This is a genomic window from Sphingomonas sp. 22R3R2A-7 (genome assembly GCF_036856055.1).
Taxonomy (GTDB): Bacteria; Pseudomonadota; Alphaproteobacteria; order Sphingomonadales; family Sphingomonadaceae; genus Sphingomonas.
Genome location: NZ_JASPFR010000001.1, coordinates 2,500,001 through 2,728,291 on the forward strand (window position 1 = coordinate 2,500,001; position 228,291 = coordinate 2,728,291).

The following is a 228,291-nucleotide window of genomic DNA, read 5'->3' on the forward strand; positions in this document are numbered from 1 at the left end:
AGAGAAGTGTCCTGAAGGAACTCGGCAAATTGCCTCCGTACCTTCGGAAGAAGGAGGCCCTCACTATGCGCAAGCACTTTGAGGGGGCACAGGCCAGGGGGTAGCGACTGTTTAGCAAAAACACAGGGCTCTGCTAAGTCGGCTTCAAGACGACGTATAGGGCCTGACGCCTGCCCGGTGCCTGAAGGTTAAGTGGAGGGGTGCAAGCTCTGAAATGAAGCCCAGGTAAACGGCGGCCGTAACTATAACGGTCCTAAGGTAGCGAAATTCCTTGTCGGGTAAGTTCCGACCTGCACGAATGGCGTAACGACTTCCCCACTGTCTCCAGGACATGCTCAGCGAAATTGAATTCTCCGTGAAGATGCGGAGTACCCGCGGTTAGACGGAAAGACCCCGTGCACCTTTACTGCAGCTTCAGAGTGGCATTAGGAAGAAACTGTGTAGCATAGGTGGGAGGCTTTGAAGCATCGGCGCCAGCTGATGTGGAGCCATAGGTGAAATACCACCCTGTTTGTTTCTGATGTCTAACCTCGTTCCGTAAGCCGGAACAGGGACCCTCTGTGGCGGGTAGTTTGACTGGGGCGGTCGCCTCCTAAAGAGTAACGGAGGCGCGCAATGGTGGGCTCAGGACGGTCGGAAACCGTCTGTTAGAGTGCAATGGCATAAGCCCGCCTGACTGCGAGACTGACAAGTCGAGCAGAGACGAAAGTCGGTCATAGTGATCCGGTGGTCCCTCGTGGAAGGGCCATCGCTCAACGGATAAAAGGTACGCCGGGGATAACAGGCTGATAACCCCCAAGAGCTCATATCGACGGGGTTGTTTGGCACCTCGATGTCGGCTCATCACATCCTGGGGCTGGAGCAGGTCCCAAGGGTTTGGCTGTTCGCCAATTAAAGTGGTACGTGAGCTGGGTTCAGAACGTCGCGAGACAGTTTGGTCCCTATCTGCCGTGGGCGTCGAAATTTGAGAGGAGTTGACCCTAGTACGAGAGGACCGGGTTGAACATACCTCTGGTGTACCAGTCGTTCTGCCAAGAGCGCAGCTGGGTAGCTATGTATGGACGGGATAACCGCTGAAAGCATCTAAGCGGGAAGCCTCCCTCGAGATAAGATTTCATAGAGCCGTCGGAGACCACGACGTTGATAGATCGGATGTAGAAGTGCGGTAACGCATGGAGCTAACCGATACTAATTGCTCTATTCGCGCTTGAGAGTCTCACACCATCAATGACAACACTGGGTTCGCCCGGCACGTCAGACGATAGTGCGGATGATTAAGACGACGCCAGATTGCCAATCCCCTCGCCGTCGAGGGATTGGTCGAACACACTACTCCCAAGCACGGTATCGATTTTAAAATCCAGATATTCACGCGCACGCATGTCGCACCGGCTCCATTGCCTGGTGGCTATAGCGTCGGTGTCCCACCCGATCCCATTCCGAACTCGGCCGTGAAACCCGACTGCGCCAATGGTACTATCGCTCAAGCGATGGAAGAGTAGGTCGTCGCCAGGCATTGAAGCCCGTGCGACATGCAAGCACACAATATCAAAACCCATTCACAACGTCTTCTACACACCCAACGTCCGCACTGCGGACCGTCGCGGGGTGGAGCAGCCCGGTAGCTCGTCAGGCTCATAACCTGAAGGTCACAGGTTCAAATCCTGTCCCCGCAACCAAATTCCACAACTCGACATCACGCCGCCCTTACGGGCGGCGTTGTCGTTTGTAGCGCACGCCAGCACATCCGCGACCATTGCACGACGTCGCCGTCTGGATCAGCATTACCGTCTGGATAGATCGTCAAGCGCTCGATGAGCATCGACAGGGTTTCCGCAGCTTTGCCGCGGACCGTCTCCGCGACGCTGTCTCGCGCAAGCAACTGAGCTTCTCCTCCAACAGCGGCAGCGCCAGATGTGGTAGAATGATGGGTGTCGAGATTGCCCTGATATCCGTTCTAGGGCGGCCGTCTCAGCTTGGCGTTTCGCGGCAAGGTTGCCGATCTTGCAGCCTGCGAGGGCCAAGCGATCGAGGCAGTTGCATTCGCAGCATGTCGTGCCCGTCCGCCGCGCCACATCACGCCTGACCTGATCGGCGAGCAGCCGGACATTGTCGCTGGTCAAGGACTGAGGCTGTCGGGTCGTGAGGGGCGCCGTGTCGGCCAAGCCGCTCCGGTGCGAGATCGTGTATAAACACGTGGCGCGCCCCCTCACGCCTGTTCAGCAGGCATCGAGTTCTTGAGGTCGAGAACGTCTATCGCCGGTGAACGGCGGGCAGCGCGTTGGTTGAAGAGCGACCCCGGGGTGCGGGCGCGCGAAGGTGGACGATGATCGACATCATCGTCCACCCTATGATGGACAGCGTTAGAAGCGGAACCGTACGCCGAGCGAGTAGGTGCGCTCGAGATAGAAGATCTGCCGCGCGAACTGATCGCCCGCGTCGTTGAAGTCGCGGTACCGACGGATCGGATTCCCGAGCAGGTTGACGATGTCGAAGGCCAGCGTGACGTTGGGGATCGGCGTCACCGTCGTGGAGAAATCAAGCTGGCCGCGGCCCTTCTCGATCACGCCGCCCGTGCGCTGTGCGCCGTTGGCGTCGAGGTCGAGCGGCTCTTGGCTGTAATATTGCACGAAGTCCGAGCGGAAATTATACGCGAGGCGTGCCGAGAAGAATGGCCGCTCGTAGAGTCCGATGAGGTTGTAGGTCCATTTCGACACGCCGTTGAACCGCTGTTGCTGGCCCGCGACATTGGGTGACGTTGCCAGCGTCGAGGCCAGGTCGCCGCGGGAATCGACATAGGTGCCGTTTGCCTGAAGCCCGAACCCCTTTGCCCAATCGGGCAGCCCGTCGATATCGAGGAAGCTCGCAAAGCCCACCTCGACGCCCTGGAACCGCGTGGCGCCCGTATTCTCGGGCTGCGTATAGCGGACGCGGCCATAGACGGGGTCGGTGGTGAACACCGTCGTGTTCGAGATGAAGCCCTGCGCGTCACGCCGGAAGATCGCGCCTGTGAGCGACCCGGTGCGCGAGAAATACCATTCGAGGCTGGCATCGTAGTTGTTCGAGGTCAGCGGCGACAGGTTCGGATTCCCCGCGGTGATGGTGCGGACGTTGCTGTTGGGATCGTTCGGGTTCGGCGGGTTATTCGGGTCGATCGTCGGCGGAGACCCGACCGTCAGCGCGGGGTTGAGATCGAAGAAGTTGGGCCGCGTCCGCGTCTGCGTGTACGCAAGCCGCAGCTGCAGTTCGTCCGTCGCGGCGACGCGCGCGCTGACGTTAGGAAGATAGTCGGTATATTCGTTCTTCGCGGTGATCGGCGTGATCAGGAAATTGCCGGGCGTCTGTTCGTCGCGCAGGAAGCCGCTGATCGTGTTCTTGGTCCGGACCGCGCGTACACCGACGACGCCGTCGACGACGACCGTGCCGATGTCGAAGCCGTATTTGACCTGCGCATAGGCAGCCAGGGCCTTCTCGTTCGCACGGAAATTCTCTGACGGATTGAACTCGGGGCGACCTGCCGGGGCACCGTAGAAGGTCCGCAGCGCCGCGAGATTGCCGCGAATACTGTTCGACGGGATCGCGGCGAACGTGTGGATCGGGAAGGTGTTGTTATAGCCGAACCCGGCCAGCGTGCTCTCCGTCGAAACCGGCAAGGCGGTGATCGGCTGCTGTGCGGGCAGCGTGAAGATATACGGGGCGCCGCGATCGCGATTGGCATCGCGGTCGTTGTAGCGGACGCCGAACTGGAAGCGCTTGAGCAGACCGCCGTCGAAGTCATACTGGACGTCGACACGCGACTGGATATCCTTGCCGCCGACCTTCAGATATTCCTGAAAGAAGCCGCGGCTGATGTAATTCGCCGGGTCGGTCAGGTTGAAATTGGCGAAATCGAAGGTCGGGCCGCCGTCGGTGCCCGGCGATTCGAAGACGACGTTGCGCACCGGAGAACTGCGGAACGTATAGTCGATATTGACGAGGTCGAAGGTATAGGTGCTGTCGGTATAGGCGACATCGCCCGAGATCTGGAGATTGTCGCGTTTCCAGATCGCGCCGCCGCCGGCCTGATAGGTGTTGGTCTCGCCGTTCGCGGACCCGTAATATCCGTCAGGCGCATTGGCGCCGGTGACCGTGGCGCTCTGCGCGATGTTCGAGGCGCCCGCGCGCGTCGCGAGGTTGGTGAGCGTGAACTCGGGGCCACCGAAGATAGGCACGAACATGAACCGGTTCAGATCGCGCCCGCGATACCCCTGGAAGAGACCGTCGGCATAGATTTCGAGTTCGGGTGTCGGTTTCCACTGGAAGGCCGCATTCGCCGACGGGCGCCAGCGTCGCCCATAGCCGAGGAACAGCGACTGCGCGTCGGGATAGCGCACGCCACCGGTCGTGCCGGGTGCATTCGCCGCATTCGTCGTGCCGACGACAAGCGACTGTTCACGCAGCGAGTCGAGGAAGTTTATCCCGACATAGGAGGCATTCACGAGCAACCCCATCTCGCCGATCCCGGTATCCCAGCGATCGCTGACGAGCAGGTTGCCGTTCCACGAGAGCTTTCCCGATTGCTGCCAGTTCACGCCGTTGAGCGAGCCCGAGAGTTCGAACCCGTTGAAGTCGAACGGACGCCGGCCGCGAACGTTGACCTGCCCGCCGATGCCGCCTTCGATCAGGTTCGCGGTGCCCGACTTGTACACCTCGAGCGCGGCGACCGTGCCCGCGGGAAAGTCCTGGATCTGGACGAATCGCCCTTCGGCGGTGAAGATCTCGCGTCCATTATAGGTCGTGCTGAGATCGGGCAGGCCGCGGACCGTGACGCCTGCCGACTCGCCGCCGCCGCGCGAGACCTGGACGCCCGACACGCGCGCCAGCGCCGACGAGGCGAACGTATCGGGCAGCTTGCCGATATCTTCGGCGACGACCGCATCGACGATGCCGTCGGAGTTGCGCTTGATCGCCTGCGCCGATTGGAGGCTGCGACGAAGGCCTGTCACGATGATCTCGCCGCTGTCCTCGGCCGGGCTTTCCTGGATCGATGGCTGGGGTGCTGCGGGGTTCGCGCTACGGTCCGACGCGGTGGTCGGCTTGGGAAGATCCTGCCCTTTGCCCGCCGCGGGCGTCTTCGAGGACTGCGCCGGTGTCGCCTCGGTGGTCTGGGCAAAGGCCGGCGTGACGGTGGCAAGCGCCAAGACGCCTGCGGATGCGCAAAGCAGTGCTTTCGCGGTCATAAATCTCTCCCTGACGTCGCAGCTTCCCCGTGCGACTTGCGAATCGCGATAGTATGATCCGATTGCGCTCGCAACAGTTTTTGTCGGACAAGAGGCTCGAGGTCTTGATCGTCTGTCAGTGCCGTATCCGCGGGAGGAGCGGCCGTGCTGAAATCGCTTAGAGCAGCCGACTGTCTGCACGTTTACCGTTGCAGATCGCGCGGTTCGGACGAGATACGACATTTCCGGAGATGATCAGGCATGCGCGGCGTGCTCAGGCTGGGCGTTGATCTGGCAGGCAGCAACGGCCACAAACGAGGTTATCACTCCGACAACGCGCATTGAGACGGCCACGCCTTTCCCCGCACGAATCCGTAGCGGCGGACGCGCGCGATCCGTTCGTTCTGAACGGCCGACCATTATTAATGTGCGCGGTGTTCGGGCGGGAGCCGGCCGCGGCTCCGCGGCCTATCATGCAGGCGAGACGGGCATGGTCGCCAGGGTCTGTCGCGTGCAAATGCGCCCCGCATCGCGCGTTGAACGGCGATGCAGGGCGCTGGTCGGATCAGTGATTATCGCGGGGCAGCCCCATGGTCTGGGCGATGCGCTGATATTTCTCCGCGCCTTCGAGAATGGCGCCGGTTTCCATCTGGCCGACGGTGGCGCGCTGGATTTCCTGCCACGGCGTCTGCGACCGCGGGAAGGCGTAGCCACCGGCGGCGGTCAGCGTTCGCCGGCGTTCGGCAAGCTCCTCGTCACCGATCAATACGTTGGCCGTCCCCTTGCCGAGATCGATCCGGACGCGGTCGCCGGTTCGGATCAGCGCGAGGCCACCCATCGCCGCGGCCTCCGGGCTCGCGTTGAGGATCGAGGGCGAACCCGACGTCCCCGACTGGCGACCGTCGCCAATGCACGGGAGCGCATGCACCCCTTCGCGGATCAGATAGGCAGGCGGGCGCATGTTGACGACTTCGGCAGCGCCCGGATAGCCGATCGGCCCCGCGCCACGCATGAACAGCAGCGTGTCGGTCGTGATCCCGAGCGAGGGATCGTCGATCCGGTGGTGATAATCCTCGGGGCCGTCGAACACGACCGCGGGCCCCTCGAACGCCTCGGGATCGTCCGGATTGCTGAGATAGCGGTCGCGGAATTCGGGGCTGATCACGCTGGTCTTCATGATCGCGCTGTCGAACAGGTTGCCGCGGAGCACGATGAAGCCGGCATCCTCGAGCAGCGGGGTCGCGAACGGGCGGATGACGCGCTCGTCCTCGATCGTCGCATCGCGGCAATTGTCGCCCATCGTGCGGCCGTTCGCGGTGATCGCGTCCTCGTGGATCAGCCCCTGTTTCATCAGTTCGGCCACGACCGCGGGGACGCCGCCCGCGTGATAATAATCCTCGCCGAGATATTCGCCGGCCGGCTGGAGATTGACCATCAGCGGCACCTTGTGACCATGCGTCTGCCAGTCGTCGATCGGCAGGTCGACGCCGATATGCCGCGCGATCGCGGCGAGGTGGATCGGCGCGTTGGTCGATCCGCCGATCGCCGAATTGACGACGATCGCGTTGTGGAACGCCTCCTTGGTCAGGATGTCCGACGGCTTCAGATCCTCGGCGACCATGTCGACGATACGCTTGCCGGTCTTGTACGCGACCTCCTGGCGGTCGCGGTAGGGCGCGGGGATCGCGGCCGAGCCGGGCAGCTGCATGCCGAGCGCCTCGGCAAGGCTGTTCATCGTCGTCGCGGTACCCATCGTGTTGCAATAGCCGGTCGACGGTGCCGACGAGGCGACGAGCTTGATGAAGCCCTCATCGTCGATCGCGCCGGTCGCGAGCAGCTCGCGCGCCTTCCACACGATCGTGCCCGAGCCGGTCCGCTCGCCCTTGTGCCAGCCGTTGAGCATCGGCCCGACCGACAGCGCGATCGCCGGGATGTTGACGGTCGCCGCCGCCATCAGGCAGGCGGGCGTGGTCTTGTCGCAGCCGATCGTCAGCACGACGCCGTCGAGCGGATAGCCGTAGAGTACCTCGACCAGCGCCAGATAGGCGAGGTTGCGGTCGAGCCCGGCGGTCGGTCGCTTGCCGGTTTCCTGGATCGGGTGGACCGGGAATTCGAGCGCGATGCCGCCCGCCTCGCGGATGCCCTCGCGCAGCCGTTCGGCGAGCACGAGATGGTGGCGGTTGCAGGGCGAGAGGTCGCTGCCGGTCTGTGCGATCCCGATGATCGGCTTGCCCGAGCGCAACTCCTCGAGGCTCAGGCCGAAGTTCAGATAGCGCTCGAGATAGAGCGCGGTCATGTCGATGTTTTCGGGATTGTCGAACCAGGCGCGGCTGCGCAGCTTGGGGGAAGGGCTCACTGGATGCTCCATTGGATTAGCGCGAGACCGAAACGCGGTAGATCATGCGGTGGTGATAGGGTTTGCCCGGATCGACCCGGGCCGAGCCGAACGCCGGCTGGTTGGGGGTATCGGGGAATTTCTGTGGTTCGAGCGCGAGCCCGTCGCCCATCCGGTAGATGTGACCCGACTTGCCGACAAGCGAGCCGTCGATGAAATTGCCGGAGTAGAACTGGACGCCGGGTTCGGTCGTCAGGACCTCGAGGACGCGGCCCGATGCCGGATCCTCGACGCGTGCGGCAAGGCCTGGCTCGGTCGTCACGCCCTTGTCGAGCACGAAATTATGATCCCAGCCATGACCGACGACGATCTGCGGATCGCGGCCATCGCGGATCCCGTCCGAGAGCAGGCGGCCGCGCGTGAAATCGAAGACCGTACCCGCGACGGGCTTGCGTTCGCCGGTCGGGATCAGCGTGGCGTTGACGGGGGTATAGCGACGCGCGGGGATCGTCAGGCGCTGTGCGTAGATCCCGGTGGTGGAGCCTTCGCCGGCGAGATCGAACAGCGCGTGGTTGGTCATGTTGACGATCGTCGGCGCGTCGGTGGTCGCGTCGAAATCGATCGTTAGCGAACCCTTGTCGTCGAGCGAATAGGTGACCTTGACGCCGAGCGTGCCCGGATAGCCCTGATCGCCCGCTGCGCTGGTGAGCGTCATCACGACCTGCGCCTGCGCGCCGCTCTTGACCGACGCGATCGTCCAGACCCGCTTGTCGAACCCGATCGTTCCGCCGTGCAGGCTGTTGGTCTTGTCGTTGAGCGGGACCTGATACGTCTTGCCGTCGATCGCGAAACGTCCCCCCGCGATCCGGTTGGCGTAGCGACCGATCGTCTGACCCCAGTAATTGGGAGCGGTGACGTAGCTCGCCGCGTCGTCATAGCCGAGCGTGATGTCGGCGACGCGTCCCGCGCGATCGGGCGCATTGAGCGACTGGAGCGTCGCACCCAGCGTCATGATCCGGGCGCTTACGCCGTTTGTACCCGTCAGCGTGACCGCCTCGATCGCGGTGCCATCGGGAAGCGTGCCAAACGCCGCGCGCTTGGCCTCGGCCGCGTCTGCGGTCTGCGCCGACAGCGCGCCGAGCAGTGCCGCGGCAACGATACCGGAGTGACGGAGCACATGGCTCGACCGTCTCGCATCACTGTTACCGCTACCTGCCGTATCGCTGCCGATGATGACACTGTCCCTGATTCCGATTGTGCGCATCCCAGTTCCCGTCCTTAATAGCCCGACGCCGTTGACGCGCCTTGGATCGCTATATAGTCGGACAAGACAATTTGGGGCAAGCCTTGCCGGAAAAGACTGCTGAACAGTCGCCGGCCCGGCATTGAGGATGAGATGATTATGGCGATGCCGATACAGACGTACGAAGCGGTCGGGTCCGGACCCGCCTCTGCGGTACCCGGGGGCAGTCCCGGCTATCGCTCGGCATTGACTCTCCTGGCCAGCCTGTTCTTCATGTGGGGCTTCATCACGGTCATCAACAACACGTTGCTGCCGCATCTGCGCAGCGTGTTCGACCTCAGCTATACGCAGACGACGCTGATCGAAAGCGTGTGGTTCATCGCCTATTTCTTCGCGTCGATCCCGTCGGCCAAGCTGATCGAGCGCGTTGGGTACCAGCGCGCGATGGTGTTCGGGCTCGGGCTGATGGCGGTCGGCGCGTTGATGATGGTGCCCGCCGCGCGTCTGCCGTCCTACGGCGTCACGCTCGTCGCGCTGTTCGTGATCGCCAGCGGGATCACGCTGCTTCAGGTCGCGGCGAACCCGTATGTCGCGGTAGTCGGCCCGCCCGAGACCGCGTCGTCGCGACTGAACCTGGTCCAGGCGTTCAATTCGGCGGGTGCGACGCTCGCGCCGTTGTTCGGCGGGTACCTCATCCTCGGCCGGTCGACGTCCGGCACCGCCGCCGCCGGTTCGACTGCGGTTCTGACGCCGGCCGAGCGGCTCGCCGATGCGCAGTCGGTGGTGTTGCCGTATCTGATCGTCGCAGCCGTGCTGATCGTGCTCGCGGTCGTCATCGCGCGGTACCCGCTTCCCGCGATGGGCGCATCGACGCAGCGCTCGGCGAAGGCGGAACGCAAGGGGCTCTCGCTCTGGTCGCACCGCAACCTCGTGCTCGGCATCCCGGCGATCTTCATCTACCTGATCGCCGAAATCGGTGTCGCCAACCTGTTCATTAACTTCGTCAGCCAGCCGCAGATCGGCAATCTCACGCACGAACAGGCGTCGCATTACCTGTTCATCCTGTGGGGCGGCATGATGATCGGTCGCCTCGTCGGAAGCTATGTCATGCGGACGATCCCGGCCGAGCGCGTCCTCGCTGTTGCCAGCATCGGCGCGTTCGTCGTGATGCTGATCGCGACGTTCACGACGGGGCATGTCGCGATGTGGGCACTGATTTCGGTGGGGCTGTTCCACTCGATCATGTTCCCGACGATCTTCACGCTCGGGATCAAGGGGCTCGGCCCGCTGACGGAAGAGGGGTCGGGGTTGCTGATCATGGCGATCGCCGGTGGCGCGCTGGTGATCGTGCAGGGCTGGCTTGCCGACCGCTACGGGCTGCAGGCGTCGTTCCTGCTGACCGCGGCGTGCGAACTCTACATCCTGTTCTATGCGGTATGGGGATCGAGGGTCACCGATCCGTTGCCCGACCAGCAGATCGTCTGACGACGGTCGAAACGTCGATGATGATGTCGATGGAGCGTCAGGGCTCCATCGACAATTGCGTATCCTCCAGCGCCAGATCGACGAGCGTACGCATCGCGTCGCTGGCGCCGACGGCATCGCCCGCCGCGATCGCATCATAGACCCGCGCGTGATCGGGGATCGGGTTGCGCGGCAACGCGCGTCCGCGCTGTTTGAACTGCGTGGTCCAGCTGACCGCCGCACCGATGCTTGCGCTCAGCACGATCAGCGCATCGCTGCGTGTCGCATGCAGGATCGCATCGTGGAAATTGCGATCCGCTGCGCGTCCGGCCTCGGTCGCCAGCGTGTGTCGCCGCATCGCGGCCAAGGCCTCCTTCATCGTCTTGAGGTCCGACCGGTCGCATCGCTGCGCCGCGAAGGCGGCGGCGGCGGGTTCGACGATGCCGCGCAATTCGAACAGGCTGCGGACGAACGCGACATCGGGCTCCCCCGCAAACGCCCAGGCGAGCACGTCGGGGTCGAGCAGGTTCCACCGGCTGCGCGGCAGGACGCGCGTGCCGATCTTGGGCCGGCTTTCCACCAGCCCCTTCGCGGTCAGGACCTGCACCGCCTCGCGGTACGCGCTCCGCGAAACGTCGAGTGTCTTCGAAAACTCGACCTCGCCCGACAGCGTATCGCCCGGCGCATATTCCCCCGACAATATCGCGGTGCCGAGCTTGTGCGCGACGGCCCCGTGCAGCCGCCGCCCGGTGCCGCGTGGCGGGCGAAGCGACGTGGCATCGACGCCGTCCTCATATTCTACATCGTCGATTTTCGTCATGCATCCTGCTCCATGACACCCGATTACCAGCCCGGCTCGAGATCAAGGAACGACAAAGATTGCAAAAGCTTTGGCGCGCTTATATGTCCGAGTATAAGGGAGGGCCGCTGATGTCCGAAACGCATGAAAACGCCACTATCGTCGAAGCCGGCCACGCCGAGCGCTTCCATTCGATCGACGCCGCGACCGGTACCGCGACGGGCGACGCCTTCGCGGTCCACGGCGCTGCCGATGTCGCGGCGGCGTGCAGCGCCGCGGAAGCGGCGTTCGACGCGTACCGCGCGACCGGCAACGACGCGCGTGCCGATTTCCTTGAGCGGATCGGCGCGGAGATCGCGGCGCTGGGCGACGACCTGATCGTCACGGCGATGCGCGAAAGCGGCCTGCCGCGCGCGCGGCTGGAAGGCGAGCGCGGTCGCACCATCGGGCAGCTGAAGCTGTTCGCGGGCGTCGTCCGCCGCGGTGGCTGGATGGGGCTGCGGATCGATCCCGCGCTCCCCGATCGCGCGCCGCTGCCGCGCCCCGATCTGCGGTTGCGGATGATCCCGCTGGGCCCCGTCGCGGTGTTCGGTGCGAGCAACTTTCCGCTCGCGTTCTCGACCGCGGGGGCGACACCGCGTCGGCGCTCGCCGCCGGATGCCCGGTGGTGGTGAAGGGCCATCCCGCGCATCCCGCGACCGGCGCGATGGTCGCGGGCGCGATCGAGGCCGCGGTCGTCGCCTGTGGATTGCCGAAGGGCGTGTTCTCGCACCTCGTCGGCCCCGGCAATGATCTCGGCAGTGCGCTGGTCGCGGATCCCCGTATCGCCGCGGTCGGCTTCACCGGATCGCGCGCGGGGGGCTGGCGCTCGTCAAGCTGGCGCAGGCCCGCGAGATCCCGATCCCGGTCTATGCCGAGATGTCCAGCATCAACCCGGTCGTGCTCCTCCCCGAGGCGCTGAAGGCGCGGGGCGCGGCGCTCGGCACGGCATTCGTCGGGTCGCTGACGATGGGCGCGGGGCAGTTCTGCACCAACCCCGGTCTCGTCCTCGCGGTCGAGGGCGAGGGGCTCGACGCCTTCGTGTCCGCTGCGGCGACCGCGCTGCCCGAGGCACCCGCTGCGACCATGCTCACCGGCGGGATCCATGCCGCGTACGAGCAGGGCGTCGCCGCGCTCGCGCGCCATGATGCGGTGAACGAGATTGCACGCGGCCAGGTCGGTGAAGGCGTCGCCCAGGGACAGGCGGCGTTTTTCGAGACGACCGCGGCACGCTTCCTTGCCGACAAGGCGCTTGGCCATGAAGTGTTCGGTGCGTCGTCGCTGCTCGTGCGGTGCGCGAACGAGGACGAGCTCCACGCCGTCCTGCGCGCCGCGGAGGGGCAGCTGACCGCGACGATCCAGATGGATGCGGGCGATGCCGAGATGGCGTCGCGGCTGATCCCGCTGCTCGAACGCAAGGCCGGGCGGATCCTCGCAAATGGCTGGCCGACCGGTGTCGAGGTTGCGCATGCGATGGTGCATGGCGGGCCGTTCCCGGCGACGTCCGACGGCCGCACGACCTCGGTCGGCAGCCTGGCGATCGACCGGTTCCTGCGGCCGGTGTCGTACCAGAACCTGATGCCCGAGCTTCTGCCGGCGGTGTTGCGCGACGGCACCGACGCACCGCGGCTGATCGACGGCGTTCCCGCCAACTGACGAGACTATCTGGGGGCGAACCGGAACCAGCGGCGCCCCGCTTAGGAGAGACATATGACTTTGCGCCTGTTGCAGCATATTGGCGTCGACGGCACGCGATCGGTGATCGCCGCCACCGATGAGGGGGCGGCGTTCGTCACCGGGGTCGACAGCGTCCGCGATCTGGCCGGGCGGGCGATTGCCGACGGCAGCGACCTCGCCACCGCCGTCGCGGCGTGCGGAACGGGTGCCAGCGTCGATATCGCCGCAGAACTCGCTGCCGGCCGCCTGACCTCGCCGATCGATCATGTCGACCCGGCGCATCTCGTCATGACCGGCACCGGCCTCACGCATCTCGGCTCTGCCGAGGGGCGCGACAAGATGCACCGCGCCGCGGCGGATGCCGAGACGCAGACCGATTCGATGCGGATGTTCCTCGAGGGCGTCGAGGGCGGCAAGCCGGGCGAGGGCGAGCGCGGGCAGCAGCCCGAATGGTTCTACAAGGGTGACGGCTCGGGCCTCGTCGCACCCGGCGGATCGCTGACGATGCCCGCCTTTGCGCAGGACGGCGGCGAGGAGCCCGAGCTTGCGGGCATCTACCTGATCGGCCCGGACGGCACGCCGTTCCGGCTCGGCCTGTGTCTCGCCAACGAGTTCAGCGACCACGTCACCGAGCGGCACAATTATTTGTGGCTCGCGCATTCGAAGCTGCGTCAGGCGTCGCTTGGCCCCGAATTGCTGGTAGGCACGCCGCCGGAGCATATCGAGGGTGCGAGCCGGATCCACCGCGACGGCGCGCTGCTGTGGGAAAAGCCGTTCCTGTCGGGCGAGGCGAACATGTCGCACAGCATCGCCAACCTCGAGGCGCATCATTTCAAATATGACCTGTTCCGGCGTCCGGGCGATATCCATGTCCATTTCTTCGGCACCGCGACGCTGTCGTTCGCCGACGGCGTGACGACGCGCGAAGGCGACGTCTTCGAGATCGAGGCCGCGCCCTTCACGCTGCCGCTGCGCAACACGCTGACCAGGGCCGCGTCGCAGCCCGTCGTCGTCAAGGCGCTGTGAGGATGGATCCGATCCGCATCGCCGTCGTCGGCATGGGCAAGATCGCGCGCGACCAGCATCTGCCGTCGATCGCGCGCAACGCCGATTTCACGCTCGTCGCCAGCGTCAGCCCGCGCGATCCGGGCGTCGAAGACATCGCCAACTTCAAGTCGCTCGAGACGCTGCTGGCGGATGGTCCGTCGATCGACGCGATCGCGCTCTGCACGCCGCCGCAGGTCCGCTACGAGCTCGCGGCGATGGCGCTCGACAAGGGCGTGCACGTCTTTCTCGAAAAACCGCCCGGGGCGACGCTCGCCGAGGTCGATGCGCTGGAGGCGCACGCTGCCGGAGCGGGAGCGACGGTGTTCGCGGGCTGGCATTCGCGGTTTGCCGCGGGCGTCGCGCCCGCCAAGGCGTGGCTGGCCGACCGCAGGATCGAGCGCGTGTCGATCGTCTGGCGCGAGGACGTCCGCGTCTGGCATCCGGGGCAGGCCTGGATCTGGGAGCCGGGCGGGCTCGGCGTGTTCGATCCCGGCATCAACGCGCTGTCGATCGCGACCGAAATCCTGCCGCAGCCGTTCTTCCTGACGTCGGCCACGCTGTCGACGCCGGCGAACCGCGCCGCACCGATCGCGGCCGATCTGATGTTCCGCAGCAATGCCGGCACGCCGATCAGCATGGATCTTGATTGGCGCCAGACGGGCCCGCAAAGCTGGGACATCGTCGTCGAGACCGATGCAGGGACGCTCAGCCTCGCCAAGGGCGGCGCCGTCCTGACGCTGCCGACCGGTACGGTTCATAACGACGACGAGGAATATCCCGGCCTCTACGCCCGCTTCGCGTCGCTGATCCGCGATCGCCGCAGCGAGGTCGACACGACCCCGTTCACACTCGTCGCCGACGCGTTCCTGCGCGGCACACGCCAATCGGTGGAGGCTTTCGATGATTGAGGTAAAGATGACGCGCACGTTGAAACGCCTGGCCGCCGCGATGTTGCTGTCGACCGCGGGGGTCGGCGCAGCGCAGACCGAGGCGCCGACGACGCCCGCCGCAACGGTGACCGTCCATGGCGACACGCCCGGCGCGACCTATGACCGGCGCATTTTCACGCAGTTCGCCGAGCATCTGGGCACCGGCATCTATGGCGGGCTGTGGGTCGGCGAGAAGTCGAAGATCCCCAATGTCCGCGGCTTCCGTACCGACGTCGTCTCCGCATTGCGCGGGATCGGCGTGCCCGTCGTGCGCTGGCCGGGCGGCTGCTTCGCGGACGAATATCACTGGCGCGAAGGCATTGGCCCCAAGGCCAAGCGCCCGGTCAAGATCAACACGCACTGGGGCGGCGTCACCGAGCCCAACACGGTCGGCACGCACGAGTTCATGGACCTTGCCGGACAGCTCGGCGCGGAGCCCTATATCGCGGGCAATGTCGGCAACGGCACGCCGCAGGAGATGGCGGAGTGGGTCGAATACATGACCTCGCCCTCGGGGACGCTCGCCGACGAGCGTGCGAAGAACGGCCACAAGGCGCCGTGGGCTGTGCCCTATTTCGGCGTCGGCAACGAGCTGTGGGGCTGTGGCGGCAACATGCGGCCCGAATATGCCGCGGACCTGACGCGGCGCTACGCAACCTTCATCAAGGCGCCCAAGGACACGCGCGTGATGAAGATCGCGAGCGGCGCGAACGTCGATGACTATCACTGGACCGAGACGATGGCGCGCGAGCTGGTCGGCAAGGTCGATGCGCTGTCGCTGCATTACTACACCGTCCCCGGCGGCTGGCCGCCGCGCGCGTCGGCGACCGTGTTCGACGAACGCGGCTGGGCCGAGACGCTGTCCGAGACGCTTAGGATGGACGAGCTGATCACCAAGCATGCGGCGATCATGGACAAGGTCGATCCGAAGAAGACGATGTGGCTCGCGGTCGATGAATGGGGCACGTGGTATGCCGGTGATCCGGGGACGAACCCGGGCTTCCTGCGCCAGCAGAACACGCTGCGCGATGCGATGGTCACCGCGATCAACCTCAACATCTTCGCCAAGCATGCGGACCGCGTGAAGATGACCGCGATCGCGCAGATGGTGAACGTGCTGCAGGCGATGATCCTGACCGACGGCGCCAAGATGGTGCTGACGCCGACCTATCACGTGTTCGCGATGTACAAGCCGTACATGGACGGCACCGTCCTGCCGATCGACATCAAGTCGCGCTGGTACAACAAGGACCAGTGGACGATGCCATCGGTCAGCGCGTCGGCGGTGCGTGGCAAGGACGGCGTGGTGCGGATCGCGCTCGCCAATCTCGATCCGAACAGGCCGACCAGCGTCTCCGCCGCACTGCCTGGCGTGACGGCGCAGGGCGTCACCGGACAGGTGCTGACCGCGTCGACGATGACCGCGCTGAACACCTTCGACACGCCCAACGCCGTTGCCCCGGCCGCGTTCAACGGCGCGCGCCTGAACGGCGGGACGCTGGCGGTGACGTTGCCGCCAATGTCGGTGGTGATGCTCGAACTGAAATGACCGTGACGCCCGCCGGAGCAACCGGCGGGCGCACAGACCGGGAGAGAGGACGATGGCCGCACCACGATGGGCGACCGGAATGATCGCGTTGGTGCTGACGCTGACGGGCAGCGTGGGCGCGCAGACGACCGATGCGCCGTCGCGCGGTGCGCTCAACGCAAGCCTGACAGGGGACACCGCACCGGTCCACGATCCGGTGATGATCCGCGCAGGGTCTACCTATTATGTCTACGGCACGGGGCTCGACGGCCAGATGCTGAGCGCGCGCACGTCGCCCGACCTGGTCCACTGGACCGCGGGAACGCCGCCGCTCGCACGGCTGCCCGACTGGGCGACGCGGGCGGTGCCGGGCACGAAGGGGATGTGGGCCCCCGATATCTCGCGCGCGGCGGACGGGCGGTACCGGCTCTATTATTCGGTCTCCACCTTCGGTTCGAACCGTTCGGCAATCGGGCTGGCGACGAGCCCGACGCTCGACCCCAGGGCGCCGGGCTATGGCTGGCGCGACGAGGGGCTGGTGGTGATGTCGACCGCCAAGGACGATTTCAACGCGATCGATCCCAACCACGTCGTCGATGCCGAGGGACGCGAATGGTTGTCGCTCGGCAGCTTCTGGACCGGGATCAAGCTGTTTGCGCTGAACCCCAGGACCGGCAAGCTGCTCGATCCGGCAGCCAAACCCCATGCGATCGCCCGACGCCCCGCGCCCGCGGGTGGCCCCGCGCCGGTCGAGGCGCCGTTCATCATCGGCCATGGCGGGTATTACTGGCTGCTCGCGAGCTACGACTATTGCTGCAAGGGCACGAACAGCACCTATTACACCGTCGTCGGTCGCTCGAAGGCGATCACCGGCCCGTATCTCGGCAAGGACGGCAGCGCGATGATGAACGGCGGCGGGACGATCTTCCTGCGGGCCGATCTCCAGGAGCAGCAACGCTTCCGCGGCCCCGGGCATCCCGGCGTGATGCATGACACCGACGGCAAGGATTACGTCGTCTATCACGCGTACGACCGGACGAAGAATGGCGCGCCGACGTTGCGGATCGCCCCCATCACCTGGGGCGCCGATGGCTGGCCCGTGGCGGAGTATTGATGATGATCGACCTGACACGCCGCCTGTTTCTCGCCGGTGCCGGTGCCGGCGCGGCTTCGGTGAGCGGCGCGATCGCGCGACTGCCCGGTGCGGGACCCGCCGCGATTCCCGTTCCCGTCAATCCGGTCGTCCGCCAGCGCGCGGACGCACAGGTGTTCCGGCACACCGACGGCTATTATTACATGACGGGATCGGTCCCGGAATATGACCGGCTCGTTCTGCGACGGTCGCGAACGCTGGCCGGGCTGACCACCGCACGCGAGCAGGTCCTGTGGCGGCATCTTGCGAGCGGCCCCTTGTCAGGGTTCATCTGGGCACCCGAACTGCACCGGATCGACGGCCGCTGGATCGTGTATTTCGCGGCCGGACCGAGCGGCGGCGGCGAGGACGTGTTCCGGATCCGCAGTTATGCACTCGTCGCCGACGGGCCCGATCCGATGACGGCGCGCTGGTCGCTGCTGGGGCAGCTCAAGACACCGTGGGACAGCTTCACGCTCGATTCGACCTCGTTCGTGCACCGCGGCACGCGCTATCTGTGCTGGGCCCAGAAGGAGCCCGGGATCGACACGAACAGCAACCTGTATCTCGCCCCGCTCGCCACGCCGATCACGCTCGCCAGTCCGCCGGTACGGATCGCGGTGCCGACGCTCGACTGGGAGATCCAGGGCTACAAGGTCGCCGAGGCGCCCGCGCTGCTGGCGCGTAACGGCAGGCTGTTCATCACCTATTCGGCAAGCGCGACCGACGCGCGATACTGTCTCGGCCTGCTGACCGCGGATGCGAATGCGGACATCATGAACGCGCGGTCCTGGACGAAGTCGCCCGAGCCCGTCTTCGTGTCGTCATCGACGACGGGGTGTACGGGCCCGGCCACAACAGCTTCACCGTCGACGAGCAGGGCCGCGACGTGCTGGTGTATCACGGGCGCGATTATGCGGCGATCAAGGGCGACCCGCTGTTCGATCCGAACCGGCATACGCGGATGCAGCGTCTCTATTACAAACCCGACGGCACCCCCGATTTCGGCATTCCCGTCGGCAATGGGCCGGTACCCGACCGATTCTCGCCCGTCAGCGACAAGCGCGCGTTCCTGCGCCACGACGGCGCACGCGTATCGATCGGGCGCGGGGATATCCCCTCCAGCCAGTTCCGGCAGGTGCCGGGGCTTGCAGGATCCGGGAGCATCTCGCTCGTGCCGATCGATGCGCCCGATCACTATCTCGTCGCGCAGGCGGATGGACGGATCGGGGTTGCGGCAAGGACCGAGGGCAGCGCCTTTGCGGCCAGTGCAAGCTTCGTCCTGCGGCCTGGGCTGGCGGGAGCAGCGGGCGTCACGCTCGCCGCGTTCGGCAAAGCAGGCATGGTCGTACGCCGGACTGGCGACACGTTGTCCCTCGGCGCGGTGACACGCGCATCCGACCTCGCGTCGGCAACTTTTCTGATACGCTAGAGAACTCGGCGCGCGATTACCCCTGGCATACACCGGGTGATCGCGCGGCCTTGCGGTTGGCGCGATAGCTGGTCGACCGGGTTGTCTCGGGAGGGTCCATAAGCGACCGTTTACACTGTAAACGTCGCTTATCGGAAACTGGTGCCCGGAAGAGGACTCGAACCTCCACGACCTTGCGATCGCCAGCACCTGAAGCTGGTGCGTCTACCAATTCCGCCATCCGGGCACGGGGTAGGAGGGCGCCTCTAGTGGAGGGTCGCAATGCTTGTCAACAACCCTCTTGCTGGGGCAAAGGGCGCGAAGGCAAAAGATATTGGACAGACGTGCGATGAACGACAAGCTGGTAACGCTGATCGGGGGCGGAGGGTTCGTCGGTCGCTATGTGGCGCAGGCGCTGCTCGCGGCTGGTGCGCGCGTCCGCATCGCGCAACGCGACCCGCGGCAGGCTTTCTTTCTCAAGCCGCTGGGAGGGCTCGGCCAGACGCAGTTCGTCGGCGCCGACGTCACCAAGCCCGAGACGATCGCGCACGCGATTCACGGCTCCGACGCGGTGGTGAACCTTGTCGGTGTCCTGTCCGGTGATTTCCAGCGGGTCCAGGCGCTCGGCGCGCAGACCGTCGCGAGGGCCGCGGCTAAGGCCGGGGTCGAGGCACTCGTCCATGTCTCCGCGATCGGTGCGGATCCAGCGTCGGCATCGGCGTACGGCAAGTCCAAGGGGCAGGGCGAGGCGGCGGTGCTCGATGCGTTTCCGCGTGCGACCATCTTGCGGCCGTCGATCGTCTTCGGCCAGGAAGACCAGTTCGTGAACCGCTTTGCCGGCATGATCGCCAAGGCGCCGGTCGTGCCCGTGTTGCGCGCCCCCGCGAAGTTCCAGCCGGTGTTCGTGGGCAATGTCGCGGACGCCGTCGTCGCCGCGGTGACGTCGCCTGCGCGCTTTGCCGGCCAAACGCTCGAGCTCGGCGGGCCGGACGTCGTTACGATGGGCGAGCTGATCCGCTGGATCGCCAAGACGATCGGTCGCAATCCGTCGATCGTCGAGCTGCCCGACTTCGCCGGCGCTTTGATCGCCAAGGCCGGCTTCCTGCCGGGTGCGCCGATCACCAAGGACCAGTGGACGATGCTGCAGAGCGACAATGTCGTCACCGGGATCGATGGCCTCGCGGCGATGGGGATCGAGCCGACGCCGATGTCGAGCGTTGCCCCGGGCTGGCTCGTGCGCTTCCGCAAGGCCGGCCGTTTCGGACGCAGGGCCGCGACGCGCGCCGAGATCCATGCCACGAGCGATTTCGATACCGGCGCGGCCTGATCGCCGTCGTTCGTCCTGATACACCGCGCTGCGGGAGCCCTGCTTGACCGAACTTCTTACCGTCATCCTCCTCGGCATCGTCGAGGGGATCACCGAATTCCTGCCCGTGTCCTCGACCGGGCATCTCATCCTCGCGACCCGCCTGCTGGGCTATGATGCCGGCCGGTGGGAGGTGTTCAACGTCGTGATCCAGCTCGGCGCGATCCTCGCGATCGTCGTGCTGTACTGGCGAACCTTCTGGGCGGTCGCGATGGGGCTGGTGAAGGGCGAGCCGAAATCCTGGCTGTTCCTGCGCAACCTCGTCGTCGCGTTCATCCCCGCCGCAGTGATCGGCCTCGCGCTCCATCACTATATCGAGGCGCTGCTCGGCAACGCCGAGGTCGTGGCGATCGCGCTCGTCATCGGCGGCTTCGCCATCCTGGCGGTCGAGCGGTTCGCGCCGCGCAGCGACATCAGCGGCGTCGCGGATATCCCGTTGCGGACGGTCGTCGGGATCGGCTTTCTCCAGTGCCTCGCGATGATCCCGGGCGTCAGCCGGTCGGGCGCGACGATTCTCGGCGCGCTCGCGCTCGGGGTCGAGCGGCGCACCGCGGCCGAGTTCAGCTTTTTCCTCGCGATCCCGACGATGCTGGGTGCCAGTGCGCTCGAACTGCTCAAGAACCGCGAGGCGCTGACGAGTGGCGCGGGCGTCGGGCTGTTCGCGATCGCCATCGGTGCGATCGTGTCGTTCGTCGTCGCGCTGCTCGTTGTGAAGTGGTTCGTCGGGATCGTCACCAAGCATGGGTTCGTGCCCTTCGCCTGGTATCGCATCGTGGCGGGGTCCGCCGCGCTGATCTGGCTCCTGACCAAATAGGTCCGATCTGGATATTAAAAGATCAATTCTCTTCGTGGCAAAACCACACACCTGGAATTAGATCGAAAAGCGCGACAGCACTACTGTCTAATATGCTGATTCACCGGTGACAAACTCCGGCTGGCGCAATATTGCGGCAGCCGGAGGCGCGCATGGCGAACGATTCAATGTTGAAATTTGTCGGACGGGAGCAATCCTATCCGGTCAAGCGTACGGCGGTTGAGCGCGCGGACGATTTCAAGGAAATCGCGCAGCGTTATGCGGTCGAGCCCGCCGAGGACCAGGCCGGGCGGTGCTCGCAGTGCGGCGTGCCCTATTGTTCGGTGCATTGTCCGCTCCACAACCATATTCCCGACTGGCTGCGGCTGACGGCCGAAGGGCGCTTGCGAGAGGCGTATGAACTCAGCAACGCGACCTCGACGATGCCGGAGATCTGCGGGCGCATCTGTCCGCAGGACCGGCTGTGCGAGGGCAATTGCGTGATCGAGTTTACCGGGCACGGCGCGGTGACGATCGGCGCGGTCGAGAAATTCATCACCGATACCGCGTGGGAAGAGGGCTGGGTCGAACCGCTCGTGCCGGGATCCGCGCGGGGCCAGTCGGTCGGTGTGATCGGCGCAGGTCCGGCAGGGCTTACCGCGGCGGAATATCTGCGCGGGCATGGGTACGACGTTCACGTCTACGACCGCTATGACCGCGCCGGCGGGCTGCTCACCTACGGGATTCCGGGGTTCAAGCTCGAAAAGCCGATCGTGATGCGACGTATCGACCGGCTGAAGGCGGCGGGCATCGTGTTCCACGCCGGTTTTGCCGTCGGGGACGATGCAAGCCTCGACGAACTGCGGTCCCGGCACGATGCGATCCTGATCGCGACGGGCGTCTACAAGGCACGCGCGATGGACTTGCCCGGTGGCGGGTCGCGCGGCGTGGTGGCGGCGCTCGATTTCCTCGTCGCGTCGAACCGCAAGGGCTTCGGCGATGCGGTGCCCGCGTTCGACGACGGCAGCCTGAATGCCGAGGGCAAGAACGTCGTGGTGATCGGCGGCGGCGATACGGCGATGGACTGCGTCCGAACCGCGATCCGTCAGGGCGCGACGTCGGTGAAGTGCCTGTATCGCCGCGACCGCGCGAACATGCCCGGATCGCAGCGCGAAGTCGCGAATGCCGAGGAGGAGGGCGTGGAGTTCGTCTGGCTATCGGGTCCGCAGAGCTTCGACGGGGGCGATGCGGTGTCCGGCGTGACGGTCCGCAAGATGCGGCTCGGCGCGCCCGACGCCAGCGGTCGACGCACGCCTGAACCCGATCCGGCGGGCGATTATGCCGTCGATGCCGATCTGGTGATCAAGGCGCTCGGCTTCGACGCGGAGGACCTGCCGACGCTGTTCGCAACGCCCGAACTGGGTGTCAGCCGCTGGGGCACCGTGCTGGTCGACGGCAAGACGCTGATGACGAGCCTCGACGGCGTGTTCGCGGCGGGCGACATCGTCCGCGGTGCAAGTCTGGTCGTGTGGGCGATCCGCGACGGCCGCGACGTTGCCGCAACGATGCACAAATATCTGAAAGCAAAGGCCGCGAGCGCCAGGGTCGCGGCCTGATTGACCGGCGGGCCGTGGCGCTGGCGGCCGTCAGCCTGCCATCGCCGATGTGGCACAGCGCCACGCTCGAGCAGAAGAAGAAGTGACGATGACCGATTTCACCACCGATCAACGCGCCCGTCTCGCCGAAGAGGGCATGTACCGTCCCGACTATGAGGGCGATGCCTGCGGCGTCGGGCTCGTCGCCGCCACCGATGGCCGCGCGTCGCGGCGCGTCGTGCAGTCGGCGGTCGATGCGCTGAAGGCGGTGTGGCACCGCGGCGCGGTCGATGCCGACGGCAAGACCGGCGATGGCGCGGGGTTGCATATCGACCTGCCGCTGCGCTTCTTCGACGATGCGGTCGCGGCGTCGGGGCACAAGGTGCGCCCGAACCGGCTCGCGGTCGGCATGATCTTCCTGCCGCGGACCGATCTGGGCGCGCAGGAGGATTGCCGGACGATCGTCGAGAGCGCGATCATCGAGGCGGGCTATACCATCTATGGTTGGCGCCAGGTGCCCGTCGACGTGTCGGTGATCGGCCAGAAGGCGCAGGCGACGCGTCCCGAGATCGAGCAGATCATGATCGCCGGGCCGCTGCCCGACGAGCAGGACGCCGCCGAGTTCGAAAAGACGCTGTACCTGGTCCGCCGGCGGATCGAGAAGCGCGTGATCGCGGCGCAGATCCAGGGCTTCTACATCTGTTCGCTGTCGTGCCGGTCGATCATCTACAAGGGGCTGTTCCTCGCCGAATCGCTGTCGGTCTTCTATCCCGATCTGTGCGACCAGCGCTTCGAAAGCCGCGTCGCGATCTTCCACCAGCGCTATTCGACCAACACCTTTCCGCAATGGTGGCTGGCGCAGCCGTTCCGCTGCCTCGCGCATAACGGCGAGATCAACACGATCCGCGGCAACAAGAACTGGATGCTGTCCCACGAAATCCGGATGGCGAGCCTCGCGTTCGGCGACAATTCGGAGGACATCAAGCCGGTGATCCCGGCGGGCGCGTCCGATACCGCCGCGCTCGACGCGGTGTTCGAGGCGATCTGTCGCTCGGGGCGCGATGCGCCGACCGCCAAGCTGATGCTCGTGCCCGAGGCCGCGGCCCCCGACATGCCGCCTGAGCACCGCGCGATGTACCAGTATCTCGCCTCCGTGATGGAGCCATGGGACGGCCCCGCCGCGCTGGCGATGACCGATGGCCGCTGGGCAGTCGCGGGGATGGACCGCAACGCGCTGCGTCCGCTGCGCTATACGCTGACCTCCGATGGCCTGCTGATCGTCGGGTCGGAGAGCGGGATGGTCGTCGTTCCCGAATCGACGATCGTCGCCAAGGGCCGCCTGGGTCCGGGCGAGATGATCGCGGTCGACCTCGACGAGGGCGTGCTGTTGCAGGATCGCGCGGTCAAGGATCGTATCTCGGGCGAGGCGGATTACGCCGCGATGATCGGCGAGTTCCACACGCTCGCTGACCTCCCCTCGGTCGAGGACGCGATCGTGCGCTACGACCGCGCCGAGCTCGCACGCCGTCAGATCGCCGCGGGGCAGACGATGGAGGACATGGAGCTGATCCTGTCGCCGATGGTCGAATCCGCCAAGGAAGCGATCGGATCGATGGGCGACGACACGCCGCTCGCGGTGATCTCTGACAAGCCGCGCCTCATCAGCCAGTTCTTCCGCCAGAATTTCAGTCAGGTGACCAACCCGCCGATCGATCCGTTGCGCGAGCGGCACGTGATGTCGCTCAAGACTCGATTCGGCAATCTCGCCAATATCCTCGACGTGCGCGACCAGCGCGAGCGCGTGCTCGTGCTCGATCTCGCCGGTGCTGACGGGCGAGCATTGGTCGCGGCTTAAGGCGCATTTCGGCAGCGCGGTCGCCGAGATCGACTGCACGTTCGAAGTCGGCGGCGGCCCCGAGAAGCTGCGCGCAGCGATCCAGCGGATCCGCAACGAGGCCGAACAGGCGGTGCGGCAGGGCAAGAGCGAGATCTTCCTCACCGACGAGGCGATCAGCGAAGACCGCGTCGGCATCGCCGGCGTGCTCGCGGTCGCCGCCGTCCACACGCATCTCGTCCGTCGTGGCCTGCGCTCCTATGCGTCGATCAACGTGCGGACCGCCGAATGCCTCGACACGCATTATTATGCGGTGCTGATCGGCGTCGGTGCGACGACCGTGAACGCGTATCTCGCCGAGGCCGCGATCGTCGATCGCCAGTCGCGCGGGCTGTTCGGCGACCTTGACCTCGCCGAATGCCTGCGTCGCCACCGCGTCGCGGTCGAGGAGGGGCTGCTCAAGATCATGTCGAAGATGGGCATCGCGGTGATCTCGTCCTACCGCGGCGGCTACAACTTCGAAGCGGTCGGCTTGTCGCGCAGCCTGGTGAACGACCTGTTCCCCGGCATGCCCGCCAAGATCAGCGGCGAGGGCTACAAGTCGCTCCACGTCAACGCGACCGACCGCCATGAAGCCGCGTTCGATCTCGGGCGTCGCGACGCTGCCGATCGGCGGCTTCTATCGCCAGCGCCACACCGGCGAGACGCACGCCTATTCGGCGCAGCTGATGCATCTGCTCCAGACCGCGGTCGCGACCGACAGCTACACCAGCTACCTGCAATTCTCGCGCGGCGTGTCCGACCTGCCGCCGGTGTATTTGCGCGATCTGCTCCAGTTCAACTTCCCCGCGGAAGGCGTTCCGGTCGACCAGGTCGAGGCGATCACCGAGATCCGCAAGCGCTTCGTGACGCCGGGCATGTCGCTCGGCGCGCTCTCCCCCGAGGCGCACGAGACGCTCGCGATCGCGATGAACCGGATCGGCGCGAAGGCGGTGTCGGGCGAGGGCGGCGAGGACAAGGCGCGCTTCGCACCCTACGCCAACGGCGACAACGCCAACTCGACGATCAAGCAGATCGCAAGCGGGCGGTTCGGCGTGACCGCGGAATATCTCAACGCGTGCGAGGAGATCGAGGTCAAGGTCGCACAGGGCGCCAAGCCCGGCGAAGGCGGCCAGCTGCCCGGCTTCAAGGTGACCGAGTTCATCGCCAAGCTGCGCCATGCGACGCCCGGCGTGACGCTGATCTCGCCGCCGCCGCATCACGACATTTACTCGATCGAGGATCTGGCGCAGCTCATCTATGACTTGAAGCAGATCAATCCGCGTGCGCGCGTTTGTGTGAAGCTCGTCTCGTCGGCGGGGATCGGCACGGTCGCGGCGGGCGTCGCGAAGGCGCATGCCGACGTGATCCTGATCGCGGGGCATGTCGGCGGCACCGGCGCTTCCCCACAGACCTCGATCAAGTACGCGGGCACGCCGTGGGAGATGGGGCTGTCCGAGGTTAACCAGGTGCTGACGCTCAACGGCCTTCGCGGTCGCGTGCGGCTGCGGACCGATGGGGGCTTGAAGACCGGTCGCGACATCGTGATCGCGGCGATTCTCGGGGCCGAGGAATATGGCATCGGGACGCTGAGCCTCGTCGCGATGGGCTGCATCATGGTCCGCCAGTGCCATTCGAACACGTGTCCGGTCGGCATCTGCACGCAGAACGACGCGCTGCGGCAGAAGTTCGTCGGCACGCCCGAGAAGGTCATCAACCTGATGACCTTCATCGCCGAGGAAGTCCGCGACATCCTCGCGCGGCTCGGCGTGAAGAGCCTCGACGACGTGATCGGCCGCACCGAACTGTTGCGGCAGGTCAGCCGCGGCGCGGAGCATCTCGACGATCTCGATCTCAATCCGATCCTGGCGAAGGTCGATGCCGACGACTCGCAGCGCCGGTTCAGCCTGTCTACGTTCCGCAACGAAGTGCCCGACAGCCTCGATGCGCAGATCATCAAGGATGCCGCCGCGGTGTTCTCGCGCGGCGAGAAGATGCAGCTGACCTATTCGGTGCGCAACACGCACCGCGCGGTCGGGACTCGGTTGTCGAGCGAGATCACGCGGAAGTTCGGGATGTCGACGCTCGCCGACGACCACGTCACGATCCGTCTGCGGGGAGTGCCGGCCAGTCGCTCGGCGCGTTCCTGTGCAAGGGGATCACGCTCGAGGTGTTCGGCGATCTCGAACGACTATGTCGGCAAGGGGCTGTCGGGCGGCACGATCATCGTCCGGCCCGCGGTGAGTTCGCCGCTGGCGAGCCAGGACAACACGATCATCGGCAACACCGTGCTGTACGGCGCGACCAGCGGCCGGCTGTTCGCGGCGGGGCAGGCGGGCGAGCGGTTCGCGGTGCGCAACTCGGGCGCGAACGTCGTCGTCGAGGGCTGCGGCGCGAACGGATGCGAATACATGACCGGCGGCATCGCGGTGGTGCTGGGCAAGGTCGGCGCGAACTTCGGCGCGGGGATGACCGGCGGGATGGCGTTCATCTACGACCCCGAGGGCGTGTTCGAAAAGCGCGCGAACCCCGAGAACATCACCTGGGACCGCGTGAAGGCGCTGCACTGGGCGGACATACTGCTCGACCTCGTGCGCGACCATGCCGATACCACCGACAGCAAATGGTCGAAGGGCCTGCTCGAGGACTGGGATCGCGTGGCGCCGCATTTCTGGCAGGTGGTACCGAAGGAAATGCTGACGCGGCTGAGCCATCCGCTCGACGACAGCGCGGAGCTGGTGGCGGCCGAGTAAGCTCGTCTCCAGTGCACCACCCCGGCGAAGGCCGGGGGAGTGGGAGGGTTCACGCGAAGACGCGGAGACGCGGCGTTAGAACCTCCTCTGCTTCCCTTTTCCCGTGATCGGTTATGAAAAAGCTTCGCGCGCTGCGAACGGACCACCTCCGCGCCTCCGCGCCTCCGCGTGAACCAAAATCTTCTTACTCGCCGCCCAACCCGCGCTAGTGACACACCCGCCCCATGCCGCCTAAACGGAGGGTATGTGGCAGCTTTATCAATTCCCCTTGTGTCCCTTCTCGCGAAAGGTGCGTCTGCTGCTGGGTGAGAAGGGCGTCGGCTACGAGCTGGTCCGCGAATCGCCATGGGAACGGCGCGACGAGTTCATGGACATGAACCCCGCCGGCCAGACCCCGGTGATGGTCGACGCGTCGCGCGGCGTCGCGCCGCTGATCGATCTCGATGGCGATCTGCGAATTCTTCGAGGAAACCGTCGAGAAGTCGGCGATGATCAACGGCACCGCGACCAACCGTGCGGAGATCCGCCGGCTGGTGACGTGGTTCGACACGCATTTCTACCGCGACGTGACGGGGCCGTTGCTCCACGAACGCATGGTCAAGCGCCTCGCGCACCGGGCGGCACCCGACGCGAAGGGGCTGCGCGAAGCGATGAAGGCGGCGGTCGGCCATCTCGATTATACCGATTACCTGCTCGACCATCGCAACTGGCTGGGCGGCGCGACGATGAGTCTCGTCGATCTGGCGGCGGCGGCGCAGATCTCGGTGACCGACTATCTTGGCGGGATCGACTGGAAGGGCCATGAGCAGACCGCACGCTGGTATCGCGGATTGAAGAGCCGCCCGAGCTTCCGTCCCTTGCTCAGCGAGCGGATGGAGCTCATCGCGCCGCCCGCACATTATGACAATGTCGACTTCTGAGATGCCGGTCCCCGCGATCACGTTCGACGACTTTGCCAAGGTCGATATCCGCGTCGGCACCATCGTGTCGGCCGAGCCGTTTCCGCAGGCGCGCAAGCCCGCGTTCAAGCTGACGATCGATTTCGGCGACGAGATCGGTACGAAGCGGTCGTCCGCGCAGATCACCGAGCATTATACGCCGGAGACACTCGTCGGGCGTCAGGTCGCAGCGGTCGTCAACTTTCCGCCACGGCAGATCGGCCCGATGATGTCGGAGGTGCTGACGCTGGGATTTCCCGATACGGAGGGCAAGGTCGTACTCGTCCAGCCGTCCGGGACGGTCCCGAACGGCGGCCGGCTGTTCTGACGCCGCCCGGACGTCGGGACCTATTCCTCCAGACTTTTCGATGCCTGCTCGAACACGTCTTTCGACAGGCCTGGCGTTTTCAGGATCCGCTCGAGCTCGGCCCGCATCAGCGCGGCGCGCGCCGTGTCGAACCGGCGCCACCGACCGAGCGGGGGCAGCAGCTTCGCCGCGGTCTGCGGATTGAGCCGGTCGAGCGCGATCAGCTGCTCTGCGAGGAAACGATAGCCGCTGCCGTTCGCTGCATGGAACGCACGTTGATTGGCAGCGAACGCGCCGACCAGCGAGCGGGCGCGATTGGGATTGGCGAGACTGAAATCGGGATGACCGGCAAGGCTCTCGACGATGGCGCCGGCATCGTCGCGTGACGACAGCGCCTGCGTCTGGAACCATTTGTCGAGCACGAGGGGATTCGTGCGGTAGCGCGCGTAGAAGAGGTCGAGCGCGCGCCGCCGATGGTCGGACGCGACGTTGACCAGCGTCGCCAGCGCACCCTGTCGGTCGGTCATGTTGTCGGCGGTCTCGAACTGCGCAAAGGCGAGATCGGCCGCGTCCGTCGCGCCGCTTGCGGCGATATAGCCGAGCGACACCGTCCGCAGCCGACGCTGCCCCTTCGCGACGGGGGTGTAGACGAACGAGCCGGATGCAGCCGATGCGTACGCCGCGCGCCACTGTGGCTCCAACGACCGGCCGAGGTCGCGGCGAAGCGCATCGCGCGCGCGGAAGATCGCCTCGGGGTCGACCACCGCCATCTGGTCGCCGATATACGCTTCGGACGGGAGCATGACCGCCTCCGCGACGAAGGCGGGATCGAGCGCGGGATCCGCGAGCGTCTTGGCGACCGCCGCGATCACGCCGGCATGATCGACCTGGCCGGGCGTCGTCGCATTGGCGACGAGCGTGTCGAGCATGAGCTGCTGCATCGCCTCGTAGCGCGCGAACGGGTCGTCGTCATGCGCGCTGAGGAAGGCGAGGTCCGCCGGGGATCGATCGCTATCGACGATCGCAGGCGCCGAGAAGCCGCGGTTGATCGACAGGATCGGACGCTCGCGGACATTCTCGAAGATCACCTGATCGCTGGCCGTCTCGAGCATGACGAGGCGTTCGTCCGCCAGCGGCGCGCCGGTGTCCGCGCCGAACAGTCTGACCAGGAGCGGCAGGACCATCGGCTGCTTGTCAGGCTGTCCCGGCGTCGCTGGGATATGCTGCGTCAAGGTCAGCGTCGCACGGGCAGCGGCGGCATCATGCGCGAGCCGCGCGGTCACGCGCGGCGTACCCGCCTGCGAATACCACAGGCGGAACTGCGCGAGATCGACACCGCTCGCCGCTTCCATGCTCGCGACGAAATCCTCGCACGTCGCGGCCGTCCCGTCGAACCGGTCGAAGAACAGGTCGGTGCCGGCGCGGAAGTCCCGCGGACCGAGGATCGATGCGATCATCCGGATCAGCTCGGCGCCCTTGTTGTAGATCGTCGCAGTGTAGAAGTTCGAAATCTCCTGATAGGTTTCGGGGCGCACCGGATGCGCGAGCGGTCCGGCATCCTCGGGGAACTGCGCCGCACGCAGGCCCCGGACGTCCTCGATCCGCTTGACCGCACGGCTCCCCTGATCGGCGGAGAACCCCTGGTCGCGGTAGACCGTGAAGCCTTCCTTCAGCGACAGCTGGAACCAGTCGCGGCAGGTGATGCGGTTGCCCGACCAGTTGTGGAAATATTCATGCGCGACGACCGCGGCGATCGCGTCATAGTCGTAATCTGTCGCGGTATCCGGGTCGGCCAGGATGTAGCGCGAGTTGAAGATGTTGAGACCCTTGTTCTCCATCGCGCCGAAATTGAAGTCGTCGACCGCGACGATGTTGAACACATCGAGGTCATATTCGCGGCCATAGGTCGTTTCGTCCCACGCCATCGCGAGCTCGAGCGCCTTCAACGCATGATCGGTCTTGGGCAGATCGGCCTTGCGCACCCAGATGCCGAGCGCGACGTCGCGCCCCGACATGGTCGTGAAGCGCCCCGAATTCACCGTCAGATCGCCTGCGACGAGCGCGAACAGATAGGAAGGCTTGGGGAAGGGGTCGTTCCATTCCGCCCAATGCCGGCCGTCGTCGAGATCGCCGTGCGCAACCGGGTCGCCATTCGCCAGCAGCACGGGAAACCGCGTCTTGTCGGCGGTCATGCGCACCGAATAGCGGCTGAGGACGTCGGGACGATCCGGGAAATAGGTAATCCGGCGAAAGCCCTCCGCCTCGCACTGCGTGCACAGGATGCCGCCCGAGGCATAAAGCCCCATCAGCTGCGTATTGCGATCGGGGGCGATCTCGACCTGCGTCTCGACGACATGCGCGTCGCCCGACAACGGGATCACGAGCTGTTCGCCCTCGAATCGCCAGTCATTGACCGCGACGCCGTCGACCGTGATCGACAGCGGCCGCTGCCCGGCGCCATCGAGCCGGAGCGGATCGCGATGATCGCCGTTGCGCGTGACGGACAGCGTCGCGGTCACGCGCGTCGCGACCGGATCGAGGGCGAAATCGAGCCTGGTCGTCGGTACCAGCCACGCCGGTGCCTGATAATCCGCCCGACGGATGGAGACCGGGGCCGCGATGTCGGGCTGGGCGAGACTGTGTTGGATATCGAGCATAGCAGATGAATATAGGCACAGTCGCGGGCTCCGCCAGCCAAAGCTTGCGGGCCGAGCTTGCACGGCGCCATCGGCGTGCTACCCGGCTGCAACACGTTCGTCTTGCGAGGATTTCGGCATGTATCGGTTCATCGGCGCGCTTTCGTTGCTCGCAGCTTCCACGGCCATGTCGACTGCGACGCTGGCGCAGACGCCCACCCCGAAACCGGCAGCGACGACGACGACCATCCCGGCCAAGCCCGACCCGGCAATTCTCAACGCAAGGCTCGCTGCGCCGCTGCCCGCGGATCAGGCCGCGATGAAGGCGCATGTCCTGTTCCTGGCCTCCGACGCGATGAAGGGGCGTGAGGCGGGCAGCCCCGAATTCGACATCGCCGCACAGTATGTCGCCGCGCAATTCTATGCCGCGGGGCTGCGTCCGGGGGGCGACGATGCGGGCTATCTGCAGCGCGTACCCTTGGTCAGCTACAAGGCAGCGGGGAAGGGCAGCTTCGCCTGGGCGCCGCGGTCGGGGGCGGCCGTGCCGCTCGTCTTTGCGGAGGATTACGTCCCTGCCGCCAACGGCGCGAAAGCGGACACCGCGGTGAGCGCGCCGATCGTCTTCGTCGGCTACGGGATCGATGCACCGCAGTACAAGCAGACCGATTATGCCGGCGTCGACGTTCGCGGCAAGATCGTCGCCTATTTCGGCGGTGCTCCCGCGCGGTTCAGCGGCGAGGAGCGCGCGTTTTTCGGGTCGGGCGGGACCAAGGCGCGGATCGCGGAGAGCAAGGGCGCGATCGGCGTGATCACGCTCGAAAATCCGCGCACGGCCAAGGCGCGGCCATTCGCGCGGTCTGCGCAATATTACGACATGGCGCGGATGACCTGGGCGAATCCCGACGGCACCGGCAAGGTCGACGCACCGGGTGCGCCGTCGCTCGGCACGCTGAGCGTGATCGGCGCGGCCAAGCTCTTCGGTCCGTCATGGAAGACGATCGCCAAGCAGGCGAAGTCGGATAACGCGAAGTTCCGATCCGCGCCGTTGACCGGCACGCTGACCGTCGCGACCAAGACGAGCTTCGCGCCTGCTGCCAGCAGCAACGTCGTCGGCATCATCCCGGGGACGGATCCGGTGCTCGGCAAGGAAGTCGTCGTCCTGTCCGCGCATCTCGATCACATCGGCATCACGCGCCCCGCGAATGGCGCAAAGGAGGGCGATGCGCTCAACAATGGCGCGCTGGACAATGCGATCGGGATCGCCAGCCTGATCGAGGAGGCCAAGCGCTTCACGAGCAGCGGCCAGGCATCGAAGCGCACCGTGATGTTCCTGGCCGTCACGGGCGAGGAAAAGGGGCTGGTCGGCAGCGACTATTTCACCAACCACCCGACCGTGCCGCTCACCGACATCGTCGCGGACGTGAATCTCGACATGCCGATCCTCACCTACAAGTTCGAGGATATGGTCGTGTTCGGTGCCGAGCGCTCGACGCTGGGGCCGATCGTCCAGAAGGCGGTCGCGGCGATCGGTGTCGGGCTGTCGCCCGACCCGATGCCCGAGGAAGGGATCTTCGTCCGCTCCGATCATTTCCGGTTCGTCCAGAAGGGCATTCCGGCGGTGTTCCTGTGGCCTGGGCAGAAGGGGCCGGGCAAGGCCGCGGTCTCCTATTTCATGGCGAACAATTACCACAAGCCGTCGGACGATCTGTCGCAGCCGATCCTGTGGGACCAGGGCGTCCGGTTCGTCGATGCGAACTATCGGATCGCGCGTGAGATCGCCGACGGCGCCCAGCGTCCGGTGTGGAACGCGGGCGATTATTTCGGGACACTCTACAAGGGGCGGATGAGCCCGGGCGCCGTCGCGAAATGAGCCGCCTGCTCGTCTTCGGGCTGGGATATACCGCATCGCTGGTCGCCGAGCGTCTGACCGCCGATGGCTGGCATGTCGTCGGCACGACGCGGGACGGGCGCGACGGCACGATCCGCTTCGACGATAGCGACGCGGTCGCAGCCGAGATTGCCGCGGCGACGCATATCCTCTCGTCGGTCCCGCCCGAGCACGAAGTCGACCTAGTGCTCGTGCGGTACGGCCCGTTGCTGCTGCGGTCCCGGGCGTGGCTCGGTTACCTCTCGTCGACCGGCGTGTACGGCGATGCCGGCGGCGCGTGGGTGGACGAGACCGCCCCGATCGGCGGCGGCCGGCGCAGCGCACGCGCGGCGGCGGACGCGGACTGGCTCGCGATCGGCGCGCGGACGTTCCGATTGCCCGGCATCTATGGCCCCGGCCGATCGCCGCTCGACCGCGTGCGCGAGGGCAAGGCACACCGGATCGACTGTCCGGGCCAGGTGTTCAGCCGCGCGCATGTCGACGACATCGTCTCGGGGGTGATCGCCGGGATGGATGCGCCGGCGGGTGCATACAACATCGCCGACGATCTGCCCGCATCGCAGAACGACGTCGCCGCGTTCGCCGCGATGCTGCTCGGGCTGCCCGCCCCGCAGTTCGTCACGCTCGATGACCTGTCCGCGATGGGACGCGGGTTCTACCGCGAGAACCGCCGGGTCGCGAACGGCAAGGCGAAGCGCGTGCTCGGCTGGGCGCCGGTCTGGCCCGATTACCGTGCGGGCCTGCGCGCCCTCAACGCGGTCACGAGCCCGATCCCCGCGAGCACGGCGCCGGCAACGGCGAGCGTCGACCAGCGATAATGCTCGAAGATCGTCGATAGCAGCATCGCGATCACCGGCACGATGACGCCCGAATAGGCCGCCTTTGCCGGGCCGATCGCGCGGATGACGTTGAAATAGAGCGGGAAGGCGAGCGCCGAGGCGAACAGCCCGAGATACAGGATGCCGGCGATATACCCCGCGCGCATCTCGAATACCGGCGGGCCGGTCGTCGTCCAGGCAAACGCCGCGTCGAGCGCGGCACCGATCAGCATCGCCACCGCGAGCATCGATCCCATCGGATAGCGCTTCGCCGTCTGCGTCCCCTGCATCACGTTCGCGGTCGACGCGGACAGGATGGCGCACAGCGTGAAGCCGATCCCGATAAGCGCGGAGGTCGATCCGTGCGGATCGACGCGTGCCTCGTTGATGAAGAGCAGCGCAACGCCCGCCATCGCGATCGCCGAACCGGTGACGAGCTGACGTCCCAGCCGCTGGCCGAGGAAGATCCGCCCGAATATCGCGTTCGGCACCAGCAACAGCGCGAACACCACCGCGACCAGCCCCGACGTCACATAATGCTCGGCCCGGTAGACGAAGTTGAAGTTGCAGACGAACTGCGCGGTGCCGAGGATCGCCGCAAAGGCGAAGCCGCGCGCGTCGAGCCGGAGGCTTTCGCGGCGGACGGTGGCGTAGATCGCCATCGCGATCCCCGCGACGAGAAAGCGGTAGCAGACCGACCAGCTCGGCGGCACCACCGCGAGCTGATCGCGGATCACGAGCCAGGTCGAACCCCAGATCAGCGTGACGATGCCGAACGGGATGAGGATCGCCGCGCGGGTCGACTGCGGCGGGTCGGACGGCCCGCTGATGCCGGAGCCGGTCATGTCGGAGGCCGTCATAACGCCCGGATCGCGTCGGCGAGCAGCCCCACGGCATCCGCGGGGCTGTCCCAGGCGGTGACGAGACGGATCTCGCCCGCCGCCCAGTCGTAGAAGTCGAAGCCTTTCGCGCGCAGGGCGGCGGCCTCGTCCGGGGTCACGCGCAGGAACACCTCGTTCGCCTCGACCGGGTGGACCAGCCGGTCGCCCGCGGCCGCCGCGAGGCGTGCAGCGGCGTCGTTGGCGGCCTTGCCATTGGCGAGCCACAGATCGTCGTCGAGCATCGCCAGGATCTGCGCGGCAAGGTAGCGCCCCTTGGACAGCAGCAGCCCTGCGCGCTTGCGGCGGTAGTGCGTGACGGCCGCGAGGTCGGGGTTGAAGAAGACCAGCGCCTCCGCACTCATCGCGCCGTTCTTGACGAAGCCGAAGCTCAGCGCGTCGACGCCCGCGCGCCACGTCATGTCGGCGGGCGAGCACCCGGCATGGACCATCGCGTTGGCAAACCGCGCCCCGTCCATGTGGAAGCCGAGCCCGCGCTCCTTTGCCAGCGCGCCGATCGCGGCGACTTCGTGCGGCTGGTAGACGCGGCCATACTCGGTCGCGTTGGTGAGCGAGATGGCATGCGGCTGGACGCGGTGGACATCGTCGGGGATCGCATCGAGGACGATGCGGATCGTCTCGGGCGTCAGCTTCGCACCGATGCCGTCGGCGAGGAACAGCTTGGCACCATGCGTGTAGAATTCGGGCGCGCCGCCCTCATCGTTCTGGATGTGCGCGTCGCGGTGGCAGACGATGCCGCCATGCGGGGGGCAGAGTGCGGCCAGCGCGAGGCAGTTGGCCGCGGTGCCGGTCGGGACCCAGAGGACCGCGACCTCGGTTTCGAACAGCGCGGACAGGCGCCCGTCGAGCTGCTGGCTCCACGCGTCGCCCGCATAGGCGGTGTCGAGCGTGTCGGCAGCGCCGATCGCGGCCATGACGAGCGGATGGACCTGGGCGGCATTGTCGGAGAAAAATCGCATGGTGAGGACATGCTGCGATGCGGTGTTGGCGTCAACGGGGGCGTCAACGGGAGCGTCGACCGAGCCGTCCCCTTCTGCTTCGTCATCCTGGGCTCGACCCAGGATCCAGAGCCGCGGGCGGGGTCATTCGGGGCACTGGATCCTGACTTTCGTCAGGATGACGGCGGCGGCGGGAGGGGATCACTGCCCGCCGTCATACCCCGGCTCGTCCTCGGGCGGGCGGCGATCGTCGCGTGGTGGCGGCGGTCCCTCGTCCCGGTCGCGGCGCGACGGGCCGACCGAGATGGTCCCGTCCTCGCCCATCTTCAGGTTGAAGCCGAGCCCCTCGATCTCGCCGCCGAGCGGGAGCACCGCATTGTCGGGGTCGTCGGCCGGCAACGCATCGGGATCGACCTCCTCGACCGGTGGCAGCGGGGCGGCGACGGGCGCGATCCCCAGCGCCGACTGCATGAAATCGCGCCAGATCCGTGCCGGGATCCCGCCGCCCGACAGGCCGGGATTCGAGCTGTTGTCGTCATTGCCGACCCAGACTCCGACGACGAGGTCACGCGCAAAGCCGACGAACAGCGCGTCCTTGTTATCCGAGGTCGTGCCGGTCTTGCCAAACGCATCGACGGTCAGGTTCGCGCTGCGCCCCGTTCCTTCGCGGATCGAGGCGGCAAGGAGGTCGAGCATCTCGTCATGGATCGTCGCCGGAATTGCGGTCGAGCCACCGGTAAGCGACTGATACCATCCCTTTTCGCGGACATCCGCCAGCCCACGCGGCTGCACCGGATAGGTCTCGCGCGCGATCGCGGCATAGGCGGCCGTCAGCTCGAGCAGCGACACCGTCGACGTGCCAAGACCGATCGTCGCCTCGTTCGGGATCGGCGTCGAGATGCCGAGGTCGCGCGCGGCCTTGATCACCGCCTTTACGCCGACCTGCTGCGTCAGCCGTGCGGCGGCGACGTTGGACGAGCGCGCGAACGCCTGGCGGAGGGTGATCGTCCCCTGATAGCGGCCGTCGCTGTTCTTCGGCGTCCAGTCGCCGATCGTCACCGGCCGGTCCTCGATCGTCGAATCGGGAGTCAGGCCCGACCGCATCGCGGCGAGATAGACGAACAGCTTGAACGTCGACCCGGGCTGGCGCCGCGCCTGCGTCGCGCGATTGAACGGGCTCTTGCGGTAATTCTTGCCGCCGACCATCGCGACGACGCGGCCATCGGGGCGCATCGCCACGAGCGCGACCTGCGCCTGCCTGAGGCCGGCGCGTGCGACGCTACGCTCGGCGGCGCGCTGCAACCGGGGATCGAGCGTCGTCTTGACGGTCGTCTCGGTCTTGACCTCGCCCGCCTGGTCGCGCGCCTCGGGCAGGATCCAGTCGGCGAAATAGGTGCCGCTGGGGAGCTGCGCCGGCGGACTCGACAGAACGCGCTGCGGCCCGACGGCGTCGCCTTCGGATTTGGTCAGGAACCCCGCGGCGACCATGGCGCCGACCACGACCGCCTCACGCTTGCGCGCACCTTCGAGATTGGACGTGGGAGCAAGCCGCGACGGCGCCTTGACGAGCCCGGCAAGCATCGCGGCCTGCCCGATGTTGAGCGTGTCGGGCGTGCGACCGAAATAATGCTTCGACGCTGCGGCGATCCCATAGGTGTTGTCGCCGAAATAGACGTTGGACAGATAGCGCGACAGGATTTCATCCTTCGACAGCCAGGCCTCCAGCCAGACCGCGATCATCGCCTCGCGGATCTTGCGCGTTGCGGTCCGATCCGAATCGAGGAACGCATTCTTCGCAAGCTGTTGCGTGATCGTGCTGCCGCCCTGACGAACACCGCCCGATCCCATGTTCGCCCAGGCCGCGCGTGCGATGCCGCGGGGATCGATGCCCCAGTGCGAATAGAATCGCCGGTCCTCGATCGCGAGGAATGCCTGGATGACGTGCGGGGGAGCGTCGCGGCGTCGACCGGCTTGCCGATGATCGCGCCGCGCCGCGCGATCGGCGTGCCGTCGCTCGCCGTCAGCGTGATCGAGGGCGGCGTCGGGGGCTGGAGCGACTTTGACAGCGGCGCGGTGAAGGCGAGCCAGATGATCGCGATCACCAGCAGGATGATGCCGATCCCCGTCCCGCGGATGATCCAGCGGCCGATGCCGCCCCGCCGCCGTGGTCGCGCGACGGTGTAGCCCGTGTCGGCATCGGTATCGCCAAACGCCGCGGATCCTTCGCCGGCGCGTTCACGCTCGTAGCGCTCGCGCAGGCGTTCGCGCTCGGTGATCAGGCGTTCGCGTTCATAGGCATAGGGTTCGCGCTCGCCGCCTCCGCCGTGGCCGGAACGGTCTGTATCGAAGGGATCGGGGCGCATCGGGTCGTTCCAGCGGTCGGGCATCTGGTGTGTTATCGTTCTATTACAGTTCGGACAAGCCTGTGCGCATGCCTATCGTGTATGCAGGCTGAGCGACAGCGTCGCGGTATCGCCACGCGGGCACCGCGTCGATGGGCTGTTGTCATCGTGCCGCGAAACGGGGAAGAGCAGGCGAAACGATCGAACCGGGTGATAACGTGACCTCTTCCGAATCTCTCCCTCTCGTCGTCGGCATTGGCGGCACGATCGGCGGCGTGTCGTCGACCGAGCGCGCGTTGCGCATCGCGCTCGATGCGGTCGAGAAACAGGGCTATCGCACGCAGATGTTCGGCGGCGCGGACATGGCGCGGCTGCCGCTGTACGATCCAAAGGCAACGACGCGCACCGCCGACGAGCAGGCGTTCGTCGCCGCAGTCCGAGCCGCGTCGGCGGTGATCATCGCAAGCCCCGGCTATCATGGCAGCATTTCCGGCGTCGTGAAGAACGCGCTCGACCTGCTCGAGGAGACCGCGCGTGACCCGGAGCGGTCCTATCTGGCCGACATGCCCGTCGGGCTCATCGCGACCGCCTATGGCTGGCAGGCGACCGGGAGCACGATCGCGGCGCTGCGCTCGATCGTCCATGCACTGCGCGGCTGGCCGACGCCGTTCGCGGCCGCGATCAACACACAGGTCACCAAGTTCGACGACGAGGGCGGTGCCAGCGATCCCGCGGTGATCGAGCAGCTTCGTCTGGTCGGCCGTCAGGTCGCACGGTTCGCGCCGCTGTCCGAACCGGCCAACTGACCCCGCGCACGCCGAGACCGTCATCCCGGCACTCGGCGGGATGACGGTCTCGGCGGCGGTCTCGCTGCTATTTCAGCCCGCCACCCAGCGCGCGGTACAGCTCCACCGCGTTGGTATCGCGCACGAGCCGGGTCGCGAGAAGGCTCTGCTGCGCGGTGTACAGCGATCGCTGCGAATCGAGCGTGTTGAGAAACGGATCGATCCCGGCCCGGAAACGCAGTTGCGACAGGTTGAACGCACCCGCGGCATTGTCGCGCAGCGACGTCTGTGCAGACAGCTGCGCGTTGATGGTACCGCGTCGCGCGAGCGCGTCGGCGACTTCGCGGAAGCTGGTCTGGACCGTCCGCTCATAGGTTGCGAGCATCGCGTCACGCGACGCCTTGGCATATTGCAGGTTGCCCTTGTTGCGCCCGAAATCGAAGATCGGCTGCGTGATCGTCGGTGCGACCGACCAGCTCTCGCTGCCGTTGCCGAACAGGTTCGACAGGCCAAGGCTGAGCGTCCCGAGGCTCGCGGTCAGCGAGATGTTCGGGAAGAATGCCGCACGCGCGGCACCGATATTGGCGTTGGCCGCGACCAGCTGATGCTCCGCCGCAGCGACGTCGGGACGACGCAGCAACACCTGGGATGACAGGTTCGCGGGCAACGTCTCGAGCGTCGGCGTCGTCTCCGGCATCCGGGCGGGCAGCAGCTCCTGGGTCACGGTGGTACCCGCGAGCAGGTTCAGCGCGTTCTGGTCCTGCGCGATCAGCGTCGTCGCTTCGGCGATGTCCGAGCGAGCCTGATCATAGGTCGTCCGCGCCTGGCGCACCTCGAGTTCGGACGCGATGCCGACGCGGAACCGATCCTGGGTCAGCTTGAGCGTCTGGCCGAATGCACGCTCGGTATCCTGCGCAATCCTCAGACGGTCCTGGTCGGCGGCCATCGTCAGCCACGCGGTCGCGGTCTCGGCGACCAGCGTGACCTGTGCGGCGTTGCGGTTTTCCTCCGCGGCGAAATAGGCCTGTTGCTGGGCTTCGGTCAGGTTGCGGATGCGCCCGAACAGGTCGGCTTCCCAGGCAGAGATGCCGAGATTGGCCGAATAGATGTCGAAGCGACCACCGCCGGCAACTGCGCCCGCGCCCGCGCCACCGCCTGCACCGCCGCCTGCACCGCCACCCGCGCCACCGTCGGCACCGCCGCCGACCCCACCGCCGACTCCGCCGCCGATCGCGCCGAACGGTGACTTCTGGTACGTCGCGCTCCCCGTCGCGCCAAGCGTCGGGAAGAGATCGGCACGCTGGACGCGGTATTGCGCGCGGGCCTGCGCGACGTTGGCGACCGCGATACGCACGTCGCGGTTGTTGTCGAGCGCGAGCTGGATCACGCGACGCAGCCGGTCGTCGGTGAAGAAGGCCGACCAGGCGGTGTCGGCCGGAACGATCGCGCCGACGGGATCGCGCGTCGCGTAGGCGGGGCCGACAGGACCGGTCGGTGCGACCGGCAGGTCCGGGCGGACGTATTTCGGCGCGAGGTTGCACCCCGCCAGCGTGAGGCCGGCGGCAAAGGTCAGCGCGAGGCGCCGGGACATGAAGGACGATGGCATGGCGGTCAGGCCTCCTGCGGCCGCTGATCGTGCGGCGTGTCGCCGTCACGATGGTCGTTGGTAGCGTTCTTTGCCGGCTTGTCCTGTTTGAACAGGCGCTTCACCAGCAGGAAGAACAACGGCACGAAGAAGATGGCGAGGACGGTCGCGGACAGCATGCCGCCGACCACCGCCCAGCCGATCGCGTTCTGACCGCCGGCACCGGCACCACTCGACAGCGCGAGCGGCAGCACGCCGAAGATGAACGCGAACGACGTCATGAGGATCGGGCGCAGACGCAGCTTGGCCGCCTCGACCGCGGCATCGGCCGCGTTCATCCCGTCCGCCATCTTCTCTTCGGCGAATTCGACGATCAGGATCGCGTTCTTCGCCGCCACGCCGATCGTCGTGATCAGACCGACCTGGAGATAGATGTCGTTGTTCAGCCCTGCGATCATCGCTGCGAGCACCGCACCGAGGACGCCGAGCGGGACGACGAGAAGCACGGCGATCGGGATCGACCAGCTCTCGTAGAGCGCCGCAAGGCACAGGAACACGATCAGCAGCGACAGCGCATAGACATAGCCGGCCTGGCCACCCGACAATTGCTCCTCGTAGCTGAGCCCGGTCCATTCATAGCCGATGCCGGGCGGCAGTTTGGCAGCCATCTCCTCCATCGCCTTGATCGCGGTGCCGCTGCTGACGCCGGGTGCGGGCGACCCCATGATCTCGAACGAGGCGACGCCGTTATAGCGTTCGAGACGCGCCGGGCCGTAGGTCCAGTTGGTCGTCGCGAACGACGACAGCGGGGTCATCGCGTTGCTGGCGCCACGGACATAGAAGTTGCCGAGGTCCGCGGGCGAGGTGCGGAACGGCGCGTCGGCCTGGACGAACACCTTCTTCACGCGGCCACGGTCGATGAAGTCGTTGATGTACGACCCGCCGAACGCGGTGCTGACGGTGGTGTTGATGTCCGCCTGGCTGAGGCCGAGCGCGCCCGCCTGCGCCTGGTCGACGTTCAGCTTGAGCTGCGGTGCGTCTTCCAGCCCGTTCGGGCGAACCTGCATCAGCCGCTTGTCCTGGCTCGCCATGCCGAGCAGCATGTTGCGGGCCTCGAGCAGCTTGTCGTGGCCGACGCCGGCATTGTCCTTCAGCATGAAGTCGAAGCCGTTGGCGTTGCCCAGTTCCTGCACGGCGGGCGGCACGAAGCCGATCACCATGCCCGCACGGATCCCCGCGAGCGCCTGGTTGGCGCGCTGCGCGACGGCGGCGACGGTATTCGCGTCGCCTTCGCGATCCTCCCAGGGCTTGAGCTGGATGAAGGCGAGACCGACATTCTGGCCCTGGCCGACAAAGCCGAAGCCGCTGATCGTGAAGATGCCCGCGATATTGGCCTTCTCATCGACCAGGAAGTGATCGCGCAGCTTGTCCATCGTCCGCGCGGTCTCTTCCATCGTCGTGCCCGTGGGCATCGACACCTGCGCGAACATCAGCCCCTGATCCTCCTCGGGAAGGAAGCCCGAGGGCAGCCGCAGGAAGACGAACAGCATCCCGGCGACGATGACCGCATAGATGATCATCGTCCGCACCCAGCCCTTTTCGACGCGACGCAGGCCGTTGCCATATTTGGCGACGCCAGTGTCGAAGGTCCGGTTGAACCAGCCAAAAAAGCCCTTCTTGTCGCCGTGATCATGCTTGGTCGGCTTGAGGATGGTGGCGCAGAGTGCGGGCGTCAGGATCAACGCGACCAGCACCGAGAGCACCATCGACGAGACGATGGTGATCGAGAACTGGCGGAAGATCACGCCGGTCGAGCCGCTGAAGAACGCCATCGGCAGGAACACCGCGGACAGCACGAGGCCGATGCCGATCAGCGCGCCGCTGATCTCGTCCATCGACTTCTTGGCGGCTTCCTTGGGGGAGAGCCCCTCTTCCTGGATCAGGCGTTCGACATTCTCGACGACGACGATCGCGTCATCGACGAGCAGGCCGATCGCCAGCACCATGCCGAACAGCGTCAGCGTGTTGATCGTGAAGCCCGCGACCTGAAGCACGGCGAGCGAGCCGAGCAGCACGACCGGCACCGCGATCGTCGGGATCAGGGTCGCGCGGAAGTTCTGGAGGAAGAGGAACATCACAAGGAAGACGAGGACGATCGCCTCGATCAGCGTGTGGACCACCTGTTCGACCGACAGCCGCACGAACGTCGAATTGTCGACCGGATAGGCGATCTTGACGTCGGCCGGGAATTGCTTGGCGATCTTCTCGACCTCGGCCTTCACCAGCGTGACGGTGTCGAGCGCGTTGGCGCCCGGCGCCAGCTTCACGCCGAAGCCTGCCGCCTGCTTGCCGTTGTAGCGTGCCTGGAAGCTGTAGTTTTCCGAGCCCATTTCGACCCGCGCGACGTCGGCGAGGCGCACGGTGGCGCCGCCGGTGGCCGAGCGGATGATGATCTGGCGGAACTGGTCCGGGGTCTGCAGTCGCGACTGTGCGGTGACGGTCGCGTTGAGCGCCTGGCCCTTGACCGCGGGAAGGCTGCCGACCTGACCCGCCGAAACCTGCGCGTTCTGCGCGGTCAGTGCCGAGGTGATGTCGGTGACGGTGACGCCAAGGTTCGACATCTTGAACGGATCGACCCAGATCCGCATCGAATATTGCGCGCCGAACACCTGCGTGTCGCCGACGCCCTTGATCCGGCTGAGCGGATCCTGGAGTTTCGAGGCGATCAGATCGCCGAGATCGACCTGGTCATGGCTGCCATCCTGCGAATAGGCGGCGATGACGAGCAGGAAATTGGCGGTCGCCTTGGTCACGCGAAGCCCGGCCTGCTGCACTTCCTGCGGCAGGAGCGGGGTCGCCTGTTGCAGCTTGTTCTGCACCTGGACCTGCGCGATGTCCGCGTCGGTGCCCTGTTCGAAGGTTAGCGTGATCGCGAGATTGCCCGCGCCGTCGCTGGTCGAGGCGAAGTAGCGAAGGTTGTCGATCCCCTTCATCTGCTGCTCGATGATCTGCGTCGTCGTGTTCTCGAGTGTCTGCGCGTCGGCGCCCGGATAGGACGTCGCGACCGTCACCTTGGGGGCGGCGATCTCGGGGAACTGCGCGATCGGCAGCGACCGGATCGCGAGGACGCCGGCCATCATCAGGATGATCGCGATGACCCATGCGAAGATGGGTCTATCGATGAAATAGCGTGACATAAGCGGTTACTTCCCGGCCTGCGCGGCCGAATTGCCGTTCGTGTTGCCGCCTGCGGCCGCGTCCGAACCGGCGCCGCCCTTCGACGCGCCGCCCGCGGGGACGGTGACCTGCTGCGGCTTGCCGACCTTGACGGTGGTGCCCGGGCGCAGGTTCAGCAGCCCCTCGACGATCAGCTTGTCGCCGGGTTTCAGGCCGCTGGTGACGATCCACTTGTCGCCGATCACGCGGTCTGTCGTGACGGTCCGCTGCTCGACCTTGTTGTGCGCATTGACGACCATCGCGGTTGCGTTGCCGCGTGGATCGCGGGTGATGCCTTCCTGTGGCGCCATGATCGCCTGGGTGCGCACACCCTCGACCAGCTTGGCACGCACGTACATGCCCGGAAGCAGGATTCCGTTGGGATTGGGGAAGCTCGCGCGCAGCGTCACCGCGCCCGTGGCCGGATCGACCGTGACTTCGGCGAACTGGAGGCGCCCCTCGATCGGATAGGTCTGCCCGTTGGGAAGAAGCAGCTGGACGCGCGCGCTGCCATCGCCGCGGGTGACCCCGCCCGACGCCATCGCCGCCTTCAGGTCGAGCAACTGCGCCGCCGACTGTGTGACGTCGACATAGACGGTGTCGGTACGCTGGATCGTCGCGAGCGGATCGGTCTGGCCGGTCTGGACGAGGGCGCCGACGGTCACCAGCGAGCGGCCGATCCGACCCGAAATCGGCGCCTTGATCCGCGTGAAGTTCAGGTTGACGCGCGCGGCCTCGACCGAAGCGCGCTGCGCTGCAACATTGGCGCGAGCCTGTTGTGCGGAGGCGGTGGCGTTGTCCGCCTCCTGCTTGCTGACGGCGTTCAGCGTGACGAGCTCGCCGTATCGGCGGGCCTGCTGGCTGGTTGCGTTGATCTGCGACTGCGCGGCGCCGAGCTGGCCCTGCGCGGTGCCAAGCTGTGCGCGATAAGGCGCGTCCTCGATCTGGTAGAGCGTCTGACCGGCACGCACGAGCGCGCCTTCGGTGAACAACCGGCTGCGGATCACGCCGCTGACCTGCGGACGGACTTCCGACGTTTCGACGGCGGCAATACGGCCGGGAAGCTCGGTCGTGAGCGTCACCGAGTCCTGCGCGACCGTGACGACGCCCACGGTCGGCGTCGGCGGTGGCGGGGGCGCCGGCTCGCTGCATGCCATCACGAGGGCAAGCGCCCCGAGAGCTACCGAACCCTTGATGTCCAATCGACGCATATTCCGCTTTCCCATTCGCTCGCTCCCACCAACGGGTGCAACCGCACGCCGGAATGAACGTTCATTCCGCTTGCGTGGCCGCTATGATTGTGCGAACGCCGGGTCAAGCAAAAAAACCTTTTGGAGTGGCGTATTGGGTGCAGTGCAACATGAGAGCGCAGGGCAGAAACGGATCGTCGACGCAGCGCGGCACCTTTATGCCACCAAGGGCTTTCACCGGACATCGATGGCAGAACTCGCGGCGGCAGCGGATGTCAGCGTTGGCCTGATCTATCGCCTGTTCACCGACAAGAATGCGCTCATCAAGGCGCTCGTTCTCGAGGACTCCGAGGCCAAGGAGGCGGAGTTGCGTGCCTTGACCGACGACGTGACGTCGGGGCGGGTGACGATCGAGGCGGGGTTCGAACATCTTGCCCGACACGCGCTTGCCAAGGGGGACGAGGCGCTGTCGTTCGACATCATGGCGGAGGCGCACCGCAACAGCGACGTCGCTGATACGATCGCGACGCTGTGTCTCGGGTTCCGCTCGGTCGTTCGCGAGCTGGCGTGCGTCGCCAATCCGTTGCTGACGTCCGAGGCGCTGGACGGCGCGGAGGAGCTCGTGCTGGCGTTCATGTTCGGGCTTGGTCATCGCACGCTGTCGCGGCCGCGTCTGTCGGAAGTCGAGACCGCGAGGATCACCAGCCAGATGATCATCGCCGCCTTGAAGGCCCTGTAGGCGCACGCATCACCCCGTCTCGCCGCGCGATCGGCAGTGGGATCCACCGCGTTTCCAGACCGGTGGGTCCGAGCCACAGTCGGCGATGTTGCACTGCGGCGCGCGACGTTCGATAATGCCGGGATGAGCAAAACCAGCCGACGCGACATCATCCTGGCGCTTGGCGCCTTGGGCATCCCGCCCGGCGCAGCGCGAGCGCAGACCCGCACGCCGCGTCAGGCACAGCCGGGACGCGGCAAGGTCGAGCCCTTCTCCTGGGACTCGCTCAAGGCGCGCGCCGCGGCGCTCGCGAGCCAGCCCTATCGTGCGCCCGCGAAAGCCGCGGCGGCGGAGGCGATCGATTACGATGCGGTCGGATCGATCACCTACAAGCCTGACAGGACGTTGGCGGGGGGTATCCGGTTGTTCCCGCTCGGCCGTTACGCGCCGACGCCCGTTGCGATCCACATCGTCGAGGGCGGGCAGGCGCGCGCCGTCGATTTTACCCCCGACCTGTTCCAGGCGACCGCCGGCCACCATGCGGCGCTGGGGCTCGCCGGGTTCCGCGCGGTTTCACCGGACGGCAAGAGCGACTGGATGGCGTATATCGGCGCGTCCTATTTCCGCACCGCCGGTTCGCAGGATCAATATGGCCTGTCCGCACGCGGCATCGCGATCGACACCGGGATCGACGGCAAGGAGGAATTCCCCGCCTTCACCGCGTTCTGGATCGAGCCGAGCGGCGCGCAGGCCTATACGATCTATGCGCTGCTCGATGGGCCGAGCGTGACGGGCGCCTACCGGTTCCTCTGTCGTCACACGGCCGGGTCCGGCGCCGATGGCGGCGTGGTGCAGGACGTGTCGTCGACGATCACGCTGCGCAAGGATGTGGCGCGGCTCGGCATCGCGCCTGCGACGAGCATGTTCTGGTACGGCGAGGGCAACCGTGCAGCCGCGATCGACTGGCGACCCGAGATCCACGACTCGGACGGGCTCGCCATGGCGAGCGGGTCGGGGAGCGGATCTGGCGACCGCTCGACAATCCCGCCACCCCGACGCTCGACAGTTTCCAGGACAGCAATCCGCGTGGTTTCGGGCTGATCCAGCGCGACCGCGCGTTCGATCATTACCAGGACGACGGCGCATTCTACGACCGGCGCCCCAATTTGTGGGTCGAGCCCAAGGGCGACTGGGGCAAGGGCGCGGTGACGCTGTACGCGTTTCCGACCGCAAGCGAGACGGTCGACAACGTCGCGGCGTTCTGGGTGCCCGACGCGCCTGCCAAGGCGGGTCAGACGCTGACGTTCGACTATCGCCTGACCTGGGCGTCGCGCGACGCCTCCGTCGCGACGGCCGCGCATGTGGTGGATACGTGGCGCGGTGCCGCGGGTCGGCCCGGCTCGGCCCCCACCGCGGGCGCGCGCAAGCTGGTCGTCGATTTCGTCGGTACGACGCTGGCCGGGCTCGACCGGTCGAGCGGCGTGACCGCGCAGGTCGACGTCGGGCGTGGTCGCGTGCTGGCCAATGCCGCCTATCCCGTCGTCGGCCAGCCCAATCGCTGGCGCGTCACCGTCGATATCGAGCCCGAGCGGGGTGCGACCGCCGATGTCCGGCTGTATCTGAAGCGCGGCACCCTGTCGCTGAGCGAAACGCTGCTGACACAGATCGGGGCCTGAGATGCCCGACCCCGCCCCCGACGCCGCCCCTGACCCTGGCGCCCCTGACCCTGGCGCCCCTGACCCTGCCGCCCCGCCTGTCTCGTCGCGCGATGCGGCACGCCAATTGCCGCCCGATCTGCCGATCGCGATGCCCATCCAGGATTTTCGCGCGATGGGGGCGGGCGGGGGACCGCTAGCGGCAACGGACGACGCGATGGGTGGCGCCGCGACCGCGCGCAGCGTCGTGACATCGCCCGAGGGAATGCTGTCGCGGCGTCTGCTGCTGTTCCTGCTGACCAGCCTGATCGCGACCACCGCATCGGCTGCGGTGCAGGATCTCGCTGCTCGGCGACGGGATCGACCTGTGGGACGTCGCGTTGCTCGCATTGTTCTTCCCGCTGTTCGGCTGGATCGCGTTCGGGTTCCTGACCTCGCTGATCGGGTTCATTTTGCTGATGACGGGCATGCATCCCGGGTTCGTGCCCGCACCACGCAACCGCGGCAACCTGATCGGGAAGACCGCCGTGCTCGTGCCGATCTACAACGAGGATGTCGACGCGGTGTTCGGCCGGATCGCGCGGATGATGCACGACGTCGACGCAGCGGGTGAGGCGGGCAGTTTCGCGTTTTTCGTCCTGAGCGACTCGGGCGAGGATGCCGAGCCGCGCGAACGCGCGGCCTGGGCGATGCTGGCGGCGCGCTCGCAGGTGCCGCTGCACTACCGGCGACGGACTGCCAATGTCGCGCGCAAGCCCGGCAACGTCGCCGATTGGGTCAGCCGGTTCGGCGGCGCCTATGACCATATGATGATGCTCGACGCGGACAGCCTGATGAGCGCCGAGGCGATGATCGGCATGGCGCAGGTCATGGAAAGCCGACCGTCGGTCGGGTTGTTGCAGACCGTCCCGACGATCTACGGCGGCACGACGCTGTTCCAGCGCTGGATGCAGTTCAACAGCCGGCTCTACGGGCCGATCTCGACCGCCGGGCTGGTGTGGTGGTCGGGCGCCGAGGCGAGCTTCTGGGGGCATAACGCGATGATCCGCACGCGCGCCTTCGCCGAGAGTTGCGGTCTGCCCGTGCTGCCGGGCGCTGCGCCCTTCGGCGGGGCGATCATGAGCCACGACATGGTCGAGGCGGCGCTGCTGCGCCGGCGTGGCTGGGCGGTGCACCTGATCATGATCGACGACAGCTATGAGGAGTTTCCGCCGACGCTGATCGACATGGCGGTGCGCGACCGGCGCTGGGCGCAGGGCAATATCCAGCATCTTCAGCTGCTGAATTCGGATGGCTTTCACTGGGTCAATCGGCTGCAGCTGCTGATCGGCGCCTCGGCCTATATGACGTCGCCCGCATGGCTGGTGCTGATCCTGACGACGATCGCGCAGGCGTTCGCGGGGGAAAGCAAGCTGGTCGAGGCGACGACGTCCGCGCGCGTGCTGGCGATGACGGTGGTGCTGCTGTTCGGGCCCAAGCTGCTCGGGATCATCTGGGCGGTGTCGGACACGGCGCGGCGCGAAGCCTTCGGCGGCGCGCGCGCGATCATCTCCTCGACGCTGGCCGAGATCCCGCTGTCGATGCTGTCCGCGCCGATCATCATGCTCACGCAGACGATGGACCTGATCAGCATCTTCCGCGGGCAGCCGTCGGGGTGGAACCCGCAGAACCGCGACCGCGACGGGCTGACGATCCGCGCCGTCCTGCCGCGCTACCGGTGGCATCTGGTCGCGGGCGTGGCGCTGCTCGCGCTGTCACCCGCCGTGCCGGTGACCGCGCTGTGGCTGGCGCCGGTGACGCTGGGGCTGTTGCTGTCGCCGTGGCTGGCGAGCTGGACCGCGAGCAATGCAGCCGGCGAGGCGGCGATGCGCCATGGCCTGTTCCAGGTACCGCGCACCGGGATCGACCAGTTGCCGGCGACCGAGGCTTCGGCGCTGCGGGCGATCGCGCACTAGCTCGCCTCGGCGCCCCGCTGGGGGGGATCTTCAGTCGAAATCGGGCGGGTGGGGTGTCCGGCCGATCGGCGGGACGGAATAAGATGGTGCTGCCGGTGAGGATTGAACTCACGACCTCAGCCTTACCAAGGATGCGCTCTACCACTGAGCTACGGCAGCACTCGCCGACATCGCTGCCGGCGGAGTGGGGCTAAGAGACGAGGGCGGCGCGATTGTCAAGGCACGGTGCGGCAATATAGGGCGTAATTATGGATATGCGGGATCAGAAGGCCGCCGAAAAGGCGGAGCGAATGGCGGCGGCGCTGCGCGAGAACCTGCGGCGGCGCAAGGCGCAGGCGCGCGCCGCCGCGGCCGAACCCACGCCGAAGGCCGCGACCGAAGACTAGGGCGTCAGCCGATCGGCGCGCATTTTTCGCGCAGCCAGGCCAGATCGTCCCCCGTCATCTCGGGCGACAGCGTCTCGAACACCTGCGCGTGATAGGCGTTGAGCCACGCGAGCTCGGGCTGCGTGAGCAGCGACGGCTCGATCAGCGTGCGCTCGATCGGGCAGAAGGTCAGCGTCTCGAAGCCGAGCATGTCGCGGTCCGCGCCGGGAATGCTGCGCGGTTCGATCAGCAGCAGATTCTCGATCCGGATGCCGTATTCGCCCGCCTTGTAATAACCGGGCTCGTTCGACAGCATCATCCCCGCACGCAGCGGCTCCATTGCCGCGCCGCCGGGATAGTTGGGCGAGGCGATCCGCTGTGGCCCCTCGTGCACCGCCAGATAGGCGCCGATGCCGTGACCGGTGCCGTGCGCGAAATCGAGCCCCGCCTCCCAGAGCGGCCGCCGCGCGAACGCGTCGATCTGGCCGCCGAGCGTGCCGTCGGGGAAGACCGCGGTCGCGATCGCGATATGGCCCTTGAGCACGCGCGTGAAGCGGTCGCGGATCTCCTTGCCCTGTTCGGGTGACAGTGCGCCGATCGGCATGACGCGCGTCACGTCGGTCGTGCCATCGGCATATTGGCCGCCCGAATCGACCAGATAGAGCTGGCCGGGCTCGAGGGGGACGTTCGACTCTTCGGTGCAGTGGTAGTGCGGGCTGGCGCCGTGCGCGCCGGTGGCCGAGATCGTGTCGAACGACGTGTCCTTCAGCAGCCCGGTCGCCTCGCGGAAGGCGAGCAGCTTCGCGGTGGCGGACAATTCGGTCTGGCTGCCGTCGGCGCAGTCGGTCTCGACCCAGCGCAGGAAGCGCGCGAGCGCGGCGCCGTCGCGGACCGAGGCGGCGCGGTGGCCGGCGATCTCGACCGGGTTCTTGAGCGCCTTGGCGAGCACGACGGGATCGCGCAGCGCGAGGACCTTGGCCCCGCCCGCGGTCAGTGCGTCGGAAATCGCGGCGACCGCGCGTTCGGGGTCGGCGGCGACGCGCTTGCCCGCATAGTCATGCAGCGCGGGCTGGAACGCGCCGCGGTCATGGACGCGGACCGCGTTGCCGAGATGCTGGCGGACGGTGTCGTCGAGCTTTTCGGGCGCGACGAACAGGTCGGTGGTGCCGTCGGCGCCGACGATCGCATAGCTGAGCGCGACGGGGGTGTGGCTGACGTCGTCGCCGCGGATGTTGAGCGTCCAGGCGATCGAATCGAGCGCGGAGAGAACGACCGCGTCGGCGCGCTGTTCGGCGAGCCAGTCGGCGATCCGCGCGCGCTTTTCGGCGGACGAGGCGCCGGCGAACTGGTCGGGCTGAATAGTGATCCTGGCGGGTGAGGGCGCGGGGCGGTCGGTCCAGATCGTGTCGATCGGGTTGGCATCGACCGCGACGAGCTCAGCCCCGCGATCGGCGAGCACCGCGCTGGCTTCGGCGACCCAGGCGCTGGTGTGCAGCCACGCGTCATAGCCGATCCGCGCGCCCTCGGCGACGTGGGTGCCGAGCCAGGCGGCGACGCTCGTCTGCGGCACGGCGGCATAGTCCCAGTGATCGCCGTCGACCTGTTCGCGGACCTGGAGCGTGTAGCGGCCATCGGTGAAGATCGCGGCGCGGTCGGCGAGCACCGCGGCGCTGCCCGCCGAGCCCTGGAAGCCGGTCAGCCAGCCGAGCCGCTGCGCATAGGCCCCGACATATTCGCTCATATGCTCGTCGGTCAGCGGCACGACGAAGCCGTCGAGGCCGGCGGCGGCGAGATGGGCGCGGAGCGCGGTGAGTCGGTCTGCGAGCGGGGTTGCGGGTCGGGCGGGCGTCGGAGGGGTCATGGGGTCTCTCGTCGGGGCATAGGTTTAGGACGTTGACGCGCTGGACGCATCGCGGTCCGGGTGTTCACGGGGTCGTCGGCTAGATCTGCGCACGCATGCACGGGGATCGGGACGGGGCCGTGACAGGGCATGGCGCGCGTTGTGACAGAAACGCGGCGTGTAGGACAGCGGGCTTTGCTCGCGAGGGGCGGGGGTGTCGCGTCGTTATCCCGTCCTCCGTCTGCCGCCGCGTCCGCACACCCTCGCCGTCATCCTGACGAAGGTCAGGATCCAGAGCCACGAGCGCTCAGGTTAGCAACCCTGGATCCTGACTTTCGTCAGGATGACGGGATAAGGGGGCGGGGATGACGGGGGAGGGGGCGTGGGCCGCGGTGCCTGCGTCTGGGTGCAGGCGGGGAGGGCCTCTTGCGTTGGCTTCCGGTCGTGGGGGCGGTAACAGGGGGGATGACCATGAATTCCCCTGCCATCTCCTCGCCCGAGCCCGCATCCGTTCCGCCGCGTGCCGAGCAGCGGCCGCACAGCTTCACCGCGCATGGCGTGACGATCGAGGACCCCTATGCGTGGCTGAAGGATCCGAACTATCCCGAGGTCGATGACGCGGACGTGCTGGCGTATCTCGCCGCCGAGAACGCCTATTTCGAAGCGCAGATGGCGCCGCACAAGGCGCTGACCGACACGTTGTACGAAGAGATGAAGGCGCGGATCAAGGAGGACGAATCCTCGGTCCCGCAAAAGGATGGCGACTGGCTCTACTGGACCGCCTACGAGACCGGCGGCCAGTACAAGAAATGGTGGCGCAAGCCCGTTGCGGGCGGTGACGACGAGCTGCTGCTCGACGAGCCCGCGCTGGCCGAGGGGCATGAATATTTCCGGCTCGGCGCGTTCTCGGTCAGCAATGACGGGCGCTATCTCGCCTATGCGATCGACGACAATGGAAGCGAGCGGTTCGAGGTCCGGGTCAAGGACCTCGACACCGGCGAGCATCTGCCCGACGTGATTCCGGGCATGCTCAGCGAGATCGTGTGGACCGCGGACGATGCGGGCTTCCTCTATGGCCTCGCGAACGAGCAGTGGCGGACCGACAATGCGCGGTTCCACCGGCTGGGGACGCCGATCACAGACGACGTCGTGCTGTTCCACGAGGAGGACGAGGGTTTCCGCGTCGGCGTCGGCGAGACGAGTTCGCGCAAGTGGATCGTGATCGCGACGAGCGACCATGTGACGAGCGAGATCTATCTGCTCCCCGCGCACGAGCCGCTGGCGGTGCCGATCCTCGTCTCGGCGCGCAAGGTCGGGCGCGAATATGACGTCGACGAGCATGACGGCACGCTGTTCATCCACACCAACGACGTCGATCCGAACTTCCGCCTGTGCACCGCGCTGGTCGAGGAGCCGGGCGCGTGGACCGAGCTGATCCCGGCCAGCCCGACCTTCTACATGACCGGGGTGGAGTGCTATCAGGACTTCTTCGTGGTCGACGGGCGCGAGGACGGGCTCGATCAGATCGCGATCCACCGGTACGAGACGCCGACCGAGGGGAAGCGGATCGAGTTTCCCGAGGCGAGCTATGTCGCCGGGCTCGGCGATAATCCCGAATATGACATGACCGTGCTGCGGCTCGGCTATGAGTCGATGGTCACGCCGGGGACGGTGTACGACTATGACGTCGATACCGGTGAGCGGACGATGCTCAAGGTGCAGGAGATCCCGAGCGGTTACGACGCGGCGAAATACGCGACCGAGCGACTGAAGATACGCGCGCGGGACGGGACGGAGATTCCGGTGTCGATCGTCTATCCGGCGGGGTTCGTGCGCGACGGGTCGGCGCCTGTGTTCCTCTATGCGTATGGCGCGTACGGCTATGCGATCCCGCCGGGCTTCTCGACCGGGCGGATGAGCCTGCTCGACCGCGGCTTTGCCTATGCGATCGCGCATATCCGCGGCGGCGATGACCTCGGACAGCAATGGTATCTCGACGGCAAGCTGGAGAAGCGCGAGAACACGTTCAACGATTTCGTCGACGTTGCAAAGGCGCTGGTCGACGCGAAGTGGACCTCGGCGGGGCGGATCGCGATCGCGGGGCGGTCTGCGGGTGGCGAGTTGATGGGCGCGGTGGTCAATTCCGACCCCGCGCTCTGGGGCCCGGTGATCGCCGACGTGCCGTTCGTCGACGTGCTCAACACGATGCTCGACGCCGAATTGCCGCTGACGCCGGGGGAATGGCCCGAATGGGGCAATCCGATCGAGGATCCAGCGGCGTTCGCGCTGATCCGCTCCTATTCGCCGTACGACAACGTCAAGGCGCAGGCCTATCCGCCGATGTTCATCAGCGGCGGACTCAACGACCCGCGCGTGACCTATTGGGAGCCGGCGAAATGGGCGGCCAAGCTGCGGTTGATGAAGACCGACGACAATGTCCTGCTGCTCAAGACGAACATGGGCGCGGGTCATGGCGGCAAGTCGGGCCGGTTCGAGTCGCTGCGCGAGGCGGCGGAGGAGCATGCGTTCGTGCTGTGGCAGCTGGGCGTGGCTGGGTGAGTCTTGGCTCGCGTGGCACCGGCTGAGAAGCTTTGGTTCACGCGAAGGCGCGAAGGCGCGAAGGCGCGAAGAAGATTGGTTCGCGCGGAGGCGCGGAGACGCGGAGTAGAGTAAGAATGTCGTGCTTTTCTACTCTGCGTCCTCCGCGCCTCCGCGCGAAGACTCTTAAACTTTGCGCCTTCGCGCCTTCGCGTGAACAAAGGTCGCTTGCCGCGTGACGATCGAGGCGTTGGTCGCCCGCTATGGTGTCGTTGCGATCTTTCTCGGCGCGGGGGTCGAGGGGGAGGCGGCGGTCGTGACGGGCGGGGTGCTGGCGCATCAGGGGCTGGTGTCGCTGGCGGGCGCAATGGCGGCGGCGGTGATCGGGTCGTTCGTTGCGGATCAGCTGTTCTTTGCCGGCGGGCGGTATTTTCGCGAGTCGCGCCCGATTGCGGCGATCCGGCGGCGGTCGGCCTATGCACGCGCGATCGACCTGCTCGAACGCTATCCGCGACGGTTCATCTTCGCCTATCGCTTCGTCTACGGGATCCGCACCGTCAGCCCGATCGCGATCGGGACGAGCCGGATTTCACAGGGCTTGTTCCTGGCGGTGAACCTCGCCGCAGCGATCGTGTGGGGCTGTGCGTTCAGCGCGATCGGCTATGCCTTTGGCAACGTCATCGAGGAGATGCTGGGGCGGATCGGCACCGGGCGGCTGATCCTGCTCGGCGCAGCGGCGCTGCTGGCGGTCGGCGGCGGCTGGTTCGCATGGCGGAAATGGCGGGAGCGCAGCGCATGACCTTCACGATGACGATCACCGCGGCCGAGGCGGATATCGACGAGCTGGGCCACGTCAACAATGCCGTCTGGGTCCAGTGGATCCAGCGGATCGCGACCGCGCATTGGGAGGCGGTCGCGCCCGCCGAGCACAAGGCCGCCTATGTCTGGGTCGTGACGCGGCACGAAATCGACTATCGCGGCAGCGTGGTCGCGGGCGAGACGGTGACCGGCGAGACCTGGGTCGAGGGCGGACCGAAGGGTGCGCGGTTCGACCGGCATGTGCGGTTCGTCGGCGATGACGGGCGCGTGAAGCTCGACGCGGTGACGACCTGGGCGCTGCTCGACCGCGCGAGCGGGCGGTTGCTGCGCGTGCGGCCGGAGATTGCCGCGCCGTTCTTTGACGGGGCGGGCTGAGGGTTTGGGGTGAGGGTCTTGGCCTTACTTGCCCTCACCCTTCCCGCGGCAAGCGCCGCGGGCCCCTTCCCTCTCCCCCGAGGGGAGAGGGGGATTAGCCTGAGTTTCTCAGCCCCGTCGCGATCGCGTTGATCGACAGCAGGATCGCCTCGCCGATGCGCGCATCCTCCTCGCCCGCGCGGCGGCGCTTGATCAGCTCGATCTGGAGCAGGTTGAGCGGCTCGATATAGGGCAGGCGCAAGCGGATCGACGCCTCGAGCGCGGGGTGCTTTTCGAGCAGGCGCGACTGGCCGGTCGCGTCGAGCAGCCCGTCATGCGTCTGCTGCCAGCCGTCGCGGATCCGGCCGAAGACGGTGTCGCGCAGCGCCCGGTCCTCGACCAGCCCGGCATAGCGTTCGGCGATCGCCATGTCGGACTTCGCCAGCACCATCTCCAGATTGGCGAGCGCTGAGGCGAACAGCGGCCAGCCCTGCGCCATGTCGCGCAGCAGCCCCTTGTCCTCGAACCCGGCGAGCGCCTGGCCGACGCCGTACCAGCCGGGGAGCATGACGCGCGCCTGCGCCCAGCTGAACACCCAGGGGATCGCGCGGAGATCCTCGATCCGGTCGGACTTGGTGCGGCTGGCGGGACGGCTGCCGATCTTGAGCCCGGCGATCTCGGCGATCGGCGTCATCTGGCGGAAGACCGTGCGGAAGCCCCGATCGTCGCCGTTGCTGCCGTAGACGAGGTCGCGATAGCTGTGGAACGCGGTGTCGCTGAGGCGGTCCATCGCGTCGCAGAAACGCGTGGTGTCGGCGGTCGAGAGGCGTTCGGGCTCGAGGCTGGCGAGCAGGGTGGCCGAGGCGATCGCCTCGAGATTGGTCATCGCCGCGTCGCGCGTGCCGTATTTGGCGGCGATCACCTCGCCCTGTTCGGTGATGCGGATACGGCCCTGCACGGTGCCGATGGGCTGCGCACGGATCGCCGCGAACGCCGAGCCGCCGCCGCGCCCGACCGCGCCACCGCGGCCGTGGAACAGCTGCATGCCGACGCCCGCTTGCTCGAACACGGGCCTGAGCGCGGTCGAGGCCTTGGACAATTGCCAGGTGGAAGTGAGGTAGCCGCCATCCTTGTTGCTGTCCGAATAGCCGATCATCACCTCCTGATGACCGCGCGCGGTCGAGATGGTGGCGATCTCGGGGAGCGCGAACCACGCGGTCATCACCGCGGGCGCGGCCTCCAGATCGCCGATCGTCTCGAACAGCGGGACCGCCATGATCGCCGCGCTGGGCGTGTCGCCAGGACGGTAGAGGCCGACCTCCTTGAGCAGCAGATTGACCTCGAGCAGGTCGCTGACCGACTGCGCCATCGAGACGATGTAGTTGGCGATGCAGGCGGGGCCATAGGCGGCATGCGCGTCGGCGGCGGCCTGGAGGATCGCGAGCTCGCCCGCGGTTTCCTCGCTGTAATCGGCAAAGCGGGTGGTGAGCGGGCGCGCATTGGCGAGTTCGCGGCGGAGCAGCGCGACGCGCGCCTGCTCGTCGAGCGCGCAATAGTCCGGCTCGACACCCGACACCTTGAGCAGTTCGGCGACGACGCGTTCGTGGACGGCGCTGTTCTGGCGCAGGTCGAGCGTGGCGAGGTGGAAGCCGAACGTCTCGACCGCGCGGATCAGCCGGCCGAGCGCGCCGCCGGTTTTCAGCGCGGTGCCGAGCCCGTGCGCGAGCGTGACGAGATCGGCGCGCAGGTCCGTGGGGCTGGCATAGGCGGCGCCCGTCAGGCGGCCGGGACGCGGCGCGGGCTTGCCGGTCAGCGCCTGGTGGGTCGCGGCGAGACGCGCGTAGATGCCCGACAGCGCGCGGCGATAGGGTTCGTCGGCCCGGCTGGTCGCGTCGTCGCCGCTCGCTGCGGCGAGCGCTTCGATCGCGGGGTCGGCGGTGGCATGTTCGGTCGAGATCGACAGTTCGGCCCCCAGCGCGTGGACCGCCTCGCAATAATAGCCGAGCACCGCCTCGCTGGCCTTGGCAAGCGCGGTCCGTAGCGAGTCGGCGGTGACATAGGGATTGCCGTCGCGGTCGCCGCCGATCCAGCTGCCGGGCTTGAGGAAGCTCGGCGTGCGTTCGCCGAGCGCGCGGTCCCAGCGCTGGTAGAGTGCGGGGAGCGCGGGGAGGAAGACGTCGCGCAGATAGCTGAGCGCGGTATCGACCTCGTCCGCGACGTAGAGCCGGTCGCGGCGCAGCACGCGCGTCTGCCACAGCAAGGCGATCTGGCGGAGGATCGCGTCCTCGACCTGATCGCCGTCGGGGGTCGTATCGCGCCCGGTATCGCGCAGCAGCATGAGCTCGGCGATCCGGTTGCGGTGGTCGATCATGCTCTTGCGCCGCACCTCGGTCGGGTGCGCGGTGAGCACGGGGACGATCAGCGCGTGATCGAGCAGCGCGCGGACCTGCGTGCGGTCGATCCCCTCGGACTCGAGCCGGGTGATCGCGGCGGCAAGGTCGGCGCCCTCCTCGGCGGCGATCCCCTGGCGATCCTCGGCGAGATTGGCGAGCATCGAGAACAGCATGAAGCCGCGCACGAAGTCGAGCGTCTCGTCGAGGCTGAGTTTCTCGAGGCTGAGGTCGACCGCGCTGTGATCGCCGTCGCGGCCCGCCGAGGCATCGCGGTGGCGCTCGACCGAGGCGCGACGGATCGTCTCGGTCGCCTCGAATAGCCGGTCGCCGCCGTAGAGCCGGATGACGTCGCCGAGCAGCGTGCCGAGGAAGCGGATGTCGGGATTGTTCGCGATTGCGGGAAGACTTGCCATCCGCCCTTGCTGCGCTGCGACAGGGATCAGGTCAACCGTCGACGCTTCGGCACGCGATGAATTCAGGGTGCGTCGAGGCGTGTTTGCGACATAAAATTACGGCTGCTGGCGTTTGCGCGATTCGGCGCGTTCCTCCGAGGTGACGGTGCCGTCGCGGTTCAGGTCCATCCGGTCGAACCATTGCAGCGTCCCCTCGCTCCATTCGATCGCGGTGATCACGCCGTCCTTGTTACGGTCGAACGCCTTGATCCGCGCATTGGGAGAGGGCAGCTCGTCCTTGGTGATGCGATCGTCGGCGTTGCGGTCGAGCGTGCGGAACCGCCGCTCCATGCTGGCGCCGAAGTCGAGCCGCGAGGTGACCGAAGGGGGCACGAACCCGGCCGCGCCGGCATCCGCCTGGGCGCGCTGCGCGTCCTTGTCGCCGCATCCCGCGACGACCAGACCCGCCGCCATCACACCCAAGATCACCCGCATCGATCAGTCTCCCAAGACCCACTTCGCGCAGCCGATCGCCCGGTCACGCTTCGAGTTCAATGTCCCAGTAAAGCCAATCGTGCCAGGTTTCGTGCAAATAATTTGGCGGAAAGCTGCGACCATGCTCGTGCAGATGCCAGTTAGTCGGGCGAATCGGCTCGAGATGGAGCGGCATCGCCGCCTGTCGTGGCGTGCGCCCGCCCTTTTTGAGGTTGCACGGTGCGCAGGCGGTGACGACATTCTCCCATGTGGTGCGCCCGCCTTGCGCGCGCGGGATGACATGGTCGAAGGTGAGATCGCGCAGCTTGCCGCAATATTGGCAGGTGAACTTGTCGCGCAGGAACAGGTTGAAGCGGGTGAAGGCGGGAAATTGCGACGGTTTGACGAACTGCTTGAGCGCGATCACCGAAGGCAGCTTCAGCGCGAAATTGGCGCTGCGCACCTCGCGTTCGTAATTGGCGACGATATCGACGCGATCGAGGAAGACGGCCTTCACCGCGGTCTGCCAGGGCCAGACGCTCAGCGGATAATAGGAAAGCGGCGTATAATCGGCATTGAGCACGAGCGCCGGACACCCATCCGGGTGGCGTATCAGGTCGGGGTGAAACACGGCTCCTCCCACAGAATTCCCGAAACCGCTATCGCGCACCGGGATGACGGCATCATGACAGCACGGCGCGGGACATGGGGTCAAGTCCGGTGAACGGCGCGACATTCGTCACGACGCGGTTCGCGCCCAGTCCGACGGGGCGGCTGCACCTGGGCCACGCGATGTCGGCGATCCGCGCGCACGACTTTGCGCGGACGCGCGGCGGGCGGTTCCTGCTGCGGATCGAGGATATCGACGTGGGCCGCAGCCGACCCGAGCATGTCGCGGGAATCGTGGAGGATCTGCGCTGGCTCGGGCTCGACTGGGATGACCTGTCGTTCCAGTCCGCGCGGCTGGCGTCGTATCAGGCGGCGCTCGAGACGCTGAAGATGCGCGGGCTGCTCTATTCGTGCTTCTGCACGCGCGCGGAGATCGCGGCGAGCCTGTCCGCGCCGCATGCGGGGGACGCCGCGGTCTATCCGGGGACGTGCCGGCGGCTGACGCCCGCCGAGGCGGCGGCGCGGATGCACGAACTGCATTGCTGGCGGATCGACATGGCGGCGGCGCTCGCAGTCACGGGGCCGCTTTGGTGGGAGGATGCGCGGGCGGGGACGGTATACGCCGACCCGGGCGCGCAGGGCGACGTGGTGCTTGCGCGCAAGGACGCGCCCGCGAGCTATCACCTCGCGGTGACGCTCGACGATGCGGCGCAGGGCGTCACCGACGTGGTGCGCGGCGACGACCTGTTCGCGGCGACCGATGTCCACCGGCTGTTGCAGGCGCTGCTGGGTCTGCCGACGCCGCGCTATCACCACCACCCGCTGATGCTGGGGGCCGACGGGGAGCGGCTGGCCAAGCGCACCGGCGCGCCGTCGCTCGCGGCGATGCGCGAGCGGGGGAAGGACGGGCTTGAGGTCGCGGCGGGGGTGCGGGCGATGCTGGCGAAGGATGCTTCTCAACTGCCGTCATCCTGACGAAAGTCAGGATCCAGCGTTACCGAGGGGCGGCGTGTTTGGCCCTGGATCCTGACTTTCGTCAGGATGACGGGTGGGGGTTGTGGAGCGCTGGCCATGCCCCTCGTCATCCCGACGGAGGTCAGGATGCAGGGTTGGGACGTGCGGCGTGTTTGGCTCTGGGCCCTGACTTTCGTCAGGGTGACGGTTTTGGGTGGGGGTGCGTTCAGCTCGGGGCGTTCGACCAAGCGATCAGTACAGGCCGGGGACTTCGCGTTGCGGGGTCGTGGGGCGGTCGGGGAGGAGCAACGTGCGCGTCGGCAGATCCGTCGTCGGGGCGGGGGCGCTGCCGCGCGCCGACGCGGTGATCGCGGTGGCGGTGACCGGCAGGCAGCTGCGGCCCGCGAGGAAGTCGATCGCCTGCCGCGTCGAGGCTTCGCGCGGGTCGCCGAGCGGATAGCGGATATCGTCCTCGGCACGGCAGCTCGCCTCGACCGTGCCCGCAAGCCCGTCATAATAGGCGCCCTGACGCGCGGCGTTCTGCGTCGCCAGCGCGACCACGCGGAGACGGTCGTCGCAGGCGGCGCGGTCGAGCCCGATCTGGCCGACGGGCTTGCCATAGGTGTTGGTGCCGATCAGCCCGGCACTGCCATGCAGATACGGGATCATCGCGTTGATGACGAGCTCGCTCGCGGATGCCGTGCCGCCCGTGCCGATGAACGCGATGCGCGTCGGCGCGATCGATTCGGGCTGCGGCGCGAAGAAGCGCGTGGTGTTGTTCGCGGACTTTTCGGTGCGGTAGGTCGTGTAGCTCGAGACTTCGGACGTCGCGCGGTTGCGGCCGAGCAGGTCGGTCATCAGCTCTGCGATCGAGATCAGCCCGCCGCCATTGTAGCGCAGGTCGATGACGATATCGGTGACGTTCTGCGCGCGGAAGCTGGCAAAGGCGGCGCGCAGCGCGGGGTCCGCGGTCGAGATGAACGTCCTGAGATTGAGATAGCCGTAGTTGCGACCGCCATCGGCGATGACCTTCGCACCATAGCGCGTCGAGACGGGCAGCAGCGCGAAATCGGTCTTGGCGAGCGTGACGGTGCGCGTGCCCTGCGCATCGCTGATCTGCAGCACGCGGCTGGTGCCGACGCTGTTGGGACCCAGTGCGGCCGAGACGCCCGCGCCACCTTCCGCAGCGAAGATCGCGCTGACGGTCCGCAGCGTGGCGGCGCTGGTGCCGATCGCGACGATCTCCGCGCCGCGATCGATCTGCGCCGCCAGCGCGGCACCGCCTTCGAACGATTCGATGATGAAGGCGCGGCGTGCGGTGCCGTCGATGCCGAGACGGAATCCGAAACCCGCATTCTCACCCGCCTGATAATAGGCGTCCTCGTCCCTGATCGACGTCAGATAGGTGAAATAGCGGTCGCGGCGCTGGCTGCGGGCGGTGGCGGTGAGCGCGTCGATATAGCCGTCGACGGTCGTATAGGGTGTCGGATCGAGACTGGCGGGGAGCGTTTCGGGGAACAGATACCATTCGCGCAGCTGCGCCGCGGCCCAGTCCTGTCGTTCGCGCAGGCTGCACCCCGTACTGGCCGTCGGCGTCGGGGTCGATCCCGCAGTCGCGCCCGTACCCGCCCCGGTGCCCGCCGGCGCGCTGGCGAGCATCGAATCCCCGCCGCACGACGCGAGCAGTGCCAACAATGCCAGGCTGGCGCCGATCCGCCGATTACGCATGTAGAGTTTCCCCTGTTCCTCACAACTTAGCGAGCGCCGGCCATGCTGTCTGCGGGTAAATTGCATCCGCTGTGGTGGTCAAATCGCGGGGTCGTCGGGGCTATTCGCGGGCGGCGGCGGCCGGCCATTGCGGGACGCTCCCGGCGCGCCTAGATTGTCGTCATGAACACCTTCCTCGTCCTCCTCCTGATCGCGGCAATGATCGCGACCGTCGTGGCTCTGGTGCGGGGGTGGTGACGTTCCTGCAGGACCAGTCCGCACAGGTGAAGGACGGCGGCCCGAGCGCTGCTTCGCTGAAATCGAACCGGATGATGCAGCAGCGGATCTTCTTCCAGGCGATCGCGATCCTGATCGTCGTGCTGATCCTGTTCGCTGCCGGCCGGACCTGATTTCGGACGCGACGACGATGGTGAAGCTGAACAGGATCTACACGCGGACCGGCGACGAGGGGAGCACCGGGCTGGTCGACGGGTCGCGCGTGTCGAAGGCGTGCCCGCGGATGCAGGCGATCGGCGATGTCGACGAGGCGAACAGCGCGATCGGCGTCGCCGCGGTGGCGCTGGGCGAGCATCCGATCGCGGCGGCGCTCGAGCGGATCCAGAACGACCTGTTCGATCTCGGCGCGGACATCGCCACACCGGGCGAGGATTTCGCGCCGTCCGAAATGACGCTGCGGATCATCGGCACGCAGGTCGAGCGGCTGGAAAGCGAGATCGACGCGATGACCGCGCAGATGGCGCCGCTGACCAGCTTCATCCTGCCGGGCGGATCGCCGGGGGCCGCGGCGCTGCATCTGGCGCGCGCGATCACGCGGCGTGCCGAGCGCGCAGTGGTCGCGGTCGACGACCCGATCAATCCAATGGCATTAGCGTATGTTAATCGCCTGTCGGATTTCCTGTTCGTCGCCGCGCGTGCAGTGAACCAAAACGGCGCGAGCGACGTTCTGTGGAAACCGGGGGCAACGCGCGGATAGCGCTCCGTATCGCTGCATCCTTTTACAGGGCCGTGCCGTGTGCACCGCTCGCGCGAGGACAGTCGATGCCGAACCCCGTCCCCTCCCTCAATCCCGCAGATGCGCGCGAGACCGACGCGCTCGGCAAGCGATTCTCGGCGGTTCGCGACCTGTCGCTCGCGCTCGCCGCGCCGCTGTCGGATGCGGATGCGACGGTGCAGTCGATGCCCGACGCGTCGCCGACCAAATGGCATCTCGCGCATACGAGCTGGTTCTTCGAGACGTTCGTGTTGCGCGATCATGTCGCGGGGTATCGGTTGCACGACGAACGCTTCCCGTTCCTGTTCAACAGCTATTACGAGGCGGAAGGGCGGCGGCATGCGCGCGACCGGCGCGGGATGATCACGCGGCCGACGCTCGACGAGGTCCGGGCGTACCGTGCGCATGTCGATGCGGCTCTGGTCGCGGCGCTGCCCGATCTGCCCGAGGCGGCGCGCGAGCTGGTGGCGCTCGGGTGCCATCACGAGGAGCAGCACCAGGAATTGCTGGTGACCGACATCCTCCATCTGTTTTCGGAAAATCCGCTCGAGCCCGCGGTCTGGAGCGCGCCGCGCAAGGTACCGGTCGAGATGCCGGGCGCGATCGGCTGGATCGAACGCGACGCCGGGATCGCGCGGATGGGGCATGACGGTGAAGGTTTCGCGTTCGATTGCGAGACGCCGCGGCACGACACGCTGCTGACGCGCCATGCGATCGCTGACCGGACGGTGACGAATGGCGAATGGGCGGCGTTCATCGCCGATGGCGGCTATAGCGAGCCGCGCCACTGGCTTGCCGATGGCTGGGCCTGGGTGAAGGCGGAGGGCATCGTCGCGCCGATGTACTGGGAAGAACGCGACGGCGGCTGGACGCGGTTCGGGCTCGACGGGCGGCGCGCGATCGATCCCGCCGCGCCGGCCACGCATGTCAGCTTCTACGAGGCGGACGCCTATGCCAGCTGGGCGGGCGTGCGGCTGCCGACCGAGGCCGAATGGGAGGCCGTTGCGGCGGACTATGCCGGCGACGGCGGCAACCAGATGGATGCGGCGGGCCCGGTCGAGCCGCGGCCGGCACGCGCCGGCGACCCCGCCTTTTTCGGCGACGTCTGGGAATGGACGGGGAGCGCCTATCGTCCCTATCCGGGCTTTCGCGCGGTCGAGGGTGCGGTCGGCGAGTATAATGGCAAGTTCATGAGCGGGCAGTTCGTGCTGCGCGGCGGGAGCTGCGCGACGCCGCGCGGCCATGCACGCGCGAGCTACCGCAATTTCTTCTACCCGCACCAGCGCTGGCAGTTCACCGGCGTCCGGCTCGCCAAGGATATCTGATGTTGAAGCGTGAAATCGAAGACGGCGAGCAGAGCCTGGCCGATCCCGCCTTCCGGGCGGACGTGCTCGACGGGTTTGCGCGGCGGCCGCGCGCGATTCCCGCGCGCTGGTTTTACGACCGGCGTGGGTCCGAGCTGTTCGAGGCCATCACCGATCTGCCCGAATATTATCCGACGCGGACCGAGCGATCGATCCTCGAGACCGCGTGCCCCGAGGTCGCCGAGATTGCGGGCGCAGGACGTGCAGTGGTCGAATTCGGGTCGGGGTCGTCGACCAAGACGCCGATCCTGCTGAAGGCGGTGGCGCCGTCGGTCTATGTGCCGATCGACATCTCAGGCGATTTCCTACGCGAATCGTCGCGCGTTCTTGCCGACCAGTTTCCCGAGCTGCTTGTCCTGCCGTTCGAGGCGGATTTCATGCGGCCGCTGGCGCTGCCCAAGACGATCGCGGACACGCCCAAGCTCGGTTTCTTTCCGGGGTCGACGATCGGCAACATGATCCCGCTGATGGCGGTCGACCTGTTGAAGGCGATGCGTGCGTCGCTCGGGATCGGCGCGATGCTGCTGATCGGGATGGACCGGATCAAGGATCCGGCGGTGCTGGTCCCGGCCTATGACGATGCGCAGGGCGTGACCGCGGCGTTCAACATGAACCTGCTCGAGCGGATCAACCGCGAGCTCGACGCCGACGTGCCGGTCGAGGCGTTCCGGCACAAGGCGGTGTGGAACGACGACCGCGCGCGGATCGAGATGCATCTCGAGGCGCAGCGCGACGCGGCGTTCACGATCGAGGGGCGGCCGTTCGATATCGCGGCGGGCGAGACGATCCACACCGAGAACAGCCACAAATACGGGTCGCGCGATGCGCGGATCCTGTTGCGGTCGGGCGGGTGGACGCCGATCCGCGAATGGACCGATCCGGCGGGGCTGTTCTCGCTGTACCTGGCGGAAGCGCAGGCGGAGCGGCCGGCGCCTTAAGTGCGGGAGGACACATGTTGTCCGTCACCCCAGCGAACGCTGGGGTATCGTCCCGCAGGGGCGACGGGGCTTGAGCCGCGGGAGACCCCAGCTTTCGCTGGGGTGACGTACTTCAATGAAGGGGGCGCCGCGCGACGCCCCCGGCCCCTGAACAATCAGCGGCCTGCGGCGTCGTCCGCGTTCATCGGCTCGTCGCCCTGCTTCTTGGCCGCTTCGTAGCGCTCGATCGCCTCGATCGTGATGCGCTTGGCTTCCTCGGCATCGCCCCACTTGCCGACCCGGACCCACTTCGTCTTCTCGAGGTCCTTATAGTGGGTGAAGAAATGCTCGATCTGCTCGAACACGATTTCGGGCATGTCGGCACGCTCGCCGATATTGGCGTAATACGGGAACACCGCGTCGACGGGGACGCAGACGAGCTTCTCGTCGCCACCGGCCTCGTCCTCGAGGTTGAGCACCGCGATCGGGCGCGCGCGGACGACGCAGCCCGGGATGAACGGCGAGCGTGCGATCACGAGCGCGTCGAGCGGATCGCCATCGGGGCTGAGCGTGTGCGGTACGAAGCCGTAGTTCGCGGGATAGCGCATCGGCGTGTGCAGGATGCGGTCGACAAACAGCGCACCCGACGCCTTGTCGAACTCGTACTTCACGGGCTCGCCGCCGGTCGGGACCTCGATGATGACGTTGAGGTCTTCGGGCGGGTTCTTGCCGGTCGGGATGAGATCGATGCGCATGGCGGTCCTTTCAGAAATGACGGTGCCGGCGCTCCACCTCGGGGAGAGCGGCCGGCACCGGAAGATAAAGTGGCTGTCAGCGCGGCATCAGCAGCCTGTCGAGCCCACCGTCACCTGTACCCACCTTCTCGAGCCGCGGATAGCGCGGGCCGTCATGGTAATCGAGCGAGATGTCGCGAAATCGGTCATTGTTCTTCACAGTAAGCCGGATCGGCAGCTTCGTCCCCTGTGCCGCCAGGATCGCCGCCTTGATGCGATCGGACGAATAGGACTCGCCGTTGACCGCCTCGATTTCGGTGCCGATGTCGATCCCCGCCTTGAACGCGACGCTGTCCCAGATCGTCGCGGTGACGACGCCTTCCTTGTTGACGACCATCCCGAGCGAATAGCTGACATCGGTGCCGCGGCTCTTTTCCGCCTGTTTGAGATACGGGCTCTGCACGGGGCCGTAGACGAGCTTGTAGCCGTTCATCGCAAAGCCGTTGATCGGCGCGGGCTTGCCCGTCTCGGTCAGCCGCGTGTCGAGGAAGCCCGCCCAGTCATAGGGGAGGATGCCGTTGAGCGTCTTGGCGACCTCGTCGAACGTATAGGTAACCTCGCCATAATCGCCGTTGCGGATGCCGAAGAAGGCCTTGGCGAAGTCGTCGATCGACTTCTTGCCGCCCGACTTCTGGCGGAGCATCGCGTCGACCTCCATCCAGACCATCAGCCCTTCGTTGTAATAATCCTCAGACCGCTGCCAGCTCGTCCAGCCCTTGGGACGGCGTGCGGAGATGACCGGGTCGTTGGTCGTGTCGACCAGCGGCCGCCACTGGCGACCCGGCGCGGTGTCGTAGATGCCGAGGATCGAGGCATAGCCGTCGAGCGTGTCCTGCTTGCTGACGAGCCCCGAGCGCGCCTGGAGCACATAGCCCCAGAACTGCGTCTGGCCTTCATAGACCCAGAGTAGCGAGTTGCGCATCGGCGTGCGGAAATCGGGCGTCCACAGGTCGGCGCCGCGGCGGAACTTGCCGTCCCAGCTGTGCGAGAATTCGTGCGGCAACAGGTTGCGCGCCGACGCGCCCGTTTCCCATTCGGTGAAATAGCCGGGGCGGACGCCGTTTTCCGAGCTGCGATGATGTTCGAGCCCGATCCCGCCGAGCTGGTCGGTGATCGAGAGCAGGAATTCATAATGATCGTAATGCTCCGCGCCGAACGTGCGCGCGGCCTGCTCGACGAGCCGCTTGTGCGCGTCGATCTGTTCGGGCTTGGCGGCAAGCTGGTCGGGGCTGTCGGCGAAGACGTTGAGGTCGACCTTGGGGCTCAGCGGCCAGACCTTGCCGTACTTGCCCGCGAGGATCGGCGAATCGACGAGGATCTCGTAATTGGTCCGGTCATAGGCATAGGTCGAGCCGGTGACCTTGGCGGGCAGCGCGCCCGCCGCGGTCCAGCCCGCGGGATAGGTGACGGTCATCTTCACCGGGATCTGACGCGTAAAATATCCCGCCGGATACAGGCTGACCGAGTTTGGCTGCAGGCTGATCATCGTCGGGGTCATGACGATGCGGCCCTGGTCCGCCTTGGTTGCCGAGATGAACTGGAAGGTCGCGTCGAGCTGCTTCGTGCCCGCGGGAACGTCGATGTGGAATGCGAAGACGTCGACCGGGTCGCGCGTCCAGGGCAGGATCCGGCCGTTCGCGCGGATCACCAGCCCGGCAAGCTTCTCGATCTCGCCGCGCGGCGAATGCGCGCCGGGGAGCCATTTCGGGAACAGCAGCGCCATCTTGCCCGACGTCGCGACGGGGATCGTCTCCTTCACGCGGAAGATCCCGCGCTCGGTATCGGTCGCATCGACATCGACGAGCAGCGTGCCGGGATAAGGCGTGTCCCGCGCGGCGGGGATGGTGTCGACGAACGGGACCGGCTGCGGTGCGGTGTTGCCGGCGGGGACTTGCGCGACCGCGGGAAGTGCAGACGCGAGCAGGGATGCGACGAGAAGCTTGCGGATCAAGGAAAGGCCTTCCGGCTGAGAGACGATGGCACAGCGTAATCGCGCGAAAGGCCAGTCGTCCAGTCCTTTACCGAGGGCGATAAGGTCGGTTTTCCTACGCTTCCCCGTCATCCTGACGAACGTCAGGATCCAGGGTTAGGGGCGGTGGCATGTCGGGCTCTGGGTCCTGACTTTCGTCAGGATGACAGAACAGGGAAGGGGCAGCGTCAGCTGCTGCCGAGAACGTTGATCGTGAACGCCAGCACACCGATGTTGAAGACGAACGCCGCCATGCACTGGCCCAGCGCGACTTTTCGCACGCGGCGCGACGTGATCTCGACGTCGGACGTCTGGAACGTCATCCCCAGCGTGAACGCGAAATAGGCGAAGTCCCAGTAATCGGGCTCGGCGCACGACGGGAAGTCCAGCCCGCCCGCATCCTTGCCATCTTCGCCGTCGCTGTAGAACAGATGCGCGTAATGCAGCGTGTAGACCATGTTCGAGAACAGCCACGCGAGCACGAGCGTCGCGACCGAGATCAGGATCGCGACGAGATCGGTCTTGCCCTGCAACTCCTTTGCCACCGCGACGAGCACGACGATCAGGATCGTCCCGCTGAACGCGAGCAGCACCGCGCGGTTGGCGTCGTTCTCGTCCGCATAGCGGCGCATGCGCTCGGCGGTCGCGTTGCCGAACAGCGTCGCGACGGTGGCGAGGAACAGGATCGCAGCGATATCGAACGCCGCCATCGTCCCGCGCCCCAGCCCCAGGCCGACTCCGAACGGGGGGATCAGCGCGACGAGGCCGATCGCGAAGACGATCGCGAACAGGACGAAGCGCGGCGGCGCAACGCGCTGGCCAAGCCCCCAATATCGGACGGGATTGCTCATGGCACGGCGCTAGCGCTTCGCAGGCACGTCGCCTAGATACGCGCCATCATGGCTAGAATAGAAACCCCGCGCCGCGTCCGTGGCACCCAGGACATTTTCGGTGACGAGCAGCGCCGCTTCGCGCACGTGCTCGCGACGTTCGAACGCGTGCGGGCGCTGTACTGCTTCCAGCGGATCGACATCCCGGTGTTCGAATCCACCGCGGTGTTCGCGCGTTCGCTCGGCGAGACGACCGATGTCGTGTCGAAGGAAATGTACAGTTTCGAGGATCGCGGCGGCGATTCGCTGACGCTGCGCCCCGAATTCACCGCGGGGATCGCGCGCGCGTATCTGACCGAGGGCTGGCAGCAGTTCGCGCCGCTCAAGATCACGACGAGCGGCCCGGTGTTCCGCTACGAACGCCCGCAAAAGGGGCGGTTCCGGCAGTTCCACCAGATCGACGCCGAGGTGATCGGCGCGGCGGAGCCCGCGGCGGACGTCGAGCTGCTGGTGCTCGCGGATCAGCTGTTGCGCGAGCTCGGCATTGCCGAGGGGGTGACGTTGCAGCTCAACACGCTGGGCGACGCGGCAACGCGCGAGGCGTGGCGCGCGGCGCTGGTCGCGCATTTCGAGGCGCATCGCGGCGAGCTGTCCGAAGACAGCCTGACGCGGCTCGAGAAGAACCCGATGCGGATCCTCGATTCGAAGGATCCGAAGGACCGCCCGATCGCGGACAGTGCGCCGGATATCGACGCGTATCTGACGCCCGAGGCGCGTGCGTTCTTCGACGCGGTGACTGCGGGGCTCGATGCCGCGGGCGTCGCGTGGGAGCGCAATGCCCGGCTGGTGCGCGGGCTCGATTACTACCGCCATACGGCGTTCGAGTTCGTGACCGACCGGTTGGGCGCGCAGGGCACCGTGCTGGCCGGTGGCCGCTATGACGGGCTGATCGGCTCGCTGGGCGGGCCCGAGACGGCGGGTGTCGGCTGGGCCGCGGGGGTCGAGCGGCTGGCGATGTTGCTGGACGAGCCGGCGGCCGCGGCGATCGATGCGGTCGTGGTGCCGATGGGTGCGGACGCCGAGGCGCGTGCGACGGGTATCGTCGCGGACCTGCGGCGTGCGGGCGTTGCGGTCGAGATGGCGTACAAGGGCAAGATGAAGGCGCGGATGGCGAAGGCGGATGCGCTCGGCGCGCGCTTTGCGATCATCCTCGGCGATGACGAACTCGCCAAGGGCGTCGCGGCGGTGAAGACGCTCGGCGCGGGCACGCAGGTCGAGGTGGCGTTTGCCGATCTGGCGGAGGCGCTGCGTTGAGCCTCCCCGTCATCCCGGCGCAGGCCGGGATCCAGAGCCATGACGGCTGCGCCCGGTTACCCTGGATCCCAGCCTGCGCTGGGATGACGGTGGCGGGAGTGCGCGCATGACCCAGATCTCCCCAGACCGCATCCGCGCGATCGAGGCGCGGCGCGACGAATTGCAGGCGTTGATGTCGACCGGCGACCTCCCGTCGGACCGCTTCGTCGCGGTGTCCAAGGAATATGCCGAGCTCGAACCCGTCGCGCAGGCCGCGACCGAGGTGCGCCGGTTGCGGCAGGAGGCCGAAAGCCTCGCCTTCATGGCCGAGGATGCCGACGACGAGCTGCGCGCGATGGCGTCCGAGGAGCTGCACGAGAACCGCACGCTGCTCGAGACCGCGGACCGCAAGCTCGCCCTCGCGCTGCTGCCGCGCGATCTCGGCCGACGAACGCTCGGCGATGCTCGAGGTGCGCGCCGGCACGGGTGGCGACGAGGCGGCGCTGTTCGCGGGCGATCTGTTCCGGATGTACCAGCGTTATGCCGAATCGCAGGGTTGGCGGGTCGAGATGATCTCGGGCTCGTCGTCGGACGCGGGCGGCTTCAAGGAAGTCGTCGCCAGCGTCACGGGGCAGGGCGTGTTCGCGAAACTCAAATACGAGAGCGGCGTCCACCGCGTCCAGCGCGTGCCCGCGACCGAGGCGGGCGGGCGGATCCACACCTCGGCGGCGACCGTCGCGGTGCTGCCCGAGGCGGAGGAGGTCGACGTCAAGATCGACGACAAGGATCTGCGCATCGACGTCTATCGTTCGTCGGGCCCGGGCGGCCAGTCGGTCAACACGACCGACTCTGCCGTGCGGATCGTCCATATCCCGACTGGTTTGACGGTGATCCAGCAGGACGAGAAGTCGCAGCACAAGAACAAGGCCAAGGCGTTGCGTGTGCTGCGGACGCGGCTCTACGAGGCGGAGCGCGACCGGCTGCATGCCGAGCGTGCGGGCGCGCGCAAGTCGATGGTCGGGTCGGGCGATCGCTCGGAGCGGATCCGGACGTACAACTTCCCGCAAGGCCGCGTCACCGATCACCGGATCAACCTGACGCTGCACCGCTTGCCGGAGATCGTCGCGGGCGAGATGGACGAGCTGATCGGCGCGCTGGTGTCGCAGGACGAGGCGGACCGGCTGGCGCAGCTGGATGGCTGAGATCGACTCCGCCCCCTCGCACGGGCGCGGGGGCGGCGGGGAAGTCCGTGCGGCGCTCGCCGCCACCGCCGCGCGTCTTGGCTTCTCGGCGACGCCGCGGCTCGATGCCGAGTTGCTGATGGCGCATGCGCTGGGCGTCGAGCGTAACGCGATCCTGCTCGATCCGGACCGCTACGCCGTGCCCGACGCGTTCGCCGCGCTCGTCGAGCGGCGCATGGTGCACGAGCCGGTCGCGTACATCACGGGCACGCGCGGCTTCTGGTCGATCGATCTGTCGGTCGGCCCCGGCGCGCTGGTGCCGCGTGCCGACAGCGAGATGCTGCTGATCGCCGCGCAGGGGCATTTCGGTGCAAGCGCGCCCGGCACGATCCTCGACCTCGGCACGGGCCCGGGCACGCTGCTGCTCGCGGCGCTCGACGAATGGCGCTCGGCGCAGGGGGTCGGGGTGGATTTCTCGCGCGCGGCGCTCGGCTATGCGCGCGCGAACGCCGCGACGCTGGCGATGGCGGACCGCGCGCGGTTCGTCTGCGGACGCTGGGCGGGCGCGCTCGACGCGCGGTTCGACCTGATCCTCGCCAACCCGCCCTATATCGCGACCGATGCGGTGCTGCCGCCCGAGGTGCACGCGCACGAGCCGCATGCGGCGCTGTTCGCGGGGGCCGACGGGCTCGACGACTATCGCATCCTCGCGCAGCAGATTCCCGCGCTGCTCGCCCCCGGCGGTGCCGCGGCGATCGAGATCGGATCGACGCAGGCGGTCGCCGTCGCCGCGTTGCTCGAGGCGCAGGGGCTCCGCACGGCGCTGCATCACGACTATGGCGGCAACCCGCGCGTGCTGCTCGCAACTTGAATTAAGTGGCGCGGATCCGCATATTTCACTTGTAGGAAGGCCTTCCGGGCCGCTATCACATGGGCAGGGGCACGCAATCTCGACGAGATGGTCGTTTTTGAGCGTTGGCCCGCATCCTTCGCCTTAAAGTCGCTGCAGTCCGGCGGCTCTGGCAAGTCCGACGCATCGTCATCGATGCGCGGCGGGGGTTTGCACCGCATTTCGGAGCACGACCAGATTTTGGTTCGACGACTGAGGACACAAGCTTGATCAACAACCGGCAAGCCGGCCGCCGTCGCGGTCGTGGCAACAATAATAATGGCGGCAGTGGTGGTGGCGGTCAGCGCCAGGGCGGCGGCGGTGGTGGTGGCCAGGGCGGCCGCGATACGGGCAACCGCATCGACAGCCGCGCGCGCGGCAACGCGAGCCAATTGTACGAGAAGTACAAGAACCTGGCGCGCGACGCGCAGATGCAGGGCGACCGCGTCAACATCGAATATTATCTGCAGTTTGCCGATCATTATTTCCGCGTGTTGAGCGAGACGCGCGCGCGTTTCGAGGAAAGCCAGCCGCAGGCGCAGCAGCAGCCGCGTCGTCAGCAGCCGTTCGATCTCGATGGCGACGACGATTATGGCGACGAGGGCGAACCGATCCGCTCGGGCGAACAGCAGGGCGGCGAGCAGGCGCGCGAGCAGTCACGGGGCGATACGCAGCCGCGCGACCAGAATGGCGGCCAGCAGAACGGCCAGTACCAGAACGCACCCCGCCAGCAGCGGGATGCGCAGCCCCGCGAAGACCGCCCGCGCTACGAAAATACCCGCAACGAGGGTCAGCGCAATGACGGCCAGCGCAGCGAAGGCCAGCGCGAGGATCGCGTCCGTGGTGACGGCGCGCGGAACCAGCCGCGCTTCCAGTCGCGTGACGACCAGGGTGGCGACGAGCAGCCGCGCGAGACGCGGGGCGAGTATCGCGATGCGCCGCAGCGTGAGTCGCGTCGTGCGCCACGCAGTGCACAGGCGCGCAACGCCGAAGCCGAGGGCGACATCGCACGGCCGGTGACGCCGACGGACGCACCGCAAGCCGAGGCGACGCCGTTCGAGACCAGCCGCGGCGAGGCCCCCCAGGGCGGAACCGCGCCCGATATCGCCCAGCCGACCGAGGTCGCAGCATCCGAGGAGCAGCCGCGGCGTCGTGGTCGCCCGCGGCGTGACCGCAGCCTCGACGAGGCCCCCGTGTCGGCGGCGAACCCCGCCGACACGATGGCACCGGCCGCGTTCGACGCGGACCGTCTGCCCCCGTCGCTCGGCATCTCGACGTTGAAGGCGCCGACGCTGTCGCTCACCCCGTCGCCCGATGTTGCGCCGGCGACGGACGCGGCACCGGCGAGCGAGGCTGCGTCCGAGGAAAAGCCGCGTCGCCGGCGCGTCCGCGTCGCGCCCGACGAGGTCCAGGCGAACTGATCGCGCACGCCGGCGACGTCCGGCGCGCCTGAACCGAAAAGGCCGGTATCGCACGCGCGATGCCGGCCTTTTTCATGCCCCGCGATCACCTGTCCGCGATCACCGGACCGGCGATCAGTCGAGGCGGGTCACGTCCTCGTCATGGCCGGTTCCCGAACTGAGGAAGGCCAGCCCCATCAACAGCCCCGCCATCATCACCGACCCGCCGACGCCGCCGAGTATCGCGAGCATCGTCACGAGGTGAAGCGGGCCCTGGATCTGCGCCATCGCGGTGATCACCGCGGCCGCGCACGCCGCCGCCGCCAGCGTCATCCACGCCATGATCGTCCGGAACCGCGCCCAGGCGAACGCGGCATAGCCCGGGTCGCCAAGTCCGCTCGGCTGTGGGGACGGGCGAGCGTCGGGCGCTGCGGCGGAGGGGGCATGCAGGGGACCGGTCATCGCTTCCCATTGCCGCGCAAACATGGTTTTCTCAAGCCACGCGCCCGCAGAGGCGATGACGGCCAGCAGGACTGGCGCAGCGAAAGGAGAGGCGAAATGACGATCGCGACGATTCTTCAGGGGCGGCAGCCAGGCGGGGTGGTGACGCTGCACCCCGATGCGACGGTGGCGGACGCGGTCGCGCTGCTCGCGGAACGGCGGATCGGCGCGGTGCCGGTGCTCGATAACGACCAAGTGGTCGGGATCTTTTCCGAACGCGACGTGATCCACTGTCTTCAGGCGCATGGCGCATCGGCGCTCGCGCAGAGCGTTCGCGACGTGATGACCGCCGCGGTCAAGTCGATCGCACCGGGCGAGTCGGTGATCGGCGCGCTGTCGCTGATGACGCAGCGGCGGATCCGCCATCTGCCGGTGATCGAGGGCGGCCGGCTGGTCGGGTTCGTCTCGATCGGCGACCTCGTCAAATACCGCATCGACCGGATCGAGGCCGACGCCGCGGCGATGCGCGCCTATATCCAGTCGGCCTAGGCGTTCGTCGAAGCCGCGGTCAGCGCGTCGTCCGACGGGGTTCGATCGGCGTGATCGCAGCGGATCGCGCCATGGCAGGACGCGCGAAGATTTCATGCACTGATATGCATCAATAACCTTGGCGCTAATCCTGATTTATTCTCTCAACCATATTTCAAACATTTAAAACCAAAACGGCTTCAAGAGCGATCTTTAGGAAGCCGATTTTGAGATACAGTCTGGGGCGGGTCACGTCCTTGCCGCGCGATGTTCGCGGTAATACGTTGATCCTCTTTGCGTTTGCGCTCCTGCCGCTGATGGGGATGATCGGCGGCGCGCTCGACATGAGCCGTGCCTATCTGGCGAAATCGCGTCTTCAGAATGCGTGCGATGCGGCGGTGCTCGGCGGGCGCCGCGCGATGGCCGCATCGACGTTCGACACGTCGGCACGCGATTCGGCGAACCGGTTCTTCAGGCTGAACTTCGCCGAGGGGCAGTACGGGACGACCAAGCCGACGATGGACTATGATGTCGGGAACGACATGATCGTCCACGGCAAGGCGGGGGTCGTCGTCGAGACCGCGATCATGAAGATATTCGGATATAACCGGATCCCGATCGAGGCGACCTGCGAGGCGCAGCTCCAGCTGCCCAACAGCGATATCATGTTCGTCCTCGACACAACGCTGTCGATGGCGGAGACCAATTCGGGCGATACCAAGTCCAAGATCCAGGCGCTGCGTCAGTCGGTCACCGATTTCTATACCACGCTCGACAATGCGCAGTCGCCCGCGTCGCAGGTCCGCTACGGGTTCGTGCCCTATTCCTCGACGGTGAATGTCGGGCTCCTTCTCAAGCGCGAATGGATGGTCGACAGCTGGGACTATCAGTCGCGCGAGCAGGACGGCTTCGAGGACAGGGCGGGGGGCACGCAGGGCGCGACCGTCACGACCAACAGCAACTATTCGCCGTGGAGCGGGACCAGGACGGTGACGACGCAGCCGGGATCGTCCGAGGAATGCGTCGCCCCGCCGAATGAAAGCTATTCGGATTCGACGAGCTATACCGCGTGGAACCCCTCCGCGTCGGCGCTCCCGCGGTCGCGGACCGCGACGCGGACGATCAACGGCTCCACCTACAGCGCGTCGCGCAACAGCAACGGCGTGTGCACGATCACGAAGACGACGTTCGAGGCCTATCGTCAGACCTATGACCAGACGGTCGAAGCGAACCCGGACGCGGGCGAGGAAACGAATGGCCGACGCGTCTATTACTGGAACTACAAGAAGATCAATTATCCGCTCGCCAGCCTGAAGGGCGCGTCCGGGACGGGGCTGGTCGGCGGCGGAAGCCTGTCGACGATGCTCGGCAACAACTTCACCGCGCGGACGATCAATTGGGGCAATGGCAGCCAGGGTGCGTGCATCGAGGAGCGTAAGACGCTGCGCCCGTACGAGACGGGAACCGCTTACGACCTCGATGTCGATCTCGTGCCGATCCCCGGGAACGCGGACACGCAGTGGCGCCCTTTCCTGCCCGACCTGGTCTGGGCGCGGTCGGTGTCGAACTATGGCGGCGCGACGATCAGCGGCTGGCAGCCCAACACCGTGTCGCACGTCTCGAACAACTATATCGCGCTGGGGTCATACAAGACCGATTTCGCAGCCTGCCCATCGGCCGCCCGAAAGCTGGCCGCGATCCGGACGTCGTCGGACAAGGCGGCGCTGACGACCTATCTCAACGCGCTGGTCCCGCGGGGGCGGACCTATCACGACATCGGGATGCTGTGGGGCCTGCGGCTGATGTCCGCCGAGGGCCTGTTCGCGAAGGAAAACGCCGCGGCGGCGAACGGCAGCAACATCTCGCGCCACCTGATCTTCATGACCGATGGCGATACCGAGACCAACATCGCCGATTACGATGCCTATGGGCTGTCCGCGCTGGACCGGCGCCGCACCGCTGCGGGAAGCCTGCCGACGAAGTCCGAACAGGACGGCATCGTCGAGGACCGGCTGGCGCGGCTGTGCACGATCGCGAAGGAAAAGAAGAACATCACCGTCTGGGTGATCGCGTTCGGTACGACGCTGACATCGCTGCTGTCCGACTGCGCCTCGCCCAATCGCGCGTATCAGGCGAACAACGCGGTCGAGCTCAACACGACCTTTGCCGACATCGCCGCGCGCATCTCGCAATTGCGGGTGACGCACTGATGCGCCGCCCCGGCTGGCGCGACACGCGGGGTGCCGCGATGATCGAATTCGCGATCGTTTCGCCCGTTCTGATGCTGCTGATCATCGGCGGGCTGGCGTTCGGGCACAGGCTGTACGTCAAGTCGGTGCTCGAGGGAGAGATGCAGAAGGCCGCACGCGACACGAGCCTCGAGGATGCCGGCAGCGACGTGCGACGCGCTCTGATCCAGGACCGCGTGCGGATGCAGGTCCTTCGCGTGATCAACAGCGCCCGCGTCGAATTCGAGCTGACCTCGTTCCACGATTATCGCAACGCGCAGAACCGGGTCGAGGAATATGTCGACAGCAATCACGACGGCCGCTGCAACAAGGGCGAAACCTATGTCGACGCCAACAATAACGGCGCGTGGGACCTCGAGGGCGGCACCGAGGGCGTCGGCGGGTCGAAGGACGTCGTCCTGCTGACCGCGACGGTGAGCTATGCCAGCTTCCTGCCGATGGTGCAGGGCAACGGGATCCTGAAGGTCGTGTCGAGCACATTGCTCCGAAACCAGCCGGCGAGCGACCAGGCGCCAGCCCCGCTGCGGACCTGTTCATGACCATCGTCGGTGCGATGCGATCGGCGCGGCTGGTCCGCGACACGCGCGGGCTGGCGCTGGTCGAGTTCGCGCTCGTCCTGCCGGTGATGATCACGCTCGTCTTCTACGGCATCGAACTCGCCAACTATACGCTGACGCGGCAGCGGATCAGCCAGCTTGCGCTGCAGGTCGCGGACAATGGATCGCGGATCGGTATCCAGGAGATTCTGCGCAACCGTCCGATCACCGAGACGCAGATCAACGACCTGTTCACGGGGGCCGCGTTGCAGGGCGGGACCGTCGACATGAGGGGCAAGGGGCGGATCATCCTGTCCGGCCTGACGGTCAACAGCGGCGGCGGCCAGTGGATCCAGTGGCAGCGCTGCTATGGCGCGATGGCGTTCGCCTCGCATTACGGCAGGCAGGGCGAGGGCGCGCAGGGATCGGGGTTCAAGGGCATGGGGCCCGAGGCGAACAGGGTGACCGCGACGAGCACCGGCGCGGTCGTCTTCGCCGAGGTCGCGGTCACGTATTCGCCGATCATCTCGACGATGTGGGCGCCGTCGCCGACGATTTCCGAGATCGCGTCGTTCGCGGTCAGGGACGACCGCGACACCTCGGGCACCGGCATCCAGAACGACGAGAAGGTGCCCGTGTCGATCTGCCCCTGAGCCCGGAGCCCGGAACGATCGGCGCCGCGTGCGTCAGAACTCGCGCACCACGCGCACGCCGAGACGGGGGCGGAACGGGCCCTGATGGCCACGCTCCGCGCCGAGCCCCGCCTGAACCGACAGCCGGCCCGCAAAGGCGCGATGCCATTGCGGCATCAACAGCCAGTGGCGGCTGTCGCCGGTCTGGCGGTTGATCTCGAACCCGATCACCGTGGCGGGATCGAGATCCCAGAAGGTGGTGTGATTGACGAGCAGCCCGGTCCCCTCGGACTTGCGAAGCGTGACGTCGCCGACGCCGACCATCGTCATCGTGCTTAGCCGATCGCCGAAGCGGTTGCCGAGCAGATAGAGCAGGCTGCTCGACCAGCCGCCGTCGCGGCGATTGTGCAGCCCGAGATACTGCACGCCGTGGATGCTGCGACCGCCGCGAAACGTTCCGAACGTCCCCTGAAGCCCGATCTTGTAATCGGTCAGGCGGCCGTTGGTGAACGGCAGCTCGACCTCGACCGCGAACCCGTCGGCGACCGCATATTCGACTTCGGGCGCCCATTCGACGTCGCGCGATGCGCCGCTCAGATTGACCTGCGCCAGCGTATTGGCCTCGAGCTCCCCGCGACGCGCGCCGAGCGGGCGGATCATGTCGAACACCATCGGCTCGGGAATGTTCGGGACGGGAGCGGGCGCGGTGGCGTGCTGCGCGTGTGCGGGGGTGAGGGTGGCGAGACCGAGCGCAAGGCCGGTGGCAAGGCGAAGCGGCGCAGCGCGGTAAAGCGCACGGGGGATCATGATGACGGCATTCCGATCGACGGGCAAAGGACAGCGCCGTCATCGCCGCACCGACTTACGCCGACCTTACGCGCGCCTCGCGGATCTCGTGGAGCGCGAACGCGAGCATGCCGATCGCCAGCGGAACGAGGTAATAGATAAGCCGATAGGCGAGCAGCGCCGCGAACAGCGTCGCGCGGTCGACCTCGGGCAGGCTGACGAGCATCACCGCCTCGAACACGCCGACGCCGCCCGGCGCGTGCGTGATCAGCCCCGTGACGATCGCCACCAGATAGCCGAGCAGCAACGCGGGAAAGAGGCCCGCCGCCGAATCGGGGAGCAGGACCAGCAGCGCGGTGGCGGCGAGCAGGATGTCGATCCCCGCGAGCAGGATCTGGAGCGCGGCCTGGCGGACGCTCGGCAACGGGATCGTGCGGCCGAACGCGACGAGCGTCCGCCCGCGATACCAGTGCAGCGCGAGCACCGCGGCGCCAAGGATCGCGAGCCCCGCCGCACCGATCGCCGCGTGCGCGGGATAGGTCAGCGTCATCCCCGCGATCGCGACGTCGCCGGGCTGCAGGATCAGGCCGAACCCGAGCAGCGTGAGGATACCCGACCAGAAGGTGATCCCGGTCAGCACCATGATGTGCGCGACCTCGCCGATGCCGAGCCCCGCGGGACGATAGATGCGCAGCCGCGCGGTGCCGCCGGTCAGCAGCGCGAAGCCCAGATTGTGGCTGAAGACATAGCTCGTGAACGAGGCGAGCGCGGCGCGGCGATAGCGGACCTGACGCCCGATGATCCGGAGCGCGATCACGTCATACCCGGTCAGCACGACATAGCTGAGCGCCGTCACCGCGGCGGCGGCGAACAGCCGGTGCCAGCCGATCCGCGCCAGCGCGCGCTGGATATCGTCCCAGTCGATCCCCTCGAGCAGCCGGACCAGCGCGGCCCCGGCGATCCCGACGACGACGATCATCACGATCGCGATGGCGACCGTGTGCGTCGACCGCGCCTGCAGGATCGGCGCCTTCAGGACGCTACGCACGCAGGCGACCGCGACGTCGTGTCTGGTTGGTCCGTAGTTGGTGCGTCATAGGATCGGTTAGCGCCTGATCCGCCGGGTTCGTTCCGTCACGCCGCCATCCGCCATGTCGTGCCCGGTCACGGATCCGGGCGAAAGCGAGCCGGGGACAGACGTTCCGGGGGCAAGCAGCGCGCGATAGGCGTCGACGACCATCGCCGACGCGCTGTCCCAGTCATAGTCGCTGCTGGCGGCGCGTGCGTTGCGCGCCATCGTTCGCCGCAGATCGCGAAAGCCCGCAAGCCGTCGGACCGCGGCAACGGCTTCGTCGAGATCGCCCGCCGGATAGAACAGCCCGGTGCCTCCCCGCAGCAGGTTGCGGCCGCTCGGGATGTCGACGCAGACGCTGGGGAGGCCCGACGCCATCGCCTCGAGCGTGACATTGCCAAAGGCCTCGGTGACGCTGGGATTGACGAAGACGTCCGCGCTGGCGACCGCGCGCGCCAGCGCCTCGCCGGTGAGGCTGCCGGTAAAGCGCGCGATCGGCAGGCGACGCTCGAGCCACGCGCGCTCGGGGCCGTCGCCGACGACGAGTGGCCTGATCGCTATCCCCGACGCGCGGACGCGGTCGACGATGTCGGCGAACAGCGCGGGGCCCTTTTCACGGACGAGCCTGCCGAAGAACAGCAGCACGACGTCGTCCTCGGCAAAGCCGTGCGATCGCCGCCAGTCCTCGTCGCGGCGCGCAGGCGAGAACAGCGCGCGGTCGACGCCGCGTCCCCACAGATGCGTGCGGTCACCCAGCGCGGTCGCGGCGAATTCCTCCGCGATCGGGCGCGTGGGGACCAGGATCGCGTCGCTGCCGCGATAGAAGCGGTCGAGATGGCGCTCCATCAGCGGCCGGATCAGACCCGCGCCATAGAATTGCGCATAGGTCTCGAACCGCGTGTGCAGGCTCGCGGCGATCGGGATGCCGAGCGACCGCGCGAGCCGCTGCGCCGCGACGCCGGTCCAGTCGGGCGCGGAGACGTGGACGATCTCGGGGCGGAACGCGGTGATCTCGCGGCGCAACGCCGCGGACAGCCCGAGCCCGAGGCGATAGTCGCCGCGCCCGGGAATGCGGACGGATGGCACCGAGACGAGCGTCCCCTCGGGCTCGAACGCCGCGCGGGGCGCGGTCGGCGAATAGACGCGGACGTCGGTGCCGCACGATTCGAGAAACCCGACGAGCCGGTTGAGCGCCTGATTGGCGCCATCGCGGAGATAGTTGTAGTTGCCCGAGAACAACGCGACCCGCCGTGGTGCGGCGCCGGTCGATCGGACCACGTGCCCGGCGATGCGCGGCACGGCGGCACGGGCGGGGGCACGGATCGGGTCGCGCGACGATATGGAGGCGGTTTGCCGTACGGGATTGGAACTGAGATCGAGCATGAGGCAACTCTGATTGCGGGGCGCGAGCGCGCCGCCGGTGGTGAGCATGACGGCGCGGGCGGGCAGGGGGCGGCCGCACCCGACGGTCGTCGGGTTCCCGGTCGGGCGGCGCGCGAAGGCCTGGGTCGTGGTCGCAACCCGGACCAGACGGGGCGCCGTGACGGGGGCATCGGCCAGCCCCCGATCGGGAACCGATTGCGAGGAACCGCCGGCCTAGTGCGGCGCGCTTACGCCAACCTTACGCCGCCGCCGGTTGCTGGCGTGCGCTGCGCAGGCAGGACGGCGCGATGAGGGTGCTGATCGTCGAGGATCACGGCGACCTCGTCACGATGCTGGTCCGCCTGCTCGACGAGGCGGGCTATGCGTCGGATTGTACCGCGACCGCCGCGGACGCGCTGCTGGTGCTGTCCTATACGCGCTATGCGGTGGTGATCCTCGATCTCGGGCTGCCCGATGCCGATGGCCTGTCGGTCGTCAGGACGATGCGCGCGCGCGACGACCGCACGCCGGTGATCGCGCTGACCGCGCGCGCGAGCGTCGCGCACCGCGTCACGGGGCTCGAGGCGGGCGCGGACGACTATCTCGCCAAGCCGTTCGCGCCCGAGGAACTGCTCGCGCGGATCCAGGCGCTGCTGCGGCGCAGCGGGACGATCGTCGACCGGACGATCGAATGCAGCAACCTGTCGTTCGACCCGGCGAGCAGCGAGGTGACGATCGACGGCACGCCGACGATCCTGTCCGCGCGCGAACTCGACGTGCTCGGCGCGCTGATCCGCCGCGCGGGCCGCGTCGTGAGCAAGCAGCATCTCGAACATCTGCTGTTCGGGATGGATGGCGATCTGGGGTCGAACGCGGTCGAGGTCTATGTCCACCGCCTGCGCCGCCGTCTTGGCGATGCGCGCGCGGTGGTCGATATCATCACCGTCCGCGGCGTCGGCTACATGATGGTGGACCGCAGCGCATGACCGCCAAGCCGCGGTCGCTGACCGCGCAGATCCTTCGTTGGCATGCGATCGCGGTGCTGATCACCGCGATCGCGGTCGCGGGCGGCGTCTATGCGTTCCTCGATGCGACCGCGACGACGATCCAGCGCCAGACGCTCCATGTCCATGCGCAGGCGGTGCGACAGGGGCTGTCGCGCGACGCGCAGGGGCGGCTGCGGTTCGCGCGCGACACGACCAGCTCGGCGGTGTTCGCGCCCGGCGGCGGCTTTGCCTATCTGATCCTCGACCGTCGCGGCCGGATGATCCTCGCGTCGCAGACCGCGTCGGTCCTGCCGACCGCGGCGATCCCGATCGGCCCCGAGGAGCGGTTCTTCCGTCGCCAGTCGCGTCGTGCCTTCTATGTCGGGACGAGCATGCCGGCGGTGATCGGCACGCGCGCGGGCGACCCGGTCTGGATCGTGATCCTGCAGAATCTCGCGCATCCCGACTATATCGTCGACGACCTGCTCGCGCAGTTCCTGCTGTACGGGATGGCGATCGTGACGCCGCTGCTGCTCGCGCTGCTCGCGATCGACGTCGTGATCATCCGGCGTGCCGTCCGCCCGGTGCGGCAGGCGTCCGCCTCGCTCAGGACGGGCGATGCGCTGCCGCTCGATCTGCGGCTCGCCGACGACCGGCTTCCCGCCGAGGTCCGCCCGCTCGCGCGCGCGGTCAACGCGATGCTCGAGCGGCTCGCGTCGAGCTACCGGATGCAGCGCGACTTCACCGCCGATGCCGCGCACGAGCTGCGCACGCCGATCGCGGTCGCGCGGTTGCGGGTCGAGGGCGTCGCGGACCCGGCGCTGCGGACCGCGTTGCGCGCGGACCTCGACAGCCTCGGGCGGATCGTCGAGCAACTGCTCGAGATCACCGAACTCGAAACGGTGGCGCTGGACATGGCGGCGCCCGTCGACCTCGTGCAGGTCGCGACCGATGGCGTCGCGTCGATCGCACCGCTGGCTTTTCGCGCGGGCAAGACCATCGCCCTGTCGGCGGCCGCGGACAGCGTGCTCGTCGCGGGGCATGCGGCGTGGATCGGCAAGGCACTCGGCAGCCTGCTCGAGAATGCCGTCAAGCACAGCGGCGACGGGACCAGGATCGACGTGCGCGTGTCGCGCGACGGGACGCTGGCGGTGTGCGACGACGGTCCGGGGATCGGCGCGCAGGACCAGTCGCTGATCTTCCACCGGTTCTGGAAGCGCGATCGATCGGCGGGGACCAATACGGGGCTTGGCCTGGCGATCGTCGCGCAGGTCGCCGAGGCGCATGGCACCGACGTCTCGCTGCGGTCGCAACCCGGCAGCACGGTCTTCGCGATCGCCTTCACGCCGCTCGGGACGACGGCGCCCTGACAGCGTCCGGCGGGCGCGGATAACCTGCGTCACCCCGCGTCCATCCGGCCCGTTTCGGGTTTGATCTTCGTTAACCTCTTCATGCGACTGGAAAATAAATCCAAAAAGCGACGATCGTGGTCTTCCTTTTCAATCTGCACTTCCACCATTCCCTCTCCCTCGTCGCGGTGGCGATCGGCATCTGCCTGACCGCGGGATGGTCGGTCGCGATGCTGGTGACCGAGCTCGGCGAGGCGCCCGCATCGCGCGCGGGTGGCAACCGGACGATCCCGTCGGCACGCGCGCCGCTCGACTGGCGGCATGCCGCGCTGGCGCTCGCCGCGGGGCTCGGCGTCTGGGCGACGCACTTCATCGCGATCCTTGCCTATCGTCCCGACCTGTTGCTGCGGTACGATCCGCTCGTCACGACGCTGTCCGCGCTGGTCGGGATCGTGCTGGTCGGTGTGCCGATGGTCGTCGTCTCGCGCGTGCGGTCGCGCATCGCGCGGAGCATCGCGGCCGCGGCGGCGGGCGCAGGGATCTGGGGCATGCATGCGGTCGGGCTGACGGGAATGATCGACTGCGCGCATTTCTTTTCCTGGCCGACCAACGTCGCGGGGGCCGTCGCGGGCACCGTCGTGCTGGCGTCGTGGCAGGCGCGCCGCCGCTGGGCGAAGCCACGGCTGGCCGCGTGCCTGCTGTTCGCCGGGGCAGTTTGCGTCACGCATTTCGTGTCGTTGTCGGGCGATATCGTGATCGGCAGCATCAACGACGTTCGCGCCGGGCTGATGTCGGCAGGACTCGTCGCCGCCTGCATGACGTTCGGCGTCTCGGCAGCGTGTCTCGCCAGCCTGCTCACGTTCGCGCGGTTCCGCTCGACCCGCGAGCAAGAGGCGCTCGCGTTGAAGGCGGTGATGGAGAGCATGACCGACGGGCTGGTCTTCATCGACGGCGATGCGCGGTTGCGCCATTTCAACCGGCGGTTCCTCGACCTGTTCGATCTTCCGGCAGGGGTGATCGCGCTCGGTGCCTCGATCGACACGTTCCTCGACGTCATCGCGCGGCATCGCAAATGGTCGCCCGAACTGCGCGCGGCGGTCGGCGACGAGATGCAGCAGTGGGTCGCGGGGGACGCCGATTTCGACCGCGAATGCGTCATGGAGGACGGCCGCATCTACCAGATGCAATCACGCGCGGTCCCGCCGCAGGGGATCGTCCTGACGTTCACCGACATCAGTGCGGAACGCCGCGCGCTGAGCAACCTGACGCATCTCGCCTATCATGACCCGCTCACCGGTCTCGGCAATCGCCGCTCGCTGCGCGAGGAGAAGGAGGCGCGGATCGGCGTCGGCGCGCCCTTCTCGCTGCTGCTGATCGATCTCGACGACTTCAAGCGGATCAATGACGCGTTCGGGCATTCGGTCGGCGACACGCTGCTGATCCACGTCGCGGCCGAGCTGACGACGCTGCTCCCCACGGGCAGCTTCATCGCGCGGATGGGCGGCGACGAGATCGCGATCCTCACGCACGCAACGGGTGCGGCGGCGACGACGCTCGCCGATTCGATCGTCGCGCGCGTGACGCGGCCCGTCGTCCTCGACGGCTGCCGGCTGATGCCGAGCTGCAGCGTGGGCATCTCGATATTCGACGGCGATTCGACGCCCGGCGAACTGATGAAGCGCGCCGACATGGCGTTGTACGAGGCCAAGCGGCTTGGTCGCAAACGGTCGCAGGCCTATCTTCCTGGGCTGGCCGAACGTCTCGTCGAACGCCAGCGGATCATCGATGATCTTCACGAGGCGGTGCAGAATGGCGGGTTCGAGCTCGCGTTCCAGCCGTTCGTCGATCTCGCCTCGGGCAGGACGACGGGCTATGAGGCGCTGATCCGCTGGAACCACCCCGCGCGCGGGTGGATCTCGCCCGACATCTTCATTCCGATCGCCGAGGATTGCGGGCTGATCGAGGAGATCGGCCGCTGGGTCGTGATGGAATCCTGCCGCCAGCTTGCGGGATGGTCGTCGCACCTGCACGTCGCGATCAACATCTCGGCCAGACAGCTGAAATCCGATGCGGTGCTGCACAGCCTCGCTCAGGCGATGCTGGTCCACGGCGTCGCGGCGGACCGCATCGAGGTGGAGATCACCGAAACCGCGCTGATCGCGGACGCGGCGCTGACCGCGTCGATGATCGACCGGATCCGCCGGATGGGAATCCGCGTCGCGCTCGACGATTTCGGAACGGGCCATTCGTCGCTCGCGCATCTTCGCGATTTCCGTTTCGACCGGATCAAGATCGACCGGAGCTTCGTGACCAGCGCGGCAACCGATCCGCGCTCGATGGCGGTGCTGCGCGCGACGGTTGGTATCGGCAAGGAACTCGGTGTGCTGACGCATGCCGAGGGGGTCGAGACGCAGGACCAGCTCGACCTGCTGCGCGGGGTCGGGTGCGAAGCCGCGCAGGGCTATCTCGTCGGACGTCCGGTTATCCCGTTCAGCGACGCGGTCGTCGCCGTTCCGTATGCGGTTCCTTACGTGCTTCCCTGCCCGACAACGTCCGTCGCGCCGCCGTCCGAAGATCCGGCCGACGCGATCGCGGCCTGAGCCGGACGCGGGGCGGCGTCAGAGCATCGGCGGTCCGAACACTGACCAGCCGGTGCGGTGGCTGATCATCTCGAGCGCGCGGACGCCGAGGATGCTGTTGCCATGCTGGTCGAGATTGGGCGACCAGACCGCGATCGCCGCGGTTCCGGGGACGATCGCGAGGATCCCGCCGCCGACGCCGCTCTTGGCGGGCACGCCGACGCGCAGCGCGAAGTCGCCCGAGCCGTCATAATGGCCGCAGGTCATCATCAGCGCGAGCACCTTGCGCATGCGTAACGCGACCGCGTCGCGCGCCGCGTCATCGGGCGACCGCCGGGTGGCGGCGAGGTACAGCCCCGCGCGTGCCAGCCCGCGACAGTCGAGCGTGATCGCGCAATTGCGGACATAGGCCTCCATCACCGCATCGGGGTCGGACAGCAGATTGCCGTGGTGACGCATGAAGCTCATCATCGCGCGGTTGAGGTCGCCGCCTTCCTGTTCCGACGCCATCACCGCCGCGTCATGCGACAGGCGTTCGGGCGCGGCGCGATCACGCACCAGTGCGGTCACCGCATCGCGGCCGCTGTCGTTCGCGCCGTTCTCGACCAGGATGTCGACGACGACCAGCGCGCCCGCATTGACGAACGGGTTGCGCGGGAGGCCCTTGGTCCGCTCGAGATCGATGATCGAATTGAACGGATCGCCCGACGGCTCGCGCCCGACCCGCTCGAACACCGCGTCGCCGATCGCCTTCAGCGCGAGATCGAGCGCGAAGAGCTTGGAGATGCTCTGGATCGGAAACCCCGTAGTCGCCGCGCCCGCGGTCAGCACCGACCCATCTGGCAGCGCGATGGCGATGCCGATCGGTCCGGGCGCCGCATCCTCGTCCTTGCGCTCCGCCGATGCCTCGATCTCGACGGCCTTCGTCTCGATCTCGGCGACGACGTCGTCGATGATCCGTTGGATAGCGTTCGGCATGCCGGTCCTTTCGAGATACCCCCGGGGGTTCCTCGGGACAGTCGGGGGTCAACGCCCGAAGGCGCCGGCATGATCCGCGGGCGCCGCGCGCGCGTGCGCCGCCGGTATCATCGCGCGCTTGCGGCCTGTCCCGCGGTCAGCAGGTCGGCGACCATCGCTGCCGGGCCCGCCGCGGGCAACGCCTCGATCGCGCGCCCGAGGCGATCGGGATCGACCGTCCCGACCGGCGCGGTCAGCATCGCGAAGACGGGGCCGGTCGGCAGCGTGGCGAAGGCGCGCGCATAGCGGCGGTTGAGACGCTGCAACGCGGGCTCGCGGCCGAGCATCGCGAGCGCGATCGCCTGGCGAAGGACGATGACCTGCGCCGCCTCGGTCAGCGGCCCGGCGGGCAGCATCGCTTCGCCGCTCTGGACGAGCCGCGGCCAGTCGCGCGCATGCCATTGCAGTTCGGCCCCGACCGCGCGTGAATCGCGGCTGTCGGCGAGCACCGCGAGCGCCTCGGCATGCTTGCCGAGCAGCTCGAGCGCGATCGCCTCGACCCGGCGACGATCGTCGAGGATCGTCTCGGGATAGGGCACCATGCCGGTCTCGCGCAGCACGCGGACCGCGGCGTCGGGCATGCCCGCGAGGATCCGCAACGTGGCGATCCGGACCGCGAGCGGTCCCTGCTCGACGTCGTGCTCGACGCCGCGCAACCGGTGTTCGAGCAGCTCGGCGGCGCGCGCGTACAGACCGGCCTGCTGCAGCCGGTCCGCGAGCATCCAGGCCATCCGGTCGCCCGGTGCGCCGGTCGGCACGAGATCGCGATATTCCCACAACAGACCCGCGGCGGTCGCCAGCGGGACGCGCGAGTCCGCAGCGAGCAGCCCGACGAGATGCGCCTGGACCATCGCCGACAGCGGCGCGGCATCGGCGCCGGTCTCGCAATAGCGCAGCAACGCCGCGCCCGTCGCGAGGATCGCGGGTTCGTCGTGACGGCGCAGCGCGAGCGTCAGCGTCGTGGTCAGCGCGCGACGTTCGGTCGGTCCGCCGCGCCAGCGAAACTGGAGCCCGGCCAGCTGGCGCAGCGCGGCGCCCGGCGCGAGCGAGCGGTCCGCCAGCCCGGTGTCGATCACGCCGAGCGTACCCGCGGCGCGCTGTCCGGGATCCGCGGCGTGGCTGGCGAGCGCGAACCAGCGGCGGGCTGCGGCGGGGTGTCCCGCCGCGAGTTCGGCCTCGCCGCGGAGCAGCGCCGCCTCGGGATCGGCGGCGGCAACGGGCTGAAGCCAGGCGATGACCGGGGCGGGCCTGCCCGCATCGATCGCGGCACGCGCGGCGGCGAACAGGAACGGGCGTCGCGCCGACGCCGTGCGCGCGTTGAGCGCGGGCAGGGCGCAGTGCAGCAGCGTCAGCGGCGGTGGTGCGGGCGCGGTGCCGGCCCGCGCGCTGGCGAGGCTGCGCAGCCGCCAGAGGCAGGTCTCGGTGTCGGTGTCGAGCGCGCGATCGTCGAACGCGGCGATCGCGGCGTCGCGCCGGCCGAGCAGCGTGAGCGCGATCCCGCGCGCGCGCCGCCATGCCGCCACGCGCGCGAGCGCCGGGTCGTCGGCCGCCATGACATCGAGCACGCCCAGCGCGTCGCCGCCGCGGTCGCGCGCGATCAGCGCCTGTGCATAGCGCCACCGCGTCGCCTGGCGGGTTGCCGGCGTCGCGCCCGCCAGCGCACGCCATGCCGCGGCTTCGCTCAGCGTCGGCCAGGCCGCGGGACCATGACCGAGCGGCTGGCGTGACAGCACCGCCGCGAACGGAGACGGCGCATGTCGCGGCGGTGGGGGCGGCGACGAAGCGGGCGGCGACGAAGCAGGCGGGGGCGGATGGTCGGCGCGAGCGGGTGCTGGCGCGTGTTCCGCTGCAAGGGCGGGTGCCGCGATCCCCAGCACTATTGTCGCCGCGAGCAGGGCGCGTAATCGCATCACGCGATCGCCAGCGTGACCGCGATCGCACCCGCCGCCGCTGCACCGAGAAAGAGCAGCGTGGAGATGATCGTCGCGCCGCGCGTCGTCGGCGTGCCGTCCCGTTCGGTGGGCTGTGCCGCCGCGGGTGGCGCGATCGGGCGGGCGGGGGGCTGTCGTTGCGACGGCGCGCGGCAGCGTCGCCGGCGTTGGCGACGATTTTGACCCGCGCCGGCTTCTGATCGTGGCTCATCGCGCTCCCTGTCCCTTTGCTTCGCCTATTATAGAGGGATGAAGCCGCGCGCCGTCGGGCGGCGGACGGTATTCCATCGCCGCCGGACAGGCGCGGCGATGAAGCTGGAGACTGACCCAATGCACGCGTTCGGCCTGCGTCCCTCGCCGCGATCCTTCGCCCGCTGGCTCGGTGCGCTGGCCATCGCCTTATCCTGGAGCGCGGCGGCGTCGGGATCGAAACCCGGCGGGCATTCCGGGGGCGGCGAGGGCGGCGCGGCGGCACCGCATTTCGTCGCGATGGCGCCGCTCGACGTACCGATCGTCGAAGGCGATCGCGCGGATGGCCGGCTGAAGATCACGCTGGTGCTGGAGGCGGCGGATGCGGCGGGTGCCAGCGCGCTCGAGACGCGGCTGCCCGAATGTCGCGAGGCCGCGCTGGCGGCGAGCATCGAGTTCGCGCGGTTGCGCGCGTCGCCGTCCTCGCCGGTCGATGCGCAGCGACTGGCGAACGATCTGTCGATCGCGCTGCGGCCGGTCGATCGCGCGATCGCCGCGGTGCTGCTGGTCGAGGTATCCGCGCGCCGCGCCTGACCGGATCAGCTGGCTGCGGCCCGGTTCTGCTCCATCGCGGCCTGCTCGATCGGCGCCTGCTCCATGCGGGCCTGCTCGATACGCACCTTTTCGAGACGGGACGGGCGACGGTTGCGCGGGGCAGGCCGCGACGGTGGCGTCGATCCTGCCGCCGCGCCCGACAACGGCCGCGCCGTGCGTCGACACGTGAAGTCGTGCATCGTCACGCCGTCGATCCGTGGTGGCTGGAGCAGCAGCGCGATGCAGTCGGCGATCTCGGGATCCTGTTCGCTGCCGATCGTATCGACGACGTCGTCGATCGTCATCCCGGGTGCCGCCATCGCCGCCGCCGCCGCCGCGCGCCACAGGACGCTCGGGTCGGACACGGAAAGCGACAGCGAGACGCGGTAGTCCATGGTGGCATCCTCTCCTGGCAGGCGGCCCTTGTTCCGCGCCGTCCTGCTGCAACCAGCCGGTGCGACCTTCTCCGGGGCGCTCCGAGCGTGTCGTCGGGTATCACCCGCCGACGCACTGACCAATACGCCAATCCACCGACGCTTGAAGTAAGGGAAAATCCCTAGGCGGACCGCGCCGCCTCGAAACGCGAAAAACCGGAGCAGCCCTTGCAGGCTGCCCCGGTTCCCCACGTCCCGGCCGGTGCGTCTTGGGGGACCCGGCCGGTCCGTGTGCGCCCCGGTTTACCGGAACAGCGACGTGATCGTCTGCGGCGCCTGATTGGCGATCGACAGAGCCTGCACGCCAAGCTGCTGCTTGACCTGCAGAGCCTGCAGCTTCGCCGATTCCTTTGCCAGATCCGCGTCGACAAGCTTGCCAACGCCGCTTTCGATGGCGTCCGACAGCTTGCTGGTGAACGTCATCTGAGCGTCGATCTTGCGCGATCCCGAGCCGAGATCGCTCAACTTGGTGTTGAGCGAGCTGCCGAGCGTATCCAGGGTATCGACCATCGCCTTGGCCTTTGCCGCCGTGTCGATTTCCGAATCCTGGCCGAGCACACCGGTGCCAGCACCCGCGGACGCGGTTTCCGTCGCCGGCAGGTCGATTTCCTGGTTGGCGATGGAGAGCGTATCGGGATCGTAGGTGTCGGTGCCGGTTGCCTTGTTGGTCAGCGACTGCAACGCACTCACGGTGCCGCCGCCGGTCTTGAGCAGGTTCGTACCGTTGAACTCGGACGAGTCGACGATCGTGCTGATCTGGTCGCGAAGGGCGGTGAAGTCCTTGTTGTACGCAGCGCGGCTCTCGTCGCTGATGCCATCGTCCGACGCCTGCTTGGCAAGCGTCTTCATCTGGTTGACGACGTCCGAGATCTGCTCTGCGCCTGCGACCGCAACGTCGGCCACGCTCTTCGCCCGGCTGAGCGACGAGCTGACCGCCTTCAGGCCACCCAGATCGCCGCGAAGGCCCTGGGCGATCGTGAAGGCCGCCGAATCGTCCTTGGTCGATGCGACGTTCAGGCCGCTGTTGATGCGGCTCTGCACGACGGACAGACCCTTGCTGGTCTCGTTGAGGGCCTGGAGGGCCGCCATCGCGCCAACATTGGTATTAACGGACATTCCCATGATATTCTTCCTTCTGGAATAGTCGGTCGCTTCTGCGTCCTTGAGCCGTACGTCGGCTCGCCGACGGGGCGGTCAGGTCCGACCCGCCCCTTATTCTGGGAAGGAATCCGGACACTTGGTCGCGGTGCGCGGATTATTTGCAGCGCGCATCAGAACGGGAACAACGCGTCATAGATCTGCTGGCCCCAGCGCGCCTGCTGCGCCTGTGTGAGCTGTCCGCGGCCGCCATAGCTGATCCGCGCCTCGGCGATCTGCGTGTGGCGGATGCTGTTGTCGCGGCCGATGTCCTGCGGTCGCACCATCCCCGTCACGATCAGCTCGCGCAGCTCGTAATTGACGCGGATTTCCTGTCGGCCGCGGATCATCAGGTTGCCGTTGGGCAGCACGTCGGTGACGATCGCGGACATCGTCATGCTGATCGTCTCGGACCGGCTGATATTGCCCGACCCGTTGAACTGCGACTTGGAACTCCCCGCGATCAGCGGATCGGGCTTGGCGATGCCGAGTCCGAGCGCAGCGGACAGCCCCGCATTCTCCGAGCCGCCGCGCGTCCGCGCGGTCGTGTTGCCGACCTCGGCGCGGTCGGCGACGTTGATCCGGACGGTCAGGATGTCGCCCTTGTGCGACGCGCGCTGGTCGCCGAGGAACGCGCCCGCCCCCGCCCGGAACAGCGAGGCATCGGGGGGCAGCGCCGCCATCGCGGGCGGAGGCTCGCGGCGGCGGGGCTGGCCCAGCGAGTCTTCGGTCAGTGGCGTGTCGACCGCGGTCATCTCGCTGAGCCTGGGCGCCTTGCCGATCGTTTTCAGCTGGCCGAGCGTGCCGCATCCCGACACCGCGGTCGCGCCCGCGAGGATCAGCAGCAGCGTGGACGTCTCTGGTCATCGCATTCCCCTTCGTCATTGGCCGGCGATCCGGACGCTGCCGGCACCGTCGACGACAGCATCGACGCTGTGGTTGGTCGACAGCGCGACGACGCGGACGACATCGCCCATCCCCCCTGCGGCGAGCGCGCGGCCTGCGGTGCTGATCGCGAAGCCGCGACCGCGCAGCGACAGCGTGATCGCCTCGCCGCGGTGGACGAGCCGCGGCGTGACGAGATCGCCCGCGCGCACCACGCTCCCCGCGGGCAGCGCGCGCACCGCCTCGCGTCCGCTCGCCTCGTCGGGCCCCAGCGCACCGTGCGCGGTCGCCGCGGCGCGGAGCTGCCGATCGAAATCCGCCGCGGCGAGGATATCGCCGCGCGCGACCGGGTGGAGCAGGATCGCGACCGGTATCTCGGTCGGGTCCGCGGCCAGCGCCGGCGCCCCCGCGCCGCACGCCACCGCAAGCGCCAGTAAGCGGGCGACGGCAACGCGCACGCGGCTCATCGCAGCTGGCTCGACGTGGCGAGCATCTCGTCCGCGGTCTTCACCACGCGACTGTTCATCTCGTACGCGCGCTGCGCGGTGATCAGCGCGGTGATCTCGGAGACCGGGTTCACGTTCGACGCCTCGACGAAGCCCTGCAGCGTGTCGCCGAACCCGGGTTGGCCGGGGGCCCCGATCGTCGCCTGGCCCGAAGACGCGGTCTCGAGGAAGATGTTGCCCCCCTGCGCCTCGAGCCCCGCCTCGTTGACGAACGTCGCGAGCTGCAGCTGTCCGACGGTCTGCAGCGCTGGGGTGTTCGCCAGCTTGACCTGGACCTCGCCGGTCTTCGAGATCGCGACGTCGACCGCCTCGGGCGGGATGACCATCGCGGGCTCGACGCGGAGACCGTCGGCGGTGACCAGCTCGCCCTGGTCCGACAGCTGGAACGAGCCGTCGCGCGTATAGCCGATCTGCCCCGATGGCAGCGTGACCTGGAAATAGCCGCGGCCCTGGATCGCGATGTCGTAGCGGTTGCCCGTCTGGTTCGGCGCGCCCTGTTCGGTGATGCGGTAGACGCCGCCGGTCTTCACGCCCGCGCCGATCTGGATCCCGGTCGGGACCTTGGTCTGCGAATCGCCCCCCGCCGCCGAGCCGGGCCGCGTCTCCTGCTGGTAGAGCAGGTCCTGAAACGCCGCGCGCTGGCGCTTGAACCCCGTGGTGTTCATGTTGGCGATGTTGTTCGAGATGACGTCGACGTTGGTCTGCTGGGCCAGCATCCCGGTGCTGGCGATCGAAAGCGTGCGCATGTCGCGGCCTTTCTGGTGGGGGTCTGGAAGGGGAGGGTCAGCCGAGCTTGCCGAGCCGGTCGATCGCGCGGCGGCGCATGTCCTCGATGTCCTGCGACATTTTCATGCTCGTCTGGTACGCGCGCAGGATATCGACCATCGCGGTGGTCTCGACGATCGGCTCGACGTTCGATCCCTCGATCCCGCCCGTTCTGAGCGTGGTTTCCGCGGCGCCGAGCTCGCGCCCGCCGGTCGCCGCCATCAGCCCGTCGCCGCGCGGGCTGACGCCGCGTTCGTCGTCGAACACCGTCACCGCGATCCGCCCGAGGACGCCGTCCTTGGCGGTCACCGTGCCGTCGGTGCCGATCGACAGCGTGGACAGCTGTTCGGGCGGCACCGTGATCGGCGTCCCGCCTTCGCCAAGGATCGGCAGCCCGCCGGCGGTGGTCAGTTCGCCGTCCTGGCTGATCCTGACGAACCCTGCGCGCGTATAGGCGGTGCCGCCGCCGGGCGCCGCGACCGCCAGATAGCCCGGGCCATCGATCATCAGGTCGAGCGCGCTGCCGGTCGCCTGGAAGCTGCCCGAGGCGGTGTCGTGCATCGCGCCGTAATCGAGCACGTACGAGGTCGTGCGCGCGTTCGACGGCGCCGATGGTGCGCTCGCCGCCGGGCTGTCGTCGCGCGCGACATATTCGCGGAACACCGGTCGTTCACGCCGGAATCCCGCGGTGTTCATGTTCGCGATGTTGTTCGCCGCGACGTCCAGCCGCCGCTTGAGCGCCTGTTCGTGGCTGAGCAGAACATAGGAGGAGATATCCATTCCGGCCGTTCCCGAAAAAACCGATTTCATCGGCCGCTAGGCAAAATCTGCCTGCTGCCCGTCCTATAATAGGCGGGAATGCGAGAGCCCGGTTCGCCCGGGCCCGAGAATCACCGGGGACAAGGAGACGCCGTGTGGCGGACGACACCAGTATCGAGCCGGCCGAGGGCGACGCGATCGTCGTCACCACCGCCAAGCGCCGGATCACGCGCAAGACCGCGATCATCGGCGCCGCGGCCGCGGTCCTGCTGCTCGGCGGCGGCGGCGGCGCGTACATGATGTTCGCAGGCGATGCACCGGCCGAGGCCGAGGCGCCGGCCGGCGCGCACGGTGGCGGCGGCGAGGCGGAAGCCGAGGGCGGGCACGAGGGCGGCCACGAGCCGTTCGACGTGCCGCCGATCATGGTCAACCTGCGCTCGGTCGATGGCGCCGCGCATTTCCTCAAGGTGCATGTGATGCTCGTCCCCGGCCCGAAGGCGACCGAGGAAAGCCTCAAGGCCAGGCTGCCGCTGGTGCTCGACGCGTATCAGCCGTTCCTGCGCGAGCTCCGGCCCGAGGATCTCGCCGGATCGGCCGCGGTGTTCCGTATCAAGGAGGAGCTGTTGCTGCGCGCGCGCGAGGCGCTGGGCGAAGGCCAGGTCGACGGCGTCCTCGTCCAGGACCTGATCCAGCAATGAGCGACGGTTTTGCCGATCTCGACGATTTCGCGCTGCCCGATCCGCCCGTCGCGGGACCGATGGGCGGCGCGTTCGATCAGGCGGGGATCGATGCGCTGTTCGGCGACGTCGGCCCGGCGCGCGCGCGCAGCGGGCTGAAGGCGGTCATCGAATCCGACGTCATTACCTATGAACGGCTGCCGATGCTCGAGGTGGCGTATGACCGGATGGTCCGCCAGTTCGCGACGTCGATGCGCAACCTGACCTCCGACGCGATCGACGTCAGTCTGGAGGAGGTCACCTCGATCCGCTTCGGCGATTTCATCGGGCGCGTCGCGCTGCCCGCGATGATCGGCGTGTTCCGCGTCGAGGAATGGCGCAATTACGGGCTGATCACGGTCGATCTCGAGCCTGATCTACGCGGTGGTCGACGCGCTGCTCGGCGGCAGGCGCAGCGGTGCGCGGCCGGTGATCGACGGGCGCGGCTTTACCGGAATCGAGACCGGGCTGGTCGCGCGGATGATCAATCTGGCGCTCGACGACCTCGGGGCGGCGATGCACCCGATCACGCCGGCGACGATGACGCTGGAGCGGATCGAGACCAGCCCGCGCTTCGCCTCGATCGCCGGCCCCACCAACATCTGCACGGTGGCGACGTTGCGCGTCGACATGGACGGGCGCGGCGGCTGCTTCAACGTGCTGCTGCCCTATGCGACGATCGAGCCCGTCCGCTATCTGCTCGCGCAGCGGTTCATGGGCGAGACGCTCGGGCCGGAGAATATCTGGGGCGCGCACATGGCGTCCGAGATCCGCAACACCCAGGTCGCACTCGACGTCGTGCTCGGCGAGACGTCGATGACGCTCGGCGACGTCCGCGCGCTGAAACCCGGGCAGACGATCAGGCTCGGCCGCCGGCCCGACGAACCGCTCGAGGTGCATGTCGGCGGCGTCCCGCTCGCGCGCGCGACGATCGGCCAGCGCCGCAGCAACATCGCCGTCCGGCTTGCCACCGACGTAGCCAGAGGACCTTTGACATGAGCTTCGCCACCGCCACCAACATCGTCACCATCATCCTGTGCGCTGCCGTCCTCGTGCAGAGCATGCGGATGATGCGGTCGCTGCGCGCGGTGCGCGGCGGCGCGATCGCCGAGATGGTCGCCGCGCTCGACACCGCGACCGGCGAGGCGCGATCGGTGCTGTGCGAGCTGAAGACCGCGCTCGGCGGATGCGTCGACGTCGCCCGCCCGCTCGGCGAAGCGCGCGAGATCGCCGACGAGCTCGCGGTCATGATCGGTATCGCCAACGCCTCGGCGGACCGGATCGCCGAGGTCGCCGGGGCCGCCTCGGCGGGCAGCGACACCGCCGCGCTGGACCGCGCCGCGTGATCGGTCGTCCCTCGCTGCTGGTGATGACGGCGGTCGCCGCGGGGTTGGCGACGGTTGCCAACGCGGTCGGGCTCGCGGGTGCCGACGAGGCCGGCGCGCCGGCAAAGATCACGTCGCGGCTGGGCGTCGCGATCGCCGACGACACCTCTGCACGCGACCAGGCGGCGACGCGGCGCGGCCGGACGCTCGACCTGCGCGAACAGGCGGTGCGCGCCGCGGAGATGCGTTTGAAGGCGAGCGCGGGCGCGTCGAACCCGGCGGCCGCGCCGCCCCCGGCAACGGCGACGGCGGGAACGCCCACGCCCGACCAGTTCGACGATCTCGCCCGGATCTATCAGGCGATGAAGCCCGCGGCGGCGGCGCTGGTGATGGAACAGCTCGATCTCGACGTGCAGATGCGCGTGGCGCAGCGCATGCGCGAGCGGTCGACGGCGATGATCATGGCGGCGATGACGCCCAAGGGGCCGCGGCGCTGACGATGGCGATGGCACGTCGCCAGGCCTATGCCCGCCCGCCGGCCGGCAGGCCGCAGGGGCAGCCGGGGGCGGGGACGGCGTCCTCGGGAGCGGGGCCGGGATCGGGGAGCGCGCGACCGCGCTGACGCGGGCGTCGCGAACCGGGTCCGGTCAGCCGGTTGCGGCGGCCCGGTCGGCCTGCGCGCGCTGCCACGCGACGATATCGGCGAACGAGAAGATCGTGTGGAAGGCATAGCCCGCACGATCCGCCATCGCCCAGCGCAGCGTCGCCTGGCGCGGCGGCAGCCCCGCGATCGTGATCCGGACGACCGAATCCGTCGCACCCTGCACATCGCCGATCAGGCAACACCCCGATTGCGAGAGGTTGTGGAGGCGCGCGCTCATCGTCCGCCCGTCGTGCCAGAGCGTCGCGGCAGCATCGGCAGCGATCCTCGGTGCGCGCGGCGTCAGACCGGTGCCATCGTCGCTGGGACGCAGGAAGCTCTCGACGGCGATGCTCGCGTCGAAATGAATTCCGATACGCGTCCCGTCGTTCCAGGCGACCTTGCCTTCGACCACCGCGAGATTGCGCAGCTCGATGCGGACGCGGTCGCCGCGAATCAGTCGCGCGTCGCACTCGACGTTCATGCCGTTGGCCGAGATGTTGCGCGCGCGGCATAAATGGTCGCCGGTCGCCGCGCTCAGCCGCCCGATCAGCAGGATCCGCGTCAGCCGGTCCTCGCGCGGCGCAAAGGTTCGCGCCGGTTGGGCTTCGGCCGGTATTGCTTCAGGATATGTAGGCGGATCAATAATGTAGGTTGGTATGGCCACGGGATCGGCATCGTTCCGCGGCTCCGGCGCCGGCGGATAGTGAGCCTGTTCGATCATCCCCGGGTCCCCTTCATGCCGGCTCGGCCTTGGTGATTGCGACTTTTCGCACTGCACCACGACCGAACGCGTCAACCGCCGCAGCGCCCACGACGCGCTGCAATTCCGCGATATCGGGTAGCATGCCATCGGGGCCCGCCGCCAGTGGAACACGGTAGGAGCGCATGTTTATGGCATGTCGGAGCAGCGGGAGCCGTTCGGTCACGCCCGGCGCCTCGTCGATCGCGACCTCGAGCCCGGCATCGAACCGGACATAGCCGGTAAGCCGGCGATCGCGCAGCACGAGCGGCGCCAGCATCTGATCGACGGTGACGAAGCTCGTCTCGACCACGACCGGCGCAGCGGGTTTCGCCGTCGCGGAGGGGGTGACGAACCGGCTGGTCGCGACCGCCGCGCCGCCGCCCACGCCCACGCCGGCGACGAGCAATAGCAGCGCACGCACGATCGGTTTCATAGGCCGGTCCTCAAAACCTGAAGCTCGCATCGGTCGGCAGCGACGACGCCGTCGCCTTGGCGACGATCGTGATCCGCCGGTTTTCCGGGCGATCGGGCTGAGCGGGATAGACGGGCTTGGTGTCGGCCATCGCGACCAGCTCGGCAAAGCGTCCGGCGGGAAGTCCGGCCGCGATCATCGCCGTGCGCGCCGCGATCGCGCGGTCGCCCGACAGCCGCCAGTTGCCGTCGCCGCCGCGCGCATCGGTATGACCCTCGATCGCGATCGGCGCACCGGATTTGGCGAGCCGGGTCGCGACGCGGGCGAGCAGGTCGCGGGCAAATCCGTTGAGCTCCGCGGTTCCCGGACGGAACATCGAATGCGCGGCGGTATCCATCAGGCTGATCCGCAGCCCGTCGCGGTCGCGCTCGACCTGCGTCGCGACCCGCCCGCGATCCTCCGGCGGCAGGCTGTCGATCGCGATCCGCATCTCCTGCGCGAGCACGCGGAGCGAGGCATCGGGGATCGTCGCGGTCCCGCCGCGGGCGACCACCGCGACCGTGTCGGGGGTGTCGCCGCCGCGGGCCGGGCGCGTGCCGACGCTGGCGCCGGTCCCCGCGCCGTCGGCACCCGCCGATCCGGCACCGCCGCCGCCGCTGCTCGGCGTGAAATATTCGGCAAGCCCCTTCAGCCGCGACTTGTCGGGATTGCTGATCAGCCACAACAGCATGAAGAACGCCATCATCGCGGTCACGAAATCGGCATAGGCGACCTTCCACGCGCCGCCATGATGCGCCGCCCCGCCGCGCTTGATCTTGCGGACGATGATGATCGGACGCGTGTCCGCATTGTGCGCCGCCACCGGATCAGCCCGCCTTGCCGAGCGCCGCGCGCAGCCGCGCCTGAACCGCGCCGAGCTTCACCGTCGTCACCGCATCGTGCGAGCCGACGCCCGCCGCCATCCGGTCGAGCAGCGCCGCGCTCTCGTCGGTATACTGGACGAGCAGGTCGAACGCCTGGAGCTGTTCGACATAGTTGGTCGCGAAATGGTCGTCGCAGATCAGCAGCTCGGCAAGCTGTTCGATCAGCTTGCGGACGTGGCGCAGCTCCTCGGCCAGCGCCGACTGGAGAAGTGCCGCAAGAGTGTCGGAATCGGCCATGTTCGGTTCGCAATCGTGGCTTGAAGAAAACGGGGTCAGAACAGTTCGACGTCGCCGTCGACAAGCGGCATCGGCGCCAGGATCGGTACCGGATCGGCGACGAAGCTCGATCGGGTCTTGCCCTCGTAGGGAAGGAATTCGAGCTTGCGCGCGCGACTCCCGCCAACGTCGACATGGCCGATCGCGATATTCTCGGTCTCGATGAAGCGGCGCGCGAACGCGGCGTTGCTCGACCCGATCTTGCCGAGCCCGGCGATGATGTTCGCGCCCCCGTAGATGTGCGCCCGCAGCGCGTTGCGCGACGCGCCCGCCTTCATCATCGCGTTGATCAGCAATTCCATCGCATGGATCCCGTAGCGCGACAGCTCGCCGGGACGGACGTGCTGATCCGCACCCGGTTCGCCGAGCAGGAAGTGATTCATCCCGCCGACATGCGCCGCTGCGTCGTGCAGGCACACCGCGATGCACGAGCCGAGCAGCGTCGCGATGACCGCGCCGGGCCGCGCGACCGCGACATGTTCGCCCTGGACCAGCGTGATGCGGTGCCGGGGCGCGAGCGATCCCGGCGGGCGCGGCGGCGCTTCGGAGAGGTTCCCGGGCATCAGGACAGCGGACCGAACACGCGTTCGATCTTGTCCTTGAGCGACGCCGGTGCGAACGGCTTGACCAGGTAGTTGTTGACGCCGAGCGCGGCCGCCTTCTGGACGACCTCGCGGTCCGACGATCCGGTCAGCATGATGAAGACGGTCTTGCCGATCACCGGATCGCCGCGCACCGCCTCGAGCAGCTGCAGTCCGTCCATGTCGGGCATGTTGTAGTCGGAGATGATCAGGTGGACGCGCTCGGTGCGCACCGCGGCGAGCGCCTCGGCGGCATCGCCCTTGTCGCGCACGTCGCGGAAACCGAGATCCTGCAGCGACCGGCGGATCATCGCCCGCATGCTCGCCTGATCATCGACCACCATCACTTTTATCTGGGATGCAGCAGGCATCGTTCGTGGTCCCGTTTCTACTTGCCGCACGCCGCGAGGATCGCCTCGGGCAATGCGGTCAGACTGAGTTCGCGTTCCACCGCACCGCGGGCGACCGCCGCGCGTGGCATGCCATAGACGACGCAGCTGTCCTGCGACTGGCCGAAGGTCCGGGCGCCCGCATCGCGCATCGCCCGCAGTCCCTCCGCGCCATCCGCGCCCATGCCCGTCAGGATCACGCCGATCGCCCCCGGCGCGAGACGCGCGACCGAGTGGAACAGCGTGTCGACCGCGGGGCGGTGCCCGCCGACGGGATCGCCCTTGACCAGCCTGATCGTCCGCGCCGTCGTGCCCGCAAGCTCCATGTGCATCTCGCTTCCAGGAGCAATATAGACGGTGCCGGGCACGATCGGGCGGCCGTGCGTCGCCTCGGTGACGGTCATCCGGCATTCGCGGTCGAGCCGTTCGGCAAAGCTGGCGGTGAAGGTGCCCGGCATGTGCTGGACGACGAGGATCGGCGGGCACGCGGCGGGCAACGCGCCGAGCAGCGAGAACAGCGCCTCGACGCCACCGGTCGATGCACCGATCGCGATCAACGCATCGGCGCGCGGCGTGGCGCTGACGGGCATCCGTGCGGGCCGCGCGGCGGTCCGCGCGCGCACCGACGACCGCCCCGCCGCCTTGACCGTGTCGCGCAGCAGCTGCGCGTTGCGCGCGAGGTCGGCGGGGTCCCCGGTCGGCTTGGCGATACAGTCGACCGCGCCGAGCCGGAGCGCCTCGATCGTCGTCGCGGCCCCGCGCGCGGTCAGCGTCGAGCACATCACCACCGGCATCGGCCGCAGTCGCATGATCCGCTCGAGAAACGAGAGCCCGTCCATCCCCGGCATCTCGACGTCGAGCGTCAGGACGTCGGGTTCGAGATCCTTGATCATCGCGCGCGCGCTGTTGGGTTCGGGCGCCATGCCGACGACCTCGATATCGGGATCGGCCGACAGGATCCGCGACAGCACGACGCGGATCGCGGCGCTGTCGTCGACGATCAGCGTTCGGACGCGCGCGGTCATGCCGTGCCTCCCTGCTTGACGTAGATCGTCTGCCCGCAGCTTTCCATCGTCCGCGTCGCGGGGCCGACCAGCCGCTCGGAATGGCCGATGTAGAGATGGCCGCCGGGCAACAGCATCTCGGCAAGCCGGTGCTCGAGCTCGGCCTTTGCCTGCTCGTCGAAATAGATCATCACGTTGCGACAGAAGATCGCATCGTAGCGCTGCCGCATCGGCCATGCCTCGAACAGGTTGAGCACCCGCGCGGTCACCATCTCGCGGGCTTCGGCGGCGATCTCGAACTCGCTGCCGGCGGGCCGCACCCAGGCCTTGCGATAGGCGGCGGGGATCGGCGCGACGACGCTTTCGGGATAGACGCCGCGCCGGACGCTCTCGACGACGTGCGGCGCGAGATCGGTCGCGAGCAGCTTCACGTCCGCACCGCGCAGCCAGGCCGCACTCGCGCGGTCAAGGCCGAGCAGGCACATCGCGATCGAATAGACTTCTTCGCCGCTCGAGCAGCCCGCGGACCAGATCCGGACCGGGCGAGTCCGCGCCGCGGCCTTGATCGCGGGCATCGCGACGCTGCGGAAATGCTCGAAATGGTGGTTCTCGCGGAAGAAATGCGTGTGGTTGGTCGTCAGCGCGACGACCATCGCGGCGCGCTCGGCGGGATCGCGTGCGACCAGGTGGACATAGTCGCGGAAGCTGTCGAGGCCGTGCATCCGCAGCCGCCGCGACAGCCGGCCATGCACCAGCGTCTTCTTGGCGATCACCAGATGGATCCGGGCATCGCTCTGCATGATCGCGGCGATCGCGGCGAATTCGGTATCGCCCAGCGGCGGCCCGCCGGGGAGCGCCTGATCCGCCGATCCCGCGCCGCCCGGTCCCACGCCGCCCGCGGCCGCGTCGATGGCCGCGGTCGCGGTCATGCGGCGATGTCCAGCTGGCGCGTCAGGCTGAGCGCGTCGAGATCGAGCAGCAGCACCATCAGGCTGTCGCTGCCATTGGTGCCGTCGGCGGTGCGCGTCTGCGTCTTGACCAGTCCGGCGATGACGCTGGGTTCGCCGATCTCGACATCGGGGGCAGGGCGGATGTCGCTGTCCTTGATCAGCACGATGTCGGCGACCTCGTCGACCAGGAACCCGGCCTGCTTGCCGGCGATGTTGACGACCAGGATGCACGAGCGCGCGTGGATCACGCTCGGCGACCAGCCAAGCCGCTCGGCGAGGCCGACGACGGGGACGACGGTACCGCGCAGGTTGGTGACGCCCTTGATAAAGGACGGCACGCCGGGAAGCGGGGTCGGCTCGTCCCATTCGCGGATCTCGATCAGCGACGCCATGTCGATGCCGAAGGTCTGCTCGCCGAGCGAGAAGGTGACGATCTTGCGTTCGCCGGGGGTGTCGATCGTGCTCATGCGGCCAGTCCTTTCGTGACATAGCGGTTGGGGGTCTGCGTGGCCGGGCCGACCAGCGCTTCGATATCAAGGATCAGCGCGATCGAGCCGTCGCCGAGGATGGTGGCGCCGCCCAGCCCGCGGATCGGGTGGAGATTGCGGTCGAGGCTCTTGATCACAACCTCGCGGCGATCGTCGATCGTGTCGACCAGCAGCCCGACATGGCCCGCGGTCTCCGTCTCGACGATGATGACGAGCGACTCCTCCGGCCGGCGGCTATCGTTGTCGCCGAGCCCGAAGGTCCGCGTCAGGCGCCGCACGGGGACATAGTTGCCGCGCAGCTCGATGACTTCGCCGGTCGTCGTGGTCGGCTTGACCTGGCCGCGTTCGGGCTGGACCGTCTCGACCACGTTGGCGAGCGGCAGGACGAAGCGCTGCCCCGCGAGCCGGACGATCATCCCCTCGAGGATCGCCAGCGTCAGCGGCAGGATCATCGTGAAGGTCGTGCCCTTGCCGGGCGTCGAGCTGATCTCGACGCGGCCGCCGAGCGCTTCGACGTTCGATCGCACCACGTCCATCCCGACGCCGCGGCCCGAGATGTTCGAGATCGTGTCCGCGGTCGAGAAACCGGGCGCGCAGATCAGCTGGTCGATCTCCTCGTCGGTCATCACCGCATCGGCGGCGACGACGCCCTTCTCGACCGCCTTGGCAAAGACGCGCGCGCGGTCGATCCCGCCGCCATCGTCGGCGACGCGCACCAGGATGCGCGCGCCGCGCTGTTCGGCGGACAGGCGGATCGTCCCCTCTGCGGGTTTGCCCGCGGCGAGGCGCACCGCGGCGCTCTCGATCCCGTGGTCGACCGCGTTGCGGATCATGTGCGTCAGCGGATCGCCGATCTTCTCGATCACGCCCTTGTCGATCTCGGTCGTCTCGCCCGTCGTCTCGAGCCTGATGTCCTTGCCCGTCTCGGCGGACAGGTCGCGGAGCATCCGGGGCACGCGGCTGAACGCCTGGCGGATCGGCTGCGCGCGCAGCGACATCACCGTGTCCTGGATCTCGCGCGTCAGCCGGCTGAGCTGCGGCAGCTCGACGCGTTCCTGATCCTTGGGGCTCAGCCGGTCCGCGAGGATCGAGCCCCGGATGACGAGTTCGCCGACGAGGTTGAGCAGCATGTCGAGCTTGACGAGCTCGACGCGGATGCTCTGCTGCGGGGGTTCGGCGACGCGCGCGGGCTCCGGCCTGTCCTCGACCGCCCGCACGGGTGCCGGCTTTTCGGGCGGCGGTGGCGGCGCGGCGATGACTGGCGCTGCGTTGACCGGGGGCGGCGACGTCGGCCGCGGGTGGCGCCGGCGGGGCGACGGTCCCGGTCGGTGCCGGACGTGCTGCATATTCGGGCGTGACCTCGACGATCGACCCCGGTGCGACGAAGTCGAACGAGTCGAGGATCGCCTCCTCGGCGACATGGCCGGGGATACGGATCGTCCAGCCGAAATAGCTGTGCTCGGGATCGAGATCGCGCAGCGGCGGGAGCGCGTCGAGATCGACCGCCTCGACCACGCCCTCGAGCAGTTCGAGCTCGCGGACGATCAGCAACGGCTCGCTGCCATTGGCGAGCGCGGCATCGGACGGCACGAAGCGGACGTTCCAGGCGATCGGTCCGCTTGCGGCGGGCTCGGCAAGCGCGTCGTCGAACGGGTCGTGCGCGATGGGTTCGAACCCGAACGGGTCGAGCGGTTCGAGCGCGACCGTCACCGGTTCGAAACCGAACGGATCGACGTCCCCCCCGCCGTCGGTACGGCGCTCATTGGCGTGATCGTCGGGGCGATCGTCGGGGCGATCGTCGGTGCGGGCGTCGGGGCGGGCGCGGCAGCGTGATCGGGGGCGCCACCCTGCGCGAGGATCGCGTCGAGCGCCTCGAGCACCACGGCGTCGTGCGGCAGCCCGGCAAGCCCTTGCGCGAACGCGACATGATCCGACAGCACGTCGAACGCCTGCAGCATCACGCGCGTCACCCCCGGCGACGGTGCGATCCGGCCCGCGCGCACCTCGTCGAGCACGTTTTCGAAACAGTGCGAGAAGGCGGTCAGCGCGGCATGGCCGAACGCGCCCGCGCCCCCTTGATCGAATGGACCGCGCGGAACACCGACGCGATCGTCGGCGCCGACACGTCGCCGGCATCCATCGCCGACAGGCCGGCTTCGGCGGCGGCGAGGCCCTCGGCGCATTCCTCGAAGAAGATCGCCTGGATATCGTCGAGTTCGTCGCTCATGGGCACACCCGGCGGATCGCGGTGCCGAGCTTGGCGGCGTCGAACGGCTTGGTGATCCACCCGGTCGCACCCGCCTGGCGCGCCCGCGCCTTCTTGTCCTCGGAGAATTCGGTCGACAGCACGAGGATCGGCACGCCGCGGAATTCGGGTTTCGCGCGCACCGCCTCGATCAGTTCGAAGCCGTCCATCTCGGGCATGTTGATATCGGTGATCAGCAGGTCGGGCCGGACCTCGTCCATCCGCGCGAGCCCGTGACGCCCGTCATTGGCCGCCTCGATGCTGTAGCCCTGCGCGGTCAACGACACCTTCAGCAGCATTCGCATGCTGGCCGAATCGTCGACGGTAAGGATCGTCTTGCTCACAGTGTTGCGTCCTTCTCGATAAGGCCGATCGCGCCGGCCAGCCGACAGCGGGTGACGCGGTCGACAAAGGCGGGGCTGGGATCAACGATGGCATAGGGCTGGTGCCGCGCGACCGCCTCGCGGCGCGCGGCGACCAGGATCTGCAGCGCGGCCTGGCCGATGCTGTCGACCGCGTCGGCGCGCACCTCGATCCCGCCGTCGAGGTCCGCCGCGAGCACGAGCCGGACGCGCAGATCCTCCGCGGCGACGGTGCCGCAATGCGCGGGCAGATGTACCGCGCGATCGACGAGCGAGTCGAGCGGGGGCGGCGGCGGCGGGGACGACAGCGGCGGCAAATGCGCCGGATCGGTAATGGCCACGGGCTCAGGCGGGGATGGGGTCATTTTTGGCCTCTTCGAGAGCGGTCTCGAGTTGCTGGAAGGTCGGCGCCTTGGCCGACGGGGTCATGCGACGGCCGATCTCGACCGCGACCTGCGTCGGCAGGCCCTGGGCATGGGCGACGATCGCGCTTTTCACGATCAGGAACGGCTTGCAGTCGGCATCGACCGTCTCGAGCAGCTTGGCGGCGAGCGGACCGACCAGACAATATGCGAGCAGCACGCCGAGGAACGTCCCGACCAGCGCGCCGCCGATCATCGCGCCGAGGATCTCGGTCGGCTGGTCGATCGATCCCATCGTCTTGATCACGCCCAGCACCGCGGCGACGATCCCGATCGCGGGAAGCCCGTCGGCCATCTGCTGGAGCGCGTGCTGCGGCGCGAGCTCCTCATGGTGGTGCTTCTCGATGTCGTTATCCATCGCCTCGGCGATCTGATGCGGATCCTCGAAGCTGACCGTCATCATCCGCAGGTAATCGCAGATGAATTCGACGAGGTGATGATCGGCCAGGACGCGGGGAAAGCGCGAGAAGATCGCGCTGTCGTGCGGCGCATCGAGATGCGGCTCGATCGCGGTCGGACCGCCCTTGCGGAAGGTCGACAGCAGCGTGAAGAGCAACGTCAGCAGGTCGCGATAATCGGTGTTCTTCCACCGGTCGCCCTTGAACGCGCGCAGCAGGCCCTTGCCGGCCAGCTTCACCGTCGGCATCGAGTTCGACACGAGGAACGCGCCGATCGCCGCGCCCGCGATCGCCATCATCTCGTGCGGGAGCGCGTGGAGGATGATGTCCATCTTGCCGCCCGACCAGATGAAACTGCCGAACACGCATGCGAGGATGACAAGGAGGCCGACGCCGTTAAGCATGATATGCGATCGATTCTTCCCAAGGGGCGACGTGATCTACCTTATAGAAGCGCGGCACGGCGGCCGGTCCGGCGCGCCCGGCTTTAATCCGCCGCCCCGCGATCCGCCGGGACGGCCGCGTCGGGGCGCACGTGCGCGCGACGATATGCCGGCATCGATGACCGCGGCTGGCGGTCGCGTCCTAGAATAAGGGCTTAAGTCCTCGCGGAGTCGTCATGTCGCTCAACGCCTATCACCGTACGCGCACGATCACCGAAACGCCGCGCGGAGCGGAACATCGCCTGATGCAGCAGGTCACCGGCGACCTGATGCGCGCGCGCGACGCGCGCCTGTCGGGGATATCGCTGATGCCCGCGCTGTCGCGCAATCGCGAGGTGTGGAGCGCGCTGTCGAACGCCTGTGCGGCGCGCGGCAACGCGCTGCCCGACCCGCTGCGCGCGTCGATCGTGTCGCTCGGGCTGTGGGTGGATCGCTATTCGAGCGACGTCGCGGCGGGGCGCGACGGGGTTGACGCGCTGATCGACGTGAACCGCGCGATCATCGAAGGGTTGCAGGGCAACAACGCGCCCGCCTGACGCCCCCGCCTGATGCACCTGACAAGCCTGCGCCCCGACCGGCGCGCAGGCGGTCGATCCTAGTCAGAGGCTGTTGTTGATCGCGATCGGCGTCGGCTGTTCGGCATGCGACAGCGCGCCCGTCGCGCGGTAGACCATGCTGCGCCCGCCCGACAGCCGCTTGGCCTCGTCGGTGATCGCGCCCATCAGGTCGTCGCACAATGCGATCCGCCGTTCGAGTAGCGCGGCGTTGGTCGCGAGCTTCTGCATCGTCCGTTCGAGCATCGCCGCGGTGGCGGCGCAGGCGTCGGCGTCAGGAACGGCGGCGCCGGCAGACCGGGCCGCGACGAGCCGCACCTGCGCGGCTTCGATCACGCCGACGACCCGCATCTTGGCCGCGACCAGTTCGCGCGGGACCAGGTCGAAGCCGGGCATGCCCAGGCGGGCATTCTCCTCGTCGAGGATCAGGTCGAGCGACACGAGCGCTGAATCGAGGTCGTGGGTCACGGTGCGGATCCTTCCTGAAGCGCGATGATCTGTTCGAGGACCGCGGGCGCGATGCCGATGCCGCCGGTTGCGGCGATCGCGGTGCCGAGCTTTTCCGCCAGCACGCCGCGGAACATCTCCTCGCCATGCCCGCCCGAGAATGGGCCGTCGCTCTCGACCGTCGCCATCATCATCTGCGTCATCTGGCCGAGGAACACCGCCTCGAAACTCTGCGCGGTCTTCGCCGCCTTGGGGTCCGCGACCGCGGTCGCGACGGGATGGGGTGCGACAGCCGGGATCACTGGACTGAAATCTCCGCCTGAAGCGCGCCTGCGGACTTGACCGTCTGCAGGATCGTGATGAGATCGCGCGGCGAGACGCCGAGCGTGTTGAGCCCGGCGACGAGCGACTGGAGCGACGCGCCCTGGACGATCGCGAGCGACGCGCCGCCGCCGTCGTCGACGCCGATCCGCGTGCGCGGCAGGACCGCGGTCTGTCCCTGCGACAGCGGCGCGGGTTGCGACGCGACCGGGGTCTCGCTCACCGTGATAGTCAGCCCGCCTTGCGCGATCGCGACCGGACTGATCCGCACATCGGCGCTCATCACCACCGTCCCCGACGCCTCGTTGATCACGATCCGCGCGGGCTGGTCGACGTCGACGGGCAGGTTCTCGATCTCGCCGAGCAGGTCGACGACGTCGCCGGCGAACCCGCCCGCCGCGGCAATCTCGACGGTGCCCGGATCGAGGATGTGCGCCGTCCCGGCAAAGCGGCCGTTGATGACCGCGGCGATATGACGCGCAGTCGTGAAATCGGGGTTCTTGAGCGCGAGCTTGAGGCTGGTCGCGGACCGCAGCGCATAGGGCACCTCGCGCTCGACGATCGCACCGCCCGCGATCTGCGCCGATGTCGACACGCCGCGGCTGACGCTCGCCCCCGCGCCTTGCGCCTTGAAGCCCGAGACCGCGACGGGACCCTGCGCGACCGCATAGATCGCGCCATCGAGCGCCCGCAGCGACGAGACCAGCAACGTCCCGCCCTGAAGGCTGGTGGCGTCGCCGATCGCCGACACCTGGACGTCGATCGTCGACCCCGCGCGCGCGAACGGCGGCATCGTCGCGGTCACCGACACCGCGGCGACGTTGGCGGGCTTCATCTTGGCATCGCGGACGTTGACGCCCATCCGCTCGAGCATCGCCTGGAGCGTCTCCTCGGTGAACGGCGCGTTGTTCGTGCGGTCGCCGGTGCCCGGCAGGCCGACGACGAGGCCGTAGCCGACCAGCTGGTTGGTGCGGACGTTCTGGATATCGACGATGTCCTTGACCCGCGACGCCGCCGCCGCCGGCGTGGCCACCACGGTTAGCGCCGCCCCCGCCGCTACCGCCAGCGCCGCCGCCAGCGCGGATCCGGCCGACGCGGACATGCAGCGGGGCAGCAGCAGGGTACGGAGCATGCAGGCGGACCTCGCGAAGGTTTGAACTCTTCCTGCCTTATAGGATAGGCTCGCCGGATACGGGTCGGGCGGGACATGAAATGAGGATCGACACGCTGCCAGCCTTGCTACGCGCCGCGTTGCAGGCGAATCTCGCGCTCCCCGTCGCCGGGGCGGGCACGGATGCGCGCCGTTTCGACGTGGGAGCGACGGGCGACGGCGCGGCGGAGGCGGGCGCACGACCCGTCGCGTCGATCGCGCAGCCCGCGACCTCGGTACAGATGCTGGTCGCGCTCGCGGCGATCGATCCCGCGGTCGAGCGGCGGCGCAAGCAGGCGGTCGAGGCGGAGCGCGGGCTGACCTTGCTCGACCGGCTCGACCGCGAGGTCGCGGCCGGTGCGCCGCCCGCCGAGGCGCTCGAGGCGCTTGCCGACTGGACGCGCGGTTTCACGCTGCCCGACGATCCGCAGCTGGCCGAGATCGCCCGCGCGGTCGACCTGCGCGTTCGCGTCGAGCTCGCGCGGCACGACCTGATCGCCTGACCGCTAGGATCGCGCCTTGGCGATCCGCATGACATAGCCGATGATCTCCGCCACCGCGGCGTAATGTTCGGCGGGGATCGGGTGCTCGATCTCGACCGCGGCATAGAGCGCGCGCGCGAGCGGGCGGTTCTCGACGATCGGCACGCCGGCCTTGGTCGCGATCTCGCGGATGCGCAGCGCGACTGCATCGACGCCCTTGGCGACGACGACCGGTGCGCCCATCCGGCCGTGGTCATAGCTCAGCGCGATCGCATAATGCGTGGGGTTGGTGATGATCACGCTTGCGGTCGGCACCGCGCTCATCATCCGGCGCCGCGCGCGCTGCACCGCGATCTGGCGGATCTTCGCCTTGATCTTGGGATCGCCCTCGCTGTCCTTATACTCGTCCTTGAGCTCCTGCAGCGACATCTTGAGCTTGTTGAACCAGCTGCGGCGCTGATAGATCAGGTCGAACAGCGCCAGCGCGATGACGGGGATCGCGACGCTCTTGACGAGGATCACGACCAGCCCGCCGGCGACGGTGCCGAGCTCGGCCGGATCGATCCCGACCAGCGTGTCAAGCGCGGCGGCGTGCGGCCGCAGCACCGCGACGGCGATCGCCACGATCACCGTTAGCTTTGCGAGGGTCTTGGCGAACTCGATCAGCGCGCGCGTGCCGAATATCCGTTTGGCGCCCGATACCGGGGAGATCTTGGCGAATTTGGGGGCGACGCGCGACCAGGACAGGCTCGGGCGTCCCTGAGCCAGACCGCCGAGCAGCGCGAACGCGACCAGCACCGCGAACAGGGGGGCGAACACCACCGCGAGCTGCGCGAGCAGCCCGGTCGCCAGGCCTTGCGCGCCGTGCGGATCGATGCGGAAATCGTCCGCGCGGCCCCAGAGCCGGACGAGCATCGTCGCGAGCCGCGCAAAGCTGTGCACGCCGATCCCGCCGAGCACGAGCAGCAGCGCGGCGAAGATCGCCGCATGGCGCATCTCGGGCGCGCTTGGCGTATCGCCTTTCCTGCGCACGTCGGCGAGCCGTTTTTCGGTCGGGTCATGCGTCTTCTGGTCCTTGTCGGCCATCGCTCACCCCCAGCCCGTGTGAATCCACTGCGCCATCGCGCCGGCGAACCCCGTCAGCATCGCGCCGATGAGCGTCGTGAACACCGCGAGCCCGAACAGCAGGTTGATCGGTTGCGCGACGAAGAAGACCTGGATCGCGGGCGCGAGACGCGCGGCGAGCCCCAGCGCGACGTTGAAGACGATCCCGTAGACGATCATCGGCGCGGCGAGGGCCACCGCGAGCGTCAGCGACCGGCCCGCGGTCGCCACCGCCAGCGCGGCGAAATCGCCGACGCGTGGCATCCCGCCGATCGGGAAGGTCACATAGGATCGCACCAGCGCACCGATCCACAGATGATGCACGAGCAACGCCATGCACACGACGCTGGCGGCGACGCCGACCAGCTTCGACAGGACGCTGGCCTGCCCGCCCTGCGCGGCGTCGGCGACGATCGCCGAGGTCAGGCCGATCTGCAGGCTGACGATCGAACCCGCGGTGGCCATCGCCATGAACATGATCCGGACGAGCGCGCCGAGCCCCAGCCCGGTGGCGAGCTCGACGACGACGAGGCCGAGGATGCTGGCGGGACCGCTGCCGGGGAGGGCCTGCGTGGCGCGTGCCACGGGCAGCGCCGCGGGCGACAGGAGGCCCCAGAGCCCCAAAGTCATCCCGAACGCGATCATCAGCCGGATCCGTCCGGGGATCGCGTCTTCGGAAAACACCGGCAACAGCATCAGCACCGCCCCGATGCGCGCGAACAGCAGCAGGAACGCGGTCGCCTCGACGGGAAGCGCGTCCACCGTGCGATCAGCCCGCGACGATGCGATCGGCGACGACCGCGGTGAAATCCGCGAGCGCATGGCCGATCATCGGCAGCGTCACCAGCAGGGCGATTCCCGCCGCGACGAGCTTGGGGACGAACGTCAGCGTCTGTTCCTGGATCTGCGTCAGCGCCTGGAACAGGCTGACCGCGACGCCGACGATCATCGACACGAGCAGCAGCGGACCGCAAATCGTCAGCAGCAGCATCATGCCCGCACGGGCGATGTCGATCGCGGTCGCGGGGGTCATGTCAGATCTGCAGCCGCATGATGTCGGTATAGGCGCTGACCATCCGGTCGCGGACCGCGACGACGGTGTCGAGCGCGGTTTCGGCCGCCCCCATCGCGGTCACGACATCGATCAGGTCGCCCTTGCCCGCGACCTGCCTGGCGCTCGCCGTCTCGGCGGTACGCAGCGCACCCGCGGCGTCGCTGACGAGCTGTTCGACCATGCCGCCGAACCCGTCGCCGGGCTGCGTCTTGCCCGTGGCGCCCGTCTTGCCGAGCCCGCCTGGCGCCGTGTCCGCGCCGACACCCAGCGCGCGACCATAAGCGGTCATCGCGTCCAATGCTCCGATAGACATCGCGTTTCCTTATTTCAGCAGGTCGATGGTGCGCATCGTCAGCCCCTTGGCGGCCTCGATCGCGTTGAGATTGGCCTCGTACGAGCGTTGTGCCGCTTTCATGTCGGCGGCCTCGACGAGCGTGTTCACATTGGGGGTCAGTACATAGCCCGTCGCGTCGGCGGCCGGGTTGCCCGGCTGGTAGCTGCGCGTGAAGGCGGTCTTGTCGGTGTCGATCGTCTGAACCTTGACCCCCGTCGCGCCGGTGACGCGGTCGACCGCGGTGCGAAAGCTCGCGACCTTGCGGCGATAGGGATCGCCGCCCGCGGTCGACGCGACCGAATCCGCATTGGCGAGATTCTCCGCGATCACCCGCATCCGCATCGCCTGCGCCTTCAGCCCCGATGCGGACACCCGCAACGACGTATCGAGATCCATGCTCATCATTCCCTGGGGCAAGGCCGGCTCGGGCGCGGCGTCTGCGTTCGGTGTCATCATAGGCAGAACTTGCCGCCCCCGGTCGCCACCCGGCATTTTCTTCCGGGTCGGGCAAACAGGACCCCCGGTCGGCACCGCACCCGGCAATATTTTCCTATCATGGGGGCAGGAGGAGCCACCCCATGTCCGTGCTCGAAGATATCCAGATCGAGATCTCGATCGTGCTGGGATCCGCCAATGTGCCGATCCGCCAGATTTTGAACATGAGCCGCGGTGCGATGATCCCGCTCGATTGCGGGCATGACGAGCCGACACAGGTCTTCGTCAACGGCAAGGCGGTCGCCAAGGGCAAGATCTACGTCAACGAGGACATGATGTCGCTCGAGGTGACCGAAGTCCTGCGGAGCGGGCGCGCGTGATGGACATCGTCGCGATGCTGCGCACGCTGGGCGGGCTGGGGGTCGTTCTCGGGTTGCTCGCGGGCGCGTTGTGGGCGGTGCGTCGGTACGATGTCGCGCTGCCCGGCCGGATCGGGCGCGCCGCGTCCGACCGCCGCCTCGCGCTGGTCGAACGCATCCAGATCGACGCCAAGCGCTCGCTCGTTCTCGTGCGGCGCGACGGGTGCGAGCATCTGTTCGTGCTGCTGCCCGATCGCGTCGCGGTGCTCGAGACCGGAATCGTCCGCGAGGCCGCAACGCCGTTCGGGGCGATGCTCGAAACGGTGACGGCGGATGCGTAAGGTGCGGCTGGCCGCGCTCGGCCTTGTCCTCCTCTGCACGCCGAGCGCGGCACTGGCGCAGACCGCACTGCCGTCTCTCGGCGACGGACCGGTGTCCGCGCGCGCGATCCAGCTGGTGCTGATGCTCACCGTGCTCAGCCTCGCGCCGGGCATATTGATGACGGTGACGTCGTTCACGCGGATCGTCGTCGCGCTGTCGCTGTTGCGCAGCGGGCTCGGTGCGCAGGGCGTGCCGCCCAACCCCGTGATCATCAGCCTCGCGCTGTTCCTGTCGATGTTCGTGATGGCGCCGACGTTCGAGACCGCGTGGGAACAGGGCGTAAAGCCCTACACCGCGGGCAGGATCGCCGAACCGCAGGCGTTCGCGCGGACCGCCGAGCCGTTCCGCGTCTTCATGCTCGGGCAGGTCCGCGACGACGATCTCGCGCTGTTCCGCCGGCTGGGCAAGACCGCCCCGGGCCCGCGTGCGCAGACCGCGCTCTCGACGCTGGTCCCCGCATTCATGATCTCCGAACTGCGCCGCGCGTTCGAGATCGGCTTCCTGCTTCTGCTGCCGTTTCTCGTCATCGATCTGGCTGTCGCGGCGGTGTTGATGGCGATGGGGATGATGATGCTGCCGCCGCCGACGATATCGCTGCCGATGAAGATCATCTTCTTCGTGCTGGTCGATGGCTGGGCGCTGGTCTGCGGCTCGCTGGTGCGCAGTTTCGCGGGGTAGCGGCGCGCGAGCGCCCCGCCGTCCCGCCCGCCGTCACCCCGCCCGCTTTTACCCTGCGGCGTGGAGCTTGGTGAGCAGCCCGATCGGGATCTGCGCACCGTTGACGCCGAGCGTCAGATTGCCGTTCGCAGCCACGACCTCGCTGATCGTGCCGCTCGTCGTGACCGACACGGGGACGCTCGCGCCGCTCGCATCTACCCCCGCAATCGACAGCGAATAGGGGCCGTCGGGCGCGGTCGATCCGCCTGCCGACGCGCCGTTCCACGACAGCGTCCCGCTGGTCGCGGGGTCGAGCGCCATCGTCGCGACGGTCTTGCCCGATCCATCGGTGATCGTCGCGGTGAGCGACGAGACGGGGCGTGCGGCACTGTACGTCCAGTTCGCACCCGTCTCCGCGGTCAGCCCGGCGACGGTGGTATCGAACTGTCCGACCTGGCCGATGAACCCCGATGCCTGCGCCATGTTCTGCGTCGTCAGCTGCGCGAGGATCTCGTTGAGCTTGCTGGTCTGCTGGATCGTCTGCTCGACCTGCGAGAATTGCGCGAGCTGCGCTGTGTATTCGGTCGAATCCATCGGCTTGAGCGGATCCTGGTTCTGCATCTGCGTCGTCAGCAGTTTCAGGAACATGCTGTAATCGGCAGAGGCGCCGCCCAGCGTCGGCCGGGTGGCGGCTGCGCCGAGCGCGGATGTCGGTGAAAGGCTCATGATCGGGGTCCTCAGGCGGTGAGATCGACGCGGCCGCTGGTCCGCAGCGCGCGATAGATCGGGGTTTCGGCAAAGACGGGATATTCGCCGTCCGCGTGGCGCTGGCGCGACGACGGCGGCGGCGACGGCGCGTGGCGCGGATCACCGCCATGGTGACGCTGGCCCGGATCGTTGCCGCCGGACGTCCGCGTGTCGAACCGCAGGCTCTGGCCATCGGCGCGGACTCCCGCATCGGCCAGCGCGCGGCCGAGATCGCCCGCGTCGCGTCGCAGCATCTCGAGCGCCGCCGACGTGTCCGCGCTGACGACCGCGCGCAAAGTTCCCGCGTCGTCGAACGCCAGCCGCACCTCGATCCGCCCCATGTCCTTCGGATCGAGCCGGACGGTGATCGTCTCGGGCTGACCCGCCACCGCATGCCGCGCGATCGCGACGCCCATCTCGGTGCCGATCCGGCCGGGCTGTGCGGCGACACGCGTCGCGACCTCGCGCGTCGCGCCGGGGGGATTCCTGCAGATGCGCGCCGACGGCGGCGCCGAATCCGGGCGTATCCTGCCGCGCCAGGGTGTCGGATGACGGCGTGACGACGCCGGCGTCGCCCGCCGGTCGATCGACGATCGCCACCGGCGCGCGACCAGGGGCGTTTGGCGGACGCGTTTCGGCGGGAGCATCTTCGGTACGAGCTGCTCCGGTGCCACTCGCCGCGGTCTGCGGCGGTGGCGACGGCGTCGACGGCGGCAAGGGGAGGTCTTGCTGGGTCACACTATCCGTCGCGGGTCGCTCCGCTGCGACCGGGCGCCGGGGTGACGTGGCGCCGGCGCGACCCGGTCGGGACGGCGCATCCGCGCGCATCCCCTGCACGGGCTTGGGATCCCCCGCCGTTGCAGCGACGACGTCGGGCGTCGTCGGTGGGGTGGGCGGCTGCGCGGGGGCCGCGGCAGTCGGGGGCGATGCGGCGGGCGCGGTCTCGGCGTGACGGCTTTCCGTCTGCGGCGACACGCGTTTGGCGGCGAGCGGCACGCGCGGCGGCGGATCGCGCTCCGCCATCTTCGGCGGCGCCTCCGGGGACGCATCGCTTTCAGCCTTGGGCGCGTCGGCGCCATCGGGCGCGCCGCCCGGCGTACCGGGCTCGGGCGCCGCTATCGAGGGGGCAGCGTCCGCCACGCTGATCGTGGCGTCGTTCAGGCCAGGCGCGGTGGAGGCGGGCTCCCCGAGCGGCGGGGGAGGCGCCGCGGCCAAGTGGACGACGGCGAGCAGCGGGGTTGGGAGATCGGCATAGCCTGAACCAGAAGGGCGTAGCGGCTCAGGACTGAGCAAGCCATTCTGGTTGCTCGCAAGCCCGTCGCCCCGAACGAGCTCGAGCGCCCCGGCGAACGCCGCGGGCGAGGGCGCCGCCGCCACGCCGAGCGGCAGCGGCGCGCCCGGCAGTTGCGACAGGGGATATGAGGCGATCACCGGCATCGAGGTCCTTCCGACCCATTACGGGCCATCACCGCATTATAGGGCGAACGCGGGTCACCCGATCGTGCCGAGCGACCGAATTCGCGCGCGCGCATGGATTTCGGTCTGCGACAGCACGACGGTCGCGGGCCGGACGCGCTCGATGATCGAGCGGACGAACGGCCGGATCGCGGGCGTCGTGAGCAGGCACGGGATCTCGCCATCCCCCGCGAGCCGGTCGAGCGTTTCGCGGATCGCGGTCAGGAACGCCTGCAGGCTGGACGGCGCCATCACGAGCTGCCGGTCGTCGCCCTGCCCGACGATGCTCTCCGCGAACGCCGCATCCCACGCGCCCGACAGCGTCACGATCGGGATCGCCCCGTCGCGCGACTGCTGCGCCGAGATTTGCCGCGCGAGCCGGCTGCGGACATGCTCGGTCATCTGCGTCAGGTTCGACGTCAGCGGCGCCGCCTCCGCGATCCCCTCGAGGATCGTCGGCACGTCGCGGATCGAGATCCCCTCCGACAGCAGGTTCTGGAGGATACGCTGGACGCCCGATATCGAGATCCGGCTCGGGACGATGTCCGCGACGAGGCTCTTCGACTCGGCGTGCACCTCGTTCAGCAGCTTCTGCGTCTCGGTATAGCTGAGCAGGTCGGCAATATTGTCCTTCACCAGTTCGGTGAGATGCGTCGTGATGATCGTGCCGCAATCGACCACGGTCAGTCCGCGCAGGCCCGCCTCGTCGCGCAATTCGCGGTCGATCCACAGCGCGGGCAGATCGAACACCGGCTCGCGCGTCGCCTCGCCCGGCAGCGACAGCGCACCGCCGCCGGGGTTGATGACGAGCAGGCGGTCGAGCCGGATGTCGCCGCGCGCGGCCTCCGTCTCCTTGATATAGACCGCATATTCATTGGGTTTGAGCGCCATGTTGTCGATGATCCGCACCGCCGGCAGCACGAAGCCATAGTCCGCGGCCATCTGCCGACGCAGCGCGCGGACCTGGTCGTCGAGCCGTGGCTCGCGCTGCGCGTCGTTGATGATCGGCAGCAGCCCGTACCCGATCTCGATCCGGACCGCGTCGATCGCGAGCGTCCGCGAAATCGGCTCCTCGACCGTCGCGGCCTCGGCCTCCGCGATGGCCTCGGCCTGCTGGCGCAGCCGCTGCACCGCCTCGGCCTTGCGCGACAGCGACCATGCCGCCCAGCCGCTGAGCCCCGCGAAGATCGCGAACGGCACGAACGGCAGGCCCGGCAGCAGCGCGAGCGATCCCATCAGGAACGCGACCATCCCGAATGCCTTGGGGAAGCGGCCGAGCTGATCGCCGAGCGCCGCGCCGGTCTTGCCCGCGACGCCGCCCTTCGACACGAGCAGCCCGGCCGCGATCGACACGATCAGCGCGGGGATCTGGCTGACCAGACCATCGCCGACGGTCAGCAGCGTGTAGCTGTGGAACGCCTCGCCGAACGGAACGCCGTGCACGCCGACGCCGATCACGAGCCCGACCAGCACGTTGATCGCGGTGATGAGCAGCGCGGCGACCGCATCGCCCTTCACGAACTTCGACGCACCATCCATCGCGCCGTAGAAGCCGCTCTCGGCCTCGACCTCGCCGCGGCGCTCGCGCGCCTGGGTTTCGTCGATCGTGCCCGCGTTCAGATCGGCGTCGATCGCCATCTGCTTGCCGGGCATCGAATCGAGGCTGAACCGCGCCGCGACCTCGGCGATCCGGCCCGCGCCCTTGGTGATGACGACGAAATTGATGACGATGAGGATCGCGAAGATCGTCAGGCCGATGATGGTGTCGCCGCCGATCAGCAGGTCGCCGAACGCCGCGATGACGCCGCCCGCCGCGTCGGGACCCTCGTGGCCGTGCGCGAGGATCAGCCGCGTCGAGGCGAGGTTGAGCCCGAGCCGCAGCATCGTCGCGATCAGCAGGATCGTCGGAAACGCCGACAGCTGGAGCGGTTTCTCGATGAACAGCGCGGTCATGAGGATCATCACCGACAGCGTGATCGACAGCGCGAGCCCCATGTCGAGCATCCAGCCGGGCATCGGCAGGATCAGCATGCCGATGATCGCGATGACCCCGACCGCGAGCGCCATGTCGCGGTTCGCGCCGATCCGTTGCATCAGGGTGGCGATCGACGTCATGCGGCGGTCCTCGGGGGCGTTGGGTCACAGCGGCGGGGCGACGGCGATGCCCGCCTCGATGAAGCTCTTCAGCTTGTTGCGCATCGTCCGCACCGAGATGCCGAGGATCCCCGATGCCGAGGTGCGGTTGCCGTGGCACCGCTCGAGCGTGCGCAGGATCAGCGCGCGCTCGACCTCCTCGACGGTACGCCCGACGAGATTCGCGACCTCGACATTGGCGACCGTCGTCAGGCGTTCGCCGTTGGCAAGGACCAGATCGGCGGGCGCGATCGGCGCACCGTGCGACAGGACCAGCGCGCGCCGGACGACGTCGGCGAGCTCGTCGACATTGCCGGGCCAGCTGTACCGGTCGAGCATGGCGAGCGCGTCGGGATCGAGGCTGCCGGCGGGGTTGAACTGGCGCGCGAGATGTGCGGCGAGCAGCGCCGCGTCGCCGGGCCGTTCGCGCAGCGGCGGCATCTCCACCACCGCGTTTGCCAACTGCGCGTAGAGACCCCGGTCGAACGTCCCCGCGGCGACGCGGTCGGGCAGGTCGTGCGCGCCCGTCGCGACGGTCGCGACGTCGGTCGTCGCGCGCAACCGCGCGGCGAGCCGCGACTGCAACGGGAGCGCGAGCCGGTCGACATTGCGGAGCAGCAGCGTACCGCCGCGCGCCTGTTCGATGCGGCCGATCCGCCGCGTCTCGACACCGTCGATCGCGCCGGCCGCATAGCCGAACAGTTCCGCATCGAGCAGTTCGGCAGTCGCATCGGCAGAGCCGACGCTCAGCAGCGGCCGGTACGGCGAACACGCCGCGCACGACGCGCGTGCGACATGCGCCTTGCCGCTGCCATGCTCGCCGAGCACGAGCAGCGCGGTGGGCGTGCCGGCGACCGCGGCGATCGCGGCGGCGGCGCGCAGGAACCCGGGCGCCTTGCCGACGACGCTGCCATCGGGGGCGGCGGCGGCGATCGTCAGCGCGGCGGCGATCAGATCGCGTTGCGGGGGCATCGGCAGATAGTCGCACGCGCCCGCGCGGATCGCCGCGACCGCACGCTCGGCAGGCGCATCGATCCCGCACGCCAGCACCGGCACCGCGAACCGCTCGCGCCGCAACCGCGCGAGAAAGGTCGCGACATCGGTATCGACGTCGATCATCACCAGCGTGCAATAGCTCGTGCGCAGTGCGGCCAGACCGCGGTCGGGGGTGTCCGCCATCGCCACGTCGGCGCCTGCCTCGCGTGCCATCGCCGCGGCGATCCGCATCTCGGTGCCGGGCGCGCCGATCATCAGCAGGCCGACGCCGTTGGCGACCGCGCCGGGCTGTGGTGGGAGGCCGGGAACGGGCGATGGCCGGGCCGCGTCCGCGCGCTCGTGATACATCGTCATCGTCACCGCGATCAACGATCCTGCCGGACGATTTCGGTCAGCGTGATGCCGAGCATGTCGTCGATCAGCACGACTTCGCCACGCGCGATCAGGCGATCGTTGACGAAGATGTCGACGGGTTCGCCGACCTTGCGGTCGAGCTCGATCACCATCCCGACCTTGAGCCCAAGCAGCTCGCCGATCGGGATCCGCGACCGGCCGAGCACCGCCTGGACCTTGACCGGGACGTCATAGACCGCGTGCAGATCGGGCTCGTCGCTGCTCCCCGACCCAGGCTGCGTCCCCGGAAGCGGCCCCGCTGCGGCGGGATTCACCACCGAACGGCCCGGCGCGATATCCTCGAGCTCGTCGAGAAACGCGACGGGATCGGCCTCCCGGTCGGGCATCGCCGCGGCGCCGGTATCGGGCCCCTGCAAATCCATGTCGAAGTCGGTCGTGGCGGTCATGCGCGGCTCCATCATGCGTTCATCCACTGGCGGATCACCGAGGCGGATTCGGGGGTCGAGGTGGCGACGGTCTCGCCGACGCGTTGCAGGATCGACAGCTTCACGCGGCCATCGACCTGATCGAGCGCGACCTCCTGGTCGATCGCGGGCTGTTGGTCGGTCGCGGCGCCGCCGGCTGCGACCGGTTCGCCATCGGGGCCGGTCAGCGCGGCAGGCTGCGTACCCTGCGATCGCAGCAGGATATCCGCCTTGGCATCGGCGGGATCACTGGTGCCGGGCCTGGCCTTGAGCATCCGCAGCGCGATCAGTCCGACGCCGGCGATCAGCAGCAGCTTGGCGAAGTCGGCGACGCGGTCGAGCGGCAGCATGTCGAGCCAGCCTCCCTCCTTGTCGGCAAGCGCGTCTTCGCCCGCGAACGCCATGCTCTCGATCACCACGCTGTCGCCGCGCGCGGTATCCGCGCCGACCGCATTCTCGACCAGCCGCGTCAGCCGCTGGATCTGCGGCGCGGGCAGGCCCTTCGCGCCGCCGTCGATCATCACCGCGACGCTCAGTCGCTTGATCCGTCCGGGCGCGCGCAGCACGACGCTGTGCGTCTTGCTGTTGTCGTAGGTCGTGTCCTCCGACGTCTCGTCATGCGCCTCCTGGCGACCGCCGCCCGTTCCCGCCGCCGGCGGCGCGCCTTGCGCCTCGGGGAGCTGCTGGCCGACGCTGGACAGCTGCGCGGCGGGGTTCGTCTCGGCGTTCTGGTCCTTGCCGTTGACCGTCACCTGATGCGCGATGACCTGTTTGTCGGGATCGAAAACGTCCGATTCCTCGCGCGTCTGGTCGCGCTCGATGTCGGCAGACACTTCGGCGCGCACCTTGCCGTCGCCGACGATCGGCTTGAGCAACGCCTCGATCTCGTCGCGCAGCTTGGCCTCGACCTGTGCCTGGCGTTCGTCCGCCGCGCCCGATCCCATCACCCCCGCCTCGCCGGCCCGCGCGAGCAGCGCGCCGGTCTGATCGACCACCGATATCGCCTCCGGGGTTAGTTCGGGAACCGACGAAGCAACCAGATAGCGGATCGACTGGACCGCCTCGGCGGACAGGCGGCCGCGCGTCTTGACCGTGACCGCGGCGCTCGCCTTGTTTGTCTCGGTCGCGAACATCGCGCGCTCGGGCATGACGATGTGGACGCGCGCGCGCGTGACGTTCTGGAGCGTTTCGATCGAGCGCGCGAGTTCGCCTTCGATCGCGCGCGTCTCGTTCATCCTGGCGCGGCTCGCGGACACGCCGAACGGCTCCTCCGCGTCGAGCACGTCATAGCCGATCTTCCCGCCGAGCTTTTCGCCCGCCATGCTCATCCGGAGCTCGGCGAGCCGGTCTTCGGGCGCCAGCACCGCGGAGCCATCTGCGGACAGTTCGAACGGTACGGCCTGCGCCTTCAGCTTGTCGGCCATCGCCTGCGCCGCGGCGGGGTCGAGATCGGTGTAGAGGAACGCCATCCGGCTTTCGCCGCCACGCAGCGCGACGAACGCGAGCGCGGCGAGCATGGCGAGGGCGACGCCGCCCATCATCATCAATCGCTGGCGCCCCAATTGTGCCAGTCCGGCGCGTAGCTGATCCAACAGATCCCCCAATCGAACGCCTGTGGTCCGTGCTGTCATTATAGGCGGCGGGCGGGGCGGCCGTTTTTGCCGGGCGGAAAACTTTGCCTACTGATTAGGGGGCGACCAGTGGGGGCGATCAGCCGGGCAGCGCGAGCGCGAGCGCGGCGCGGACCGCCTCGCTGCGTTGCGCGGCGTCGAGCAGGACGCCGCCGCGGTCCCAGTGGATGTGACTGTCGCCGACCGGCAGCGTCGCGTCGCCCGTCACGCCGATCGCAAGCCGGCGGCGGTCGCCCGCCTGGCGGACCGCGACGAGCCGTTCGACCTCGTCGACCAGGTCGGGATGCACGCGGACCTCGATCTCCTGCCCGCGCGCGACCTGCCGCAACACGCGGCCGATCGCGTCGTCGATCGCAAGCGTCGCCGGGGTTCGCGCGGCCAGCAGCTCGGCCGCGACTTCGACCAGCACGACCGCCTCGCGCGTGGTCGCCTCCGCGATCGCCTCGAGCCGTGAATCGACATCCTCGATCGTCGCATGCAGCGCATCGATCGCGGCGAGCATCGCGGCTTGCCGATCGGCACGGGCGGCGGCGAGCCCGGCCGCGAACCCCGCGTCGCGCGCCGCGTCGAGCGCCGCGTCGCGCGCGACATCGGCGAGCGCGGCTTCGGCCTCGAGCACGGCGATGTGCGCCCGCAGCGCGGCCGGATCATCGGAATCGCGCGCGGTCTCGACGGCGGGGAAGATCCGGTCGAACGCGAACGGGCGGATGTGGAAGGCGGCGTCCATCGGTCCCTCAGACGATCATCGTGTCGTCGCTCTTGGGATCGACGAGCATGATCTCGCCGCGATCCGCCAGCGACTTGGCAAGCCGCACCAAAGCCGCCTGCGCCGCATCGCAATCGCGCGCGCGCACCGGGCCCATCGCCGCCATGTCCTCGCGCATCAGCTTGGCGGAGCGTTCGGTCATCGTCCCCAGGAACAGCGTGCGGATCGCTTCCGGCGCGCCCTTCAGCGCCAGCGCCATCTCGCGCTTGTCCGCCTGGCGGACGATCGTCCCGATCGCGGCGGGCAACAGGCTGCCGAGATCCTCGAACGTGAACATCAGCGCGCGGATCCGCTCGGCGGAATCGGGCGCCGTCTCGTCGAGCGCGGACAGCATCGCCTCCTCGGTCGAGCGATCCATCGCGTTGAAGACCTCGGCCATCGCCTCGTGCGGGTCGCGGCGCTGGGCACGCGACAGGTTGTTCATGAACTCGTTGCGCAGCGTCTGCTCGACCTGGAGCAGCACCTCCTTCTGCACCGTCTCCATCCGCAGCATCCGCTGGACGACGTCGATCGCGACGTCCTTGGGCAGTTCGCCGAGCACGCGCGCGGCATGGTCCGATTTCAGCTTGGAGAGGATAACCGCGACGGTCTGCGGATATTCGTTGCGCAGATAGGCGGCGAGCACGGCTTCGCTGACGTTCGACAGCTTGTCCCACATCGTCCGCCCCGCGGGCCCGCGAATATCCTCCATGATCTCGCGTACGCGGTCGTTGGACAGGATCCCCGTCAGCAGCCGCTCGGTCGTCTCGAACGACCCGTGCAACCGGTTCATGCTGCCGACCTCGCCCGAAAACGCGACCAGCAGGTGTTCGGCGACGGAAGCGGGCACGCGGCCGAGCTGCGCCATCGCCGAGGAGAGGTCCTTGATCTCCTCGACCGACAGATGCTCCCACATCGGCGCGCCGTGTTCCTTGCCCAGCACCAGCATCAGCGCGGCGGCGCGCTCGGGACCGGTATAGCGCTTCATCTCGATCGGCTCGGACGGCGGGACCATCATGTTCATCGAAAAAACTGCTCCTGCATCGGCGTTTACGCGCAGTTCCGACCGGATCCGGCACCGCGGCGATCATCCCCGTCCTATTATAGGAGGGGAGACGGCGTGACCGGGATGGAACGACAATAATGGCGGATCTGGCGAACGGGCTGATCGGTCTCGGCATGCTGACCGGGACCAACGCGGTGGCGGATTTTGCGGCGAGCGTCGCGACCGTCGAGACGCGTGCGCAACGCAAGGCCCGCGCGCAGTTCGTGACGCCGGCGACGACGCCGCCGTGGAAGGCCGCCGCGAAGACCCCGCCGGTGCAGAGCCAGGTCGCCGCGATCAAGGCGATGACGACGATCATCGATCGCAACGGCACGGGGACGAGCGGTCCGCTGCCCGATGACGTCCAGACCAGTTTCACCACGTACAAGGCGCTCGACCGATTGCGGCTGCTTGCCGAGACCGCGGCGAAGACGACCACGGGGAGCACCGAACGGACCGCGCTCCAGACCGCGTTCGCCAAGGGACTTGGCGACCTGCAGGCGTATCTCGGTTCGGCGCCCTCCAGGCTGGTCGACCTCTCGTTCGGCGCGACCGCACGGCAGGCGCAGTCGATCGCGGTCGCACCGCCATCGTCGCTCACCGCGACGACGATCACGGGCAAGGGCGTGGTCGACACGCGGACGTCGGTCATTCCCGGCGTCACGGGCGCGGAGACGTTGCGCATCGACCTGTCGACCGCAACCGCTGCCGACAGCCTGCTCGTTTATCTCGGTGGCGAGACGACGCTCGACGGGATCGCCGACCGGATCAACACCGCGATCGCCGCGGTCCCGCGCCGGGATGCGGCGGGCGCGGTGATCGTCGCCGCCGACGGTGCCCCCGTGCCGCGCTGGGAGGTCAGGATCGTGCCCGCCAAGACGGGGGATCGCTGGGGCCTGTCGATCGAGCGCGGCGGGTTCGAGACGGTGGCGATCGACCAGCCCGGCGCCGGCGACGCGCTGATGATCGCGCGGGGTATTGGCGATGCAGGTGTGTCCGGTGCGGGCGTGTCTAGTGCAGGCGCGGGCCCCGGAGCCAGCGGCGCTGCGGGGGCAGGTGGCAGCCTCGCCTTCGGACGGATCGACGACCCGTCGGGGGCCATGACGCGGCGGAGTTTCGCAACGCTCGGCGCAGTCGATCGTCCCGCGACCGAGCGGCTGAAGATCGCCGCCGATACCGACAAGACCGGCAAGACCAAGGCGACCAGCCTGTCCGCCGCGATCGATGCCGCCGCGATGGTCACCGACGCACAGGGCTTCGGCTATGTCGTCGGCACGGTGGCGGGCGATATCGGCGCCAATCGGATCCGCGGCGCCACCGATCTGGCGCTGACCAAGCTCGACAGCGAGGGCGCGATCCTGTGGACACGCACGCTGGGCGCGGCCGGCGATGCGCGCGGCGCGGCGGTGGCGCTGGCGCCGGACGGCAGCATCGTCGTCGCCGGCACCGTGACCGGCGGGTTCGACGGCGCGACGAGCGACGGCGACCTGCTCGTCGCGCGGTTCGATGCGCAGGGTGACGAGCAGTTTTCCAGCCTGATCCGCGCGCCGGGCCTGCAACGGGCATCGGCGGTCGCGGTCGCGGCGGACGGCGCGATCTTCGTCGGCGGGCGGACCGATGCCGCGGGCTCGGCCGCGACGATCGTGCATCTCGATTCCAGCGGTCGAACCCTCGGTCAGCGACAGTTCGACGGCGTGGACAGCAACAGTGCGGGCAGTGGGGACCGCGGCAGCGACGGCGTGCGAAGTCTCGCCGTCGCTGCCGACGGCACGCTGCTCGCGCTGACCAGCGAAGCCGGGCATGCGGTCGTCCGCAGGCTCGGCGCGGAGGGCGTCACGACCGATCTCGGCCGGCTCGATCTGGGCCGTGGCGATGCGCGTGCGCTCGCGGTCGCCGATGACGGCGCCATCGCGGTGGTCGGCGCGACCGATACCGCGCTTGGCGGCACGCAGGTCAACGCGCGGGGCACGGGCCGCGACGGCTTCGTCGCGCGCGTCGATGCCGCGCTTTCCGGCGCCGGCGTGACCTATCTCGCGACCGGTGGCGAGGATCAGGCGGACAGCGTGGCGTGGCTGGGCGGGGACATCCATGTCGGCGGCCGGACCGCGGGCGCGATGGGTGGCGCGAGGACCGGGACGGTCGACGCGTTCGTCGCGCGCGTGGACGGCGCGACCGGGGCGATCGACACCGTCGCGCAATTCGGGACCGCGGGGATAACCGCAAAGGCGGTGCAGGTCGCGGTCGCGAAGGGCGGCGACAGCATCCTCGGCGCGCTGGGGCTGCACCGCGGCACGGTCACGCCGACCGATTCGGCGGCGCTCGAGGCGCAGACCAGCCTGCGCGCGGGCGACATGTTCGCGATCCGCGTCAACGGCGGCGCGCCGGCCAGGATCGTGATCGCCGAGGGTGACACGATCACGACGCTCGCCGACCGCGTCCGCCATCTTGTCGGCAGCCGCGTCGGGAGCGTCACGACGCCGTCGAGCAGCGCTGGCCGATCGCTGCGGATCGACATGAAGCCGGGCAACATGATCGAACTCGTCGCCGGGCCCGGCGGCCGGGATGCGTTGCCCGGACTGGGGCTCGAGGCGCGCCGGATCGCAGCGCCGTCCGCGACCGATCCCGGCGCCCCGCGCGTCACGCCCGGCGGCCGGTTCGGGCTCGACCTCAGCCGCACGCTGCGGATCGCGGACAAGCGCGACGCGGCGGCGGCGCTGGCGCGCATCACGCAGGCGATCTCGTTCACGCAGTCCGCCTATCGATCGCTTTATTGGGACGATACCAAGGCGTTGCTCGCCGATACGCCCGCCCGGTCGGGGCAGAAGGGCGGATCGACCGCGATCGCGCGCGCGCAGACCGCCAATTACCAGGCCGCGCTGACCCGGCTGTCGGGCACGTCCGCCACCAGCAGTTTTGGATTCTGAGCATGCCGACCACCCCGGGCCCGTCGCTCCTCGCAGGGATCACGCGCGAGATGAAGCATCTCGCCGACCGGCAGCGCGTCATCGCGCAGAATATCGCGAACAGCGAAACCGCGGGGTACAAGGCGCGCGAGGTGACCACGCCCGATTTCGCCGACCTGCTCGCGCAGCACGGCAGCGCCGGCGGCCGGGCGCGGATCGCGCGGCCACAGGTCGCGATCACCAGCGGCATGGCAGCGCTCGGCACACGTCCGATGCGGCATGGCGGCAATGTGGTGATCGACACCGACATCAGCGAGACCAAACCCGACGGCAATAGCGTGACGCTCGAGGATCAGCTGCTCAAGATGGGCAAGGTCCAGGCGGATTTCGCGACGATGACCAATTTGTACCGCAAGCAGCAGGCGTTGCTGAAGACGGCGCTGTCACGCGGCGGCTGAGCCTTCGTCTGCGCGGTCAGGCGAAATAGGCTGCGACGACCGCGGCGACATCGCCCGGCGGCAGGGGGTCGAGTGCCACCTCATGCGCGGGATTGAGGCTGTATCCCTGCAGCAGGCCGCTGCGATCGACCGCGACCGAGAGCAGGCGGTACGATTCGATCCCTGCCTCGTCGGTCTCGCTGAGAAGCGCCAGCCCGCCGGGTTGCGGATGGCGATCGGGGTCGACGATGACCGTCGCCTGTCCGGGCAGCCCCCCGCCGAGCGTCGCCGCGCCGGTGCGGACCGCGAAGGCGCGCGGCCCGGCAAGCGCGGGCGCCTCGACCGATCCGCACCGCGTCTTCGCGATCCTGCCCTTGCCGAGGGGCGCGCCATAGGCGGGAATCTGCCGCGGTGCTGCCGGTGCGTCCGGGCGATCGGGCAGCGCCGCGAGCGCAACGGGGTGCACGTCCGCGAGTTCGGCCTCGAGCGCGGCGATCCGCTGCCGCGTACGCGCACGCCGCTGCGGCGCGCCGGGGATCGCCGCGAGAAACGGATCGAGCGCACCCTGCTCGTGCAGCGCGACGACATGCGCACGCAGCGCGGCTGCATCCGGCGTGTCGAACAGCGCGCACAGCGCGGTCACGGTCTGGGGATTCCAGCGCGAAAGACCCTTCAGCGCATTCTCGAGCCGCGACAGGATGACGGGGGGATGCCGTAGCGCGCATCGAGCGTCGCCGCGGTCAGCGTCGGATCGGCGCTGCGCCGCGCACGGATCGCGGCGGCCAGCAACAGCGCGAACCGTGCCTCATGCTCGTCGTCGGAGGCGGCCCCCTCGGCGAACGGCGCAAACCACGCGTCCATGTCGAACGTCGGCGCATCGATATCAATCAGCAGCCCGCGCGGGGCGATGCCGAGCGCGCCGGCGATCCGGGCGAGCTCGTCCGCACGCGGATAGACCTCGCCGCGCTCGATCTTCGAAAGCCGGATATACGATATCTGGGGGATCAGCGCTGCGAACTGGAGCAGCGCCAGCCTGGCGTGGCGGTGCCGCATCTCGCGCAGGCGGTTAGGAAAAACGATCTGGCGATAGCGATCGACCGCGATGTCTACGCGCCGATCGGGGGCCGGCATCGACGACGCTTGCGGTCGCGCCGCGCTGTGTTTGACCTCGACTTCGCCCACCCCGACCCTTTCCATATGATAGGGCTGATCCTTTAGACGTCCCGGCGGCGCAATCAATCCGGCCGTTCGGGATACGCGCGGCGGCGCTCAGTGGTCGGGCGCGCACTGTTCGGGCGCCCAATGGTCGGGCGCCTAATGGTGGCTTGCGCCCCGCGCGTCCGCCGAGAGCAGCGCCCAGGGGCCGGTGGGTGCGAGCGGGAGGATCTGTGCCGCCCGCGCGGTCCGGTGCGATCGTCGCGCGTTCGACCCGTCCCCGTGCAGCGACTCGCCGCGTGACGAGTCGCAGGGCGTCGAGCCGCCGGCCAGATCGAGGAGCCAGCTGCCGTCGTCGTCATGATGCGCCGGCGCGGTACCGCTCAGGCCGACGCCGACCCCGTCGGTGACGACGCAGAGATCGAGGCCCCGGTATTTCCCCTCGAGCTGGAACGGCCGGGTCGCGGTGAGCTGGTCGAACAGCGTGTCCGCGGCGATGCAGAGCGCGGTCATCGCGGGCGCGTAGGTCGGCGTATCCCAGAGCGACTGAGTCCGATCGGTCCGCAACCGTAGCATGTGATCCCAGAGCAGGACCGGCGCGCGCTCGCCCCAGCCATCGCTCGGCAAGGCGATCACGAGCAGCGCGCTGTCGCTGAGCTGGAGCAGCCCGCCCGCGATCGTTGCCAGGTCGCGCGCCGCGGCGAGACGGTCGGTGCCGAACCGCGTCGATATCTCGCGATCCGGCAGGGGAGGCTTTCGAACCGGTGACACCAGGGTACCTTTTTGGAGGGCTACCCTATTCTAGAAGGTTCCGCGTCGCGGCGTGCGGCGTGGCGTCATTTAAACCGCCGCCGCCGGTCGCGGCTTGCCGCGTCGTCAGGCGGCAGCGCCGGTGTGGGCCGCAACCGTGCGGGTCGCGCCCCGCGCACGCTGCCACCGCGAGGTCAGCGCGTCCGATGCGCCAAAGCCGGGCATCGTCAGCGCCAGCTCGGCGATCGTGCCCGCCGCGCGCTTGGCGAGCTGGCGCGCGCGTTCGCGACCCACCGCGTCGTCGTCGCCCGGCTGATAGCCGTCATGGTCATGGCCATCGGTTCCGCCAAGCCGCCGCTCGATCGCGTCGCGGTGTTCGACGATCTTCTGTTCGAGTGCGGCGAGTTCGGCGGGGTCGACCGGGTACAGTGTGGCGCGCAACCGCGGCTGGCCCGGCAGAGCCGCACGCTTTGGCTCGGCGGCGCGCGCGCGGCGCTGCAGCTGCTCGAGACCAACGGTGCGCAAATGGTCGAGATAGCGGTCGATCAGCACCGTGCGCGTCTTGCCGGCGAGATAGGCGGACGCCGCCGACTCGGTGCGCTCGAGCGCGCCGTCGTCGATCAGCATCGCCTCAAGCCCTGCCTCGTCGCCGTCCTCGTTGCGGGCGAGCCCGCTCAGCGACACGGTGACGGCCGCGACCTTGCGCGCCGACGGACGCTGATCGGTCATCAGGCGAAAGCGCAGCCCCTGAAGCTCGCCGCGCAGCTGCCAGTTCACGAAGGTGGTGAACTGTGCCTTGGCGGGATCATAGGCCTGGATCGCGCGGTGCACACCGATCGCGCAGCATTGTTCGGCATCGTCCCAGTGCGCGGTCAGGCCGTATTGGCGAATGAAATGGCGAATTCGCGGCGCGATCAGCTTGAGGATCTGCGCAAAGGCACGGTCGGCGTAAACACGCTGCCGGTTGGTCTGGACGGCATCGGCGGCTGGTGTGTTGGCAAGAACGGTAGCGACGGCGTCTTCCAGAGCGGCGGTAATCTTCGACATGAACGTCCCCCAAAGAAAACCGGCGGCGTTGCTGCCCCTCCGGCCTCGTCTTTCTGGGCTCCGCGCTTTAATATCCTGTAACGTATCCTATACGCACTATTACCTATCCGATAGACGGACGGGACACGGTCGAGAAATCTTCGGGACGCACACGGCGGTCGAGATAGACCAGCATCCAGTCGCGATGCGCCTCGGTGGCGTTGCCCGCCTGCGCAATCTTGCGGCTGCTCGCGGCGCTGCCGATCTGCGCGTCGAGCAACGTCTTGGCATGCGCGCCGGCGAGGCCGCCGTCGCGCACGAAGCGGATCGCGTCGCCGAGCCCGAGATGATGGCCGAGATAGGCGAGCCGCGCGACGCCGCGGGTATCGTCCGCGGTCACCCCCGCGCGCTTCAGTCCGTCGAGATTGCGTCGTGCATAGTCGGCGACCCCGTTGATCGCGGCGGTCGGATCGTAGCGCAGCGCGAGCAGCGCGCCGCGCGCATGCGCCTGGACGCGACCGCCCGCGAGCCAGCCCTGCGCCTCGGCCTGTCGGTTGAGCCAGGTCCCGGGCGTTTCGGCGAGCCCCTGCCACGTCCGGGTGAGGAACTGGCCAAGCCCTGCCGCGCTCGACCGCGGATTGCGCGAATAGGTTTGCCAGCTGCCATCCGACGCCTTGGCAGCTTCGGCGTCGACGATCGCGGCGAGCGCGGCGGCGGGCAGCCCAGTGCGCGCTGCCGCGGCATCGACGCAGTCGCGATAGCGCGCATTCGCCCCGAAGCTGCACGGTGCGGCATCGACGATGGCGTCGCGCGTGTCGCCCTGCGCGGCGGTCATGCGCAACGACACCGCGCCGATGGGCGACGCGTGCGACGGCGCGCCAGGCAATTGGGCGGGCGGCGGGGCAGGGGAAGGCGCGGCGATCCCGTTCCGGGTGGCCTCGAGCGACAACAGGTTCATCAACGCGGTGAGCTGGCTGTCACGGTCGCGAAAGTCCGCGACACTCCCGCCACGCGCCGACGTGTCGGACGATTCGGGCCCGAGCGCGGCCTTCCAAAGGCGATCCGACAGCTCGGCCTGCGCTGCGCCGTAGATCAGCGCGGCGCGCCGCTCCGGTGACAGCGCGGCCAGTGCGGCGGCGGGCGTCATGGCGCGGCGGTGGCGGCCAGACCGGCGCTGGCGCGTCGTCGCGCGGCATGCCGGGCGCCGATACGGTCGTCGAGCGCGCTCTGCTCGGCGGCATCGCGCGCGCGGTCCGCCGCCTCGCGAAACTCCGCGGCCGCGCCTTCGAGCGCGACCTGCGCGCCGTAATCCGCGACGGCCTTGCGACGCAGCGCCTCGAGCTGGACATGTGCGGCCGCCCGCGCGCCGACGAGCTGCTGATGCTGGTCGCGCGCGTGGACGAAGAAATGCTCGGTGGTCAGCCGGTGATCGCGCGATGCGAGCTCCGCCTCGCGCGTCAGCGACGTCTCAATCGCGATCCGCGCGTGCTCGATCCGCTCGAGCTCGGCGACGATCAGGCCGATCGCGGTGCGCACCGCGTCGAGCTTGCGTTCGGCGATCCGCAATGCGGCGTCATAGGGGGTCATGCTGGGCGCTCCGATAACGTGTGAGCCGATAGCGTGCTGGCAGGATCAGGGGCGGCGTTTCCGTTCGCGCCTGCGTCTGCGGGTGCCGCGAGCAGCGCTTCGAGCGCGGCAAAGGATTCGCGCGCGCCGCCACGCGCCTGCTTGCCCTGCGTCAGCAGCGTCTCGATCGCGGGCGCGATGCGGATCGCGGTGTCGACATCCGCGCTGCTGCCCGCGGCATAGGCGCCGAGGCGGACCATCTCCTCCATGTCGCCATAGGTCGACAGGATCCGGCGTGCGGCGATCCGCAGCGCCTCGTCGGCGGGCGCGTGGCAGTGCGGCAGCGTGCGCGAGACCGATTTGAGGATGTCGATCGCCGGATAGCGGCCCCGCTCGGCGATCCGGCGCGTGATGACGACATGGCCGTCGAGGATGCCGCGGACCGCGTCGGCGACGGGCTCGTTGTGGTCGTCGCCATCGACCAGCACGGTGAACACCCCCGTGATCGATCCCTGGCCACGGTCGCCGGGCCCCGCACGCTCGAGCAGCCGGGGAAGCTCGGCAAACACCGATGGCGTATAGCCCTTGGTCGCAGGCGGCTCGCCGCTCGCCAGCCCGATCTCGCGCTGCGCCATCGCAAAGCGCGTCACCGAATCCATCAGGCAGAGCACTTTGAGCCCCTGGTCGCGGAAATGTTCGGCGATCGCCAGCGTCGTCCACGCCGCCTGGCGGCGCATCAGCGCGGGCTCGTCCGACGTCGCGACGACGACGACGCTGCGCGCGAGCCCTGCCGCGCCGAGGTCGTCCTCGACGAATTCCTGCACCTCGCGGCCGCGCTCGCCGATCAGCCCGATCACCGCCACGTCGCAATCGGTCCAGCGCGCGAGCATCGACAGCAGCACCGACTTGCCCACGCCCGACCCGGCGAACAGCCCGAGCCGCTGACCGTCGCAAAGCGGCACGAACAGGTCGAGCGCGCGCACGCCCGTCTCGAGCTTGTCCCCGACGCGCGCGCGGCTCGCCGCGGCGGGCGGTGCGGCGCGGACCGCGCGCGGCGTCATGCCTTGCGGCAGCGCGCCGAGCCCGTCGACGGGACGGCCGAGCCCATCGACCATCCGTCCCAGCCAGCTGCGATCGGGGTACAGCGCGACCTGTCCCGCGGCGAGGAACGCGCGGGTCCCGGTCGCGAGCCCCTGCGGATCGCTGAACGGGAGGCAATGCGCGATGCCGGAATCGAGCGCGGTCACCTCGGCGTCGAGCATGCCCGTCGGCAGCGCCATGCTCAGCCGCGCGCCGATGCTTGCCGCACCCCCCAGTCCCGCGACCTCGATCAGCGTCCCGCGGACCGAGGTGACGACGCCGTAATGCCGTTCGAGCGGCACGTCGCGCAGCGCGGCGCGCGCGATCGCGAGCGGATGCACCGACGGATGCCCCCGTGGATGCCCCCGTGGATGCCCCTGTGGGTGCAGCGCGTCATGCCGCGACATTCTGCAACCGTCCCAGCGCCTCCGCCTCGTACGCGATCAGCGAACGGCAGGCGGCCAGCGCGCGGTAATATTCGCCGGTCGCGATCAGATGCGCGAATTGCGTGCAGGCGAGCTTGGCGGGTTCGGTCTCGAACGCGTCGAGCAGCTCGGACAGGCGCGCGACGACGTCGTCGTGATGCGCGACCCGGTGGCGGTCGTCGATATACGCCATCATGCACGCCAGATAGAGCCGTCGCGCGGGGCTGTTCGCCTCGCCGGGGGTCATGATCTCGCGGCCGCGCAGGATCGCTGCGGGGTTCTCGATGATCAGGTCGCACCGGCGGCCCGCACGCAGCACCGCCCCGTTCACCACCATCTGTTCGCCGTCACGCAACGTGATCCGCAACGTCATCGCATTCGCTCCCGTGTTCGATAGGATGCGTTATAGGATGCGCTGTGTCCCCGCGGTCGTGACCGGCAGTTTTTGCCGCCCCGGATCGGCGCGAGAAATCGGTGCGTCGCCAGACCGATAGGCCGCGCACCCTCCTATAACGATGCAAATGGAGTGCCGGTGCGCTCCGATCGTCCGGGAGATAACCCACCGTGAGTCTGTATTCCGCCCTGTTTGCCGGCGTGTCCGGTCTGTCCGCCGAGTCGAGCGCGATGGCGTCGGTCGCCGACAACATCACCAACATCAACACGGTCGGATACAAGGCGGTCGACAGCCAGTTCAGCACGCTCGTCGGCGACGGTCGCGCGGGGAGCGTCTATGCCGCGGGGGGCGTCGCGGCCCAGCCCAAGACGCTGATCTCCAAACAGGGTCTGCTCCAGGCATCGTCGAGCTCGACCGATCTCGGGATCGACGGACCGGGCTTCTTCGTCACGCGCACCGGCGCCGGCCCCGCCAGCGGCGTCGCATTGACGCGCGCGGGCTCGTTCTCGCCCGACAAGGACGGGTTTCTCAAGAACACCGCGGGTCTGTACCTGCAGGGCTGGCGGCTCGACGCGGCGGGCGCCTATGTGAATACCGGCAATGTCGGTTCGCTCGAGCCGATCCGCGTCAGCGACCTGACCGGATCCGCCGCCGCGACCAGCCGGCTTCAGATCCGCGCCAATTTCCAGTCCACGACCGCGGCACAGCCCGGCTATGCGTCGGGCGACATCGCCGCGGGAACCGCGACCGCCGACTTCAACCGCTCGTTCGACGTCTATGATCAGCAGGGCAACGCGCACCGGCTGACGCTCGGCGTGGTCAAGACCGGGTCGAACACCTGGGCCGGCGAGATCTATGCGGTTCCGGCAAGCGACGTCGGCGCGGCCAACGGGCTGCTCCGCGGGGGCACGATCAGCTTCAATCCCGATGGCAGCCTCGACATGGCGGGCAGCGACGCGGCGTTCTTCACGCCGTTGCAGCCGGCATGGACCAATGGCGCGGGCGCGCAGCCGATCGCGCTCGATTTCGGGTCGGACGGCGGCCTTGCCGGCTTCACGCAATTCTCGAGCGCGTCGTCGGTCATCACCTCGTCGGTCGATGGCGGGACGCTCGGCAATGTCTCGTCGATCAGCGTGTCGCGCACCGGGCGGGTCAGCGCGCTGTTCGAGGACGGCACCAGCCGCGCGATCTTCCAGCTCCCGATCGCGACCGTCCCCAACCCCGACGGCCTCAGCCGCGCGACGGGCAATGCGTACTCGATTTCGGACGAATCGGGCGCGTTCGCGATCAACCCGCCGGGGTCGCTCGGCGCGGGATCGATCGACTCGTTCAAGCTCGAGGCCTCGACCTCGGACCTGGCGCTCGAGTTCACCAACATGATCCGCTTCCAGCGTGCTTACAGCGCATCGTCGAAGATCATCACGACGGTCGACGACATGCTCCAGGAAGTCAGCAACCTGAAGCGATGACCGCGCGCGGGGATAAGGGGAGGGCGTCATGTCGCTGAGCGAGATCCTGTCGTCGGCGCTGTCCGGGCTGGGCGCGTCGCAGGCGGGCATCCGCACCGTCTCGAACAACATCGCGAACGTGAACACGCCGGGGTACGCGCGCGAGACCGTCGCGTTGCAGACCGGGATCACGTCCGGCCGGGTCAGCGGCGTGGTCGTCGGGGAGCCCGGCCGCGTCGCGGACAAGTTCCTCGAGGCGACGGTCTACACGCGCGGCGGGGACGCCGGGCGCGCGGCGGTCGAGGCGGGCTATCTCGACCGGCTGCAGGCGCTGCTCGGCGCGACCGGATCGGAGACGGCGCTGCCCGCGCGGCTCGACGCGATCACCACGTCGGCGATCGCGATGACGGGCGCGAGCGGGGCGCGGCGATCGCCGGACCCTTTGTCGGCGCGGTCGAGGACGCGATCGGATCGATGCGGCAGCTCGGCAGCGACGTCGACCAGCTGCGCGGCGATATCGAGGGCGAGGTCGGCGACACGGTCGGCCGGATCAACCTGCTGCTGCAATCGATCGACACGCTCAACGCCTCGGTCTCGCGGCTGCAGGGGCTCGGACGGAGCTCGGCGGGGCCGGCCGACCAGCGTACGAGCGCGCTCGAGGAACTGAGCGGGCTGATCGGCATCACCGCGCGCGAACAGGCAAACGGGCGCGTCACGATCGAAACGGCAACCGGGTTGCCGCTGCTCGACCAGCGGCTGCGGCAATTATCCTATCCGACGAGCGGCACGGGAATCGCGCAGCCGCACTATCCGGGAATCGAGCTGCGGTTCGCGGATCATGACGGGACGATCGGCGCGACGACCGGGACGACGCTCGACACGCCCGCGACGGGCGGCAAGCTCGGCGGGCTGCTCGATCTGCGCGACCGGCAGCTGCCCGCGTTCAGCGGCAGGATCGACACGCTGTTCGCCGGGCTGGCGCAGACCGTCAACGCTGCCGCGAACAGCGGCACCGCGGTGCCCGCGCCCGCGTCGCTTGCAGGCCGCGCGACCGCGCTGTCGGGCAGCGATCGTGCGGGCTTCACCGGCGCCGCGCTGGTCGCGGTCACGCGCGCAGACGGGACGTTGCTCGCGAGCACAACGCTCGATTTCGACGCGCTCGGCGCCGGCGCGACGCTCGACGACGCGGTCGCCGCAATCAATGCCGGGCTGGGCGGCGCGGCGACCGCGCGCTTTGCCCGCGGCGTCCTGACGATCGACGCGACCGTGCCGGGTACCGGAATCGCGGTGGCGCAGGATCCTGCAAGACCCAGCGCGCGCGGCGGCGTGGGGCTGTCGCAGTATTTCGGGCTCAACGACCTCATCCGCAGCGACGCGGCTACGCTGACGCCATCGGGATTTACCAGTGCGGATCCGCATGGCTTCGCCGCGGGCGAGTCGGTCGATCTCGCGTTGCGCGATTCGGCCGGGCGGATCGTGGTGCGGTACAGCCTGACCGACGCGGCGGGGCCGACCTATGGCGATCTCGTCACCGATCTCAACGCAGGCCCGCTTGGCCATTATGGTCGGTTCACGCTCGACGATGTCGGCCGGCTGCGGTTCGCCGCCAGCACGACCGCGGCGGGCGCGACGCTGTCGGTGGCGTCGGACGATACCGACCGCGCCGGGACCGGACGGTCCTTCTCGTCGATCGTCGGCCTCGGCAGTGTGGGCGCGGGGGCAAGCACGGGATCGGGCACGGGCGCAGCGCTGGCCGGGGCAGGCGTGCGCCGGGATATCATGGCCAACCCCGCGCGGCTGCCGCTCGCCCGGCTCGAGCCCACCGCGATCGGGCAGAAGGCGCTGGGACCGAGCGATCGCCGCGGCGCGACCGCGATGGTCGATGCGCTCGCAGCCGCGGTCGATCTCGGCGATGCGGGCGCGATGACGATCACGCGCTTTTCGGCGGTCGTGCTGGGCGATGCCGGATCGGCCGCCGCGCGCGCCGCCGACCGCGCCGACCAGATGACCGCGCGGCGCGACGACGCGATCAACCGGCGCGATACCGTGTCGGGGGTCAATATCGACGAGGAGCTCGGCCAGATGGTCGTGCTGCAGAACAGCTATGCCGCCGCGGCGCGCGTGATGACGACCGCGAGCGCGATGTACGACACCCTGCTCGAGATGATCCGCTAGACCAAGGACGACGACCGATGACGCGCATAGCCACGATCCCGCTGCAGCGGACCTTGTCGGGGGCGGTCCAGCAGGCGCAGCGGCGTCTCGCCGATACGCAGCTGCAGCTGAATAGCGGCAAGAAGGCGAAGGACCTCGCGGCGCTTGGCGGCGCGGCGGTCCGGACGCTGTCGGCGCGCACCGCGCTCGCCACCCAGGCGGCGCAGAGTGCCGCGACCAGTCGCCTCGGCACCACGCTGTCGCTGTACGAGGTCAACATCACCGCGATCGATACGGTGGCGAGCGATCTCAAGACGCAGCTGATGGCCGCGGTAGGCACCGGCTCGACCGCGACGCTGCCCGGGTCGATCGACAGCGCTTTCTCGCAGATCCGCAGCGCGCTGAACGCGACCGACGGGTTCGAGCCGCTGTTCGGCGGGGCGCAGGGTGACGAGGTCCCGTTCAAGCCCGCGACGCTCGCCGATACGGTCGGCGTCACCCCGGAATCGGCGTTCGGCAATGACGATGTCCGCGCGGCCGCGCCGGTCGGCGGCGGTGCCACGCTCACCTACGGGATCACCGCGCGCGATCTTGGCAGCGGTCTGCTCGCCGCGTTCCAGACGCTCGCCGCGGCGGGCCCGATCGGTGACACGCCGACCGCGGCGCAGCGCGACGCGCTGAACAGCGCGATCGGGCAGATCGACGCCGCGCTGCCGCAGGTGCGCGGGCTGAATGCCTCGAACGGATTGCGACAGACGCAGATGGCGACGCTCGCATCGCGCGCCGACGACCGCGCCGCGCTGCTCCAGAAGCTCGTGTCCGACAACGAGGATGCCGATTACGGCGAGATCTCGATGGCGCTGACGCAGCAGAAGACGATGCTCGAGGCGAGCTATGCAGTGTTCGGCCAGGTCTCCAGCCTCAGCCTCGTCAACTATCTGCGCTGACCGGGGCGGACCCGGCGCCCGATCCGGGATCGCGCCCGCAATGCTCGCCAGCGACGTGCGGGGTGGCGCCAAGGTTGCACGCATGTCCGGCGCGATTTACGGCGACGTTTTCCCGTTCGGTCCGGAGACTGTATCTTGAGCACGCCTACCTATGACGTCGTCGCGATCGGCAATGCCATCGTCGACATTCTCAGCACCGCCGACGACGCGTTCATCGCCGAGATCGGTGTCGCCAAGGGGTCGATGCAGCTGATGTTCTCGTCGGAAGAAGCCGACGCGCTCTACGCCAAGATGGGCCCCGGGCTCGAGGTTTCGGGCGGGTCGGCCGCCAACACCGTCGCCGGCGTCGCCGCGCTCGGCGGCAAGTGCGGCTTCATCGGCCAGGTCGCCGACGACCAGCTCGGCCAGGTCTTCGCGCATGACGTGCGCAGCATCGGCATCGAGTTCGCGACCCCGGTCCGCGCGGGCGACCCGACCACGGGCCGCTGCCTGATCTTCGTGACGCCCGACGGCCAGCGGACGATGAACACCTTCCTCGGCGCGGGCCAGTATCTGCCCGCCGCGGCGATCGACACCGCGATGATCGCCGACAGCGCGATCCTGTATCTCGAGGGCTATCTCTGGGATCCCGAAGAGCCGCGCGCCGCAATGCGCGCCGCGATCGATTGCGCACGCGGCGCCGGCCGCAAGGTCGCCTTCACGCTCAGCGACGTGTTCTGCATCTCGCGCCACGGCGGCGATTTCCGCACATTGCTCAGCGACGGGCTGATCGACATCCTGTTCGCCAACGAGAGCGAACTGGCGGCACTCGCCGAGGCCGAGGATTTCGACGCGGCAGTCGCGAAGATCTCGGCGCAGGTCCCGACCCTGGTCGTCACGCGCGGCGAACACGGCGCCTGTGCGATCCAGAACGGCACGCGCGCCGAAGTGAAGGCCGAGCCGATCGCCAAGGTCGTCGACACGACCGGCGCGGGCGACCTGTTCGCGGCGGGCTTCCTCCACGGCCAGGCGCAGGGCCACGACCTCCACGCCTCGCTCAAGCTCGGTGCGGTCTGCGCAGCCGAGATCATCAGCCATGTCGGCGCCCGCCCGATGGTCGACATGAAGGCGCTCGCCGCCAAGCATATCGGCTAACGAACCGAACCGTCATTCCCGCGCAGGCGGGAACCCATACTGGCCGGCCGCGCGACAGACTCGCAACCGCTGGAGGATATGGATCCCCGCCTTCGCGGGGATGACGCCTTTGGAACCAGGCACAAAAAAGGGCCGCGGGAGTTTCCTCCCGCGGCCCTTTTTGCGTCCCGTCTCAGTGGCTGCCCGGGGGCGCCATGTCGATCGGCTCGCCGCCATCGGCCATGCCGCGACCGAGATAGCTCTTGCGGTAGCCATAGCAGAAATAGATCACGAGCCCCACCGCGCCCCAGATCGGCAGCACCGCCATCGCCTCATAGGGAAGCGAGAAGTACAGCCCGATGCAGCCGACGATCGTCAGCGGCGCGACGATCCAGGCTGCCGGCGTGCGGAACGGACGATGCCGGTTCGGCTCGCGCTTGCGCAGGATCAGCAGCGCGATGGCGACCATCATGAACGCGTAGAGCGTCCCCGCATTGGCGATGTCCGCGAGCTGCCCGACCGGCAGGAACGCGGCCGCGAACGCGACGAACACGCCGGTGATCGCGGTGACGATGTGCGGCGTCTTCCACTTGGGATGCACGCGGCTGAGCACTTCAGGCAGCAGGCCGTCGCGGCTCATCACGAAAAAGATGCGCGTCTGGCCGAACATCAGGATCAGGATGACCGACGGCAGCGCGAGACCGGCGGCATAGCCCATCCAGTTGCCGACATTGGCATAGCCGACCTGACGCAGGACATGCGCCAGCGCTTCGTTCGAGCAGACCAGCGCCTGCGCATTGGCGGGGATCAGGCAGGCGCGCGCGAGTTCGGCCGACCCGGTGGTGAACGGCACGCCGTCCGCGCCGAACAGCGGCTGCCCGCCGATCGTGCCGATCGCACCCGCTGCGACCAGCATGTAGAACACGGTGCAGATGCCGAGCGAGGCGATCAGCCCGATCGGCACGTTGCGCTGCGGATCCTTGGTTTCCTCGGCTGCGGTCGAGACCGCGTCGAAGCCGACATAGGCGAAGAAGATCGTCGCCGCCGCGCCGACCACGCCCAGCCCGTTGCTGCCGAGAATGCCGGTGGGGAGGAACGGCTCGAAATTGGCGCCCTGCGTCTTGGGGAGCGTCAGCGCGACGAAGGCGGTCAGCGCGACGACCTTGATCGTCACCAGCACCGCGTTGACGCGCGCGCTCTCGGTCGTGCCGATCATCAGCAGCCAGGTGATCAGCAGCGAGATGACGACCGCGGGCAGGTTGATCAACCCGCCGGGCATGTACGGCCCGTGCGACAGCCAGGTCGGCAGCGTTATCCCGAACGTCTCGTGCAAGATCGAGCCCGCGAAATAGCCGGACCAGCCGACCGACACGGCGCTCGCGGCCACCGCATATTCGAGGATCAGCGCCCAGCCGACCGTCCAGGCGAGCAGCTCGCCCATGACCGAATAGGTATAGGTATAGGCGGAGCCCGCAACCGGGGCCATCGCCGCGATCTCGGCATAGCAGAGCGCGGCGACGACGCAGACCGCGCCGGCGACGACGAAGCTCAGGATCATGCCCGGCCCGGCCTTCTGCGCGGCGGCGGAGGTCAGCACGAAGATACCCGTGCCGATCACGCAACCGATGCCGAGCATGGTTAGCTGGAACGCGCCAAGCGATCGGTGGAGCGACTTCTTCTCCGCCGTCGCCAGGATGGCGTCCAGTGACTTAACGCGACCAAAAATCAATTCGGTTCCCCCCGGGGATTGCGAGGGCCGGTCCACTGGCCCCCTTGCTCAAGCCGGGAAGCCTAATGGCAATTTTATTACGTGCAATGCTTTAGTGGCGGAAAGCCGCGCTATCCGGCCAGCATCGCGCCGAGTGGACGCCCGCCGAAGATATGAACGTGCAGATGCGGTACTTCCTGATGCCCGTGCTGGCCGATATTGGCGAGCAGGCGATAGCCCGGCTCGACCAGCCCCGCAGCGCGCGCGACCGTCCCGACCGCGCGGATGAACCCGGCGATCTCCGCATCGCCCGCACGCGCGGAGAAGTCGTCCCACGAGACATAGGCACCCCTGGGGATCACCAGCAGATGCGTCGGCGCCTGCGGGTTGATGTCGTGGAACGCGATCGCGAACTCGTCGTCATAGACGCGGTTCGACGGGATCTCGCCGCGCAGGATCTTCGCGAAGATGTTCTGGTCGTCATAGGGCTGGGTGGCGTCGATCGGCATGGGGCTTGCTCCTTGGCACACTGGCCCCGCCTATACCGTTCGTCCCGAGTAGCCGTCGAGCCTGTCGAGACGGCGTATTGAGGGACGGCGTCCGGGGCATGTCCGTCGATACGGGCTCTCGGCTTCGCTCGATCCCTACTCGGGACGAACGGAGCAGATCACCCCGTCCGCGCGGCCTTCTCGACCAGCCCGCCGACCCCCTCGCGCCGCTCAAGCTCGGCCCGCACGTCGTCGAGGTTCAGCCCGGCGTCCGCCAGCAGCACCGCGAGATGGAACATCAGGTCGGCGGCTTCGGGCACGATGCTCGCCTCGTCGCCCGAACACGCCGCGATCACCGTCTCGACCGCTTCCTCGCCGAGCTTCTGCGCGATCTTCGGGCGGCCACGCGCGAACAGGCTGGCGGTATAGGAGGTGTCGGCGGGCGAATCGCGGCGTGCGCGGATGGTCGCCTCCAGGCGGTCGAAAACGGGGTCTGCCATGCCGCGCGTGCTGACGCAGGCGCGCGGGCGGGTCAATCCTTTGCGCGCGGCGGCCGCTTCAGGAACCGCTTGCGCAGCGCGCGGCGGACCAGCCAGACGCCGATCGCGGCGACCGCGAACAGCGCGATGTCCGACGTCTCGGGGCCGGTGCGCGGATGCACCACGCCGCTATGCCCCGACTGCACCGCGACCAGCGGCAGCGTCGCCATACCGGTCAGGCCGACCGCAAGGGGGTCCGCACTGGGATCCCCGCAGCCGCCAACGCGGCGTGCGCGTCGCCGATCGACGCCTGGCCGAAGTGGAAGATCGATGCGGCGAGGACGGCGCTGGCATGGCCGTCGCGGATGCCGGCGACCAGATCGTCGAGCCCGCCGACCCCGCCGCTTGCGACCACCGGCACCGCGACGCGGTCGGCGATCGCGCGGATCAGGTCGAGGTCATAGCCGCTGCGCGTGCCGTCGCGGTCCATCGAGGTGACGAGCAGCTCGCCCGCGCCGAGCTCGGCGAGCCTCACCGCGTGCGCGATCGCGTCGATCCCGGTCGCGCGCCGGCCGCCATGCGTGAACACCTCCCAGCCTTCGCCCGAGCGGCGCGCATCGACGCTTGCGACGCAGCACTGGCTGCCGAAGCGTTCGGCGATGTCGGCGACGAGTTCGGGTCGCTCGACCGCGGCGGAGTTGACCGCGACCTTGTCCGCACCCGCCAGCAACAGCGCGCGCGCATCGTCCGCGGTCCGCACGCCGCCGCCGACGGTCAGGGGCATGAAGCACACCGCCGCCGTCCGCCGCACGACGTCGAGGATCGTGCCCCGGCCCTCATGGCTGGCGCCGATGTCGAGGAAGCACAATTCGTCCGCCCCGGCGGCATCATAGGCGCGCGCCTGCTCGACCGGATCGCCCGCGTCGCGCAGCTCGACGAAGTTCACGCCCTTCACGACGCGGCCGTCGGCGACGTCGAGACACGGGATCACGCGTGCGCGGACGGTCATGCGGCGTCTCGAAGAATTTGTTCACGCGGAGACGCGGAGACGCGGAGACGCGGCGAAGCTGCTGAGAAAGCTATTTCGCGCAGAGGCGCAGAGGACGCAGAGAAGCGGGTGCCTGCAGCAGCATGTAGGATTCCATCGCCTGCGAGGATGGAGGGACCGCTGACGCGGTCGGCTCTGCGTCCTCTGCGCCTCTGCGCGAAACCACTATCTCCGCGTCTCCGCGTCTCCGCGTGACCCCTCATGCCGCCTTCGCCACGCTCAACGCCGCCGCGAGATCGAGCCGCCCGTCGTACAAGGCGCGCCCCGTAATCACGCCCTCGACGCCATCACGGACATGCAAGGCGAGAACGTGAATCTCGGCGATCCCCTTCACCCCGCCGCTAGCGATCACCGGAATGTCGACCGACCGCGCCAGGTCGACGGTCGCCTCGACGTTGCAGCCCTTGAGCATCCCGTCGCGCCCCACATCGGTGAACAGCAGCGACGCCACCCCCGCATCCTCGAACCGCCGCGCGAGATCGACCGCGCTGGTGGTCGAGACATCGGCCCAGCCCTTCGTCGCGACCATGCCGTCCTTGGCATCGACCGCGACGACGATCCCGCCAGGGAAATCCTTCGCGACACCGCGCACGAAGTCGGGATCCTCGAGCGCCGCGGTGCCGATCACGACCCGCGACACGCCCAGATCGAACCAGCCCTCGACATTGGCGCGCGTACGAATCCCGCCGCCGAGCTGCACATGCCCCGGAAACTGCGAAACGATCGCGCGCACCGCGTCGCCATTGACCGAGGCGCCCGCAAACGCGCCGTCGAGATCGACGACGTGCAGATGCTCGGCGCCTGCGTTCGCGAACAGCATCGCCTGCGCCGCGGGATCGTCGCCATAGACGGTCGCGCGGTCCATATCGCCCTCGGCGAGGCGGACGACTTGCCCTGCCTTGAGGTCGATCGCGGGGAAAACGATAAGGCTCACGGCCGCCACTCCAGAAAACGTTCAAGCAAGGCCAGGCCGTAGCGCTGGCTCTTCTCAGGATGAAATTGCACGCCGATCATCGTGTCGCGGCCGATCGCCGCGGTGACGGGACCGGCGTGATCGGTGGTCGCAAGAATATCGGCGCCTTCGAAGGCGAAGCTGTGCAGGAAATATGCCTCGCCCGGCGCGATCAGCGGATGCGCGGTCGCCGGCACGACGTCGTTCCAGCCCATATGCGGCACCTTCGCGTCCATCGTCCCCGGCTCGAGCCGCCGCACGCGCCCCGGCACCCAGCCGAGCCCGGCATGCGTCCCCATCTCTTCGCCTGCCTCGGCCATCAACTGCATGCCGACGCAGATGCCGAGGAACGGCGCGCCCTCGTCGCGCACGCGCCGGTTCAGCGCCTCGACCATCCCCGGCACCGCGCGCAATGCCGCCGCGCACGCGCCATAAGCGCCGACGCCGGGCAGCACGATCCGATCGGCCTTAGCGACGACATCGGCGTCGGCCGTGACGATCAGGTCGCTACAGCCCGCGGTGCGCAGCGCGTTCTCGACCGAATGCAGGTTCCCCGCGCCGTAATCGATCAGCGCGAGCGTCACAGCATCCCCTTGGTCGACGGAATCGCGTCGGCCTTGCGCGGGTCGATCTCGATCGCGGTGCGCAGCGCGCGCGCGACGCCCTTGAACGCGGCCTCGGCGATGTGATGATTGTTGGTGCCGTACAGCGTCTCGACGTGCAGCGTGATCCCGGCGGCCTGCGCGAAGCTGTGGAAGAAATGCTCGAACATCTCGGTGTCCATCGTGCCGAGCCGCGTCTGCGAAAACAGGTCCTTCCACACCAGCCACGGCCGTCCCGAAATATCGAGCGCCACCCGCGTGAGAGTCTCGTCCATCGGCGAGAGCGCATCGCCGTACCGCGTGATGCCGCGCTTGTCGCCGAGCGCCTGCGCGAACGCCTGGCCGATCGCGATGCCGGTATCCTCGACGGTGTGGTGCTCGTCGATGTGCAGGTCACCCTTGGTGCGGACGGTGAGATCGATCAGCGAATGGCGCGAGAGCTGTTCGAGCATGTGATCGAAGAAACCGACGCCGGTCTCGACGTCGTAAACGCCGGTCCCGTCGAGGTTTATGGTGACGTCGATCGCCGTCTCGGCGGTGGAGCGGGAAATCGTGGCGGTGCGCATTCCGACTCCCATAACGGACCGTACGGCGCATGCAATCTTGACCGGCATCCGAATACCGCTACCCAGAGGGAATGAGCGATGGACTGCCCGATAGCCTGATTCCGTACGACGAGATCGTGCAAGAAGCCCTGCGTGCCGTCGTTGGCCGCGTGCTCGGCTCCGTGTCGGAGGCCGGCGGGCTTCCCGGCGAGCATCATTTCTACATCACCTTCAAGACGCAGGCACCGGGAGTCGACATCCCCAAGCGGCTGATCGAACGCTTCCCGGACGAGATGACGATCGTGATGCAGAACCGCTATTGGGACCTCGTGGTCGACGATACGCGCTTCTCGATCGGCCTCAGCTTCAACCAGGTTCCGTCGAAGCTGGTGATCCCCTATTCGGCGATCACCGCGTTCCAGGATCCTGCCGTGAGCTTCGAACTGCGCTTCCAGGCGCAGGAGGGCGCGGACGAGGCGCTCGGCGAGCATGACGAACCCGAGAATGACGGCCCCACCGCGGTGCCGATCGAAGACGGCTCGAACGTCGTCGCGGTGGATTTCAAGCGGAAGAAGTGATTGTTTCTCCCTCTCCCCCCGGGGGAGAGGGAAGGGGCCCGCCGCGCTTGCGGTGGGAAGGGTGAGGGGGCGTTGTGACACGCGTCCCAAGCCTCACGCCCCTCTCCCTTCCGTCGCCTGCGGCTCCTCCCTCCCTCTCCCCGAAGGGGCGAGGGATCCAGCGCAAGCCCCGGAAGGTTGATCCTGTATGACCACCACCCGCACAGAAACCGACTCGATCGGCCCGATCGAAGTCCCCGCCGACGCCTATTGGGGCGCGCAGACCGAGCGATCGGTCGAGAACTTCCCCTTCGGCACGCGCGAACGCATGCCGATCGAGATCGTCCACGCACTCGCGCTCGTCAAACAGGCGGCCGCTCGCGTGAACCGGTCCCACGGCCTCGATCCTAAAATCGCCGACGCCATCGAGTCGGCCGCGCAGGAAGTCATCGACGGCACGCTCGACGACCAGTTCCCGCTCGTCATCTGGCAGACCGGCAGCGGCACGCAGTCGAACATGAACGTCAACGAGGTGATCGCCGGCCGCGCGAACGAGATGCTGACCGGTACGCGCGGCGGCAAGTCGCCCGTCCACCCCAACGACCACGTCAACATGAGCCAGTCGTCGAACGACAGCTTCCCGACCGCGCTCCACATCGCCGCCTCGCTCGCCGCGACGCGCAAGCTCTTCCCCGCGCTCGACCGGCTGAAGACCGCGCTGCAGGCCAAGGCGGATGCGTGGACCGACATCGTCAAGATCGGCCGTACGCATCTGCAGGACGCGACCCCGCTGACGCTCGGGCAGGAATTCGGCGCCTATGCGAACCAGGTCTATCGCTGCGGCCGCCGGATCGAGCCGGGCGTCACCAACGGCACCAACCGGCTCGCGCAGGGCGGCACCGCGGTCGGCACCGGGCTCAATGCGCCCAGGGGGTTCGCGGAGGATTTCTGCAAGGCGGTCTCCGACCTGACCGGCCATCCGTTCATCCCCGCGGAGAACAGCTTCGAGGCGCTCGCGTCGAACGACCCGCTCGTCCACCTGTCGGGCACGCTCAACACGCTCGCGGTCGCGCTCACCAAGATCGCCAACGACATCCGCCTGCTGGGCAGTGGCCCGCGCTGCGGCTTCGGCGAGATCGACCTGCCCGCGAACGAGCCCGGCAGCTCGATCATGCCTGGCAAGGTCAACCCTACGCAGTGCGAGATGCTGACGATGGTCGCCGGCCAGGTGATGGGCAACCATGTCGCGGTCACCGTCGGCGGGATGCAGGGCCATCTTGAGCTGAACGTGTTCAAGCCGCTGATCGGCGCGAACGTGCTCCGCTCGATCGACCTGCTCGCAACCGCGATGGAGGGTTTCGCGGACCGCTGCGTCGACGGCATGGAGCCCAATCGCGACCGCATCGCCGACCTGCTGGACCGCTCGCTGATGCTGGTGACGGCGTTGGCGCCGGAGATTGGTTACGACGCGGCGGCAAAGATCGCCAAGCACGCGCACGCCGAGGGGCTGACGCTCAAGGAAGCCGGCCTTGCGCTCGGGCTGGTCGATGCGGAAACGTTCGACCGGGTCGTCCGGCCCGAGTCGATGCTTGGCCGCTAACATCCCACCCCGTCATCCTGACGAAAGTCAGGACCCAGAGCCAAAAGCGTTGCGCGTCGTAACTCTGGATCCTGGATCAAGTCCAGGATGACGGGTGGTATGTACAACCTCCCCACCGTCATCCTGACGAAAGTCAGGATCCAGTATTACTCAGCGAGACGATCGTGGCTCTGGGTCCTGACGTTCGTCAGGATGACGAGTGGTGACGAGACCGGGAACCCAAACGCCCTTCGCGCGCTAACCCGCCACACGCGAAGGAGAAATTACGTGGGCGCAACGACCATAGGCGCGCTGATCGGCGCAGGCATCGACTCGCTCAGCGGCGACGACGGCAATGCGGACGGCGCGATCATCGGTGCGATCACCGCCAACGTACTCAAGATCGTCGTGCCGCTGGCCGTGACCTACGCGATCGGCTGGGCGGTGCTGCGCGGTGCAGCGGAACTCAAGGGCCAGGTTTTCGGAGAGGTTAAGTCATGATCGGACGTATCATCAGTGCATTGGTTGGTCGCGAAATGGGCCGTCGCGACGGTTCGGGCGGCGCATCGGGCGCGGTCAAGGGCGTGGTCGCAATGGGGCTGATGCGCCGCATGGGTCCGCTCGGCATGATCCTCGGCGGCGGCTATGCGGCCAAGAAGGCCTATGACCGCAACCGGGCGCGCAAGTCGGGCTACTGATCCGCCGTCCGAATGACACACACGGACCGCGCATGGGTTGACGCCCATGCGCAGTCCGCGGCAAGGGCGCGCATGCCCCACACACTTCCGTCCGACCCGCATGGTTTCCGTCGCCGCGGAGTCCTGTTCGTCCTGTCCTCGCCGTCGGGCGCCGGCAAGTCGACGATCGCGCGCCGATTGCTCGCGGACGAGCACGAGCTTGAGATGTCGGTCTCGGTGACGACCCGCGGGATGCGGCCGGGCGAAGTCGACGGCAAGGACTATCATTTCACCGATCTCGAGGGCTTTCGCGACATGGTCGCGAAGGACGAGTTTCTCGAATGGGCGCATGTCTTCAACCATCGCTACGGCACCCCGCGCGCGCAGGTCGAGGAGATGCTGGCAGCCGGCAAGGACGTGCTGTTCGACATCGACTGGCAGGGCGCACAACAGCTGTTCCAGATCGCCGGCGGCGACGTTGTCCGCGTCTTTATCTTCCCGCCGTCGATGGAAGAACTCCATCGCCGCCTTACCAGCCGCGGTACCGACTCGACCGAAGTCATCGACGCGCGCATGTCGCGCGCGGCGAACGAGGTCAGCCACTGGGACGGCTATGATTACGTGCTCGTCAACGACGACGTCGACAGCTGCATCCGCGGCGTGAAGACGATCCTCGCCGCCGAACGCCTCAAGCGCTCGCGCCAGACCGGCCTGATCGGCTTCATCCGCCGCCTGACCCGCTGACCCCGTCATCCTGACGAAAGTCAGGATCCAGAGCAAAGAGCTTCGACGTCCGCGGCTCTGGATCCTGGATCGAGTCCAGGCTGACGAGACGTCAGAGCATCCCCAGGAACGCCACGCCGCGCGCGAACTCCTGGCGCTTGAGTTCACGCAATTCGGCCGCCTGCCAGTCCTCGCCCCACATCTCGATCGACCAGTCCTCGTCGAGACCCGCCGCCGCCCACGCCGCGTCCGCATCGAGTCGGCCCTCGATCAGCGCCAGCCCGATCACCAGCGAGCCCGTCAGCGTCACCACCGGCGACAGCCCCGCGAGCCGGAAATCGTCATACGCCGCGACCGCCTCGTGCAGCCGTGCGATCGTGGCATCGGACTGCGCGACGTGCATCACCCCCGCGGTCACCGCGAACGTCACGTCGTACCGGCCGCGCGCCCAGTCGAGCAGCGGGTCCCACGCCGCCGCCTGCCGCTCGACGAGTAACGCCGGACCCTCGGCGCGGTAGCAGAGCAGGTCGCTCTCGCCATAGGCCGCCAGCCGCGCGGCAAATTGCGTCGGGTCGTTCGCGATCGGATCGGTCGCCGCATTGGCGAGCCCCGTCAGCGGCATCGTCCGCGGATCGATCGTCTCACCGACGCTGCGCCATTCATCGGCGACCGCCTCGGCCAGCGCCGCGGTCGGCAACGCGAGCGGGCGCCGCCCGGGCGTCCGCACCGGCTTGCCGTCGAGCGTCACCACGCGATCCGCATCGATCGCAACGTCTTTCCAGAACCGCTTCATTGGGGTGGACTCCGCCAGCGATGCGCCAGGCTGCGCGGCACGGTCGCGATCATCGCCATCGCCGACAGCACGATCGCCGTCCCGAGGATCTTCGGCCCCATGTCATGCGCGCGCGCGATCAGGATGAGGCCGAGCAATGCGCCTGCGACCCCCGCCAGCCGCACGACGACCAGCACGAACCACCGGCGCTGCGCCAGCTTTTCGGCGTCGGTCATGGTCGTGCCACCATATGCAGCAGCTCAGGCACTGCGGTCGCGACGACGTCCGCCCCCGCATCCGACAATTCGTGGACCGCGTGATAGCCCCAGGCGACGCCGACCGCGCGCACCCGCGCCGCGCGCGCCATCGCCATGTCGAAGCTCGTATCGCCGATCATCGCGGTCGTCGCGGCGGTCGCGCGCGCTTCGGCGATCGCCGCGAACAGCATCGCCGGATCGGGTTTCGACGGATGGCGATCGGCGGTCTGCAACGTCACGAACCGCTCGGTGATCCCATGCGCGGCAAGGATATGCGCGAGGCCCCGGTCCGACTTGCCCGTCGCGACGCCGAGCACCCAGCCGTCGTCGGCGAGTGTCGTCAGCACGTCGGCGATCCCCTCGAACAGCGGCTCGTCGGCGAGTTCGCCGCTCGCGCGCATCGCATGGAACGCGGCCTTGTAGTCGGCGGCAAGCGACCGGTGCAGCGTCTCGTCGGCCTGTGGAAGCAGCACCTGCATCGCCTCGACGAGGCTGAGCCCGACGATCCGGCGGATTTCGCCACGCGGCGGCGGGACGAGCCCGGCCTTCTCGAACGCGCGCTCGCACGCGACGCAGATGTTCGCCTGGCTGTCGACGAGCGTGCCGTCGCAATCGAACACGGCAAGGCGGATCATGGGATTTTCCAACGCATTCCTGCCTCGTAGATCAGCCGGGCGGACGAGGGAACGCCAAACCGGAACGCGCCTCGTCCTCGACGGTTCGTGTCGCAGACTTCAGGAGATCCACGATGGCGCACGCACCGACCGACACCCCGAACATCTGGGCCGCCGCTGCGGCAGGGCTGGTCGCAGGGCTTGCCGCGTCGTTCGTGATGGATCGTTTCCAGGCGGGCGTCGCCGCGCTGTCGTCGTCGGACAGCGACGCGGAACCTGCGACCGAGAAGGCAGCGGACAAGGTCTCGCAGGCGGTGGTGGGTCACGATGTCCCCGACGGTCGCAAGCCGCTCGCCGGGCAGGCAGTGCATTACGCGCTCGGGGCGGGGCTGGGGGTCGTCTACGCGGTCGCGGCGGAATACCGGCCGGCGGTGACGGCGGGGTACGGCACTGCGTTCGCGCTGGCGAACACCGCGCTGCTCGACGAGGCGGCGGTGCCGGCGGTGGGTCTGGGTGAGGCCCCCTGGAAGACCGCACCGTCGACGCATCTGTACAGCGTCGCGTCGCATATGGTGTTCGGCACGGTGACCGAAGGCGTGCGGCGGCTGTTGCGTGGCTGGATGGGGTAAGCCAACCTGCGCCTCATCTTGTTCCCCCGCGAAGGCGGGGCCCAGGAATCAAGCAGCGCTACGACGGTGGCTCCGGGACCCCCGCCTTCGCGGGGGAACATTCAGGCGGGCACCCTCAGCCGTCACCGCCACCCCGGCGAAGGCCGGGGCCCAATTGGGGGACGTTGCTGACGGAAGGCAGCGCTGCGTTACCGCACGATCTCCAATTGGGCCCCGGCCTCCGCCGGGGTGGTGTTAGGTTAGCGTGCCGATCTCTCCGCTAGATCAGCGCGAACCCGGCCCCGTACGCGGGCCACCCGGCTTCCCCCCGGACGACCCCGCCCGCCAGGCTTGGCGCCTTCGACCCGCGGCCCGCTCCGCGGCGCGCCGAACTTCGAGCCCGCACCCGTCCGCGTGCCACCCGTCTTCGGCCCCGCGGGCTTCCCACCTGGTGCCTTGACGTCCTCCACGACACCGCGGCCGCGCCGCTCGCCACGCCGCTCCTTGCGCACCGACTTGGCATGCGCCCGCGCGCGCGACTTGATCTCCTCGCGCGACGGTGGCGTCTTCTCGTCGAGCACGAGCGCGTCGCCGAGCTTCTCGTCGAAGCCCAGCTGCTTCAGGCTTTCCTCGAAATGCGTCGGCAGCCCGGCGGTCACGTCGATCGATCCGCCATCGGGGTGATCGACCCTGATGCGCCGCGCATGCAGATGCATCTTGCGCGAGATCCCGCCGGTCAGGAACGCCGCCGCGCCGCCATATTTCCCGTCGCCGACGATCGGATGCCCGATCGCCGCCATGTGCACGCGCAGCTGGTGCGTGCGCCCCGTGAACGGCTGCAGCTCGACCCACGCCGCACGGTTGCCCGCGCGCTCGATCACGCGGTAGCGCGTCCGCGCGGGCGCGCCCTCGGCCTCGTCGACATGCATCTTCTCGCCGCCGGTGCCCGGCTGCTTGCCGATCGGCAGCTCGATCATGCCGTCCTCGATCGAGGGCACGTCGACGACCAGCGCCCAGTACACTTTCCGCGCGGTGCGGCCCGAAAACGCCTTGGCGAAGAACGCCGCCGCGCGGCTCGTGCGCGCCACGAGCAGCGCACCCGACGTATCCTTGTCGAGCCGGTGGACGAGCTTGGGCCGGCCCTCATTGTCATATTGGAGCCCGTCGAGCAGCCCGTCGACATGCTGCGTCGTCTTGGTGCCGCCCTGAGTCGCGAGCCCCGGCGGCTTGTTGAGCACGAACGCCTGGAAATCCTTGTGGATGACCATGCTCTGCGCGAGTTCGGTCTCTTCGTCCGACAGGATGACGCGCTCGCGGACGCGCCGGGGTTTGTCCACATCGGCCGCGGCCTTGTCGGCCTCGGGCGGGGGCACGCGGAGCATCTGCCCCGCCGCGATCCGGTCGCCGGGAGTCGCGCGCGCGCCATCGACGCGCAGCTGCCCGGTGCGCGCCCACATCGCCACCGTCGTGAAGCTCGTCTCGGGCAGATGCCGCTTGAACCACCGGTCGAGCCGGATGCCGTCATCATCGAACCCGACATTGTATTCGCGAAAGTTCGTATCGCTATCGTTTTTGCCCGCGGTCATGCGACGGCCCTTACTGCGGAGAGACCCGCGAACAACGCGGCGATCGAACCGATCACCGACACCAGGATATAGCCGAGCGCGAGGCCCGGCGCGCCACGCTCGGCCATCGTGACGACGTCGAGCGAGAAGGAGGAAAAGGTCGTGAACCCGCCGAGCACGCCGACGCCCACCAGCAGCCGCCAGCCCTCGGGCGCCGCATTGCGCGCGAGCACGCCGACTAGCACGCCCATCAGCAGCCCGCCGACGAGGTTCACCGCCAGCGTGCCGAACGGATAGCCCGTACCGAGCAGCGCGGTCATCGCGCGACCCGTCAGATAGCGCGCGCCGGATCCGACCGCACCACCGACCATGACGTAAAGAAGGGAGACATGCCCGCGCCCTAGCGCGGATCGCACAAAACGGAAAGCAGCGTTGGCGGGGCGCGCGCGGCACGGCTTGGCGACGTGTCGGCGTGGCTACCCGGTCTATCCTGCGCGCGCTCCGGCTTTGGCCCGTCAGCGTCCCGCGTTCGACACCAGGTCGACGTCGCTCCCGCCGTCCGCGCGCGGGGTCACGTACACCACATACGCATCCTCGCCGCGAACGCCGCCCAGCACGTGCTGGCGACCATCGGTGCTATGCCCCGCGGAATAGCCCGCGGTGCTAGCCTTGGTGTAGTAATAATCGAGCAGCCGCTGGGTCGCCGCGCCGCTCGAAAAGCTGACGACACGCAGGCGGCAGCCCTGCTGGTCCGCACCCGCCGCTTCGGACAGCCGCGCATCGGGATAGAGCGGAAGATCGGCCGGCAGCCGGTTCGCCCAGCCCGCGCCATAGCCGATGGCGCGCGCGCAGGCCGCGGCGTTCGGCGTCCGTTGCCGTTCGGCGAGCGCGCCGAGCGTCAGCGCGCCATCCGCGGCCTTGCAGTCGGGACAGTCGGTCGAGGGCGCGGGCGCACGCTTCAGCGTCCGCGGATCGACCGGATCGCCGCGGCGGATGGTCATGTCGGGCGGGATCGCGCCCGATGCGGGGCGGGTCGGCGGGCGAATCACGTCGTCGTTCGACGACTGCGTCAGCGCGGGGTCGACCATGATCTGCTCGGCAAGCGCGGCGCGGAGTGCCGGGTCGTCCGCATTGCCGTTGGTCAGCTCGGCATCGAGGCTGGCAAGGTCCTGCGGATCGACCGCGGGCTTGTTGCACGCGACCAGCGCAAGCGGGAGGATCGTCGCGACGACGGGGAGGGAGCGTATCATCACGCGGACCTTATGCACCGGCGGGCGTGAAGAAAGCGTTTTTGGTCGGGAGAGCGGGAGAGAGGGGTTCGCCGCGCTTGTCTTGTCGCGGGCGGCGCGACTCGCCATGTTCGGGGCATGCTCAACATCGTCTCGATCCTCATCGGCCTCGTCACCCTCGCACTGGGCCTCGTCGCGTTCATCCCGCTGCTCGGATGGATGAACTGGCTCGTCATTCCGATCGGTATCGTCGGCGCGTCGGTCGGTGCGCTCTCGTCGGGCAATGCCGGGCGCAACCTGAACATCGTGCTGATCATCATCTTCGCGCTGCGGCTGATGCTCGGCGGCGGCATCATCTGATCCCATGAAAAAGGGCCCGGTGTCGCCACCGGGCCCCATCACGTCGTGTATCGCGCGGATCAGCGGCAGCGCACGTTGCCGCGATCGATCGACTGGCCGAGCACGGCGCCACCGCCCGCACCGATCAGCGTACCGAGCAGCTGCGACCCGCCGCCCGCGATCACGTTGCCGAGCGCGCCACCGGCGAGACCGCCGATGATCAGCCCGGTCGTGCCGTCGTTGCGGCGGCAGTAATAACGGCCGTTGCCGCCGCGATAGATGCGGTCGTTACGTCCGAGCCGACGCTCCTGATAATAACGGCCATCACGGTAATAGCGGTCGGCGAAATAGCCGCGCTGGCCGCGCTCGAAGCGGTTATGGTCATAGCCGCGATAGCTTTGCCAGTTGCGGCCGTCGTTGCGGCGATCCTGGCGGATGTCGCGAATGTCACCGCGGCGATCCTGGCGCGCGTCGCGCACCTCGTCGCGATACTCACGACGTGCATCGCGCACGTCGCCGCGCAGAATCGGCGCCGCGAACGTCGCGGCGATAGTCGCGACGCGCATCGCGGACCTCGTCGTTATACTCCTGGTTGGCGCCGCGAACCGTGGACTGCGCGGTGGCGGGAAGCGCGCCGAATGCCGTCGCCGCGAGTGCTGCCGAAAGAAGCGCGATACGCATCAAATGTCTCCTGACTGTCTTGCGCGATGAACGGCCGGCTGCCGTCCGGAGTTGCGTGAACCGCAAACTACGATTCGTTCAGCCGGCCGTCAGGGACACGTCGTCCGATCAGGCGAGCGTGTGCTCGAGCGTGATCTCGGCGTTCAGGACCTTCGACACCGGGCAGTTTGCCTTGGCATCCGCGGCGATCGCCTCGAATTCCTCGGGCGAGATACCCTCGACCTTGGCGTTCAGCGTCAGCGCCGACTTGGTGATCTTGAACCCGTCGCCGTCCTTGTCGAGCGTCACCTTCGCGCTGGTCTCGAGCGTGCCCGCCTCATAGCCCTTGCCCGCGAGCGCGAAGCTCAGCGCCATCGTGAAGCAGCTCGCATGCGCGGCGGCGATCAGCTCCTCCGGGTTGGTACCGGGCTCGTTCTCGAACCGCGTGTTGAAGCCATAGGGGCTGTCCGAGAGCACGCCCGACTGTGTCGAGACATGGCCCTTGCCGCTCTTGCCGAGGCCGTCATATTTGGCCGAACCGCTGCGTGTGGTCATCGTTCTTCCTTCCAGGACATGAAAAAGGGGCGCCGCGGTTTCCCGCGACACCCCTCCTCAACGCGCAACTCGCCAAATGGCGGCGCGTGATTTTATTTAGCGGCAACGACGGTTGTTGTTGCTGCTGCCCTTGTCGATCGCGCGACCGGCGAGCGCACCCGCGGCGGCACCGCCCAGCGTGCCGAGCGTACGGTCGCCGCGCGTATCGATCGTCCGGCCGAGCAGGGCGCCACCGACGCCGCCGATGATCGTACCCGTGGTACCGTTGTTCTTCTTGCAATAGACGCGGCCATCGCGCCCGCGCCACTCACGCTTGCCGCGCTGTGCATCCGCCGCCGAAATCGGCACTGCCATCGTCGGCAGGACAAGGGCGGTCGCGCTCAGTGCCATGATCAACTTACGCATCGTTTTTACTCCCATTTGAATGATCTGTTTGCGTAACGGTCGGACTTTACCGGCGGTTGCATGAACCCAAAACAACGTCGCGTTCATCCAGCGCAGTACAGGCCGCCCGACAACTTATCCCCGCTATCCACAGACAGTTTTCCACAGCGCACGCCGGGGCGGACCAAAAAACGCGCAGGTCTCATCGGCGTCCAGTCGCGATCCCGGCTTGTGCGCGACGCGGGAGCGGGTACGCCGCTGGCCATGCTGCCCGTCGCCATCCTCCCGCCCGAAATCCTCCCCGCCGCCGCGCGCTGGCTCGATCTGGCCGGGCTCGCCGTGTTCGCCGCGTCGGGCGCCCTCGCCGCGGCCAAGCGCGGGCAGACCTTCGTCACGCTGATCTTCTTCGGTCTGATCACCGGAGTCGGCGGCGGGACCGTCCGCGATCTGCTGATCGACGCGCCCGTGTTCTGGATCCACGACGCGCGGGCAGCGAGCATGTGCCTGTTCGTCGCGACGCTGATCTGGACGACACCCGCGCGGTGGTGGCGCGACGAGGCGCTGGGCTGGTTCGACGCGGTCGGGCTCGCCGCCTATGCGGTCTTTGGCGCCGCCAAGGCGCTGGGCTACGGCGTTCCACCGGTGCCCGCGGCGCTGATGGGGGTGATGTCCGCCTGTGTCGGCGGGATCATCCGCGACGTGCTGGCGGGCGAGCCGTCGATCCTGATGCGCCCCGAACTCTACGTCACCGCCGCCGCGCTGGCGTCGGCGACCTATGTCATCCTCGTCCTGCTGGGGCTCCCCGTCGGCTGGTCCGCGGTGATCGCGGCGAGCGCAGGGTTCACCTTGCGCGCGCTCGCGATCCGCTATCACCTCGCGCTACCCGCCTATGCGGAGCGCGCCGACCCGTAAGCGACGCGTCAGAACCCGATCCGCGCGAGCAGCAGGTCGAGCAGCCGCGCGTCGCTTACATCGCCCGCGCTCGGGCCGATCCCGCCGCATTCGAGACAGGTCGCCTGGATCGACCCCGCGCTCGCCAGCCGCTTCATGTCGCCCAGCGCGCGCGCGACCATCTGGCGACGCTCGATCGCGATCCGGCCAAACGCGTCGCTGCCGGTGGTCGTGTCGTCATCGCCGGCATCGAAGTCGCTGGCGAGCCGCGCGAGGAAGCCGGGCGGCTTTTCAAGATATTCGGCATGCACCTTGGCCGGGTCGAGCTTGGCGCGCTTCGCCGCTTCGTCGATCGCGTCCTTCAGCGTGCCGAACCGGTCGACCAGACCGATCTGGCGCGCAGTGCCGCCATCCCAGACGCGGCCCTGCGCGATCGCATCGACGCGTGCCGGGCTGAGATGGCGCGATGCCGCGACGCGCGCGATGAACTGGCGATAGCCATTCTCGATCCCCGCCTGGATCAGCGTGTCGAACATCGGCGTGGTGCCGCCGACGATATCGGGCTGCCCCGACAGCGGCGTCGTCTTCACGCCGTCGGTGGTGATGCCGATCTTGGCGAGCGCATTCTCGAACGTCGGGATGATTCCGAAGATGCCGATCGACCCGGTGATCGTGCCCGGCTCGGCGAAGATCGCGTCCGCGGGGGTCGACACCCAATAGCCCCCCGATGCCGCCATTCCGCCCATCGAGACGACGACCGGCAGGCCCTTCTTCTTCGCTTCGAGGATCGCGAGCCGGATCTGCTCCGACGCCAGCACCGACCCGCCCGGCGAGATCGACGCGCACGACCAGCGCCTTGAGGTTCTTCTTGGCCAGCCCGTCGAGCATCGCCTTCTCGATCGTCTTGCCCGCGGCGGTGCCCGCGCCGCCCTCGCCGTCGACGATGTTGCCCGCGACGGTCAGCACGCCGATCGCATCGCCCCCCGTCGGCAGCGGGTTCGCGCGGACCCAGGCGTCGTACGTGATCTTCGCATAGGTGCCGACCGGCTTGCCGGTCTCGACGCCGGCGATCTCGGCCACGCGTTTGCCGAACGCGGTCCGGTCGCCGAGCTTGTCGACGATCCCCGCGCGCAGGTTGGCGGTCGCGATATCGCCGTTGGTTGCCAGCACCGCGGCGTCAGGACGCGCGACGAATTGCGCGATCTGCGCCTTGGGCCGCGACTTGGCGACCGCCTCGCGCCACTGGTCGAACAGCGTGCCGTACAGCGCCTGGCTCGCGGCACGCGCGTCGTCGCTCTGGCTGGTGCGCGTATAGGGCTCGACGAACGATTTGTAGCGCCCGACGCGGTAGACGTGCGTGTTGACGCCGAGCTTGTCGATCAGCCCCTTGTAGAAGATCTGGTTGCCGCCCGGCCCCATGAAGAGCGTCCCGCCGAGCGGGTTGACCCAGATCTCGCTGGCATTCGCCGCCAGCCGGTATCCGCCATCGGTATAGGCGGTGGCATAGGCGAGCACGGGCTTCTTGGCGGCGCGGACGCGCGCGAGCGCATCGCCGATCTCGCCCAGCGCGGCGGGATAGGCGCCGGTGAACCCGTCGAGGTCGAGCACGACCGCTTTGACCCGGCTGTCGGTCCGCGCGGTATCGATCGCGCGCACGACGTCGCGCAGGCGGAACTGCTTGGGCGTGTTCTGTCCCGACAGCGACGCGAACGCGGCGGGCTCCGCGGGCTGCTCGACGATCGAGCCATCGAGGTCGAGCACCAGCGCGCCGTCCTTGATCGCCTTGGTCCCCGGCCGCGCGTTGAGCGCCGCGAAGACCAGACCGAAGAACAGCAGCATCGCGATCAGGACGAGGGCGTCCTTGATCCCGACCAACAGCTTCCATGCGCCGCGTACCAGCTTCACCTGCGTCTCCTCGTACCGGCCATGCCGGTTGATCCGATGCCGGCGATGCCGGTTTTGCCACGACGATAGCCGTGTGTGTCATGCGGGAGCAATACGCTTATCCGATTCCGGGCCCAGCCGATCGCGGGTCCTCGCGCGCGATCCACCGCAGCCATCCGGAAGCGCCACCGTCATTCCGACACCCCCCACCGTCATCCTGACGAACGTCAGGACCCAGAGCCAAGCAGGGCAGCGCTGTGTAACCCTGGATCCTGACTTTCGTCAGGATGACGGGGAGGGGCGGGACGGAAGCGCTCCTCAGCGCGCGCCGCACACCGCTCGCACCGGCCGACATGACCCTCACGGCCCGCCGCCACCCCGCCCCCGTCTCCTCACCGCAACATCCCTGACCCACCCCCGTCATCCTGACGAAAGTCAGGATCCAGAGCCCAGCAGGCCGACCCCGGCCCCCGGGCCCGACCAGGCACCACGGGTCGTCCACCCGGCGTCGCGCACAGGGCATATCGCGGGTGCCTCCCTGCACAAATCCCGCTAGGGGCGAGCGGGTGATCGAACCCGTTCCCATCGCCACCGGCCCGGCGCCCGCCGATGCCCGCGCCGAGTTTCGCGCGCTGCTGCGGCTTGCCAGCCCGCTGGTCGGGGCGAACCTGATCCAGATGGCGGTGTCCGCGGTCGACGTGATCTTCGTCGCGCGGCTCGGCACGGTCGATCTTGCCGCTGCGACGCTCGGCGTGTTCGTCTTCAACCTGCTGATGTTCGCGCTGATCGGACTGACCAGCGCGGCGGCGCCGCTGATCGCCGCCGAACTCGGCCGCCGCGCGCATGCGGTGCGTGAGGTCCGGCGCAGCGTGCGGATGGCGCTGTGGCTCGGGATCCTCGGCTCGCTCCCCGTCATCCTGATCCTCACGCAGGGCGAAACGCTGATGCGGCTCGCGGGCCAGGACCCGGAGGTCGCGCGCCGCGCCGGCCGGTTCATGACGATCATCGCCTTTGCGCTGCTGCCCGGCGTGCTTGCGGGCGTCATGCGCACCGCGGCGGCGGCGCTCGGCCGGCCGGGCTGGGCGTTTCTCGTCACCGGGCTGTCGCTGCTCGTCGGGATCGCGGGCAACTGGCTGCTGGTGTTCGGCAATCTCGGCTTCCCCGCGCTCGGGCTGGAGGGGTCGGCGCTCGCCAGCGTCGCCAGCCTCGGCGTGATGATGATCGCGTACGGCGTGATCCTGACGACCGACCGGCGGCTGCGGCGCTTCCACCTGTTCGGTCGCTGGTGGCGGACCGAATGGTCGCGCTTCCACGAGATCGTCCGGCTCGGCACGCCGATCATGCTGACCTGGATCTTCGAAGGCGCGCTGTTCGGCGGCGCGGCGCTGCTGATGGGGCTGATCGGCGTCGCGGAGGTCGCGGCGCATGCGATCGCGCTCAACATCGCCGCGGTCGCGTTCCAGGTCCCGTTCGGCGTCGCGCAGGCGGCGACGATCCGCGTCGGCATGGCGTACGGCGCACAGGACCGCGTCTGGATCGGCCGCGCGGGCAATGTCGCGCTGGTCGTCGGGATCGGCTTCATGGCGGCCAGCGCGCTGCTGATCTGGGCGGTGCCGCGGCTGATGATCGGCGTCTATGTCGATCCCGACCTGCCGCAGAACGCGGTCGTCGTCGCGCTCGCGCTGCGGTTCCTCGGCGTTGCCGCGGTATTCCAGCTCGTCGACGGCGCGCAGGCGGTCGCGGCGGGCGTGCTCCGCGGGCTGCAGGACACCCGGACGCCGATGCTGATCGCGCTGTTCGGCTATTGGGTGATCGGCTTCGGCACCGCGATCCTGCTCGGCTTCCGCACGCCGCTTGCGGGCGAGGGGGTGTGGTGGGGGCTGTTCGCGGGTCTTGCGGTGGTATCGGTGCTGCTGCTGTGGCGCTGGTCGCGACGCGAGCGGCTCGGGCTCCTCTCGGCCTGACCCACGGATTGTACCGATTGACGCGATTTTCGATTGGACGCCCGTTGACGATGCCGGGGACGCGGCACATATGACGGCTGTTGGCACTCGATATCGTCGAGTGCCAGAAATCTGTCACAAACCTAAAGGACATGGATCCCATGAACTTTCGTCCGTTGCACGACCGCGTGCTGGTGAAGCGCCTCGAAGCCGAAGAGAAGACGGCTGGCGGCATCATCATCCCCGACACCGCCAAGGAAAAGCCGCAGGAAGGCGAAGTCGTCGCCATCGGCACCGGCACCCGCGCCGAGAACGGCACGATCACGCCGCTCGACGTCAAGGCCGGCGACAAGATCCTGTTCGGCAAGTGGTCGGGCACCGAGGTCAAGGTGAACGGTGAGGACCTCCTCATCATGAAGGAATCGGACATCCTCGGGATCGTCGGCTAACCACCTTCCCGTCGCCCCGGCGCAAGCTGGGGTCTCCCAATTACTGCAAGACCCCAGCGTCCGCTGGGGTGACGCAAAAATTCTGAAAGGGCAGCTGACATGGCTTCCAAGGACGTAAAATTCGGTCGTGACGCGCGTGAGCGCATCCTCCGCGGCGTCGACATTCTCGCCGACGCGGTCAAGGTGACCCTGGGGCCCAAGGGCCGCAACGTCGTCATCGACAAGAGCTTCGGCGCACCGCGCATCACCAAGGACGGCGTCACCGTCGCCAAGGAAATCGAGCTCAAGGACAAGTTCGAGAACATGGGCGCGCAGATGCTGCGCGAAGTGGCCTCGAAGACCAACGACATCGCCGGTGACGGCACGACCACCGCGACGGTTCTGGCGCAGGCCATCGTCCGCGAGGGCATGAAGTCGGTCGCAGCGGGCATGAACCCGATGGATCTGAAGCGCGGCATCGATCTCGCCGTCGTCAAGGTCGTCGAGGACGTCAAGGCGCGTTCGAAGCCGGTTTCGGGTTCGAAGGAAGTGGCGCAGGTCGGCATCATCTCGGCCAATGGCGACCGTGAAGTCGGCGAGAAGATTGCCGAAGCCATGGAGAAGGTCGGCAAGGAAGGCGTGATCACCGTCGAGGAAGCCAAGGGTCTCGAATTCGAGCTCGACGTCGTCGAAGGCATGCAGTTCGACCGCGGCTATCTCTCGCCCTACTTCATCACCAACCCCGAGAAGATGACCGTCGAGCTTCAGGATCCCTACATCCTGATCCACGAGAAGAAGCTGTCGAACCTGCAGGCGATGCTCCCGATCCTGGAAGCCGTCGTTCAGTCGGGTCGTCCGCTCCTGATCATCGCCGAGGACATCGAGGGTGAGGCGCTCGCCACGCTCGTCGTCAACAAGCTGCGCGGCGGCCTGAAGGTCGCAGCGGTCAAGGCACCGGGCTTCGGCGATCGTCGCAAGGCGATGCTCGAGGACATCGCGATCCTGACCAAGGGCGAGATGATCTCGGAAGACCTCGGCATCAAGCTCGAGACCGTCACGCTCGGCATGCTCGGCACCGCCAAGCGCGTCACGATCGACAAGGACAACACCGTCATCGTCGACGGTGCCGGTGATCATGACTCGATCAAGGGCCGCACCGAAGCGATCCGTCAGCAGATCGAGAACACGACCAGCGACTATGACAAGGAGAAGCTCCAGGAGCGTCTCGCCAAGCTCGCCGGTGGCGTTGCGGTGATCAAGGTCGGCGGTTCGTCGGAAGTCGAAGTTAAGGAGCGCAAGGATCGCGTCGACGACGCGCTGCACGCAACCCGCGCAGCCGTCGAAGAGGGCATCGTCCCCGGTGGTGGTACGGCGCTGCTGTACGCGACCAAGGTCCTCGACGGCCTGACCGGTGCGAACGAAGACCAGACGCGTGGTATCGACATCGTCCGCAAGTCGCTGACGGCTCTGGTTCGCCAGATCGCGCAGAATGCGGGTCATGACGGTGCGGTGGTTTCGGGCAAGCTGCTCGACGGCAACGACTCGAACATCGGCTTCAACGCCGCGACCGACACCTACGAGAACCTGGTGGAAGCCGGCGTGATCGATCCGACCAAGGTCGTCCGCACCGCGCTGCAGAACGCGGCATCGGTCGCAGGCCTGCTGATCACGACCGAAGCGGCCGTGAGCGAAATGGCCGAAGACAAGCCCGCCATGCCCATGGGCGGCGGCGGCGGCATGGGCGGCATGGGCGGCATGGACTTCTGATCTTGGACCGGGGCAGGGCAACCTGCCCCGGACACAGGATCAGAATGGCCGGCGGGCTGGCGGCGAAAGCCACCAGTCCCGTCCGACGAAAGCAGCGGCTTCGCCGCTGCTCGGTTCCAAGCCAAACACCACCCAACGCAAAAGGGCCGGGGAGCGATCCCCGGCCCTTTGTCCGTTCTCCCTATTGGCGAAAAAGCCTCAGCGGTCCTTCATCGCCGCGATCAGCTTCTTCACTTCCTGGCTGCGACCGCGCGGCATGATCAGCACGTCGTTGCCGCTCGCCACGACGATCAAATCCTCGACCCCGACCAGCGCGACCTTGACCCCGTCGCTGCGCACCAGACAGTTCTTCGTATCGATCGCCAGCACGCTGCCATCGCCATCGCCGCGATGCGCATTGCCATGCTCGTCACGCTCGCTGATCGCGTGCAGCGCGTCCCAGCTGCCGACGTCGTTCCAGCCCATCGCCACCGGCACCACCGCGACGCGATCGGCCTTTTCCATCACGGCATAGTCGATCGAGTCATCGGGCGACGCGGCGAAGGCCTCGGCATCCGGATAGATCCGCGTGCCTTCGCGACGGGCGAGCCTCATCGCATCGGTCGTCGCGACCAGGATACCGGGATCATGCTGCGCGAGCGCGGCGAGATAGGCGTCGGCGCGGAACAGGAAGATACCGCCATTCCAGGCATGATCGCCCGAGGCGAGCATCGCCTGCGCCTTGTCGAGCGGTGGCTTCTCAACGAAGCGCGCGACGCGGTGGACGCCCGCGGCCAGTTCCTCGCCGACGTGGATCCAGCCATAGCCGATCTCGGGTGCGTCGGGCGCGATGCCGAACGTCACCAGCCAGCCCTGCGCGACCATCGGCAACGCCGCGGCGATCGCGGCGTGGAAGGCGGGCAGGTCGGCGATGACGTGATCGGACGGCATGACGAGCAGCGCATCGCCGCTGCCGGCACCCGTCTCGCCTGCGGCGATCGCCGCCAGCGCGATCGCCGGCGCGGTGTTGCGCCCCGTCGGTTCGAGGATCAGCGCCTGCGCCTCGGCACCTGCGGTCTTCAGCTGCTCCTCGACCAGATCGGCATGCGCGGCATTCGCCACGACGATCGGCGCGGCGAAGCGTTCGCCCCGGGCGCGGCCCGCGGTCAGTTGCAGCATGCTTTCTTCGGCGGTAAGCGCAAGCATCTGCTTGGGCATCTCGGGTCGCGACATCGGCCACAGCCGTGTTCCGGAGCCGCCTGACAGAATCACCGGAATAATCGTTCGAACCGTCATGCATCCTCCATCGGCCATGACCTATAACGGCCATTCCGGCCCTGCCAATCGTCAAGCCCGCCAGCTTCGGATCATATTCAGAGTTTGTTGGTGAAATTCTGTCAAACGAACGCCCACGTGTCGGTTGCGTTTACAGACACCCTGTCGGGATGCGCCAAGCCATGGTCAGGCTCTTCAAACATTACGTCCCCTATGCGGTCCTGCTGCTTGGCTTCGTCGACGCGATTCTCCTGATCTGCGCCGCCGAGATCGGCTGGGTCGTTCGCGCCCGGCAGATCGGGATGGAGGTCGAACCGATATCGACGCGCATTGCACAACTGGTGACGTTTGCCGCCTCGCTGCAGATCGCGCTGATTGCGGTGGGCGCCTATGGTGTGGCGTCGTTCCTGTCGTTGCGGTTCGCCGCGGCACGTCTTGCCGTCGCGTTCTCGCTGGGCGTCATCTTCCTGTCGCTCATCTTCTTCCTGGTTCCGGCATTGACGTTCTGGCGGTCGAACCTCCTGTACGCGACGGTTATCGCAGCGGTGCTGCTGGTGACGGTACGGGCCGTGCTCGGGCGGGCCTTTGGCGGCGATACGTTCAAGCGGCGGATCATCGTGCTGGGCGCGGGTAAGCGGGCGGCGCGGATACGGGTACTTTCCGAACAGCCGGGCATCAACTTCGTCGTGGCCGGGTTCGTCGCGATGGGCGAACCCGGCGCAGTGATCGACCGCGCGATTCCCCGTGAGGATATTCCCAATCTTTCGGCGCACATCGTCGATCACAATGCGAGCGAAGTCGTGCTCGCGCTCGAGGAACGGCGTAACGCGCTGCCGCTGAAGGACCTGTTGCGCGTCCGGACGACCGGCGTCCAGGTCAGCGAGATTTCGAGCTTTCTCGAGCGCGAGACCGGGCGGATCGATCTCAACAGCGTCAACCCGTCCTGGCTGATCTTCTCCGACGGGTTTGCGAGCGGGCGGATGTTGTCGAGCGTGTTCAAGCGGGCGTTCGATATCGTCGCCAGCCTGATCCTGCTCACGATCACGCTCCCGGTGATCCTGCTGACGGCGCTGGCGATCAAGGCGGAGTCGCGCGGGCCAGCCTTCTACAGGCAGCGGCGGGTCGGGCTGTACAATCAGGATTTCGATATCCTCAAGCTTCGATCGATGCGGCAGGATGCGGAGGTCGCGGGCGAAGCGGTATGGGCGGCGGAGCAGGATCCGCGGATCACGCGCATCGGCCGGCTGATCCGCAAGGTGCGGATCGACGAGCTGCCGCAGACATGGACCGTGCTGCGCGGAGAGATGAGTTTCGTCGGCCCGCGCCCCGAACGGCCGCAGTTCGTCGACCAGCTCGAGGAGCAGTTACCCTATTATGCCGAGCGGCACATGGTGAAGCCGGGCATCACCGGCTGGGCGCAGATCAACTATCCCTATGGCGCGTCGATCGAGGATGCCCGGCACAAGCTCGAATATGACCTTTACTACGCCAAGAACTACTCGCCGTTTCTCGACATGCTGATCCTGTTGCAGACGCTTCGGGTGGTGATTTGGCCGGGCGGGGCGCGGTGATGATGGCGGCGGGGATATTGTGGAGCCACGCGTTTGCGGGGCTGTTGTTCGGGCTGTTGGCGGTCATGCAGGCGCGGCATCCGGCGGGGACCTGGCCGCGCGCGGCGTTCGTCGCGGCGCTGGGGTTGAGCGCGTTATGCGCGCTCGCGGTGTCCGGGATCGGCGCGGGCGACGTCAGCACGCGGATCGCCGAGAGCGCGCGCAACATCGCATGGCTGGGCTTCATGTTCGCGCTGGCGCGACGCGACCGGGCCGCCACGCTCGCGCTGAGCGCGGTGTATGTCGCTGTCATCGCAACCGCCGTGATCGCCGCGGGGATGGCCGTCGTCGCGCTGGTGCCGATGCCCGACAGCGCGCTCGCCGCGCTCGACAGCGCGCGGCTGGTCTTCGGAATGATGGTCGCGGTCAGCGCGCTCGTCCTCGTCAACCACCTCTATCAGGCGCATGCCGCCGCCGCTGCGGGCGCGGGGCGGATACGCCTCGTCCTGCTCGCGCTGGGGGTGCTGTGGACGGTCGATCTCGTGACGTTCGGGGTGAGTTTGATAGGGACGACACAGGCCGGTGCCGTGATGCTGACACGGGGCCTGGTGATGATCGGAGTGGCGTTGGCGCTGCTCGTTGCGGTCAATCGCAGCGGCGATGCACCGCTGGCGCTGTCGCGGCCGATTGCGACCCGCTCGCTCGGCGCGATCGCGCTGATCCTCTATGGCGGGATGACGCTGGTCGCGACTCAGGTCGCGGACAGCTATGCCGGGCCCTATGCGCGCCTCGTCCAGACCGCGATCATCTGCGGATCGACCGCCGCGCTGCTGACGCTGCTGGCGACGCCGTGGCTGCGCGCGTGGACGCAGGTGACGGTCGCCAAGCACCTGTTCCGGCATCGCTACGACTACCGCGCCGAGTGGCAGCGTTTTACCGATACGCTCGGATCGCCGGGCCGGACCGCCGAGACGCTGGAATGCCGCGTCATCAAGGCGGTCGCCGACATCACCGCATCGCCTGCGGGGCTGTTGCTGGTGGCCGATGGCGATCGCGACGGCGCGCTGCGCACGGCGACCGGCTGGAACTGGGCACATGGGGGGCATGACGCCGATCCCGATGCCGTAGTCGCGCTGCACCTGCACGAACGCGCGCACATCGTCGAACTCGATTCGGTCCGCAACGGCAGCGCCCCCGACGAGACGCGGTCGCGCATTCCCGGCTGGCTGCTCGCGTGTCGCGAGGCGTGGGCGATCGTCCCGCTGGTCCACGGCGGTGCGATGGTCGGGGCGATCGTGCTCGCGCGGCCGCCCGTCGACCGCTCGCTCGACTGGGAGGATTTCGACCTGTTGCGCGTCGCGGGCCGCCAGGCCGCGAGCTACCTCGCGGAGGATCGCGCGCACAGCGCACTCGCCGATGCGCAGCGTTTCGACGAATTCAACCGCCGCTTCGCGTTCATCCTCCACGACATCAAGAATCTCGTCAGCCAGCTGAGCCTCGTCGCGCGCAACGCCGAACGCCATGCCGACAACCCGGAATTCCGCGTCGACATGATCGCGACGCTGAAGGAATCGGCGGACCGCATGAACATCCTGCTCGCGCGCCTGTCGCAGCATCATGTCACGCGCGACGAACCGGTACAGCCGATCGAGGTCGGCGCGCTGATCGAACGCGTCGCGGCAACGCACCGGCTGCTGCACCCCGTCACGACTCGGGTATCGGCGGCGACGTTCGCGACCGCGCAGGCGGGGCGGCTCGAACAGGTGCTCGGGCATCTCGTCCAGAACGCGATCGAGGCGAGTGCGGCGGGGGACGCGGTCCTGCTGTCGGTCGAGACCGCCGGGCGCTCGGTCGTCGTCGACGTCGTCGATCATGGATGCGGGATGAGCGCGGGGTTCGTCCGCGACCAGCTGTTCAAGCCGTTCGTCTCGTCCAAGCCGACGGGGTTCGGGATCGGGGCTTGCGAGGCGCTGCAACTCGTGCGCGAGATGCGCGGAACGCTGGAGGTGAACAGCCATGAGGGAGAGGGGACGCGGTTCCGCATCCGCCTGCCGATCGCGGACGTGATGGAGGTAGCGGCATGAGCGGCGACGGGTCTTCGGGCGGGGCGCGGCCGGTCTTGCTGATCGTCGAGGACGATATCGGACTGCAGCGCCAGCTGCGCTGGGTCTATGACGGCTATGAGATCGTCGTTGCGAGCGACCGTGCGCAGGCGATCGACGCGGTCCGCGCGCATGAGCCCGCGGTCGTCACCCTCGACCTCGGCCTGCCACCCGATCCCGACGGCGTGACCGAAGGCTTTGCGACGCTGCGCGAAATCCTCGCGCTCAAACCCGATACCAAGGTCATCGTCGCATCGGGGCACGGTGCCCGGCAAAGCGCGCTGACCGCGATCGCCGACGGCGCCTGGGATTTCTATGCCAAGCCGATCGATATCGATGCGCTGGGACTGATCGTCGCGCGCGCGTTCCACGTCCATGCGCTCGAAGCGGAAAACCGGCGGCTCGCGGCGCGCAACGCCAATGCGGGCTTTGGCGGCCTGATCGCGGCGTCGCCCGAAATGGCGGCGGTGACGCGGTTGCTGGAGCGGGTCGCCCCCGCCGACGTCTCGGTGATGCTGCTCGGCGCGAGCGGGACGGGCAAGGAACTGCTCGCGCGCGGGCTGCACGATGCATCGCCGCGCGCGCAGGGCCGGTTCGTCGCGATCAACTGCGCCGCGATTCCCGAGACGCTGCTCGAAAGCGAGCTGTTCGGGCATGAAAAGGGCGCGTTCACGGGCGCGATCAAGACGACCGAGGGGAAGATCGAACAGGCCGCGGGGGGCACGCTGTTCCTCGACGAGATCGGCGACGTTCCGCTCGCGTTGCAGGTCAAGCTGCTGCGCTTCCTGCAGGAACGGGTGATCGAGCGCGTCGGCGGGCGCAAGGCGATCGCGGTCGACACGCGGATCGTCTGCGCGACGCATCAGAATGTCGACGCGATGGTCGCGGCGGGGCGGTTTCGCGAGGATCTCTATTACCGGCTCGCCGAGATCGTCGTCCGGATCCCGACGCTCGCCGAACGCAGCGGCGATGCAGGCGTGCTGGCGCGTCACTTCATCCTCAAACATGCCAAGGCGATGAACGCCGGGGTGACCGGCCTCGCCGCCGATGCGCGCGCCGCGATCGACGGCTGGGGCTGGCCCGGCAACGTCCGCGAGCTCGAAAACCGGATCAAGCGCGCGGTGATCATGGCGGACGGCAAGCTGATCACCGCGGCCGATCTCGATCTCGACGGCACCGCCGACGACGCGGACGCGCTGAACCTGCGCGCGGCGCGCGAGGTCGCCGACCGCAAGGCGATCCGCCGTGCGCTGGCGCGTGCCGAGGGCAACATCTCGGGCGCGGCGCGGATGCTGGGGATCAGTCGGCCGACGCTGTACGATCTGCTCAAAAGCTATGACCTGCATGGCTGACACGCCGTATCCCCTGCTCCGGCGGAAGCGCGTCGTCCGGTGGACGCGCGTCTTCACGCCGATGCGGCTGCGGTTGCTGGCGATCGCGCTGCTCGCGCTCGTGGTCGTCGCGGGCGTTGCGGTTCTGGCGACGCGGAGCCCCAAAGTGGATGCGCGAACGGCGCTCGCCGACGCGCGCATGACGCTGGCCGCGGGCAATTACAGCGCGGCGCGGCGCAATGCGCAGGCCGCGATCGGCGCCGCACCCGCGATGGGCATCGCACACGCCGTGCTTGCACGCGCCGACCTCGAGCTTGGCGACGGTCTGGCGGCGGAGGCCGAACTCGTGCGCGCCCGCGACACCGGGGTCGCGGCGGAGCGGCTCTATCATCTGCAGGCGCAGGCGCGACTCCTCCAGGGGGATCCCGCCGGCGCGATCGACGCGGCCGACCAGGCCGGGCCGCGCTACGCCGCTGAGGCACAACGCGTTCGCGCGCAGGCGATGGCGGCGCAGGGTGATAGCATGGCGGCGCGGGCGATCCTGCGGCGGCAGGTCGAAGAACAGCCCCGCGATGGTGCGGGCTGGACGGCGCTCGGCCGGCTGGCGCTCAATGCAGGGGACGTCGGGAGTGCGGCCGCCGCGGCGGCGCAGGCGGTGGCGTTGCTGCCACGCGAGCCCGCCGCGCTGACGATGCAGGGCGAGGTGGTACGGTTGCGGTACGGCCTGATCGCGGCGTTGCCGTGGTTCGAGCGCGCGTTGGCGACCGATGCCTATTATCACCCCGCGCTGATCGAATATGCGGCGACGCTGGGCGATGCCGGGCGCTATGCCGAGATGCTCGCGGCGACGCGGCGCGCCCAGCTGGCGCGGCCGGGAAGTCCGCAGGCGCTGTACCTGCAGGCGGTGCTCGCCGCGCGCGCCGGGCGGATCGAGCTCGCGCGGTCGCTGCTGCAGAAGACCGGCGGCGCGATCGACGGCCTGCCCGGTGCGATCCTGCTCAGCGGGTCGCTCGACTATGCCGAGGGCAAGTTCGAACAGGCGAGCGCGATGTGGCGCGGCCTGGCACGGCAGCAGCCGCTGAACGTCGGCGTCCGCCGGCTGCTCGGCGCGGCATTGCTCCGGTCGGGGGATCCGCGCGCGGCGCTCGACATGCTCCAACCGATCGGTGCGCGCGCCGATGCGGACAGCTATGCGCTGACGCTGCTCGCGCGCGCGCTTGGCGCCGTCGCCGAGACCCCCGACGATGCGGCGGCGGTGGCGGCGTATCTCGACCGCGCCGGCCGCGCCGCGACGGGTGCGTCCGAGCCGTTCTGGATCGACGACCAGATCGGCACGCTCGAGGCCGATGTCGCGCGTACCCCCGACGTGCCCAGTCTGATGCTCGCAGCGATACGCGGTCGTGCGCAGGCGGGCGATCATGCCGGTGCGATTGCCCGCGCGCGGACGCTGGCCGCTGCAAGTCCGGGGGCGCCCGCCGCGCTGCTCGCGCTCGGGGACGCGTTGAGCGTGGCGGGGCGTTACCGTGAGGCGGCACCGGTCTATGCGCGGGCGGCCAACCTGCGGTTCGACGAGCCGGTGATGCTGCGGCTGGTCGATGCGCTCGGGCGGGCCGGACAGGCCGAGCAGGCCGCGACCGCGCTGGCGCTTTATCTGTCGCAGAACCCGCAGAGCGTTGCCGCGCGGCAGATCCTCGGCCGGCTGCAGCTCGGGGCGGGGCAGGCGGCGGCGGCGATCGAGACGCTCGAAGGCGTTCGGCACCAGCTCGGCAACCGCGATGCGCTGCTGCTGGCGGATCTGTCGCGTGCCTATGGCGCGGTGGCGGTGCGTGAAGGCGAGGATGGCGAGGATGGCGGGGGGCGGATGCGGTCGCGCTGCGCTATGCACGCGCCGCCTATGCGCTCGCGCCGATGAATGCGGCGGTGGTGGATGCCTATGGCATCGCGCTGGCAGCGGATGTCGAGGCGGGCCCGACGGCGCACGACGGCGCGCGGCAGCTTCTCGAGAAGGCGGCAAGGCTCGCGCCTGGCGACGGGGTGATCGCCTCCCATCTGGCGGAACTGCGCTGACGCTTGTGTGATCCGGCGCGCGTCGTCACTACCGCGCGATGACCGATCCCCTCGACCGTATCGCGGCTGCTCTCGAGCGGCTGTCCCCGCCACCTCCTCCGATGGTCGATCTGTGCGCGCACCCGGCCTATGTCTGGCGTGAGGGCGTGCTCGACATCGCGCGCGGCTTTGCGCCGGTGCCGCTCGACCTGCTGGTCGGGATCGACCGGCAGAAGGCAGCATTGCTCGAGACGCTGGGGCGACTGGCGCGCGGGCATGCGGCGCATGACGTGCTGCTGTGGGGCGCGCGTGGGACGGGCAAGTCGGCGCTCGTCAAGAGCGCGGTGGCGGCGGTGCAGGCGGATGCGGATGCCGGGCTGCCCGCCGGTGCGGGTCTTGCGATCGTCGAGGTGTTCGACGTGCGGACGCTCCCCGATCTGTTCGTGCGACTCGCAGGGGTGGCACGTCCGTTCGTCGTCTTCGTCGACGATCTGGGGTTCGAGGCGCCGGGCGAGGCACGCACGCTGCGATCGATGCTCGAGGGCGGGTCAGAGCCGCGCCCGGATAGCGTCCGGCTGGTCGTGACCGCGAACCGCCGGCACTTGGCGCCGCGCGACATCGCCGAGCAGGAAAGCGCGATCAATCCGCGCGATGCGGTCGACGATCATCTGGCGCTGGCGGATCGGTTCGGGCTCAGCCTCGGCTTCCACGCGCTCGATCAGGACGGGTATCTGGCGATCGTCGCCGGCTATGCACAGCGTCACGCGCTTGCCTATGATCCCGCGGAGGCGGTGAACTGGGCCACGCGCAGGGGCAGCCGCTCGGGGCGCGTCGCGTGGCAATATGTCGTCGATCTAGCCGGGCGCGCCGGGCGCGCCTTGCGATAGGCGGTATCGAGACAGGAAAAGTTGGGACCGGGGCCAGGCCCCGGTCCCGCAAACAGCTTAGTTGCTGTCCGAGTTGTCGTCGTCCTTGACGATGGCGATGACGCCGATCGCAACAACGCCTGCGCCGATCAGCGCTGCGATGATGCCGCCACCAGCGAGCTCGCTCTTCTTCGACGTCGCCGTGCCGACGCGTGCGTTCGAAACCGACAGGCTCGAAGCAGGGTTGGCAGGTGCTGCAACGGCAGCAACCGAGGTCGACATCATGGCAAGCGCGAGGGCGCCACCGGTCAGGTTCTTAAGGTTCATAGAAATCTCCAAGACTTACAACTACGGTATGCTGCAACGCCGCAATGCCGTTCTGGTTCCCTATAGGAAAAAAGCGCGGAAGGCGAGCTTACCCTTCTGCCAGTTCGGCGAGCGTCAGCCAGCGCAGTTCGGCCGCCTCCTTCTCCGCCCGCGCCGCCTCGATCGCCGCGGTCAGGCGCGTGAACGTCGCATGATCGCGCATGTACAGATCGGGTGCGGCAAGCCTCGTCGCATCGGCGGCGATCTGCGCGTCGAGCGCCTCGATCCGCTTTGGGAGCAGCTCATAGTCGCGCTGGTCCTTGTAGGTCAGCTTGGCGCGCGGTGCGGGGGCCGGCGGCGCGGTCGCGGCGACCTTCTTCGACGCGCGCTTGCCCGTCGTGGTCGAGGCGAGGCGCTTTTCCCAATCCTCATACCCCCCGCGACGACGTCGACCGTCCCCGAACCGTCGAGCCCGAGCGTGATCGTCACGGTCCGGTCGAGGAAGTCGCGATCATGGCTGACGATCAGGACGGTGCCGTCATAGTCGCCGATCACCTCCTGCAACAGGTCGAGCGTCTCGAGGTCGAGATCGTTGGTCGGCTCGTCGAGCACCAGCAGGTTCGACGGCTTGGCGAACTCGCGCGCGAGCAGCAGGCGGGACCGCTCGCCACCCGACAACGAGCCGATCTTCGCGTCGACCATGTTGGGGTCGAACAGGAAGTCCTTGAGATACCCGTGGATATGCTTGCGCACGCCAAGCACGTCGATCCATTCGCCACCGTCGACGACGACTTCGCGCACCGTCTTCTCGGGCGCCATCAGGCTGCGTTGCTGGTCGATCACGACCGCGTCGAGCGTCTTGGCCAGCTTGATCGTGCCGCTGTCGGGCTCGATCTCGCCGGTGAGCAGCTTGAGGAGCGTCGACTTGCCCGCGCCGTTGCGGCCGACGATGCCGATCCGGTCGCCGCGCGTCACGCGCAGCGTCAGGTCGCCGATGATCGTGCGGTCACCATAGGACTTGGTGACGTTCTTCGCGTCGATCACGACCTTCGACTTGGTGTCGTCGCTGCTGGTGGTCAGGTTCGCCGAGCCCTGCGGCCCGATCATCGAGGCGCGTTCGGCGCGCATCTCGTGCAGCTTGGTCAGGCGGCCCTGGTTGCGCTTGCGCCGCCCGGTGACGCCGCGGAGCAGCCAGTGCTCCTCCAGTTTCAGCCGCGCATCGAGCTTCTCGGCCTGGCGCTGTTCCTCGGCGTACACCTGTTCGGTCCACGCCTCGAACCCGCCGAAACCGATCTCCGCACGCCGGATCGCGCCGCGGTCGAGCCACAAGGTCTGCTTGGTAAGGCGCGTCAGGAAGGTACGGTCATGGCTGATCACGACGAACGCGCCGCGGAAACGCTTGAGCCAGTCCTCGATCCATTCGATCGCGCCGATGTCGAGATGGTTGGTGGGCTCGTCGAGCAGCAGCACGTCCGGGTCCTGCGCGAGCGCACGGACGATCGCCGCGCGGCGACGCTCGCCCCCGACGCCGAGCCCGCCTCGCGCGACAGGTCGATGCCGAGCTGGTCCGCGATCGAATCGGCCTCGTAGCTGACGGGCGCATCGTCGCCCGCCATCACATAGTCGCGCAACGTCGCGAAGCCGCGCAGATCGGGTTCCTGCTCGAGGATCACGACGCGCGTGCCGGGGACGATCGTCCGGCGGCCCTCGTCGGCGATGACGCTCCCGCCCAGCAGCTTCAGTAGCGTGGTCTTGCCCGCGCCGTTGCGACCGATCAGCGCGAGCCGGTCGCGCGGGCCGATATGGATGTCGAGGTTGCGAAAGAGCCACCCCGACCCCTGGACGAGGCCGAGGTCTTCGAATGCTAAGATTGGTGCTGCCATGTCCGCGCCACGTAGGGGGGCCGAGTGATGCAGGCAAGTTACACTGTGCCATCGTCGTGCCGCGCACCGCCATTCACAGGCTGTTCAATGCCGGATGGCTATGCCACGCCAATGAAGATGCTGTTGTTTCTTGCAACCCTTGCCGCCTTTCCGATGACGATGCCGATGATCGCGGGTGTCGCCACGGCGCAGGCGCCCGATCAGCGGCGCGGCGACCAGCGGTCCGCGTTCGAAGCGCGCAAGACCGGACGGTCGCTGCCGCTGCGCGAAATCGAGGCGCGGGTGATCCCGACGATGCGGGGCGCGCAGTATATCGGTGTCGACTATGATTCCGGCAGCGCCATTTACACGCTCAAGTTCCTGCGCGATGGAACCGTGATCTGGGTCGATGTCGATGGTCGCACCGGCCAGATCGTCGGTCGTACGGATCGATGAGGAGTCGACCGGCGTCGCGTCGGTCGCGAGCATTTCAAGCGAGAGGATTATCATGCGCGTTCTGATCGTCGAGGACGAGCCGAATCTCGGGGCTCAGCTCAAGAACACCCTCGAAGGCGCCGGTTACGCGATCGATCTGGCGGTCGATGGCGAGGAAGGGCATTTCCTCGGGTCGACCGAGAATTACGATGCGGTCGTGCTCGATCTCGGCCTGCCCGAGATCGACGGGCTGACCGTGCTCGATCGCTGGCGGAAAGAGGGCAAGGTGATGCCCGTGCTGGTGCTGACCGCGCGCGACAGCTGGTCGGACAAGGTCGCCGGGCTCGATGCGGGCGCCGACGACTATGTCGCCAAGCCGTTCCAGAGCGAGGAACTGATCGCCCGCCTGCGCGCGCTGATCCGTCGCGCGAGCGGCAACGCCTCGTCCGAGCTGACCGCGGGCGACATCCGCCTCGACACGCGCAGCGGCAAGGTCACGCGCGCGGGCGAGCCGGTGAAGCTGACCGCGCAGGAATACAAGCTGCTGAGCTATCTGCTCCACCACAAGGGCAAGGTCGTCAGCCGCACCGAGCTGATCGAACATATCTACGACCAGGATTTCGACCGCGATTCGAACACGATCGAGGTGTTCGTGACGCGGATCCGCAAGAAGCTGGGTCAGGACGTGATCACGACGATCCGCGGTCTCGGCTACAGCCTCGAAGACCCCGACGCCTGATCTGCGCGATGCCGACGGGACCCCGCGCGTGACCGATACGCCCGCCGTCGCGGTCGACCTGCCGTTGCACGTCCAGGCGCGCGCGAAGGGATCGCTGTCGCGGCGGATGATCCTGATCGCGGCGATCTGGATCACCGTGCTGTTGAGCGCGGGCGGCTATGCGCTCGACCGCGTGCTGGCGACCGCGGTGACGCGCAATTTCGACGACCAGCTCGAATATGTCCTGCGCTCGCTGCTGAGCTCGTCGGAGATCGGGCCGGAGGGCGAGGTGATCTTCACGCGCGACGCCGCGGCGGATCAGCGCTTCCTCGAACCCGGCTCGGGGCTCTACTGGCAGGTCTCGGGCGCGGGGCGCGAGGATTTCCCGTCGCGCTCGCTCTGGGATCGGCGGCTGGCGTTCGGGTCCGCGCACGACGACCGCAACGTGCACACCTACGATAGCAAGCAGTTCCGCGACGAATCGCTGCGCATCGTCGAGCGCGACGTCGTGCTGCCCGGGTCGAAGATCCATTGGCGCTTCCAGGTCGCGCAGGCGCGCGACGGGCTCGATGCGCAGATCACGACGCTGCGGCGGACGCTGGTGCGCAGTTTCGCGTTGCTCGCGGTCGGGCTGATCGTGCTCGCGGCGTTGCAGACCTTCTATGGGCTGTGGCCGCTGCGCCGCGTCCGCGAGGAGATTGCGCGGATGCGCGCGGGCCAGTCGAACCGCGTGTCGAGCGCGATGCCGATCGAGGTCGCGCCGATGGTCGAGGAGCTCAACGCGCTGATCGAGCATAACGAGCGGCAGGCGGAGGAAGCGCGGCGCCACGCGGGCAATCTCGCGCATGCGCTCAAGACGCCGCTGACGGTGATCATGAACGCCGCGACCGCGCAGTCGGACGACCTGGCGGATACCGTGATCCGCGAAGCGCGGACGATGCGGCGCCAGGTCGACCATCATCTCGCGCGCGCGCGCGCCGTCGGTCGCCGGGGATCGGCGCACAGTCGCGCCGACGTCTGGCCGAGCCTCGAATCGGTCGAGCGCGCGGTCGCGCGTCTCTATCGCCACGTCCGGATCGACATCACCGGCGACAAGTCGCTTAAGGTGCATGTCGAACGCCAGGATCTCGACGAGATGCTCGGCAACCTGATCGAGAACGCCGCGAAATATGGTGGCGGGAGCGTGTTCGTGACGGTCGGCGCACAGGCGGGGTTCGTTGAGTTCCTGATCGAGGACGACGGGCTGGGCATCCCTGAGGAACAGCGTGTGCGCATCTTCGACCGCGGCGTCCGGCTGGATACCGGGAAGCCGGGGACCGGTCTCGGCATGGCGATCGTCCGCGACGTCGCCGAGATCTACGAGGGGACGGTCGGGCTCGAGGAGAGCGAGGACCTGGGCGGCCTGATGGTCCGGTTGCGGCTGCCCGCCGCCAGCTGACCGGCGACGCATGGGGCTTGGGATGATGGTCGGAGGTATCGCTGGCGTGACGGTTTCCGCCTAGTAGCGGACGTTCCAGTGGCAGCTCGCAGTCTCGAACGCAGGCATCCGTTCATCACGATGATGCCAACACGGGCAGGCGTTGGTGCAAAAATCAAAAGTTTTGCATCAAGGCAGAGGTGCAAAGCAGCGGGTCGGCTGTCGTCTACCTATGGACGTTCCTAGGTTCGCTAATTCGGGGTTTGACAGCGCCGCATGAAGTCATTCCACTTGGCACGCGCCGCGCCGTCCATCACGACGGCCATCGTATAGCCGGTGGTAAACAGCGACATCATTTCCGCTTTGCCGACTGCCCTGATCTGCTTATCGCTTTTGGGAAGTCGAATGGTGAGGTCCCAACCATTGGCGACATTCTTGACGGCTTCGGCCGGGATAAGCTGCGGATCACCCTTGACGCCGAACAGAGCCATCATGGCCGCGCCACTTGGCATCACAGCCTGAGCGTCGTCCCCGATCGGCTGGCCTGTCTTCAAGCTAATCAGCTTTGTTACGCCAGTCTCCGTCACGATCACGTCGTTGGGGGTGCATTCGAACCTGTAGGAGACAGGATCTCCCGCATTTAACGTCAGGACAGGACCATGGCCGCTCACCTGCGGCTGGAGTTGCCAACCCGTTGATTGAGCTGGTGACGAGGCGACGAGCAACGCCGCGAGGCTAAGAGCTCCTATATCGCTCGGCACGGCTATTCTCCCGACATTTGGCAGCCTCTATCGACAGGTTATCTGTTTGACAGTCAACTGCCCAAGTGTCCCTTTCGCCACTCGTGATGCGAAGCTCACGGATTTCGCATTAGGCCAAGAACTGCAGGAATCTGAGTGCTTCGGTAGTAGGTGCTGGTTGAATGGACTCTTTAGCAGGGTTGCAGCCTTGGCAATCGGGATCAAACATTACGCCGTAAAGAGCAGACTTGTCTTCTATGCGGGCCAACGGGCCGTTATCGCCGTAGTGAACTATTTGGACGGGTTGCCGGGTGCGCGCTTAGACCGAGACCGTAGACCGTCCCGGGATCGCGTCCGAGCCTGTCGGTGCCTCACGATGCGGGATGAGCGTGCGCCATCATACCGTCGAGCTTGCTCTTGGGCAGATTGATCAAAAGCCCGTTCTTGTTCTTTGCAAAGGACGGGAAATCCACCTCGACGCTACCGATCGCGCTCGTCACGACCGCAAAGTCTTTGCCGACGGTCTCGACCGTGCCGACGACAAGGCCCTTTGCGTCGTGGACTTCAAGCCCCTGCACGATCTCCTTTGGCCGCACCGGGACAGGCCGCATCGTCAGGCGATTGGAGTCGGTGACGCCGGCCTGGAAATCACGGAAGGTCTGCTGGCGGTTGAATTCCCCGGACCGCTGTCGTTTGGTCCGGCTGACTGCGCTGGAGGGCCTTGTTGCGCCTCGACTCCCGGTGTCGATGCGAGAACAGACGCGATGATGCCAAGAAAGAGTCCACGCATTTCATCCCCCCCCCCTCACTATTTTATGTCGTTATCTTATCCTGATCGCGAACTATCGACAATGCTGGGGGCGGTGGGGAGACGCGGCAATACTTGGTTATTTGATACAAAATCAGTGGAAGATCGTCGTTGTAACTATTGGGCGGAATGCGCTGCGGTCCGCGGCGATTGCGCGCGTGGCCTCGGCAATCCGGGCGTTTGAGACCTGTTGCAACCGGCTTCCTCCTCGATATTGACCAAGTAGTATATGAAACATATACGGTCCGTAGCGTCGCTAGGCCTGGAAGGTGAATATGGGAATCGTGAAGATTGACGACGCGCTGCATGAGGAGGCGCGCCGGGCCAGTGGTGTCATGTGCCGGTCGATCAATGCGCAGGCCGAGTTCTGGATGAAGATCGGGATGCTTGCCGAGGCAAACCCGACATGGTCGTTCAACGATATCGTCGTGGCGCAACTGACCGCGGGCCACGTCCGTGGCGTCGAAGCGGTGGCCGCCTGACATGGTGAAGACGCGCGAGGAACTTGCGCTGATGCGCGTGTCGGGAAAGCTGCTGGCGTCCGTCTTCGAGATGCTCGACGGGCAGACGTTGCGCGGCATGTCGACGTTGCAGATCAACGATCTGGTCGAGCAGTTCATCACGGTGGATCTGGCGGCACGGCCGGCGAGCAAGGGGCAATATGGCTTCAAGTTCGTGCTGAACTGTTCGATCAACCACGTGGTCTGCCACGGCGTGCCCGATGCGGACGCGATCGTTCGCGACGGCGACATCATCAATCTCGACATCACGCTCGAGAAAAATGGCTTTATTGCGGATTCGAGCAAGACCTATCTGGTCGGGACCGCGTCGCCCGCCGCAAAGCGTCTGGTACGCGTCGCGCAGGAGGCGATGTGGAAGGGGATAGCGCAGGTGCGGCCGGGCGCGCATGTCGGCGATATCGGCTTTGCGATCGAGCGTCATGCCAAGAAGAACGGCTATTCGGTCGTCCGCGAGTTCTGCGGGCATGGTATCGGTCGTGAAATGCACGAGCAGCCGGACATCATGAACTTCGGGCGGCCGGGCGCGGGCGTGCGGCTGTGCGAGGGCATGGTGTTCACGATCGAGCCGATGATCAACCAGGGCTCACGCAAGGTCTCGACCGAGGAGGACGGGTGGACGGTCGTGACCGACGACGGCAAGCTCTCGGCGCAGTTCGAGCATACGGTCGCGGTCACGAGCGACGGGGTGGAGGTTCTGACGCTGCGCCGTGATGAGGCACCGCCAGCGCGCGCGGCCTAGACAGCCGCCGCGCGTCAGGCAGCGAGTTTCAGGTCTTGCATGACCGCGGCGGTGATCGACAGGCTGCGCTTGCGCGCTTCATGGTCGAAGATCGCGCTCGTCACCATGACCTCGTCGACGCCGGTGCGTTCGACGAACGCGGCGATCCCGCGCGCGACCTTTGCCGGGCCGCCGACCGCCGAGCATTGCAGCACATGGTCGAGGATCGCGTTGCCCTGCGGCCCCAGCGTGTCGCGGTAATGCGCGACGGGGGGCGGCAACTGGCGCGGGTTGCCCGTGCGCAGCGCGACGAACGACTGTTGCTGCGAACTGGCGAGCAGTTCGGCCTCCGCGTCGCTGTCGGCGGCAAAGACGTTGAACCCGGCCATCACGTGCGGGCGCGACAGGAACGCCGACGGCTTGAAGTCGCGACGATAGATTGCGAGCGCACTGTCGAGCGCGTCGGGCGCGAAATGCGACGCGAACGCATAGGGGAGCCCGAGCGCGGCCGCGAGCTGCGCGCCGAACGTGCTCGATCCGAGCAGCCACATCTCGGGCTTCGCGCCGGCACCCGGAGTCGCGGTGATCCCGGTCTGGCCATCGTCGGCGAAATAGCTCTGCAGTTCGAGCACGTCCTGCGGGAACGCGTTGGCATCGGTCTCGAGCGTGCGGCGCATCGCGCGCGCGACGCGCTGGTCGGACCCCGGCGCGCGGCCGAGGCCGAGGTCGATCCGCCCCGGAAACAGCGCGTCGAGCGTGCCGAACTGTTCCGCGATCGTCAGCGGCGCGTGGTTGGGGAGCATGATCCCGCCCGAGCCGACGCGGATCGAGCGCGTCGCCGCGGCGATATGCGCGATCACCACCGCGGTGGCGGCGGAGGCGATTCCGGTCATGCCGTGATGCTCGGCGACCCAGTAGCGCGTGAAGCCGACGCTTTCGGCGTGGCGTGCGAGATCGGCGGCGTTGGCAAGAGCTTGGGAAACCGTGCCGCCTTCGACGACAGGGACGAGATCGAGAAGCGAATAGCGTGTCATGAAAGACGAGATGGGTGTGCGCGCCGCCGACATCCAGCCCTTGATTCTCTATCGCGCGGTATAGCGGGGCTGTGCGCGGGCGTTGCGGTGACCGACCCTGCTTGCCCCGACCGGGCGGGGTGCCTAGAGGTTCGCCGCGATGCTTGCCCGCCTTGCCCCGATCCGCAACTGGATCTTCGACCTCGACAACACGCTGTACCCGGCGAGTGCCGACCTGTTCTCGCAGGTCGATGCGCGGATGACGGCGTTCATCCAAGACCTGCTGGGGCTGGAGCATGACGAGGCGCGCCGCGTCCAGAAGGGCTATTTCCACAATCACGGCACGACGCTGTCGGGATTGATGACCGAGCATCACGTCGATCCGCACGCGTTCCTCGCGCATGTCCACGATATCGAGATGGACGTGCTCGAGCATGATGCACCGCTCGTCGCGGCGATCGCCAAGCTGCCGGGGCGCAAGCTGATCTTCACCAACGGCGACGTGCCCTATGCGCTGCGAATCCTCGACCGGCTCGGCCTGCGCGACAGTTTCGAGGCAATCCACGACATCCACGCGATGGACCTGATGCCCAAGCCGCATGCCTCGGCCTATGCCGGGTTCTGCGCGCGGTTCGGCATCGACCCCAACGAGTCGCTGTTCGTCGACGACATGGTCCGCAACCTCGCGCCCGCCAAGGCGATCGGCATGACGACCGTCTGGGTCGACAACGGATCCGAGCAGTCGCCGGGTACCGAGCGCGACCATATCGATTTTACCGTCCCGGTGCTCGCGCCGTGGCTGGAAAGCATCTTGGAGATAGCATGAGCACGCTGCAGACGATCATCGACGCCGCCTGGGACGACCGCGCAAAGCTGGGGTTCGACACCAGGGGGAGGTCCGCGACGCGGTCGATAGCGCGCTGGCGATGCTCGATGCGGGCACCGCGCGCGTCGCCGAGCCGACCGGCGGTGAAACCGGCGGCGGCTGGCAGGTCAACCAGTGGCTGAAAAAGGCGGTGCTGCTGTCGTTCCGGCTGAACGACAATGTCGTGATCGACGGCGGGTCGGCGGGTGCGCCCGCGTTCGACAAGGTGCCGTCGAAATTCGCGGGCTGGGGCGAGGCCGAGTTCCGCGCGGCGGGGATCCGCGTCGTACCTGGCGCGGTCGCGCGCCGCGGCAGCTTCATCGCCAAGGGCGCGATCCTGATGCCGAGCTTCGTCAACATCGGCGCGCATGTCGGCGAGGGCACGATGGTCGATGCCTGGGCGACCGTCGGCAGCTGCGCGCAGATCGGCCGCAACGTCCACCTGTCGGGTGGCGCGGGGATCGGCGGCGTGCTCGAGCCGCTGCAGGCGGACCCGGTCATCATCGGCGACGGCGCGTTCATCGGTGCGCGCGCAGAGGTCGCCGAGGGCGTCCGCGTGGGCGAGGGCGCGGTCCTGTCGATGGGCGTCTATCTCGGCGCGTCGACCAAGATCATCGACCGCGAGACGGGTGAGGTGTTCAAGGGCGAAGTCCCCCTTACGCGGTCGTCGTGCCCGGTTCGATCGGCGGCGGTGACGGCAAGCCCGCGCTGTATTGCGCGGTGATCGTCAAGCGTGTCGATGCGCAGACGCGGTCGAAGACGAGCATCAACGACCTGTTGCGCGACTGACCGGCGACGCGCTGATGCCGGCGCCGATCCTGCCGGCGCCGATCCTGCTGCTGATCGTCGCGGCGTACACGCTGGCGATCGCATGGCGGGGGCGGACGTTCCGGGTACGCCTCGCGCTGCCTGGCCGCGGGACGCGCGGGGACAGGATGACCGCATGGGCGCTGGGGCTGGCGGTATCGTTCGCGCTGCCGGCGGTACTCGGGCTGGCATTGCTGGGGCAGGGTCCGCTGGGTGCGGGTCAGCCCGCCGCGATGCGAGTGCTACCCGACGACTGGCCGCTGCTGCCGACCACGCCGCTGGTGCTCGGGATGGCGCTGGGGAGCATCGTCAACGCGGCGATCACGCACTGGCGGTGGCGCCGCGGCAAGACCGCGTTCGAGATCGCCCATCTGCCCGACGTCGCACCGCAGGCGCGCTCGGAGCTGTGGCCCGCCACCGCGTTGTCGCTGAGCGCCGGGGTGAGCGAAGAGCTGTACTTCAGGCTGTTCCTGCCGCTTCTGATCGCGATGGTGTCGGGCGATGCGGTGATGGCGACGATCCTGGCCACGCTCCTGTTCGGCGCGGTGCATCGGTACCAGGGCGTGCGCGGCATGATCGCGACGACGATCGTCGGCGGCGGGCTGGCCGTGATCTACGGTCTGACCGGCGCGCTGTGGATGGCGATCGCGCTGCACGTCGTGATCGATCTCAACGCGCTCGTGGTGCGACCGCTGGCGCGCGGCGCGTGGCGACGGTCCGGCCCGGAGGGACGCGCGTAGGGGCGAGCGTCTACCGGGCAGCGACTGACACGCATGCGATCATGCGGTGAGCACCGGCAAGGCGGCGGGCAGTTCATGCCCCCCGGCCTCTGCCGGGGGGCGTTTGCCACCGTCAGTTCTTCATCCGCCAGCCGGTCCTGAAGATCCACGCGATCACCGCGAGGCAGGCGACGAGGAAGCCCGCGGTGACCGCGAGGCTGACACCAATCGCGACGTCGCCCTTGTCGAAGAAGCTCCAGCGGAAACCGCTGATCAGATAGACGACGGGATTGAACAGGCTGAACGTGCGCCAGGGCTGTGGCAGCATGTCGATCGAGTAGAATGCACCGCCGAGGAACGTCAGCGGCGTGATCAGCAGCGCGGGCACGAAATTGAGCTGCTCGAACCCGTTCGCCCAGACGCCGATGATGAACCCGAAGAGGCTGAACGTGACCGCGGTAAGCAGCAGGAAGGTCAGCATCGCAAACGGGTGTGCGATCTGCAGCGGGACGAAGCACGCGGCGGTCGCGAGGATGATGAGCCCGATGATTACCGACTTGGTGGTCGCGGCACCGACATAGCCGATCACCATCTCCATCGCCGAGACGGGGGCGGACAGGAGTTCGTAGATCGTGCCGGTGAATTTGGGGAAGTAGATGCCGATCGACGCATTGGCGATGCTTTGCGTCAGCAGCGACAGCATGATCAGACCGGGGACGATGAAGCTGCCATAGCTGACGCCGCCGACTTCCTGCATCCGGCTGCCGATCGCACCGCCGAAGACGATGAAATACAGCGACGTGGTGAGCACGGGCGTGACGAGGCTCTGCCAGAGCGTGCGCAACCCGCGTGCCATCTCGAAGCGATAGATCGCCCAGATGCCGTGCAGGTTCAGATGGGGAGCGTTCATGCGCGGTCTCCGACGAGATCGACGAAGATGTCTTCGAGGCTCGACTTGCTGGTTTCGAGATCCTTGAAGCCGATGCCGAGTTCGGCCAGCTTGCGGAGCAGCGAAGGAATGCCGGTGTGGTCCGCCTGCGCATCGAAGACGTAGCGCAGACGCTTGCCCTCGTCCTGAAGCGACAGGTCCCATTCGGCGAGGTCGGGCGGGATCGTGTCGAGCGGCTCCTGCAGCGAAAGCTCGAGCTCGCGCTTGCCGAGCTTCTTCATCAGCGAGGCCTTGTCGTCGACCAGCAGCAATCTGCCCTTGTTGATGACGCCGACGCGGTCGGCCATCTCCTCGGCCTCCTCGATGTAGTGCGTCGTCAGGATGATCGTGGTGCCGCCTTCGCGCAGGCGGTGGACGAGCTTCCACATGTCGCGGCGCAGCGCGACGTCGACGCCCGCGGTGGGTTCGTCGAGGAACAGGATCTCGGGCTCGTGGCTGAGCGCCTTGGCGATCAGCACGCGGCGTTTCATCCCGCCCGACAATTCCATGATCTTGGCGTGGCGCTTGTCCCACAGCGACAGGTCGCGGAGCACCTGTTCGATATACGTGCTGTGGCCCGACCGGCCGAACAGGCGGCGGCTGAACGTGACGGTGGCGAGCACCGTCTCGAACATGTCGACGTTGAGCTCCTGCGGCACCAGCCCGATGCGACTGCGCGCCTGCTTATAGTCGTGGATCGCGTCGTAGCCCGCGACCCTGATCGTGCCCGCGGACGGCGTGACGATGCCGCAGATGATGCTGATCAGCGTCGTCTTGCCCGCGCCGTTGGGGCCGAGCAGCGCGAAGATCTCGCCCTTGCGGATGTCGAGATCGACGGGGTGGAGTGCGGTGGTGCCGCTCTTGTAGGTCTTGGTGACGCCCGCGACGGACAGGATCGGTTCAGTCATTGGCACCCCTTTTTCGAGAGGGGAGATGGGGGCGGCGGGGACATATTGATAGGGGCCGTCAGCGCCCATTGCCGTCATCCGGGGCTCGACCCAGATTCCAGAGCCACACGCGTTCCGGTTGCGGCTCTGGATCCTGACTTTCGTCAGGATGACAGGGGTCAGCCGGCGCGCGCCGCGGCGACCGCCTTTTGCAGCTCCTCGAGCGGCAATGCGCCGGACAGGACGCGGTCGCCGACCACCCAGCTCGGCGTGCCCGTCACGCCGAGCTTGGCGGCGGTTTCCATGTTCTTGGCGATCTCGGCGTCGGCGGTCTTGCCGAAGCCCGGCTGTGCCGTGTCGACGCCCGCCTTTGCGGCCGCCGCGGCGATCGAGGCGTCGCTGACCGGGCCGCCGGCGTAGAGCGCGTCGTGGAAGGTGGCGAACTTGCCCTGCGCCGCCGCCGCGAGGCTCGCGCGTGCGGCAACGCGGCTCTCGGCGCTCAGCACCGGGAGTTCGCGGAAGACGACGCGGACCTTGGGGTCGGCCGCGATCAGCCTGGCGATCGTCGGCAGGCTCGCGCGGCAATAGCCGCAATTATAGTCGAAATACTCGACCAGCGTGACGTCGCCCTTGGGATTGCCCGCCCAGGCGCTGCCGAACGGCGTGACGATCGCGGCGCGGTTGGCGGTCACCGTCTTGCCGGATTCGCGGTCGCGCAGCTTCTCCATCGCCTCGGGCAGGATCTCCGGGTGCGCGAGGACATAGTCGTGGACGATCGCCTCGACCTGCGCGCGTTCGACGCCGCCGCCCTGACGGTCAAAGCCCCACACCGCGAGCCCGCCGAGGATCGCACCGGCCACCGCGATCGCGGGCAAACTGAATCTGTTCATCGGCGGCGCTTATACTGCTTTGGATTGTCGTCCATCTCGTTTTGCGCGGTCATCGCGATGTCCTGCGCACGGATCCAGTCGGGGGTGTTCGCGGGGATGTTCGCCAGTGCATAGCGCGCGCTCGACGACGCGGTGCGCATGTCGCCGCCCATGCTCGCACGTTCGGCGGTGGCGAGCGCCGCGCGCGGCGTGTCGCCGGTAAGTTCGTACACCGTGCCGAGCTGCATCCAGGCGAACGGGTTCTGGTCGTCGCGTGCGACCGCGGTCCGGAGCACCCTGGTGGCTTCGGGATAATTCGCCTTGTTCTCGGTCGCGATCAGCGCGTGGCCGAAGGTCGTCGCGATCAGGGGGTTGTTGCGCGATCCCTCGGTCGCCTCGCGCAGCGGTACGAGCGATTCGACCGGCTTGCCCGCCTCGAGCAGGATCTGCCCCTTGATCTCGAGGAAGTAGGGATCGTCGGGCTTCGCCTTGACGAGCGCGTCCGCCTCCGCGTCGGCTTTCTCGGGGTAGCCCGACTTGTGATAGGCATAGGCGCGCGCATAATGCGCGTAGATCGACTGGTCGCTCGGCGGATAGCTTTGCAGCGTCCGCGGTGCGGGCATGACATAGCCGGCGAGCTTCGCCTTCACGCGGCGGAAGCGCTCCTCCAGCGCGGCGTCGGGTTTGATCGCCCAGGCCGGCGATGCCTGAAGATCCGCGGTCAGCGCCGAGACGCGTTCGCCCGACAGCGGATGCGACTGCATGTACGGATCGATATTGGCGGTGCCGTAGCGATATTCCTGCTGTTGCAGCTTCTTGAAGAAGCTCAGCATGCCGCGACCGGTGACGTTGGCCTCGCGCAGATATTTGGCGCCGCTGGCATCCGCGGTCGATTCCTGCGTGCGGCTGAACGCGAGATAATTGCCCATCGCGGCCTGCTGTCCCGCCGCCATGATCCCGGCGCCTGCCTCGCCGCTGCCCGCCGCCATCGCCGCAAGGCCGAGCACCATCGAGAGCAGGTACATCCCCATCGCGGGCTTGGTACCACGGTCCGAGAGGACGACATGGCCGTCGGCGATGTGACCGAGCTCGTGCGCGATCACGCCCTGCACCTCGTTGGCATTGTCCGCCGCCTGCAACAGCCCCGAATGGACGTAGACGGTCTGGCCGCCCGCGACGAAGGCGTTGATCGAGTCGTCGTTGATCAGCACGACCTTGACGTCGCGCGGCGACAGGCCGGCGGCCTTGACGAGCGGCGCCGACATCTCCGCGAACATCGTCTCGGTCTCGGCATCGCGGAGGATCGACTGCGCGTGGGCGGGTTGCACCCAGAGCAGCAGGGCGGCGGTCGCGGCGGCTACGAAACGCTTCATATCGGGCGTTATCGTCGATCGGGGGCGGGGGGCAATGGCGCAGCGCCGGCGTGTACGGTGCCGTTCGGGCGGTTGGGCGCGGGCGCGGGCGCGCCGAAGCGGCCCGCAACGAAAAACGGGCGCGGCCTTTCGGTCGCGCCCGTCTGTCGGGTGATGCGCGCCGGCGTCAGCCGAACGTGCGCTGCCACCAGCCACGGCGGGGTGCGCCGTCGGGGTCGTCATTGCCGTTGCCGCTGCCCGTATCGGCCTGCGGCTGGACCTCGACCTCGGGTGCCGCCGTCTCGACGGGGGCGGCAAGCGCGTCGGTGGTCGGCGCGGCATCGCCCGCCTCGATCACCGCGGTCTTGCGCGGGCGACCGCGCGGCTTGGCGACCTTGGCAGGGGCCTCCTCGGCGGCGGGCGCTTCGGCGACGGGCGCGACCGCCACGTCACCCGCCTTGCGACGCGTGCGCTTCGGCTTCGGCGCCGAGGCTTCGATGGTCTCGGCGGGCGTTGCGCTCACCTCGTCCATCGTCGCGTCGGCAACCGCCTCGCGGCGACGACGACCCGCCTTGGCGCGTGGCTCAGCCGCAACGGGCTCCGCCACATCGGCCACGGCGGGCTCGGCAATCGCCGGCTCGGCAACGGCGTCTTCAACGCCAGCGCCGGTATCCGCTTCGGCTTCGACCTCGGCAACGCGCGGCTTGCGGCCACGACGCGGCTTCGGTGCGGCATCGGCAACCGCCTCGGCGATGTTGCTCGCGGCGGCCGCGGCACGCGCGCGGGGACGACGACGCATCTTGGGCGCGTCGGCCGCGTCAGCGGGTGCTTCGTCCGCCACGCTGCCGGCCGCAACCGGTTCCGCGGGCGCATAGGCCTCGTCCGTGTCCGTCGCGGTGCGATCAGGCTCGGGGGCGTCGGCGATCAGCGCGGCATCGTCGACGCTGCTGACGGCGATCGGCTGATCCGTACCCTGCTCGTTGCGACGTCCGCCGCGACGACCGCGACGACCACGACGACGACGGCCTTCGCCTTCGCCGTTCGTTCGATCGGCCGGTGCGGCGTCGTCGGCGGCGTCGTCCGTCACGCCGTCCGCGGCTTCGTCGAGTGCGCCGGTGCCGCCGATCTCGACGATCTCGCCCTCGACCTCGTCGATTTCCTCGACGTTGCCATCCGCCTCGTCGAACGTGCCGGTGTCAGCGACGCCCTCGGCTGCCCCCTCTTCGCCGGGACGCGCACGACCGCGACGACCGCGACGGCGGCGACGCTTCTTGCCGCCTTCGCCGTCCGCGTCACGCGCCTCGCGTGCGCCCTGCTCGCGCCCGCCTTCACGACCGCCTTCACGGCCCCCTTCACGACGGCGCGGCTGCTCGGCCTCGGCCTCTTCGACCTCGTCCTCCTCGATCTCGTCCTCGATCTCCTCGGGAAGGTCGTCCTCGTCCTCCTCGATGATCTGCACGAACTTCGGCGGATGCGCGGGCGGCGGGCCGCTGGCCTCGACCGTCATGTGCGCGCCTTCCTCGTCCTGGCCGGGGATGATCTCGACGATCACGCCGTAGCGATCCTCGATCTCGGCGATGTCGGCACGCTTGCGGTTGAGGATGTAGACCGCGGCCTCCTGGCTCGCGCGCAGTGTCAGCAGCGAGCCGCGACCGCGCGCGGCCTCGTCCTCGATGAGGCGGAGCGCGGAGATGCCCGACGACGATGCGGTGCGCACCAGCCCGGTGCCCTCGCAATGCGGGCAGGCGCGGGTCGATGCTTCGAGCACGCCGGTGCGCAGCCGCTGGCGGCTCATTTCCATGAGACCGAACGACGAGATGCGGCCGATCTGGATGCGCGCGCGATCGTTCTTCAGCGCCTCCTTCATCGCCTTCTCGACCTTACGGACGTTGGAATTGTTATCCATGTCGATGAAGTCGATGACGACGAGCCCGGCCATGTCGCGCAGGCGGAGCTGGCGGCCGATTTCCTGGGCTGCCTCGAGGTTGGTCGCGGTTGCGGTCTGCTCGATGCTGTGCTCGCGCGTCGAGCGGCCCGAGTTGATGTCGATCGAGACGAGCGCCTCGGTCGGGTTGATGACCAGATAGCCGCCCGACTTCAGCTGGACGACGGGATGGTACATCGCCGACAGCTGATCCTCGACGCCGGCGCGCTGGAACAGCGGAACCGGATCGGCGTAGTGCTTGATGCGACGGGCGTGCGTGGGCATCAGCAGGCGCATGAACTCGCGCGCCTGGCGATAGCCGTCCTCGCCCTCGACGATGACCTCTTCGATTTCCTTGTTGTAGATGTCGCGGATCGCGCGCTTGATCAGGTCGCTGTCGCCGTAGACGAGCGCGGGTGCCGACGCCTTCAGCGTGGCTTCGCGGATCCCGTCCCACAGGCGGGCGAGGTAATCGAAGTCGCGCTTGATCTCGACCTTCGAGCGCTGGAGGCCCGCGGTGCGGACGATGCAGCCCATCGAGGGCGGCAGCTGCATGTCGGCCATGATCGACTTCAGCCGCTTGCGATCGCCCGCGTTGCTGATCTTGCGCGAGATGCCGCCGCCGTGGCTCGTGTTCGGCATCAGCACGCAGTAACGGCCGGCCAGCGACAGATACGTGGTCAGCGCCGCGCCCTTGTTGCCGCGTTCTTCCTTGACGACCTGGACGAGCAGCACCTGGCGGCGATGGATCACGTCCTGGATCTTGTAGCGGCGGCGCAGGTTCATGCGACGCTCGCGCAGATCCTCGACCGCGGCATCGTCGCTGCTCGACTTGCGCTTGCGACGCGGGGCCTCGCCGGCCTCTTCGCCGCCTTCGAGTTCCTCGGCGACGTCGGGGTCTACCCCGCCATCGTCCTCGAAGCGCTCGATATCGTCTTCGTCGTCACCCTCTTCGTCGTCCGAATCATAGTCGGCGCGCAGCGCGGCTTCCTCGGCGGCGTGCTCGGCTTCTTCGCGGAGCAGCGCGTCGCGGTCTTCCTTGGGGATCTGGTAGTAATCGGGGTGGATCTCGCTGAACGCGAGGAAGCCGTGCCGATTGCCGCCGTAATCGATGAACGCCGCCTGGAGCGACGGCTCGACCCGCGTGACCTTGGCGAGGTAGATATTGCCCTTGAGCTGCTTGCGTTCGGCACTCTCGAAATCGAATTCCTCGATCCGGTTACCTTTGACGACGGCGATCCGGGTCTCTTCCCGGTGGCGTGCGTCGATCAGCATACGCGTTGTCATAATAAAGTCTCCGCGCGCGCGCCGGGCCTGATGGCAGCCGTCGCGCGCTTGATGGTGGGGCGGTCGGACACGGACGTCCTGAGCCGCGGAAGGTATGCGAAACTGCCTCTGCTCGGCGCGCATGCCGCGGGATCTGACCCTGCGGCGCCCGCACGACCGCGATCCCGTCGGCGAAGGCCGATCGGTGCGCGGGGCGGGGGGAATGCGTCATTCGAGCGTCAACCTGAAATTGCCGCGCCGGCGAGGATCGCAGGCGGGCGTTGAGACCGGCGCGTCGCTGTAAAAATTTAAGCGATGCACGGGTGCACGACAGGACTAGCACTGCATATCCGATCCCGCAACTGGCGCGGCGCGGGGGCGTGTTGGGGCTTCGGGTACGCTGGATCCGGGGTCGGGGCCGGTGGCGCACGGCTTTTGGATTTGTGGTGTGTCGGGATGCCAAAGGGAGGGGTTTTGCGGGTCGGGGCGTTTGCCGGGGCGGCAGGGAATTGCCGGTAAATCGCGGCAAACGGCAGGTTAACCCTACCCCGCAACACCCTTTTGCGGCGTCGTGGTCTAGAGGGAGCAGCGTGATCGAATGTACCGATCGAAGGGGTGTGGCATGGCTTTTCGCTGGACCGGCGGCGCGGTCGCACGGCATGGACGCAGGATGGTCGCGGTCCTCGCCCTGATGCTCGGCTGGCTGTCCGGCGTTCCCGCGCTCGCGGCGACGGTGCAGAGCGTCGCGATCGGCAGCGCGCGGATCGTCATCCGCTTCGATGCACCGGTCGACCGGGCAGCCAGCGAGATCCTCACCGGACGGCAGCAGATCGCGGTCGATATTGCGGGCGTGACGCCCGGCGCACAGGCCAGGGCGGGGGGCGTGGTAACCCGCGTCACGCAGCGCCGGCATGGTGCGGAGGGTCTGCGGATGCTGTTCGACCTGTCCGAGCCGGTGATCGTCGCCGATGGCGGTTTCGACTCGGACGGGCGCGAGCTGACGCTGGCATTGCGCCGCGTCGATGCGAGCGGGTTCGCGCAGGCCGGGGTCGCCGGCCCGATCACCTTCTTCCCGCTGAGCTTCGTCGGGCGACCGGCACCGCGCTACAAGGTGTCGATCCCCGTGCCCGCGCGCGCGCGCGGCGTGGCGCTGCCGCGCGTCGAGGGGGACGATCTGCGACCGCTGGTGGTGATCGATGCGGGGCATGGCGGCGTCGATCCAGGTGCGATCGGCCCCGACGGGCTGCGCGAGAAGGACGTGACGCTGAAGGTCGCCAAGACGATCCGCGATGCGTTGCTCGCCTCGGGCCGCGTGCGCGTCGCGCTCACGCGGAGCGACGACCGGTTCCTCATACTGCGCGAGCGGTACGGCGTGGCGCGCCGGTTGAAGGGTGACCTGTTCATCTCGATCCACTGCGACAGCACGGGATCCGAAGGCGCGACCGGTGCGACCGCGTACACGCTGTCCGAGGTCGCGTCCGACAAGGAGGCCGCGCGGCTTGCGGCGCGCGAGAACAAGGCGGACGTGATCTCCGGGGTAAATCTGGGGGAGGCGCCGGCGGACGTGTCGTCGATCCTGATCGACCTGACGCAGCGCGAGACGATGAACGCGTCGGCGACGTTCGCGCGACTGCTGGGGCGCGAAGCGAAACCGCTGATGCCGCTCAAGGCCAATTTTCACCGGATGGCGTCGCTGATGGTGCTGAAGGCGCCCGACATGCCCTCGATCCTGTTCGAGACGGGGTATATCTCGAACCCGCAGGATGCGGCGTTTCTCGATAGCGCCGAGGGGCGGGAGCGGATCGCGCAGAGCGTGACGCGCGCGGTCGAGGTGCATTTCGCGCGGCGGATGGCGAACCGGTAGGTTTCGGAAAGGGCCGCTCGCCCTTGTGGCGGGGTTGCGGTTTCCTCCCGCCCCACATCATGGCACAAGTCGCCCAAATTGCTCTGGGGCTTACGACATGACCGACGCGACGCGCAGCAGCGCACCCCCGACGACTCCGACGACCCCGACAGCAATGCGCGAGCTGACCTTCCGCGGGGTGGTGCTCGGCGCGATCATCACGCTGCTGTTCACCGCGGCCAACGTCTATCTGGGGCTCAAGATCGGGCTGACCTTCGCGACGTCGATCCCCGCCGCGGTGATCTCGATGGCGGTGCTGCGGCTGTTTAAGGATCTCGACGATCCTCGAGAACAACATCGTCCAGACGATCGCGTCCGCGGCGGGGACGCTGGCGGCGATCATCTTCGTGCTGCCCGGGCTCGTCATGATCGGCTGGTGGCAGGGCTTTCCGTTCTTCACGACAGCGGCGATCACGATGTTCGGCGGCGTGCTGGGCGTGCTGTTCTCGGTCCCGCTGCGCCGCGCGCTCGTCGTCGACACGGTGCTGCCCTATCCCGAAGGCCGTGCGGCCGCGGAGGTGCTCAAGGTCGGCGCCGGCAGTCGTGAGGGCGGTGCGGAGAGCGCACGCGGGCTTGGCATCATCGTCGTCAATGCGCTGGTGTCGGCGGGGTTCGCGATCCTGACGCAGACCAAGCTCGTCGCCGCGGAGGCCGCGACCTGGTTCCGCGTCGGCGCGGGTGCGACGGGGATCTCGGGCGGGCTGTCGTTCGCGCTGCTGGGCGCCGGGCATCTGGTCGGGATCTCGGTCGGGATGGCGATGTTCGCCGGTGTGGTGATCGGCTGGTGGATCCTGCTGCCGATCCTGACCGCGGGCGGGAGCGTGACGGGGACCGCGGAGGTGATCGCGACGACCGTGTTCCGTTCGGACGTGCGATTCTTCGGCGCGGGCGTGATCGGCGTCGCGGCGATCTGGACGCTGCTCAAGATCGCGGGGCCCGTGGTCGGTGGCGTCCGCTCCGCGCTTGCCGCCTCGGCGTCGCGACGCGGCGGTGCGGTGCTCGCGCTCGAGGACCGCGACATTCCGATCGGGTTCGTCGGCGCTGCGTCGCTTGCGATGCTGGTGCCGATCGGCATCCTGCTCTGGACGGTGCTCGAGGGCGGACCGCTCGAGGCGTCGGCGATCGGGCTGATCGCGGGCAGCCTCGTGTTCATCCTCGTCATCGGCCTCGTGATCGCGGCGGTCTGCGGCTATATGGCCGGGCTGATCGGTGCGTCCAACTCGCCCGTATCGGGGATCGGGATCCTCGCCATCCTCGCGGCGTCGATCCTGCTCGTCGCGTGGTTCGGCCGCGCGGTCGAGCCGGGGACGACGCAGGCGCTGGTCGCCTATGGCCTGATCGTGACGGGCGTGGTGTTCGGCATCGCGACGATCTCGAACGACAATCTTCAGGATCTCAAGACCGGGCAGCTGGTCGGTGCGACACCGTGGAAACAGCAGGTCGCGTTGCTGATCGGCGTGGTGTTCGGATCGATCGTCGTGCCGCCGGTGCTCAACCTGCTCGGCAGCACGCTGGGCTTCGCAGGCGCGCCGGGGGCAGGGCCCAATGCGCTCGCCGCACCGCAGGCGGCGCTGATCTCGGCACTCGCGAAGGGCGTGCTCGGCGGCAATCTCAACTGGGCGATGATCGGCTATGGCGCGATCACCGGTGTCGCCGTGATCGCGCTCGACGAATTGCTGGGCAAGGCGGGCAAGCTGCGGTTGCCGCCGCTTGGCGTCGGGCTGGGCGTGTATCTGCCGATGGCGGTGACGCTGCCGGTCACGATCGGCGCGGTGGTGGGGTTTGCCTATGACCGCTGGGCAGACCGCGCGCGCGACCCCGAACTGGCGAAGCGGATGGGCGTGCTGACCGCCACGGGGATGATCGTCGGGGAATCGCTGTGGGGCGTCGGCTTTGCCGGGATCGTGTACATGACCAACGAGGAAACGCCGCTCGCGCTCGTCGGCGACGGGTTTGCGCCGATCGCGCTCGTCGGCGGGACGCTGCTGTTCGCGGTGCTGACCGGGATATTGTACCGCCGTACCAAGGCGGCGTCGCGCTGAGCCGGGACGGCGGCGGGTAGAACACCCCGCCGCCGCCGCCTCGGTCATCGCATCGCGGCGAGCATGTCGGTGATCTTGACGAACGCGAAGCCGATCGAGCTGTCGGCGATGCCATAGGGTAGGAACAGCGTGTCGCCGTGGCGCAGCGCACCGCAGCTGTAGACGACGTTGGGGACATAGCCCTCGCGGTCCTGATCCTTCGCGGCGAGGATCGGCTGTTCGGTCCGGCCGATCACCTTCGACGGATCGTCCTTGTCGAGCAGCACCGCGCCGATCGAATATTTGCGCATCGCGCCGACGCCGTGCGTCAGCAGCAGCCAGCCCTCGTCGAGCTCGATCGGCGGGCCGCAATTGCCGATCTGCACCAGCTCCCACGGGTAGAGCGGGGTCAGGATCTTCTCGCCGTCGTCCCAGTCGGTCAGCGTGTCCGACTTGAGCAGGAACAGGTTCTCGCCGTCCTGCCGGCCGATCATCATATACTGGCCGTTCACCTTGCGCGGGAACAGCGCCATGCCCTTGTTGCGCGCGGCAGGGCCGGTCATCGGCACCAGATCGAACGCGCGGAAATCGCGCGTGCGCATCAGCTCGGACTGGATGACCGAGCCGTTATACGCGGTGTAGGTGCCGATCCATTCATACTCGCCGTCGTCGTGCCTGAACCGGACGATACGCAGATCCTCGAGCCCCTTCGACTGCGCCTGCGTGATCGGGAAGATCACGGTGCCGCTCAGCGTGCTGTCGCGGTGGCGATAGACGGTGACGGGGCCCTGCGGCATCTCGTCCTCGCCGCTGCCGACCGCGTCGGTGGCGGTCGCGAAGGGCGGCTCGGGGGCGAGCTTCATCTGGTTTTCGCAGGTGATGATGCCCTCGCGGAACGCGACCGAGGAGATGTGTCCCTCGCCCACCGCGCGCATCGACATCAGGATGCGCAACGATCCCGGCGGCATCCCCGACTGGTCGAAATGCGGCACCGCGCTGGGGTTCATCAGCGCGGCGGCGGCATAGCTGTATTCGTGACAGAAATAGGCGCCGATCAGCTGGCGCTTCTCGTCGCCGATGTCGGCGCCGTTGAGCCCGAGCATGTCCTCGATCTCGTCGTAGCGCGTCATGAACACGCGCCGCGTCTGCCAGTGCCGGGCTTCGAAATCCTTGAGCACGACCTCGAGCTGGGTCCGCGCCTCCGCGCTCGTCATTTCGAGCACCTCGCCGACCAGCCGCTCGGTGCGGCTGGGGGCGCCGGCATTGCCCGCCCAGGCGATGTGGAACGGCCGGACGACGACCCGCGACGGGTCCGCGTGCAGCCGCAGCTGGTGGGTAAACAGGTCCATCGTGCTAATGCCTCGCGCGCCGTTCCGACCTAGGGACGTCGACGCTAGCGAGGCTATGCGACGACGCGCGAGGTCCCTGCCACGCTTTGGACTGCGTTTGATACCCCCGAAATCGCACAATTGGCCAATTGAAGCGCCAAAATCGACTCCGCGCCCTGATTCCGGTTCAATCCGGTCGGCATCAAACCATCGAAACACCCGCCATCGGCGACGCTCGCAAGCGGCAGATTGAGGTCGTTACCGCCGAGGAACCAGCGATAGGCACGCTCGGCCTCGTCGCGCCAGCGCTGGTCGCCCGTCGCCTCATACGCCGCGGTGCACGCGTCGACCGTCGCCTGTGCCTCGAGCGGCTGCTGGTCGAACTGCAACGGATCCTCATAGGACCGGCCGAAGCTCTCAGTGCCGACAGCGCGGAAGCGGCCCTCGGGCGAGGTCTGCTTGGCGACGATCCAGTCGAGCGTCGCCAGACCGCAATCGATCAGCTCCTGACGCCCGAGCGCCTGACCCGCACGGATCAGCGCCTGCGGCAGGCGCGCATTGTCATAGGCGAGGACGATCTCGAACCACTGCCATTCCGGACGGCGGGCCTTTTCGAGCAGTGCCAGATGGATGTCCGGGAACTTCGCGAGGATCGACAGCGACAGCTGGTGCCCGGGGCTGGCCTCGAGCATCGCGGCGGCGCCGAGCATCGCGAACGCCTGCGCCCGCAGGCTGCCGAGGTCGAGCGCGCATGATGCGGTCGAATCGTACATCGCGGTCGCCCAGTCACGATGCTTGGCAAGCTGCGCATCGCGCGCGGTGATGCCCAGCGCCCACACGGTACGACCGTTCGAATCCTCGGACCCGACATCCTCGCACCAGCTGCGGTCGAAGCGCATGAAGTTGCGGAACCGGCGCTCGTCCGGATTCCACGCATATTGCACGAACGACGCGTAGATCGTCGTCCACTTGTCGCGCAGGATCGGATCCATGTCGGGGATCGCACTCATCAGCATCAGCGCGCGGCAATTGTCGTCGATGCAATAGCCGTGGCGACGATCGGGGATCGAATAGATCGAGTGCTGGAGCATCCCGGTCGAATCGCTCATCCGCTCGACCGCCGCGAAATCAGGCTTGAGCGGCTTCAACGGTGCCGATGGCTTGGCGAGGCGAAAAGGGCGTGCCGCGACCACCGCGCGGATCTCCGCCATCGACGTCTCGGCGAGCTGCGGCCAGATCATCGTACGACCGCGCGCATAGGCACGCTGCGACAGGCGAAGGCGATCACGATCGCTCGAGAGCAGCGTGTCGATCTCACGCGCGAATGCGGCGACGTCGCCGAACGGAACGAGCACGCCGTGGCCGTCCGCGAGGATCTCCGTCGCATGGACATAGGGTGTCGAGATAACGGGCTTGCCGACGCCGACCGCGTAGCTGAGCGTACCCGACGTGATCTGCGCGGGATTGGTATAGGGCGTCACATAGATGTCCGCCGCCTGCAGATAGCCGAGCAGTTCGTCATGCTCGACGAACGCGTCGACGAAGGTGACGTTGTCGGCGACGCCACGCGCCTCGGCCAGCGCCTTCAGGCGATCCCGATAGGCCTCGCCCTGATGCGCGACGAGGTTCGGATGCGTCGCGCCGAGCACGACATAGAGCAGGTTCGGATGACGCTCGATGACCGCGGGCAGAGCCTCGATCACCGTCTCGATCCCCTTGTTGGGCGCGAGCAGCCCGAAGGTCAGGACGACCTTGCGGCCTTCCCAGCCGAACTGCGCCTTCAGCGAGTCCGGGTCGACGAGTTCGCGATCGGGAACGCCGTGCGGGATCATGACGATCTGGCGCGGGCTTGCGCCATAGACGCGTTGCAGGATGTCGCGACCGCGTTCGGCCATCACGATGACGCGTGCGGCGCGGCGCAGCAGGCCTTCCATCACGCGGCGTTCGTCGGGATTGGGCTTCTCGAGGATCGTGTGCAACGCGACGACGACGGGCAGCGTCGTGCGATCGAGCAGCGCGAGCAGATAATCACCCGCCGGGCCGCCATAGATGCCGTATTCATGCTGAACCCAGATCGCATCCGCGCCGCTGGCGTCGATCTTGCGTGCGGTCTCAAGATAGGCCGACAGGTCGGTCTCGGGAATCGTCCCCGACACTTCGGGGGGATAGGCGTACCGACCGGGATGATCGTCCATCGCATAGACATCGACCGCGACGTCGGGAAAACGCGCGCGCATCGCGGTGAAGACGTCCGTCGTATAGGTCGCGATCCCGCACTGCCTCGGTAAAAAATTACCGATCAATGCCAGCCGCGTGATCTTGGTCCCGTCCGCCGGTAACGCCATACCCTGTCCCTTGTCTGTGCACGCATTTCGACCGAACCCGGTCGTGCGCACATCCCTAACACGCGACCGCACGCGAAAGTTGCAATCTTATTGCACTGCAACACAAACTTACGCGCTGATCGGGATCAATATCCGGACATTACAGGGCAGTCGTCGTCGGCGGTCAGGTCCTCAACCGCGGCCCCGGTACGGCGCGACCCCCTGATCGGGCAGCCAGAGATCGGCGGGGGCGCCGAGGACTGCCAGAAGACGTCGATCGGGATTCCGCCGCGCGGATACCAATAGCCGCCGATCCGCAGCCACACCGGCTTCATCTCGTCGAACAGCCGCTCGCCGATGCCGACGGTGCAATCCTCGTGGAACCCGGCATGGTTGCGAAAGCTGCCGAGGAACAGCTTGAGCGACTTGGATTCGACGATCGTCTCGCCGGGGACATAGTCGATGACGAGATGCGCGAAGTCGGGCTGGCCGGTGACCGGGCAGAGCGACGTGAATTCGGGCACCGCGAACCGCACCAGATAGGTCCGGCCGACGCGCGGGTTGGGCACGTAATCGAGCACGGCCTCTTCGGGCGAGGCGGGGAGGGCGCTGTCTCTGGCCCAGATATAACGGGTTTGTAGGAGCGGTCATGGTTCGCCATGTAGGATGCGATGCCCGCCAAGAAAACCACGCTCGTGCCGATCCTCGGCGACCAGCTTTCGCTGCAGATCGCGTCGCTCAACGGGGCCGACCCGGCGACGACGATCGTGCTGATGATGGAGGTCGCCGACGAGACGACCTATGTCCGCCACCATCGCCGCAAGATCGCCTATATCCTGTCGGCGATGCGGCATCATGCGCAGGCACTGCGCGATGCCGGGTGGACCGTCGATTACGTCGCGCTCGACGATCCGGAGTCGACGGACAGTTTCACCGGCGAGGTCGCGCGCGCGATCGCGCGGCATGATCCGGCGCGGATCGTCGTGACCGAGGCGGGCGAATGGCGCGTTGCAGCAATGCTCGACGCCTGGGAAACGCTGTTCGGGCTGCCGGTCGAGATCCACGCCGACGACCGCTTCCTCGCCAGCCATGCCGAGTTCGAGGCGTGGGCCGAGGGGCGCAAGCAGTTGCGGATGGAGTATTTCTACCGCGAGATGCGCCGCCGCACCGGGCTGTTGATGGACGGCGAGAAGCCCGAGGGGGGCGAGTGGAATTACGATGCGGACAATCGCAAGCCCGCCAAGGCCGACCTGCTGATGCCGCGCCCGCTCTCCTTTGCCCCCGATGCGATCACGACCGCGGTGCTCGCGATGGTCGCGGCGCGGTTCGGCGAGCATCCCGGCAGCCTCGAGGACTTCGATTTCGCGACGACCCGCGACGATGCGCTGAAGCAGCAGCGGCATTTCCTGACGCATGCGTTGCCGCGGTTCGGGGATTATCAGGACGCAATGCTGACCGACCAGCCGTTCCTGTGGCACGCGGTGCTGTCGCCCTATATCAATTCGGGGCTGCTCGATCCGGTCGAGCTGTGTCGGGCGGTCGAGGCGGAATATGCCGCCGGGCGCGTGCCGCTCAACTGTGCCGAGGGGTTCATCCGCCAGATCATCGGCTGGCGCGAATATATGCGCGGGATCTACTGGCGCGAGGGGCCGGACTATGTCGAGCGCAACTTCCTCGATGCGACGCGCGATCTGCCGGGCTTCTACTGGACCGGCGAGACCGACATGCACTGCCTGTCGCAGGCGATCGGGCAGACGCTCGACCATGCCTATGCGCATCATATCCAGCGGCTGATGGTGACGGGCAATTTCGCGCTGCTCATCGGCGCGGACCCCAAGCAGGTGCATGAATGGTATCTGGAGGTCTATGCCGACGCGTATGAATGGGTCGAGCTGCCCAATACGCTGGGGATGAGCCAGTTCGCCGATGGCGGGTTGCTCGGGTCGAAGCCCTATGCGGCGTCGGGCGCGTATATCAACCGGATGTCCGATTATTGCGGGCATTGCCGCTATGACGTGAAGCAGCGCGTCGGGGAGAATGCGTGTCCGTTCAACGCGCTCTACTGGGATTTCCTGGTGCGCAACGCGGACAAGCTCGACCGCAATCCGCGACTGGCGATGCCGTATCGCAACTGGGCGAAGATGAAGCCGGCGGACCGGAATGCGACGCTGGCGCAGGCGGCGGGGTTCCTCGCGCGGCTCGATGGGGAGGGGGAGTGAGGGGCGTGCGCTGACCGGTTTACCTCCGTCATCCTGACGAAAGTCAGGATCCAGGGTTACTGACGTTATGCCTTGTGGCTCTGGATCCTGACTTTCGTCAGGATGACGGGAGGAGAGGTGGCGGTATAGGGTTGTGGACGGAGCTAGGGCTGGCGGTCGACCGGCCTCGCTTTGCGAGAGGCCTGGAAGGAACAGCGCGATGCCGCATTACGGCGATTACCAGAACGCGATCTACAACGCCGGCCTGAGCGGCGTCGTGCCGAAATTGCCGGTCGATTATGCGACGCTCGAACAGCGCGCGAGCGCGGCGATGCCGCCATCGGTACTGGGCTATGTCCAGGGCGGCTGCGGCGACGAATTCACGCAACGCAACAACGCCGACGCGTTCCGGCACTGGGGCATGACGCCGCGGATGATGGTCGATTGCAGCAGGCGCGACCTGTCGATCGACCTGTTCGGGATACGGCTGCCGAGCCCGATCTTCATGGCGCCGGTCGGGGTGATCGGGATCTGCACGCAGGACGGTCACGGCGACCTCGCTGCCGCGCGCGCCTCGGCCGAGACGGGCGTGCCGCTAATGGCGTCGACGCTGTCGAACGATCCGCTCGAGCACGTGGCGGGGGCGCTGGGCGAGACGCCGGGATTCTTCCAGCTCTACACGCCCAAGGACAAGGCGCTCGCCGAGAGCCTGGTCCGCCGCGCCGAGGCGGCGGGGTATAAGGGGATCGTCGTCACGCTCGACACCTGGGTGACGGGCTGGCGGCCGCGCGACCTGAACGTCGCGAACTTCCCGCAGCTGCGCGGCGCGGTGCTGATGAACTATTTCTCGGACCCGGTCTTTCGCGCGATGCTCGCCAGGCCGCCCGAGGAGGATGGCGCGGCGGCGGTGCGGCAATGGGCCGGCGTGTTCGGCAAGGTGCTGACGTGGGACGACATGGCGTGGCTGCGCTCGCTGACCACGCTGCCGCTGATCCTGAAGGGGATCTGCCATCCCGACGATGCGCGCCGCGCGATCGATGCAGGCGCGGATGCGATCTATTGCTCGAACCATGGCGGGCGGCAGGCCAATGGCGGGATCGCGGCGATCGACATGCTGCCGGGCGTGGTCGCGGCGGCGGGCGAGGTGCCCGTGCTCTTCGATTCAGGGATCCGGTCGGGCAGCGACGTGGTGAAGGCGATTGCGCTCGGCGCGCGTGCCGTGGGCGTTGGGCGGCCCTATGCGTACGGCCTCGCGCTCGATGGCGCATCCGGGGCGGCGCATGTGCTGCGGTGCCTGCTGGCGGAGGCGGATCTGCTGATGGCGGTGAATGGCTGGCCGACGATCGCCGATGTGCGCGCGGCGGGCGCGGTGCGGATCTAGCGCGGTACGGCGAGGAAGGGGGCGAGCGCGTCCCAGGCGGGCTGCTTGGCGGCGCGGCCGATCGTGTGGAGCGGGCTGCTCGATGGCAGCGCGACGATCTGCGGGCCGAGCGTTCCGAGCCCCTGTCTGAGGCCGAGCTTCAACGCGGTGGCGCCGTTGAACGCGATCGCGCGAAGGTCGGGCAGGCGCGCGACGAGGTCGGCAACCGCATTGTCCTGCGCATCGAGGATCGCGGCGTCGGTGCTGCCGATGCGGTGCGCCGACCCGATCACGTCCCACAGCGCCACGCCCGCATCGCGCAACGCGACCAGCCGCTCGTCATAGGCCAGCGCGACCAGATCGCGCGCGAGGACTCCCGACATCAGTGCCCAGAACTGGTTCTGCGGATGCGCATAATAGCGCGCTTCGGCGAGCGAGCGGTCGCCGGGCAGGCTGCCGAGGACGAGCAGCCGCGCATCGGCGGCGGCCACGGGCGGGAAGGAGGATTTGCGCGTCATCGTCCGCGACGACGTGGCGATTGCGTGCGATCGTGCAAGCATTCTATGCAGACGCGCATGAAGATCCTGCTGTTCGCAAGCCTCGCCGTGCTCGCTCTTGCAAGCGCCCCCGCCACCGCCCGCCACCTGACGATCGACGATGTCGTCAAGCTGTCGCGCGTGTCCTCGCCCGCCGTTTCGAAGGACGGCCGCTGGCTGGTGTGGGAGCAGCGCGAGACCGATCTCGCCGCCGATCGCGGCCGGTTCGACCTGTGGCGGCTCGACCTTACCCGCAAGGGTGCGAAGCCCGAGCCGCTGATCGCCGAGGCCGATGTGAACGAGACCGGCGCGCAATTCTCCGCCGATGGCGCGACCGTCTATTATCAGTCGGACAAGGGCGGCGGCGACGCGGTCTGGTCGATCGGCATCGCCGGCGGCACGCCGCGCAAGCTGACCAGCTTCGACGGCGGTTTCGGCGGGTTCAAGGTCGCACCGACCGGCGACAGGCTGGTGGTGTGGGCCGACCGCAAGCCCGGCGCGCCGAGCCTTGCGCCCGCGATGGTCAAGAAGGACCCGAATGCCGGGGCGGGGCGGACCTATGACCAGCTGTTCGTGCGGCACTGGGACACATGGTCGAACGGCGACCGGTCGCAATTGTTCGTGCTGCCGCTGACCGCCGCGGGCGCCGCCGGCGACGGCGTCGCGGTGACGGGCGGGCTGATCGGCGACGCGCCGTCGAAGCCGTTCGGCGGCGGCGAGGAAGTGTCGTGGAGCGCGGACGGCCGGACGCTGTATTTCGCACTGCGCGAGGCGGGGCGGATCGAGGCGATCTCGACCAATCTCGACATCTTCTCGGTTCCTGCGGACGGCTCCGCGGCGCCCGTGAACCTGACGGCGGCGAACACCGGCATGGACAATCTGCCGACGGTGTCGCCCGATGGCCGCACGCTCGCCTGGTTCGCGATGGCGCGCGCCGGGTTCGAGGCGGATCGGCAGGTGCTGATGACGCGCGACCTGGCGAGCGGGCAGGTGCGCGCGGTGACGCAAGCCTGGGATCGCTCGGTCGCGTCGATCGCGTGGAGCCCCGACAGCAAGCGCATCTACGTCACCGCCGACGACACGCAGGAGACGCCGGTGTTCGCGGTCGACCCTGCGACGGGCGCGGTGACGCGGCTGACGCAGGAGGGGCATGTCGGCGCGGTCGTGCCGACGCTAAGGGGCGTCGTCGTCGCGATGAGCAGCCTGACCGCACCCGACGATTTCTATGCGCTGGCGGTGAAGGGCAAGCGGATGCCGAAGCCCGAGCGGCTGACGTCGGTCAACGCGGCCAAGCTCGCGGGCATCGACATGCCGACCGTCACGCGGTTCAATTTCAAGGGCGCGAATGACGACACCGTCTGGGGCTATGCGGTGAAGCCGTACGGCAGCCCCGCCTCGACCCAGAATGGCAAGGTCCCGGTCGCTTATATGGTGCATGGCGGGCCGCAGGGGTCGAGCAACAACAGCTGGTCCTATCGCTGGAACCCGGCGGTGTTCGCGGGCGCGGGCTACGGGCTGGTCGCGGTCGATTTCCACGGGTCGACGGGGTACGGCCAGGCCTTCACCGACGCAATCAGCAACAATTGGGGCGGCTGGCCGCTCGAGGACTTGCAGAAGGGGCTGGCGGCGGCGACCGCAAAGTTCGGCTGGCTCGACGGCGACCGGGCGTGCGCGCTGGGGGCGTCGTACGGCGGCTATATGATGAACTGGATCGAGGGGAAGTGGCCCGACCGGTTCAAGTGCATCGTCCAGCATGACGGCGTCTTCGATGCGCGCGCGATGGCGTACGAGACCGAGGAGCTGTGGTTCGACGAGTGGGAGCATGGCGGCAAGACCTATTACGAGGATCCCGCCGCGTTCGAGAAATGGAACCCGGTCAACTACGTCGCCAACTGGAAGACGCCGATGCTGGTGATCACCGGCGAGAAGGATTTCCGCATTCCCTACACACAGGGGTTGGCGAGCTTCACCGCGTTGCAGCGGCGGGGGATTCCGTCACGGTTGCTGGTGAACCCGAACGAGAATCACTGGGTTCTGAAGCCGAAGAACAGCCTGCAATGGTATGGCGAGGTGATCGGCTGGATGGACAAGTGGACCGCGAAATAGGGGGGCTCACGGGTTCCCTGGGGGCTGTTCCCCCACGCCGTCATCCTGACGAAGGTCAGGATCCAGGGTAACGGACGCTGACGTTCCTGGCTCTGGATCCTGACTTTCGTCAGGATGACGGGAGTGGGTAGGGCGCGAGCCGCGCCGCCGCGCGCCGCTCAATGTGCCTTGGGCTTCTTCACCGCGTGGAGGCCGAGTGCGATCGCGCCGCCGAGGATCAGGCCGACAACGCCCGACAGCGCCGCATTGACCACCCAGTTCACCACGCCCTTGGCGACCGGCACTGCGGAGGCGGCGCCTGCGGCGGCGTCGTGGATGAAGTGCGGGATCGTCGTCAGCCCGAAATCCTCGATCCCGTGGACGATGATCTGCCCGCCGACCCAGACCATCGCCGCGGTGCCGACCACCGACAGCACCGACATGACGACCGGCATGCCCTTGACCAGCCCGCGGCCGATCGACTGCACGACCGCGCTGTTCCGCTCGGCCAGATGCAGCCCGATATCGTCCATCTTCACGATCAGCGCGACGACGCCGTAGACGAGGATCGTGATCGCGACGCCGACCAGCGCGAGGACGATCGCCTGTTCCCAGATGGGGCCGGCGGCGACGTCCGACAGCGCGATCACCATGATCTCGGCCGACAGGATGAAGTCGGTGCGGATCGCGCCCGAGACCTTTTGCTCCTCCAGCGCCTTCGCGTCGGTCGGCGCGGTCTCCTCGGCCTCGGCATGCCCGCCGCCGAACGCCTCGAGGATCTTCTCCGCGCCCTCGAAGCACAGATAGGTGCCGCCGATCATGAGCAGCGGGGTCAGCGCCCAGGGCGCGAACGCGCTGAGCGCGAGCGCTGCGGGGAGGATGAAGAGCAGCTTGTTGCGGAACGAGCCGAGCGCGATCTTGCCGATCATCGGCAATTCGCGCTTGGGCGAGAACCCGACCATGTAGCGCGGCGTGACCGCGGCATCGTCGACCACCACACCGATCGCCTTGCTGCCCGCCTTGCCGGTCGCGGCACCGATATCGTCGAGACTCGCCGCGGCGAGCTTGGTGATCCCGGCAATGTCGTCGAGCAGTGCGACCAGTCCTGTGGGCATCGATGGAGTCCTTCGCGTGATCGGTATGAGGCGACAATAGCCGGTCCGCGGTACCGTGACAGAGATGTCATGCAACGGGTTTCGACCTTGCGCAAAGTGCGCGACGCGCGGAATGGTTGCGCGGTGACGCATATCGCGACGGGATCGAGCATGACAGACGACTTCATCACCAACCTGCCCAAGGCCGAACTGCACCTGCATATCGAGGGCAGCCTCGAGCCCGAGCTGATGTTCGCGCTGGCCGAACGCAACAAGGTCGCGATCCCGTTCAAGAGCGTCGAGGACGTGCGCGCCGCCTACAGCTTCACCAACCTCCAGACGTTCCTCGACATCTATTATGCGGGCGCGGCGGTGCTGCAGACCGAGGAGGATTTCCACGATCTGGCGCTCGCCTATTTCGACCGGGTCGCGCAGGACGGGGTCGTCCATGCCGAGATCTTCTTCGATCCGCAGACGCACACGCATCGCGGTATCCCGTTCGACGTCGTCGCCAACGGCCTGTTCGCGGGGATCGACGCGGCGCGGACGAAGCACGGGATGAGCGTCGGGCTGATCATGAGCTATCTGCGGCATCTCGACGAGGAGGATGCGTTCAGGACGTTCGAACAGGCCGAGCCCTGGCTCGACCAGTTGATCGGCGTCGGGCTCGATTCTGTCCGAGATGGGGCATCCGCCGTCGAAGTTCGCGCGCGTGTTCGAAGCGTCGGCGGACGCCGGGCTGCTGCTGTGCGCGCATGCCGGCGAGGAGGGCCCGCCCGCCTATATCCACGAGGCGCTCGACATCCTGCGCGTCGACCGGATCGATCACGGCAACCGTGCGCTTGAGGATCCGGTGCTGGTCGCGCGGCTCGCCCGCGAGGCGATGACGCTGACCGTGTGTCCGCTGTCGAACGTCGCGCTGCGCAACGTCGACCGGATCGAGGACCACCCGATCGACCGGATGCTCGATCTCGGGCTGCGTGCGACGATCCATTCGGACGACCCGGCCTATTTCGGTGGGTATATCGGCGAGAATTACCGGCAGACCGCGCGCGCGCGCAACCTGTCGCGCGGGCAGGTCGTGACGCTGGCGCGCAACAGCTTTCTCGGCAGCTTCCTCGATGACGAGGCGATCGCCGGGCATCTGGCGACGCTCGAGGCCTATGTGACGGCGAATCCGTGATCCGGCGCTTTCTATCGATCTTCGAGCCGTTCATCCTGATGCTGCTCGGTACCGTCGTGCTCGCGAGCCTAGTGCCGGCGCGGGGGCAGGCGGCGACGATCGTCGGCTATGTCGCCGATGTCGCGATCTTCCTGCTGTTCTTCCTCCACGGCGCGAAACTGTCGCGCGCGGCGATCTGGGACGGGCTGCGCAACTGGCCGCTCCACCTCGCGGTGCTGGGGGTGACGTTCATCGCCTTTCCCGCGCTCGGGCTCGGGCTGACCGCGCTGCCGTTCGTCGACGAGCGGATGGCGACGGGGCTGTTGTTCCTGACGCTGCTGCCCTCGACGGTCCAGTCGTCGATCGCCTTTACCGCGATCGCGCGCGGCAACGTTGCCGCCGCGGTGTGCAGCGCATCGTTTTCCAACCTGCTCGGCATCGTGATCACCCCCGCGCTGGTCGCGTTGCTGATGCAGAATGCGGGCAATGCCGGGGGGATGTCGATCGAGAGCATCGAGGCGATCGTGCTCCAGCTGCTGGTGCCGTTCCTCGCCGGGCATCTGCTGCGGCCATGGATCGGCGCATGGGTCACGCGGCGCAAGGGGATGCTGACGATCGTCGATCGCGGGTCGATCCTGCTCGTCGTCTATGGCGCGTTCGGCGCGGCGGTGGTCGAGGGCCTGTGGAGCCGGGTGTCGGTCGGCGACCTGATGCTGATCGGGCTGTTGAGCTGTGCGCTGCTGGTGATCGTGCTGGCGCTGACGCTGACGATGGCACGCGCGATGCGGCTGCCGCGCGAGGATGCGATCGTGCTGCTGTTCTGCGGGTCGAAGAAGAGCCTGGCGTCGGGGGTGCCGATGGCGGGCGTCCTGTTCCCCGCAGCGCAGGTCGGCGTGATCCTGTTGCCGCTGATGCTGTTCCACCAGATCCAGCTCGTCGCGTGTGCAATCATCGCGCGGCGTTACGCCGATGCGGCGGACCTTACCGCGCAGACGGCGGACCGGGACGCCGTGCGCGCCTGACGCGCGGCTGCGGTCCGCGTGGCCGCGGCGCGCGACGCGAATTTGCTTTTCGCGCCTCGGGGCGACATGATCGGGCGAGTAAATGAGTACCGCCTTCATGACCGATACCGCGATAGACCTGACGGACTGCGACCGCGAGCCCATCCATATCCCGGGCGCCATCCAGCCGCACGGGTTGCTGCTCGTCGCCGATGCCGCAACGCTCGAGATCGTCGCGGGCGCAGGCGACATCGAGGGACGGCTGACCAGGGACTGGCTCGGCGCGGACCTCGTCAGCGTGATCGGGCAGGACATCCGCCAGCTGCTCGCCGAACTGCCGGGACGCGGCAGCATGACCGGGGCGGCGGTCGGTGCGCTGGTGCCGGGGACTACCGAGCGCTTCCACATGGTGCTGCACGGCGGCGATGATCATGTTCTGGTCGAGCTGGAGCCGGCGGCGCACGCGCCAGCCAGCGCGGCGACCGTGCTTGGCTGGCTCGATCTCGATGGCAGGCGCGTTCGAACGCGCGGGCAATCTCCAGGCGCTGTGCGAACAGGCGGCAACAGCGTTCCGGACGCTGACCGGGTTTGACCGGGTGATGGTGTATCGTTTTCTCGACGACGAGTCCGGGCGCGTGATCGCCGAGGAGCGCGACCCCGCGCTGCACAGTTTTCTCCATCATCATTTCCCCGCGACCGACATCCCGAAGCAGGCGCGCGCGCTGTATATCCGCAACCGGACGCGCGCGATCCCGCATGCGGTCTACGCGCCGGCGGTGTTGCGCCCGGCTGGCTTCGAGGCGCTCGACCTCAGCGACGTCGCGCTGCGCAGCGTGTCGCCGATCCATCTGCGCTATCTGACCAACATGGGCGTCGCCGCGTCGGCGTCGATCTCGATCGTCAAGGACGGGCTGTTGTGGGGCATGATCGCCTGTCACAACATGACGCCGCGCGGGATGGCACCCGATGTCCGTGCGACGGCGAGCACGCTGGCGAGCAGCCTCGCGCGGCAGATCCGTGCCAAGGAGGAAGCCGAGGGCTATCGCGAACGGCTGCGGCTCCGGTCGGCCGAGGATGCGGTCGTGCTGAAGATGACGTCGGACGGCCGCACGGCGCAGACCGTCGCCGCGGTCCGCGACGATCTGTGCCGGATGCTGGGCGGGGACGGATCTCGCGTTTGTCCAGGACCTGCGCGTCGATCTCGACGGGGAACTGCCCGAGTGATGCGGACGTGCTCGATCTCGTCGAGTGGGTCAGCCGCCGCGGTCCGGGCGACCCCGTCGCCACGCATCAGCTGTCGACGCTGTACCCCCCGCCGAACGCTATCGTGCGATGGCGAGCGGCGTGCTGGCGATGCCGCTGATCGACGAGGGCGCGACGCTGCTGTGGTTCCGCGCCGAGCGCGTGACCAAGATCGAATGGGCGGGCAATCCGCACAAGGCGGTCTCGCATGATCCGCACGCGCAGCTGACCCCGCGCACGTCGTTCGCCTCGTGGACCGAGCAGGTGCGCGGCCAGTCGCGGCGCTGGTCGCTGGAGGAGGTCGAGGCGGCGTATCGCCTGCGCCGGACCTTCCACGACGCGTATTCGAGCCACCGGATGCGCATGCTCAACCGCGACCTGCAACGCACGCTGGCGGAGAAGGACCGGCTGATCGAGCAGAAGGACGTCCTGATGAAGGAGGTCAATCACCGCGTGCAGAACAGCCTGCAGATGGTGTCCGCCTTCCTCGCGCTGCAATCGAAGACCGCGGGCGACGCCAACGTCACCGCGCACCTCGCCGAGGCGCAGGCGCGGTTGTCGGCGGTGGCGCTGGTCCATCGTCGGCTATACCATGACGACCAGGTCCAGTCGGTCGATCTGGCGCGCTATCTTGAGGAGCTCGCGATCGACATGCAGGGGACGCTCGGCCAGGACTGGGCGGCGCAGATGCGGCTCGACCTCGCGCCCGTGCTGATGCACACCGATCGTGCGGTCAATGTCGGGCTCATCCTGACCGAGCTCGTCATCAACGCGAGCAAATACGCCTATGGCGGTGCGCCCGGCCCGATCCTGATCGCGCTCGAACAGCATCGCAACAAGATCCGCCTGATCGTCGCCGACCGTGGCGGCGGCAAGACGGGCACGCGCGTCGGGTTCGGCAGCCGGATGATGAACGCCGTCGTCGCGCGCCTGTCGGGAACGATCGAGCCGAGCGACAACATGCCCGGGCTGCGCGTGATCATGACCGCGCCGATCGAGGACTGAGCCGGATCCGCCGGTAGACCCGTCGGCGGGGCCGCTGACGGCGGGGGGCAAGGGCGCGCTATGGGGCGGCGCGGCTCCCGCCGGCAGGCTCGGCACCGGCGATCGCCGCGGCGAAATGCCGCGCCTCCTTTGCGGCGGCGGAGCTCGTCGGGAGATAGTCGAAGCGTCCCTGCCGCCCGATAAGGTCGACGCCCCGGGCCTCGATCTCCTCGATCAACCGGCGAGACTCGTCCGACGCGCCGCGTCGGTAGATCGGGTAGGCGCCCGGCGTCACGTCATGCCCGACCAGCAGCGCGTCGCCATCGAGCAGCCGCGACCGGCGCATGTGCACGGCGAAATCCTCGAACGCCGCCTGCGCATCGGCGTCCCCCGACGTGAGCGGAACCTCGACGCCGAGATAGTCGTAGCCATCGACCTGACCATAGACGCGCGAATGGACCGTCAGCCGCTTCCACGCGCCGTCGTTCGAGAAATTGCAGAGAATCCCGCTGGTAAAGCCCAGCTCGCCCTTGAAGCTGACATACAGCGTCAGCAGCGTGACCGACTGCAGCGTGGGCGAGGGCGCGACACCGCAAAGCCCGGCGGTGAGGTTGAGCGGCAATGTCGACACGACCCGATCCGCGGTCAGCGTATCGCCACTGGTATGGACCGCCATCGCGCCAATGCTCCCGTCGATCGCGGCGAGCGCGACATCGAAGCGGACGTCGACGCCCATGTCGCGCAACTGTGCGATCGCGGTGGCGAAAAGACCTTCGAAGCCCGCGCGGGGGCGCACGACGGGACGCGCTGCGGGCCGTGACGCCGCGCGCCGTTTGCGAACGAGGCGGTCGGTCAGGCTCGAGATCCGGGCCGATCGTGCGATCCACGCCATGCGCTTTTCGGCAAATGCGTAATCGATGTCGTCCGCGGCGATCCCGAACATGCGGGTGATGTAGTTCGACAGCCCGGTGCGGACGAACAGCCGGCGACCGAGATAATAGCGTGCGAACGAGCCCGCGCTGACGGGTCTGTGCGAGACGATGCGCGCGTAGAGGAGCGATGCCAGATCGAGCAGCATCGCCCCGATCGGCTGTCGCAGCACGTCGTCGCGGATCGAGATCGGATAGGCGTGGATGCGTCCGGTCGGGGTGATCCGCGTCGCGGCGATCGCGACGGGCTGGCAGGTGCGCCCGGCCTCCGGGAACAGGCGGAAGAACGCGCCGTCGTCGAAGAAGATGAAGCTGCCGATGTCGAAGGTAAAGTCGCCGATCGTGCGGGATCGCTGGTTTCCGCCCGCCATCGCGGCGGGTTCGAGCAGCGTGACCCGCCAGCCCTGATCGGCGAGCACCTTCGCCGCGACGAGGCCGCTGATCCCCGCGCCCAGTATGACGACCGTTTTACCGGTTTGGTGCATGATCTTCGGTTCCGTGATGAGCGGGTCGAAGGTTGCACCGAAATGAACAGGTGTCGATAGCCGGGGCGGATACTGATCCGAGTCGGAGCCAAAACTTTCGGCAGACTATGACTATCTATACAATGTTAAGCCAACTACTGTGCATGGCAAGGCGAAGTCATGCCGCGCGACGGTAGAGGTCGAAGGTGGCCCGGGCGCCTGCGATCGCCTCGTCGATCCAGCGGTCGGTGCCGGCGCGCGTGGCGGCGTCGTCGAGCGCCGCGAGCAGCGTGCGCCATTCGCCCGAACCATGCCGCGCGCCGAGATAGGCGGCGGGCAGATCGGCGGGGACCGATCGGGCAAGCATGATCCCGCCGAGCCGCGATCCCTCGACCACGTACAGCGCACCCCAGCCGGCGGCCTCGCCATCGGGCAGCGCGAAGCGCAGCGGTGCCGGCGCGGGTTCGCCGAGCGCGGCAAGATCGTCGGCGAGGAGCGGCGCCCGCCGGCGAAAGTCGGGCAGGCCGGGTCGTGCGGCCAGCGCGGCTTCGGCGGCGGGCAGCGCGCGGGCGTGGGCGCGCAGGAAGACCGCGTAACGGGTCCGGTCGGCGAGATCGAACGCGCCATAGGCCGCATCGACGCGGTCGTGATCGGGCGCCGTCGCGGCGCGAAGCGCGGCGACGGCGGTACGCGCCTCTAGCAACAGCGACCGCCGCCCTTGCCGCCGTAGCGCGCCTGTTCGCGGTCACGGAAGAACGCCGCGGCATCCATTGGCGGGTGCCCCTCATGATGCTGCGCCATATGCTCGAGATAGGCGGCATAGGAGGGCTGGCCGACCATCATCAGCGCGGTTTCGCGCGCGCGGGCGAGGACGGTGCGGAAGGACCGCGTCATTCCGCGGGGACCATTGCGGGCGGGATTTCGCTGACGGTCGGATGATCGACCTTGAGCGCGGCGCGGCAGGTGCGGATGCCGAACGCGAGGATCGAGACGACGACGCCGAGGAACAGCGCGATCAGCGCGGCGTCGATCCGGTCGTTGAAGATGATCCGCTGCATCTCCGCCATCGTCTTGGCGGGGGCGAGGATCTCACCGCGCGCCGCCGCGTCTGCAAACTTGGAGGCATGCGCGAGGAAGCCGACCTTCGGATCGCTCGAGAACAGCTTCAGCAGCCCCGCGGTGATCGTGCACAGGCACAGCCATGCGGCGGGCAGGATCGTCACCCAGGCATAACGCTGGCGCTTCATGCGGAACAGCACGACCGTGGCCAGGATCAGCGCGACCGCGGCGAGCATCTGGTTCGAGATCCCGAACAGCGGCCACAGCGTGTTCACGCCGCCGAGCGGATCGGTGACGCCCTGGTAGAGGAAAAAGCCCCAGGCGGTCACGCACAAGGCGGTCGCGATGATGCCCGGGCCGATCGCCGAGGCATTGCGGAACGACGGCACCACGAGCCCGATCAGGTCCTGCAGCATGAAGCGCCCGGCGCGCGTGCCGGCATCGACCGCGGTCAGGATGAACAGCGCCTCGAACAGGATCGCGAAGTGGTACCAGAACGCCTTCATCGCCTGACCACCGATCAGGTTGCTGAAGATCTCCGCCATCGCGACCGCGAGCGTCGGCGCGCCGCCGGTGCGGCTGATGATCGTCGTCTCGCCGACGTCGCGCGCGGCCTGCGCCAGCGCCTCGGGGGTGATCGCGAAGCCCATGTTGGTGACCGCGGCGGCGGCCGACGCCGCGTCAGTGCCGAGCACCGCGGCGGGGCTGTTCATCGCGAAATAGATGCCGGGATCGAGGATCGTCGCGCCGACCAGCGCCATGATCGCGACGAAGCTTTCCATCAGCATCGCGCCATAGCCGATAAAGGGCGCGTCACCCTCGCTGGCGATCAGCTTGGGCGTCGTGCCGCTGGCGATCAGCGCGTGGAAGCCGGACACCGCGCCGCACGCGATCGTGATGAACAGGAACGGGAACAGCCCGCCCGACCAGACCGGGCCGCTGCCGTCGATGAACTTGGTCAGCGCGGGCATGCGCAGCGGCGGCGCGACGACCGCGATACCGATCGCCAGCGCGACGATCGCGCCGATCTTGAGGAAGGTCGACAGGTAATCGCGCGGCGCGAGCAGCAACCAGACGGGCAGCACCGACGCGACCGCGCCATAGCCGACCATCAGGATGCACAGCTGCACCGGGGTCAGCGTGAAGAACGGACCCCAGATCGCGGATTCGGCGACCTGGCCGCCATAGACGATCGCGAGCAGCAGCCCGATGACGCCGAGGATCGAGACCTCGCCGATCCGGCCCGGGCGGATCCAGCGCGTGTAGATCCCCATCGCGAAGGCGAGCGGGATCGTCGCGGCGACGGTGAACAGTCCCCAGGGGCTGCCCGCGAGCGCGCGGACGACGATTAGCGCGAGCACGGCGAGGATGATGACCATGATCGCAAAGGCACCGATCAGCGCGATCGTGCCGGCCACCGCGCCCATCTCCATGCGGATCAGCTCGCCGAGCGAGCGGCCGTCGCGGCGCATCGAGATGAACAGGATCATGAAGTCCTGCACCGCGCCCGCGAGCACAACGCCGGCGAGGATCCAGAGCGTGCCGGGGAGATAGCCCATCTGCGCGGCGAGCACCGGCCCGACGAGCGGTCCGGCACCGGCGATCGCGGCGAAATGGTGGCCGAACAGGACGTTGCGGTCGGTCGCGACATAATCGAGCCCGTCCGCGCGGCGGATCGCCGGGGTCGGGCGCGTCGCGTCGAGCTGCATGACGTTGCGCGCGATGTAGCGGGCGTAGAAGCGATACGCGATCAGGTTGACCGAGACCGACGCGGCGACGATCCACAGCGCGTTGACCTGCTCGCCGCGCTGGAACGCCACCACCGCGAGCGCGCACGCCCCGAGCAGGCTCATCGCGCCCCAGCCGATCTTTTCCCGTAGCGTCATGCGGTTGCTCCCCCGTCCGGTCCTTTTGCCAGCCATCGCGGATTTGGCGGGTGAGCGCTAGGGGGAGCTTTGGGGGAGCGCTAGGGGGAGCCGCCTCAGACCTGCGAGTGGTGGCCCTTCAGCTCGTCGCCGACGATCCGGACGACATGGAGCACGTTGGTCGAGCCCGGCGTACGGAACGGCACGCCCGCGAGGACGATCACGCGGTCGCCCGCCTTCGCCATGCCGTGGCGCAGCGCCATGCGCTTCGACTTGGCGACCATGTCCTCGAACGACTCGACGTCGCGCGTGTGCACCGCGTGCGTGCCCCACAACAGCCCGAGCCGGCGCGACGTTTCGAGGTTCGGGGTCAGCACCAGCAGCGGCACCGAGGGCCGCTCGCGCGCGATCCGGCGCGCGGTCGAACCCGAGGTCGTGAAGCAGATGATCGCCACCGCGGACACCGTCGCGGCGATGTTCTTCGCCGCCTCGGCGAGCGCGTCGGCGGTCGTCGGATCGGGCTTCATCACGGTGAAGTGCATGCGGTCGCCGTGTTCCGGGTCGGCCTCGACCGAGACGCCGATCGCATCCATCATCGCGACCGATTCGACCGGCCACGCGCCAGCCGCGCTCTCGGCCGACAGCATGATCGCGTCGGCGCCGTCATAGACCGCGGTCGCGACGTCGGACACTTCCGCGCGCGTCGGCGACGGTGAGGTGATCATCGATTCGAGCATCTGCGTCGCGACCACCACGGGGCGACCCATGCGCCGCGACACCTCGACGATGCGCTTCTGCAGCGGCGGGACCGCCTGCGGGGGCATCTCGACGCCGAGATCGCCGCGCGCGACCATCACGCCGTCGCAGGCCTCGACGATCTCCTCGAGCCGCTCGATCGCGGCGGGCTTCTCGATCTTGGCGAGCAGGGCTGCCTTGCCGCCGATCAGTTTCCGCGCTTCCCACAGATCCTCGGGGCGCTGGACGAACGAGAGCGCGATCCAGTCGACGCCCTGGTCGACCGCGAAGTCGAGATCGCTGCGATCCTTCTCGGTCAGCGCGGCCATCGGCAGCACGACGTCGGGCACGTTCAGCCCCTTGTTGTTCGACAGCGCACCGCCGACCTCGACGCGCGTCGTGATCTCGCGCGGGCTGTGCGAGACGACGCGCAGCACGAGCTTGCCGTCGTCGAGCAGCAGCCGTGCGCCCGGCTCGATCGCGGCGAAAATCTCGTCATGCGGCAGTTCGACGCGGGTCGCGTCGCCGGGCGTCGTGTCGCGATCGAGCACGAAGGTCGAACCGGTCTCGAGCACCGTGCGGCCGCCGTCGAACTTCCCGACGCGCAGCTTGGGGCCCTGGAGATCGGCGAGGATCGTCGAGGGACGACCGAACTCCGCCTCGAGCGCGCGGATCGCCTGGATGACCGCGATCTTCGACTGCTGGTCGCCGTGGCTCATGTTGATGCGAAACGCGTCGGCGCCGGTGCGGAACAGCGTGGCGATCATTTCGGGGGTGCTGCTCGCGGGTCCAAGCGTCGCGAGGATGCGGACTTTCCGCAAGCGGGGGGCGATGGCGATGGTCATGCGTGCGGTTTCCTCGGGGAAGCTCTTTGCCGCGACGGGCCTTAAACCCTATCTCCGCGCGATCAACCACGGAGCATGATCATGACCGCCGAAACCGACACGCTGGACACACTCGACGATGCCGTAGCGGCGAAAGCCTTTCGCCGCCTGATCCGCCATCTGCGCCACCGCGACGATGCGCAGAACATCGACCTGATGGGTCTGGCGGGATTTTGCCGCAACTGCCTGTCGGACTGGGTCGAGGACGCGGGCGGGCTGTCGAAGGATGCGGCGCGCGAGACGGTGTACGGGATGCCGTATGCAGAGTGGAAGGCGCATCATCAGGGCGACGCGACGCCCGGGCAGCTCGAACGGATGAAGGAAAGCGTTGCCAAGAACGCGGTCGACTGAGGCGGTATTCGCTGTCGGATCGCTTGAGCCGAACACGGTAAACGCCTAGACGCTGGCCCGCATCCGCATCGGCATGATTCACGCTTTGACCCGATTGGTCATGTAACGGCGATCATCGGCGTGGGGTAATTCGATTGATTTGAGGCCGGCGCCCAAGGCGCCCGCGAGTGGGGAATTTTCGATGTCTGACGAACGGCAACACGGCATGGGCGGCGGCGCGGTCGCAGCGGACGAACTGCGCCTGCTGATCGAGCGCGCCGAGCGCCTCGAGGAAGAGAAGAAGGGTATCTCGGACGACATCAAGGACGTGATGGCCGAAGCCAAGGGCCGTGGGTACGACCCCAAGGCGATCCGCAAGATCCTGTCGATCCGGAAGAAGAAGAAGGAAGAGTATCAGGAAGAGGAGGCGATCCTCGAGGTGTATCTCCAGGCACTGGGGATGATCTGAGGATCGGACTTTGCGCGGTGTCTCCCTCGCGATGCGTCATCGACGCCGAGGGGGACGCTGCGTCAACGCCGCCGCGGTACCGGTGAGACATGCTCGTCCCGATCGCTGCGGCGTTACTCCTGTTTCTGCTGATCAACGCAGTCACCGTCGCCGCATTCGCGCTCGACAAGCGCCGATCGCTTGCCCGCGAATGGCGCATCCCTGAATCGCGACTGCTGTGGTTCGCAGCGCTCGGCGGCAGCCCCGGCGCCTTTTGGGCGCGCCGTCGTTTTCGCCACAAGACCCGCAAGCAGCCGTTCGTCGGCCGCCTCCAGATCATCGCGATGGTGCAGGTCGGCGTCGTCGCCGGGCTGGTCTTCGCGTTCGCCTTGTAGCTACGCCGCCTCTGCCGGGAGCGTCGTCCAGCCCAGCCCCGGAATCGTGATCGAGCGCTTGCCCGCAAGGTCGGTGCGGCAGACGATCAGTTCGCGGCTTTCGATATAGCCGATCAGGCGCTTCACGCGACCGAGCGAGCTGGTGCCATAGGTCGCGGCGATGCGCGCGTCGGAGGGGCAGGGTTCGCCTTCCCGCGCCGCGCGGGCGATCAGCAGGAACGCGCCGAGCATGTCGTCGGGCAGCCCGCCCGCCACGTCGAGCGCCGCCGTCCACGCCTCGTCGGTCATGTCGAAGATCCCCGCGCGCGCGCAGCTCAGCCGACGGACGAAGCCCGGCAGGTCGAGCGGGGGCTTGGCGAGCCCGCCCATCCGGCAGCGCACCTGGAAATCCTGGAACAGCACCGAGGGCGGGCGCAGTGTCGATTCGGGGTCCTCGACGATCGCGCGGAACACGTCTGCGTACACCGCTTCGACCTCGTCGTCGGTCTTCTCGGGCGGCGGCGGTGCGGCAGTGCGCGGCTCGGGCGGGCGGGCGATGCCGTCGAGCAGCTCCTCCGCCGGCACGCGCCGCGGGCGCGAATCGAAGAGCAGGCCGAGTTCGGGCGCGTCGACGACCGGCTCGGACAGCAGGTCCTGCAGGTCCATCGGCGCGGCGCTGGGCAGCGGGGTGAGCTTGGGGCTGCCGCTGCGCGCGGACGTCGCGACGTCGCCGATCTTCACGGTGATCGGACGGCGCGAGACCGCGGGACCGAGCGCCATAAAGGTGCCACGCTGGAGATCGCGGATCGCTTCGGCCTGGCGCCGCTCCATGCCGAGCAGATCGGCGGCGCGCGCCATGTCGATGTCGAGAAAGGTGCGGCCCATCAGGAAGTTTGACGCCTCCGCCGCGACGTTCTTCGCCAGTTTTGCGAGGCGCTGAGTCGCGATCACGCCGGCGAGACCACGCTTGCGGCCGCGGCACATCAGGTTGGTCATCGCCGCGAGCGAGGCACGGCGGACCTCTTCGGACACTTCGCCGCCGGTGACGGGCGCGAACATCTGCGCCTCGTCAACCACCACCAGCACCGGATACCAATGCTCGCGCGGCGCATCGAACAGCGCGGAGAGGAACGACGCGGCGCAGCGCATCTGCCCCTCGACCTCGAGCCCCTCGAGGCTGAGCACCGCGGACGTCCGGTGTTCGCGCAACCGCGTGGCAATCCGCGAAATTTCGCGTTCGCTATAGTCGCCCGCCTCGATCACGACGTGACCATGCGGGCCCGCGAGCGTCACGAAATCGCCCTCGGGATCGATCACGATCTGCTGGACATGCCCCGCCGATCGCTCGAGCAGCCGGCGCAGCAGATGCGATTTTCCCGATCCCGAATTGCCCTGCACCAGCAGGCGCGTGGCGAGTAGTTCCTCCAGGTCGACGCCGACGGCACTACCATTGCCGTCGGTGCCCATATTCACGCTAACCGTCATGCCGCGCGTTTGGCAGGTGCGGGCGCATCGGGGCAAGGAGTCTTTGCGGCTTGCGTCGCAAGTCCTTCGTCATCCCGGGCTCGAGCCCGGGATGACGGATTGGCTGTCATTATCCGCAATCGCGGTTACGCCGTGCGGTATGGCCACATCCTCTCCGCTCGACGATCTCTCGCAACGCCTGCTCGGCAAGCGCCCCGGCGAGCTCGACGACGCGCAACGCCGCGTCCTTGCGGGAATCGAGGCGGGGACGACGGTCAGTCGCGACGCCGCCAACCTCGCCGACGAACGCGCGACGGTCGGCGAACGCCTGTCCGACCGCGTGGCGGCGGTCGGCGGGTCGTGGGGGTTCATCATCGCGTTCACCGCGGTGCTGCTCGGCTGGATGCTCCTCAATTCGGGCATCCTCACGTATTTCGGGCGGGCGTTCGATCCCTATCCCTACATCTTCCTCAACCTGCTGCTGTCGACGGTCGCGGCGATCCAGGCGCCGATCATCATGATGAGCCAGAACCGGCAGTCGGCGAAGGACCGCCTTGCCGCGAGCCTCGACTATGAGACCAATCTGCGCGCCGAGCTCGACATCCTGCGCGTCCATCACAAGATCGATCACCTCGTGCTCGCGCGGCTCGACGCGATCGAGGCCAAAATCGACGCACTGGCGAAAACGGGCCCCGGAGCCTAAGAGCGGCACATCAGCTATAGAGGCACAGATGGCAGGCCATTCCAAATACAAGAACATCATGCATCGCAAGGGTGCGCAGGACAAGAAGCGCTCGTCGGCGTTCAGCAAGCTCAGCCGGGAAATCACGGTCGCGGCCAAGATGGGCCTGCCCGATCCCGACATGAACCCGCGTCTGCGCGCGGCGGTGAACGCGGCCAAGGCGGCGTCGCTGCCCAAGGAAAACATCCAGCGCTCGATCGACAAGGCGAGCAAGGGCGACGCCGAGAATTACGAAGAGATCCGCTATGAGGGCTTCGGGCCCGGCGGCGTGTCGCTGATCATCGAGGCGCTGACCGACAACCGCAACCGCACCGCGACCAACGTCCGCGTCGCGGTCGCCAAGAACGGCGGCAATCTGGGCGCGGGCGGGTCGGTGAGCCATGCGTTCGACCGCGTCGGGCTGATCTCCTATCCCGCCAGCGCGGGCGATGCCGACACGGTGTTCGAGGCCGCGCTCGAGGCGGGGGCCGAGGACGTGACGTCGAGCGAGGACGGGCACGAGGTCTGGACTGCGCAGGGCGACCTGCACGAAGTCGCCAAGGCGCTCGAGGCGAAGCTCGGCGAGGCCGAGGGCGCGAAGCTCGCCTGGCGCCCGCAGACCATGGTCGCGGTCGATGCCGACGATGCGGCGACGTTGTTCAAGCTGATCGACGCGCTCGACGATGACGACGACGTGCAGACGGTATGGGGCAATTACGAGGTCTCGGACGAGATCATGGAGACGCTGGGTTGATTCTGTTGGGGTTGAGATGAAGAAGGTGTTTTCACGCGGAGACGCGGAGGCGCGGAGAGTTGCCCTGCGCGGGTTCGTCTTCCGCGTCAGCGGCCTATCGCCGATCGGCCAGCCCGACGGCGTGAAGGTCGCGCTGACGCGCGACGGCCGCAAAATGCGCACCCCCTCCGCGTCTCCGCGTCTCCGCGTGAACCCACCTTCTTCCCTATGATTATTCTAGGACTCGACCCCGGCCTCGGCACCACGGGCTGGGGCGTCATTCGCGCCGATGGTAACCGGCTGAGCCATATTGCGAATGGCCAGATCAGGACCGATCCCTCGATGGCGCTGCCGCGGCGGTTGACGGCGCTGTACTCGGCCTTGCTCGACGTCATCCGCGCCGAGCGGCCCGATGGCGCCGCGGTCGAGGAGGTGCTCGGCAACACCAATGCGCAGTCGACGCTGAAGCTGGGGCAGGCGCGCGGCGTGGTGCTGCTCGCGGCGGCGGGGGCGGGGCTGCATATCGGCGAATATCACCCGTCGACCGTCAAGAAGGGCGTCGTCGGCACCGGCGGCGCGGACAAGAAACAGATTCAGGCGATGATGGCGGTGTTGCTGCCCGGCGCGAAGCTCGCCGGCCCCGACGCCGCCGACGCGCTCGCGGTGGCGATCACGCACGCGCATCATGTCGCGAGCGCGGCGGCGCTGTCGCGACGCACGGGAGTAGGCGCATGATCGTCCATCTGAAGGGCCGGCTCGATCTCGACCGGGATCGACCATGCGGTGATCGACGTCGGCGGCGTCGGTTATCTCGTCGGCGCGTCGGCACGCACGCTGTCCGCGCTCGGGCCGATCGGCGAGGCGTGCACCGTCTTCACCGAATTGCTGGTGGGCGAGGATTTCCAGCGGCTCGTCGGGTTTTCGAGCGCGGACGAGCGCGACTGGTTCCGGTTGCTGACCGCGGTGCAGGGCGTCGGCGCGCGGGTTGCGCTCGCGATCCTGTCCGCGCTTGAACCCGTCGACCTGTCGCGCGCGATCGCCAGCGGCGACAAGGCGATGGTCGCGCGCGCGAACGGCGTCGGGCCGAAGCTCGCCCAACGCATCGTCATGGAATTGAAGGACAAGGTCGGCGGGATCGCGCTCGGGCTCGGCCCCGCGGTGGTCAATGCGGCGCCGGGCGCGTCGGCGGACGCGGTGTCGGCGCTGCTCAACCTGGGGTTCCGGCCCGCCGAGGCGAGCGTCGCGGTGGCGGCGGCGGACGAGGAACTAGGGCCGGGCGCGACGCTCGACGCGCTCGTCCGGCTGGCGCTGCGCAAGGCGTCGAAGCCCTAGTCTCAGTCGGTCTTGGGCCTTTTGGCGGACCGGCGGGGTGCGGGGCCGGGGCCGAACGCGTCGAGCGCGTCGGCATTGCTGCGGCCCCAGTCGTAGAGCAGGTTGACCGGCTCGACGAACCGCCTGCCGAGCGGCGTCAAACGATATTCGACCGCGGGCGGCATCGTCGCGAGCACGTCGCGCAGGATCAGCCCGCTGCCTTCCATGTCGCGCAGCGTCTGCGTCAGCATCTTCTTCGAAATGCCGGGCAGGCTGCGGTGGAGGACGCCGGTGCGCGCGCCGCCCTCGTGCCGCGCATCGAGCGTGTGGAGCACCATGCTCGTCCATTTGGTCGCGAAGAGGTCGAGCACCCGGCGCGGCGCGCAGTCCTCGCGCCAGTCGTCGGCAATCGGGGCGGGATCGTGATCGGGGGCGTTGTCATGCTGGGTCCCTGAGCGTCGCTGGGTCCCGGAAGGTGCCCGGGGCCCCGAATGGTGCCGTCTAGAACGCGCCGCGGGCGATGCCTAGCTACTGCGCTCAAGTGAAACGGAGAATGACGATGGCCCGGACGGCATTGGTGGTTGGCACGAGCGGTATTGTCGGCAGCGCGACGGCGGCGCTGCTGATCGAACAGGGGTGGACGGTGTATGGGCTTGCGCGGCGTCCGTCCGACCAGCCCGGCGTGCACCCGGTCGCCGCCGACCTGACCGACGCGGCAGGCACCGCCGCCGCGCTGAAGGATCTGGCGCCCGACGCGGTGTTCGTCTCGACCTGGTCGCGCCAGGCGACCGAGGCGGAGAATATCCGCGTCAACGGCGCGATGGTCCGCAACCTGCTCGACGGCCTGCGCCCCGCCAAGTCGGTGCGGCATGTCGCGCTGGTGACGGGCCTGAAGCATTATCTCGGGCCGTTCGAGGCGTATGGTAAGGGCGTGCTGCCGCAGACGCCGTTCCGCGAGGAGCAGGGCCGGCTCGACGTCGAGAATTTCTATTATGCGCAGGAGGACGAGGTCTTCGCGGCGGCCGATCGTGACGGGTTCAGCTGGAGCGTGCACCGTCCGCACACGGTGATTGGCAAGGCGGTCGGTAACGCGATGAACATGGGGACGACGCTGGCGGCCTATGCGACGCTGTGCCGCGAGACCGGGCGGCCGTTCCGCTTTCCGGGATCGGCGGCGCAGTGGAATGGGCTGACCGACATGACCGACGCGCGACAGCTCGCGGCGCAGCTCGTCTGGGCGACGACGACGCCCGAGGCGGCGAACGAGGACTTCAACATCGTCAATGGCGACGTGTTTCGCTGGAGCTGGATGTGGTCGCGGATCGCCGACTGGTTCGGGATCGAGGCGGCGCCGTTCGACGGGACGGTCGTACCGCTCGAGGAGCAGATGGCGGACGATGCGGCGGTGTGGCAGCGGATCGCGCAGCGCGAGGGGCTGGTCGAGGCCGATCTCACGCGTCTCGCCTCGCCGTGGCACACCGATGCCGATCTCGGCCGGCCGATCGAGGTCGTTACCGACATGGGCAAGAGCCGGCGGCTTGGCTTTACGCGCTATCAGCCGACCGACGACGCGTTCTTCGACCTGTTCGCGCAGCTCCGCGCGGACCGGCTGATCCCCTAACGCCGCAGCGGGGTGGGCAGCGCCTGCCCCGCAAAATGCGCGTCGAGATTGGCGAGCACGAGCGCGGCCATTTCGGCGCGCCCCTGTTCGGTGGCGCTACCCTGGTGCGGGGCGAGCACGACCTGATCGAGCGTCGCGAGCGCGTCGGGGACGTGCGGCTCGTCGGCAAAGACGTCGAGCCCTGCGCCGGCGATGGTCCCGGCCTGCAGCGCGGCGATCAGCGCGGGTTCGTCGACCAGGCTGCCGCGTGCGACGTTGACGAGGATGCCGTCGGCGCCGAGCGCGCGGAGGATCGCGGCGTCGACGATCCCGCGGGTGGCGTCGCCGCCGGGCGCCGCAAGGATGAGCACGTCGCAGGCCTGCGCGAGGCTGGTCATGTCGGCGTGGAAGACCCAGTCGGGATGCGGCTTCGGCCGGCGCGCGGCGTAATGGATCTGCGCGGCGAAGGGCGCGGCGCGGCGGGCGATCGCGGTGCCGATCTGGCCTAGGCCGAAGATGCCGATCCGGCGGCCGCTCGCGCGCCTGCCGAGCGGGACCGACCAGCCGCCTGTGCGCAGGATCGGGTCGTTCGCGGCGATCCGGCGCTGTACCCCCAGCATCAGCGCGATCGCGAGGTCGGCGACGTCGTCGGTCAGCACGCCGGGCGTCGTCGTGACAGCGACGCCGCGCGCGGTGGCGGCGGCGAGGTCGATGCGGTCGTGGCCGACGCCGTGGATCGCGACGATCTCGAGCGCGGGGAGACGCGCGAGCAACGCCGCGTCGACCCGCGTCGTGCCGCCCCCGACGAGCGCGCGGGTCGAGGCTGGTGGGCTGTCGCGGTGGATGGTGAACCGATCGCGGAGCGCGGTTTCGAGCGGGAGCGGGATGGACGAGGCGATGTAAAGGTCGGGGAGGGGCATTCGCGCGATGCTAGGGGGCGGGCGGGTGTTGGCCAAGTGGGGTGTGGATTGAGGCATGGGTTGCTAACCTTGCCCGTCATCCTGACGAAAGTCAGGATCCAGGGTTACGGGAGACGGCGCTTTTGGCTCTGGGCCCTGACTTTCGTCAGGGTGACGAAGGGGGTGACGAAGGGGGTGACGAGGGGGTGACGAGGGAGGCGGTGGATACGGGGGATGACAGGGGCGGGCGTGAACGGGTAGGGAACGCAGCTTGATGACCGATGCCGAACGCCTGCTGACGCCAGCCCGTCGCCCCGAGGATGTGGACGCCGCGCTGCGCCCCAAGAATCTCGACGAATTCGTCGGGCAGAAGGCCGCGCGCGAAAATCTGCGGATTTTCATCCAGGCCGCCAAGGCGCGCGGGGATGCGCTCGACCATGTGCTGTTCTTCGGGCCGCCGGGGCTCGGCAAGACGACGCTCGCGCAGATCGTCGCGCGCGAGATGGGGGTGGGGTTCCGCGCCACCTCGGGGCCGGTGATCGCCAAGTCGGGCGACCTCGCCGCGCTGCTGACCAATCTCGAGGATGGCGACGTGCTGTTCATCGACGAGATCCACCGGTTGCAGCCCGCGGTCGAGGAGGTGCTGTATCCGGCGATGGAGGACCGCGCACTCGACCTGATGATCGGCGAGGGGCCGTCCGCGCGCAGCGTGCGGATCGATCTGCCGCGCTTCACGTTGGTCGGCGCGACGACGCGGCAGGGCCTGCTGACGACGCCGCTGCGCGATCGGTTCGGGATCCCGGTGCGGCTGCAATTCTATACCGTCGACGAGCTCGAGCGGGTGGTGACGCGCGCAGCGGGGCTGCTCGGGCTCGCGATTTCGAAGGATGGTGCGATGGAGGTGGCGCGGCGCGCGCGCGGTACGCCGCGGATCGCCGGGCGGCTGCTGCGCCGGGTCCGCGACTTCGCCGATGTCGCGGGCGCGGAGATCGTCGATGCGCGCACCGCGGACGCTGCGCTCAACCGGCTCGAGGTCGATGCGCTGGGGCTCGACGCGATGGACCGGCGCTATCTGATGATGATCGCGGACATCTATCGCGGCGGGCCGGTCGGGGTCGAGACGCTCGCGGCGGGCTTGAGCGAACCGCGCGATACGATCGAGGAGGTGATCGAGCCGTATCTGATCCAGCTCGGCCTCGTCGCGCGGACCGCGCGCGGGCGGTGCATGAACGCGGGCGGGTGGAAGCATCTGGGGCTCAATCCGCCGGTCGGGAGCCAGGACGGGCTGTTCGACGTGTGACCGCCGCGCGGCGGATACGAATGGTCGATCCAGCTTCTGCGCGACGACGCTTTTGTTGCGTGGCACCCAAGCCGATGTTCTGGTAGCTCGAGACCATGCCCGTTTCGGCCGCCGCCTCCGCCCGCGAGATCCTCACCAGCCTTCACGACGTGATGGCCGCGCGCACGACCGCGCAAGCCAAGCTCAATTCGGTCGTCGGCATCATCGCCGCGGCGATCGATAGCGAGGTCTGTTCGATCTATCTCCTGCGCGAGGGCGTGCTCGAGCTGTTCGCGACGCGCGGGCTTGCGCAGGAGGCGGTGCACGTTACCAAGCTGTCGCTCGGCGAAGGGCTGGTCGGGACGATCGCGGAGCAGGTCGAGGTGCTCAACCTCGACGAGGCGGCGAGCCATCCCGATTTCGCGTACAAGCCCGAGACCGGTGAGGAGCGCTATCACAGCTTTGCCGGCGTGCCGATCATCCGGCGCGAACGCTCGGTGGGCGTTCTTGCGGTGCAGCATGCCGAAAAGCGCAAATATCAGGACGTCGAGATCGAGGCGCTGCAGACCGTCGCGATGGTGCTGAGCGAGCTGATCGCCAATGCCGGGCTGATCGACACCGCGGGCGGCGGGTCGGATCGGCCGCAATCGACCGCGGCGATGCGGATCGCCGGCCAGAAGCTGGTCGACGGGATGGGGTCGGGCTTCGCCGTGTTCCACCAGCCACGCATCCATATCGAGCATACCGTCGCCGAGGATACCGATGCCGAGCGGCACCGTGTCTATGCCGCGTTCGACAAGATGCGCGAGGGCATCGAGCGAATGACGCGCGAGGCGGAATTCGGCGTCGGCGGCGAGCATGAGGAGGTGCTCGAGACCTACAAGATGTTCGCCTATGACGAGGGCTGGGCGCGGCGGATCAACGAGGCGATCGATTCCGGGCTGACCGCGGAGGCGGCGATCGAGCGCGTCCAGCAGCGTACGCGCCAGCGGATGCGGCAGATAGACGATCCGCTGCTCGCCGACCGGATGCACGATCTGGAGGACCTGTCGAACCGGCTGTTGCGGATCGTGTCGGGGCAGATGGGCACCGCGGCGCAGATGGGGCTGCGGCAGGACACGATCCTGATCGCGCGCAACCTCGGGCCGGCCGAGCTGCTCGAATATGACAAGCGCCGGCTGAAGGGGGTGATCCTCGAGGAAGGGTCGCTGACCGCGCATGTCACGATCGTCGCGCGCGCGATGGGCGTGCCCGTGCTTGGCCGCGTCCGCGACGTGCGGCGGCTGATCGCGGAGGGCGACCTGCTGCTGCTCGACAGCGCGGACGCCAACGTCTTCGCGCGCCCGTCCGCGGCGATGGAGGAGGCGTTCGAAGCGCGGCTCGCGCTGCGGCAGAAGCGGCGCGCGGCGTTCGCCGCACTCCGCGATGTGCCGCCGATCACGAAGGACGGCCACCGGCTGACGCTCATGGTCAATGCGGGCCTGCGCGACGATGCCGCCGCGCTCGACGTGACGGGTGCGGACGGGATCGGCCTGTTCCGCACCGAGTTCCAATTTCTCGTCTCCGCCACGCTGCCGCAGCGCGAGCGGCAGCAGAGGCTGTACCGCGAGGTGCTCGACGTCGCGGGCGATCGACCCGTGATCTTCCGCACGGTCGATATCGGTGGCGACAAGGCGCTGCCCTATCTGAACAAGGCGGCGGCAGACGAGGAAAATCCGGCGATGGGCTGGCGCGCGCTGCGGCTCGGGCTCGAGCGCGACGGGCTGATGAAGGTGCAGGCACGCGCGCTGCTCGAGGCGGCGGCGGGGCGTACGCTCAACGTCATGTTCCCGATGGTCAGCGAGCCATGGGAATTCGACGAGGCCAAGGCGCTGTTCGAGGCGCAGCGGACGTGGCTCGCGGGGCGCGGGCGCAAGCTGCCGACGACGATCCGCTACGGCGCGATGCTCGAGGTGCCAGCACTTGCCGAGATGCTCGACATCCTGCTGCCCAAGATCCAGTTCCTGTCGGTCGGGACCAACGACCTGACGCAGTTCCTGTTCGCCGCCGACCGCGCCAATCCCAAGCTTGCCGAACGTTATGACTGGCTGAGCCCGTCGATCCTGCGCTTCCTCGCGCGGCTGGTCGGGCCGGCGCGCGCGGCGGGCGTCGATCTGGGCGTGTGCGGCGAGATGGGCGGGCGGCCGCTCGAGGCGATGGCGCTGGCGGGGATCGGGATCGACCGGCTGTCGATCACGCCCGCGGCGGTCGGGCCGATCAAGGCGATGGCGCGATCGCTCGATCTCGGCGCGATCACGGCGCACATGACGACGCTTCTCGCCGACCCGCCGCGCGACATGCGGGCGGCGCTGACCGACTGGGCGACGCAGAACGGCGTCGAACTGGCCTGAAGCGCGGTTTGGCTGGGGGGTTCGCGTTGACACGCGGTATAGGCTCTGGAACATGACCTGCCTGGCGGGTGACCGGTACGGCCCGCAATCGGAGAGTATAATGGACGACGTCGCAACCGGGCAGATCCCTGCGCCCGCCACGCCCGATCGGGCTGGCGACATCCTGCGTGCCGCGCGCGAGGATCAGGGGCTGACGATGGCCGATGTCGGCGCGCGCACCCGCGTGCCGCTGCGCCATCTCGAGGCGATCGAGGCATCCGACTATGCCACGCTGCCGTCATCGACCTACGCGGTCGGGTTCGCCAAGGCCTATGCACGCGCGGTCGGTGCGGACGAGGTGCGCGTCGCCAACATGGTCCGCGCCGAACTGGGCAGCGTCGTGCGCCGGACGCCCGAATATGCGCCATACGAGATGGCCGACCCTGCGCGCGTGCCGTCGCGCGGCGTGGCGATCGTCGCGCTCGGGATCGCGCTGGCGGTGCTGGTGCTCGTCGGTCTGTGGTACGGCACCGATCTGTTCCGCGGCGGCGCGGGGTCGACGGGGGCCACCACCACCGTTGCCGAAGTGCCGAGCGCGACACCGGCCGCCTCCGCACCCGTCGTGGCGCCCGCGCCAACCCCGGAAACGGGCCAGGTGACGCTCGCGGCGACCGACGAGGTGTGGATGCGCGTCTATGACGCCGACAACAAGACGCTGTATCTGGGCACGATGAAGCCGGGCGACCGGTTCGACGTGCCGCGCGATGCGAAGGATCCGATGATCAACGTCGGTCGCCCCGACAAGCTGACGGTGACGTTGAACGGCGCCAACGTCCCGCCGCTCGGCACCGGCGAGCGTGCGATCAAGGACGTCCGGGTCGGCGCGGTGGCAATCGCCGCGCGTCTGTCGGGTGCAGCGACGGGCGCAGCCAATGAAACCTCGTCGCCGTCCGCGGAAGCTTCGACGGGTTCGGCGACAGGGTCGGCGGGGAATGCGTCGGGCACGCCTTAAGGCTGGCGACAGGAACGATATTGCAGCTATACCCGATCGGTATCCAGTGCCCCGGGGGTAGCCCATGCGTAAGTCCACTATTCTATCCATCGCTCTTATGGGGGCGATGGTGCCCGTATCGGGTCACGCGCAGTCGAACGTCGAAGGTCGCGTCGGCAAGCTCGAAAGCGAGATGCGCGCGGTTCAGCGCAAGGTCTTTCCAGGCGGCGCGGGCCAGTTGCTCCAGCCCCAGGTCACCGCGCCCGAGACGGTCAACGGCCCCGGGCCCGGCACGCCGGCGACCAGCGCGATCACCGATCTCGCGCAGCGCGTCACCTCGCTCGAGCAGCAGATCGCGTCGCTGACGGGGCAGGCCGAGCAGAATCAATACAGGACACGCCAGCTCGAGGAACAGTTCGAGGCCTATCGGCGCGCGACCGACGAGCGTATCAAGCTGGTCGAGGGCGCCCGCGCGGGTGGCGCCGCTGCCGGTACGACGTCGGGCAATCTGACGGGCGGGTCGGGTGCGGGCGGTCCCGAGGAGGACCCAGCGCCCGTGCGGCCGACGCGGACCGGGGGCGGCCGCACGACGACGACGGCAGCCGCGAGCGAGGGCGGTACGGTGTCGGCCTCGGCCGGATCGACCGCAAACGTCGAAAAGCCGTCGACGGGCAACGCGGCCGAGGACGAGTATCTGTACGGGTACCGGCTGTGGTCGGCGAAGAAATATCCCGAGGCGCAGGCGCAGCTGAAGAAGATGGTCGCGACCTATCCCAAGGATCGTCGCGCAAGCTATGCGCAGAACCTGCTCGGACGATCCTATCTCGACGAGGGCAAGCCCAGCCTCGCGTCGATGGCGTTCTACGACAATTACAAGAAGATGCCCGACGGCGAGCGGGCGCCGGAGAGCCTTTATTATCTCGGTCAGGCGCTCACGAGGCTCAACAAGGCCGCGGATGCGTGCAAGGTCTATGACGAGCTGAACGACGTGTACGGCGCCAAGCTGCCCCCCGCGATGAAGACTCAGGTCGCAGCGGGACGCACGGCGGCCAAATGCAAATAGCCGGCTGAGGTCGAACACCTATGATCGATGTGACCGACGACGGGCGACGTTTCGCGGCTGACTTCGCACGGCTGGCGCAGGGGGTTGGCAGCCCGCTGCTCGCGGTGTCGGGCGGGCCCGACAGCATGGCGATGCTGACGCTGGCGCATGAGGCGCTCGGGACCGGTTTTACGGTCGCGAGCATCGATCACCGGCTGCGACCCGAAGCGGCCGAGGAATCCGCGATGGTCGCACGCCACTGCGCGACGCTCGGCATCGCGCACGCGACACTGGCGCCGAGCGTGCCGATCGCCGGCGCGAGCATCCAGGCGCAGGCGAGGACCGCACGCTATGCGCTGCTGGCTGGACACGCCCGCGCGATCGGTGCCGGGTGCATCGTCACCGCGCACCATGCCGATGATCAGGCGGAAACCTTCCTGATGCGCGCGGCGCGCGGGTCCGGGCTCGCCGGGCTGGCGGGGGTGCGCGCGCGCACCGAGGTCGCGGGCGTCGCCGTCATCCGCCCGTTGCTCGACTGGCGGCGCGCCGA

The 228,291-nt window shown here is 68.1% G+C and carries 205 protein-coding genes, 3 tRNA genes, 2 rRNA genes and 16 pseudogenes (2 of these 226 only partly in view); 109 read left to right on the top strand and 117 right to left on the bottom strand.

Annotated features, from left to right (window positions below; genetic code table 11):
* The 3 genes from QP165_RS11945 to QP165_RS11955 form a co-directional block, all read left to right on the top strand.
* Window positions 1-1,212 (top strand): 23S ribosomal RNA (locus QP165_RS11945); it begins 1,586 nt to the left of the window's first position.
* Window positions 1,213-1,400: 188 nt separating this feature from the next.
* A 5S ribosomal RNA gene (rrf, locus tag QP165_RS11950) occupies window positions 1,401-1,515 on the top strand.
* A gap of 87 nt (window positions 1,516-1,602) precedes the next feature.
* Window positions 1,603-1,679: transfer RNA gene (locus QP165_RS11955), tRNA-Met, on the top strand.
* 684 nt (window positions 1,680-2,363) lie between these two features.
* Here QP165_RS11955 and QP165_RS11960 read toward each other — a convergent pair.
* The 3 genes from QP165_RS11960 to QP165_RS11970 all read right to left on the bottom strand — a co-directional run bounded on the left by QP165_RS11960 (window position 2,364) and on the right by QP165_RS11970 (window position 8,710).
* Window positions 2,364-5,219, bottom strand: coding sequence for a TonB-dependent receptor (locus tag QP165_RS11960; RefSeq protein WP_333995827.1), 2,856 nt, complete (start codon window positions 5,217-5,219; stop codon window positions 2,364-2,366).
* 544 nt (window positions 5,220-5,763) lie between these two features.
* Entirely contained in the window at window positions 5,764-7,566 is a 1,803-nt protein-coding gene (locus tag QP165_RS11965) for an IlvD/Edd family dehydratase (RefSeq protein ID WP_354303544.1), read from the bottom strand.
* A gap of 4 nt (window positions 7,567-7,570) precedes the next feature.
* On the bottom strand, window positions 7,571-8,710 hold the full coding sequence (locus QP165_RS11970; protein ID WP_333995829.1) for an aldose epimerase family protein: 1,140 nt from the start codon (window positions 8,708-8,710) through the stop codon (window positions 7,571-7,573).
* A 231-nt stretch (window positions 8,711-8,941) separates the two neighbouring features.
* Here QP165_RS11970 and QP165_RS11975 point away from each other — a divergent pair, with 231 nt between their 5' ends.
* Window positions 8,942-10,261, top strand: coding sequence for a sugar MFS transporter (locus QP165_RS11975; RefSeq protein WP_443019286.1), 1,320 nt, complete (start codon window positions 8,942-8,944; stop codon window positions 10,259-10,261).
* 37 nt (window positions 10,262-10,298) lie between these two features.
* Here the strand turns inward: QP165_RS11975 and QP165_RS11980 are convergent, their stop codons facing one another.
* Window positions 10,299-11,060, bottom strand: coding sequence for a FadR/GntR family transcriptional regulator (locus tag QP165_RS11980; RefSeq protein WP_056019541.1), 762 nt, complete (start codon window positions 11,058-11,060; stop codon window positions 10,299-10,301).
* A 110-nt stretch (window positions 11,061-11,170) separates the two neighbouring features.
* Between QP165_RS11980 and QP165_RS11985 the strand changes: the two are divergent.
* From QP165_RS11985 to QP165_RS12010, 6 genes and pseudogenes are all read left to right on the top strand, one after another.
* Window positions 11,171-12,734: pseudogene (locus QP165_RS11985) on the top strand (aldehyde dehydrogenase (NADP(+))).
* Window positions 12,735-12,788: 54 nt separating this feature from the next.
* Window positions 12,789-13,781, top strand: a complete 993-nt coding sequence (gene araD1 / locus QP165_RS11990) for an AraD1 family protein (RefSeq protein ID WP_333995831.1) — start codon at window positions 12,789-12,791, stop codon at window positions 13,779-13,781.
* Window positions 13,782-13,783: 2 nt separating this feature from the next.
* Entirely contained in the window at window positions 13,784-14,710 is a 927-nt protein-coding gene (locus QP165_RS11995) for a Gfo/Idh/MocA family protein (RefSeq protein ID WP_333995832.1), read from the top strand.
* 7 nt (window positions 14,711-14,717) lie between these two features.
* A complete protein-coding gene (locus tag QP165_RS12000) occupies window positions 14,718-16,280 on the top strand; it encodes an alpha-N-arabinofuranosidase (RefSeq protein WP_333997017.1) in 1,563 nt (520 codons plus the stop codon).
* 52 nt (window positions 16,281-16,332) lie between these two features.
* Window positions 16,333-17,373, top strand: a complete 1,041-nt coding sequence (locus QP165_RS12005) for an arabinan endo-1,5-alpha-L-arabinosidase (protein ID WP_333995833.1) — start codon at window positions 16,333-16,335, stop codon at window positions 17,371-17,373.
* Window positions 17,373-18,823 (top strand): annotated as a pseudogene (locus tag QP165_RS12010) (family 43 glycosylhydrolase). The gene QP165_RS12005 and the pseudogene QP165_RS12010 overlap by 1 nt, the downstream one beginning before the upstream one ends.
* A gap of 139 nt (window positions 18,824-18,962) precedes the next feature.
* Here the strand turns inward: QP165_RS12010 and QP165_RS12015 are convergent.
* Window positions 18,963-19,049: transfer RNA gene (locus QP165_RS12015), tRNA-Leu, on the bottom strand.
* A 102-nt stretch (window positions 19,050-19,151) separates the two neighbouring features.
* Here QP165_RS12015 and QP165_RS12020 point away from each other — a divergent pair.
* The 8 genes and pseudogenes from QP165_RS12020 to QP165_RS12055 all read left to right on the top strand — a co-directional run bounded on the left by QP165_RS12020 (window position 19,152) and on the right by QP165_RS12055 (window position 28,448).
* A complete protein-coding gene (locus QP165_RS12020; RefSeq protein WP_333995834.1) occupies window positions 19,152-20,129 on the top strand; it encodes a complex I NDUFA9 subunit family protein in 978 nt (325 codons plus the stop codon).
* 43 nt (window positions 20,130-20,172) lie between these two features.
* Complete coding sequence (locus QP165_RS12025) at window positions 20,173-20,982, top strand: undecaprenyl-diphosphate phosphatase (RefSeq protein ID WP_333995835.1); 810 nt, start codon at window positions 20,173-20,175, stop codon at window positions 20,980-20,982.
* 152 nt (window positions 20,983-21,134) lie between these two features.
* Window positions 21,135-22,577, top strand: a complete 1,443-nt coding sequence (locus QP165_RS12030) for an NAD(P)-dependent oxidoreductase (protein WP_056019556.1) — start codon at window positions 21,135-21,137, stop codon at window positions 22,575-22,577.
* A gap of 88 nt (window positions 22,578-22,665) precedes the next feature.
* A complete protein-coding gene (locus tag QP165_RS12035) occupies window positions 22,666-24,411 on the top strand; it encodes a glutamate synthase central domain-containing protein (RefSeq protein ID WP_333995836.1) in 1,746 nt (581 codons plus the stop codon).
* Window positions 24,380-24,868 (top strand): annotated as a pseudogene (locus tag QP165_RS12040) (glutamate synthase central domain-containing protein); the annotation flags it as partial. The gene QP165_RS12035 and the pseudogene QP165_RS12040, both read left to right, overlap by 32 nt.
* 151 nt (window positions 24,869-25,019) lie before the next feature.
* Window positions 25,020-27,182 (top strand): glutamate synthase-related protein, encoded by a 2,163-nt coding sequence (locus QP165_RS12045; protein WP_333995837.1) that lies wholly within the window; start codon window positions 25,020-25,022, stop codon window positions 27,180-27,182.
* A 244-nt stretch (window positions 27,183-27,426) separates the two neighbouring features.
* Window positions 27,427-28,102, top strand: a pseudogene (locus tag QP165_RS12050) (glutathione S-transferase family protein).
* The gene (locus QP165_RS12055; RefSeq protein WP_333995838.1) at window positions 28,089-28,448 is read left to right on the top strand and encodes a tRNA-binding protein; all 360 of its coding nucleotides are present in this window, start codon (window positions 28,089-28,091) and stop codon (window positions 28,446-28,448) included. The pseudogene QP165_RS12050 and the gene QP165_RS12055 overlap by 14 nt, the downstream one beginning before the upstream one ends.
* A gap of 20 nt (window positions 28,449-28,468) precedes the next feature.
* Here QP165_RS12055 and pepN read toward each other — a convergent pair whose 3' ends face one another.
* Entirely contained in the window at window positions 28,469-31,084 is a 2,616-nt protein-coding gene (pepN, locus tag QP165_RS12060) for an aminopeptidase N (protein WP_333995839.1), read from the bottom strand.
* Between the two features lie 118 nt (window positions 31,085-31,202).
* Between pepN and QP165_RS12065 the strand changes: the two genes are divergently transcribed.
* Both QP165_RS12065 and QP165_RS12070 read left to right on the top strand, forming a co-directional pair.
* Window positions 31,203-32,933: a M28 family metallopeptidase gene (locus tag QP165_RS12065; protein ID WP_333995840.1), complete on the top strand. Its 1,731-nt coding sequence runs from the start codon at window positions 31,203-31,205 to the stop codon at window positions 32,931-32,933.
* On the top strand, window positions 32,930-33,769 hold the full coding sequence (locus QP165_RS12070) for an NAD(P)-dependent oxidoreductase (RefSeq protein WP_333995841.1): 840 nt from the start codon (window positions 32,930-32,932) through the stop codon (window positions 33,767-33,769). The genes QP165_RS12065 and QP165_RS12070 overlap by 4 nt, the downstream gene beginning before the upstream one ends.
* On the opposite strand, the gene QP165_RS12075 is transcribed toward QP165_RS12070, so the two are convergent.
* From QP165_RS12075 to QP165_RS12085, 3 genes and pseudogenes are all read right to left on the bottom strand, one after another.
* Window positions 33,679-34,614, bottom strand: coding sequence for a DMT family transporter (locus QP165_RS12075; RefSeq protein WP_056021977.1), 936 nt, complete (start codon window positions 34,612-34,614; stop codon window positions 33,679-33,681). The genes QP165_RS12070 and QP165_RS12075 overlap by 91 nt on opposite strands.
* An 11-nt stretch (window positions 34,615-34,625) precedes the next feature.
* A complete protein-coding gene (locus QP165_RS12080) occupies window positions 34,626-35,627 on the bottom strand; it encodes a threonine aldolase family protein (protein WP_333995842.1) in 1,002 nt (333 codons plus the stop codon).
* 180 nt (window positions 35,628-35,807) lie between these two features.
* Window positions 35,808-37,993, bottom strand: a pseudogene (locus tag QP165_RS12085) (transglycosylase domain-containing protein).
* 173 nt (window positions 37,994-38,166) lie between these two features.
* Between QP165_RS12085 and QP165_RS12090 the strand changes: the two are divergent.
* Entirely contained in the window at window positions 38,167-38,754 is a 588-nt protein-coding gene (locus QP165_RS12090; RefSeq protein WP_056019577.1) for an NADPH-dependent FMN reductase, read from the top strand.
* Window positions 38,755-38,821: 67 nt separating this feature from the next.
* Here the strand turns inward: QP165_RS12090 and QP165_RS12095 are convergent, their stop codons facing one another.
* From QP165_RS12095 to QP165_RS12105, 3 genes are read right to left on the bottom strand one after another with little or no spacing between them, the layout of a single operon-like run.
* Window positions 38,822-40,324 (bottom strand): efflux transporter outer membrane subunit, encoded by a 1,503-nt coding sequence (locus QP165_RS12095; RefSeq protein WP_333995843.1) that lies wholly within the window; start codon window positions 40,322-40,324, stop codon window positions 38,822-38,824.
* Between the two features lie 20 nt (window positions 40,325-40,344).
* Complete coding sequence (locus tag QP165_RS12100) at window positions 40,345-43,515, bottom strand: efflux RND transporter permease subunit (protein ID WP_056019583.1); 3,171 nt, start codon at window positions 43,513-43,515, stop codon at window positions 40,345-40,347.
* Between the two features lie 6 nt (window positions 43,516-43,521).
* Window positions 43,522-44,745, bottom strand: a complete 1,224-nt coding sequence (locus QP165_RS12105) for an efflux RND transporter periplasmic adaptor subunit (RefSeq protein WP_333995844.1) — start codon at window positions 44,743-44,745, stop codon at window positions 43,522-43,524.
* A gap of 142 nt (window positions 44,746-44,887) precedes the next feature.
* Here QP165_RS12105 and QP165_RS12110 point away from each other — a divergent pair, with 142 nt between their 5' ends.
* From QP165_RS12110 to mdoH, 3 genes and pseudogenes are all read left to right on the top strand, one after another.
* Window positions 44,888-45,463 carry a TetR/AcrR family transcriptional regulator gene (locus QP165_RS12110; RefSeq protein ID WP_327196480.1) on the top strand — a complete coding sequence of 192 codons (576 nt, stop codon included), beginning with the start codon at window positions 44,888-44,890 and terminating at the stop codon, window positions 45,461-45,463.
* A gap of 123 nt (window positions 45,464-45,586) precedes the next feature.
* Window positions 45,587-47,118, top strand: a pseudogene (locus tag QP165_RS12115) (glucan biosynthesis protein).
* A 359-nt stretch (window positions 47,119-47,477) separates the two neighbouring features.
* Window positions 47,478-49,052 carry a glucans biosynthesis glucosyltransferase MdoH gene (mdoH, locus tag QP165_RS12120; protein WP_333995845.1) on the top strand — a complete coding sequence of 525 codons (1,575 nt, stop codon included), beginning with the start codon at window positions 47,478-47,480 and terminating at the stop codon, window positions 49,050-49,052.
* A gap of 84 nt (window positions 49,053-49,136) precedes the next feature.
* On the opposite strand, the gene QP165_RS12125 is transcribed toward mdoH, so the two are convergent.
* Window positions 49,137-49,211 (bottom strand) — tRNA-Thr (locus tag QP165_RS12125).
* 89 nt (window positions 49,212-49,300) lie between these two features.
* On the opposite strand from QP165_RS12125, the gene QP165_RS12130 reads away from it, so the two are divergent.
* On the top strand, window positions 49,301-49,438 hold the full coding sequence (locus tag QP165_RS12130; RefSeq protein ID WP_200916293.1) for a hypothetical protein: 138 nt from the start codon (window positions 49,301-49,303) through the stop codon (window positions 49,436-49,438).
* A 4-nt stretch (window positions 49,439-49,442) separates the two neighbouring features.
* Here QP165_RS12130 and QP165_RS12135 read toward each other — a convergent pair whose 3' ends face one another.
* The gene (locus QP165_RS12135; RefSeq protein WP_333995846.1) at window positions 49,443-51,278 is read right to left on the bottom strand and encodes an aminopeptidase P family protein; all 1,836 of its coding nucleotides are present in this window, start codon (window positions 51,276-51,278) and stop codon (window positions 49,443-49,445) included.
* 450 nt (window positions 51,279-51,728) lie between these two features.
* On the opposite strand from QP165_RS12135, the gene QP165_RS12140 reads away from it, so the two are divergent.
* The 3 genes from QP165_RS12140 to QP165_RS12150 all read left to right on the top strand — a co-directional run bounded on the left by QP165_RS12140 (window position 51,729) and on the right by QP165_RS12150 (window position 54,989).
* On the top strand, window positions 51,729-53,816 hold the full coding sequence (locus QP165_RS12140; protein ID WP_333995847.1) for a S9 family peptidase: 2,088 nt from the start codon (window positions 51,729-51,731) through the stop codon (window positions 53,814-53,816).
* Between the two features lie 214 nt (window positions 53,817-54,030).
* A complete protein-coding gene (locus QP165_RS12145; protein ID WP_333995848.1) occupies window positions 54,031-54,594 on the top strand; it encodes a DedA family protein in 564 nt (187 codons plus the stop codon).
* Window positions 54,591-54,989: an acyl-CoA thioesterase gene (locus QP165_RS12150; RefSeq protein WP_333995849.1), complete on the top strand. Its 399-nt coding sequence runs from the start codon at window positions 54,591-54,593 to the stop codon at window positions 54,987-54,989. The genes QP165_RS12145 and QP165_RS12150 overlap by 4 nt, the downstream gene beginning before the upstream one ends.
* A gap of 94 nt (window positions 54,990-55,083) precedes the next feature.
* Here the strand turns inward: QP165_RS12150 and ppc are convergent, their stop codons facing one another.
* From ppc to QP165_RS12165, 3 genes are all read right to left on the bottom strand, one after another.
* Window positions 55,084-57,774 (bottom strand): phosphoenolpyruvate carboxylase, encoded by a 2,691-nt coding sequence (ppc, locus tag QP165_RS12155; protein ID WP_333995850.1) that lies wholly within the window; start codon window positions 57,772-57,774, stop codon window positions 55,084-55,086.
* 96 nt (window positions 57,775-57,870) lie between these two features.
* Entirely contained in the window at window positions 57,871-58,248 is a 378-nt protein-coding gene (locus QP165_RS12160) for an EF-hand domain-containing protein (protein WP_056019609.1), read from the bottom strand.
* A 43-nt stretch (window positions 58,249-58,291) separates the two neighbouring features.
* The gene (locus QP165_RS12165; protein ID WP_056019612.1) at window positions 58,292-58,858 is read right to left on the bottom strand and encodes an HNH endonuclease; all 567 of its coding nucleotides are present in this window, start codon (window positions 58,856-58,858) and stop codon (window positions 58,292-58,294) included.
* Window positions 58,859-58,947: 89 nt separating this feature from the next.
* Between QP165_RS12165 and gluQRS the strand changes: the two genes are divergently transcribed.
* Window positions 58,948-59,811 (top strand): tRNA glutamyl-Q(34) synthetase GluQRS, encoded by an 864-nt coding sequence (gene gluQRS, locus QP165_RS12170; protein ID WP_443019288.1) that lies wholly within the window; start codon window positions 58,948-58,950, stop codon window positions 59,809-59,811.
* Window positions 59,812-60,042: 231 nt separating this feature from the next.
* On the opposite strand, the gene QP165_RS12175 is transcribed toward gluQRS, so the two are convergent.
* Window positions 60,043-61,518: a S41 family peptidase gene (locus tag QP165_RS12175; RefSeq protein ID WP_333995852.1), complete on the bottom strand. Its 1,476-nt coding sequence runs from the start codon at window positions 61,516-61,518 to the stop codon at window positions 60,043-60,045.
* 233 nt (window positions 61,519-61,751) lie between these two features.
* Between QP165_RS12175 and QP165_RS12180 the strand changes: the two genes are divergently transcribed.
* The 4 genes from QP165_RS12180 to egtD all read left to right on the top strand — a co-directional run bounded on the left by QP165_RS12180 (window position 61,752) and on the right by egtD (window position 64,811).
* Complete coding sequence (locus QP165_RS12180; protein ID WP_443019289.1) at window positions 61,752-61,907, top strand: twin transmembrane helix small protein; 156 nt, start codon at window positions 61,752-61,754, stop codon at window positions 61,905-61,907.
* A 17-nt stretch (window positions 61,908-61,924) separates the two neighbouring features.
* Window positions 61,925-62,491, top strand: coding sequence for a cob(I)yrinic acid a,c-diamide adenosyltransferase (locus tag QP165_RS12185; protein WP_333995853.1), 567 nt, complete (start codon window positions 61,925-61,927; stop codon window positions 62,489-62,491).
* 65 nt (window positions 62,492-62,556) lie between these two features.
* Complete coding sequence (egtB, locus tag QP165_RS12190; RefSeq protein WP_333995854.1) at window positions 62,557-63,834, top strand: ergothioneine biosynthesis protein EgtB; 1,278 nt, start codon at window positions 62,557-62,559, stop codon at window positions 63,832-63,834.
* Entirely contained in the window at window positions 63,834-64,811 is a 978-nt protein-coding gene (gene egtD, locus QP165_RS12195) for an L-histidine N(alpha)-methyltransferase (RefSeq protein WP_333995855.1), read from the top strand. The genes egtB and egtD overlap by 1 nt, the downstream gene beginning before the upstream one ends.
* 155 nt (window positions 64,812-64,966) lie before the next feature.
* Here egtD and ppa read toward each other — a convergent pair whose 3' ends face one another.
* The 3 genes from ppa to QP165_RS12210 form a co-directional block, all read right to left on the bottom strand.
* Window positions 64,967-65,545: an inorganic diphosphatase gene (gene ppa, locus QP165_RS12200; RefSeq protein WP_056019629.1), complete on the bottom strand. Its 579-nt coding sequence runs from the start codon at window positions 65,543-65,545 to the stop codon at window positions 64,967-64,969.
* A gap of 76 nt (window positions 65,546-65,621) precedes the next feature.
* On the bottom strand, window positions 65,622-67,535 hold the full coding sequence (locus tag QP165_RS12205; RefSeq protein WP_333995856.1) for a M61 family metallopeptidase: 1,914 nt from the start codon (window positions 67,533-67,535) through the stop codon (window positions 65,622-65,624).
* A gap of 206 nt (window positions 67,536-67,741) precedes the next feature.
* On the bottom strand, window positions 67,742-68,404 hold the full coding sequence (locus QP165_RS12210; protein WP_333995857.1) for a DUF1345 domain-containing protein: 663 nt from the start codon (window positions 68,402-68,404) through the stop codon (window positions 67,742-67,744).
* A 48-nt stretch (window positions 68,405-68,452) separates the two neighbouring features.
* On the opposite strand from QP165_RS12210, the gene hisS reads away from it, so the two are divergent.
* The 4 genes and pseudogenes from hisS to QP165_RS12230 all read left to right on the top strand — a co-directional run bounded on the left by hisS (window position 68,453) and on the right by QP165_RS12230 (window position 73,167).
* The gene (gene hisS, locus QP165_RS12215; protein ID WP_333995858.1) at window positions 68,453-69,697 is read left to right on the top strand and encodes a histidine--tRNA ligase; all 1,245 of its coding nucleotides are present in this window, start codon (window positions 68,453-68,455) and stop codon (window positions 69,695-69,697) included.
* A gap of 106 nt (window positions 69,698-69,803) precedes the next feature.
* Window positions 69,804-70,878: pseudogene (gene prfA, locus QP165_RS12220) on the top strand (peptide chain release factor 1).
* A complete protein-coding gene (gene prmC, locus QP165_RS12225) occupies window positions 70,871-71,728 on the top strand; it encodes a peptide chain release factor N(5)-glutamine methyltransferase (RefSeq protein WP_333995859.1) in 858 nt (285 codons plus the stop codon). The pseudogene prfA and the gene prmC overlap by 8 nt, the downstream one beginning before the upstream one ends.
* Before the next feature lie 245 nt (window positions 71,729-71,973).
* The gene (locus QP165_RS12230) at window positions 71,974-73,167 is read left to right on the top strand and encodes a DUF4167 domain-containing protein (RefSeq protein ID WP_333995860.1); all 1,194 of its coding nucleotides are present in this window, start codon (window positions 71,974-71,976) and stop codon (window positions 73,165-73,167) included.
* 114 nt (window positions 73,168-73,281) lie between these two features.
* On the opposite strand, the gene QP165_RS12235 is transcribed toward QP165_RS12230, so the two are convergent.
* Window positions 73,282-73,608, bottom strand: a complete 327-nt coding sequence (locus QP165_RS12235; protein ID WP_333995861.1) for a hypothetical protein — start codon at window positions 73,606-73,608, stop codon at window positions 73,282-73,284.
* A 96-nt stretch (window positions 73,609-73,704) separates the two neighbouring features.
* Between QP165_RS12235 and QP165_RS12240 the strand changes: the two genes are divergently transcribed.
* From QP165_RS12240 to QP165_RS12255, 4 genes are all read left to right on the top strand, one after another.
* Window positions 73,705-74,136 (top strand): CBS domain-containing protein, encoded by a 432-nt coding sequence (locus QP165_RS12240; RefSeq protein ID WP_056019650.1) that lies wholly within the window; start codon window positions 73,705-73,707, stop codon window positions 74,134-74,136.
* Window positions 74,137-74,399: 263 nt separating this feature from the next.
* Window positions 74,400-76,325 (top strand): Tad domain-containing protein, encoded by a 1,926-nt coding sequence (locus tag QP165_RS12245; RefSeq protein WP_333995862.1) that lies wholly within the window; start codon window positions 74,400-74,402, stop codon window positions 76,323-76,325.
* A complete protein-coding gene (locus QP165_RS12250; protein WP_333995863.1) occupies window positions 76,325-76,903 on the top strand; it encodes a TadE/TadG family type IV pilus assembly protein in 579 nt (192 codons plus the stop codon). Before QP165_RS12245 ends, QP165_RS12250 begins: the two co-directional genes overlap by 1 nt.
* Window positions 76,900-77,553 (top strand): TadE/TadG family type IV pilus assembly protein, encoded by a 654-nt coding sequence (locus QP165_RS12255; RefSeq protein WP_333995864.1) that lies wholly within the window; start codon window positions 76,900-76,902, stop codon window positions 77,551-77,553. The genes QP165_RS12250 and QP165_RS12255 overlap by 4 nt, the downstream gene beginning before the upstream one ends.
* Before the next feature lie 33 nt (window positions 77,554-77,586).
* Here the strand turns inward: QP165_RS12255 and QP165_RS12260 are convergent, their stop codons facing one another.
* Genes QP165_RS12260 through QP165_RS12270 form a run of 3 tightly spaced genes read right to left on the bottom strand, consistent with a single transcriptional unit; the run spans window position 77,587 to window position 80,773 of the window.
* On the bottom strand, window positions 77,587-78,339 hold the full coding sequence (locus QP165_RS12260; protein ID WP_333995865.1) for a hypothetical protein: 753 nt from the start codon (window positions 78,337-78,339) through the stop codon (window positions 77,587-77,589).
* Between the two features lie 55 nt (window positions 78,340-78,394).
* Window positions 78,395-79,366, bottom strand: a complete 972-nt coding sequence (locus QP165_RS12265) for a lysylphosphatidylglycerol synthase domain-containing protein (protein WP_333995866.1) — start codon at window positions 79,364-79,366, stop codon at window positions 78,395-78,397.
* A gap of 57 nt (window positions 79,367-79,423) precedes the next feature.
* Entirely contained in the window at window positions 79,424-80,773 is a 1,350-nt protein-coding gene (locus QP165_RS12270; RefSeq protein ID WP_333995867.1) for a glycosyltransferase family 4 protein, read from the bottom strand.
* A gap of 287 nt (window positions 80,774-81,060) precedes the next feature.
* On the opposite strand from QP165_RS12270, the gene QP165_RS12275 reads away from it, so the two are divergent.
* The 3 genes from QP165_RS12275 to QP165_RS12285 all read left to right on the top strand — a co-directional run bounded on the left by QP165_RS12275 (window position 81,061) and on the right by QP165_RS12285 (window position 85,687).
* Entirely contained in the window at window positions 81,061-81,738 is a 678-nt protein-coding gene (locus QP165_RS12275; RefSeq protein WP_333995868.1) for a response regulator transcription factor, read from the top strand.
* Entirely contained in the window at window positions 81,735-83,108 is a 1,374-nt protein-coding gene (locus tag QP165_RS12280) for a sensor histidine kinase (RefSeq protein ID WP_333995869.1), read from the top strand. The genes QP165_RS12275 and QP165_RS12280 overlap by 4 nt, the downstream gene beginning before the upstream one ends.
* 116 nt (window positions 83,109-83,224) lie before the next feature.
* Window positions 83,225-85,687 carry a bifunctional diguanylate cyclase/phosphodiesterase gene (locus QP165_RS12285; RefSeq protein ID WP_333995870.1) on the top strand — a complete coding sequence of 821 codons (2,463 nt, stop codon included), beginning with the start codon at window positions 83,225-83,227 and terminating at the stop codon, window positions 85,685-85,687.
* A gap of 18 nt (window positions 85,688-85,705) precedes the next feature.
* On the opposite strand, the gene glsA is transcribed toward QP165_RS12285, so the two are convergent.
* Both glsA and QP165_RS12295 read right to left on the bottom strand, forming a co-directional pair.
* The gene (glsA, locus tag QP165_RS12290) at window positions 85,706-86,644 is read right to left on the bottom strand and encodes a glutaminase A (protein WP_333995871.1); all 939 of its coding nucleotides are present in this window, start codon (window positions 86,642-86,644) and stop codon (window positions 85,706-85,708) included.
* A 107-nt stretch (window positions 86,645-86,751) separates the two neighbouring features.
* Entirely contained in the window at window positions 86,752-88,593 is a 1,842-nt protein-coding gene (locus tag QP165_RS12295; RefSeq protein WP_333995872.1) for a hypothetical protein, read from the bottom strand.
* Between the two features lie 330 nt (window positions 88,594-88,923).
* Here QP165_RS12295 and QP165_RS12300 point away from each other — a divergent pair, with 330 nt between their 5' ends.
* Window positions 88,924-89,397, top strand: a complete 474-nt coding sequence (locus tag QP165_RS12300) for a hypothetical protein (RefSeq protein ID WP_333995873.1) — start codon at window positions 88,924-88,926, stop codon at window positions 89,395-89,397.
* Between the two features lie 5 nt (window positions 89,398-89,402).
* Here the strand turns inward: QP165_RS12300 and QP165_RS12305 are convergent, their stop codons facing one another.
* The 6 genes from QP165_RS12305 to QP165_RS12330 all read right to left on the bottom strand — a co-directional run bounded on the left by QP165_RS12305 (window position 89,403) and on the right by QP165_RS12330 (window position 93,904).
* Window positions 89,403-89,792 carry a hypothetical protein gene (locus QP165_RS12305; protein WP_333995874.1) on the bottom strand — a complete coding sequence of 130 codons (390 nt, stop codon included), beginning with the start codon at window positions 89,790-89,792 and terminating at the stop codon, window positions 89,403-89,405.
* A 282-nt stretch (window positions 89,793-90,074) separates the two neighbouring features.
* A complete protein-coding gene (locus tag QP165_RS12310) occupies window positions 90,075-90,953 on the bottom strand; it encodes a flagellin (protein ID WP_333995875.1) in 879 nt (292 codons plus the stop codon).
* A gap of 149 nt (window positions 90,954-91,102) precedes the next feature.
* A complete protein-coding gene (gene flgH, locus QP165_RS12315; protein WP_333997018.1) occupies window positions 91,103-91,810 on the bottom strand; it encodes a flagellar basal body L-ring protein FlgH in 708 nt (235 codons plus the stop codon).
* Between the two features lie 39 nt (window positions 91,811-91,849).
* Window positions 91,850-92,320 (bottom strand): flagellar basal body P-ring formation chaperone FlgA, encoded by a 471-nt coding sequence (gene flgA / locus QP165_RS12320; RefSeq protein ID WP_333995876.1) that lies wholly within the window; start codon window positions 92,318-92,320, stop codon window positions 91,850-91,852.
* Complete coding sequence (flgG, locus tag QP165_RS12325; RefSeq protein WP_056019693.1) at window positions 92,317-93,105, bottom strand: flagellar basal-body rod protein FlgG; 789 nt, start codon at window positions 93,103-93,105, stop codon at window positions 92,317-92,319. Before flgG ends, flgA begins: the two co-directional genes overlap by 4 nt.
* 37 nt (window positions 93,106-93,142) lie before the next feature.
* The gene (locus QP165_RS12330; protein WP_333995877.1) at window positions 93,143-93,904 is read right to left on the bottom strand and encodes a flagellar hook-basal body complex protein; all 762 of its coding nucleotides are present in this window, start codon (window positions 93,902-93,904) and stop codon (window positions 93,143-93,145) included.
* A 134-nt stretch (window positions 93,905-94,038) separates the two neighbouring features.
* Here QP165_RS12330 and QP165_RS12335 point away from each other — a divergent pair, with 134 nt between their 5' ends.
* The 4 genes and pseudogenes from QP165_RS12335 to QP165_RS12350 all read left to right on the top strand — a co-directional run bounded on the left by QP165_RS12335 (window position 94,039) and on the right by QP165_RS12350 (window position 96,421).
* Window positions 94,039-94,581: a flagellar basal body-associated FliL family protein gene (locus QP165_RS12335; protein ID WP_443019290.1), complete on the top strand. Its 543-nt coding sequence runs from the start codon at window positions 94,039-94,041 to the stop codon at window positions 94,579-94,581.
* A pseudogene (gene fliM, locus QP165_RS12340) lies at window positions 94,578-95,598 on the top strand (flagellar motor switch protein FliM). The gene QP165_RS12335 and the pseudogene fliM overlap by 4 nt, the downstream one beginning before the upstream one ends.
* Window positions 95,595-95,945, top strand: a complete 351-nt coding sequence (locus QP165_RS12345) for a DUF6468 domain-containing protein (RefSeq protein ID WP_056019702.1) — start codon at window positions 95,595-95,597, stop codon at window positions 95,943-95,945. The pseudogene fliM and the gene QP165_RS12345 overlap by 4 nt, the downstream one beginning before the upstream one ends.
* Window positions 95,942-96,421, top strand: a complete 480-nt coding sequence (locus QP165_RS12350) for a MotE family protein (protein ID WP_333995878.1) — start codon at window positions 95,942-95,944, stop codon at window positions 96,419-96,421. The genes QP165_RS12345 and QP165_RS12350 overlap by 4 nt, the downstream gene beginning before the upstream one ends.
* Before the next feature lie 150 nt (window positions 96,422-96,571).
* Here the strand turns inward: QP165_RS12350 and QP165_RS12355 are convergent, their stop codons facing one another.
* From QP165_RS12355 to motA, 15 genes are all read right to left on the bottom strand, one after another.
* Window positions 96,572-97,231 carry a PilZ domain-containing protein gene (locus tag QP165_RS12355; RefSeq protein WP_333995879.1) on the bottom strand — a complete coding sequence of 220 codons (660 nt, stop codon included), beginning with the start codon at window positions 97,229-97,231 and terminating at the stop codon, window positions 96,572-96,574.
* A gap of 70 nt (window positions 97,232-97,301) precedes the next feature.
* Window positions 97,302-97,742 carry a flagellar basal body-associated FliL family protein gene (locus QP165_RS12360; RefSeq protein WP_333995880.1) on the bottom strand — a complete coding sequence of 147 codons (441 nt, stop codon included), beginning with the start codon at window positions 97,740-97,742 and terminating at the stop codon, window positions 97,302-97,304.
* A 10-nt stretch (window positions 97,743-97,752) separates the two neighbouring features.
* On the bottom strand, window positions 97,753-98,583 hold the full coding sequence (locus tag QP165_RS12365) for a flagellar motor protein MotB (protein ID WP_333995881.1): 831 nt from the start codon (window positions 98,581-98,583) through the stop codon (window positions 97,753-97,755).
* A 4-nt stretch (window positions 98,584-98,587) separates the two neighbouring features.
* A complete protein-coding gene (locus tag QP165_RS12370; protein WP_056019714.1) occupies window positions 98,588-98,881 on the bottom strand; it encodes a hypothetical protein in 294 nt (97 codons plus the stop codon).
* 35 nt (window positions 98,882-98,916) lie between these two features.
* Window positions 98,917-99,483 carry a chemotaxis protein CheD gene (locus QP165_RS12375; protein WP_056019717.1) on the bottom strand — a complete coding sequence of 189 codons (567 nt, stop codon included), beginning with the start codon at window positions 99,481-99,483 and terminating at the stop codon, window positions 98,917-98,919.
* Window positions 99,483-99,872, bottom strand: a complete 390-nt coding sequence (locus QP165_RS12380) for a response regulator (protein WP_056019720.1) — start codon at window positions 99,870-99,872, stop codon at window positions 99,483-99,485. Before QP165_RS12380 ends, QP165_RS12375 begins: the two co-directional genes overlap by 1 nt.
* 17 nt (window positions 99,873-99,889) lie before the next feature.
* Window positions 99,890-100,915 (bottom strand): protein-glutamate methylesterase/protein-glutamine glutaminase, encoded by a 1,026-nt coding sequence (locus QP165_RS12385; RefSeq protein WP_333995882.1) that lies wholly within the window; start codon window positions 100,913-100,915, stop codon window positions 99,890-99,892.
* The gene (locus tag QP165_RS12390) at window positions 100,912-101,823 is read right to left on the bottom strand and encodes a CheR family methyltransferase (protein WP_333995883.1); all 912 of its coding nucleotides are present in this window, start codon (window positions 101,821-101,823) and stop codon (window positions 100,912-100,914) included. Before QP165_RS12390 ends, QP165_RS12385 begins: the two co-directional genes overlap by 4 nt.
* Window positions 101,820-102,311, bottom strand: coding sequence for a chemotaxis protein CheW (locus tag QP165_RS12395; protein WP_056019728.1), 492 nt, complete (start codon window positions 102,309-102,311; stop codon window positions 101,820-101,822). Before QP165_RS12395 ends, QP165_RS12390 begins: the two co-directional genes overlap by 4 nt.
* On the bottom strand, window positions 102,308-103,549 hold the full coding sequence (locus tag QP165_RS20040) for a chemotaxis protein CheA (RefSeq protein ID WP_443019291.1): 1,242 nt from the start codon (window positions 103,547-103,549) through the stop codon (window positions 102,308-102,310). Before QP165_RS20040 ends, QP165_RS12395 begins: the two co-directional genes overlap by 4 nt.
* A gap of 489 nt (window positions 103,550-104,038) precedes the next feature.
* Window positions 104,039-104,347, bottom strand: coding sequence for a hypothetical protein (locus QP165_RS20045; RefSeq protein WP_443019292.1), 309 nt, complete (start codon window positions 104,345-104,347; stop codon window positions 104,039-104,041).
* 26 nt (window positions 104,348-104,373) lie between these two features.
* Window positions 104,374-104,559 (bottom strand): hypothetical protein, encoded by a 186-nt coding sequence (locus QP165_RS20050; protein ID WP_443019293.1) that lies wholly within the window; start codon window positions 104,557-104,559, stop codon window positions 104,374-104,376.
* A complete protein-coding gene (locus QP165_RS12405; protein ID WP_056019734.1) occupies window positions 104,556-104,921 on the bottom strand; it encodes a response regulator in 366 nt (121 codons plus the stop codon). Before QP165_RS12405 ends, QP165_RS20050 begins: the two co-directional genes overlap by 4 nt.
* Complete coding sequence (locus tag QP165_RS12410; RefSeq protein ID WP_333995884.1) at window positions 104,918-105,304, bottom strand: hypothetical protein; 387 nt, start codon at window positions 105,302-105,304, stop codon at window positions 104,918-104,920. The genes QP165_RS12405 and QP165_RS12410 overlap by 4 nt, the downstream gene beginning before the upstream one ends.
* Window positions 105,285-106,163 (bottom strand): flagellar motor stator protein MotA, encoded by an 879-nt coding sequence (motA, locus tag QP165_RS12415; protein ID WP_333995885.1) that lies wholly within the window; start codon window positions 106,161-106,163, stop codon window positions 105,285-105,287. The genes QP165_RS12410 and motA overlap by 20 nt, the downstream gene beginning before the upstream one ends.
* Window positions 106,164-106,378: 215 nt before the next feature.
* On the opposite strand from motA, the gene flaF reads away from it, so the two are divergent.
* Window positions 106,379-106,738 (top strand): flagellar biosynthesis regulator FlaF, encoded by a 360-nt coding sequence (gene flaF, locus QP165_RS12420; protein WP_056019741.1) that lies wholly within the window; start codon window positions 106,379-106,381, stop codon window positions 106,736-106,738.
* Between the two features lie 63 nt (window positions 106,739-106,801).
* Here flaF and QP165_RS12425 read toward each other — a convergent pair whose 3' ends face one another.
* From QP165_RS12425 to QP165_RS12435, 3 genes are read right to left on the bottom strand one after another with little or no spacing between them, the layout of a single operon-like run.
* Entirely contained in the window at window positions 106,802-107,224 is a 423-nt protein-coding gene (locus tag QP165_RS12425) for a hypothetical protein (protein ID WP_333995886.1), read from the bottom strand.
* Window positions 107,221-107,505, bottom strand: a complete 285-nt coding sequence (locus QP165_RS12430; RefSeq protein WP_443019294.1) for a rod-binding protein — start codon at window positions 107,503-107,505, stop codon at window positions 107,221-107,223. The genes QP165_RS12425 and QP165_RS12430 overlap by 4 nt, the downstream gene beginning before the upstream one ends.
* Entirely contained in the window at window positions 107,502-108,626 is a 1,125-nt protein-coding gene (locus tag QP165_RS12435) for a flagellar basal body P-ring protein FlgI (protein ID WP_443019370.1), read from the bottom strand. The genes QP165_RS12430 and QP165_RS12435 overlap by 4 nt, the downstream gene beginning before the upstream one ends.
* A gap of 110 nt (window positions 108,627-108,736) precedes the next feature.
* Between QP165_RS12435 and QP165_RS12440 the strand changes: the two genes are divergently transcribed.
* Entirely contained in the window at window positions 108,737-109,177 is a 441-nt protein-coding gene (locus QP165_RS12440) for a flagellar assembly protein FliX (protein WP_056019750.1), read from the top strand.
* A gap of 3 nt (window positions 109,178-109,180) precedes the next feature.
* On the opposite strand, the gene flhB is transcribed toward QP165_RS12440, so the two are convergent.
* Genes flhB through flgC form a run of 5 tightly spaced genes read right to left on the bottom strand, consistent with a single transcriptional unit; the run spans window position 109,181 to window position 112,044 of the window.
* Window positions 109,181-110,242, bottom strand: a complete 1,062-nt coding sequence (gene flhB / locus QP165_RS12445; RefSeq protein ID WP_333995888.1) for a flagellar biosynthesis protein FlhB — start codon at window positions 110,240-110,242, stop codon at window positions 109,181-109,183.
* 3 nt (window positions 110,243-110,245) lie between these two features.
* Window positions 110,246-111,022, bottom strand: a complete 777-nt coding sequence (locus QP165_RS12450; RefSeq protein WP_333995889.1) for a flagellar biosynthetic protein FliR — start codon at window positions 111,020-111,022, stop codon at window positions 110,246-110,248.
* 7 nt (window positions 111,023-111,029) lie between these two features.
* Window positions 111,030-111,293 (bottom strand): flagellar biosynthesis protein FliQ, encoded by a 264-nt coding sequence (fliQ, locus tag QP165_RS12455; RefSeq protein WP_333995890.1) that lies wholly within the window; start codon window positions 111,291-111,293, stop codon window positions 111,030-111,032.
* A gap of 1 nt (window position 111,294) precedes the next feature.
* Window positions 111,295-111,627: a flagellar hook-basal body complex protein FliE gene (locus QP165_RS12460; protein WP_333995891.1), complete on the bottom strand. Its 333-nt coding sequence runs from the start codon at window positions 111,625-111,627 to the stop codon at window positions 111,295-111,297.
* Window positions 111,628-111,636: 9 nt separating this feature from the next.
* Window positions 111,637-112,044, bottom strand: coding sequence for a flagellar basal body rod protein FlgC (flgC, locus tag QP165_RS12465; protein WP_333995892.1), 408 nt, complete (start codon window positions 112,042-112,044; stop codon window positions 111,637-111,639).
* Window positions 112,045-112,226: 182 nt separating this feature from the next.
* Between flgC and QP165_RS12470 the strand changes: the two genes are divergently transcribed.
* From QP165_RS12470 to fliP, 3 genes are read left to right on the top strand one after another with little or no spacing between them, the layout of a single operon-like run.
* Window positions 112,227-112,463, top strand: a complete 237-nt coding sequence (locus QP165_RS12470) for a FliM/FliN family flagellar motor switch protein (protein ID WP_056019768.1) — start codon at window positions 112,227-112,229, stop codon at window positions 112,461-112,463.
* Window positions 112,463-112,783 carry a flagellar biosynthetic protein FliO gene (locus QP165_RS12475; protein ID WP_056019771.1) on the top strand — a complete coding sequence of 107 codons (321 nt, stop codon included), beginning with the start codon at window positions 112,463-112,465 and terminating at the stop codon, window positions 112,781-112,783. The genes QP165_RS12470 and QP165_RS12475 overlap by 1 nt, the downstream gene beginning before the upstream one ends.
* Window positions 112,776-113,501: a flagellar type III secretion system pore protein FliP gene (gene fliP / locus QP165_RS12480; RefSeq protein WP_333995893.1), complete on the top strand. Its 726-nt coding sequence runs from the start codon at window positions 112,776-112,778 to the stop codon at window positions 113,499-113,501. The genes QP165_RS12475 and fliP overlap by 8 nt, the downstream gene beginning before the upstream one ends.
* A gap of 48 nt (window positions 113,502-113,549) precedes the next feature.
* Here fliP and QP165_RS12485 read toward each other — a convergent pair whose 3' ends face one another.
* From QP165_RS12485 to QP165_RS12520, 8 genes are all read right to left on the bottom strand, one after another.
* Window positions 113,550-114,206, bottom strand: coding sequence for a flagellar hook assembly protein FlgD (locus QP165_RS12485; protein WP_333995894.1), 657 nt, complete (start codon window positions 114,204-114,206; stop codon window positions 113,550-113,552).
* A gap of 11 nt (window positions 114,207-114,217) precedes the next feature.
* Window positions 114,218-114,874 carry a flagellar hook-length control protein FliK gene (locus QP165_RS12490; protein ID WP_333995895.1) on the bottom strand — a complete coding sequence of 219 codons (657 nt, stop codon included), beginning with the start codon at window positions 114,872-114,874 and terminating at the stop codon, window positions 114,218-114,220.
* An 844-nt stretch (window positions 114,875-115,718) separates the two neighbouring features.
* Entirely contained in the window at window positions 115,719-117,797 is a 2,079-nt protein-coding gene (flhA, locus tag QP165_RS12495; RefSeq protein ID WP_333995896.1) for a flagellar biosynthesis protein FlhA, read from the bottom strand.
* Between the two features lie 24 nt (window positions 117,798-117,821).
* The gene (locus tag QP165_RS12500; protein ID WP_333995897.1) at window positions 117,822-119,165 is read right to left on the bottom strand and encodes a sigma-54-dependent transcriptional regulator; all 1,344 of its coding nucleotides are present in this window, start codon (window positions 119,163-119,165) and stop codon (window positions 117,822-117,824) included.
* A gap of 11 nt (window positions 119,166-119,176) precedes the next feature.
* Window positions 119,177-119,611 carry a flagellar motor switch protein FliN gene (gene fliN / locus QP165_RS12505; protein ID WP_333995898.1) on the bottom strand — a complete coding sequence of 145 codons (435 nt, stop codon included), beginning with the start codon at window positions 119,609-119,611 and terminating at the stop codon, window positions 119,177-119,179.
* Between the two features lie 11 nt (window positions 119,612-119,622).
* The gene (gene fliF / locus QP165_RS12510) at window positions 119,623-121,173 is read right to left on the bottom strand and encodes a flagellar basal-body MS-ring/collar protein FliF (RefSeq protein ID WP_333997021.1); all 1,551 of its coding nucleotides are present in this window, start codon (window positions 121,171-121,173) and stop codon (window positions 119,623-119,625) included.
* A 166-nt stretch (window positions 121,174-121,339) separates the two neighbouring features.
* Window positions 121,340-121,987 (bottom strand): flagellar assembly protein FliH, encoded by a 648-nt coding sequence (locus QP165_RS12515; RefSeq protein WP_333995899.1) that lies wholly within the window; start codon window positions 121,985-121,987, stop codon window positions 121,340-121,342.
* Between the two features lie 7 nt (window positions 121,988-121,994).
* Window positions 121,995-123,029: a flagellar motor switch protein FliG gene (locus QP165_RS12520; protein WP_333995900.1), complete on the bottom strand. Its 1,035-nt coding sequence runs from the start codon at window positions 123,027-123,029 to the stop codon at window positions 121,995-121,997.
* Between the two features lie 119 nt (window positions 123,030-123,148).
* Here QP165_RS12520 and QP165_RS12525 point away from each other — a divergent pair, with 119 nt between their 5' ends.
* Both QP165_RS12525 and QP165_RS12530 read left to right on the top strand, forming a co-directional pair.
* Window positions 123,149-125,974, top strand: a complete 2,826-nt coding sequence (locus QP165_RS12525) for a hypothetical protein (protein WP_333995901.1) — start codon at window positions 123,149-123,151, stop codon at window positions 125,972-125,974.
* Between the two features lie 2 nt (window positions 125,975-125,976).
* Entirely contained in the window at window positions 125,977-126,411 is a 435-nt protein-coding gene (locus tag QP165_RS12530; protein WP_333995902.1) for a flagellar basal body protein, read from the top strand.
* A 16-nt stretch (window positions 126,412-126,427) separates the two neighbouring features.
* On the opposite strand, the gene QP165_RS12535 is transcribed toward QP165_RS12530, so the two are convergent.
* The 8 genes from QP165_RS12535 to QP165_RS12570 all read right to left on the bottom strand — a co-directional run bounded on the left by QP165_RS12535 (window position 126,428) and on the right by QP165_RS12570 (window position 132,765).
* Window positions 126,428-127,033, bottom strand: coding sequence for a hypothetical protein (locus tag QP165_RS12535; RefSeq protein ID WP_333995903.1), 606 nt, complete (start codon window positions 127,031-127,033; stop codon window positions 126,428-126,430).
* Between the two features lie 29 nt (window positions 127,034-127,062).
* A complete protein-coding gene (locus QP165_RS12540) occupies window positions 127,063-127,587 on the bottom strand; it encodes a helix-turn-helix domain-containing protein (RefSeq protein ID WP_333995904.1) in 525 nt (174 codons plus the stop codon).
* 117 nt (window positions 127,588-127,704) lie between these two features.
* Window positions 127,705-128,316 carry a hypothetical protein gene (locus tag QP165_RS12545; RefSeq protein WP_333995905.1) on the bottom strand — a complete coding sequence of 204 codons (612 nt, stop codon included), beginning with the start codon at window positions 128,314-128,316 and terminating at the stop codon, window positions 127,705-127,707.
* Window positions 128,317-128,421: 105 nt separating this feature from the next.
* Window positions 128,422-129,342 carry a sigma-70 family RNA polymerase sigma factor gene (locus tag QP165_RS12550; protein ID WP_333995906.1) on the bottom strand — a complete coding sequence of 307 codons (921 nt, stop codon included), beginning with the start codon at window positions 129,340-129,342 and terminating at the stop codon, window positions 128,422-128,424.
* Between the two features lie 103 nt (window positions 129,343-129,445).
* A complete protein-coding gene (locus tag QP165_RS12555; protein ID WP_333995907.1) occupies window positions 129,446-130,468 on the bottom strand; it encodes a peptidoglycan-binding protein in 1,023 nt (340 codons plus the stop codon).
* Window positions 130,465-130,908: a hypothetical protein gene (locus QP165_RS12560; RefSeq protein WP_333995908.1), complete on the bottom strand. Its 444-nt coding sequence runs from the start codon at window positions 130,906-130,908 to the stop codon at window positions 130,465-130,467. Before QP165_RS12560 ends, QP165_RS12555 begins: the two co-directional genes overlap by 4 nt.
* A complete protein-coding gene (gene fliI / locus QP165_RS12565; protein ID WP_333995909.1) occupies window positions 130,905-132,308 on the bottom strand; it encodes a flagellar protein export ATPase FliI in 1,404 nt (467 codons plus the stop codon). Before fliI ends, QP165_RS12560 begins: the two co-directional genes overlap by 4 nt.
* 52 nt (window positions 132,309-132,360) lie before the next feature.
* Window positions 132,361-132,765 carry a flagellar biosynthesis repressor FlbT gene (locus QP165_RS12570; RefSeq protein ID WP_056019814.1) on the bottom strand — a complete coding sequence of 135 codons (405 nt, stop codon included), beginning with the start codon at window positions 132,763-132,765 and terminating at the stop codon, window positions 132,361-132,363.
* 191 nt (window positions 132,766-132,956) lie between these two features.
* Here QP165_RS12570 and QP165_RS12575 point away from each other — a divergent pair, with 191 nt between their 5' ends.
* From QP165_RS12575 to QP165_RS12595, 5 genes and pseudogenes are all read left to right on the top strand, one after another.
* Window positions 132,957-134,255: a flagellar hook protein FlgE gene (locus QP165_RS12575; protein ID WP_333995910.1), complete on the top strand. Its 1,299-nt coding sequence runs from the start codon at window positions 132,957-132,959 to the stop codon at window positions 134,253-134,255.
* Between the two features lie 28 nt (window positions 134,256-134,283).
* A pseudogene (locus QP165_RS20055) lies at window positions 134,284-134,352 on the top strand (hypothetical protein); the annotation flags it as partial.
* 356 nt (window positions 134,353-134,708) lie between these two features.
* The gene (locus QP165_RS20060; protein ID WP_443019295.1) at window positions 134,709-136,409 is read left to right on the top strand and encodes a FlgK family flagellar hook-associated protein; all 1,701 of its coding nucleotides are present in this window, start codon (window positions 134,709-134,711) and stop codon (window positions 136,407-136,409) included.
* 17 nt (window positions 136,410-136,426) lie between these two features.
* On the top strand, window positions 136,427-137,335 hold the full coding sequence (locus tag QP165_RS12590; protein ID WP_333995912.1) for a flagellin: 909 nt from the start codon (window positions 136,427-136,429) through the stop codon (window positions 137,333-137,335).
* 135 nt (window positions 137,336-137,470) lie between these two features.
* Window positions 137,471-138,469 carry an adenosine kinase gene (locus QP165_RS12595; RefSeq protein WP_333995913.1) on the top strand — a complete coding sequence of 333 codons (999 nt, stop codon included), beginning with the start codon at window positions 137,471-137,473 and terminating at the stop codon, window positions 138,467-138,469.
* 172 nt (window positions 138,470-138,641) lie between these two features.
* Here the strand turns inward: QP165_RS12595 and QP165_RS12600 are convergent, their stop codons facing one another.
* The 8 genes from QP165_RS12600 to hisB all read right to left on the bottom strand — a co-directional run bounded on the left by QP165_RS12600 (window position 138,642) and on the right by hisB (window position 144,291).
* On the bottom strand, window positions 138,642-140,177 hold the full coding sequence (locus QP165_RS12600) for an amino acid permease (protein WP_056019826.1): 1,536 nt from the start codon (window positions 140,175-140,177) through the stop codon (window positions 138,642-138,644).
* Window positions 140,178-140,287: 110 nt separating this feature from the next.
* Complete coding sequence (locus QP165_RS12605) at window positions 140,288-140,665, bottom strand: histidine triad nucleotide-binding protein (RefSeq protein ID WP_333995914.1); 378 nt, start codon at window positions 140,663-140,665, stop codon at window positions 140,288-140,290.
* 158 nt (window positions 140,666-140,823) lie between these two features.
* Window positions 140,824-141,144, bottom strand: coding sequence for a phosphoribosyl-ATP diphosphatase (locus QP165_RS12610; protein ID WP_333995915.1), 321 nt, complete (start codon window positions 141,142-141,144; stop codon window positions 140,824-140,826).
* Between the two features lie 32 nt (window positions 141,145-141,176).
* The gene (locus QP165_RS12615) at window positions 141,177-141,353 is read right to left on the bottom strand and encodes a hypothetical protein (RefSeq protein ID WP_183936834.1); all 177 of its coding nucleotides are present in this window, start codon (window positions 141,351-141,353) and stop codon (window positions 141,177-141,179) included.
* 5 nt (window positions 141,354-141,358) lie between these two features.
* Window positions 141,359-142,132, bottom strand: coding sequence for an imidazole glycerol phosphate synthase subunit HisF (hisF, locus tag QP165_RS12620; protein WP_056408835.1), 774 nt, complete (start codon window positions 142,130-142,132; stop codon window positions 141,359-141,361).
* Between the two features lie 238 nt (window positions 142,133-142,370).
* Entirely contained in the window at window positions 142,371-143,105 is a 735-nt protein-coding gene (hisA, locus tag QP165_RS12625; RefSeq protein ID WP_056409225.1) for a 1-(5-phosphoribosyl)-5-[(5-phosphoribosylamino)methylideneamino]imidazole-4-carboxamide isomerase, read from the bottom strand.
* Window positions 143,102-143,707, bottom strand: coding sequence for an imidazole glycerol phosphate synthase subunit HisH (gene hisH / locus QP165_RS12630; protein ID WP_333995916.1), 606 nt, complete (start codon window positions 143,705-143,707; stop codon window positions 143,102-143,104). The genes hisA and hisH overlap by 4 nt, the downstream gene beginning before the upstream one ends.
* Window positions 143,704-144,291 (bottom strand): imidazoleglycerol-phosphate dehydratase HisB, encoded by a 588-nt coding sequence (hisB, locus tag QP165_RS12635; protein WP_056019841.1) that lies wholly within the window; start codon window positions 144,289-144,291, stop codon window positions 143,704-143,706. The genes hisH and hisB overlap by 4 nt, the downstream gene beginning before the upstream one ends.
* 71 nt (window positions 144,292-144,362) lie before the next feature.
* Here hisB and QP165_RS12640 point away from each other — a divergent pair, with 71 nt between their 5' ends.
* From QP165_RS12640 to gmk, 5 genes are all read left to right on the top strand, one after another.
* Window positions 144,363-144,848 (top strand): SspB family protein, encoded by a 486-nt coding sequence (locus tag QP165_RS12640; RefSeq protein WP_055873918.1) that lies wholly within the window; start codon window positions 144,363-144,365, stop codon window positions 144,846-144,848.
* 187 nt (window positions 144,849-145,035) lie between these two features.
* Window positions 145,036-146,427, top strand: a complete 1,392-nt coding sequence (fumC, locus tag QP165_RS12645; RefSeq protein WP_333995917.1) for a class II fumarate hydratase — start codon at window positions 145,036-145,038, stop codon at window positions 146,425-146,427.
* A gap of 267 nt (window positions 146,428-146,694) precedes the next feature.
* Window positions 146,695-146,907 carry a hypothetical protein gene (locus QP165_RS12650; protein WP_333995918.1) on the top strand — a complete coding sequence of 71 codons (213 nt, stop codon included), beginning with the start codon at window positions 146,695-146,697 and terminating at the stop codon, window positions 146,905-146,907.
* The gene (locus QP165_RS12655) at window positions 146,904-147,104 is read left to right on the top strand and encodes a hypothetical protein (RefSeq protein ID WP_333995919.1); all 201 of its coding nucleotides are present in this window, start codon (window positions 146,904-146,906) and stop codon (window positions 147,102-147,104) included. The genes QP165_RS12650 and QP165_RS12655 overlap by 4 nt, the downstream gene beginning before the upstream one ends.
* Window positions 147,105-147,176: 72 nt before the next feature.
* Complete coding sequence (gene gmk, locus QP165_RS12660) at window positions 147,177-147,827, top strand: guanylate kinase (RefSeq protein ID WP_056019857.1); 651 nt, start codon at window positions 147,177-147,179, stop codon at window positions 147,825-147,827.
* Window positions 147,828-147,918: 91 nt separating this feature from the next.
* On the opposite strand, the gene QP165_RS12665 is transcribed toward gmk, so the two are convergent.
* The 3 genes from QP165_RS12665 to QP165_RS12675 are packed head-to-tail and all read right to left on the bottom strand — an operon-like array spanning window position 147,919 to window position 149,470.
* Window positions 147,919-148,599 (bottom strand): ATP12 family chaperone protein, encoded by a 681-nt coding sequence (locus QP165_RS12665; RefSeq protein ID WP_333995920.1) that lies wholly within the window; start codon window positions 148,597-148,599, stop codon window positions 147,919-147,921.
* A complete protein-coding gene (locus tag QP165_RS12670) occupies window positions 148,596-148,814 on the bottom strand; it encodes a hypothetical protein (protein WP_333995921.1) in 219 nt (72 codons plus the stop codon). The genes QP165_RS12665 and QP165_RS12670 overlap by 4 nt, the downstream gene beginning before the upstream one ends.
* Window positions 148,811-149,470: an HAD-IA family hydrolase gene (locus QP165_RS12675; RefSeq protein WP_333995922.1), complete on the bottom strand. Its 660-nt coding sequence runs from the start codon at window positions 149,468-149,470 to the stop codon at window positions 148,811-148,813. The genes QP165_RS12670 and QP165_RS12675 overlap by 4 nt, the downstream gene beginning before the upstream one ends.
* Window positions 149,471-149,583: 113 nt before the next feature.
* Here QP165_RS12675 and QP165_RS12680 point away from each other — a divergent pair, with 113 nt between their 5' ends.
* On the top strand, window positions 149,584-150,078 hold the full coding sequence (locus QP165_RS12680; protein ID WP_333995923.1) for a DUF1440 domain-containing protein: 495 nt from the start codon (window positions 149,584-149,586) through the stop codon (window positions 150,076-150,078).
* 239 nt (window positions 150,079-150,317) lie between these two features.
* Here the strand turns inward: QP165_RS12680 and QP165_RS12685 are convergent, their stop codons facing one another.
* The 3 genes from QP165_RS12685 to QP165_RS12695 form a co-directional block, all read right to left on the bottom strand.
* Complete coding sequence (locus QP165_RS12685; protein ID WP_333995924.1) at window positions 150,318-151,643, bottom strand: RluA family pseudouridine synthase; 1,326 nt, start codon at window positions 151,641-151,643, stop codon at window positions 150,318-150,320.
* Complete coding sequence (crcB, locus tag QP165_RS12690) at window positions 151,640-152,038, bottom strand: fluoride efflux transporter CrcB (protein ID WP_333995925.1); 399 nt, start codon at window positions 152,036-152,038, stop codon at window positions 151,640-151,642. The genes QP165_RS12685 and crcB overlap by 4 nt, the downstream gene beginning before the upstream one ends.
* A gap of 99 nt (window positions 152,039-152,137) precedes the next feature.
* On the bottom strand, window positions 152,138-152,872 hold the full coding sequence (locus QP165_RS12695) for a hypothetical protein (RefSeq protein ID WP_333995926.1): 735 nt from the start codon (window positions 152,870-152,872) through the stop codon (window positions 152,138-152,140).
* Window positions 152,873-152,989: 117 nt separating this feature from the next.
* Here QP165_RS12695 and QP165_RS12700 point away from each other — a divergent pair, with 117 nt between their 5' ends.
* Window positions 152,990-153,211 (top strand): hypothetical protein, encoded by a 222-nt coding sequence (locus tag QP165_RS12700; RefSeq protein WP_056019876.1) that lies wholly within the window; start codon window positions 152,990-152,992, stop codon window positions 153,209-153,211.
* Between the two features lie 59 nt (window positions 153,212-153,270).
* Here the strand turns inward: QP165_RS12700 and QP165_RS12705 are convergent, their stop codons facing one another.
* The 4 genes from QP165_RS12705 to QP165_RS12720 all read right to left on the bottom strand — a co-directional run bounded on the left by QP165_RS12705 (window position 153,271) and on the right by QP165_RS12720 (window position 154,810).
* Complete coding sequence (locus QP165_RS12705) at window positions 153,271-153,756, bottom strand: glycine zipper 2TM domain-containing protein (RefSeq protein ID WP_333995927.1); 486 nt, start codon at window positions 153,754-153,756, stop codon at window positions 153,271-153,273.
* Window positions 153,683-153,871 carry a hypothetical protein gene (locus QP165_RS12710; RefSeq protein WP_333995928.1) on the bottom strand — a complete coding sequence of 63 codons (189 nt, stop codon included), beginning with the start codon at window positions 153,869-153,871 and terminating at the stop codon, window positions 153,683-153,685. The genes QP165_RS12705 and QP165_RS12710 overlap by 74 nt, the downstream gene beginning before the upstream one ends.
* 108 nt (window positions 153,872-153,979) lie before the next feature.
* Entirely contained in the window at window positions 153,980-154,405 is a 426-nt protein-coding gene (locus QP165_RS12715) for an OsmC family protein (RefSeq protein WP_056019882.1), read from the bottom strand.
* 96 nt (window positions 154,406-154,501) lie between these two features.
* Window positions 154,502-154,810, bottom strand: coding sequence for a glycine zipper 2TM domain-containing protein (locus QP165_RS12720; protein WP_200916220.1), 309 nt, complete (start codon window positions 154,808-154,810; stop codon window positions 154,502-154,504).
* A 243-nt stretch (window positions 154,811-155,053) separates the two neighbouring features.
* On the opposite strand from QP165_RS12720, the gene QP165_RS12725 reads away from it, so the two are divergent.
* A complete protein-coding gene (locus QP165_RS12725; protein WP_333997023.1) occupies window positions 155,054-155,701 on the top strand; it encodes a trimeric intracellular cation channel family protein in 648 nt (215 codons plus the stop codon).
* Between the two features lie 8 nt (window positions 155,702-155,709).
* Here the strand turns inward: QP165_RS12725 and sppA are convergent.
* Window positions 155,710-157,585 (bottom strand): annotated as a pseudogene (gene sppA / locus QP165_RS12730) (signal peptide peptidase SppA).
* A gap of 545 nt (window positions 157,586-158,130) precedes the next feature.
* Here sppA and QP165_RS12735 point away from each other — a divergent pair.
* The 3 genes from QP165_RS12735 to groL all read left to right on the top strand — a co-directional run bounded on the left by QP165_RS12735 (window position 158,131) and on the right by groL (window position 161,702).
* On the top strand, window positions 158,131-159,528 hold the full coding sequence (locus tag QP165_RS12735; protein ID WP_333995929.1) for an MATE family efflux transporter: 1,398 nt from the start codon (window positions 158,131-158,133) through the stop codon (window positions 159,526-159,528).
* Window positions 159,529-159,668: 140 nt separating this feature from the next.
* Entirely contained in the window at window positions 159,669-159,956 is a 288-nt protein-coding gene (gene groES, locus QP165_RS12740) for a co-chaperone GroES (RefSeq protein WP_056022032.1), read from the top strand.
* 99 nt (window positions 159,957-160,055) lie between these two features.
* Window positions 160,056-161,702 carry a chaperonin GroEL gene (gene groL / locus QP165_RS12745; protein WP_055873865.1) on the top strand — a complete coding sequence of 549 codons (1,647 nt, stop codon included), beginning with the start codon at window positions 160,056-160,058 and terminating at the stop codon, window positions 161,700-161,702.
* A gap of 198 nt (window positions 161,703-161,900) precedes the next feature.
* Here the strand turns inward: groL and QP165_RS12750 are convergent, their stop codons facing one another.
* Window positions 161,901-162,995 (bottom strand): mannose-1-phosphate guanylyltransferase/mannose-6-phosphate isomerase, encoded by a 1,095-nt coding sequence (locus tag QP165_RS12750; RefSeq protein ID WP_443019296.1) that lies wholly within the window; start codon window positions 162,993-162,995, stop codon window positions 161,901-161,903.
* A 143-nt stretch (window positions 162,996-163,138) separates the two neighbouring features.
* Between QP165_RS12750 and QP165_RS12755 the strand changes: the two genes are divergently transcribed.
* Genes QP165_RS12755 through QP165_RS12780 form a run of 6 tightly spaced genes read left to right on the top strand, consistent with a single transcriptional unit; the run spans window position 163,139 to window position 170,872 of the window.
* On the top strand, window positions 163,139-164,527 hold the full coding sequence (locus QP165_RS12755; protein WP_333995931.1) for a TIGR03013 family XrtA/PEP-CTERM system glycosyltransferase: 1,389 nt from the start codon (window positions 163,139-163,141) through the stop codon (window positions 164,525-164,527).
* Window positions 164,506-166,590, top strand: a complete 2,085-nt coding sequence (prsK, locus tag QP165_RS12760; protein WP_333995932.1) for an XrtA/PEP-CTERM system histidine kinase PrsK — start codon at window positions 164,506-164,508, stop codon at window positions 166,588-166,590. The genes QP165_RS12755 and prsK overlap by 22 nt, the downstream gene beginning before the upstream one ends.
* Window positions 166,587-167,960 (top strand): PEP-CTERM-box response regulator transcription factor, encoded by a 1,374-nt coding sequence (prsR, locus tag QP165_RS12765; protein WP_333995933.1) that lies wholly within the window; start codon window positions 166,587-166,589, stop codon window positions 167,958-167,960. Before prsK ends, prsR begins: the two co-directional genes overlap by 4 nt.
* Entirely contained in the window at window positions 167,953-169,851 is a 1,899-nt protein-coding gene (locus tag QP165_RS12770; protein ID WP_333995934.1) for a tetratricopeptide repeat protein, read from the top strand. The genes prsR and QP165_RS12770 overlap by 8 nt, the downstream gene beginning before the upstream one ends.
* Window positions 169,848-170,006 (top strand): hypothetical protein, encoded by a 159-nt coding sequence (locus tag QP165_RS12775; protein ID WP_333995935.1) that lies wholly within the window; start codon window positions 169,848-169,850, stop codon window positions 170,004-170,006. Before QP165_RS12770 ends, QP165_RS12775 begins: the two co-directional genes overlap by 4 nt.
* 38 nt (window positions 170,007-170,044) lie before the next feature.
* Entirely contained in the window at window positions 170,045-170,872 is an 828-nt protein-coding gene (locus QP165_RS12780) for an ATP-binding protein (RefSeq protein ID WP_333995936.1), read from the top strand.
* Between the two features lie 57 nt (window positions 170,873-170,929).
* On the opposite strand, the gene QP165_RS12785 is transcribed toward QP165_RS12780, so the two are convergent.
* From QP165_RS12785 to QP165_RS20075, 4 genes and pseudogenes are all read right to left on the bottom strand, one after another.
* Complete coding sequence (locus QP165_RS12785) at window positions 170,930-171,178, bottom strand: hypothetical protein (protein WP_333995937.1); 249 nt, start codon at window positions 171,176-171,178, stop codon at window positions 170,930-170,932.
* An 88-nt stretch (window positions 171,179-171,266) separates the two neighbouring features.
* Entirely contained in the window at window positions 171,267-171,488 is a 222-nt protein-coding gene (locus QP165_RS20065; RefSeq protein WP_443019371.1) for an ABC transporter C-terminal domain-containing protein, read from the bottom strand.
* Complete coding sequence (locus QP165_RS20070; protein ID WP_443019372.1) at window positions 171,485-172,627, bottom strand: ABC-F family ATP-binding cassette domain-containing protein; 1,143 nt, start codon at window positions 172,625-172,627, stop codon at window positions 171,485-171,487. Before QP165_RS20070 ends, QP165_RS20065 begins: the two co-directional genes overlap by 4 nt.
* A gap of 33 nt (window positions 172,628-172,660) precedes the next feature.
* Window positions 172,661-173,040, bottom strand: a pseudogene (locus tag QP165_RS20075) (ATP-binding cassette domain-containing protein); the annotation flags it as partial.
* Between the two features lie 87 nt (window positions 173,041-173,127).
* On the opposite strand from QP165_RS20075, the gene QP165_RS12795 reads away from it, so the two are divergent.
* From QP165_RS12795 to QP165_RS12805, 3 genes are all read left to right on the top strand, one after another.
* Window positions 173,128-173,475: a hypothetical protein gene (locus QP165_RS12795; RefSeq protein ID WP_443019298.1), complete on the top strand. Its 348-nt coding sequence runs from the start codon at window positions 173,128-173,130 to the stop codon at window positions 173,473-173,475.
* A 52-nt stretch (window positions 173,476-173,527) separates the two neighbouring features.
* Entirely contained in the window at window positions 173,528-174,193 is a 666-nt protein-coding gene (locus QP165_RS12800; protein WP_031393490.1) for a response regulator transcription factor, read from the top strand.
* 106 nt (window positions 174,194-174,299) lie between these two features.
* The gene (locus QP165_RS12805; protein ID WP_333997025.1) at window positions 174,300-175,610 is read left to right on the top strand and encodes a sensor histidine kinase; all 1,311 of its coding nucleotides are present in this window, start codon (window positions 174,300-174,302) and stop codon (window positions 175,608-175,610) included.
* Window positions 175,611-175,840: 230 nt separating this feature from the next.
* Here QP165_RS12805 and QP165_RS12810 read toward each other — a convergent pair whose 3' ends face one another.
* Together QP165_RS12810 and QP165_RS12815 are read right to left on the bottom strand one after the other, a co-directional pair.
* Window positions 175,841-176,350 (bottom strand): hypothetical protein, encoded by a 510-nt coding sequence (locus tag QP165_RS12810; protein ID WP_333995938.1) that lies wholly within the window; start codon window positions 176,348-176,350, stop codon window positions 175,841-175,843.
* A gap of 350 nt (window positions 176,351-176,700) precedes the next feature.
* Window positions 176,701-176,907, bottom strand: coding sequence for a hypothetical protein (locus QP165_RS12815; protein WP_333995939.1), 207 nt, complete (start codon window positions 176,905-176,907; stop codon window positions 176,701-176,703).
* A gap of 505 nt (window positions 176,908-177,412) precedes the next feature.
* Between QP165_RS12815 and QP165_RS12820 the strand changes: the two genes are divergently transcribed.
* The gene (locus QP165_RS12820) at window positions 177,413-177,619 is read left to right on the top strand and encodes a ParD-like family protein (RefSeq protein ID WP_333995940.1); all 207 of its coding nucleotides are present in this window, start codon (window positions 177,413-177,415) and stop codon (window positions 177,617-177,619) included.
* 1 nt (window position 177,620) lies between these two features.
* Window positions 177,621-178,397 (top strand): type I methionyl aminopeptidase, encoded by a 777-nt coding sequence (map, locus tag QP165_RS12825; RefSeq protein WP_333995941.1) that lies wholly within the window; start codon window positions 177,621-177,623, stop codon window positions 178,395-178,397.
* A gap of 14 nt (window positions 178,398-178,411) precedes the next feature.
* On the opposite strand, the gene QP165_RS12830 is transcribed toward map, so the two are convergent.
* Window positions 178,412-179,410, bottom strand: coding sequence for an LLM class flavin-dependent oxidoreductase (locus QP165_RS12830; protein WP_056019926.1), 999 nt, complete (start codon window positions 179,408-179,410; stop codon window positions 178,412-178,414).
* A 139-nt stretch (window positions 179,411-179,549) separates the two neighbouring features.
* On the opposite strand from QP165_RS12830, the gene QP165_RS12835 reads away from it, so the two are divergent.
* The 3 genes and pseudogenes from QP165_RS12835 to QP165_RS12845 all read left to right on the top strand — a co-directional run bounded on the left by QP165_RS12835 (window position 179,550) and on the right by QP165_RS12845 (window position 181,801).
* Window positions 179,550-180,215, top strand: a complete 666-nt coding sequence (locus QP165_RS12835) for a pyrimidine 5'-nucleotidase (protein ID WP_333995942.1) — start codon at window positions 179,550-179,552, stop codon at window positions 180,213-180,215.
* Window positions 180,212-181,043 (top strand): annotated as a pseudogene (gene dapD / locus QP165_RS12840) (2,3,4,5-tetrahydropyridine-2,6-dicarboxylate N-succinyltransferase). The gene QP165_RS12835 and the pseudogene dapD overlap by 4 nt, the downstream one beginning before the upstream one ends.
* A 14-nt stretch (window positions 181,044-181,057) precedes the next feature.
* Window positions 181,058-181,801 (top strand): CPBP family intramembrane glutamic endopeptidase, encoded by a 744-nt coding sequence (locus QP165_RS12845; protein ID WP_333995943.1) that lies wholly within the window; start codon window positions 181,058-181,060, stop codon window positions 181,799-181,801.
* A gap of 112 nt (window positions 181,802-181,913) precedes the next feature.
* Here the strand turns inward: QP165_RS12845 and QP165_RS12850 are convergent, their stop codons facing one another.
* The 5 genes from QP165_RS12850 to QP165_RS12870 all read right to left on the bottom strand — a co-directional run bounded on the left by QP165_RS12850 (window position 181,914) and on the right by QP165_RS12870 (window position 189,015).
* Complete coding sequence (locus QP165_RS12850) at window positions 181,914-182,690, bottom strand: ABC transporter permease (RefSeq protein WP_333995944.1); 777 nt, start codon at window positions 182,688-182,690, stop codon at window positions 181,914-181,916.
* On the bottom strand, window positions 182,687-183,616 hold the full coding sequence (locus tag QP165_RS12855) for an ABC transporter ATP-binding protein (protein ID WP_333995945.1): 930 nt from the start codon (window positions 183,614-183,616) through the stop codon (window positions 182,687-182,689). The genes QP165_RS12850 and QP165_RS12855 overlap by 4 nt, the downstream gene beginning before the upstream one ends.
* A gap of 158 nt (window positions 183,617-183,774) precedes the next feature.
* Entirely contained in the window at window positions 183,775-184,485 is a 711-nt protein-coding gene (locus tag QP165_RS12860; RefSeq protein WP_333995946.1) for a DsbA family protein, read from the bottom strand.
* Window positions 184,482-185,837, bottom strand: a complete 1,356-nt coding sequence (locus QP165_RS12865; protein WP_056019947.1) for a M48 family metalloprotease — start codon at window positions 185,835-185,837, stop codon at window positions 184,482-184,484. Before QP165_RS12865 ends, QP165_RS12860 begins: the two co-directional genes overlap by 4 nt.
* 166 nt (window positions 185,838-186,003) lie before the next feature.
* A complete protein-coding gene (locus QP165_RS12870) occupies window positions 186,004-189,015 on the bottom strand; it encodes an Rne/Rng family ribonuclease (RefSeq protein WP_443019373.1) in 3,012 nt (1,003 codons plus the stop codon).
* Window positions 189,016-189,628: 613 nt separating this feature from the next.
* Between QP165_RS12870 and QP165_RS12875 the strand changes: the two genes are divergently transcribed.
* On the top strand, window positions 189,629-190,870 hold the full coding sequence (locus QP165_RS12875) for an N-acetylmuramoyl-L-alanine amidase family protein (protein WP_333995948.1): 1,242 nt from the start codon (window positions 189,629-189,631) through the stop codon (window positions 190,868-190,870).
* Window positions 190,871-191,024: 154 nt separating this feature from the next.
* Window positions 191,025-192,951: pseudogene (locus QP165_RS12880) on the top strand (OPT family oligopeptide transporter).
* A gap of 44 nt (window positions 192,952-192,995) precedes the next feature.
* Here QP165_RS12880 and QP165_RS12885 read toward each other — a convergent pair.
* The 3 genes and pseudogenes from QP165_RS12885 to queF all read right to left on the bottom strand — a co-directional run bounded on the left by QP165_RS12885 (window position 192,996) and on the right by queF (window position 197,233).
* The gene (locus QP165_RS12885) at window positions 192,996-194,279 is read right to left on the bottom strand and encodes a glycoside hydrolase family 130 protein (protein ID WP_056019959.1); all 1,284 of its coding nucleotides are present in this window, start codon (window positions 194,277-194,279) and stop codon (window positions 192,996-192,998) included.
* Window positions 194,280-194,332: 53 nt separating this feature from the next.
* Window positions 194,333-196,603, bottom strand: a complete 2,271-nt coding sequence (locus QP165_RS12890) for a glycosyltransferase family 4 protein (RefSeq protein WP_333995949.1) — start codon at window positions 196,601-196,603, stop codon at window positions 194,333-194,335.
* A gap of 171 nt (window positions 196,604-196,774) precedes the next feature.
* Window positions 196,775-197,233, bottom strand: a pseudogene (gene queF, locus QP165_RS12895) (preQ(1) synthase).
* Between the two features lie 20 nt (window positions 197,234-197,253).
* Here queF and QP165_RS12900 point away from each other — a divergent pair.
* Together QP165_RS12900 and QP165_RS12905 are read left to right on the top strand one after the other, a co-directional pair.
* The gene (locus tag QP165_RS12900) at window positions 197,254-198,801 is read left to right on the top strand and encodes a cryptochrome/photolyase family protein (RefSeq protein ID WP_333995950.1); all 1,548 of its coding nucleotides are present in this window, start codon (window positions 197,254-197,256) and stop codon (window positions 198,799-198,801) included.
* A gap of 199 nt (window positions 198,802-199,000) precedes the next feature.
* The gene (locus QP165_RS12905; RefSeq protein ID WP_333995951.1) at window positions 199,001-200,161 is read left to right on the top strand and encodes an alpha-hydroxy-acid oxidizing protein; all 1,161 of its coding nucleotides are present in this window, start codon (window positions 199,001-199,003) and stop codon (window positions 200,159-200,161) included.
* Here the strand turns inward: QP165_RS12905 and QP165_RS12910 are convergent.
* Window positions 200,158-200,658 (bottom strand): DNA-deoxyinosine glycosylase, encoded by a 501-nt coding sequence (locus QP165_RS12910; protein WP_333995952.1) that lies wholly within the window; start codon window positions 200,656-200,658, stop codon window positions 200,158-200,160. The two genes, QP165_RS12905 and QP165_RS12910, sit on opposite strands and share 4 nt — an antisense overlap.
* A 57-nt stretch (window positions 200,659-200,715) precedes the next feature.
* Between QP165_RS12910 and QP165_RS12915 the strand changes: the two genes are divergently transcribed.
* On the top strand, window positions 200,716-202,782 hold the full coding sequence (locus QP165_RS12915; protein WP_333995953.1) for a S9 family peptidase: 2,067 nt from the start codon (window positions 200,716-200,718) through the stop codon (window positions 202,780-202,782).
* A gap of 158 nt (window positions 202,783-202,940) precedes the next feature.
* On the opposite strand, the gene QP165_RS12920 is transcribed toward QP165_RS12915, so the two are convergent.
* A complete protein-coding gene (locus tag QP165_RS12920; RefSeq protein ID WP_333995954.1) occupies window positions 202,941-203,876 on the bottom strand; it encodes a DUF808 domain-containing protein in 936 nt (311 codons plus the stop codon).
* 150 nt (window positions 203,877-204,026) lie between these two features.
* Here QP165_RS12920 and QP165_RS12925 point away from each other — a divergent pair.
* The 5 genes and pseudogenes from QP165_RS12925 (at window position 204,027) to QP165_RS12945 (ending at window position 208,265) form a co-directional block, all read left to right on the top strand.
* Window positions 204,027-205,038 (top strand): annotated as a pseudogene (locus QP165_RS12925) (adenosine deaminase).
* Window positions 205,035-206,039 carry a bile acid:sodium symporter family protein gene (locus QP165_RS12930; RefSeq protein ID WP_333995955.1) on the top strand — a complete coding sequence of 335 codons (1,005 nt, stop codon included), beginning with the start codon at window positions 205,035-205,037 and terminating at the stop codon, window positions 206,037-206,039. The pseudogene QP165_RS12925 and the gene QP165_RS12930 overlap by 4 nt, the downstream one beginning before the upstream one ends.
* Before the next feature lie 82 nt (window positions 206,040-206,121).
* The gene (locus QP165_RS12935) at window positions 206,122-206,610 is read left to right on the top strand and encodes a hypothetical protein (RefSeq protein WP_333995956.1); all 489 of its coding nucleotides are present in this window, start codon (window positions 206,122-206,124) and stop codon (window positions 206,608-206,610) included.
* Window positions 206,507-207,472: a GAF domain-containing protein gene (locus tag QP165_RS12940; protein ID WP_333995957.1), complete on the top strand. Its 966-nt coding sequence runs from the start codon at window positions 206,507-206,509 to the stop codon at window positions 207,470-207,472. Before QP165_RS12935 ends, QP165_RS12940 begins: the two co-directional genes overlap by 104 nt.
* On the top strand, window positions 207,372-208,265 hold the full coding sequence (locus QP165_RS12945) for a sensor histidine kinase (RefSeq protein ID WP_333997026.1): 894 nt from the start codon (window positions 207,372-207,374) through the stop codon (window positions 208,263-208,265). The genes QP165_RS12940 and QP165_RS12945 overlap by 101 nt, the downstream gene beginning before the upstream one ends.
* Before the next feature lie 58 nt (window positions 208,266-208,323).
* On the opposite strand, the gene QP165_RS12950 is transcribed toward QP165_RS12945, so the two are convergent.
* The 5 genes from QP165_RS12950 to pyk form a co-directional block, all read right to left on the bottom strand.
* A complete protein-coding gene (locus tag QP165_RS12950; RefSeq protein WP_333995958.1) occupies window positions 208,324-209,658 on the bottom strand; it encodes a protoporphyrinogen/coproporphyrinogen oxidase in 1,335 nt (444 codons plus the stop codon).
* 157 nt (window positions 209,659-209,815) lie between these two features.
* Window positions 209,816-210,340: a biliverdin-producing heme oxygenase gene (locus tag QP165_RS12955; protein WP_333995959.1), complete on the bottom strand. Its 525-nt coding sequence runs from the start codon at window positions 210,338-210,340 to the stop codon at window positions 209,816-209,818.
* Complete coding sequence (locus QP165_RS12960) at window positions 210,334-210,531, bottom strand: YbdD/YjiX family protein (protein WP_333995960.1); 198 nt, start codon at window positions 210,529-210,531, stop codon at window positions 210,334-210,336. The genes QP165_RS12955 and QP165_RS12960 overlap by 7 nt, the downstream gene beginning before the upstream one ends.
* Complete coding sequence (locus QP165_RS12965; RefSeq protein ID WP_333995961.1) at window positions 210,528-212,582, bottom strand: carbon starvation CstA family protein; 2,055 nt, start codon at window positions 212,580-212,582, stop codon at window positions 210,528-210,530. The genes QP165_RS12960 and QP165_RS12965 overlap by 4 nt, the downstream gene beginning before the upstream one ends.
* 95 nt (window positions 212,583-212,677) lie before the next feature.
* Window positions 212,678-214,141 (bottom strand): pyruvate kinase, encoded by a 1,464-nt coding sequence (gene pyk, locus QP165_RS12970; protein WP_333995962.1) that lies wholly within the window; start codon window positions 214,139-214,141, stop codon window positions 212,678-212,680.
* Between the two features lie 81 nt (window positions 214,142-214,222).
* On the opposite strand from pyk, the gene QP165_RS12975 reads away from it, so the two are divergent.
* The 3 genes from QP165_RS12975 to QP165_RS12985 all read left to right on the top strand — a co-directional run bounded on the left by QP165_RS12975 (window position 214,223) and on the right by QP165_RS12985 (window position 215,353).
* The gene (locus tag QP165_RS12975) at window positions 214,223-214,531 is read left to right on the top strand and encodes a DUF1244 domain-containing protein (RefSeq protein ID WP_333995963.1); all 309 of its coding nucleotides are present in this window, start codon (window positions 214,223-214,225) and stop codon (window positions 214,529-214,531) included.
* 205 nt (window positions 214,532-214,736) lie between these two features.
* A complete protein-coding gene (locus tag QP165_RS12980) occupies window positions 214,737-214,979 on the top strand; it encodes a DUF2312 domain-containing protein (RefSeq protein ID WP_197942503.1) in 243 nt (80 codons plus the stop codon).
* A gap of 89 nt (window positions 214,980-215,068) precedes the next feature.
* The gene (locus QP165_RS12985; RefSeq protein ID WP_333995964.1) at window positions 215,069-215,353 is read left to right on the top strand and encodes a DUF1294 domain-containing protein; all 285 of its coding nucleotides are present in this window, start codon (window positions 215,069-215,071) and stop codon (window positions 215,351-215,353) included.
* On the opposite strand, the gene QP165_RS12990 is transcribed toward QP165_RS12985, so the two are convergent.
* Window positions 215,354-216,817 (bottom strand): ATP-binding protein, encoded by a 1,464-nt coding sequence (locus tag QP165_RS12990; protein WP_056019999.1) that lies wholly within the window; start codon window positions 216,815-216,817, stop codon window positions 215,354-215,356. It lies immediately after the preceding gene.
* Between the two features lie 139 nt (window positions 216,818-216,956).
* Here QP165_RS12990 and QP165_RS12995 point away from each other — a divergent pair, with 139 nt between their 5' ends.
* The 4 genes and pseudogenes from QP165_RS12995 (at window position 216,957) to ruvA (ending at window position 219,582) form a co-directional block, all read left to right on the top strand.
* A complete protein-coding gene (locus QP165_RS12995; protein WP_056020002.1) occupies window positions 216,957-217,499 on the top strand; it encodes a DUF1003 domain-containing protein in 543 nt (180 codons plus the stop codon).
* Window positions 217,500-217,527: 28 nt separating this feature from the next.
* Window positions 217,528-218,271 (top strand): YebC/PmpR family DNA-binding transcriptional regulator, encoded by a 744-nt coding sequence (locus tag QP165_RS13000; protein WP_056020004.1) that lies wholly within the window; start codon window positions 217,528-217,530, stop codon window positions 218,269-218,271.
* 207 nt (window positions 218,272-218,478) lie between these two features.
* Complete coding sequence (gene ruvC / locus QP165_RS13005; RefSeq protein ID WP_031395213.1) at window positions 218,479-218,985, top strand: crossover junction endodeoxyribonuclease RuvC; 507 nt, start codon at window positions 218,479-218,481, stop codon at window positions 218,983-218,985.
* Window positions 218,982-219,582, top strand: a pseudogene (gene ruvA / locus QP165_RS13010) (Holliday junction branch migration protein RuvA). Before ruvC ends, ruvA begins: the two are co-directional and overlap by 4 nt.
* Before the next feature lie 2 nt (window positions 219,583-219,584).
* Here ruvA and QP165_RS13015 read toward each other — a convergent pair.
* On the bottom strand, window positions 219,585-219,932 hold the full coding sequence (locus QP165_RS13015) for a winged helix-turn-helix transcriptional regulator (RefSeq protein ID WP_333995965.1): 348 nt from the start codon (window positions 219,930-219,932) through the stop codon (window positions 219,585-219,587).
* A 188-nt stretch (window positions 219,933-220,120) separates the two neighbouring features.
* On the opposite strand from QP165_RS13015, the gene QP165_RS13020 reads away from it, so the two are divergent.
* Window positions 220,121-221,182: an SDR family oxidoreductase gene (locus QP165_RS13020; protein ID WP_333997027.1), complete on the top strand. Its 1,062-nt coding sequence runs from the start codon at window positions 220,121-220,123 to the stop codon at window positions 221,180-221,182.
* Here the strand turns inward: QP165_RS13020 and QP165_RS13025 are convergent.
* Window positions 221,179-222,081: a 2-hydroxyacid dehydrogenase gene (locus QP165_RS13025; RefSeq protein ID WP_333995966.1), complete on the bottom strand. Its 903-nt coding sequence runs from the start codon at window positions 222,079-222,081 to the stop codon at window positions 221,179-221,181. The genes QP165_RS13020 and QP165_RS13025 overlap by 4 nt on opposite strands.
* A 253-nt stretch (window positions 222,082-222,334) precedes the next feature.
* Here QP165_RS13025 and ruvB point away from each other — a divergent pair, with 253 nt between their 5' ends.
* The 5 genes from ruvB to tilS all read left to right on the top strand — a co-directional run.
* Complete coding sequence (gene ruvB, locus QP165_RS13030; RefSeq protein WP_031440317.1) at window positions 222,335-223,360, top strand: Holliday junction branch migration DNA helicase RuvB; 1,026 nt, start codon at window positions 222,335-222,337, stop codon at window positions 223,358-223,360.
* 95 nt (window positions 223,361-223,455) lie between these two features.
* The gene (gene ptsP / locus QP165_RS13035) at window positions 223,456-225,729 is read left to right on the top strand and encodes a phosphoenolpyruvate--protein phosphotransferase (RefSeq protein ID WP_333995967.1); all 2,274 of its coding nucleotides are present in this window, start codon (window positions 223,456-223,458) and stop codon (window positions 225,727-225,729) included.
* Window positions 225,730-225,829: 100 nt separating this feature from the next.
* Window positions 225,830-226,720 (top strand): helix-turn-helix domain-containing protein, encoded by an 891-nt coding sequence (locus QP165_RS13040; protein WP_333995968.1) that lies wholly within the window; start codon window positions 225,830-225,832, stop codon window positions 226,718-226,720.
* Between the two features lie 64 nt (window positions 226,721-226,784).
* Window positions 226,785-227,762 (top strand): YbgF trimerization domain-containing protein, encoded by a 978-nt coding sequence (locus tag QP165_RS13045; RefSeq protein ID WP_333995969.1) that lies wholly within the window; start codon window positions 226,785-226,787, stop codon window positions 227,760-227,762.
* A 20-nt stretch (window positions 227,763-227,782) separates the two neighbouring features.
* On the top strand, window positions 227,783-228,291 hold the 5' portion of the coding sequence (gene tilS, locus QP165_RS13050) for a tRNA lysidine(34) synthetase TilS (protein ID WP_333995970.1). The gene runs 541 nt beyond the window's last position; 509 of the gene's 1,050 nt are visible here — the first part of the coding sequence; the start codon lies at window positions 227,783-227,785; its stop codon lies off the right edge, out of view.

Coding starts and splice junctions, on each gene's coding strand:
- QP165_RS12665 (WP_333995920.1), bottom strand. CDS start 148,599: ATGAAGCGGTTCTGGAAAGACGTTGCGATCGATGCGGATCGCGTGGTG.
- QP165_RS12695 (WP_333995926.1), bottom strand. CDS start 152,872: ATGATACGCTCCCTCCCCGTCGTCGCGACGATCCTCCCGCTTGCGCTG.
- hisF (WP_056408835.1), bottom strand. CDS start 142,132: ATGACCGTCCGCGCACGCGTGATCCCGTGTCTCGACGTCGCCGACGGC.
- QP165_RS12945 (WP_333997026.1), top strand. CDS start 207,372: ATGCCGCTGATCGACGAGGGCGCGACGCTGCTGTGGTTCCGCGCCGAG.
- QP165_RS12615 (WP_183936834.1), bottom strand. CDS start 141,353: ATGGCGACGCTGCCGCTGGTCGCGGTGCAGTCGGGGCATAGCGGCGTG.
- QP165_RS12680 (WP_333995923.1), top strand. CDS start 149,584: ATGGCGCACGCACCGACCGACACCCCGAACATCTGGGCCGCCGCTGCG.
- QP165_RS13000 (WP_056020004.1), top strand. CDS start 217,528: ATGGCAGGCCATTCCAAATACAAGAACATCATGCATCGCAAGGGTGCG.
- QP165_RS12135 (WP_333995846.1), bottom strand. CDS start 51,278: ATGACCCCTCCGACGCCCGCCCGACCCGCAACCCCGCTCGCAGACCGA.
- QP165_RS12270 (WP_333995867.1), bottom strand. CDS start 80,773: ATGCTCGATCTCAGTTCCAATCCCGTACGGCAAACCGCCTCCATATCG.
- QP165_RS12910 (WP_333995952.1), bottom strand. CDS start 200,658: ATGACGCGCAAATCCTCCTTCCCGCCCGTGGCCGCCGCCGATGCGCGG.
- QP165_RS12890 (WP_333995949.1), bottom strand. CDS start 196,603: ATGGCGTTACCGGCGGACGGGACCAAGATCACGCGGCTGGCATTGATC.
- QP165_RS13025 (WP_333995966.1), bottom strand. CDS start 222,081: ATGCCCCTCCCCGACCTTTACATCGCCTCGTCCATCCCGCTCCCGCTC.
- QP165_RS12470 (WP_056019768.1), top strand. CDS start 112,227: ATGTCCGTGCTCGAAGATATCCAGATCGAGATCTCGATCGTGCTGGGA.
- QP165_RS12105 (WP_333995844.1), bottom strand. CDS start 44,745: ATGCGTCGATTGGACATCAAGGGTTCGGTAGCTCTCGGGGCGCTTGCC.
- flgA (WP_333995876.1), bottom strand. CDS start 92,320: ATGAGCCGCGTGCGCGTTGCCGTCGCCCGCTTACTGGCGCTTGCGGTG.
- QP165_RS12700 (WP_056019876.1), top strand. CDS start 152,990: ATGCTCAACATCGTCTCGATCCTCATCGGCCTCGTCACCCTCGCACTG.
- QP165_RS12475 (WP_056019771.1), top strand. CDS start 112,463: ATGGACATCGTCGCGATGCTGCGCACGCTGGGCGGGCTGGGGGTCGTT.
- ruvB (WP_031440317.1), top strand. CDS start 222,335: ATGACCGATGCCGAACGCCTGCTGACGCCAGCCCGTCGCCCCGAGGAT.
- QP165_RS12560 (WP_333995908.1), bottom strand. CDS start 130,908: ATGACCCCCTATGACGCCGCATTGCGGATCGCCGAACGCAAGCTCGAC.
- QP165_RS12240 (WP_056019650.1), top strand. CDS start 73,705: ATGACGATCGCGACGATTCTTCAGGGGCGGCAGCCAGGCGGGGTGGTG.
- QP165_RS12080 (WP_333995842.1), bottom strand. CDS start 35,627: ATGCGATTTTTCTCCGACAATGCCGCCCAGGTCCATCCGCTCGTCATG.
- QP165_RS12705 (WP_333995927.1), bottom strand. CDS start 153,756: ATGCGCGTCGCGACTATCGCCGCGACGTTCGCGGCGCCGATTCTGCGC.
- gmk (WP_056019857.1), top strand. CDS start 147,177: ATGCCCCACACACTTCCGTCCGACCCGCATGGTTTCCGTCGCCGCGGA.
- QP165_RS12095 (WP_333995843.1), bottom strand. CDS start 40,324: ATGTCCCGGCGCCTCGCGCTGACCTTTGCCGCCGGCCTCACGCTGGCG.
- QP165_RS12685 (WP_333995924.1), bottom strand. CDS start 151,643: ATGACCGCGGGCAAAAACGATAGCGATACGAACTTTCGCGAATACAAT.
- QP165_RS12255 (WP_333995864.1), top strand. CDS start 76,900: ATGACCATCGTCGGTGCGATGCGATCGGCGCGGCTGGTCCGCGACACG.
- fliP (WP_333995893.1), top strand. CDS start 112,776: ATGCGTAAGGTGCGGCTGGCCGCGCTCGGCCTTGTCCTCCTCTGCACG.
- QP165_RS20060 (WP_443019295.1), top strand. CDS start 134,709: ATGCGGCAGCTCGGCAGCGACGTCGACCAGCTGCGCGGCGATATCGAG.
- glsA (WP_333995871.1), bottom strand. CDS start 86,644: ATGCCGAACGCTATCCAACGGATCATCGACGACGTCGTCGCCGAGATC.
- ruvC (WP_031395213.1), top strand. CDS start 218,479: ATGATTATTCTAGGACTCGACCCCGGCCTCGGCACCACGGGCTGGGGC.
- QP165_RS12055 (WP_333995838.1), top strand. CDS start 28,089: ATGTCGACTTCTGAGATGCCGGTCCCCGCGATCACGTTCGACGACTTT.
- QP165_RS12330 (WP_333995877.1), bottom strand. CDS start 93,904: ATGGATATCTCCTCCTATGTTCTGCTCAGCCACGAACAGGCGCTCAAG.
- QP165_RS12375 (WP_056019717.1), bottom strand. CDS start 99,483: ATGCCCGGGAACCTCTCCGAAGCGCCGCCGCGCCCGCCGGGATCGCTC.
- QP165_RS12175 (WP_333995852.1), bottom strand. CDS start 61,518: ATGCGTAATCGGCGGATCGGCGCCAGCCTGGCATTGTTGGCACTGCTC.
- fumC (WP_333995917.1), top strand. CDS start 145,036: ATGACCACCACCCGCACAGAAACCGACTCGATCGGCCCGATCGAAGTC.
- QP165_RS12550 (WP_333995906.1), bottom strand. CDS start 129,342: ATGTCGAAGATTACCGCCGCTCTGGAAGACGCCGTCGCTACCGTTCTT.
- QP165_RS12100 (WP_056019583.1), bottom strand. CDS start 43,515: ATGTCACGCTATTTCATCGATAGACCCATCTTCGCATGGGTCATCGCG.
- QP165_RS12410 (WP_333995884.1), bottom strand. CDS start 105,304: ATGACCCCATCCCCGCCTGAGCCCGTGGCCATTACCGATCCGGCGCAT.
- prsR (WP_333995933.1), top strand. CDS start 166,587: ATGAGCGGCGACGGGTCTTCGGGCGGGGCGCGGCCGGTCTTGCTGATC.
- QP165_RS12160 (WP_056019609.1), bottom strand. CDS start 58,248: ATGCGGGTGATCTTGGGTGTGATGGCGGCGGGTCTGGTCGTCGCGGGA.
- QP165_RS12370 (WP_056019714.1), bottom strand. CDS start 98,881: ATGGCCGATTCCGACACTCTTGCGGCACTTCTCCAGTCGGCGCTGGCC.
- QP165_RS12990 (WP_056019999.1), bottom strand. CDS start 216,817: ATGACGGTTAGCGTGAATATGGGCACCGACGGCAATGGTAGTGCCGTC.
- QP165_RS12775 (WP_333995935.1), top strand. CDS start 169,848: ATGAATGCGGCGGTGGTGGATGCCTATGGCATCGCGCTGGCAGCGGAT.
- QP165_RS12975 (WP_333995963.1), top strand. CDS start 214,223: ATGACCGCCGAAACCGACACGCTGGACACACTCGACGATGCCGTAGCG.
- QP165_RS13045 (WP_333995969.1), top strand. CDS start 226,785: ATGCGTAAGTCCACTATTCTATCCATCGCTCTTATGGGGGCGATGGTG.
- QP165_RS12260 (WP_333995865.1), bottom strand. CDS start 78,339: ATGATCCCCCGTGCGCTTTACCGCGCTGCGCCGCTTCGCCTTGCCACC.
- QP165_RS12935 (WP_333995956.1), top strand. CDS start 206,122: ATGAGTACCGCCTTCATGACCGATACCGCGATAGACCTGACGGACTGC.
- QP165_RS12820 (WP_333995940.1), top strand. CDS start 177,413: ATGGGAATCGTGAAGATTGACGACGCGCTGCATGAGGAGGCGCGCCGG.
- QP165_RS12280 (WP_333995869.1), top strand. CDS start 81,735: ATGACCGCCAAGCCGCGGTCGCTGACCGCGCAGATCCTTCGTTGGCAT.
- QP165_RS12295 (WP_333995872.1), bottom strand. CDS start 88,593: ATGCGATTACGCGCCCTGCTCGCGGCGACAATAGTGCTGGGGATCGCG.
- QP165_RS12915 (WP_333995953.1), top strand. CDS start 200,716: ATGAAGATCCTGCTGTTCGCAAGCCTCGCCGTGCTCGCTCTTGCAAGC.
- QP165_RS12345 (WP_056019702.1), top strand. CDS start 95,595: ATGAGCTTCGCCACCGCCACCAACATCGTCACCATCATCCTGTGCGCT.
- QP165_RS11995 (WP_333995832.1), top strand. CDS start 13,784: ATGGATCCGATCCGCATCGCCGTCGTCGGCATGGGCAAGATCGCGCGC.
- ppa (WP_056019629.1), bottom strand. CDS start 65,545: ATGCGCATCGATCTCATCCCGACCGGCAAGAACCCGCCCGAAGACCTC.
- flgG (WP_056019693.1), bottom strand. CDS start 93,105: ATGCGCACGCTTTCGATCGCCAGCACCGGGATGCTGGCCCAGCAGACC.
- QP165_RS12185 (WP_333995853.1), top strand. CDS start 61,925: ATGGTGAAGCTGAACAGGATCTACACGCGGACCGGCGACGAGGGGAGC.
- egtD (WP_333995855.1), top strand. CDS start 63,834: ATGTTGAAGCGTGAAATCGAAGACGGCGAGCAGAGCCTGGCCGATCCC.
- QP165_RS12805 (WP_333997025.1), top strand. CDS start 174,300: ATGATCCTGATCGCGGCGATCTGGATCACCGTGCTGTTGAGCGCGGGC.
- QP165_RS12000 (WP_333997017.1), top strand. CDS start 14,718: ATGACGCGCACGTTGAAACGCCTGGCCGCCGCGATGTTGCTGTCGACC.
- QP165_RS12770 (WP_333995934.1), top strand. CDS start 167,953: ATGGCTGACACGCCGTATCCCCTGCTCCGGCGGAAGCGCGTCGTCCGG.
- QP165_RS12530 (WP_333995902.1), top strand. CDS start 125,977: ATGCCGACCACCCCGGGCCCGTCGCTCCTCGCAGGGATCACGCGCGAG.
- QP165_RS12250 (WP_333995863.1), top strand. CDS start 76,325: ATGCGCCGCCCCGGCTGGCGCGACACGCGGGGTGCCGCGATGATCGAA.
- pyk (WP_333995962.1), bottom strand. CDS start 214,141: ATGACCATCGCCATCGCCCCCCGCTTGCGGAAAGTCCGCATCCTCGCG.
- QP165_RS12005 (WP_333995833.1), top strand. CDS start 16,333: ATGGCCGCACCACGATGGGCGACCGGAATGATCGCGTTGGTGCTGACG.
- QP165_RS12610 (WP_333995915.1), bottom strand. CDS start 141,144: ATGGCAGACCCCGTTTTCGACCGCCTGGAGGCGACCATCCGCGCACGC.
- QP165_RS12995 (WP_056020002.1), top strand. CDS start 216,957: ATGGCCACATCCTCTCCGCTCGACGATCTCTCGCAACGCCTGCTCGGC.
- QP165_RS12460 (WP_333995891.1), bottom strand. CDS start 111,627: ATGTCTATCGGAGCATTGGACGCGATGACCGCTTATGGTCGCGCGCTG.
- QP165_RS20050 (WP_443019293.1), bottom strand. CDS start 104,559: ATGAGCGACGAACTCGACGATATCCAGGCGATCTTCTTCGAGGAATGC.
- QP165_RS12500 (WP_333995897.1), bottom strand. CDS start 119,165: ATGACGATGTATCACGAGCGCGCGGACGCGGCCCGGCCATCGCCCGTT.
- flgC (WP_333995892.1), bottom strand. CDS start 112,044: ATGGATCTCGATACGTCGTTGCGGGTGTCCGCATCGGGGCTGAAGGCG.
- QP165_RS13020 (WP_333997027.1), top strand. CDS start 220,121: ATGGCCCGGACGGCATTGGTGGTTGGCACGAGCGGTATTGTCGGCAGC.
- QP165_RS12435 (WP_443019370.1), bottom strand. CDS start 108,626: ATGTCCGCGTCGGCCGGATCCGCGCTGGCGGCGGCGCTGGCGGTAGCG.
- QP165_RS12985 (WP_333995964.1), top strand. CDS start 215,069: ATGCTCGTCCCGATCGCTGCGGCGTTACTCCTGTTTCTGCTGATCAAC.
- QP165_RS12140 (WP_333995847.1), top strand. CDS start 51,729: ATGAATTCCCCTGCCATCTCCTCGCCCGAGCCCGCATCCGTTCCGCCG.
- ppc (WP_333995850.1), bottom strand. CDS start 57,774: ATGGCAAGTCTTCCCGCAATCGCGAACAATCCCGACATCCGCTTCCTC.
- QP165_RS12045 (WP_333995837.1), top strand. CDS start 25,020: ATGAAGCCGCGTTCGATCTCGGGCGTCGCGACGCTGCCGATCGGCGGC.
- QP165_RS12845 (WP_333995943.1), top strand. CDS start 181,058: ATGCCGGCGCCGATCCTGCCGGCGCCGATCCTGCTGCTGATCGTCGCG.
- QP165_RS12235 (WP_333995861.1), bottom strand. CDS start 73,608: ATGACCGGTCCCCTGCATGCCCCCTCCGCCGCAGCGCCCGACGCTCGC.
- groL (WP_055873865.1), top strand. CDS start 160,056: ATGGCTTCCAAGGACGTAAAATTCGGTCGTGACGCGCGTGAGCGCATC.
- QP165_RS12520 (WP_333995900.1), bottom strand. CDS start 123,029: ATGAACATGATGGTCCCGCCGTCCGAGCCGATCGAGATGAAGCGCTAT.
- QP165_RS12755 (WP_333995931.1), top strand. CDS start 163,139: ATGGTCAGGCTCTTCAAACATTACGTCCCCTATGCGGTCCTGCTGCTT.
- QP165_RS12675 (WP_333995922.1), bottom strand. CDS start 149,470: ATGATCCGCCTTGCCGTGTTCGATTGCGACGGCACGCTCGTCGACAGC.
- QP165_RS12920 (WP_333995954.1), bottom strand. CDS start 203,876: ATGCCCACAGGACTGGTCGCACTGCTCGACGACATTGCCGGGATCACC.
- QP165_RS12065 (WP_333995840.1), top strand. CDS start 31,203: ATGTATCGGTTCATCGGCGCGCTTTCGTTGCTCGCAGCTTCCACGGCC.
- fliQ (WP_333995890.1), bottom strand. CDS start 111,293: ATGACCCCCGCGACCGCGATCGACATCGCCCGTGCGGGCATGATGCTG.
- flaF (WP_056019741.1), top strand. CDS start 106,379: ATGTCGCTCAACGCCTATCACCGTACGCGCACGATCACCGAAACGCCG.
- groES (WP_056022032.1), top strand. CDS start 159,669: ATGAACTTTCGTCCGTTGCACGACCGCGTGCTGGTGAAGCGCCTCGAA.
- QP165_RS12950 (WP_333995958.1), bottom strand. CDS start 209,658: ATGCACCAAACCGGTAAAACGGTCGTCATACTGGGCGCGGGGATCAGC.
- QP165_RS12900 (WP_333995950.1), top strand. CDS start 197,254: ATGCCCGCCAAGAAAACCACGCTCGTGCCGATCCTCGGCGACCAGCTT.
- QP165_RS12710 (WP_333995928.1), bottom strand. CDS start 153,871: ATGCGTATCGCGCTTCTTTCGGCAGCACTCGCGGCGACGGCATTCGGC.
- QP165_RS12800 (WP_031393490.1), top strand. CDS start 173,528: ATGCGCGTTCTGATCGTCGAGGACGAGCCGAATCTCGGGGCTCAGCTC.
- QP165_RS12515 (WP_333995899.1), bottom strand. CDS start 121,987: ATGGACGCCGCCTTCCACATCCGCCCGTTCGCGTTCGACCGGATCTTC.
- QP165_RS12885 (WP_056019959.1), bottom strand. CDS start 194,279: ATGGACCTGTTTACCCACCAGCTGCGGCTGCACGCGGACCCGTCGCGG.
- QP165_RS12720 (WP_200916220.1), bottom strand. CDS start 154,810: ATGCGTAAGTTGATCATGGCACTGAGCGCGACCGCCCTTGTCCTGCCG.
- QP165_RS12725 (WP_333997023.1), top strand. CDS start 155,054: ATGCTGCCCGTCGCCATCCTCCCGCCCGAAATCCTCCCCGCCGCCGCG.
- QP165_RS12965 (WP_333995961.1), bottom strand. CDS start 212,582: ATGACGCTACGGGAAAAGATCGGCTGGGGCGCGATGAGCCTGCTCGGG.
- QP165_RS12210 (WP_333995857.1), bottom strand. CDS start 68,404: ATGAGCAATCCCGTCCGATATTGGGGGCTTGGCCAGCGCGTTGCGCCG.
- QP165_RS12485 (WP_333995894.1), bottom strand. CDS start 114,206: ATGAGCCTTTCACCGACATCCGCGCTCGGCGCAGCCGCCACCCGGCCG.
- QP165_RS12860 (WP_333995946.1), bottom strand. CDS start 184,485: ATGAACAGATTCAGTTTGCCCGCGATCGCGGTGGCCGGTGCGATCCTC.
- QP165_RS12390 (WP_333995883.1), bottom strand. CDS start 101,823: ATGACCGCGACCGCGGCCATCGACGCGGCCGCGGGCGGCGTGGGACCG.
- QP165_RS12830 (WP_056019926.1), bottom strand. CDS start 179,410: ATGACACGCTATTCGCTTCTCGATCTCGTCCCTGTCGTCGAAGGCGGC.
- QP165_RS12795 (WP_443019298.1), top strand. CDS start 173,128: ATGCCGGATGGCTATGCCACGCCAATGAAGATGCTGTTGTTTCTTGCA.
- motA (WP_333995885.1), bottom strand. CDS start 106,163: ATGCTTAACGGCGTCGGCCTCCTTGTCATCCTCGCATGCGTGTTCGGC.
- QP165_RS12870 (WP_443019373.1), bottom strand. CDS start 189,015: ATGCTGATCGACGCACGCCACCGGGAAGAGACCCGGATCGCCGTCGTC.
- QP165_RS12750 (WP_443019296.1), bottom strand. CDS start 162,995: ATGGCCGATGGAGGATGCATGACGGTTCGAACGATTATTCCGGTGATT.
- map (WP_333995941.1), top strand. CDS start 177,621: ATGGTGAAGACGCGCGAGGAACTTGCGCTGATGCGCGTGTCGGGAAAG.
- QP165_RS12555 (WP_333995907.1), bottom strand. CDS start 130,468: ATGACGCCCGCCGCCGCACTGGCCGCGCTGTCACCGGAGCGGCGCGCC.
- QP165_RS12865 (WP_056019947.1), bottom strand. CDS start 185,837: ATGAAGCGTTTCGTAGCCGCCGCGACCGCCGCCCTGCTGCTCTGGGTG.
- QP165_RS12395 (WP_056019728.1), bottom strand. CDS start 102,311: ATGAGCACGATCGACACCCCCGGCGAACGCAAGATCGTCACCTTCTCG.
- QP165_RS12850 (WP_333995944.1), bottom strand. CDS start 182,690: ATGAACGCTCCCCATCTGAACCTGCACGGCATCTGGGCGATCTATCGC.
- QP165_RS11975 (WP_443019286.1), top strand. CDS start 8,942: ATGCCGATACAGACGTACGAAGCGGTCGGGTCCGGACCCGCCTCTGCG.
- hisS (WP_333995858.1), top strand. CDS start 68,453: ATGGCTAGAATAGAAACCCCGCGCCGCGTCCGTGGCACCCAGGACATT.
- QP165_RS12785 (WP_333995937.1), bottom strand. CDS start 171,178: ATGAACCTTAAGAACCTGACCGGTGGCGCCCTCGCGCTTGCCATGATG.
- QP165_RS13040 (WP_333995968.1), top strand. CDS start 225,830: ATGGACGACGTCGCAACCGGGCAGATCCCTGCGCCCGCCACGCCCGAT.
- QP165_RS12075 (WP_056021977.1), bottom strand. CDS start 34,614: ATGACCGGCTCCGGCATCAGCGGGCCGTCCGACCCGCCGCAGTCGACC.
- araD1 (WP_333995831.1), top strand. CDS start 12,789: ATGACTTTGCGCCTGTTGCAGCATATTGGCGTCGACGGCACGCGATCG.
- QP165_RS12655 (WP_333995919.1), top strand. CDS start 146,904: ATGATCGGACGTATCATCAGTGCATTGGTTGGTCGCGAAATGGGCCGT.
- QP165_RS12275 (WP_333995868.1), top strand. CDS start 81,061: ATGAGGGTGCTGATCGTCGAGGATCACGGCGACCTCGTCACGATGCTG.
- QP165_RS12020 (WP_333995834.1), top strand. CDS start 19,152: ATGAACGACAAGCTGGTAACGCTGATCGGGGGCGGAGGGTTCGTCGGT.
- QP165_RS12960 (WP_333995960.1), bottom strand. CDS start 210,531: ATGACGCGGTCCTTCCGCACCGTCCTCGCCCGCGCGCGCGAAACCGCG.
- QP165_RS12980 (WP_197942503.1), top strand. CDS start 214,737: ATGGGCGGCGGCGCGGTCGCAGCGGACGAACTGCGCCTGCTGATCGAG.
- QP165_RS12360 (WP_333995880.1), bottom strand. CDS start 97,742: ATGAAACCGATCGTGCGTGCGCTGCTATTGCTCGTCGCCGGCGTGGGC.
- pepN (WP_333995839.1), bottom strand. CDS start 31,084: ATGCTCGATATCCAACACAGTCTCGCCCAGCCCGACATCGCGGCCCCG.
- QP165_RS12855 (WP_333995945.1), bottom strand. CDS start 183,616: ATGACTGAACCGATCCTGTCCGTCGCGGGCGTCACCAAGACCTACAAG.
- fliN (WP_333995898.1), bottom strand. CDS start 119,611: ATGACCGCCACGACCGACTTCGACATGGATTTGCAGGGGCCCGATACC.
- QP165_RS12780 (WP_333995936.1), top strand. CDS start 170,045: ATGACCGATCCCCTCGACCGTATCGCGGCTGCTCTCGAGCGGCTGTCC.
- QP165_RS12570 (WP_056019814.1), bottom strand. CDS start 132,765: ATGACGTTGCGGATCACGTTGCGTGACGGCGAACAGATGGTGGTGAAC.
- QP165_RS12715 (WP_056019882.1), bottom strand. CDS start 154,405: ATGACCACACGCAGCGGTTCGGCCAAATATGACGGCCTCGGCAAGAGC.
- prmC (WP_333995859.1), top strand. CDS start 70,871: ATGGCTGAGATCGACTCCGCCCCCTCGCACGGGCGCGGGGGCGGCGGG.
- QP165_RS12385 (WP_333995882.1), bottom strand. CDS start 100,915: ATGACCGCGCGCGTCCGAACGCTGATCGTCGACGACAGCGCCGCGATC.
- QP165_RS12605 (WP_333995914.1), bottom strand. CDS start 140,665: ATGCCGATCGACGCCACCCAGCCCTATGACGACCAGAACATCTTCGCG.
- QP165_RS12380 (WP_056019720.1), bottom strand. CDS start 99,872: ATGCCTGCTGCATCCCAGATAAAAGTGATGGTGGTCGATGATCAGGCG.
- QP165_RS12130 (WP_200916293.1), top strand. CDS start 49,301: ATGGATATGCGGGATCAGAAGGCCGCCGAAAAGGCGGAGCGAATGGCG.
- QP165_RS12300 (WP_333995873.1), top strand. CDS start 88,924: ATGAAGCTGGAGACTGACCCAATGCACGCGTTCGGCCTGCGTCCCTCG.
- QP165_RS12035 (WP_333995836.1), top strand. CDS start 22,666: ATGACCGATTTCACCACCGATCAACGCGCCCGTCTCGCCGAAGAGGGC.
- QP165_RS12670 (WP_333995921.1), bottom strand. CDS start 148,814: ATGACCGACGCCGAAAAGCTGGCGCAGCGCCGGTGGTTCGTGCTGGTC.
- flhA (WP_333995896.1), bottom strand. CDS start 117,797: ATGACGTCGATCGCCACCCTGATGCAACGGATCGGCGCGAACCGCGAC.
- QP165_RS12590 (WP_333995912.1), top strand. CDS start 136,427: ATGACGCGCATAGCCACGATCCCGCTGCAGCGGACCTTGTCGGGGGCG.
- QP165_RS11960 (WP_333995827.1), bottom strand. CDS start 5,219: ATGACCGCGAAAGCACTGCTTTGCGCATCCGCAGGCGTCTTGGCGCTT.
- QP165_RS12030 (WP_056019556.1), top strand. CDS start 21,135: ATGGCGAACGATTCAATGTTGAAATTTGTCGGACGGGAGCAATCCTAT.
- QP165_RS11965 (WP_354303544.1), bottom strand. CDS start 7,566: ATGGAGCATCCAGTGAGCCCTTCCCCCAAGCTGCGCAGCCGCGCCTGG.
- QP165_RS12835 (WP_333995942.1), top strand. CDS start 179,550: ATGCTTGCCCGCCTTGCCCCGATCCGCAACTGGATCTTCGACCTCGAC.
- QP165_RS12905 (WP_333995951.1), top strand. CDS start 199,001: ATGCCGCATTACGGCGATTACCAGAACGCGATCTACAACGCCGGCCTG.
- ptsP (WP_333995967.1), top strand. CDS start 223,456: ATGCCCGTTTCGGCCGCCGCCTCCGCCCGCGAGATCCTCACCAGCCTT.
- fliF (WP_333997021.1), bottom strand. CDS start 121,173: ATGATGATGGGCGGCGTCGCCCTCGCCATGCTCGCCGCGCTCGCGTTC.
- QP165_RS12525 (WP_333995901.1), top strand. CDS start 123,149: ATGGCGGATCTGGCGAACGGGCTGATCGGTCTCGGCATGCTGACCGGG.
- egtB (WP_333995854.1), top strand. CDS start 62,557: ATGCCGAACCCCGTCCCCTCCCTCAATCCCGCAGATGCGCGCGAGACC.
- QP165_RS12540 (WP_333995904.1), bottom strand. CDS start 127,587: ATGGAAAGGGTCGGGGTGGGCGAAGTCGAGGTCAAACACAGCGCGGCG.
- QP165_RS11980 (WP_056019541.1), bottom strand. CDS start 11,060: ATGACGAAAATCGACGATGTAGAATATGAGGACGGCGTCGATGCCACG.
- QP165_RS12490 (WP_333995895.1), bottom strand. CDS start 114,874: ATGCTCCCGCCGAAACGCGTCCGCCAAACGCCCCTGGTCGCGCGCCGG.
- QP165_RS12440 (WP_056019750.1), top strand. CDS start 108,737: ATGAGGATCGACACGCTGCCAGCCTTGCTACGCGCCGCGTTGCAGGCG.
- QP165_RS12305 (WP_333995874.1), bottom strand. CDS start 89,792: ATGGACTACCGCGTCTCGCTGTCGCTTTCCGTGTCCGACCCGAGCGTC.
- flhB (WP_333995888.1), bottom strand. CDS start 110,242: ATGGCCGACAAGGACCAGAAGACGCATGACCCGACCGAAAAACGGCTC.
- hisB (WP_056019841.1), bottom strand. CDS start 144,291: ATGCGCACCGCCACGATTTCCCGCTCCACCGCCGAGACGGCGATCGAC.
- QP165_RS12875 (WP_333995948.1), top strand. CDS start 189,629: ATGGCTTTTCGCTGGACCGGCGGCGCGGTCGCACGGCATGGACGCAGG.
- QP165_RS12640 (WP_055873918.1), top strand. CDS start 144,363: ATGAGCGATGGACTGCCCGATAGCCTGATTCCGTACGACGAGATCGTG.
- QP165_RS12310 (WP_333995875.1), bottom strand. CDS start 90,953: ATGGGAATGTCCGTTAATACCAATGTTGGCGCGATGGCGGCCCTCCAG.
- QP165_RS12150 (WP_333995849.1), top strand. CDS start 54,591: ATGACCTTCACGATGACGATCACCGCGGCCGAGGCGGATATCGACGAG.
- QP165_RS12070 (WP_333995841.1), top strand. CDS start 32,930: ATGAGCCGCCTGCTCGTCTTCGGGCTGGGATATACCGCATCGCTGGTC.